Origin of the sequence: Mucilaginibacter ginsenosidivorax (genome assembly GCF_007971525.1) — a bacterium.
Taxonomy (GTDB): domain Bacteria; phylum Bacteroidota; class Bacteroidia; order Sphingobacteriales; family Sphingobacteriaceae; genus Mucilaginibacter; species Mucilaginibacter ginsenosidivorax.
The window spans coordinates 6,390,311-6,620,996 of the sequence record NZ_CP042437.1 but is presented as its reverse complement, the minus strand read 5'-3'; the positions used below and the strand labels follow the sequence as shown (position 1 = coordinate 6,620,996).

General features: G+C 42.2%; 170 protein-coding genes, 3 tRNA genes and 2 pseudogenes (2 of these 175 cut by a window edge). 81 read left to right on the top strand and 94 right to left on the bottom strand.

Annotated features, from left to right (window positions below):
* The 3 genes in view from FSB76_RS27450 to FSB76_RS27440 are tightly spaced (at most 42 nt apart) and all read right to left on the bottom strand, a layout consistent with a single transcriptional unit that may run on beyond the window.
* Positions 1 to 1,087, bottom strand: the 5' portion of a protein-coding gene (locus FSB76_RS27450; RefSeq protein ID WP_158643000.1) for a SusD/RagB family nutrient-binding outer membrane lipoprotein. Its footprint begins 500 nt before the window's first position; 1,087 of the gene's 1,587 nt are visible here — the first part of the coding sequence; the start codon lies at positions 1,085 to 1,087; its stop codon lies beyond the left edge, outside the window.
* A gap of 29 nt (positions 1,088 to 1,116) precedes the next feature.
* Positions 1,117 to 4,626, bottom strand: a complete 3,510-nt coding sequence (locus FSB76_RS27445; protein ID WP_147059171.1) for a SusC/RagA family TonB-linked outer membrane protein — start codon at positions 4,624 to 4,626, stop codon at positions 1,117 to 1,119.
* Between the two features lie 42 nt (positions 4,627 to 4,668).
* Complete coding sequence (locus FSB76_RS27440) at positions 4,669 to 5,724, bottom strand: FecR family protein (protein WP_147059169.1); 1,056 nt, start codon at positions 5,722 to 5,724, stop codon at positions 4,669 to 4,671.
* 215 nt (positions 5,725 to 5,939) lie between these two features.
* On the opposite strand from FSB76_RS27440, the gene FSB76_RS27435 reads away from it, so the two are divergent.
* From FSB76_RS27435 to FSB76_RS27410, 6 genes are all read left to right on the top strand, one after another.
* A complete protein-coding gene (locus FSB76_RS27435) occupies positions 5,940 to 6,539 on the top strand; it encodes an RNA polymerase sigma factor (protein ID WP_158642999.1) in 600 nt (199 codons plus the stop codon).
* 286 nt (positions 6,540 to 6,825) lie between these two features.
* On the top strand, positions 6,826 to 8,235 hold the full coding sequence (locus tag FSB76_RS27430) for a sensor histidine kinase (RefSeq protein WP_158642998.1): 1,410 nt from the start codon (positions 6,826 to 6,828) through the stop codon (positions 8,233 to 8,235).
* Positions 8,222 to 8,629 (top strand): response regulator, encoded by a 408-nt coding sequence (locus tag FSB76_RS27425; protein WP_147059162.1) that lies wholly within the window; start codon positions 8,222 to 8,224, stop codon positions 8,627 to 8,629. The genes FSB76_RS27430 and FSB76_RS27425 overlap by 14 nt, the downstream gene beginning before the upstream one ends.
* Positions 8,630 to 9,726: 1,097 nt before the next feature.
* On the top strand, positions 9,727 to 12,885 hold the full coding sequence (locus FSB76_RS27420) for a SusC/RagA family TonB-linked outer membrane protein (RefSeq protein WP_147059160.1): 3,159 nt from the start codon (positions 9,727 to 9,729) through the stop codon (positions 12,883 to 12,885).
* 21 nt (positions 12,886 to 12,906) lie between these two features.
* On the top strand, positions 12,907 to 14,466 hold the full coding sequence (locus FSB76_RS27415) for a RagB/SusD family nutrient uptake outer membrane protein (protein WP_147059158.1): 1,560 nt from the start codon (positions 12,907 to 12,909) through the stop codon (positions 14,464 to 14,466).
* 74 nt (positions 14,467 to 14,540) lie between these two features.
* A complete protein-coding gene (locus FSB76_RS27410; RefSeq protein WP_147059156.1) occupies positions 14,541 to 18,104 on the top strand; it encodes a VCBS repeat-containing protein in 3,564 nt (1,187 codons plus the stop codon).
* A gap of 151 nt (positions 18,105 to 18,255) precedes the next feature.
* On the opposite strand, the gene FSB76_RS27405 is transcribed toward FSB76_RS27410, so the two are convergent.
* The 9 genes from FSB76_RS27405 to xyl3A all read right to left on the bottom strand — a co-directional run bounded on the left by FSB76_RS27405 (position 18,256) and on the right by xyl3A (position 35,563).
* Positions 18,256 to 20,397, bottom strand: coding sequence for a CRTAC1 family protein (locus FSB76_RS27405; RefSeq protein ID WP_158642997.1), 2,142 nt, complete (start codon positions 20,395 to 20,397; stop codon positions 18,256 to 18,258).
* Between the two features lie 347 nt (positions 20,398 to 20,744).
* Positions 20,745 to 23,249: a glycoside hydrolase family 95 protein gene (locus FSB76_RS27400; RefSeq protein WP_147059152.1), complete on the bottom strand. Its 2,505-nt coding sequence runs from the start codon at positions 23,247 to 23,249 to the stop codon at positions 20,745 to 20,747.
* A 194-nt stretch (positions 23,250 to 23,443) separates the two neighbouring features.
* Positions 23,444 to 24,667: an endo-1,4-beta-xylanase gene (locus FSB76_RS27395; protein ID WP_147059150.1), complete on the bottom strand. Its 1,224-nt coding sequence runs from the start codon at positions 24,665 to 24,667 to the stop codon at positions 23,444 to 23,446.
* A gap of 78 nt (positions 24,668 to 24,745) precedes the next feature.
* On the bottom strand, positions 24,746 to 25,606 hold the full coding sequence (locus FSB76_RS27390; RefSeq protein ID WP_147059148.1) for a sialate O-acetylesterase: 861 nt from the start codon (positions 25,604 to 25,606) through the stop codon (positions 24,746 to 24,748).
* 8 nt (positions 25,607 to 25,614) lie between these two features.
* Positions 25,615 to 27,585, bottom strand: coding sequence for an alpha/beta hydrolase-fold protein (locus FSB76_RS27385; RefSeq protein ID WP_147059146.1), 1,971 nt, complete (start codon positions 27,583 to 27,585; stop codon positions 25,615 to 25,617).
* 30 nt (positions 27,586 to 27,615) lie between these two features.
* Positions 27,616 to 28,890 (bottom strand): glycosyl hydrolase family 8, encoded by a 1,275-nt coding sequence (locus FSB76_RS27380; protein ID WP_147059144.1) that lies wholly within the window; start codon positions 28,888 to 28,890, stop codon positions 27,616 to 27,618.
* A gap of 67 nt (positions 28,891 to 28,957) precedes the next feature.
* Positions 28,958 to 30,913 (bottom strand): family 43 glycosylhydrolase, encoded by a 1,956-nt coding sequence (locus tag FSB76_RS27375; RefSeq protein ID WP_147059142.1) that lies wholly within the window; start codon positions 30,911 to 30,913, stop codon positions 28,958 to 28,960.
* A 41-nt stretch (positions 30,914 to 30,954) separates the two neighbouring features.
* Entirely contained in the window at positions 30,955 to 32,889 is a 1,935-nt protein-coding gene (locus FSB76_RS27370) for a glycoside hydrolase family 97 protein (protein WP_147059140.1), read from the bottom strand.
* Positions 32,890 to 32,968: 79 nt separating this feature from the next.
* A complete protein-coding gene (xyl3A, locus tag FSB76_RS27365; protein WP_147059138.1) occupies positions 32,969 to 35,563 on the bottom strand; it encodes a xylan 1,4-beta-xylosidase in 2,595 nt (864 codons plus the stop codon).
* A gap of 782 nt (positions 35,564 to 36,345) precedes the next feature.
* Here xyl3A and FSB76_RS27360 point away from each other — a divergent pair.
* The gene (locus FSB76_RS27360) at positions 36,346 to 40,416 is read left to right on the top strand and encodes a hybrid sensor histidine kinase/response regulator transcription factor (RefSeq protein ID WP_158642996.1); all 4,071 of its coding nucleotides are present in this window, start codon (positions 36,346 to 36,348) and stop codon (positions 40,414 to 40,416) included.
* A gap of 205 nt (positions 40,417 to 40,621) precedes the next feature.
* On the opposite strand, the gene FSB76_RS27355 is transcribed toward FSB76_RS27360, so the two are convergent.
* The 6 genes from FSB76_RS27355 to FSB76_RS27330 all read right to left on the bottom strand — a co-directional run bounded on the left by FSB76_RS27355 (position 40,622) and on the right by FSB76_RS27330 (position 48,867).
* Positions 40,622 to 41,962, bottom strand: a complete 1,341-nt coding sequence (locus FSB76_RS27355) for a family 43 glycosylhydrolase (protein WP_147059134.1) — start codon at positions 41,960 to 41,962, stop codon at positions 40,622 to 40,624.
* A 65-nt stretch (positions 41,963 to 42,027) separates the two neighbouring features.
* Entirely contained in the window at positions 42,028 to 43,173 is a 1,146-nt protein-coding gene (locus tag FSB76_RS27350) for an alpha/beta hydrolase-fold protein (protein WP_147059131.1), read from the bottom strand.
* 496 nt (positions 43,174 to 43,669) lie between these two features.
* Complete coding sequence (locus FSB76_RS27345; protein WP_147059129.1) at positions 43,670 to 45,247, bottom strand: glycoside hydrolase family 43 protein; 1,578 nt, start codon at positions 45,245 to 45,247, stop codon at positions 43,670 to 43,672.
* Between the two features lie 99 nt (positions 45,248 to 45,346).
* Positions 45,347 to 46,444, bottom strand: a complete 1,098-nt coding sequence (locus FSB76_RS27340; RefSeq protein ID WP_225976330.1) for an alpha/beta hydrolase-fold protein — start codon at positions 46,442 to 46,444, stop codon at positions 45,347 to 45,349.
* Positions 46,445 to 46,638: 194 nt separating this feature from the next.
* Entirely contained in the window at positions 46,639 to 48,087 is a 1,449-nt protein-coding gene (locus FSB76_RS27335; protein ID WP_147059125.1) for a family 43 glycosylhydrolase, read from the bottom strand.
* A 51-nt stretch (positions 48,088 to 48,138) separates the two neighbouring features.
* A complete protein-coding gene (locus FSB76_RS27330) occupies positions 48,139 to 48,867 on the bottom strand; it encodes an acetylxylan esterase (RefSeq protein WP_147059123.1) in 729 nt (242 codons plus the stop codon).
* A gap of 652 nt (positions 48,868 to 49,519) precedes the next feature.
* Here FSB76_RS27330 and FSB76_RS27325 point away from each other — a divergent pair.
* The 9 genes from FSB76_RS27325 (at position 49,520) to FSB76_RS27285 (ending at position 60,062) form a co-directional block, all read left to right on the top strand.
* Positions 49,520 to 50,407, top strand: coding sequence for a helix-turn-helix domain-containing protein (locus FSB76_RS27325; RefSeq protein WP_147059121.1), 888 nt, complete (start codon positions 49,520 to 49,522; stop codon positions 50,405 to 50,407).
* Between the two features lie 453 nt (positions 50,408 to 50,860).
* A complete protein-coding gene (locus FSB76_RS27320) occupies positions 50,861 to 52,501 on the top strand; it encodes an alpha-L-fucosidase (protein WP_147059119.1) in 1,641 nt (546 codons plus the stop codon).
* A gap of 8 nt (positions 52,502 to 52,509) precedes the next feature.
* Positions 52,510 to 54,462 carry a glycoside hydrolase family 97 protein gene (locus FSB76_RS32570; protein ID WP_225976329.1) on the top strand — a complete coding sequence of 651 codons (1,953 nt, stop codon included), beginning with the start codon at positions 52,510 to 52,512 and terminating at the stop codon, positions 54,460 to 54,462.
* Between the two features lie 28 nt (positions 54,463 to 54,490).
* Entirely contained in the window at positions 54,491 to 55,759 is a 1,269-nt protein-coding gene (gene fucP / locus FSB76_RS27310) for an L-fucose:H+ symporter permease (RefSeq protein WP_147059116.1), read from the top strand.
* A gap of 18 nt (positions 55,760 to 55,777) precedes the next feature.
* On the top strand, positions 55,778 to 56,794 hold the full coding sequence (locus FSB76_RS27305; protein WP_147059114.1) for an aldo/keto reductase: 1,017 nt from the start codon (positions 55,778 to 55,780) through the stop codon (positions 56,792 to 56,794).
* Between the two features lie 14 nt (positions 56,795 to 56,808).
* On the top strand, positions 56,809 to 57,144 hold the full coding sequence (locus FSB76_RS27300; RefSeq protein ID WP_147059113.1) for an L-rhamnose mutarotase: 336 nt from the start codon (positions 56,809 to 56,811) through the stop codon (positions 57,142 to 57,144).
* A gap of 10 nt (positions 57,145 to 57,154) precedes the next feature.
* A complete protein-coding gene (locus tag FSB76_RS27295) occupies positions 57,155 to 58,168 on the top strand; it encodes a zinc-binding alcohol dehydrogenase family protein (protein ID WP_147059111.1) in 1,014 nt (337 codons plus the stop codon).
* A gap of 331 nt (positions 58,169 to 58,499) precedes the next feature.
* Complete coding sequence (locus FSB76_RS27290; protein ID WP_147059109.1) at positions 58,500 to 58,733, top strand: hypothetical protein; 234 nt, start codon at positions 58,500 to 58,502, stop codon at positions 58,731 to 58,733.
* 183 nt (positions 58,734 to 58,916) lie between these two features.
* Entirely contained in the window at positions 58,917 to 60,062 is a 1,146-nt protein-coding gene (locus tag FSB76_RS27285) for an acyltransferase family protein (RefSeq protein ID WP_147059107.1), read from the top strand.
* A gap of 84 nt (positions 60,063 to 60,146) precedes the next feature.
* Here the strand turns inward: FSB76_RS27285 and FSB76_RS27280 are convergent, their stop codons facing one another.
* A complete protein-coding gene (locus FSB76_RS27280; protein ID WP_147059104.1) occupies positions 60,147 to 61,613 on the bottom strand; it encodes an oligosaccharide flippase family protein in 1,467 nt (488 codons plus the stop codon).
* A gap of 57 nt (positions 61,614 to 61,670) precedes the next feature.
* Complete coding sequence (locus FSB76_RS27275; RefSeq protein WP_147059102.1) at positions 61,671 to 62,669, bottom strand: glycosyltransferase family 4 protein; 999 nt, start codon at positions 62,667 to 62,669, stop codon at positions 61,671 to 61,673.
* A 167-nt stretch (positions 62,670 to 62,836) separates the two neighbouring features.
* On the opposite strand from FSB76_RS27275, the gene FSB76_RS27270 reads away from it, so the two are divergent.
* From FSB76_RS27270 to FSB76_RS27260, 3 genes are all read left to right on the top strand, one after another.
* Positions 62,837 to 64,390 carry a glycosyl hydrolase family 28-related protein gene (locus FSB76_RS27270; RefSeq protein WP_147059099.1) on the top strand — a complete coding sequence of 518 codons (1,554 nt, stop codon included), beginning with the start codon at positions 62,837 to 62,839 and terminating at the stop codon, positions 64,388 to 64,390.
* Between the two features lie 236 nt (positions 64,391 to 64,626).
* Positions 64,627 to 66,183, top strand: coding sequence for a glycosyl hydrolase family 28-related protein (locus tag FSB76_RS27265; RefSeq protein WP_147059097.1), 1,557 nt, complete (start codon positions 64,627 to 64,629; stop codon positions 66,181 to 66,183).
* A 216-nt stretch (positions 66,184 to 66,399) separates the two neighbouring features.
* Positions 66,400 to 67,758: an O-antigen ligase family protein gene (locus FSB76_RS27260; RefSeq protein ID WP_147059095.1), complete on the top strand. Its 1,359-nt coding sequence runs from the start codon at positions 66,400 to 66,402 to the stop codon at positions 67,756 to 67,758.
* Positions 67,759 to 68,184: 426 nt separating this feature from the next.
* Here FSB76_RS27260 and FSB76_RS27255 read toward each other — a convergent pair whose 3' ends face one another.
* Complete coding sequence (locus FSB76_RS27255) at positions 68,185 to 69,021, bottom strand: WecB/TagA/CpsF family glycosyltransferase (RefSeq protein WP_147059093.1); 837 nt, start codon at positions 69,019 to 69,021, stop codon at positions 68,185 to 68,187.
* 478 nt (positions 69,022 to 69,499) lie between these two features.
* Here FSB76_RS27255 and FSB76_RS27250 point away from each other — a divergent pair, with 478 nt between their 5' ends.
* The 7 genes from FSB76_RS27250 to FSB76_RS27220 all read left to right on the top strand — a co-directional run bounded on the left by FSB76_RS27250 (position 69,500) and on the right by FSB76_RS27220 (position 79,692).
* Positions 69,500 to 72,889, top strand: a complete 3,390-nt coding sequence (locus FSB76_RS27250) for a non-ribosomal peptide synthetase (RefSeq protein WP_147059091.1) — start codon at positions 69,500 to 69,502, stop codon at positions 72,887 to 72,889.
* A 216-nt stretch (positions 72,890 to 73,105) separates the two neighbouring features.
* Complete coding sequence (locus FSB76_RS27245; protein ID WP_147059089.1) at positions 73,106 to 73,510, top strand: hypothetical protein; 405 nt, start codon at positions 73,106 to 73,108, stop codon at positions 73,508 to 73,510.
* A 92-nt stretch (positions 73,511 to 73,602) separates the two neighbouring features.
* The gene (locus FSB76_RS27240; protein ID WP_147059087.1) at positions 73,603 to 74,871 is read left to right on the top strand and encodes a glycosyl hydrolase family 28-related protein; all 1,269 of its coding nucleotides are present in this window, start codon (positions 73,603 to 73,605) and stop codon (positions 74,869 to 74,871) included.
* Positions 74,872 to 74,918: 47 nt separating this feature from the next.
* Entirely contained in the window at positions 74,919 to 75,698 is a 780-nt protein-coding gene (locus FSB76_RS27235) for a polysaccharide biosynthesis/export family protein (RefSeq protein WP_147059085.1), read from the top strand.
* Between the two features lie 6 nt (positions 75,699 to 75,704).
* Positions 75,705 to 78,032, top strand: coding sequence for a GumC family protein (locus tag FSB76_RS27230; protein WP_147059083.1), 2,328 nt, complete (start codon positions 75,705 to 75,707; stop codon positions 78,030 to 78,032).
* 70 nt (positions 78,033 to 78,102) lie between these two features.
* The gene (locus FSB76_RS27225; protein ID WP_147059081.1) at positions 78,103 to 79,245 is read left to right on the top strand and encodes a glycosyltransferase; all 1,143 of its coding nucleotides are present in this window, start codon (positions 78,103 to 78,105) and stop codon (positions 79,243 to 79,245) included.
* A 9-nt stretch (positions 79,246 to 79,254) separates the two neighbouring features.
* Entirely contained in the window at positions 79,255 to 79,692 is a 438-nt protein-coding gene (locus FSB76_RS27220) for a GNAT family N-acetyltransferase (protein ID WP_147059079.1), read from the top strand.
* A 505-nt stretch (positions 79,693 to 80,197) separates the two neighbouring features.
* Here the strand turns inward: FSB76_RS27220 and FSB76_RS27215 are convergent.
* Positions 80,198 to 80,271, bottom strand: a tRNA-His gene (locus FSB76_RS27215).
* Between the two features lie 99 nt (positions 80,272 to 80,370).
* On the opposite strand from FSB76_RS27215, the gene FSB76_RS27210 reads away from it, so the two are divergent.
* Both FSB76_RS27210 and rnhA read left to right on the top strand, forming a co-directional pair.
* The gene (locus tag FSB76_RS27210) at positions 80,371 to 82,479 is read left to right on the top strand and encodes a heavy metal translocating P-type ATPase (RefSeq protein WP_147059078.1); all 2,109 of its coding nucleotides are present in this window, start codon (positions 80,371 to 80,373) and stop codon (positions 82,477 to 82,479) included.
* Between the two features lie 121 nt (positions 82,480 to 82,600).
* Positions 82,601 to 83,059, top strand: a complete 459-nt coding sequence (rnhA, locus tag FSB76_RS27205; protein WP_147059076.1) for a ribonuclease HI — start codon at positions 82,601 to 82,603, stop codon at positions 83,057 to 83,059.
* 183 nt (positions 83,060 to 83,242) lie between these two features.
* Here rnhA and FSB76_RS27200 read toward each other — a convergent pair whose 3' ends face one another.
* From FSB76_RS27200 to FSB76_RS27190, 3 genes are all read right to left on the bottom strand, one after another.
* Complete coding sequence (locus FSB76_RS27200) at positions 83,243 to 83,737, bottom strand: metallophosphoesterase family protein (RefSeq protein ID WP_147059074.1); 495 nt, start codon at positions 83,735 to 83,737, stop codon at positions 83,243 to 83,245.
* Between the two features lie 488 nt (positions 83,738 to 84,225).
* Positions 84,226 to 84,930 (bottom strand): tRNA1(Val) (adenine(37)-N6)-methyltransferase, encoded by a 705-nt coding sequence (locus FSB76_RS27195; RefSeq protein ID WP_147059072.1) that lies wholly within the window; start codon positions 84,928 to 84,930, stop codon positions 84,226 to 84,228.
* 24 nt (positions 84,931 to 84,954) lie between these two features.
* The gene (locus tag FSB76_RS27190) at positions 84,955 to 87,210 is read right to left on the bottom strand and encodes a TlpA family protein disulfide reductase (protein ID WP_147059070.1); all 2,256 of its coding nucleotides are present in this window, start codon (positions 87,208 to 87,210) and stop codon (positions 84,955 to 84,957) included.
* A 170-nt stretch (positions 87,211 to 87,380) separates the two neighbouring features.
* On the opposite strand from FSB76_RS27190, the gene FSB76_RS27185 reads away from it, so the two are divergent.
* Positions 87,381 to 87,623 carry a hypothetical protein gene (locus FSB76_RS27185; protein ID WP_147059068.1) on the top strand — a complete coding sequence of 81 codons (243 nt, stop codon included), beginning with the start codon at positions 87,381 to 87,383 and terminating at the stop codon, positions 87,621 to 87,623.
* A 108-nt stretch (positions 87,624 to 87,731) separates the two neighbouring features.
* On the opposite strand, the gene FSB76_RS27180 is transcribed toward FSB76_RS27185, so the two are convergent.
* The 7 genes from FSB76_RS27180 to purL form a co-directional block, all read right to left on the bottom strand.
* Entirely contained in the window at positions 87,732 to 88,637 is a 906-nt protein-coding gene (locus FSB76_RS27180) for a ribose-phosphate diphosphokinase (RefSeq protein WP_147059066.1), read from the bottom strand.
* Positions 88,638 to 88,644: 7 nt separating this feature from the next.
* Positions 88,645 to 90,063: a nicotinate phosphoribosyltransferase gene (locus tag FSB76_RS27175; RefSeq protein WP_147059064.1), complete on the bottom strand. Its 1,419-nt coding sequence runs from the start codon at positions 90,061 to 90,063 to the stop codon at positions 88,645 to 88,647.
* An 11-nt stretch (positions 90,064 to 90,074) separates the two neighbouring features.
* Positions 90,075 to 90,905 (bottom strand): DUF2971 domain-containing protein, encoded by an 831-nt coding sequence (locus FSB76_RS27170; RefSeq protein WP_147059062.1) that lies wholly within the window; start codon positions 90,903 to 90,905, stop codon positions 90,075 to 90,077.
* A gap of 3 nt (positions 90,906 to 90,908) precedes the next feature.
* A complete protein-coding gene (locus FSB76_RS27165) occupies positions 90,909 to 91,805 on the bottom strand; it encodes an NUDIX domain-containing protein (RefSeq protein WP_147059060.1) in 897 nt (298 codons plus the stop codon).
* Between the two features lie 227 nt (positions 91,806 to 92,032).
* Entirely contained in the window at positions 92,033 to 92,719 is a 687-nt protein-coding gene (locus FSB76_RS27160; RefSeq protein ID WP_147059058.1) for an NUDIX hydrolase, read from the bottom strand.
* Positions 92,720 to 92,972: 253 nt separating this feature from the next.
* A complete protein-coding gene (gene gloA2 / locus FSB76_RS27155) occupies positions 92,973 to 93,362 on the bottom strand; it encodes an SMU1112c/YaeR family gloxylase I-like metalloprotein (protein WP_147059056.1) in 390 nt (129 codons plus the stop codon).
* The gene (purL, locus tag FSB76_RS27150) at positions 93,362 to 95,584 is read right to left on the bottom strand and encodes a phosphoribosylformylglycinamidine synthase subunit PurL (RefSeq protein ID WP_147059054.1); all 2,223 of its coding nucleotides are present in this window, start codon (positions 95,582 to 95,584) and stop codon (positions 93,362 to 93,364) included. Before purL ends, gloA2 begins: the two co-directional genes overlap by 1 nt.
* Positions 95,585 to 95,973: 389 nt before the next feature.
* On the opposite strand from purL, the gene FSB76_RS27145 reads away from it, so the two are divergent.
* The 3 genes from FSB76_RS27145 to FSB76_RS27135 all read left to right on the top strand — a co-directional run bounded on the left by FSB76_RS27145 (position 95,974) and on the right by FSB76_RS27135 (position 98,244).
* Positions 95,974 to 96,879: a helix-turn-helix domain-containing protein gene (locus tag FSB76_RS27145; protein ID WP_147059052.1), complete on the top strand. Its 906-nt coding sequence runs from the start codon at positions 95,974 to 95,976 to the stop codon at positions 96,877 to 96,879.
* A gap of 130 nt (positions 96,880 to 97,009) precedes the next feature.
* Complete coding sequence (locus tag FSB76_RS27140; RefSeq protein ID WP_147059050.1) at positions 97,010 to 97,624, top strand: YdeI/OmpD-associated family protein; 615 nt, start codon at positions 97,010 to 97,012, stop codon at positions 97,622 to 97,624.
* 221 nt (positions 97,625 to 97,845) lie between these two features.
* A complete protein-coding gene (locus tag FSB76_RS27135; protein WP_147059048.1) occupies positions 97,846 to 98,244 on the top strand; it encodes a GNAT family N-acetyltransferase in 399 nt (132 codons plus the stop codon).
* Positions 98,245 to 98,399: 155 nt separating this feature from the next.
* Here FSB76_RS27135 and FSB76_RS27130 read toward each other — a convergent pair whose 3' ends face one another.
* A complete protein-coding gene (locus FSB76_RS27130) occupies positions 98,400 to 99,269 on the bottom strand; it encodes an alpha/beta hydrolase (RefSeq protein ID WP_147059046.1) in 870 nt (289 codons plus the stop codon).
* Between the two features lie 274 nt (positions 99,270 to 99,543).
* Between FSB76_RS27130 and FSB76_RS27125 the strand changes: the two genes are divergently transcribed.
* Positions 99,544 to 100,209 (top strand): peptidylprolyl isomerase, encoded by a 666-nt coding sequence (locus tag FSB76_RS27125; protein ID WP_225976328.1) that lies wholly within the window; start codon positions 99,544 to 99,546, stop codon positions 100,207 to 100,209.
* 150 nt (positions 100,210 to 100,359) lie between these two features.
* Here FSB76_RS27125 and FSB76_RS32760 read toward each other — a convergent pair whose 3' ends face one another.
* From FSB76_RS32760 to FSB76_RS27110, 3 genes are all read right to left on the bottom strand, one after another.
* Entirely contained in the window at positions 100,360 to 100,485 is a 126-nt protein-coding gene (locus FSB76_RS32760) for a hypothetical protein (protein ID WP_262713489.1), read from the bottom strand.
* Positions 100,486 to 100,639: 154 nt separating this feature from the next.
* Positions 100,640 to 100,963 carry a carboxypeptidase-like regulatory domain-containing protein gene (locus FSB76_RS27115; RefSeq protein WP_147059040.1) on the bottom strand — a complete coding sequence of 108 codons (324 nt, stop codon included), beginning with the start codon at positions 100,961 to 100,963 and terminating at the stop codon, positions 100,640 to 100,642.
* Positions 100,964 to 101,032: 69 nt separating this feature from the next.
* Entirely contained in the window at positions 101,033 to 102,394 is a 1,362-nt protein-coding gene (locus tag FSB76_RS27110) for a pyridoxal-phosphate dependent enzyme (protein ID WP_147059038.1), read from the bottom strand.
* 225 nt (positions 102,395 to 102,619) lie between these two features.
* On the opposite strand from FSB76_RS27110, the gene FSB76_RS27105 reads away from it, so the two are divergent.
* Positions 102,620 to 108,451 carry an alpha-2-macroglobulin family protein gene (locus FSB76_RS27105; protein ID WP_147059036.1) on the top strand — a complete coding sequence of 1,944 codons (5,832 nt, stop codon included), beginning with the start codon at positions 102,620 to 102,622 and terminating at the stop codon, positions 108,449 to 108,451.
* Positions 108,452 to 108,568: 117 nt separating this feature from the next.
* Here the strand turns inward: FSB76_RS27105 and FSB76_RS27100 are convergent, their stop codons facing one another.
* The 11 genes from FSB76_RS27100 to FSB76_RS27050 all read right to left on the bottom strand — a co-directional run bounded on the left by FSB76_RS27100 (position 108,569) and on the right by FSB76_RS27050 (position 121,585).
* Entirely contained in the window at positions 108,569 to 109,423 is an 855-nt protein-coding gene (locus tag FSB76_RS27100) for an AMP nucleosidase (RefSeq protein WP_147059034.1), read from the bottom strand.
* Positions 109,424 to 109,669: 246 nt separating this feature from the next.
* Positions 109,670 to 110,908, bottom strand: coding sequence for an ATP-dependent Clp protease ATP-binding subunit ClpX (gene clpX, locus FSB76_RS27095; protein WP_147059032.1), 1,239 nt, complete (start codon positions 110,906 to 110,908; stop codon positions 109,670 to 109,672).
* 136 nt (positions 110,909 to 111,044) lie between these two features.
* Positions 111,045 to 111,773 carry an ATP-dependent Clp protease proteolytic subunit gene (locus FSB76_RS27090; protein ID WP_090649479.1) on the bottom strand — a complete coding sequence of 243 codons (729 nt, stop codon included), beginning with the start codon at positions 111,771 to 111,773 and terminating at the stop codon, positions 111,045 to 111,047.
* Between the two features lie 335 nt (positions 111,774 to 112,108).
* A complete protein-coding gene (tig, locus tag FSB76_RS27085; RefSeq protein WP_147059030.1) occupies positions 112,109 to 113,464 on the bottom strand; it encodes a trigger factor in 1,356 nt (451 codons plus the stop codon).
* Between the two features lie 265 nt (positions 113,465 to 113,729).
* Positions 113,730 to 114,707 carry a c-type cytochrome gene (locus tag FSB76_RS27080; RefSeq protein ID WP_147059028.1) on the bottom strand — a complete coding sequence of 326 codons (978 nt, stop codon included), beginning with the start codon at positions 114,705 to 114,707 and terminating at the stop codon, positions 113,730 to 113,732.
* 38 nt (positions 114,708 to 114,745) lie between these two features.
* Positions 114,746 to 115,465 carry a head GIN domain-containing protein gene (locus FSB76_RS27075; RefSeq protein WP_147059026.1) on the bottom strand — a complete coding sequence of 240 codons (720 nt, stop codon included), beginning with the start codon at positions 115,463 to 115,465 and terminating at the stop codon, positions 114,746 to 114,748.
* Positions 115,466 to 115,597: 132 nt separating this feature from the next.
* On the bottom strand, positions 115,598 to 116,203 hold the full coding sequence (locus FSB76_RS27070) for a GIN domain-containing protein (protein ID WP_147059024.1): 606 nt from the start codon (positions 116,201 to 116,203) through the stop codon (positions 115,598 to 115,600).
* A gap of 279 nt (positions 116,204 to 116,482) precedes the next feature.
* A complete protein-coding gene (locus FSB76_RS27065; protein WP_147059022.1) occupies positions 116,483 to 118,408 on the bottom strand; it encodes a gliding motility-associated C-terminal domain-containing protein in 1,926 nt (641 codons plus the stop codon).
* Between the two features lie 196 nt (positions 118,409 to 118,604).
* Positions 118,605 to 119,684, bottom strand: a complete 1,080-nt coding sequence (locus FSB76_RS27060; RefSeq protein ID WP_225976327.1) for an aldose epimerase family protein — start codon at positions 119,682 to 119,684, stop codon at positions 118,605 to 118,607.
* Positions 119,685 to 119,822: 138 nt separating this feature from the next.
* Complete coding sequence (locus FSB76_RS27055; RefSeq protein WP_147059018.1) at positions 119,823 to 120,878, bottom strand: UDP-glucose--hexose-1-phosphate uridylyltransferase; 1,056 nt, start codon at positions 120,876 to 120,878, stop codon at positions 119,823 to 119,825.
* A 224-nt stretch (positions 120,879 to 121,102) separates the two neighbouring features.
* Positions 121,103 to 121,585 carry a hypothetical protein gene (locus FSB76_RS27050; protein ID WP_147059016.1) on the bottom strand — a complete coding sequence of 161 codons (483 nt, stop codon included), beginning with the start codon at positions 121,583 to 121,585 and terminating at the stop codon, positions 121,103 to 121,105.
* Between the two features lie 227 nt (positions 121,586 to 121,812).
* On the opposite strand from FSB76_RS27050, the gene FSB76_RS27045 reads away from it, so the two are divergent.
* A complete protein-coding gene (locus FSB76_RS27045; RefSeq protein WP_147059014.1) occupies positions 121,813 to 122,532 on the top strand; it encodes an RluA family pseudouridine synthase in 720 nt (239 codons plus the stop codon).
* Positions 122,533 to 122,561: 29 nt separating this feature from the next.
* Here the strand turns inward: FSB76_RS27045 and FSB76_RS27040 are convergent, their stop codons facing one another.
* On the bottom strand, positions 122,562 to 122,747 hold the full coding sequence (locus FSB76_RS27040; RefSeq protein WP_147059013.1) for a hypothetical protein: 186 nt from the start codon (positions 122,745 to 122,747) through the stop codon (positions 122,562 to 122,564).
* A 326-nt stretch (positions 122,748 to 123,073) separates the two neighbouring features.
* On the opposite strand from FSB76_RS27040, the gene FSB76_RS27035 reads away from it, so the two are divergent.
* Positions 123,074 to 124,540: a hypothetical protein gene (locus tag FSB76_RS27035; RefSeq protein ID WP_147059011.1), complete on the top strand. Its 1,467-nt coding sequence runs from the start codon at positions 123,074 to 123,076 to the stop codon at positions 124,538 to 124,540.
* Positions 124,541 to 124,846: 306 nt separating this feature from the next.
* On the top strand, positions 124,847 to 125,857 hold the full coding sequence (locus FSB76_RS27030) for a glutamine synthetase beta-grasp domain-containing protein (protein WP_090649735.1): 1,011 nt from the start codon (positions 124,847 to 124,849) through the stop codon (positions 125,855 to 125,857).
* A 63-nt stretch (positions 125,858 to 125,920) separates the two neighbouring features.
* Here the strand turns inward: FSB76_RS27030 and FSB76_RS27025 are convergent, their stop codons facing one another.
* Positions 125,921 to 126,337 (bottom strand): gamma-glutamylcyclotransferase family protein, encoded by a 417-nt coding sequence (locus tag FSB76_RS27025; RefSeq protein WP_158642995.1) that lies wholly within the window; start codon positions 126,335 to 126,337, stop codon positions 125,921 to 125,923.
* Between the two features lie 129 nt (positions 126,338 to 126,466).
* Here FSB76_RS27025 and FSB76_RS27020 point away from each other — a divergent pair, with 129 nt between their 5' ends.
* The 3 genes from FSB76_RS27020 to FSB76_RS27010 all read left to right on the top strand — a co-directional run bounded on the left by FSB76_RS27020 (position 126,467) and on the right by FSB76_RS27010 (position 129,985).
* Positions 126,467 to 127,825 carry a glutamine synthetase family protein gene (locus FSB76_RS27020; protein WP_147059007.1) on the top strand — a complete coding sequence of 453 codons (1,359 nt, stop codon included), beginning with the start codon at positions 126,467 to 126,469 and terminating at the stop codon, positions 127,823 to 127,825.
* 200 nt (positions 127,826 to 128,025) lie between these two features.
* Entirely contained in the window at positions 128,026 to 129,063 is a 1,038-nt protein-coding gene (locus FSB76_RS27015) for a hypothetical protein (RefSeq protein WP_147059005.1), read from the top strand.
* 52 nt (positions 129,064 to 129,115) lie between these two features.
* The gene (locus FSB76_RS27010) at positions 129,116 to 129,985 is read left to right on the top strand and encodes an HAD-IIA family hydrolase (protein WP_147059003.1); all 870 of its coding nucleotides are present in this window, start codon (positions 129,116 to 129,118) and stop codon (positions 129,983 to 129,985) included.
* Between the two features lie 199 nt (positions 129,986 to 130,184).
* Here FSB76_RS27010 and FSB76_RS27005 read toward each other — a convergent pair whose 3' ends face one another.
* Complete coding sequence (locus tag FSB76_RS27005; RefSeq protein WP_147059001.1) at positions 130,185 to 130,610, bottom strand: MerC domain-containing protein; 426 nt, start codon at positions 130,608 to 130,610, stop codon at positions 130,185 to 130,187.
* A gap of 137 nt (positions 130,611 to 130,747) precedes the next feature.
* On the opposite strand from FSB76_RS27005, the gene FSB76_RS27000 reads away from it, so the two are divergent.
* Entirely contained in the window at positions 130,748 to 131,383 is a 636-nt protein-coding gene (locus tag FSB76_RS27000) for a sphingomyelin synthase family protein (protein WP_225976326.1), read from the top strand.
* A gap of 390 nt (positions 131,384 to 131,773) precedes the next feature.
* On the opposite strand, the gene FSB76_RS26995 is transcribed toward FSB76_RS27000, so the two are convergent.
* On the bottom strand, positions 131,774 to 133,273 hold the full coding sequence (locus FSB76_RS26995) for a gluconokinase (RefSeq protein WP_225976325.1): 1,500 nt from the start codon (positions 133,271 to 133,273) through the stop codon (positions 131,774 to 131,776).
* Between the two features lie 454 nt (positions 133,274 to 133,727).
* On the opposite strand from FSB76_RS26995, the gene FSB76_RS26990 reads away from it, so the two are divergent.
* Both FSB76_RS26990 and FSB76_RS26985 read left to right on the top strand, forming a co-directional pair.
* Entirely contained in the window at positions 133,728 to 134,522 is a 795-nt protein-coding gene (locus FSB76_RS26990) for a HipA family kinase (RefSeq protein WP_147058999.1), read from the top strand.
* A complete protein-coding gene (locus tag FSB76_RS26985; protein ID WP_147058997.1) occupies positions 134,503 to 134,883 on the top strand; it encodes a DUF3037 domain-containing protein in 381 nt (126 codons plus the stop codon). The genes FSB76_RS26990 and FSB76_RS26985 overlap by 20 nt, the downstream gene beginning before the upstream one ends.
* A gap of 882 nt (positions 134,884 to 135,765) precedes the next feature.
* Here the strand turns inward: FSB76_RS26985 and FSB76_RS26980 are convergent.
* Together FSB76_RS26980 and FSB76_RS26975 are read right to left on the bottom strand one after the other, a co-directional pair.
* A complete protein-coding gene (locus FSB76_RS26980; protein ID WP_147058995.1) occupies positions 135,766 to 138,498 on the bottom strand; it encodes a glycoside hydrolase family 78 protein in 2,733 nt (910 codons plus the stop codon).
* Positions 138,499 to 138,592: 94 nt separating this feature from the next.
* The gene (locus tag FSB76_RS26975) at positions 138,593 to 139,360 is read right to left on the bottom strand and encodes a polysaccharide deacetylase family protein (protein ID WP_147058993.1); all 768 of its coding nucleotides are present in this window, start codon (positions 139,358 to 139,360) and stop codon (positions 138,593 to 138,595) included.
* Positions 139,361 to 139,517: 157 nt separating this feature from the next.
* Between FSB76_RS26975 and FSB76_RS26970 the strand changes: the two genes are divergently transcribed.
* A complete protein-coding gene (locus tag FSB76_RS26970) occupies positions 139,518 to 140,048 on the top strand; it encodes a DinB family protein (RefSeq protein WP_147058991.1) in 531 nt (176 codons plus the stop codon).
* Positions 140,049 to 140,675: 627 nt separating this feature from the next.
* Here FSB76_RS26970 and FSB76_RS26965 read toward each other — a convergent pair.
* The 7 genes from FSB76_RS26965 to FSB76_RS26935 all read right to left on the bottom strand — a co-directional run bounded on the left by FSB76_RS26965 (position 140,676) and on the right by FSB76_RS26935 (position 147,867).
* A complete protein-coding gene (locus FSB76_RS26965) occupies positions 140,676 to 141,506 on the bottom strand; it encodes an amidohydrolase family protein (protein ID WP_147058989.1) in 831 nt (276 codons plus the stop codon).
* Positions 141,499 to 142,344 (bottom strand): fumarylacetoacetate hydrolase family protein, encoded by an 846-nt coding sequence (locus FSB76_RS26960; protein ID WP_147058987.1) that lies wholly within the window; start codon positions 142,342 to 142,344, stop codon positions 141,499 to 141,501. Before FSB76_RS26960 ends, FSB76_RS26965 begins: the two co-directional genes overlap by 8 nt.
* 24 nt (positions 142,345 to 142,368) lie before the next feature.
* Complete coding sequence (locus tag FSB76_RS26955; protein ID WP_147058985.1) at positions 142,369 to 143,133, bottom strand: SDR family NAD(P)-dependent oxidoreductase; 765 nt, start codon at positions 143,131 to 143,133, stop codon at positions 142,369 to 142,371.
* 116 nt (positions 143,134 to 143,249) lie between these two features.
* Positions 143,250 to 144,908, bottom strand: a complete 1,659-nt coding sequence (locus FSB76_RS26950; protein WP_147058983.1) for a UxaA family hydrolase — start codon at positions 144,906 to 144,908, stop codon at positions 143,250 to 143,252.
* Positions 144,909 to 144,995: 87 nt separating this feature from the next.
* Positions 144,996 to 146,345, bottom strand: coding sequence for an alpha-L-fucosidase (locus FSB76_RS26945; protein ID WP_225976324.1), 1,350 nt, complete (start codon positions 146,343 to 146,345; stop codon positions 144,996 to 144,998).
* Between the two features lie 28 nt (positions 146,346 to 146,373).
* Positions 146,374 to 146,706 carry an L-rhamnose mutarotase gene (locus tag FSB76_RS26940; protein ID WP_147058981.1) on the bottom strand — a complete coding sequence of 111 codons (333 nt, stop codon included), beginning with the start codon at positions 146,704 to 146,706 and terminating at the stop codon, positions 146,374 to 146,376.
* 288 nt (positions 146,707 to 146,994) lie between these two features.
* Positions 146,995 to 147,867, bottom strand: coding sequence for an AraC family transcriptional regulator (locus FSB76_RS26935; protein WP_147058979.1), 873 nt, complete (start codon positions 147,865 to 147,867; stop codon positions 146,995 to 146,997).
* A gap of 160 nt (positions 147,868 to 148,027) precedes the next feature.
* Here FSB76_RS26935 and FSB76_RS26930 point away from each other — a divergent pair, with 160 nt between their 5' ends.
* Both FSB76_RS26930 and FSB76_RS26925 read left to right on the top strand, forming a co-directional pair.
* Positions 148,028 to 149,254, top strand: coding sequence for a hypothetical protein (locus FSB76_RS26930; protein ID WP_147058977.1), 1,227 nt, complete (start codon positions 148,028 to 148,030; stop codon positions 149,252 to 149,254).
* A gap of 19 nt (positions 149,255 to 149,273) precedes the next feature.
* Positions 149,274 to 150,527 carry a hypothetical protein gene (locus tag FSB76_RS26925; RefSeq protein WP_147058974.1) on the top strand — a complete coding sequence of 418 codons (1,254 nt, stop codon included), beginning with the start codon at positions 149,274 to 149,276 and terminating at the stop codon, positions 150,525 to 150,527.
* 158 nt (positions 150,528 to 150,685) lie between these two features.
* Here the strand turns inward: FSB76_RS26925 and FSB76_RS26920 are convergent, their stop codons facing one another.
* Positions 150,686 to 153,544 (bottom strand): outer membrane beta-barrel protein, encoded by a 2,859-nt coding sequence (locus FSB76_RS26920; protein ID WP_147058972.1) that lies wholly within the window; start codon positions 153,542 to 153,544, stop codon positions 150,686 to 150,688.
* Between the two features lie 345 nt (positions 153,545 to 153,889).
* On the opposite strand from FSB76_RS26920, the gene FSB76_RS26915 reads away from it, so the two are divergent.
* From FSB76_RS26915 to FSB76_RS26895, 5 genes are all read left to right on the top strand, one after another.
* On the top strand, positions 153,890 to 154,960 hold the full coding sequence (locus FSB76_RS26915) for a sensor histidine kinase (RefSeq protein ID WP_147058970.1): 1,071 nt from the start codon (positions 153,890 to 153,892) through the stop codon (positions 154,958 to 154,960).
* Positions 154,957 to 155,712 carry a LytR/AlgR family response regulator transcription factor gene (locus FSB76_RS26910; RefSeq protein ID WP_147058968.1) on the top strand — a complete coding sequence of 252 codons (756 nt, stop codon included), beginning with the start codon at positions 154,957 to 154,959 and terminating at the stop codon, positions 155,710 to 155,712. The genes FSB76_RS26915 and FSB76_RS26910 overlap by 4 nt, the downstream gene beginning before the upstream one ends.
* Positions 155,713 to 155,865: 153 nt before the next feature.
* Positions 155,866 to 157,266, top strand: coding sequence for a sensor histidine kinase (locus FSB76_RS26905; protein WP_147058966.1), 1,401 nt, complete (start codon positions 155,866 to 155,868; stop codon positions 157,264 to 157,266).
* Between the two features lie 196 nt (positions 157,267 to 157,462).
* The gene (locus FSB76_RS26900; RefSeq protein ID WP_147058964.1) at positions 157,463 to 159,124 is read left to right on the top strand and encodes a response regulator; all 1,662 of its coding nucleotides are present in this window, start codon (positions 157,463 to 157,465) and stop codon (positions 159,122 to 159,124) included.
* Between the two features lie 9 nt (positions 159,125 to 159,133).
* Positions 159,134 to 159,409, top strand: a complete 276-nt coding sequence (locus FSB76_RS26895; RefSeq protein WP_147058962.1) for a UBP-type zinc finger domain-containing protein — start codon at positions 159,134 to 159,136, stop codon at positions 159,407 to 159,409.
* A 362-nt stretch (positions 159,410 to 159,771) separates the two neighbouring features.
* Here the strand turns inward: FSB76_RS26895 and FSB76_RS33010 are convergent.
* The 11 genes and pseudogenes from FSB76_RS33010 to FSB76_RS26840 form a co-directional block, all read right to left on the bottom strand.
* A pseudogene (locus FSB76_RS33010) lies at positions 159,772 to 159,879 on the bottom strand (transposase); the annotation flags it as partial.
* A 152-nt stretch (positions 159,880 to 160,031) separates the two neighbouring features.
* Positions 160,032 to 160,730 (bottom strand): annotated as a pseudogene (locus tag FSB76_RS26885) (IS4 family transposase); the annotation flags it as partial.
* 198 nt (positions 160,731 to 160,928) lie between these two features.
* Positions 160,929 to 161,360: a DoxX family protein gene (locus FSB76_RS26880; protein WP_147058958.1), complete on the bottom strand. Its 432-nt coding sequence runs from the start codon at positions 161,358 to 161,360 to the stop codon at positions 160,929 to 160,931.
* Positions 161,361 to 161,789: 429 nt separating this feature from the next.
* Positions 161,790 to 162,461, bottom strand: coding sequence for a DUF4291 domain-containing protein (locus FSB76_RS26875; RefSeq protein WP_225976323.1), 672 nt, complete (start codon positions 162,459 to 162,461; stop codon positions 161,790 to 161,792).
* Between the two features lie 30 nt (positions 162,462 to 162,491).
* Positions 162,492 to 163,475: a sugar phosphate isomerase/epimerase family protein gene (locus FSB76_RS26870; protein ID WP_147058956.1), complete on the bottom strand. Its 984-nt coding sequence runs from the start codon at positions 163,473 to 163,475 to the stop codon at positions 162,492 to 162,494.
* Positions 163,476 to 163,856: 381 nt separating this feature from the next.
* Complete coding sequence (locus FSB76_RS26865) at positions 163,857 to 164,345, bottom strand: hypothetical protein (protein ID WP_147058954.1); 489 nt, start codon at positions 164,343 to 164,345, stop codon at positions 163,857 to 163,859.
* A 41-nt stretch (positions 164,346 to 164,386) separates the two neighbouring features.
* Positions 164,387 to 166,579, bottom strand: a complete 2,193-nt coding sequence (locus tag FSB76_RS26860; protein WP_147058952.1) for a penicillin acylase family protein — start codon at positions 166,577 to 166,579, stop codon at positions 164,387 to 164,389.
* A gap of 703 nt (positions 166,580 to 167,282) precedes the next feature.
* Positions 167,283 to 168,365 carry a DUF3810 domain-containing protein gene (locus FSB76_RS26855; RefSeq protein WP_147058950.1) on the bottom strand — a complete coding sequence of 361 codons (1,083 nt, stop codon included), beginning with the start codon at positions 168,363 to 168,365 and terminating at the stop codon, positions 167,283 to 167,285.
* Positions 168,366 to 168,943: 578 nt separating this feature from the next.
* The gene (locus tag FSB76_RS26850) at positions 168,944 to 169,459 is read right to left on the bottom strand and encodes a DUF2911 domain-containing protein (protein ID WP_147058948.1); all 516 of its coding nucleotides are present in this window, start codon (positions 169,457 to 169,459) and stop codon (positions 168,944 to 168,946) included.
* 249 nt (positions 169,460 to 169,708) lie between these two features.
* Positions 169,709 to 172,087 carry a carboxypeptidase regulatory-like domain-containing protein gene (locus tag FSB76_RS26845; protein WP_147058946.1) on the bottom strand — a complete coding sequence of 793 codons (2,379 nt, stop codon included), beginning with the start codon at positions 172,085 to 172,087 and terminating at the stop codon, positions 169,709 to 169,711.
* 210 nt (positions 172,088 to 172,297) lie between these two features.
* Positions 172,298 to 172,501: a hypothetical protein gene (locus FSB76_RS26840; protein WP_147058944.1), complete on the bottom strand. Its 204-nt coding sequence runs from the start codon at positions 172,499 to 172,501 to the stop codon at positions 172,298 to 172,300.
* Between the two features lie 289 nt (positions 172,502 to 172,790).
* Between FSB76_RS26840 and FSB76_RS26835 the strand changes: the two genes are divergently transcribed.
* On the top strand, positions 172,791 to 173,420 hold the full coding sequence (locus FSB76_RS26835; RefSeq protein ID WP_147058941.1) for a DUF47 domain-containing protein: 630 nt from the start codon (positions 172,791 to 172,793) through the stop codon (positions 173,418 to 173,420).
* 138 nt (positions 173,421 to 173,558) lie between these two features.
* Here the strand turns inward: FSB76_RS26835 and FSB76_RS26830 are convergent, their stop codons facing one another.
* Together FSB76_RS26830 and FSB76_RS26825 are read right to left on the bottom strand one after the other, a co-directional pair.
* The gene (locus tag FSB76_RS26830) at positions 173,559 to 176,030 is read right to left on the bottom strand and encodes a TonB-dependent receptor domain-containing protein (RefSeq protein ID WP_158642994.1); all 2,472 of its coding nucleotides are present in this window, start codon (positions 176,028 to 176,030) and stop codon (positions 173,559 to 173,561) included.
* Between the two features lie 259 nt (positions 176,031 to 176,289).
* Positions 176,290 to 176,703, bottom strand: coding sequence for an EamA family transporter (locus tag FSB76_RS26825; RefSeq protein WP_147058936.1), 414 nt, complete (start codon positions 176,701 to 176,703; stop codon positions 176,290 to 176,292).
* Positions 176,704 to 176,971: 268 nt separating this feature from the next.
* On the opposite strand from FSB76_RS26825, the gene FSB76_RS26820 reads away from it, so the two are divergent.
* The 11 genes from FSB76_RS26820 (at position 176,972) to FSB76_RS26770 (ending at position 191,281) form a co-directional block, all read left to right on the top strand.
* The gene (locus FSB76_RS26820) at positions 176,972 to 177,649 is read left to right on the top strand and encodes a response regulator transcription factor (RefSeq protein ID WP_147058934.1); all 678 of its coding nucleotides are present in this window, start codon (positions 176,972 to 176,974) and stop codon (positions 177,647 to 177,649) included.
* Positions 177,646 to 178,893 (top strand): sensor histidine kinase, encoded by a 1,248-nt coding sequence (locus FSB76_RS26815; RefSeq protein ID WP_147058932.1) that lies wholly within the window; start codon positions 177,646 to 177,648, stop codon positions 178,891 to 178,893. Before FSB76_RS26820 ends, FSB76_RS26815 begins: the two co-directional genes overlap by 4 nt.
* Before the next feature lie 330 nt (positions 178,894 to 179,223).
* On the top strand, positions 179,224 to 180,459 hold the full coding sequence (locus FSB76_RS26810) for a TolC family protein (protein ID WP_147058930.1): 1,236 nt from the start codon (positions 179,224 to 179,226) through the stop codon (positions 180,457 to 180,459).
* A 1-nt stretch (position 180,460) separates the two neighbouring features.
* On the top strand, positions 180,461 to 181,414 hold the full coding sequence (locus FSB76_RS26805) for an efflux RND transporter periplasmic adaptor subunit (protein WP_147058928.1): 954 nt from the start codon (positions 180,461 to 180,463) through the stop codon (positions 181,412 to 181,414).
* On the top strand, positions 181,414 to 184,515 hold the full coding sequence (locus FSB76_RS26800) for an efflux RND transporter permease subunit (RefSeq protein WP_147058926.1): 3,102 nt from the start codon (positions 181,414 to 181,416) through the stop codon (positions 184,513 to 184,515). The genes FSB76_RS26805 and FSB76_RS26800 overlap by 1 nt, the downstream gene beginning before the upstream one ends.
* A gap of 55 nt (positions 184,516 to 184,570) precedes the next feature.
* Positions 184,571 to 185,572: a YncE family protein gene (locus FSB76_RS26795; protein ID WP_147058924.1), complete on the top strand. Its 1,002-nt coding sequence runs from the start codon at positions 184,571 to 184,573 to the stop codon at positions 185,570 to 185,572.
* A gap of 120 nt (positions 185,573 to 185,692) precedes the next feature.
* Positions 185,693 to 186,703, top strand: a complete 1,011-nt coding sequence (locus tag FSB76_RS26790) for a fatty acid desaturase (protein ID WP_147058922.1) — start codon at positions 185,693 to 185,695, stop codon at positions 186,701 to 186,703.
* 196 nt (positions 186,704 to 186,899) lie between these two features.
* A complete protein-coding gene (locus tag FSB76_RS26785) occupies positions 186,900 to 187,733 on the top strand; it encodes a sterol desaturase family protein (protein WP_147058920.1) in 834 nt (277 codons plus the stop codon).
* 154 nt (positions 187,734 to 187,887) lie between these two features.
* Positions 187,888 to 188,793, top strand: coding sequence for a hypothetical protein (locus tag FSB76_RS26780; protein WP_147058918.1), 906 nt, complete (start codon positions 187,888 to 187,890; stop codon positions 188,791 to 188,793).
* A gap of 373 nt (positions 188,794 to 189,166) precedes the next feature.
* Positions 189,167 to 189,757 (top strand): TetR/AcrR family transcriptional regulator, encoded by a 591-nt coding sequence (locus FSB76_RS26775; protein ID WP_147058916.1) that lies wholly within the window; start codon positions 189,167 to 189,169, stop codon positions 189,755 to 189,757.
* Positions 189,758 to 190,003: 246 nt separating this feature from the next.
* Positions 190,004 to 191,281 (top strand): MFS transporter, encoded by a 1,278-nt coding sequence (locus tag FSB76_RS26770; protein ID WP_147058914.1) that lies wholly within the window; start codon positions 190,004 to 190,006, stop codon positions 191,279 to 191,281.
* 102 nt (positions 191,282 to 191,383) lie between these two features.
* On the opposite strand, the gene FSB76_RS26765 is transcribed toward FSB76_RS26770, so the two are convergent.
* Together FSB76_RS26765 and FSB76_RS26760 are read right to left on the bottom strand one after the other, a co-directional pair.
* Positions 191,384 to 193,612 carry a putative Ig domain-containing protein gene (locus FSB76_RS26765; protein WP_147058912.1) on the bottom strand — a complete coding sequence of 743 codons (2,229 nt, stop codon included), beginning with the start codon at positions 193,610 to 193,612 and terminating at the stop codon, positions 191,384 to 191,386.
* Between the two features lie 289 nt (positions 193,613 to 193,901).
* On the bottom strand, positions 193,902 to 195,914 hold the full coding sequence (locus tag FSB76_RS26760) for a glycoside hydrolase family 127 protein (RefSeq protein WP_147058910.1): 2,013 nt from the start codon (positions 195,912 to 195,914) through the stop codon (positions 193,902 to 193,904).
* 280 nt (positions 195,915 to 196,194) lie between these two features.
* On the opposite strand from FSB76_RS26760, the gene FSB76_RS26755 reads away from it, so the two are divergent.
* From FSB76_RS26755 to FSB76_RS26735, 5 genes are all read left to right on the top strand, one after another.
* Entirely contained in the window at positions 196,195 to 196,632 is a 438-nt protein-coding gene (locus FSB76_RS26755) for a hypothetical protein (protein WP_147058908.1), read from the top strand.
* A gap of 836 nt (positions 196,633 to 197,468) precedes the next feature.
* Positions 197,469 to 197,822, top strand: coding sequence for a glycoside hydrolase (locus FSB76_RS26750; protein ID WP_147058907.1), 354 nt, complete (start codon positions 197,469 to 197,471; stop codon positions 197,820 to 197,822).
* 549 nt (positions 197,823 to 198,371) lie between these two features.
* Complete coding sequence (locus FSB76_RS26745) at positions 198,372 to 200,495, top strand: ATP-binding response regulator (RefSeq protein WP_147058905.1); 2,124 nt, start codon at positions 198,372 to 198,374, stop codon at positions 200,493 to 200,495.
* A 94-nt stretch (positions 200,496 to 200,589) separates the two neighbouring features.
* A complete protein-coding gene (locus tag FSB76_RS26740; RefSeq protein WP_147058903.1) occupies positions 200,590 to 201,318 on the top strand; it encodes a hypothetical protein in 729 nt (242 codons plus the stop codon).
* A gap of 114 nt (positions 201,319 to 201,432) precedes the next feature.
* Entirely contained in the window at positions 201,433 to 202,053 is a 621-nt protein-coding gene (locus FSB76_RS26735) for an L-threonylcarbamoyladenylate synthase (RefSeq protein ID WP_147058901.1), read from the top strand.
* A 46-nt stretch (positions 202,054 to 202,099) separates the two neighbouring features.
* On the opposite strand, the gene trpA is transcribed toward FSB76_RS26735, so the two are convergent.
* The 4 genes from trpA to trpD form a co-directional block, all read right to left on the bottom strand.
* Positions 202,100 to 202,900: a tryptophan synthase subunit alpha gene (trpA, locus tag FSB76_RS26730; protein ID WP_147058899.1), complete on the bottom strand. Its 801-nt coding sequence runs from the start codon at positions 202,898 to 202,900 to the stop codon at positions 202,100 to 202,102.
* Between the two features lie 108 nt (positions 202,901 to 203,008).
* Complete coding sequence (gene trpB, locus FSB76_RS26725; RefSeq protein ID WP_147058897.1) at positions 203,009 to 204,190, bottom strand: tryptophan synthase subunit beta; 1,182 nt, start codon at positions 204,188 to 204,190, stop codon at positions 203,009 to 203,011.
* Positions 204,174 to 204,818: a phosphoribosylanthranilate isomerase gene (locus tag FSB76_RS26720; protein WP_147058895.1), complete on the bottom strand. Its 645-nt coding sequence runs from the start codon at positions 204,816 to 204,818 to the stop codon at positions 204,174 to 204,176. Before FSB76_RS26720 ends, trpB begins: the two co-directional genes overlap by 17 nt.
* 2 nt (positions 204,819 to 204,820) lie before the next feature.
* Positions 204,821 to 205,810, bottom strand: coding sequence for an anthranilate phosphoribosyltransferase (gene trpD / locus FSB76_RS26715; protein ID WP_147058893.1), 990 nt, complete (start codon positions 205,808 to 205,810; stop codon positions 204,821 to 204,823).
* Positions 205,811 to 206,278: 468 nt separating this feature from the next.
* Between trpD and FSB76_RS26710 the strand changes: the two genes are divergently transcribed.
* A complete protein-coding gene (locus tag FSB76_RS26710; RefSeq protein WP_147058891.1) occupies positions 206,279 to 207,223 on the top strand; it encodes an ion channel in 945 nt (314 codons plus the stop codon).
* 114 nt (positions 207,224 to 207,337) lie between these two features.
* Here the strand turns inward: FSB76_RS26710 and FSB76_RS26705 are convergent, their stop codons facing one another.
* Genes FSB76_RS26705 through recR form a run of 3 tightly spaced genes read right to left on the bottom strand, consistent with a single transcriptional unit; the run spans position 207,338 to position 209,594 of the window.
* Complete coding sequence (locus tag FSB76_RS26705) at positions 207,338 to 208,153, bottom strand: SDR family oxidoreductase (RefSeq protein ID WP_147058889.1); 816 nt, start codon at positions 208,151 to 208,153, stop codon at positions 207,338 to 207,340.
* Entirely contained in the window at positions 208,140 to 208,973 is an 834-nt protein-coding gene (locus FSB76_RS26700) for a glycosyltransferase family 2 protein (protein WP_147058887.1), read from the bottom strand. Before FSB76_RS26700 ends, FSB76_RS26705 begins: the two co-directional genes overlap by 14 nt.
* Positions 208,974 to 208,976: 3 nt before the next feature.
* Positions 208,977 to 209,594: a recombination mediator RecR gene (gene recR / locus FSB76_RS26695; protein ID WP_147058885.1), complete on the bottom strand. Its 618-nt coding sequence runs from the start codon at positions 209,592 to 209,594 to the stop codon at positions 208,977 to 208,979.
* A gap of 302 nt (positions 209,595 to 209,896) precedes the next feature.
* On the opposite strand from recR, the gene FSB76_RS26690 reads away from it, so the two are divergent.
* Entirely contained in the window at positions 209,897 to 211,399 is a 1,503-nt protein-coding gene (locus FSB76_RS26690; protein WP_147058883.1) for a sodium:solute symporter, read from the top strand.
* A gap of 99 nt (positions 211,400 to 211,498) precedes the next feature.
* Positions 211,499 to 212,206, top strand: a complete 708-nt coding sequence (locus FSB76_RS26685; protein ID WP_147058881.1) for an LOG family protein — start codon at positions 211,499 to 211,501, stop codon at positions 212,204 to 212,206.
* Between the two features lie 268 nt (positions 212,207 to 212,474).
* On the opposite strand, the gene FSB76_RS26680 is transcribed toward FSB76_RS26685, so the two are convergent.
* A complete protein-coding gene (locus FSB76_RS26680; protein ID WP_147058879.1) occupies positions 212,475 to 214,427 on the bottom strand; it encodes a redoxin domain-containing protein in 1,953 nt (650 codons plus the stop codon).
* A 114-nt stretch (positions 214,428 to 214,541) separates the two neighbouring features.
* Complete coding sequence (locus FSB76_RS26675; protein ID WP_147058877.1) at positions 214,542 to 215,726, bottom strand: DUF1624 domain-containing protein; 1,185 nt, start codon at positions 215,724 to 215,726, stop codon at positions 214,542 to 214,544.
* Positions 215,727 to 215,919: 193 nt separating this feature from the next.
* Here FSB76_RS26675 and FSB76_RS26670 point away from each other — a divergent pair, with 193 nt between their 5' ends.
* From FSB76_RS26670 to FSB76_RS26660, 3 genes are all read left to right on the top strand, one after another.
* A complete protein-coding gene (locus FSB76_RS26670) occupies positions 215,920 to 217,140 on the top strand; it encodes a TCR/Tet family MFS transporter (RefSeq protein ID WP_147058875.1) in 1,221 nt (406 codons plus the stop codon).
* A 69-nt stretch (positions 217,141 to 217,209) separates the two neighbouring features.
* Positions 217,210 to 217,728 carry a 3'-5' exonuclease family protein gene (locus FSB76_RS26665; RefSeq protein WP_147058873.1) on the top strand — a complete coding sequence of 173 codons (519 nt, stop codon included), beginning with the start codon at positions 217,210 to 217,212 and terminating at the stop codon, positions 217,726 to 217,728.
* An 81-nt stretch (positions 217,729 to 217,809) separates the two neighbouring features.
* The gene (locus FSB76_RS26660; RefSeq protein ID WP_147058871.1) at positions 217,810 to 219,057 is read left to right on the top strand and encodes a TCR/Tet family MFS transporter; all 1,248 of its coding nucleotides are present in this window, start codon (positions 217,810 to 217,812) and stop codon (positions 219,055 to 219,057) included.
* A gap of 318 nt (positions 219,058 to 219,375) precedes the next feature.
* Here FSB76_RS26660 and FSB76_RS26655 read toward each other — a convergent pair whose 3' ends face one another.
* Positions 219,376 to 219,969 (bottom strand): DUF502 domain-containing protein, encoded by a 594-nt coding sequence (locus tag FSB76_RS26655; protein ID WP_147058869.1) that lies wholly within the window; start codon positions 219,967 to 219,969, stop codon positions 219,376 to 219,378.
* A 15-nt stretch (positions 219,970 to 219,984) separates the two neighbouring features.
* Entirely contained in the window at positions 219,985 to 222,450 is a 2,466-nt protein-coding gene (locus FSB76_RS26650) for a bifunctional UDP-N-acetylmuramoyl-tripeptide:D-alanyl-D-alanine ligase/alanine racemase (protein ID WP_147058867.1), read from the bottom strand.
* 61 nt (positions 222,451 to 222,511) lie between these two features.
* On the opposite strand from FSB76_RS26650, the gene FSB76_RS26645 reads away from it, so the two are divergent.
* The 7 genes from FSB76_RS26645 to FSB76_RS26615 all read left to right on the top strand — a co-directional run bounded on the left by FSB76_RS26645 (position 222,512) and on the right by FSB76_RS26615 (position 225,200).
* Positions 222,512 to 222,994, top strand: a complete 483-nt coding sequence (locus FSB76_RS26645) for a regulatory protein RecX (protein ID WP_147058865.1) — start codon at positions 222,512 to 222,514, stop codon at positions 222,992 to 222,994.
* Positions 222,995 to 223,106: 112 nt separating this feature from the next.
* A tRNA-Gly gene (locus FSB76_RS26640) sits at positions 223,107 to 223,179 on the top strand.
* 51 nt (positions 223,180 to 223,230) lie between these two features.
* Positions 223,231 to 223,315, top strand: a tRNA-Leu gene (locus FSB76_RS26635).
* A gap of 160 nt (positions 223,316 to 223,475) precedes the next feature.
* Positions 223,476 to 223,739 (top strand): helix-turn-helix domain-containing protein, encoded by a 264-nt coding sequence (locus FSB76_RS26630; protein WP_147058863.1) that lies wholly within the window; start codon positions 223,476 to 223,478, stop codon positions 223,737 to 223,739.
* A 3-nt stretch (positions 223,740 to 223,742) separates the two neighbouring features.
* The gene (locus FSB76_RS26625; RefSeq protein WP_147058861.1) at positions 223,743 to 223,958 is read left to right on the top strand and encodes a hypothetical protein; all 216 of its coding nucleotides are present in this window, start codon (positions 223,743 to 223,745) and stop codon (positions 223,956 to 223,958) included.
* Positions 223,959 to 223,962: 4 nt separating this feature from the next.
* Complete coding sequence (locus FSB76_RS26620) at positions 223,963 to 224,175, top strand: hypothetical protein (protein WP_147058859.1); 213 nt, start codon at positions 223,963 to 223,965, stop codon at positions 224,173 to 224,175.
* 2 nt (positions 224,176 to 224,177) lie between these two features.
* Complete coding sequence (locus tag FSB76_RS26615) at positions 224,178 to 225,200, top strand: HNH endonuclease (RefSeq protein WP_147058857.1); 1,023 nt, start codon at positions 224,178 to 224,180, stop codon at positions 225,198 to 225,200.
* 123 nt (positions 225,201 to 225,323) lie between these two features.
* On the opposite strand, the gene FSB76_RS26610 is transcribed toward FSB76_RS26615, so the two are convergent.
* The 7 genes from FSB76_RS26610 to FSB76_RS26580 form a co-directional block, all read right to left on the bottom strand.
* Positions 225,324 to 226,229, bottom strand: a complete 906-nt coding sequence (locus FSB76_RS26610) for a toprim domain-containing protein (RefSeq protein ID WP_147058855.1) — start codon at positions 226,227 to 226,229, stop codon at positions 225,324 to 225,326.
* 55 nt (positions 226,230 to 226,284) lie between these two features.
* Entirely contained in the window at positions 226,285 to 226,491 is a 207-nt protein-coding gene (locus FSB76_RS26605) for a helix-turn-helix domain-containing protein (RefSeq protein ID WP_147058853.1), read from the bottom strand.
* Positions 226,492 to 226,625: 134 nt separating this feature from the next.
* Complete coding sequence (locus tag FSB76_RS26600) at positions 226,626 to 227,819, bottom strand: tyrosine-type recombinase/integrase (RefSeq protein WP_158642993.1); 1,194 nt, start codon at positions 227,817 to 227,819, stop codon at positions 226,626 to 226,628.
* Positions 227,820 to 228,246: 427 nt separating this feature from the next.
* Positions 228,247 to 228,705 (bottom strand): hypothetical protein, encoded by a 459-nt coding sequence (locus FSB76_RS26595; protein ID WP_147058849.1) that lies wholly within the window; start codon positions 228,703 to 228,705, stop codon positions 228,247 to 228,249.
* Between the two features lie 53 nt (positions 228,706 to 228,758).
* On the bottom strand, positions 228,759 to 229,865 hold the full coding sequence (locus tag FSB76_RS26590; protein WP_147058847.1) for a hypothetical protein: 1,107 nt from the start codon (positions 229,863 to 229,865) through the stop codon (positions 228,759 to 228,761).
* A gap of 3 nt (positions 229,866 to 229,868) precedes the next feature.
* Positions 229,869 to 230,108, bottom strand: coding sequence for a hypothetical protein (locus FSB76_RS26585; protein WP_147058846.1), 240 nt, complete (start codon positions 230,106 to 230,108; stop codon positions 229,869 to 229,871).
* A 44-nt stretch (positions 230,109 to 230,152) separates the two neighbouring features.
* Positions 230,153 to 230,686, bottom strand: the final stretch of a protein-coding gene (locus FSB76_RS26580; RefSeq protein WP_225976322.1) for a type IV secretory system conjugative DNA transfer family protein. 1,296 nt of this gene lie beyond the right edge of the window; 534 of the gene's 1,830 nt are visible here — the last part of the coding sequence; its start codon lies off the right edge, out of view; the stop codon is at positions 230,153 to 230,155.

Sequence of the window (230,686 nt, the reverse complement as noted above, 5' to 3'; positions counted from 1 at the left end):
GTTGTACCTTTTGCCCTCCGTTTGGAACAGACAATGTACCGCGCCCGGGATAATCAATGTTGATAGGCCCTAAAAAGTCGTCATAATTGTATTTACCAGGGCCAACGCCTATCAGCCCAACTTGTGCTTTTACCTGTGCTGTAACATCAAGCCTGTCGGTTAGTTTATCGGGGTTAACCCAGTATGCGCGTGCAATATAGTTCAGGCGCGGATCATTGGTGGCCTTCATTTCATCAAGCAACGTTGTACAAACCCTTGGGCGGCCGTCATCCTGGTATTGGTTAATGCCTACTGATACACCGTTACCCCTTATCTCTGAATAGCCATTGGTAATATTTATATAATCCAGTTTACAGATATCGTCATTGCTGGTCATTAGCCCGGCGTTGAAAGCATCTGTAGCCTCGGCTTTAGCTGTTGCATTATCAATTTTCACCAGCCGCATAGCTAACCGCAAGCGTAACGAATTGGCGAATTTTTTCCACTTGGTTAAGTCGCCATGATATAACAGCTCGGTGCCAACGTCGTCAGTACTACCCGAACTGAGCTGGGCAACAGCTGCTTTCAGTTCCTTAAAGAAGTCGGCATAAATATCTTTCTGGGTGTCAAATTTGGGCCGTACGGTACCATCTATGTAAGCTTTGCCGGCCTGTGTGTAAGGGATATCACCATACAAATCGGTGAGCCTTGCAAAAACGTAAACCTTCATAATGCGGCAAATAGCATTCAGGTTAGGTTTGGATGTGCTGCGTTGTACGGCATCAACAATATTTAAAACATCATTGGGATAGCCCAGTTCCCAAAGTTCAGACATGTACTGCCTGTCTTCAATATAGGCGCTGCCATAGCGGTTATAATAAGCGCCGCCTATTTGCTGCGCCATGGGCATAGTAAGAATGATACTTGTACGCTCGTTGATAGTTACATCGCCGCCAAATCTCAACTCTACATAATTGAGTTGATTAATAGGATCAAGGTTGGCAGATTTCGTTGGGTCGGTATTTACATCTCCAAATTTTTTGCACGAGAATAGCAATAACGGCATCAGGAGTGCAGCCAACGTATATTTGTTTAAAGTTCTTTTCATGTTGTTCGTTCTTAAATTATACATACCTGTTAAAACCTGAAGTTTACGTTAAATCCCCAGCTTCTTCTTGAAGGTAATGAACCATACTCCAGGCCCTGGCCGTTACCGTTGTTGTAGTTTGAATCGGGATCAACGTTCGGAACATTTTTATGAATAATAAACGGGTTGCGGCTTACTACTGCAACCGTAAGGTCTTTAATGCCCAGTTTTGAAATTGTGGACGAAGGGAACCTGTAGCTTAGCGTTATTTCGCGCATTTTTATGTAGCTGGCATCGTAAATAAACGGCGTAGCAACACCATTGCCATCGCTATAAAATTGCGACCAGTAGTTTGAAGGATCAACCGCTGTAGTATTCTTCGTATAAATGGGATTTCCTTTAGCATCGGTACCGGTTTGCAAAACACCTTGGGGTATGTAGCCCTGTACTTTACCTGCTGCGCGCCATTGCTCAATGGTCATACCGGCGGTTTGGCGTTGCTCTTCAGATTTTATCCATTCGGCCCGGCCCGGTAATGTAGAAACGTGGCTGCCCCGTATAATCGCAAACATATTGGTCATCGAAAACAGATCGGCACCATGTTTAATATCGATAACCGCGCTTAAGCCAAAGTTTTTGTAACGAAAAGTATTGGCTAAGCCGCCCGTCCAGCTCCAGGTGCCTTTGCCAAGCACACTCCGCTCTTCGGCTTGTTTTGGCGCCAGCGTTTGCGGATCGAGCACTATGTTACCCTGCGGATCGCGCTGATAATCAAAGCCCAAAATAGAGCCATATGGCGAACCCGGTTTTGCTACTACTGATACGCCCAGCCAGCGCGCATCAGACAGTGACAGGTATGGAATACCATCGGCAAGGGATAATACGGTATTGGTATTCTTGGCAAAGTTGACATTAATCTCCCAGCCAAAATCTTTGCTGGCTACCGGCGAACCATTCAATGCTACCTCGACACCCTTATTGCCTATGACACCAGCGTTAACCAGTTGCTGTGCAAACCCCGATGATAACGGCGCCGGCACCAGGTTAATCTGATCGCGCGATTTGGAAGTGTAATAAGAAACATCAAGATTTAACCGCTCACCAAAAAACTTTAGCTGTGTACCAATCTCAAAAGATTTGGTACGCGTAGGTTTCAGGTTTTTGTTGGGCAATACAGTGCTGGCTATGCCCCCTACCGAGGTGCCGTTAAAGGTTTGCGGATACAGGTTATAATTTAAGTTTAACAGGTACGGATCTGTATCGTTACCAACCTCGGCACCCGATATTCTTAATTTACCAAAAGAAAGTATTGAAGGGTTTATCTTAAAAAAATCGCTGAAGATAAAGCTTGCCGCAACCGAAGGATAAACGTAGCTGTTGTTATCTTGTGGCAAGGTTGACGATGCATCTTTACGAACGCTGGCATCAACATACAGGTATGATTTATAACCAATGCTTAACAAAGCGTAAGCCCCGTTGTTGCGTTTGCGGTAATGGTTTTCAACAACCGATTTATCTGAAAAGCTGTTGGGGCTTACCACATCGGGTACGTTAAGATTGATAAAAGTTGAGGTTGTACCGGGATTATCTATCCTTGAAAAACTGCCACCCAGCCTTAAGGCCAGGTTAAGCGACGGGCTTACCTGTTTTTGAGCTGTTAACAACGCATCGCCTTCGGTTGTGCCCATTTTTTGAGCAAACTGATCCAGCTCGCCGGCCAATGCGCCGGGTGTGGTACGCGGGCTGAATTTATTGTAGGTAAGATATGTAAAATCGGTAGAGATGCGACCCTGCAGGTTTAGCCAGCTGGTAATGATATAATTACCCTGTAAAGCACCAATAAACCTGTTTTTACGGGTTTCGTTCCGCATTTCGTTAATCACCCAGTAGGGGTCTAAACGATATTGGCCGCCGCCCCAGTCAACATAATTGCCTTCGCTGTCTTTATAGCCATTTTTAAAGTAGGCCTGGTCAACGTTATTGGCCAACCCAACAAAGGCGTTGCCTATGTTACCCGGATCATCGGCCAGCGCAGGGCGGTTAACTACATCCTCATTAAGATACATCACCTTTGCCGATAGCGTAACCTTGCTGCCGAATTTGGAACTGCCGGTGAAATTAAAAGTATTACGACGTAAATTACTACCTGGCACAATATCCCGGCTGCGCATATCGGTTATTGACAATCGGAAGGATGAAATATCGTTTGAATTAGAAAAAGCTACGTTGTTGGTGGTTGTTGCTCCGGTACGAAAAAAGTTATCGATATTGTTTTTCACCAGCGCGTACGGGCGGTATTTGCCATCAAACCCAATCACCTGTAAATTAGGATCGAGCCGGGGGCCGAAGTTGTTAAACAGGGTATTTTTTGCCTGCGATGGATCAACCACCATTTGCTCGGCGGTACCCTGGCCATAAATATACTGGTAATCGTTGTAATGGGTAAGCTGGTTTTCTATCGATGAGGTACTGTTAACCTCAATACCCAGTTCTTTTTTTGAATTACCTTTTTTTGTAGTAATCAATATTACACCGTTACCTGCGCGGCTGCCATACAGCGCCGAAGCCGAAGGGCCTTTTAGTACCGAGATCTTGTCGATATCATCGGGATTAATGGCCGATATGGCATCACCAAAATCAAAACCCCCTGAGTATTTGCCACCGCCTACCTGGCCGTAGTTTGAGTTATCTATCGGCACGCCGTCAACCACGTAAAGCGGTTGGTTGTTACCCGTTATGCTGGTATTACCCCTGATGATAACCCTTGACGAGCCTGCCGGGCCGCCGGCCGTACTGTTGATGATCAGTCCAGGTACCTTACCAGCAAGCGAGTTGATCACATTGGGCTCGCGGGCGTGTTTAAGATCGTTGCCATCCACTTCGGCGGTAGCATAGCCTAATGAGCGCTCTTCCCTTTTAATACCAAGCGCTGTTACCACTACGGTATTCAGCTCGGTAGCTTTTGTTTTAAGGGTGATTTTTACTGTTTTAATTTTGTCGGTAGCGATGATTGAATTAATTTCATAACCCATCATGGCAAAAGTTATAACATCACCATTGGCTACAGTTATTACAAAGCTGCCAGTTTCATTAGTTACAGCCGACCGATTTTTGGTGGTATTTACAACGGTAACGCCCGGCAACGGCTGGTTTTGATCGTCGGTTACCTTACCGGTAAGGCTGAAGTCTTCAACAACCTGCGAGCTTACTTTTGCAGGCTGCTTTTCAGATTGGATCATTACCGTTTCGCCAACAATTTTATACTGGGCATGCAGTTCCTTCGTCACAAGGTCAATTACCTGTTGCAAACTTTGTTTGCTTACTGTAAGGCTGATCTTTTTTTGCAAATCAAGATCTTTAGGATTGTATGAAAAATGCACATTGGCAGCTTTCTCAATCTGGTTAAATACAGTTGGTATTGGTGTATTTTTCCAATTGAAAGAATAGGCCTGTGTGGATGACTGCGCATACCCGGAGAACGATACAATCAATAATATTGAAGGTATCATCCTCTGCAGCATCCAGGAGAGCAATCGTGAACGGAGTAGTGGTTTTTGCATATAGTTTGGGTTTTTAAATATTTAAAATCAATAGGTTTAAAATCAGAATATCAGTTTTATGACGTTGCCGTCCTGCTTGTAGGTAAAATGATTGGTAAAGCCAATGGCATCCAGTACTTCGGCAATGCTTTTTCCGCTAAACTCGCCGGTAAATGATATACTGTCACCCGCTTTATCAACCGGGGCAATTACTATCCCGTACATGGCCTTCATTTTCATGGCTATCTCTACCAGGTTGGCACTTTTAAACACCAGTTTTCGGTTTATCCAGTTTTGAAGGTCATTGGCATTAAAGTTGGTTTGGGTAAATACCTTGTCGCCTTTAAAAAGCGTGGCTTTCTGGCCTGGTATAAGGGTTACATCGGCCACTTCCAAATCGGGCTGTGTACACTCAACCTTAACTTTACCGGTTGATAACATTACACTTGCCACACCAGCTCCAGAATAGCTTTCAACCTTAAATGAGGTACCAAGGGCGGTTGTGGCCGTTTTACCGGTAATTACCACAAAGGGCTTGTGTTTATTTTTTGTAACAGAAAAGAAAGCTTCGCCACTTAATAACAGGTGGCGGTTATGGGCATTATAATCAGTGGCAATTTTTAAAGATGTCGCCCCGTTAAGCAGCGCTGTGCTTCCATCGGGCAGACGAATAAATTTACGTTCGCCGGCTCCGGTTTGCCCTATCAGGGTATAGTTATGGTCATTTGCTGCACTGTAAAGAGCCGCCCCTGTAGCATTGGTATTAAGCTGATACACACCAAACGCACCTGCCATAATTAATAAGGCAGCGGCAACGGCCATCCATCGCATAAAATAATTACGTAAGCCAATAATCCTGCCTTCCGGCTGTTCTGCTTCAACTGTTTCTTCCAATGCGCTTTTAAGGCGCTCAAGCCCTGCGGCTTTTTCTGCAGCGCCAACTTTAATACTCAATAACAGGCATAGCTCGCGGGCATCATCCATTTTTTTGCCGATATCCGGGTTTTGGGCCAATATATTTTCCCATTTGGCAATCGCTTCTGCATTTTCGGCATAGCAGTATGCCACAAAGCTATCGTCGGTTAAAAAGTCTTCTGTTTGGTATGAAGAATAGTCCATCTGTAATATAATTTGAAACGTTTATATACAAGTGCAATAGATTATTCTTTTTTACCAATGCTTTTCAAAATAAATTTTATGTTTCAGTTTTCAGGACAGCGCTATTGCATTATTCAATAAGTATTATGTAGTTTTATAAAAATTTTAAAAAGTTAATCATTTGTAAATCATGCGTTAATTTTCAATATTAGATGGAAGTATCAAAAACAGTACTGATGAGTCCTAAACACAAGGACATTTACAAGAACTGGCAATTGCTTGCAGAAGGTGAAAAGCAAGGACTTTACGAATGCTTTAATATTTTTTATGATGATTTATACCGCTTCGGGCTTTCGCTTTACAAAAATCCCGAGCTTGTAAAGGAGGGTATCCACAATTTATTTTTAGAACTTTGGAAAATCAGGCATAAACTGGCCGAAGTACAGAACATCCAGCAATATACGCTGACTATTTATAAGCGGATATTATATAAAACTTATCAGCAATTATCAGCCGAAACCCAAACCGGCCACCTGATAGATGAGCTATCTATAGAAGATATGCCGGCCGAACCCTCCTATGAGTCGATACTGATAGCCAGCCAGCATGATGAACATATGAAAAAAAGGCTACAAAAGGCGCTGAACGAGCTATCGCCCAGGCAGAAAGAAATTATTCGCCTTCGGTATTTTGACGCTGTTTCTTTTAAAGATATTGCCGACCAAACAGGCCTGAGCGAGCGTACCGTTTACAACACGCTGCACAATGCCATCAAAGTTCTGCGCGATGTGATTTGCTGGGTAATTATTTTTAAGGGAAGCAGGGCGATTCATTAATTGATAAAAAACGACTGAGCTATTGTTTTGTAATTTGCCTGTTGTAATTCAACAATCACCTGGTTTTTAAATAGATCAAACATTGCTACACCTTATCAGCATTAAAAACTTGTTTACCTTAGTATCTCTCAGGTTCTTTTTTAGATAGCATATTTTAAGGGGCTTTACAGAGTTGGCCAACAATATAGTTTCGTACTACGCTTTGTATGCTTATCTTGTGAGGGAATAGTGACAGGAACGTATTCGGATGCAGACAAAATCACAACTTTATCAAGATGCAGCCTCCTTGGCCGGGCTTGGAATCTGGGAGCGAAATTTCCTGGAGGGGACATTTTACTGGAATAAGATCATCTTCCAGATTATGGAGGTTGACGATGATTATAAGGGTTCGATTGAGGATGTCATACTTTTTTACCGGGAACCGGCGAAGGTGAGGGCCTTAATAGATAAAGCGATTGTTTCGGGGCTACCGGAAAAGGGCGAATTGGAAGTGCTCACCGCGAGAAAAACGCAAAAATGGGTGGAAGTACGCGTACAGGCAGAATTGGCCGATGGCCTGTGCACACGTCTTTATGGCACGCTGACGGACATAACAGACAGACGACTGCAGGCTATGGTCCTGGAAGAAAGAGAACAACGCTTCTCCAAAGCGTTTGATCATGCGCCCATCGGGATGGCATTGGTTTCGCTCACAGGGGGCTGGATAAAAGTAAACACCAGCCTGTGCCAGCTTTTTGGTTATACAGAACCTGAATTCCTTGGTCGCACTTTTCAGGATTTCACTTATCCGGCAGACCTGGAAAGCGACCTCGAGCACCTCAATTTGCTTGTTGCAGGTGATATCGGCTCCTATACAATGGAAAAAAGGTATTACCATGCAGATGGCCATATCATATGGGCTCTACTGAGTGTTTCGCTGGTAAGAAGCGAGACCGGTTCCCCCCTTTACTTCGTTTCTCAAATTAAAGATGTTACCGACCAAAAGAACAGTATGGAGATTATTAGCCGGCAAAACGACCGGCTCCTGAATTTCGCGCATATCGTATCACATAACCTCCGTTCGCATTCAGGCAATATCAGGATGCTGACGAGCATGATCCTGGAAGAAACAGACCCGGCAGAAAAGGAAACTCTGGTGCAAATGCTTGACGGAAATGCCGTCAGCCTGCTGGAAACCCTCGCGCATTTGAACGAGGTGGTGAAGGTTCAGGAGAGTAGTGCAGACACGAGGGTAAGAATAGATCTGGCAAATGAAGTAGAAAGAGGGCTAAATATCCTTTCAGCCTCTATCCGCGCCAGTAATGCAAGCATAGTTAAAGATCTGGATGATGGAATAGCGGTTGTGTTTAATCCGGCCTACCTGGAGAGTGTACTGATTAACCTGATAGGCAACAGCCTTAAATACCAGCATCCGGAGCGCCGGCCCGAAATTACGATAAGCGCTAACATGAATGGTGGAGTGCCATTGCTTATCATTGCGGATAATGGTTTAGGGATCGATCTAACCCTGCATGGCCACAAGCTATTTGGCATGTATAAAACCTTTCACCGCCATCCTGATGCCCGGGGCATGGGGCTTTTCCTGGTAAAAAACCAGGTGGAGGCTATGGGCGGAAGGATTTGGGCCGAGAGCCAGCCCGGTGTTGGCACTTCTTTTTTTATTCAGTTTGCTCCCCTTATGCATGAAAAAAATTGACATTGCCTGTTTGATCGATGACGACGAAATATTTACCTTTTTGATTTCCAAACAAATGCGCCTGGTAAATTTCCGTGAGCACCTCCTCGTTTTTAATGCTGGCGATCAGGCGTTGGATTATTTGAAATCGGCGATAAAAACCGGGGAGAAGCTTCCTTCAGTTATATTATTAGACATCAACATGCCGGTGCTTGACGGATGGCAGTTCCTTGACGAGTTTATTAAATTCGATTTACCGGAAAAAATAACTATTCATATCATCAGTTCCTCTATCGATCAGGCAGACCGGCTGAAAGCCGCAAGTTACCAGGAGGTGTCCAATTTTTACATTAAACCAATCACGAATGACAACCTGGTTGAGATGCTGAACAGTGCGGAGCGGGATCGACTTTAGTGCGAAACGCCATATTGAAAACATATTTGAACGAAAAAATGAAACTGCCCGCCGATCAAATATGGCTCAAAAGCAAAATTCTTCGCGTAAAAAAGTCAGACAAAAATCACCGAAGATCTTGTCCCATTAATACAGTAACAATTCTTTGCCCCCCCCCACAGCATCTCAGGTTAGTTGTGGCTATTACATATGAACGTAAGGCACACAACCGTTGATAGCTGCATTCAATGTAAAAAGTCGGGTTACACTTGCATTATTTGCCGTAAAAAACGATGATGCAGCGTTTTGGTACACCAGAGTTCTCCACTATTTATTTGCGGCGCTGCTATAATTCTCATCCAAAAGTGGACGGCCTCCTTTCTTACAAGCAATCTCGTTGCCCCCGCTTAGATAACCTTTCGTATATAACTGAAACCGCTATGACGATGAATTACAACGAAATTGTATACTAACCAATTTAAACAAAAAGCACTTTCCATCATACAACGGAATCAAAACTTGTGCTGTGTATGGTAGAATTAGGTATAAGTTGACAAATGTTGTGTTTTTATGTTAAAAAATTGGGTACCTAAATTTGCTTCAAACGTAACTTTACTGTTGCAAAGCTGCTATATTCTTATCAATAGCTGCTGAACTATAAACCAATAAAGCCGACCGGCAAGTTCTGTAAATTTTGATTTAAGTTATTAATGCTTGATCGCCTGTATACTATTATTTAATCGTATTCAGGGAAATTACAAACAGGCCCGGCTCTACAATCGATTGCAAACCTTTTCTGAAGTGTACTTATGAGAGATTAAACCAAAAAAACTTGTTTTGCCGGCCACCGCTTGTGACCCGCAGTAAACTACATCGGTATCGATATCACGGATTCTATAATTAATAAATCCGATGATACAGGCTACCGGTTAAGCAACCAATTAAGTAAACAGTCTTTTATTAAACCAAAGGTAGTGTTAGCTAAACCATATGATTTATTACTATGAATAACAATAATTCATACATCAGCTAACTATATGTAATACCATAATGTGTTTGATAAAAGCGCTAAATCTTACCAATTTCTAAACCAATGTTTTCAATTAACAAACCAAAATATGAAAAAAAAATATTTACTAAGTACTTTCATGAAAATGACGGTCGTAATAGTATTTATAAGCATTACTATTATAAGTTCCGCGTTTGCGGGTAATGGCCCGGCCAGTCTGCCATATACGGATGTGATAAAAGCCAACGTGAGCAAGGTTATAACCGGTAAAGTAACCGATGAAACCGGATTAGCATTACCAGGCGTAACCGTTACCTTAAAAGGCACCACTACTGCAGTCGGATCAGATGTCAATGGCGCATTCCGTATTGAAGTACCTAATGACCAGGCGGTGCTTGTTTTTAGCTTTGTAGGTTATGTCTCGAGGGAAGTTACCGTTTCCGACAAATCGGTAATTAACGTATCATTAAGGAGTGATTCTAAATCATTAAGTGAAGTTGTTGTTGTTGGCTACGGAACACAAAAGCGCGCCAGTGTAACCGGCGCTGTTTCGTCGGTAAGCGGCAAAACAATATCAGCGTTACCTGTTGGGGGTGTCGACCAGGCCTTACAGGGCCGGGTAGCCGGTTTAACGGTTACCAATAATGGCTCGCCAGGTACTGCTCCAATTGTACAAATACGCGGCGTGAGTTCTGTCGGTTATGGCTCCGATCCCTTGTATATTATCGATGGCTTTCCGGGTTCTATCGGAGCTCTTGATCCAAGAGATATTCAATCAGTTGATGTACTTAAGGACGCGAGCGCTGCGGCGATTTACGGTTCAAGAGGAACTAATGGTGTTATCATCATTACAACCAGGAAGGGTGCCAGCGGTAAGGTTCAGTTAAACTTTGATTCGTACGCGGGATTTCAGGAAGTTGTTAAACGATATGACCTCCTTAACACCAACCAATATGTACAATACGAAAGAGCTTTAGACGGAGCTGCCAATATTGGAGTACCGCCGCGTTTGCAACCGGCAAACTTTAATCTGCCTATTTATGCGGGTTCTTCGCAAACATTCGCCCAAACCAACACAGACTGGCAAAGCGCTTATTTCCAAAAAGGAGTTTTGCAACAGCATAATGTCTCGTTAACCGGAGGCAATGATAACTCGCATTTTTTTACATCTGCCGGTTATTTTAATCAGGATGGTATTACCGTAGGTACAAGTTTCAGCCGAAAAAGCTACCGTATGAATTCTGATCATAATGTGAATAAATTTATTACCATCGGCGAAACATTCAATGTTTCGGTAACACGTCAACGTTTTGGGATCCCCCCGGGCAACAGAACGCCTATTACCAATGTGGTAAGGATGCAGCCATATATACCTATTTACAATCCAAACAATCCTGGCGGCTTTTTTGGCCCTCAAAATAGTTTTGACGGCGCCGACCCGGTTAACCCGATTGAACAGGCATTAATTAACGAGAACCGTAATTTTGGTTTCGGAATACGTGGCAACGCTTATTTAACCGTAAAGTTTACTCCATGGTTAAAATTCAATTCTACTTACGGGATTGATTACGGAACAAACAGGCAGGAACAATACACTCCTATATATAACGACGGGGGTACTTCAAGCAGCCCACTTGCGTCAATAACCGAAAATACCGGCACCAGCACTACTACGCTGTATACACAGCAATTAACTTTCGACAAGACCTTCGCCAAACACCACGTTTCGGCTGTGGCAGTTTACGAAGTGCAAACCAACCGTAGTGACAGCCAAAACTCTTTTGGTAACCAAAATAACAACGTTATACGCACACTTAACAACGCCACCAACATCACCACCAATTATACTTATGGCACCAACGTGCTGCATTCGTTAGTAGGCCGGGTGGGTTATGATTTTGAAGGGAAATATTTAATTTCAGGTTCAATACGCCGCGATGGATTATCAGTTTGGGCCCCCGGTCACAAATATGAAAACTTCCCTGCAGCTTCAGTAGGCTGGAAGGTTGACCAGGAAGATTTCATGAAGAATTCTAAAACAATCAGCGAATTAAAACTACGGGCCGGTTACGGCGTTACCGGGATAAATGGAACCGTGTTGGGTAATTATCCTTACGTGTCAAATGTTTCTGCGGGTGGCACAACGTATCCTTTTGGCAATTTGGCAACGGGTGCCAACTCTGGTAACGGATCTTATTATAGTGCATTAAGTAATTATTTTCTTCACTGGGAAATAACCAAATCAACAAACATTGGTCTTGACCTCGGCTTACTTCAAAACACGTTTACGTTATCGGCGGAAGTTTATAAGAGAAGAACCAATAACCTGATCTTAACCGTACCGGTACCGCCAAGCGATGGCGTTGGTGCACCGGTTGCAAATGTCGGCTCGATGCAAAACACAGGTATTGAATTTACCGCAGGTTACCATAAATCAAGCGGAGACTTTAAATTTGATATAACCGGTGTGTTTGGTTTAGACAAAAATAAAGTTACCTCATTGACAGGAACCGCAAACGGATCGATAACAGCAGGCGGTGATGCGGATTTTGGTGGCGGCGGGCCGATTACTAACACCGTAGTTGGTCAATCTATCCAGTATTTTTATGGTTATGTTGTAGAAGGCATATTCCAAAATGCAGCTGATGTAAGCGGTCATGCAACTCAAACCAATGCAGCGCCAGGCGATATTAAATTTAAGGATATCAATAACGACGGTAAAATAGATGCCAATGACCGGGTTAACCTGGGCAGTTACCTCCCTAAATTTACTTACTCGTTAAATTATTCGGCGAATTATAAAAATTTCGACCTTGCTTTGTTTTTCCAGGGTGTTTACGGCAATAAAATATTTAATGCCGAAAAAATCATTCTTGAAGGTATGCCAAGGTTATTTAACTCCGGAGTTAACGTGCTTAAAGCCTGGACACCTAACAATACCAATACTACTATCCCGAGGGCTATTTCCGGCGACCCCAACGGCAACGTACGGCCGTCGTCGCGCTGGGTAGAAAACGGCTCATACCTTCGTTTAAAAAATCTTCAACTTGGCTACAATTTCCCTACAGCCTGGCTTAAATCGGCTACTGACGGTCACGTAAGCAAAGTGAGGTTTTATTTATCATCCACAAACCTGTTCACGATTACAAAATACACCGGGCTTGATCCTGAGGTTGGCTCCAAAAACGGAACACTTACAAATGGTATAGACTACGGCCAATATCCTTCGCCAAGAGCGTTCCAGGCAGGCTTACAGGCAACATTTTAACAATCATTAAATTGATATATTATGAAACATAGAAAAATTTATTTATTGTCAACCATTATCTTACTAACGATAACGGTGATTGTATTGTCCTGTAAAAAAACAGCGCTAAATACATCCGACCCCAATAATCTTACTACAGGTAATTACTATAAAACTGCAGCGCAACTAAAGGCGGGCGTTAACGCCATCTATGCTGTTATGCATCAAAACAACCTCGTATCGCGCGAGTGGTATTATCTGCATGACACCAGGAGCGATGAAGTGTTCCCTGGCGGCGGCCAACTGGAAATTCCGCGCAGACAACTGTATGAAAATACCGATGACCCTACCAACTCGGTTATGAACTCGGTTTGGAATGGCTGGTACACAGTAATATTCCGCGCCAACGTGGTAACCGACAATGCGCCCAATGTTACTGACAATGTTGCAGATAAGAATGAATCAGTTGGCGAGGCAAAGTTTCTTCGCGCCTGGGCTTACTTTGACCTGGTTAGCATGTGGGGAGGTGTTCCACTGGTAACTACAGTGCCAAAAAGTCCAAACGATTATAAGCCACGTGCATCTGTTAGTGAGGTTTACGCGCAAATTGTTCAGGATTTAAAAGATGCCGCGGCAGTATTGCCCGGAAAATCGGCTACCGATAAGGGGCGGGCCACCGCTTCCGCTGCCAATGCCATGCTGGGCAGGGTGTTGATGCAACAAGGCGATTATGCCGGAGCCAAAGCGGCGTTTCTTAAAATTCCAACTTCAGGAGCAGATGGATATTCTTTAACCGCACGTTACCTGGATAATTTTGAGTTGGCGACCGAGTTTAATTCAGAGTCGATTTTCGAAGTTGTATTTGTAGACAAAGGCGATAATAATTACAACTGGGGCGGCGAAAGCGCGACTGAACCGCAATCTACAGTCAGAAACCAGGAATACTGCCCTGTTGCCTGGAGAAACCTCATTCCTTCAAACAAATATTTGAATGAGTTTGAAAACACAGCTACAGGCGCTGCTAAAACAGACCCACGTTTTTCATACAGCGTTTACCAAAGCGGCGATACTTATAACAATGGCCAAAGCATATTAACTGATGGAGATCAAAACGGTAATTCTTCAGTAGTTAACGGCGTCACCAAAAAAATCAGCTGGCGTAAATTTATGATTATCTACCAGGAAAGTTCTGCTACGGCTGGCTTTCACCCTGCCGGAAACAATCAGCGTATTATACGTTATTCAGAAATTCTGCTTAATCTTGCCGAATGCAATATTGAGCTAGGTGATATCCCCGGAGCTGTAACCTATCTTAATATGGTGCGCGCAAGACAGGACGTTGCTATGCCTCCTTATCCAACGGCTCAATTTCCGGTTACTACAAAAAGCGACGTGCTTAAAGCCCTAATGCACGAAAAAATGGTAGAGCTGGGCGATGAAGAAGTACGCAACATCGACATTTTAAGATGGCGTAAAAAGGGATATTTCACTACCGAGCCTATTGCTAATTTCCATGCCAACAGAGACGAATTATTACCTATACCTCAAGCCGAACTGGATAATAACCCATTAGTTAACGGTCATCAAAACCCAGGCTATTAATTTATTTTGCAGTTAATTTAAAAGCGGGCGGCCTAAAAGCCGCCTGCTTTTTTCTTATATTTAAATTACATTTTATGAAGAGGCTCCTGATAGGTTTTACCATTGCTGTATCACTTTGGTCTTGTAAAAAGCAAACGCTATTTGTACAAGTGCCATCTTCCGGCTCGGGTATCATGTTTAATAACCTGATCACCGAAAACGACTCCATTAACCCAATTGATAACGCCACTGTATATAATGGCGGAGGAGTGGGTATAGGCGATTTTAATAACGATGGATTACAGGATATTTACTTTGTAGGCAATATGGTGCCCAATAAGCTATATATTAACAAGGGAAACTTCAGGTTTGAAGACGCTACTGCAATAGCAGGGGTGGATGGCAAAGGACGTTGGGGAAAGGGGGCTTCTGTTATCGATATTAATAACGATGGCTTACCCGACATATACGTTTGTAATTCGTTTGCTAATGACCCCAAAAAAAGGCAAAACCTGTTATATATAAATAAGGGGCTTAATAAAGATGGTATTCCGGTATTTAAAGATGAGGCAAAGGAATACGGACTTGATATTCAGCTATTTTCTACAATGGCCAGTTTTTTTGACTATGATAATGACGGCGACCTTGACATGTATTTGACTGTTAATGAGCCGAACCCAGCCGAATTCCCCAACCAATTCAGACCTATTAATATCGCCGGCACGGGCAGAAGCATGGGGCGATTGTACCGGAACGATTGGGACCCGAAACTTAAGCATCCTGTGTTTACAGATGTGTCATTAGCGGCCGGCATCAAGATTGAAGGTTACGGGCATGCTGCAACTATAGCTGATATTAACCTTGATGGCTGGAAAGATATATACGTTACCAACGACTTCCTGTCTAATAATATCCTGTACATTAATAACCACGATGGCACCTTTACCGATAAGTCGAAGTCGTATTTTAAACATACCTCGTTCAACGCTATGGGACAGGACATTGAAGACATCAACAATGATGGGCTGGCCGATATATTTGAACTCGACATGAGCCCTGCCGATAATTACCGAAAAAAAATGATGTCGGGACCGAGCAGCTATAACACCATTCAAAATTTCGACCATTATGGTTATCAATATCAATACGTTCGAAACACATTACAGCTGAACCAGGGTCCATCTATAGGAGAAAATAACCAGCTTGGCCCCCCGGCATTTAGCGAGGTTGGCTTTTTAAGCGGCGTAGCCCAAACAGACTGGAGCTGGACCCCAATGGTAACCGATTTTGATAATGATGGTTACCGGGATGTTATTGTTACCAACGGCTATCCGCGCGATGTTACGGATCATGACTTTATCGCTTACAGATCCAATGCATTTTTAATAACCCCTAAGAGCGAAGTTCTTAAACAAATACCATCAGTTAAAATTCATAATTACGCCTTCCGTAACCAGGATGGTTTGCAATTTAAGGATGTGAGCCTGGATTGGGGCCTGGGTATCCCCTCCTTTTCTAATGGTGCAGCATATGCCGACCTTAATAATGATGGCGCAATGGACCTGGTAATCAATAATATTAATGACGAAGCGTTAATTTATAAAAATACCGCCGGCGAGGATGCAGAAAAACCGCAGCATTACCTCAACATAACGTTCAAAGGTCCAAATCAAAATCTTGAAGGAATCGGAACCTTCGTTGATATATATTACCAGCACGGCTTACACCAGGTTTATGAAAACAACCCTTACCGCGGCTATCTTACCAGCATCCAACCGATAGCACATTTTGGGTTAGGCAAATGCAAAACCATAGATTCGGTAGTAGTTAGGTGGCCGAACAAATACAGACAAACTTTTTTAAATGTAGCTGCCGATCAAACTTTGGCTGCAAACATTAATAACGCCGGCCAAACCTATACATGGGCAAATCCGGGACAATTAAAAGCACCGATATTTACCAATATAACGGGCAAGAGTGCGATTAACTACGTACATCGTGACACAGATTATGCCGACTTTAATATTCAAAAGCTTTTGCCGCATAAACTTTCAGAATACAATCCGGCGCTGTCAGTCGGCGATATTAATAGTGATGGCTTAGATGATATAGTTGTCGGTGGAAATTTGAAAGAACCGGCACAGATTTTCTTTCAACAAAAAAATGGCACATTCATACAACGGGACCTTTTAGAAGGGAAGAAATATGAGCAGCCTTATCTTGATGGTGGAATTCTGATTTTCGATTCGAATGGCGATAAGTTTCCTGATGTACTAATTACCGGCAGTGGTTATAAGGCAGCGGCAAACGATCCGGCTTACCAGGATCGCTTATATATGAATGACGGCAAAGGGCATTTTACGCTTGCAAAGGATGCGTTGCCGGTTTGTTTTAAAAGTAAATTGTGTGTAAGGGCTTTTGATTATAACAACGACGGCAAATTAGACCTGTTTATTTCGGGGCGGGTTGAACCATGGAGATACCCCGAACCTGTGAATAGCTATATTTTAAGAAATGACACAAAGGACGGAAGGATAAAATTCACAGATGTAACTAATGAAGTTGCCCCAGGCCTAAAAAAGATAGGGTTGATATGCGACGCCATTTTTAGCGACTTTGACAACGATGGTAAAACAGACTTGATATTGGCCGGAGAATGGATGCCGCTAACCTTTCTGAAAAACATAGGCGGTAAATTTGTTAACGTTACAGCCAAAAGTGGCGTTAGCAATAAAACCGGATGGTGGAACTCAATAATTGCAGGTGATTTCAGGCATACAGGCAGAATGGATTACATAGTGGGAAATGTAGGCTTAAATACCCTTTACCAGGTCAGCGACGAGTTCCCGGCCTTTATTACAGCAGGCGACTTTGACAAGAGAAACCGGTTTGATGCATTTCCATCGTTGTACCTGCCGGGTAAAGACGACGTTAAAAGGGAATACCCTGCAAATGTAAGGGAAGATGCTGTTAAGCAAATGATAACCCTGCGTGCCAAATTCACCAATTATCATTCATATGCTGAGGCTACGATGCAAGATGTGCTCAGCGCCGATCAAATGAAAAATGCCTTACGGCTTAAAGCCACCGAGTTGAAGTCCTGCTATTTCAGGAACGATGGCGGGGGTAAATTCACCGTAATTCCGCTGCCAATTGAGGCACAGGTTTCTGTTTTGAATGGAATGGTGGCCGATGACTTTGACGCAGACGGCAACCTGGATTTATTGATCAATGGAAATGATTTTGGCACCGATGTTTCTATTGGCAGGTATGATGCCTTAAACGGCTTACTGCTGAGGGGTGATGGCAAAGGTGGTTTTGCGCCCCTGTCAATTGCGCACAGCGGAATATATTTACCTGGAGATGGAAAAGCTCTTGTAAAATTAAAGGGGGCAAACAATAATTATCTGATGGCTGCAAGCGAACATTTAGGGCCGCTCCGGATTTTTCAATTAAATGCTAAAGTATCTATGTTAAAAATAGATGATACAGATCAAAGCGCTATTATAACATATAAAAATGGCAGCCATACTAAACAGGAATTTTACTATGGCAGTTCGTTTCTTTCGCAATCGTCCAGGTTTATCCTTATCAATAATAAGGTAGCGCAGGTATCCATAAAAAATAACTCAGGAACAAGCAGGCTTTTTAAGTTCTAATATCGTTATGTTAATTACTAACTGACCATTTTATCAAAAGCAATTCAACCAGGGCAACCCTGCTCATCGTACACAATATGCTGTATGAAGATCAGGGTTGTCCTTTTTATTTTCAGGCAGGCGTATGTCATCCGCTAAAACACTTCTGTATTTACATATCAGCCATTTGCATCTGCATCGCGGGTTCGCCGGTATTAAATTTAAGTGCCTTTAAATTAAGTGGGGTTAACTTGCCATCCTCTGTTATTTCCAGGAACTGATTGGGCTTTACATCGTAAAAATGCTGCAAAATACCGCTCCCCGCCCACCTGATCTCGATGTCGTCAATCATTTTGGCCTGCCCTACCCCTATCTCCTGCCTTAGCGGAGATGAACCGAAGCTACCGCCGGAATTTACATCCTTGAAAACACTTCGCTGTATGCCATTTTCTGTAAAGGTTACCTTTATCCTTGAGCCAATAGCCGACTTATTTGACCGTGTTCCCACCAATTTTAAACCTATCCAACTATTATTATTTTGACCGGGATTAAGATATAATGCGCTTTTGTAGGCATCGCCTATATAAGCGCCACCCATTTCGATGAAAATATCCTGCAGGCCGTTATTCCTAAAATCGGCAAATGATACGCCATGTCCTTTTTGCAAATTGCCGGTACGCGATGAACTGGTTACATCGGCAAATTTTTTGCCTGCTATATTCCTAAAAAGCTTGTTTGGTATCAGTGATCCAAAATCGGGGTTGCCGGTACCAAAATAAATATCGGGATAGCCGTCATTATCAATATCACCAAAATTGCCCCCCATGCTAAATACTGCCTTATTCAGCCCAACATCATGGGTTACATTGGTAAAAGTACCATCGCGGTTATTTTTAAAAAGAAAAATATTGCCATTATCTGCTACAGGCGTGCCCAAGGCCTCTAATGCAGCGTAATAACCCAGGGTTGTGCTAAAATTGTAACTGCCTAACAAAATATCGGGCCAGCCATCATTATTGTAATCAAAAAACCAGGTAGTAAATGTATTTTGTTTAATATTGATGCCTGCCTTTTCGGTCACATCATCAAAATCTACGTTGTTCCCTCCTTTACATTTATTTTTCAGCAAATATTTTCTTCCACTCATGGTAGATAAAAAAATGTCGGGCCAGCCATCGTTATTGTAATCGGCCGATGTTACCCCTTTCACAAAATCGTTTATCTGGCAATGGGCCTTTTGAGCCATTTCTTTAAAAGTGCCATCGTGATTATTCATATAAAGTGCCGATGGATGGTTATTGTTAGGGTCGGTTCCGCCATGGCTTTCCATCCCGATAAAAACATCAAGCCAGCCATCGTTATTAAAATCGGCCCATACGGCAGTTTGTGTAGGATGCATAAACTGCAGGCCGGCTGCAATAGTAACATCGGTAAACTTACCGTTGCCATTGTTTTTAAGCAATGACCCCGGCTGATTGCCAAAGCCGTCCCGAAGCCAGCCTCCGCGCATGATAAAAATATCCGGGCGGCCATCATTGTTGTAATCTGTTTGTTGGATATTAAGGCCGCCAACTTCATCCTGTAAGCCACTTTGAGCGGTACGGTCGCTAAAAGTACCATCGCCATTGTTGTGAAAATAATGCATGTGATCTTGCAGATCCATTCCTGATGTTATAATGTCTATGTAACCGTCACCGTCAAAATCATCGGCTATGGAGCCACCCGCCCTGCTATTCAGATTAATGCCCACATTTGCGGCTACATCAGTAAATGGCTTCACCTTGTGCGGCCCGTCGTCAGCATTTAAATTAGGGATCAAATACTGGGCAGGCACCTGGTCTGGATAACGACCTAATGTCATATAAGCGATATTTAACAGCCACCGGGACTGGGCATCCTGAGAATTACTTTTCAAAATACTCTGTAATGTTTCAATTGCTTGCTGTGATCCTGTTTGCGCCTGATGGATTCCGGCTCCTTTAATAGGAAATATGCACGATGCCCCGTTATGGCCGAGCATACAATTTGCACGTTCGCCCAAACGCATAAAAGCAACCGCCTGATCGGGCAATGTATTTATGGGATTCATGTAACGTGGCAGCTTGGCAATTTTCGAATATATATCAACAGCTTGTTGCTCATGCCCCTCCTGTAACTCAAACAATGCTTTTTTCGATAAAAGCTGCACATCATAGTTTGGCGAATCGGCCTTTAACGCCGAATCGCAGGCGGCAAGGCGGGCGTCGGAACTAAAAACATTTTGAGGATTATAGTTTCGCTTTTTGAGCTGCTGCAGCAAATCTGCCATTTTCATCGGGGAATGTGGTTTACATGATAATATTAAACCACAAGTACATGCAGCAAAAAACATGGTTATTCGGGCAAATCGTGATAGCATGATAATTGGTTAAAAAACGATCCGGATTTCTGTTCCGTAATCAATTAAAGGCTACCAGATATAATAGCAACCTTTAACCGAAAAGCGGACCAAGAGTTAACATAATATTTTTGGCCACCTTCTGGTTAAGAGGTGGTTAGTAAAGATAAAAAACGACGATGGCTCCAAACACAACGTTTGTTTATATTCATATAACATCTGTATAAATTTCAATAACCTGTTTTTCAATAGTGAAATTATTTTGTCCCCTATAAATCGTCAGATTACCGAGAATCGTTGTTGATAATGGTATATGTTTTACCGGGACGCGTAGCTAAGTCGTACATCCAGGTTTTAGGTAGGTCGGGGTGAAGATTTTTGTCACTATTTTTTATGATCGGCGTTTGCAAATCCATTGTTTGGTAAAAACGGTTTTTATTTATCCCGCTTACTGCTGTCAGCAACTTACCATTCATTTGTTGATTGACACGCAGACGGCAGTTTCCGCCAAGTGATGAATGTATCACCAGTTTAATAATTTTATGGTTAGCCCATTTTATATCTACTTTAAAACCGCCTCTGGCCATTAACCCCGATATGCTGCCATCCTTCCATTCATCAGGCACTGCAGGTAATAGGTAAATCGCACCATCATGGCTTTGCAAAAGCATTTCTGCTATCCCCGAAGTACAGCCAAAATTACCATCAATCTGGAAAGGCGGATGAGCATCAAATAAATTGGGATAAGTGCCACCAGAGCCTCCGCCTATGGGTTTTATTTGATCTTTAATGAGCTTGTAGGCGTGGTTGCCATCCAGTAAACGTGCCCAAAGATTAATCTTCCACGCCATAGACCATCCGGTTGATACATCACCGCGATAAATAAGGGAATTTTTTACAGCGGCAAAAAGTTGCGGCTGTGCAAAAGGAGATATTTGGTTTCCCGGAAACAAGCCGTAGAGATGAGAAACATGGCGATGATGATCATCTGTACGATCAAGATCTTCCAGCCACTCCTGTAACTGCCCGTACCTGCCAATTTGCATTGGAGGTAATTGGCGACGGTAGGCGGCCAGGCTATCTGCAAATACTTTGTCAATATTTAGTTCGGCTGCAGCTCTTATGGCATCGGTAAACAAGCCATAAACTAACTGATTATCCATGGTGGCGCCAGCCGTAACAGAAACCTGGTTTTTCCCGTCGATATATTCGTGTTCGGGCGAAACCGACGGCGACACTACCAGCCAGCCATGTTCAGGATCTTTTTGAAGTGCATCAATGTAATATTCGGCCGCTCCTTTAATTATCGGGTAATATTCCTTTAAAAATTCTTTATCGCCCGAGTACAGGTAATGCTCCCACAGATGTTGGCAAAGCCATGCATTTGACGTTGGCCACAAACCCCAGAAAGCACCATCTACAACACCGGTTATGCGCCAGATATCAGTATTATGATGTAACATCCATCCGCGTGCTCCGTACATTATCCTGGCAGTAGGCTTACCTGTAACAGACAAATCTTTGATCATATTAAAAAGTGGGGTGCTTAGTTCTGGTAACCGGGTTACCTCGCCTGGCCAATAATTCATTTCGGTATTGATGTTAATCGTATACTTACTGTCCCAAGGGCCTTTAACTTCGCCGTTCCAGATACCCTGTAAATTGGCTGGCTGCGATCCCGGCTGAGATGAACAAATTAACAGATAGCGACCATATTGAAAATACAACTCGGCTAATTGCGTATCATTATTGGTAGAGAAATTTTGAATACGAACATTTGTTGGCCGTTTTGCTGCGCTATCTGCACCAAGATCAAGCTTAACCCTGTCAAAATACGAGCGATAATACTTGATATTTTTAGTTAACAATTCATCGAAACTGTGCTCATAGGCCTTGCTTAAAGTGTTTTTTGCCCGAAGCATTGAATTTGCCGAAACATCGTGATAGTTAACAAAATTGGTGGCCATAGAAAGATATATCACAGCCGTATCTGCATTTGCAATAGTAATGCCCGAAGTATCTGCAACGTTTGTGCCTCCGGAATTTTTGACCCTGGTGAGCACATTAAATTCTATTTGCCCTTTTTGTCCTTCGTGCTCACTGCCCTGCCCAGCTAAAACCAGTGCGTTCTCGTTATTTATGGTGACTGAAGATTTAAGCGGGCTTTTAAGCTTTAGCTTACAGTTAATCATGCCCGGCTTATTTGCCGTAAGTTTCACCATAAGCACATTTGAGCCGAACGAGGTAAAAAATTCCCGTTTATAGTTAACACCGTTTAAAGTATACCTTACTGTAGCCGTGGCATTCGCTATATCGAGGTCGCGATAATAGTTACTAACAGCATCTGATCCAGGAAAGCTGATGTATAAATTACCTGCAAGTTGATACGGCATGCCGCTATTACCTTTTGGTCCAAGTTTACTATTAGCTAATTCCTGCGCTTCTGCATACTTTTTTTCAGCGAGCAGCCGCCTCACCTGATCAATGTATGGCCTCGCACTTGAATCAATAGTATTATTGGGACCTCCGCCCCATATGGTTGATTCATTGAGCTGAATACGTTCGTTTTGTACATTGCCAAACACCATACCCCCTATAAAACCGTTTCCAAGAGGCAGGGCTTCGTTCCAGTTTTTAGCAGGTTGATTATACCACAATCTATATCGCCCGGAATTATCGGGCATATTATTTTTTTTACCGGCATAATTTTTTTGTTGAGCCTGTACGGATGAAAGCATCAATAATGCCCCAGCAAATAAGCACACTTTTTTATTAACTAATCTTGTCATATATTTTGGTTTGCGATGTGCAATCCCCATTTGGACAGCATTCATATATTTCTGTTGTATTGCCTGTTTCAGCAAATCTTCGTTTTACGCCCCATGCTGCGTAGCTAAAGCTTATAGCATTTGGCAGTAAACTTTTTGATCATCTTCGCAAGTGCGGGCAGCCCGCTTTATCGTATCATTCAATAACTCCCCTGTTAAAAATTAACTACAGACCAGTAGGCTTTTTTGCGTTGACGGTTTTCGTCAAACAACAGGGGATAGGCTTTTTTAGTTATGCGTGGCGTGTTGCCGCCGGCGGCGGCTCCGCCCATTAATCCACCGGCTCTCCCGTCCAGCCAGCTACTTCTGTCAGACACATTCCAGAATGTAACATTTGTTATAAACTTCTTATACTGTCGGAATATGTCGAAGGCCATTTTGTATTGCGCTATTTGTTTGGCTTCCAATTCTGGCGTATAACCCGGGTCGGGGGTTGGTGGCGACGTGGCATCCGGAGGCGCTGCTCCGGGTGCAGGTTTTGGTTGTGGCATACGAATAGTAATATCCAGTTCGGTAAATTGCACTTTTAAGCCTAACGAAGTTACCTCATCCAAAGCTTTGCGTAATTCGTCGGCCGATGGTTCATATAACTTCCAATGAGCCTGCATACCCACTCCATCAATAGGTACGTGGTCCTCAATCAACTTTTTTAACAATTTATATATCTTTTCTCTTTTTACCGGATGTTCGCTATTATAATCATTATAATATAACTTGGCCTGCGGGTCAGCTTCATGCGCATACCTAAAGGCAGCCTCTATAAAATCGGTACCGTTGCATATGTTGTACCAGTTGCTTTTGCGGTATATTTGCGTTGTATCATCGCTGTCATCAACTGCCTCGTTAACCACATCCCAGGCGTAAATTTTACCCTTATACCTTCCGGCAACAGCAAAAATATGATCCTTTAAACGCCGCAACAGCAACTCTTTGGTAACCGGCTTTCCGTCAGCCCCTTTAAACATCCACGCGGCTTCCTGGTTATGCCAGCATAAGTTGTGTCCGCGTATTTTAATATGATGGCTCACTGCAAAATCAACAATTTTGTCGGCATTTTTCCAATTATAGATATCTTCCGACGGATGTATCGGGCCCATCTTCATATCGTTCTCAGGCGTTATGCTGTTAAATTCTTTGACAATTAATGCAGAATCAGGACCATGCAAAGAAGCCATGCTAACCGCTACACCAATTGGAAAATACTTTTTATAATAATCTTTTAAACCCTTATTTGGATCATCGGCGGTAGTGTGTGCCTGGAATGATGAAGCCACCTGGTGTTTTGGTGTACATTGAACGTACGACAAAATAATGATAAAGGCAATCGTCGGGAGCAGGAAACTCCGTTCAGTTTTTTTATTAACAGTATATAAATTCATTGGGCATTAGTTGTTTTAATTGGTGGTGGTTAACTGTTTATACTTTGCTAAACATTATTTATCGTAAACAGACAAAAGCTAATGAATGTCAGCATCCGGAAACTTATAACCTAATAATGAAAGCATAGTCTCGCCATATCGTTTGCCTAATACCCTGTACCCTTCGGCAGTAAAATGCAGGTGATCTGGGGAACAGGGACAACCGGCAGAGGAAATTATATGTGAATTAGTAACAACCTCAGATAAAGTTGCAATAATTTTATTCATAGCAGCGCAAATACCACCCTGATCGGCATTTACCACTTCGCCTGCAAGTAAGGGCACTTTTTTGGACTTCAGGTTTAAATCCCTTATCAAATTATCATAAACTCCTTTTACTTTTTTTGTCCACAGCGTATCATTCATGTTCGATTCTCCCTGGTGTAACAAAATACCTTTAATTACACCAGACTTCTGAGCTAACCTGGCCAATTCAATCAACCTTGCGTATGGATTTCCGCCATATTCAGCAGCAATACCTTTCATCCAGCCGGGCGCGGTTGCAAGGTATGATTGATAACTATCCTTTTCAAAAATTTCAATTTTGGCGCCGGCGACAGAAACATTTATAATACCGATCCGTATCTTTTTGGGAAGGTTAGCCACCAACGTCCGGCCGAAATAATCTGCCGGGGTTAAGCCGGTTTTGCACCGGGCCAATGGTGGTACTGCCGTATACCAGTTATCTTTTAGCCGGCCTCTGTCGCCGCAATCAACAGCCTGCAACACCTGAAACCTGCTATCAACGGCTACAGTATCCCCGGCCTCAACTCTTGCATTCCCTTCCATATTTGATTGGCCGAAGCAAATAAATATGTAAAAATTCTTGTCTTGCGAAAAACTTTTAAGGCTCAGCAAGGTAAGGCATGTTGCTGCTATGAATGTAAGTTTTATTTTCATGTATAATTTCAATTCTTAAATATCAGGCCTGCAAACTGGTTTAAAGAGCGTCTCCAGGATTGCCACTCATGTGCCGTACCCGGCGATTGGTAATACAAATGTTTAATGCCTGCTTTTTCAAGTGCTTCGTGAAAGCCTTTTACTGTGGTTTGCATTCTTTCCGGCTCGGTAGTTCCAATGCTTAAATAAAGCACTCTAACCTTTTGGTTAAAAGCATTTGCATCGGCAAATACACCATTATACATTTTGGTTATATCGGTACCTGGCTGCATAAAGGCCGCGCCGCTAAAACCTCCTACATAAGCAAACTTGTCGAGATTGGTCATAGTAGTTTGTAAGGTTTGAAACCCTCCCATTGAAAGCCCTGCCATAGCACGGTGATCGCGGTCGGCAAGCGTCCTGAATTTTGTATCAACCATCGGAATAATTTCTTTCACAAGCACATCCGGAAAAACGTTTCCTGCCATCATTCCACGGGCGTTTGTAGTTACCGGTTGCGTTGGATCTGTGGCATATCCCCTATCCATAACAACTATCATGGGCGTTGCCTGTTTCCCGGCAATAAGGTTATCCAATATAAAATTCATTTTACCCTGCGTAGGCCAGCCGGTTTCGTCTTCGCCCGAGCCATGTTGTAAGTAAAGTACCGGGTACCTTTTGTCGGCTTGCGTATCATAACCGGGAGGTGTATATACATTTGCCCGCCTCCAGGCCTTTGTTATGTTTGAGTAGTAGTTTACGGAACGCACCTCGCCATGAGGCACATCTTTGGTAGTATAAAAATCACCCTCCGGATCAGGAATATCAATCCCGCTGGCCATTCTTCCCATGCCATAAAAAGTCTGACTTGACGGATCAACAACGGCAACATCGTCAATTATCAGTGAATAGTAGTGAAACCCTAATACAATTGGATCGGTCGTAACTGTCCAATACCCCCCGGTATCTTTAGTCATTGGATACTTTTTCAATAAGTCAATTTGAACACTTTGTGCCTTCGGGGCCTTTACGCGAAAAAAAACGGTATTATCCGGAAATATCTGCGGATACTGCACGCCCGGAATATTAGTGGGCGCCGGTATACCTGATTCGGTATAAGTATATTGGGGAAACGTTGAGGCATCTACCGGCTTAAAAAGCATTTGTGAAAACATATATAAGCCATTTTTCCAAACCTTAAAGTTGTGCACACCGGGCTCGATATAATAGACATGCGGCACGTTTTTCTCTGCCAGGTAATCATGGGTACGTTTGCTAAATGCAATTAGCCCATCGCTTGATCCGCATGATATCCAAAGCAACTTCAGCTTTCTTTTTGCCTCGTCGGGGTTAGGAACCAATTCTTCTGGCTTTTTTGTATTCGGGGCTGAGGAAAAGCCACCCACCCATGAAAATACATCGAGGTTTCCTAAGCCAAAATTTAATGATTGCCCACCTCCCATAGAAAGTCCGGCCACTGCCCGGTGGTCCTTATCTGTATATACACGGTATTTACTATCAATAAAAGGTATCAGATCGTTCAATAAATCTTTTTCAAAAACGGCAAAAGCTTGTACCTTATCAGGTGCCATTATATTTCCCGTTGCGCGGTCATCCTTTATAGCCCTGCCGTTGGGCAACACTACTATCATGGGTACAATTTTGCCTTCGGCATATAGGTTGTCCAATATAACCTGGGGGCTACCACCATTATACCATTCTTTTTCATCGCCACCTATGCCATGCAAAAGATACAACACGGGATATTTTTTACTTTTAGAGTATCCTGGCGGGGTGTAAATAAGCGCACGGCGGGTATTGCCCACGGTTTTTGATTGATAAGTAATGGTATCAATTTTGCCATGCGGAATGTCGGCACGAAACAAGTCAAAACCCACCCGCGCCTGGTGAATTATATCTTGCGAATAAACCGGTATGTTAAGCAACAGAATGGCACATGCCAACAAAAACAGTTGCTTAATATGTTGTAATCTCTTCATTGTTAATATTGTTATAGGTAAATAAATTTATCAATTGGTTTGCGGTTGTATAAGCTGGTATTTGCCGCTGAGGTGCATCAGGCTGAATAAATACAACAAGCCATCATAATAGGGATCGAAATATCCATCTGCATAAGGTTCAAGTTTGGCCTTCCAGAGAGGCCGCACAAAATCGTATTTTGTGTTATCGGCTATCATGAGCGAGGCTGCAGCCGAGGTAGCTACCAATCCCAAAGAATGCCGTAACTTTTTGACTCCTCCTGCCGGAAGAATAAAAGCAGGTGTAGATCCATCTGTATTAAACTGATCCTCAAAATCATTAATCCCCTTCGATGTTAAAAAGTTTTGAAAACGCCTGGCATAATCTTGCTGCCACTTTTTGTCTTTCCCGAACCACACGTAATCCATGGCGATATTCATTGGTACGCGCCAGGAGTCGAAACGAAAAGCCGGCTGCATTCGCCCCCAGCTGAGTGCCTTGCCATTAAAATGGGTATTATCGGGGTTGAGTGCAGTAACGGGGTCACAGGCCCTGTGTAAAAACACCCTTGCGGTATCTGCGCAATCGCGGTAAAATTGTTCATGGCCGTCTTTTGCATAAAGCGCCCATACTTCGTAAAATGCAGGTAAATGGTAAGATGGATCTGTCCATTCATATCCGCCACCTTCTGGCACAAAAGAAATTTGTTTCGCGGCAATATTTATAAAAGGATGAACATTCGCGGCACCCTCTTTTTTCCACATGGCATCCAATATTCTCCTGGCCTCTCCATAATAATTAATGCCTGTATTATTTCCCCACCTGTTAGAGGCAAAAAGCAAGTCGGTTACGTAGTACAATTCTCCGTCGGATGCGGAACCTTCTGAGTTACGTTTCATCGTTTGAGGATTAATGCTCCAGGCAAAATACCCATCGCTTGGACCGTCCTGGTGCTGAAGATATTTTTTTGACCATCGCCATATACGGTCGAAGACATCTTTTTTATTAAGCTGCACAGCGATCATCATCCCATACGAAAGGCCCTCCGTTCTGGCATCGTGGTTTTTCACATCAGACACGTATGCCATGGAATCGCCTACCTCAAAATAAACCTTGTTGGGGCCTTCAAACACATCATGATAAGCCTTGGCTACTTTACTGCTGATATCATCCTTACTATATCCCGCTTCATGAAAAAGATCAGGATAAATGCCAGAAGCTACGGCCCCTTTACCTGGCATTTTTTTTGAAGCTTTGCGATTTTGGCTATTTGCCAATGCAGGCAGCAAAGCAATCATAACATACAATAACACTATTTTTTTCATACTCACGTGTGGTAATTAAATAAAGATTTTGTCTTACTATTTTTATATGGTTAATAAAAAAGTTATCCTATTTGCCAGGAAACCTTATGCTTTTAATAAAGATGCTTTGCGGAACGCCTGCAGGGTACCGAACAAAAACGTCATGTTGCCCGGCAACATTTTTAAGTTGTTTGCTGAATGTTTTATAATTACCGCCGGCTGTAGCGCTTAGCGGTATTGTGGCTATCAATTTACCATTCTTAAGATCATCAAGCCATATTTGAAGCGTACCCTTCCCTTTGGACGAAGCAACTACCTCGACGGAAGATGCTGGCTGCCTTCCCATTTCCACACCGGATATCATGAACCATCCGCCATATAAAGATGTATTGGTTACCGATGTCCCATTGTTAACTGTTGCTATTCCATAGTAATTGCGATAGCTTGCTGCGGGCAATGAGGAGGATCCGTCTTTACAAATAAAACAATCAAAATCCGCTGGTTTTCCTTCGGCAAATAACCCAACACTTGTACCTACCCATGAATTAAAGTTTGGCTGGGCTTTATCAAGTTTAACTGCGTTAATTGGCCTGCCAAGGGAAACCCAGGCTTTTCCGTCGCCGCTATAATATCCGGTTAGTTCGTGGCCGTTTCTTTCCAGTTTCAGCCAAACCACGTTTCCGAAGGTGTTAGGCGCGCTCCTATTCGCGGTATCCATGGTGAAAACAATTTTACTACCGTTGTTGTAACCGCTGTATAGCCTCACCACTACGGCCTGGTTACCGTTAGTAAGATAAATGCCAGCCTTGGTAGCGTCATTAGTTGCACGCAGGTCAACCTTTGTAACAACGGAATAGTAGTGGTCTGTTTCTTTTTGAACAAGATGGGTACGGGCAGAATCGGGCATAAGCCTTATCCATCCCCTACGGGCTGTAAGTGAATAAGTGGCTGAGGCTTTTTTGGTGAGGAAATGCCAGTTAAGACTCAATTCGCCGCCGTCAAAATAATCTGTCTTTACACTTGTCCATGAAATGCCCGACCATGGCAGGTTCGGTTTCAGGATAGGTGTAGTGGCCGGCGCCATACCCCATGGCCTGTCGCCCTCCCAGGTTACGGGGTAAAGAGAGGTTTGGCGCCCGGTGCCAGACCAGTCGTCACCATCGTACTTCTCATAGCTTTGCCCGATAGTCCACCAGGTTCCATCGGCTAATTGAATGGGAGCTGAAATGTGGTTAGGACGACGGAAACCCACCTTATCATCGGTAACCGGTTTAAAAAAATCACCCAGCCTTTCCCATTTTGTCGAATCGCCGGTCAACGTTTTTCCTCTTAAAACATATTGTCCGCCCGTAACATCACCGGCAGGAAAGTAATAATAAAAGCCATTACGTTTACACATTACCGGGCCTTCTGCCCAGCTATACTGTAGCCTGGCGTTTACCCAGTCGAGATTTATCACATGGTCTGTCAATTGCCCATCCTTACCCAAGGCTTGCAAACGATTAACTTTTTGACCGTTTTTTATTACCATGTAAGGTTTTCCGTCATCATCCACAAAAATGGAATTGTCGTAACCAAGGTTACCTGTTTCGGGGTTAGACTTTACTTGTACAGGAGCAGACCATGGCCCTTTAGGCGAACTTGCCTTGCAAAACCACTGCCCTCCTGCCGAAAAATAGATCCAGTAAGAGCCGTAAAAATAGGTTATAGCACCCTGCCAGATACCAGCGGAAGGCCGGTCGGTAACCCAGGCCGCTTTTGATGATGGCAGCACCCTGCTTATTACCTCCCAATGAATAAGATCTTTTGAGTGATAAATGGGCAGGTAAGGGTTAAAATGAAAGGAAGACCCGCAGTGATAAAAATCATCTCCCACTTTAAGTAAGGTGGGGTCCGGGTGGTCGCCTGGTAACACAGGGTTCACATAGGTGTTAACTGCCTGGTAAAACAAGGAGGAATCCGGCATTTTTCCCTGGCCATTTGCAGACAAAACGCCGAGCGTGAATATGATTATAAGGCCCGTAAGCCGGGTGAATTGATTCATAATATTTAGATGATAGCTTTTCAGTAATTTCACTTATTCGTTTAAAATTCTTCTATATATCCGGCAAAACCGCCGCGGGGAAGCCAGCTTACCTGTATTTTATCTGTGCTTTCCACAGCCATATATTGTTCATGGAAAGCCATATCGTTATCCCCGTCATTTATTAAGGTAAGCCTATATTTTTTACCTGTTGGTAAAAAGCTAAAATCAATGGCCGTCTGGCCGCCCCGGTTTTGTCCGTTTATCCCGCCAATAAACCATTGCTTACCTTTCTGTCTTGCAATTATTGTTGATTTGCCTGGATATCCCGAAATAAAGCGTGTGTCATCCCAAGATGCGGGCACCCGGGAAAGAAACATTTTTTCAGTTGGCGGCAAGTTCTCAAAACCCGACGGGCGATCGGCAAAATGCTGTATTCCTGATTCGAACAACACCGAAAGCGCCAGCTCGTGTGCAAATGTGGTAGTGTGGGCATGTTGCGAATTAGTAAATGCAACCGGGGTGTAATCCATTGGCCCTATAATATTGCGGGTAAATGGTAATGTTGCATTGTGCCTGGCGCCTTCGGCTGTCATTACTGGTCCGTTATTATATTGCTCGGCACCGGCTACCCCCTCTATCGTCATTAAATTTGGATAAGTGCGAGACCAGCCACGCGGTACGGTGGCTCCGTGGAAGTAGATCATCAATTTATACTTAGCAGCGTCCTCCATCAAATCGATGTAATAGTTGATGATGTTTTGCTTGTCGCTTTCAAAAAAGTCTACCTTGATGCCGTATATGCCAATTTTGCTTAGCCACTCAAATTCTTTAGCGCGGCTTTCCTTCGTAATTAACCGGTCTTTTGGTGTTGCCGGTACGGTGTTATGGTTGCCGCCCGAATTGTACCATATTAAAGGTTTCACGCCCTTTGCCAGGGCATACTGAACGGCCTTTTCAACGTCACCACCGTTTGACATCTGATCCCATTCCCAATCAAATAAAGTATATTTCCAACCCATACGGGCCGCAAGGTCTGTGTATTGACATAAACGTTGGTAGTCTTTAGTACCGTGGTTATAAGCCCAATATACCCATGAGCTGATACCCGGTTGCACCCAGTTAAAATTCCCGGCAATCTGGGGCTCGCTTACATCCTCAACCAAAGTCGACTGCACAACATCTTTAAGCTGACCAATGATTACCACGCGCCATGGCGACTGCCATGGCAATGAAAAAACAGGATTGACATCGCCGGTACTATTGCCATCTCCCGCAGAAGGGAAAGTCAATTTATATTCGGAGGCGTTTGCAGCTGTATTAGTAAGTTTAGTTGCGCAATAGTTACGGTCAAGGTTTGCTTCTGTAATCAGTGCCCAGCATTCCGTTGCGCCTGGCGGGTTAAATAGTGCGGGGTACCCCCATTCGCCGGCTTTAAAAGCATTGTCCTGCTCGGGATAAAACCCTTCGTAGCTTCGCACAAAGCTCTGCATCCAGCGTTTCGAGCTGTCGGCTATATGGTAGGTAGTTAATTCATTTAGCATTTTGTATTGCCCGGCTTTTTTTTCGGGAAAGGTGTAACGAAATGCAATACCATTATTATAAACCCGGAGAATAACGTCCATTTCCTTTTTATCAACAGTTATAAACTGTACGGTTACCTCATTGCCGTCATTGGTACAAACTGATTTTTTTCCGTGCAGGGCAACATATTGCTCATGAACCGGCTGAGTTTTTCCGACACCCCTCAGCTTTAAGTTATGCGCAAAATCTGCATCTTGTCTTAGCAGCCCAAGACCAATAGCCGGAAAAACGGTAGTGTTGTCTTTATATTGAACCTTGAAGGACCAAAGAGCATTTGGATCGCCCGGAGAACTTAGCTGAACCGAAATATTATGATCAGGAGAAGAAAGAACCTGTTGTTGGGCTAAAAGACGTTGGCTTAGTGTAAATAAACAGACGCAGGTAAAAAAAGACAATGATAAAATTTGTTTCATGTGAAGTTATATTCTGATTAGGCTGCTGCTGCTTTGCACATCTATGACAAGCAGACAGCGCCCTTAATTATGCATCCGTTTATATGATTTTGATCTTAATGGTTTTCAGGTCTTTGTTATCCGAACTTTCACCGTACAGTAATTCATACTCGCCGGGAGTTACCTTAACAACTGCATCTGTGGGGTCGAAAAACTCAAAGGTTTTTGCCGGAAGGTCTAACTTAACAACTTGTTTCGCCCCGGATGATAGTGGTATTCTTTTAAAAGCCCGCAACGTTTTCACCGGTGAATCAGGATCATTCAATTTCCGAACATATACCTGCAGTACTTCTGTGCCATCACGTTTTCCTGTATTTGCAACCGGAACCGTTAATTGTATGCCTTCGGTGTTCACTATCCTTGTTTTACTTGCTGTAGCGGTGCCTACATTAAAAGTAGTGTAGGTTAAGCCAAACCCAAATGGAAACAAGGGCTCTGATGTCATATAACGATAGGTGCGCCCCTTCATTGAATACTCATTAAAATCGGGAAGTTGCTGCATATTTTTATAAAAGGTAACCGGTAAATGGCCTGCCGGATTATAGTCGCCGAAAAGCACATCAGCAACAGCTTGTCCGCCAGCCTCGCCGCTATACCATGCCTGCAAAATAGCATCGCAGTTTTCCGTTTCAGGAACCATGGCAATTGCTGAACCCGAGCAATTTACAAACACGACTTTTTTACCCGCTTTTTTCAACGCGCTTATGCAATTGCGTTGCACGGCGGGCAATTCAATATCAGTACGGTCGCCGCCTTTAAACCCAGGTAATGAGATAGGCATTTCCTCTCCCTCTAAACGCGGTGATATGCCACCCACAAAAACAACTACATCTGCATCTTTTACCTTGTCAACTAATTTATCAAAGGTTGCCGGAACTTCCTTGCCGAATGTAAAACCCAAACTGGCCGCCCAGTTATTTAATTGTTTGTACCGCACTTCTATTTTGTACTCGGTATCGGCGTTAACATGTAATTGGTAACGTCTGGGTATCGACCTCCAGCTACCAGTCCGCAAAACCGATTTTCCATCAATAAAGAGCTCGGCAGAACCTGTGCCTTCCAGTTTGAACACAATGTCGTCGCTAACTGTCGGTTTATATATCGTTTCATACCTGGCCGAAAAATCTTCGATATTAACCCCTTGTGCAAACTGGTGGGCGCCTAATGTTGTAAATGCAATTGGGCTGGTTATTTGATCGGTAATTACCACAGGGGCCTCAAAGTTCCGGTTATTCCAATACGTAGCACGTATACCTTGCTTTCCGTCAATTGTGCATTGATTGAAGGCGTTTAAGGTAATTTTATCTTCAGTCAAATCACAGGCCTGATCGTAAATAACCTGCCCGGCATTTAATTTACCCTTAATACCGTCTAAAATATTTATGGTATTAAGAGGCGTTCCATTATAGTTACCCCAAAGCATTTGTGTGTTATCGGCATTGGGGCCTACCACCGCAATTTTTTGCAGGGTTTTGCTTAGCGGCAAAATGTCATTCTTGTTTTGCAAAAGGGTCATAGTTTCGCGGCCCATTTGTAGGGCAAGCTTGTGGTGTGCCTGGGAGTTAACAACCGAAATTGGAATTTTAGTCCAGGGTACAAGTTCGTCTTTGTCCATCTCCCCAAGCTCAAAGCGCTGGGTCATTAAGCGAATGACACTTGTGTTTATATCTTTCTCTTTAATTAAGCCGTGCGCTACGGCATCCGGTATTTTATCAAATGCATACCCTACACATTCCACATCGGTACCCGAAAGAACCGCTTTCGCCGAAGCATGGCTTGCATCTGATGACGAATGATGACCGTTGTAAAAATCAGTTATGGCGCCACAGTCAGAAACTACAAGGTATTTAAAGCCCCAGTCGTTACGTAAAATTTGACCTAACAAACGACTATTGCCGCAGCAGGGTTCATCATCCAAACGCTGGTATGCACACATAACTTCCCTTACATCTGATTGTTGCACTAACGCTTTAAAAGCGGGAAGATAGGTTTCCCAAAGATCGCGCGGTTCAACATCGGTAATATTAGCCTGATGACGGGTCGACTCTGGTCCGGAGTGCACGGCAAAATGCTTGGCACAAGCCAGCAATTTACGATACTTGGCATTTGCGGGGCCTTGCAAGCCACGCACAACCTGGATACCCATGCAAGAGGTAAGATACGGGTCTTCGCCGTATGTTTCTTGTCCGCGGCCCCAGCGTGGGTCGCGAAAAATATTCACATTAGGTGTCCAGACAGACAGATCATGAAAACGCTGGCTTTCTCCTTGCTTTTTATATTCATTATTTTTTGCCCGGGCTTCATCAGATACAGCATCAAATACATGAAAAACAAGCTGATCATCAAACGAAGCAGCCATACCTACAGGTTCAGGAAAAACCGAAACCGGCCCCTGGTTAGCGTAGCCATGCAAGGCCTCGCTCCACCAATTAAATTTTTTGATACCCAATCTCGGAATAGGTTCCGAAACGTCCTTCATCAGGGTCACCTTTTCTTTGAGTGTTAATCTTGATACCAGGTCCTTTGCTCTCGCCGCCGACGGTAAATTAGCGTTTTGGTAGGGCAGTATTTGCGCAGAGACATATAATGCGCACACCATAAGTACAGAAGTAAGTAAATGTTTTTTCAGGTTCATATTGTTTATTACAATTGGTATTTTAATCTATAGCGTAACTTTAAAAGGCGACTTAACCGCAACAAATTATCTATAGCGCTATAGCGGTGATGCTATTATTGTTAATTCACAAATTAGTGGTTTACCTGGCAAACGGGTATTACTTTATCCGCGATCGTCAATAATTTAGTGTTATGAATTAAAAAAACGGAACGTTGGCAAAACCAACAATTGTCCAATCAACTCCGTCCAAAAGTATTTTGAAAACAGAACTTGATGTGCCACAAATGTTGAATAAATCAACACTTTCGTTGAAATAAGTGGCCTTTTGCCACATTGGTACTTTAATCAGGTACGTAATAGCAAAATTTTAACATTTAATTTCTTAACACCCGTATTTGCACCCAAAGACACTTTGCTACTGAAAGATTATCAGAATAGTCAGCCGCCTGTATCTGCGATAAATTAAGCGTCGGGAATCGGCTATTTTTTGCAACACAATTTGAAATATGCATGTTAAATATTGCGCAGGCGATTCAGGTTAAGAGTGGTTATTTTTTATTTATGCAATCGATTGTTTTTTATTAATTTATAGTTTATATTTACGTTGTGTGATTTTCACCAAACACTTGTTTGATGTTGCACCTTTATAAACCACCTATTTAAAAAATGAAATTATTTGTACATCATGCTCATTTAAAGCGCGATGCTGTACAAATTTTTTAAACAGCAATGGAATGTTAAACTCCTTATTACCATTTAAGCGAACTGCGATTACACGATTATTCTTAATTGTATTCACAGTGTCAATCCATATCACTTTTCAATCCCATGGACAGTCTTTACGATTTACAGTACTTACATCTCACGATGGCTTGCTGTCAAATACGATTAATGCAATCATTAAGGATCGCTATGGTTTTTTGTGGTTTGCAACAGCGGATGGGCTTGACAGATTTGATGGCTTGGAGCATAAGTCGTATCGTTTTGATCCGGCAGACAAATCGGGCTTTCGCTCCAGGGAAGTTACAAGTATGTACGAGGATGAGGCGGGGCAGTTTTGGGTAGGCACCATGGGCGGCGGGCTATATTACCTTGACCGTTCTCAAGATCAGTTCCGAAACTATGACGAGAATACTGCCCACGGACATCTTGCAAACAGCTACATCAAATCTATCTACGGTGATACACATGGCCGCCTTTGGATTGGTATATTAGGAGGACTGTGCGTACTTGACCCTAAAACAAAAAAGGAGGTATTTTATAAAACCGATGAGCAAAAACCCGGACAGTTACATTCGGGTGTTATATTATCCATTTTCCGGGATAGCCAGCGCCGGATGTGGATAGGGACAGGTAAAGGACTCTATCTTTATAATGAACCATCAAACAGCTTCATTGCCTTTATGCACAAAAAAAACGACCACTCGGGTATACCGGGTGATGCGATAAATACCATAGCCGAATTTCAGCATAAATTATGGATAGGGACCGACGATGGATTAAGTACATTATCAGCAGATTTAAAAACCTTTACAAATTTCAAATACAGCCCTAATGACGATAGTACCCTTAGCGGCAACCTTATATATAGCATGGCTGCTGATGGCAATAAAATTTGGGTAGGTACCGAAGGCGGTTTGGATATTTTAGATCCGGTAACCGGAAGGGTAAAACGCTACAACCATGATGATAGGGATAAATTCAGTGTAAGCAGTAAATCCATCCGTTGCATTTATAAGGACCCCGATGGAATTTACTGGCTTGGCACTTACCAGGGTGGTGTGGATAAGTATGACAAAAACCTAACTTTATTTAATTCCAAGCAAAATAATGCCTATGATCCTGCCGGGTTAAGCGCGCCATTTGTTTCGTCATTTGCCGAGAATAAGGACGGGGACCTATTTGTTGGCACAGATGGCGGGGGCTTAAATCTTTTTCATGTCAAGAGTGGCTTGTTTAGCCATATTGCTATAAAATCAAAAACAAGCAGCAACTCGGCTGGGCTTCCTATATTAACCATGATGCTTGACCGCAATCAGCAACTTTGGATAGGCACGTTTCAGGATGGTTTGTTTATTTATAATACAAAAACAGGGACGTACCAACAGTTAAATGCAGGAAATGATAATATACACATAAACCACAACGAAATTTTTTGTTTAAAGGAAGACAGTAAGGGCCGGGTATGGATAGGGACCAACGGCGGCGGCGTTAATGTATTTGACCCTGGTACAAAAACCTTTTTTAAATACACGTCAACTCCCGCCACTTCCGGCGAACGTAATTTGCCTGTAAATGGTTATATCAGAGCTATTGAAGAGGACCGCGACGGCAACATTTGGATTGGCACCTATGGCAGTGGAATAGCAGTGTTAAATCCAGCAACTCAAAAGTTCCGGGTGTACAATAATAAGATTACCGGCATGGCTATTGATCGTACATTTTCGCTGTTGCAGGACCATAAGGGCAACATGTGGATTGGCACTGCCGGCGATGGGCTGTTTTGCTTTAATCTCGACCATAAAAAATTTGTTAATTACTCCGCCCCAAACGAATTGCCAGATGGCGTAGTACATAAACTACTGGAGGACTATAGCGGCAACATATGGTTAAGTACTGATAAAGGAATATGCAGGCTTAACGCGGCATCTAAAAAGTTCACTCATTACTCCACCTATAATGGCTTACAAAATGACGCATTTATCGACGGGTCGGGACTGCGTACAACTAAGGGCCTGCTTTTCTTTGGCGGGGCCAAGGGCTTTAATTATATTGATCCGCAGCAGGACGTAAAACTTAACGACAATACTCCGCCGGTATTTTTAACCACCCTTAAAATTAATAATAACGTTGTATTATCCGGCAGCCACTCGCCGCTTAAACAAGACATTTCGGTTGCAAGCCAAATTGACCTGGATTATAAGCAAAACTTTTCAATCAGTTATTCTGCCATTAATTACACGCTTCCCCAGCAGAACAGGTATGCCTACATACTTAAATCGTTCAATAAAAGCTGGAACTATGTAGGTTCGGCTACAACAGCGTATTACACCAATTTAGATCCTGGTGAATACCTGTTTGTTGTGCGGGCCTGTAATAACGATGGGATATGGAATAACACGGGTGCCCAAATACGTATTATAATTCATCCGCCAATATGGATGACCTGGTATGCTTATTTATTATATGCACTGATGGCTTTGGGCTCGTTACTGCTCATCCGCCATAGGGGGATAAAGAAATTAAAAGGAAAACTGGCGCTGGAACAGGAAAGAAGAGAAGCAGAACGATTACATGAACTTGATGCACTTAAAATTAAATTTCTTACTAACCTGAGCCACGAGTTTCGCACACCAATTTCGCTTATCATGGCACCGGCAGATAAGTTATTGGCAGAACATAAGGATGAACAAACCATAGGTCAACTGGCCGTGATACGGCGCAACGCGCGACGCCTGTTGAATTTGGTTAACCAGCTTTTAGATTTCCGCAAGTTAGAAGAACAAGAATTAAAACTTAACCTGACCGAAGGTGAAATATTTTCATTTGTAAGCGATGTTGTAGATTCTTTTCATGATCTGTCAGAATCGCGAAGCATCACTTTTAATTTCAAGTCTCCCCCGCAAAAGTTGTTCGTTCGATTTGATCACGATAAGGTAGAGCGCATTTTATTTAACCTGCTCTCCAACGCATTTAAATTTACACCACCCGGTGGGGCCGTTTCTGTTGATGTTATTCAGCACCCTACGCCGCACATTGATAAAACTACTTTGGAATTTAAAATAAGTGACACAGGAATCGGTATCGACCCTGAAAGAAAACACTTGATATTTAAACGGTTTTACCAGGCAGCAGAAATCAACACCACGAACGTAAATCCGGGAAGCGGAATCGGTTTGTCAATTACTAAAGAGTTTGTTGAAATGCACGGTGGCACCATTACTGTTGAAAGTGAATTAGGAAGAGGTTCAGACTTTAGCGTGATGATCCCTCTTGAAGTTTTTGCCGACCGGTCGATGCCGGTTCAACTTCCTGGTAAAACAGATATTAGGGAAAAGGAGCCCCGTACAAAAAGGAATATTGCCCAGGCAATTACAGACATGCCATTACTGCTTATTGTAGAAGACAACGATGAGTTTCGCTTTTACATTAAAGACCATTTAATGGCGCAATATAAAATTGTTGAAGCTTCAAATGGTATAGAGGGTTGGGATAAGGCGCTATCATGCCATCCTGATTTGATCATTAGCGATATTACCATGCCATTTATGAATGGTATTACGCTGAGCAGGAAGATAAAAGCCGATAAGCGTACCAGCCACATTCCGTTTATAATGCTTACTGCCTGCACGCGCGAAGACGAGCAATTGAGAGGGCTTGAATCGGGGGCAAATGATTACCTGACCAAACCCTTTAATTTTGAGATTTTAAATATCAAAATTAAAAATCTGTTGCAGCTCAATACCATGCTGAAAAACACCTATAAAAAGCAATTGACGGTCATTCACCCCGATATAGAGGTTGAATCGGGCAGGGAGAAGTTTTTAAACAAGGTGATCAATTACATAGATAACAACTTAAACAATCCGAAATTTTCTGTTGTGGACCTTAGCGAACATTTGGCAATGAGCCGGGGAGCACTTTACACCAAGATATTTGAACTCACCGGCCTTCCGCCCGTTGAATTTATCCGCTCTTACAAGCTTGACCGTGCCGCTATATTGCTTCTAAAAAGCGATCTTACAGTTACTCAAATAGCCTACGAGGCAGGTTTTGCGACACCGCATTATTTCTCCCGGTCATTTAAGGAAAAGTTTAACATGTTGCCATCCGATTACAGGAAGGCAGAAAATAACAGCGTGTTGGTGTAGAACAGAATCCTGTTTATTATTGAAATCATCAGCCTATGCCCGTAAAATCCACGCGGCTCCTTTTTGAACGAAATTGCATAAAAGCGAGAACAGCTTGCAGATTTTCGGACATAGGTTGATTTCTAACAACACAGCGTGTAAACATATTTATCTCAATATGTTTACACGCTGGTAGGTTTATCACGAAACTTTCGGTAAGTAGTATTCAATTGAAGCTTATCCAGTCAACTTCTACACGGCCGCTGCCTTCTGTTTGCACAATAATATTTTTCATGCCTGTAGGCATCGATATTAAAGCTTTTTTAACAACGCTCCAATTGTTACCTTTTGGTATGGCAACTCTTGCTATAACCTTGCGCAGATTATCTTCTGTGCTAATTAATAACGTTCCGCCGGTTGCCGACCAGGCGTTTACGCTAACGTACCCTGCTGTTTGTTTGCCAAAAAGCACACTGTTATATTTTATCCATGAATTAGTTTTATTGAAAATCGTTTTCCACCCTTTGAATTTGTTTAGCGTATCTATAAACTCCACCCCTACTCCATCCTCGCTTTTGGCGCTATACCTATCTATCTGTATTTTTTTTGATGACGCGGTTACGCCAATGCCACGTAATGTAGGGATGACCTTTCGGATAGTGCCGTCCTCATTAAAAAATAAGCTATCGGCCCGTACAGCCCGGTTTTTATCAAAGGCTGGCGATAAGTCGTCATTGTGATAAAACAGGTACCATTGATTTTTAAATTCGATAACAGATTGATGGTTTGTCCAGCAACCCGAAGCTGATTCGTCCATAAGTACCCCGGCATATTTAAAGGGCCCCAGGGGATTGTCAGACATGGCATATTCAAGCCGTTCTGTTTTATCGGCCACATGCGGATAGGTCATGTAATAAATACCTTTTCGTTCAAATAAATAAGGCCCTTCCTTTAATCCCTTATCAGGGAAGCCTTCAAGTTTTACCGGCTCTGATGCCAGTTCAAGCATATTAGCTTTAAGTTTAGCGCCGTAAAGGTTTCCCTGCGCCCAGTAAATATACCCCTGCCCGTCCTTGTCAATTTGCACATTGGGGTCGATACCATGAATTCCGGCTATGGGCAACGGTTGCGGAACAAATGGACCGTAGGGTTTATCGGCTACTGCAACACCTACCGAAAACCCTTTAGGACCACCGGATTTGGCTGGGGCCGGGAAATAAAAATAATATTTTCCTGCCCGCTCAATACAATCAGGAGCCCACATACTATATGCCGCCGAGTCGGCCCAGGGCACTTTATTTTGGCTTACAATTACGCCGTGATCCACCCAATCGGTTAGGTTAGATGACGAGAACACATGATAATCCTGCATACAAAACCAGCCAGCCCGGCCATGCCCCGGCGTAGCGGGAATGTCATGTGAAGGGTAAAGGTATATCATGTTATTAAAAACACGTACCGAAGGATCGGCAGTAAACTGGTTTTGTATAAGGGGGTTTTGTGCCATTAAACAATTGAACCATAAGATAGATACCATTAGCGCCGCGCATTTTTTAAAATCCTTCATTATTTATAGTTTGTTATCTTTTTTGTTAATCGATTTCATTTATCGCCCATTAAACATTAGCATTATTATTTAAATAAAAGCGGGGCAAAGTTGTAAAGGTTATTCCTCCATACCGGCCATGTATGGCCTCCGGGATATTCGTAATAAATATGATGTATGTTCAGTTCATCCAGTTTGGCCAGCATTATTTGACCATTTTTATAGGCTATATCCTCTTTGCCACCTTCTGATATCCAAAATAACTTCAGGTTACTGTTGATCTTTGAAGTGTTTTGCTTCATATATTCATATTGTGTGTTGGCAATATTATTTTGCATAGGCGAAATCCAACCGGAACTGAACACGCCCAGGTATGAAAAGGAATTGGTATTATATATGCCCGTATAGAGCGTATTAAGCCCCCCCATTGATAAGCCTGCCAGTGCACGGTATTCGCCGGAGTTTTTAATCCGGTAGTTTTTTTCGATAAAGGGAATAATGCATTGCTTCATTTCTGTCTCAAATGTCTTCAACCCATCTTCGCCAAATGCGGCTGCGCCCAAATTGGCATCGGGCATTACAACCAACATTGGCCTGGCCCTCCGCTCTGCAATAAGATTATCCATAATCATATTCGTTTTTCCCTGGGTAGCCCAGCCGCGTTCATCTTCGCCGCCACCATGCAAAATGTAAAGAACCGGGTATTTTTCGCTTATGTTGGCGTCATAACCGGGCGGGGTATAGATATAAACCTGTCGCCAGGATTTGGTAACTGTTGAATAATATCTTTTTATCCTGATATCACCGTGCGGCACATCTTTTTCTGCATAATAGTCCCCTTTGGCAAAAGGAATTTCTATACCGCTGGCCATTCGGCCCATGCCATAGAAACTTTCGCTTGCAGGATCGGCTGTCGCTATGCCATCTATCAAAAGCGAATAATAATGAAATCCTTCGCCTATTGAATCGGTAGTAATACTCCAAAAGCCATCATCCCCCTTCACGAGATCGTATTTTTTCCCCAACTCTATCTGTACCTTTTGGGCATCAGGGGCCTTTAACCGAAACATTACATGATGGTTGGGCAAAATAAGCGGGTACTGTGCACCTCTGATATTTGTAGTAGCAGGTACACCTCCAGAAAAGCCTATACCCGGCGCTTTGTTGTCCTGGGAGTTGGCTTTTAGGCATGAAAGTAACAAAAGGAAAAAAAGGGTTATCAGGTTTTTCATCGTTTTTATTCTTATCTTATTAAGAGGATATCAGTGTTATGTTATTCATAAATTAATTGCGAAACATACTATTCAGGTGGCTGGTGATTAAGCAAACATGGTTAACAAAGGTTAACATAATTTTAGTTTATTTATACACAAACAACTCATAATCAATATATTATATAAAAAACATGGTTAACATGTGTTAACCATGTTTTTTATGCATTTTTTTGAGTTTTCACGATACAATACTTAAGGTTGCTGCTGCAATACTATTTTAAATTCATACTTGACATAACATCTGTATCCTGACTGTATCCTGACTTTAAGTTTGTTTCATTAATAGAACAGTGCTGCAATGTAGAGTGATTGCCAATTTCGGCATAACACTGATTAATGTAATTGTAACACTGTTGTTTATACCGAGACTTACAATGATGGTTTGCTTTATTTAACGTGTATTCCTGCTTTAAGTGAAAGCAAAAGAAATTATCCGATACCGGTAATCACCAGGTTATTGCAGAGCCGCGATTTTATCGCTTAACCGAAAATAATCAAAGTCGGCATAGCCGCCCGTAACTTTTGTGGCGTAGTTAAAAAGGCCAAACCGGTAACCCATAAAATGAGGAATAGTATACGCCATTTGAAGCGTGTTGCCAATTGACACCCAATTATTTCCGTCGATGCTATAATAAAAATAGGCTTTGTCGGCCTTATCCTTAAAATCACACGCGGCCTTTAAATACACCCTGTTTTGGGCTAACGGAATACTTGCCAACTCTGCCGGCGAACCACCCTGCGCATTTACCATAACGATAAACTTATTCCCGTTTTTAACCTTTACACCCACCCATCCAAATTTTTGCTGTAACAACGCAAGCCCGGCGCAATCACCATCTTTAAGGCCGGATACATCAATAGCTGTAATGGCCGAGCATTCAGGGCCAAATGTGCGCTGTGTAAGCGTATTTCTCGCCGTAATTAAAGTAGTATCAAGCCTCCCTGTAGTTAACCTGAGGTATCCCTTACGCTGACTTAGCGACCATAATTGATTATCTGGGTTATGGTTCCATTGCCAAACCAGGGGTAAATTGCGTTCGCCGCGCCTGCGGTTAAACTCATCAGATGAGATGATTCCCGGCATTAACGGTTTGTTTGCCGGTAACGCTACAGTATCGGGCGCCTGATGATTTATGCCCAATACAGGCCAGCCATCTTCCCATTTTACCGGCACCAGGTAAGGCACCCGGCCTACTGAACCAAAATCGCGGAAAAGGTAGGCAAACCACCGGTCGTTTGGTGTATTTACCAAACCACCCTGGGCTACGCCTTTGTCCTGTAATGCCAGGCGGCCTTCATATGGGCCGGTAATTTTATCTGCCCGGTGAATAAGAACACTTCGCATTCCGCCACGTGGCCACGAAATATTGAACAGGTAATATTTCCCGTTGATTTTGAACATCTGCGAGCCTTCTGCCGGCAATCCTAAATTCGGTCCGGCAGCCAGGCTGGCGTTCTCTATTAACACCTGTGGCTTTGTGTCGGGTTTTAAGCCCGACAGGTCATCCTTCAATTGCGCCAACATGATGCGCCCGCTTCCATAAATCATATAAGCTTTGCCATCATCGTCAAAAAACAAGGAGTGGTCATGCAGGCTTGGTTTAAAGGATATAGCCTTCCACGGGCCTTTTTCAATATTATGCGTTGTATAAATATAAGTTTTGCCGGTATTGCCCGCAAAAGTAGATACATAGTAAACGCCATTGTGATAACGCAGACTGCTTGCCCACGAACCTCGCCCATAGCTACTCTTGCCATTGTTTAGATTTAGGTCATCAGTATCATCCAAAATATCATATGCATAGCTAACAAGTTTCCAGTTAACCAAATCTGTAGATTTCATGATCGGCACTCCGGGGCTCATATGCATAGTAGTACTGCTCATGTAATAAGTATTACCTACCCTGATTATTGAAATATCAGGTACGTCCGCGGAGATAATCGGATTATGAGCCGTTTGTGCCAAAGCCGCGGAGGTAGCCAATAAAAAAAAAGCGAATCCCAGAAAATAGTTATTGAAAATTTTGCTCATGGTTGGTTTATGGTGTAATATGCATAAATAGCAAAAAAACACGCTTAATTGCTTTATTCACAATTAAGCGCACTTAATATATTAACACAACAAGGCAGCTCAGTCTTTAAACAGCAGCGGCGCAAGTTCTTTCAGGCTGCGGCGCCAGGTTAGAAACTCATGGGCAGTATTCTCTGAAATAAAAGATACAGCATTGTAGCCTGCTTCTTTTAATGCAGCCGCAGCATTATTTACGCCAGCAGGATTTTCCTTGCTGCCGCAACTTATAAAAATAAGTTTAGCCTTAGGTTTATCTTTTAATTCAGCAGGTGTATAAATCCCACCGCTTAAAAGACCGTAATAGGCAAATTCATCGGGCTTGGCAAGTGTTATTAAATGCGTTTCCATGCCGCCCATTGATAACCCTGCCATGGCGCGGTGTGCCCTATCGGCAACTGTACGGAAATTGGCATCCACATAAGGTACCAATTCATCTGTTAACACTGCTTCAAAAGCATCTATCTTAAAATCCCTTAAGCCACCAGGTTTCATTTTAATATCGTTGGTCATGCCATAGGTCATCACTATAATAAAAGGTTTTATTTTGCCTTCGGCAATCAGGTTATCCATGATCAGGTTGGCATGGCCCTGGTTGCTCCATGCAGTCTCATCTTCGCCCCAGCCATGCTGCAAATACAACACCGGGTATTTCTTCGATCTTTCCTTGTCGTATCCCGGAGGCGTATAAACGAAGGCCCTTCGCTGCGTATTTGTACTTTTTGAAGGAAAAAGTATTTGCTGCACATTACCGTGAGGTACATCCTTTAAGGCATAAAAGTCCTGGTCATGAGCAGGTATTTCTATACCGCTTTCCCAACGGGTAGAACCGTAATAATTTAATGTGCCCGGGTCATTAAAAATGCCTCCGTCAACTATTAAGTGGTAGTAATGGAAACCCTCATCCATTGACCCTTCCGTTGTGCCCGAAAAATATCCGTCGGTACCTTTCACCAGTTTAGTCCCGCCTCTTCCGCCCAGGCCTAAGGTAACCCGTATACTGTCGGACTTTGTTGCTTTTATACGAAAACGTGCATAACCTTGCGAATTAACCTGGGGATATTCCTGGCCAGGCTGGTTAAGGCTTGAAGACCGGAAATCTTCTTTGATCTCGCCTGTGCCGGTTTGAGCTTTACAAATGCTACCGGCCAATGTGGCCATTAACATTATAACTAAACATTTTGAATTCATATCGTTGATCATTTACATTTCAAGTTCGTTGTATTTCCAGATCGCCTTTCAACAAAATAGTATTTAGCCAACAGTACTAAGTCTAAAGTTGAATTTTTCTTTTTTGGCTTAGAACTTAAGACTTTGGACTAAAGACTACCCGTCATTTTATCATTGACATGACATCAGTGAGTCCTGAAATTCCACTTGGAATTATCACTATTCATATCAAATTTGACGAGTGTGGGCGTGCTGTCGCCAGATGAAACTAAAGCCAGCTTTTCCCCCGAGTTCGGAATCACCTTTGGCATAATCCTATATGTTCCATCCGTCAGCTGGTCAATTCGCCATAATTGCTCCGGCGCTCCGGTAAACGCCGGCACGGTCACAAGCTCAGCTTCGGCTGTTGCTGCCAAAGCACGGTCTGTTCCGGCAATTACTATTTTATAATATGGTCCGCCCAGGTATCCCCCAGCGCCAGCGACTGGCGAAATTGCCCATTTTTGATGTGGGCGAAACATATAATCACTTATCCGCACACCAATGTTGCCGGCTGGCCAGCCTTTAACTACATCTGCCAACTCCTGGGATGGTACCGGTTTCACAGGTTCATCATTATTGCGGTTAAATCGCATGCCTCCGGGCATTCTCGTAAAATCAACCCCTAATTCAAGGGCATATCCCCTGCGCTCAGATTCAATCTCGTAAGTTCCTTCTTTAAAGTTATCACCTCCCACCGGCCATCCGTTTTTCCATAGTAACGGACGGATACCTAATACGCTACGGCCACTTTGATCCAGATCTGCCTCATAGTGGCAAGACATTTTTTCAACGCCATCGCCAACTATAATACGTCCAAAATGTCCTGGCCCAATCAGCCTGTCGCCGGCTGCCACTACCATTTTGCCACCGCCTTTCAACATATCCCTTCCCATATTATCAAGATATGGCCCTGTTACTTTCCTGGAGCGGCCAACAACAATATTATAAGTTGAGTTTGGGCCATCGCAGCATGTGCCGTGTGTTCCAAGCAAATAGTACCACCCATCCCGGTATAACAGGTCTGTGGCCTCGCAATCAATAGCTATATTTAATGCTTTATTACCTTCAACACGCTTACCCGTTTTAGGGTCAAGCTCCACAAGGCGTATGTATCCAAAATAGGTGCCGTAGGATAACCATAACCGTCCATCGGTTGGGTCAAGCAGAAGCCCCGGATCTATAGCGTCACAATCTTCAATACCATCAGACGAGGCAACTTTAACAGGTTCCGAGTATTTAAAATCCGGTGATTTTGGATCAAGCGACTTATTCCACATGGTTAATATTGTTCCGTTATGACCGCCCGCCAGGCCGCCGCCGGTGGCGCCATAAACAATAAGGTAGCGGTCACCAATTTTTAATACATCAGGAGCGGCCCCCCCGCCAGGCCTTACCCCGCCGCCATTCCATGTCCAGCCATCTTCGGATATTAATCCGCCTCCAAATGTTCCGAATGTGTAGTACTTTCCATCACACTCTGCAATGGTGGAAGGGTCGTGTATAAATGGTTTACCAACTTGTGCATTGGCCTGTGGGGTTAATAATAATGAGAACAGGGCTATAGTACTTAATACCTTTACTAGTGATTTCATAATAACTCAATTGCTTTACAAATTCGGTGTTAAATGCGATGATCAGTTAATTTATTGCAGCGTGATAGATACATCTTTTATCGGCGCACCTTTTTCGTCCAGCAGCCGCACACAAAAATCACTGAGTCCGGGACCATTGATTACTGCTCCGCGTATGATATTTTTCCCTTTGTTTAGTGTCAGCCGGAGCGAAACGCAATCATCCATTACCATGCGCCTGTCCCCATCAAGTATTACCGCCTCTGTTCCATTTAGCCACCACATTGATCCTCCGTTTGACCCAACCGCCAATCTTACATTCTTTATCTCCCGCGGGCTGTTTACTATAGTTACGGCCCAAAACAGTACGGCATAGGTCTGTTTCCTTAACCCATAGGCAAGCCGGAATAATTTAATGTTGAAATTGGGGCTTTCCAATGCATGCCATAATAATTCCTGTTCGCCGACTTTAACTTTTTCTCCATTCCGGGGAATAACCGTAAACTGGTTTGGGAAATAATCGGTTTCAAATTGCGTTTTCATGTAGTTAACGGTGAAAACAAGATTACTGCGTATTGATTTGTTAATGGGCTCTAATAGTAACCAGCGCTGAATAAATCCTTCGGCGTTCGGGGCTTTTTTTGATGCGGTAGCCGGGGTAAAGAATGGCGCGATACTTCGTACGGTATCATTTTCGGTTATACTATCTATCTTACCAGGGGGGCGCTGTGCCTGTAACCTTAATCCGGCAAAAATTACAAAAACCGCAACCAACAATAATGTACTGTGTTTAATATTCATGACATATGCTTTAGCTTAAATCAATTTTGGTAATTAATAAATTGTCGAAATACAAATAAGCTTTCGGACTGTCGATGAATTACATGCAAATTGTTTGCATGTAACATGTACCGCCTGGTACCCTCACGTATCATAGATGATACTTAGAGTTAGCATTAAAATGTTTCTACAATTTTTAAAAATGGCTTATAAATTATTGGCTCAAAACTATACCTTCAGAAAAGGACATCATCACACTATTCGGCAATAAAAGTCAACTTTTGTCAATAATGTTGCATAGAATGCTGGTTTAGGAAGGATTTTGCCATCATTTGTTTGAGCATCTACCTGAAATCATTGCATGTATAACAAAAGAAATCATGCCTACCGGAAAAATTCTTTGCAAAACATTTAAACCTGTAGCCATCAAAGCTTCGCGCAATACAAAAAGACAAGGAATAACATGATAATAACGCTTAAGGATATTTATATCCTATTAAGCTTAAAATATTAGGGGGGTATAAAATAAACCATTTATTCGCGGCCGATACAGTAAACCATCGTCTGAAAATTTAATTAAAATAAACATTTTTGTAAAAAACCGACTTTATTATACTTAAAGTATTCATAAACACCCTTGTATATTAAAGCAATTTGCATATTTGTTGTTCAGATGATCAAAAGAAATTTAAAACACACTTTCTCGCTCCTCAACATCGATTATGTGAGGCTTAACTGTAAATGGAATTACAGGAATGTGATTAGTCCTTATTACCGTATTTATTATATAGATGACGGCGAAGGTGAAATATCAGATGCAAGCAGTTCATTGAAGCTTGAATCAGGTTATCTGTACATTATTCCAAGTTTCACTTTATGTAATTTAGCGTGCAGTGATTACCTGGGTCAGTTTTTTGTCCAGTTTTTTGAGGATTCGATAGATGGAAGTTCACTTTTTGCCAACAACCGGGCCGTACTGAAAACAAAAGCTACCGAAATGGATATTGCCCTTTTTAACCGGTTGCTAAAAATTAACCCGGGAAGAGGAATTAACCGGTCTGACAACCCCAGGGTTTATGAAAAAGACATTTATTACAAGGAATACCAGGAGCTTAACAATCAACAAAACACTTCAACATACCTGGAAACCCAAGGTATCCTGATGATGCTGACCGCAAAATTCCTGGACCCCCAATTGTTCAAATATCCAGAACATAAACCTATCCCGCTAAAAATTGCAGAAACCCTGAATTATATCCTTGTTAATTTACACATGGACTTATCGGTTAACCTGCTCGCATCCCGGGCAAATCAAAATGTTGATTATTTTTCAAGGCAATTTAAACAGCACACCGGAACCAGGCCGTTAAATTATATCAATGAAAAACGCGTTGAACGCGCTCAATACCTGATGGCAACAAGCCGGATGTCTTATTCCGAAATCTGTACCCGAACAGGATTTGATAACCTTTCTTATTTTTCTAAAACCTTCAAAAAAATCACCGGTATGTCGCCCAGTGAATATAAAAAACAAATGTACCAGGTTGGTTTCAATCATTGATCAGTAACATATCGTTATTGCAGGGGAAACATTACCTGCACTAAAGTCTGAAATAACCATTACCTATTTGTCTATAAGTACCAGCCCATAAACTATCAACATGCAATTGCATGTATAATCCGGCAGCATCATTCCAATTGTAACAAACACTAAATAAATAAGTTACAACAAAAATTAAAATTTGATTTTTGTTGTAACAACGTCGATTATTTCCGCAAATTTACTTTTCCCCTCATACAAAAAAGTCGGTTTTGTATAAAAAAAAGTCCTATTAGGTCAATTATTTAGTCATTATTTCAAAGAAATTTGGGTGATTACCAATTATTGATAAAATAACGTGATTTGTTGACTAACCAGTTGTAGATAACCACTTGCAGAAACCTATTTAAAGTCCCGGATATTCATCCGTAAGGCTGAACGGTGTACTGTTTTTTCCGACCACCAAACATAATTATGAAAAGAAGAACATTAATAAAAGGCATAGCCACAGGATTCTCATCCTTGTATCTGTCAAGGGTTTTTGGCAGCAGTTTGTTGCAATCAAATTCAAATGCCGGCATTGCCTCCGGCCCTTTTAAACCCAATTGGGATTCATTAGCTCAATACCAGGTTCCGGAATGGTTTCGCGACGCCAAGTTTGGCATGTGGGCGCATTGGGGCCCACAATGCCAGCCCGAACGCGGCGACTGGTACGCCCGCGGGATGTACCAGGAAGGCAGCGATCAATACAAATATCATATTCAAAAGTACGGTCATCCTTCAAAATTTGGATTTAAGGACGTAATTAATGAGTGGAAAGCCGAGAACTGGGATCCCAGCGAATTGGTGGGGTTATATAAACGTGCCGGCGCCAAATATTTTATGGCATTGGCCAATCACCATGATAATTTTGACCTTTACGACAGCAAATACCAAAGCTGGAACTCTACCAAACTTGGCCCTAAAAAAGACCTGATTGGCGGTTGGGCCAAAGCTGCCAAAGAACATAACCTCCCTTTTGGCGTAACAGTACACGCATCGCACCCATGGACCTGGTACGAAGTTGCACAACGCGCTGATAAAAGCGGCCCATACGCAGGTATTCCTTACGATGGCAAGCTTACCAAAGCGGATGGCGCTGGTAAATGGTGGAATGGTTATGATCCGCAGGAATTATATGCACAAAACCACCCGCTAAGCAAGTATAGCTGGGATAACGATCCGGGCAAATTCTGGGATTGGGGTAATGGGACAAGCGTACCTGATAAAGCCTACTGCGATAAGTTTTTAAACCGTACCATTGAACTTATAGATAAATATGGCCCCGAACTGATTTATTTTGATGATACGGCCTTACCGCTTTGGCCGGTAAGCGATGTGGGTTTAAAAATTGCCGCGCACATGTACAACACCAGTATTAAAAAACATGGTAAACTGCAGGCAGCGCTATTTGGTAAAGTATTAGACAAACAACAGCGTAACTGCATGATTTGGGATATAGAGCGCGGGCAAAGCAACGTGATAGAACCGTTGCCATGGCAAACAGATACCTGTATAGGCGGATGGCACTATGACCGCCGCATATTTGATTACAAAGGGTACAAAAGCGCCAAAACAGTAGTACATACCCTGGTTGATATCGTAAGCAAAAACGGCAACCTGCTGCTGAACATTCCTGTACGTGGCGATGGTACCATTGACAATGAAGAGCGCTCTATAGTTGAAAACATAGGAGCATGGATGCAGGTTAACGGCGAGGCGATTTACGGCACCCGTCCCTGGAAAGTATTTGGCGAAGGCCCCGCAATTGAATCGGCAGCACCAATCAATGCACAAGGCTTTAACGAGGGTAAGGGAAAACCCTTTGTGGCCGAAGATATCAGATTTACTGTAAAGGATAAAAGCCTTTATGCCACCATGTTGGGTTGGCCTGCGGGCAACGAAGCCTTGATTAAAAAGTTAGCAGGTAACCAGGCGGGTAAGGTAAGTAAAGTAAGCTTACTTGGAAACGGTAATTTGACTTTTGAGCAAACTGAAGCCGGTCTCAAGGTAAAATTGCCTGAGCAAGCTCCCGGTAAAGATGCGTTCGTTTTAAAAATTGAGGGCGCTGTTTAATCCATATTATGAATCTTAAATTTTATTTTGTTTTGGGAGCTGTTATTTCACTGGCAGCCCCTTCTTTTTCGCAAACCTTTAAGCTGGTATCGCCGGATAAAAAAACTGTTGTAGAGATAAACAACAACACCGGGTTGCAATACACTGTTACCAGTAACGGCTTAACAATAGTGCATCCTTCATCGCTTGGTTTCGAGTTTAAAGATGAACCGGCTATGGGCACCGATATGAGCATAATAAGCCATGTGGAGCATTCCATTAGCCAAACATGGATGCCAGTAGTAAAAACAAAGCACCAGCGTATAACTGACCATTATAATGAATTGGTACTGTCGCTGGCTGAAAAATCGGGGCAGATGCGCCGGATGAATGTATTTTTCAGGGTTTATGATGATGGCGTTGCATTCCGTTACCAGTTATTCGGGGCTGATAAAATTGGCGACCGGCAGATAGTGAGGGAACTTACCGGCTTTAATTTACCTGCGGGAGCAAAGGCCTGGGTGGCCGATTATGGAAGCTATACTTCCTCGCAGGAAACCGAGTTTTGGCCGCGAACCCTTAACCACATTACTGCAAAAACAATTGCCGGCTTACCCCTCCTGGTTGAATTAGATAAGCAGCACTATGCGGCTATCACCGAAGCCAATATCGACAACTATCCCGGTTTTTATATAGGATCGCTTAAAACAGATACCGGCGCAACCGATAAGGTGAATTTGGTTACCAAATTATCGCCTTTGCCCGGCGAAAGTGAGAACGGGGTTAAGGCCCGGTTCACCAATAATTTGCTCACGCCCTGGCGTGTAGTGATGCTGGCCGGCTCGCCGGGAAAATTAATTGAATCGGAACTGATCCAGAACCTTAACCCTCCCTGTGCAATAAAAGATGCCAGCTGGATTAAGCCTGGTATGAGCGCCTGGGATAACTGGTGGAGCGGCGATGTAAAAATGGATATGCCTACCATTAAAAAATACATCGATCTGGCCTCGGCCCAGCATTGGCCTTATATGCTTATCGACTGGCAATGGTATGGCGCATTTAACAAGCCCGAGGCTGATATTACCAAACCGGCACCGCAGTTGAATATGGCGGAGATTTTAGCCTATGCTAAAGCCAAAAAGGTTAAATGCTGGCTTTGGTTATACAGCTCGGATGTTAACCGGAATGATAATTTTGAAAAAGCCTTTCCAATTTACCAGCAATGGGGTATTGCCGGGGTTAAAATTGATTTTATGGATCGTGACGACCAGCAAATGGTAAACTGGTACCGCCGTATTATTGAAACCGCCGCAAAATATCATTTAATGGTTGATTTTCATGGCGCCTTTAAACCGGATGGCATTATACGCACCTATCCTAACATGATAACACGGGAAGGGGTTTTGGGCGAAGAATATTCCAAATTTTCAACCAGGATAACTGCCGGGCATAACACCACCTTACCATTTACCCGCATGCTGGCCGGACAGATGGATTACACCCCCGGCGGATTTTTAAACGTGAAAAAGGGTGAGTTCAAGGAAGGCAGCCCTACCCAGGTAATGAACAGCCGCTGTGCCGAACTGGCAAAGTTTGTGATTTACGAAAGTCCGTTTATGGTTTACTGCGATGCGCCTGAACATATTTTAGGCAAGCCGGGAGCCGATTTTTTAAACGATATGCCTACCGTTTGGGATGATACCCGGGTGCTGGGCGGGTATCCGGGCGAATACATCATAATTGCCAAAAGAAGTGGGAAAGACTGGTATGTTGGCGCAATGACTAACGACGCTGAACGCACCTTGCAATTGAAACTGGATTTTTTATCACCAGGTAAATATACATTGTCGTCATGGGCTGATGTATTATCCTCTCCTCAAAGTTTAACCAGGTCAAAAACAGCTGTTTCGGCAAGCTCCGCTATTAATATCCATTTGGATACTTCCGGCGGATGGGTAGCGAAGATTACTGTCAACGAGTAAGAAGTAAAAGAAAATATTATATCAGATAATGTCAAAGAATAAAACCCTTTTCCCGTTTATATTGATTACCAGTTTGTTTTTTTTATGGGGTTTTGCTCATAACCTTGATCCCATATTAATTCCACACCTGAAAAAATCATTTACCCTGACGACAGTTCAGGCCACCCTGGTGGATTCGGCTGTGTTTATAGCCTATTTTTTGATGGCTTTGCCGGCGGGGTTTATTATGAAAAAATATGGATATAAAACAGGCATAATAACCGGCTTGCTAATTTTTGCATTTGGTTCCTATTTGTTTATACCCGCGGCCAATACACAGCAGTACACGTTTTTCCTGGTAGCCTTGTTTATCATTGCCTGCGGACTAACTATTTTAGAAACAGCCGCCAATCCCTATGCATCTTCATTGGGCGATCCCGCAACCTCTACCCAAAGGCTTAACTTTGCGCAGTCGTTTAACGGGCTGGCCACAACGCTGGCACCGATAATTGGGGGGCGTATAATACTTACCAAAGGTTATACACCGGCGCAATTAAGCGTAATGACAGAGCATAGTCGTAAGCTGGCGCTTGCCGCAGAAGCTTCTTCCGTAAAACTACCCTACTTTATACTGGGTAGTGTACTGGTTATCATTGCCATTCTTTTTGCATTTACACACCTGCCCAAAATTCAGCAGCATGAAGGGCATACAGCCAGTAAAAACATTTTTCACGCCTTGAAACACCGCCATTTAGCATTGGGTGTGGCCGCGCAATTTTTTTACGTGGGCGCACAGGTTTGTGTATTCAGTTTATTTATTCTGTATGCGCCGAAAGCAGCCGGACTTACAGAAGTAAAGGCTACCTACTATCTGGGTTTATGCGGTTTTGCATTTTTGGTAGGCAGATTTATTGGTACGGTTTTAATGCGATATTTCAACTCAGCGCGGATGCTGGCAGTTTATGCGGGCATCAATGTGTTACTTTGCGTTGTCGCCATTTTAGCCCATGGTATGGTAACGGTTTACACGGTTGTCGGTATCTGCTTTTTTATGTCAATCATGTTCCCAACCATTTTTGCGCTGGGCATAAAAGATTTAAAGGCCGATACCGAATTTGGCAGCAGTCTCATCATTATGTCAATTGTAGGCGGTGCTGTTTTGCCAAGGGCGTTTGGTTATATCAGCGATACAACAGGCAATATTCAATACGGCTATGTGGTACCATTGCTTTGTTTTATAGTGGTGGCATTTTTTGGATTAAAAGGCCATCGTGTAAAAGTAAAGCCGGAAAGTTTACCGGTTTCAGCTATCCTATAACAATAATCTATTTTCAACATGCAAGAGATCAATCTGCCTAAAGTAATTTTTGGAACCAGCGGGTTAGGGAATTTATATGTAGTGCTATCTGATGAGGCTAAACGTGCAATAGTAGCCGAAAGCATCAAACATTCCCCTAAGCCAGCGGTATTTGACTCTGCGGGTAAATACGGAGCCGGGCTCGCGCTCGAATCGCTGGGAAACGCTTTGGCGCAATTGAATGTAAAACCCACAGATGTACTTATCAGCAATAAATTAGGCTGGCTACGTACTGCTTTAAAAACGCCCGAGCCTACTTTTGAACCGGGCGTTTGGCGTGACCTGAAATATGATGCGGTGCAAAAAATAAGCTACGAAGGCATCCTTGAGTGTTATGAACAAGGAAATGAACTGCTTGGTGATTACCGTGCCCAACTGGTTTCGGTACATGACCCGGATGAATACCTGGCAGCGGCAAAGAATGAGGCTGATCAAACACGGCGTTACCAGGATATACTGGCAGCTTACCGGGCTTTGCATCAACTAAAAGAACAAGGCAAAGTAAAAGCAATAGGCATAGGATCAAAGGATTGGAGAATCATAAAAAAGATAAGCCATGATGTAAAGCTGGATTGGGCAATGATAGCCAACAGTATGACGATTCACAGCCATCCAAAGGAATTAGTGCAGTTTATGGAGGAACTTGACAAGCAAAAAATTGAAATTATAAACTCCGCGGTCTTTAACGGAGGTTTTTTAACCGGGTCGGCGTACTATAACTATCAGTTGAAAGATCCGGTAAAAGACCATGGCTTGTATCGCTGGCGGACGCAGTTTTATCAGTTATGCAAAGATTTTAACATTAAGCCGGTAGATGCATGTGTTGCTTTTGGATTAAAAGCGCCCGGTGTTAAAAGCATTGCCCTTAATACCACAAATGCAGACAGGGTAGCACTGAATGTTGCCGTTGCTTCCTTAAAAATTCCGGCCGGGTTCTGGAATGAAATGAAGGAGCAGGGATTGATTGACAAAGCCTTCGCTTCCACTTATTTATAACTACGAGATAAACTATGAAAAGATATTGTTTAGCCCTTGACCTCAAGGATGACCCGCAACTGATAGCCGAATATGAATATTGGCACAGGACAGAAAATGCCTGGCCGGAAATACGAACCAGTATACTTGATGCCGAGATTACAGATATGCAAATCTATCGTACCGGAAACCGGTTGTTTATGATTATGGAAACCAGCGATCATTATGAGGCTGAAAAAAAAGAAGCGATGGATGCGCTTAACTCCAAAGTACAGGAATGGGAACAACTCATGTGGAAATTTCAGCAGCCCTTACCCTGGGCCAAAGAAGGAGAGAAATGGGTAATAATGGAACAGATTTTTCAGCTTTAAGATAAATAATATGCAAGTAATAGTTTGTGAGGAACCAGGGCGTTTAGCTTTTAAAGAACAGGAAAAACCAGAAATTAAAGAAGGCTATGCGCAGATCAGGATCAGGAGAATAGGAATTTGCGGAACTGATCTGCATGCCTTTGAGGGAACCCAACCATACTTTAGTTACCCACGCGTCCTCGGCCATGAACTGTCGGGAGAATTAGTTGACACCGGCGGCGCGCAGGGTTTTCAAAAAGGCGACGTTGTAACATTCATCCCCTACTTTAATTGCGGCGTATGTATTGCCTGCAGATCGGGAAAGCCTAATTGCTGTGCTAAAATTAATGTTTGCGGAGTTCATGTAGACGGGGGAATGACCGAATACCTGAATGTACCAACGTATTCGCTGGTACATGGTGAGGGTTTAAGTTATGACGAACTGGCATTGGTAGAGCCATTGGCCATAGGAGCCCATGGAGTAAGGCGGGCAGATGTTAAGCCTGGCGAATATGTATTGGTGATGGGAGCCGGCCCGATAGGCCTGGGAATAATGGAGTTTGCCCGCATTGCAGGCGCAAAGGTCATCGCCATGGATATAAACGCCAGGAGGCTTGAATTTTGCAGGGACAGGTTAAAGGTAGAATATGTTATCAATGTAGCTACTGAAGATGTACTGGAACAACTGGCCGCAATAACAAATGGAGATATGCCTACCGTAGTGATAGATGCCACCGGTAGTTTAAAGGCAATTAACAACGGATTTCAATACATGGCGCACGGAGCCCGATATGTACTGGTTGGTTTGCAAAAAGGAGATATTAGTATAAGCCACCCGGAATTTCACAAGCGTGAAGCCACTTTGATGAGCAGCCGCAACGCTACACGGGAAGATTTTGAGCATGTTATTGCATCCATGAAAAAGGGCTTGGTACAACCCGCAAATTATATTACGCATCGGGTACAGTTTGCTCAGGTGAAAGATAACTTTGAAAGTTGGCTTGATCCGGCAAATGGCGTAATTAAAGCGATGATAGAGGTTTAAGCATTGTAGCGGACAAAATGATTAAAAGCAAAATCCATCACATCAAACCGGTCGAGTCACCATAATATATAAAAATGGCGCCATTATTTTGAGGTTATTAGATATTGCCGACAATCAGGAAGTTTCACTTAAAAAACGATTATTAAAAAATCCCAATAACTGAGGGCGTTCCCCCCCCTCCCCTTTTTTATTATGGTAACTTAGCTTTGTGCCGGCATTGCCCACAAGTGACATTGATTATTTTGTGAAAAACTTAATCGAAAATTTGCAGACACTTTAAAACTTTTAGGGTGTGCTGATGTTTTTTAACTTTAGATTAAAGTCAACAGTTATGAACGCAAGGGGAGCATTAGCCATGGCAACACTATATTTAATCATTTACGCCACATTGGTTGCAATTGGTTATGCAGATATAGCTGTAATATTATTTTTCGCGTCACCTTTAATACTGTTAGGCACAGCACTCATTGTGTTGACGGACAATCGTCAGAAATATCCGGAATTGGATAAAAATCAAGAATGGGGTTATCGCGACAGCTTAAGGGATGACCTGGGTGTATGTTGACCGCATAACCATTAATTTATTACCTATTCTTTTCTCATGAACAATTCCAAAACTTTCATATACCCCTGGCTTTGGAAAATAAAAACCAATTAATTTAACTAACATTTCAAAATAACTCTTCCCGGAAGCGCTGCCAATGGCTGAAGATTATCATGATTGCCTTAAAAACAAAAATAATTATTCATGGATCCATTTAATGCCCAATTTATACGCAATGAAAAACGATGGCCCTGGATAGATTATGACAAAGGAATCAGCATTATACTGGTTGCTTACGGCCACTGCTATGAAACGCTGAAAGATCACGGGCTGGCATTAGAGCAATATCCTTTTTTTAATTATATAGGCGTTTTTTTGTACGGCTTCCGCATGCCCTTGTTCTTTATTATATCCGGGCTGCTCATTGTAAAAAGCTTAAACAAAAAAGGGTTGCCGGCTTACATTAGCAACAGGAGCAATAATATACTGCACCCCTTGTTTGTTTGGGGTATAATACAGGTTACGCTGCAAATTATCATGAACCGCTTTACCCACAACGGATACACTGCAATTGATTATTTAAACCTGATTATCAATCCAAGGCGAACGGGAATTTTCTGGTACCTGAATGCATTGTATTGCATTGGTGTAATTTATGCTTTTTTACACGTTAAGCTAAAGGTTACCGGTTTGGTGCAGCTTTGTTTAGGTGCGGTGTTGTACGTGCTGTTCCCGCTGATGTATCATATTAAAGCTGGCCTGTTTACAGACATTTTTGAGTATTATATCTTTTTTGCGCTTGGCGATTTACTGTCGGGATTAATGTTGAATGATAAAAAAATGCAGGCTTACACTTCATGGAAATTTTTTGTACCCTTGGTTGTTGCTTTTTTGGCAATTCAATATTACAGCACCCCCTTTAATTTACAGGCATCTGATTTTGGAATCAGGTATGTGGAAGTTAACAAACCATACCTGTTTTTTGCCCAGGCAATAATTGGCTGTGCACTGTCAATCAATTGCTCTTTCTTTTTACAAAAACTACAGGCATTTAAATTCCTGCGTATTGTGGGTTATCATTCGCTATATATTTATTGTATACAAATAATTGTAATGACGGTAACACGTACCCTATGTATGGGTATTTTACATATTACCTATGTGCCCGCACTGATATTCATTATCTGGACTGCCGGAATTGTATTACCTATTTTCTTTTATAATTTATGCCTCCGATACGGTTTTTGGTGGCTGTTTAGCTATAGAAAACCCGAAAGGGAAATAGCATATGTTAAAACTGCCGACATCTTCGGCTTTGCAAAACGTAAAAAGATAGCAGAAACAATCTGATAAAAAGTTACTTTATTACCGCGTTTTATGTAATAGCGCCTTAAATACTATTAAATACCGGCAAATTAAGTTAATACCGCTTGCTTAAGCAATGGCGTTGGGCCTTAAAACCAACGCTTGTAGTTTTTTACCCATAAAAGTTATTATCAGTGTAATTACCCAGGCAAACACAAAAAGCAGGTAGGGATTTACTACTTTGCTCAATAGCATATAGCATCCAATAAAAACAGCAGTCATGATATAAAACGCAAAGACTGATTTTAAAGACACCATTTTTCGTCCCAGCAGCAAAATATCCTGCGAAATGTGAAATACCAGGAACGAGGCAAATATGGAGTAGTTTACTATGCTTAATGATTTGATATACAACACACCAAAAAGGCACATAGACAAGTTTACCACCAATGCTATAATATTAAACAGCATATCTTGCTTTTCCATTTTCATGGCAATTAAAACGTTGGCCTGCAGCAAAGCTGTTGGAAAAACAAGGATCGTTAGAAACATCTGTTTGGTGTATTCGGCATTGCTTAAATAAGTATTGCCAAAAGCAATGGGAATCAGTTTATCTGAGAAGGAATATATAAACGTAAACGCCAGCCAGCCAAATAATAAATAGTACACATGCATTTTTTTATAAAAAACAAAAAAATCGACTTTATCGGGTTTCGAATAATGTTTTACAAGCAAAGGAAAAACCGAGGTTGATATAACTACAGGTAGTATTTGTGCTATTGAAAATATTTTAAACGATATTTCGTAATTGGCAACATCAAACGCAGTTAAAACTTTTGATATGATAATATTCGACATTCGCCAGTTGATGATAGATACCCCGCCGATGATGACAAAAGCCCAGTTCATGATAACCAGGGCCTTCATATCATGGTACGTAACCTTACAGCGCCAAAGTGTTTTAACCGTAACCAGGTTTGATGAACCAATTGTAAGGAAAAGGTTGAGAGTTAAAAACCGGATACCTATTAAAATAACAGATAATGTGATGATAGAAAACGGGTAAATAAATAAAAGGCACCCGGCAACAAACTTTAGTACCGATTCGATAGTAAGGATGATAAAAGTTTTCTTTTGTTCAAAATTGGCAATATTTAAGGATTTAATACCATTAATAAGGTTATCAAAAATAACATTAACACCCATCAATATAATTAGTACCCGGGTAAACTTATCGCCATAAATCAAAAAAGCAAGGCCCACATTGATGATATAAAAGCCGATGCCAAAATATATCTGCATTTTGATAAACTTGCTTATCAGCGTTTCTTTATCATCAGTATGCATAAATTCCCTGATAAACCATTGGCTTAAGCCCATGGTTGAAAAGGCCGTAACTAACTGATAAATGGCGTTGGCCACAATATATTTTGCAAAAATGCCTGTTGGATATTTTCGCGCAAGGATTACAAAAAACAGGCTAAGGAACAACGTTTGCGACATCTGGGATATAATACCCCAGCTGCTGTTTTTAAAGAGAGAACTTTGAAATAACCCTGAAATTTTATTGGTAATTGTATTATAAGTAATCTTCATTTTATCCCCGTAACTGTTTTTTAGTGTGTAAAATATGTTTGGTCATGAAGGTTACAGTTATAAAGAATCAATGAGCTTTATATAATTGTCAATCATTACGTTGTAGGTAAACATGGCTTCATAATGCTTGCGGCTGTTCTGGCTCATCAGTTGGTAATTTTCAACCGATAAATCTACTATACTGTTAATTTTATCGGCCAGTTCATTCCAATCGTCTGTTAGTTCGATACCGTTAAAATTGGGGACCCCAATTTCTAAATTTCCGCCTACATCATTAACCAACAGCGGCTTGCCATGCATAATTCCTTCAATAAGCGATATAGGCAACCCCTCCTGTGTGGAAAAAAGCATTAAAAAATCTACCTGTTTTACCAGCTCATCCACGTGCTCAACAAAACCTAAGGCTTTAAAGTTTGTTGCATCGCTACATTTTTCAACTAACTGGTCGTAATCTGGTCCTTTACCGGCAAAAACAATTTGAATATCAGGGTGAAGTTTCCCTTTTAACTGATTGACAATTAATAATTGACGCTTAACATCAATAACCCTGGCCGAATATAGGATTCTGATGGTTTGTTGTTTTTTAAATGTAACAACCGGATTAGCGTCTCCCTGGTCCTTTACTCCATTATATATTAAGGTTATTTTCCTGTTTTTAAGGTTAAAGTAGTTAAGCAGGTTGTGGGTTACTTTTTTTGAAATAGACACAATATCACAAGGGAAAAATGAAAAGTGTTTGTGCGTATTGTATACATTATGTGCTATGTAAACTATCCTTGTATTTAAAAAAAACATCCGTTTAATAACCATGATCAAAGCCATAATATTGCGGGCATGCACCAGCAGTATTTTATTATTGAGGTAAAACGGGTTGGCAAATTTTACATATTCGGCTTGCCTGATGCCGTATTTTGGATGTAGTTTTTCGAATTCAATAAATCCCAGTATTTTGCAATTATACTTATGTTTAATGCCGTTGTGTAAATCCAACAGTACTTTTTGCGCTCCGCCATATTCGTTAAGATCGGAGGTAGTTGATAATATTTCAAGAGCCATATTTAATTTAATAGTTAAAAAATGGCGTCGTTTTAGATAATCCCATGCAATGTTTTATTTTTTTTCACGTTGTTACAAACTAAAGATTAAAATGTTTTCTATTTTTATTATTTTTGTTCTGGTTATTTAATGTTTTTACCTTTTTAGATAATTTAATACCCCTAATTATGAAGAAACTTTTAGTTTTAGTTGCATCTTTATGTTTAGTCGCGTGCAAAAAGGAAAATACCCCTTTAAATTCGTCTCAATCTGCTTCATTTAGCAATTCCCTAACAATTAATTCATCCATTTCCGCCGCATCTTCGGTATCTGTAAACGTTAAAGATCACGGAGCCAAAGGCGATGGTGCCACGGATGATACAGAAGCAATTAAAAGCGCTCTTTTGTTTGCAAAAGCCAATGGAATTTCAAATATTTATTTCCCCAACGGCACCTATATGGTAGGCCAAACGGGTAACGGCGGTGGAATAATACAGCTGGTTGACGGCGTTGGCATGACTGGTGATGGGCCTTCAACCTGTCACATTAAATTAACCGGCGGCCGAAAAAATCCAAACCCTTTATTTTATCAATACTATGTCGGCACGCCGTCTATCAGTAACGTGGTGATACAAGGTATAGATTTTAACGGCAACCTGGCCAGCCAAACTTTTGATGCCAGTTACCAGTTTTGTACAGCCTTAAGTATTAATAACGGCAAAAATATTGAAGTAAAAAACTGCAAATTCCAAAGCTTTCGCGGGGATGGCCTGCTTTTTGGCGATGTTTTTGAGCCAAGCCTTAACGCAAGGATAGTTACTGGTGTAAAAGTGCATGACTGTGAATTTTATAACATATACCGCGAAGCAACTATGTTTTGCTGCGTAAACGGTGCATCATTTTACAATAACAATGTTCATGGCGATGGCTATCTGGTTGGCGGGGTAGACATTGAGCGGCATAGTATTAATGAAGCAGTATTAAACGTAACTGTTTACGACAATACCTTTAACTTTGGCGATGGCTACGGCCCCGTTGAGCGTGGTGGCCCCAAGGTAAGATACCGCAGGGCCGTAACAATGGGATTCTTTTACGATGGTTATAAAAACGGTATAGTGGACTCATTAAGTGGTCATCATAAAATTTACAACAACAAAATTTACCAGGGGCAAATTGATTGCTGGAACATTGTCAATGTAAGTTTATCCGGTAATACCTTCAACAATACTTACGAAAATATTGCGGGCGTTAGCTATTTAACAGCCCCCGCCATCAACGTGTCTGATAATGCAGAAGCAACAGGTTTAATTAATGTAAACGCCGATAATAATGTAATCCACTCGGAGATTGGTAGCGGAATTACTTTTAAAAACTACACTAAGGTTACCGCAAATGGCAATACTATAACGGATACGCCCCTGGACGGCATAAGTATTTTGGGCACCAGCGGCACCTTTTATGGCAACAAAATAACAGATGTAGGTACGTTAACCGCTCCGGCTTCGGGTATCCTGATCAACGGCAATGCATCAGGTTTATACATTGCATCAAACACTGCGGGCAATACTACAGCCGGCACCAATCGTACAACCGACTATGTAATAAAAATAGGAAGTGCGAATAATGGCGCCGTAGCTCCTAAAATTGTTAACAATAAAGGGAAGAATACTTTAAAAGGCATAGTTTCTGAATATTACTATCAGTTAAACTACGTTCAGGCTTCAAACAATACTGCGTTATAAGCCACAACAATTAAGTTTAAAAAGGAGAGTTTGTCTGAAACTCTCCTTTTTTTGCCGTAATCACCAAGATGGGCAACATTTTACCCAATTGCCCGTAAACAGGCCACTGTCAACAACCATTCCTATTTCCTCAATAAAAATAAAAAAAATTGCGTAACAGATAATTTTATTAATTGTTTGTAACTATTTTGTCACAAAAGTCGTTAAACCGGGTGTATTATTTAAAAATACCCCTAATGAAAAAAACTATTTTAATTCTGGCACTATTTTTTTTCGCTGCATGTAAAAAGGACAATATCATTTTAGCCCCACAACCGGAAACTCCTTCTACAATCCAAACAGTTACTACATCATTAGCTACCGCAGCAACCCCGGCAGGCGCCTGCAATGTTAAAGACCAAGGGGCAAAAGGCGATGGTATTACCGACGATACTAAAGCAATCAGGAATGCTTTGTTATATGCCAGGGCACATGGGATGGCTAATATTTATTTGCCGGATGGCAGTTATATGATTGGCGAAACAGGAAACGGCGGCGGAATTATTAAACTGGTTGATGGTGTTGGTATGATAGGTAACGGGCCGGCAACCTGTCACATCAAATTAACGGGCAGCCGTTACAACCCTAACTCTATTTTTTACCAGGACTACGCCGGCACACCATCGATAGCAAATATTACCATACAGGGTATAGATTTTAACGGCAACCTGGCGCTTCAAAAATTTGACGCTGCTTATCAATTTTGCCATGCGCTAAGCATTAATAATGGAAAAAACATTGAAGTAAAGAACTGTAAATTTCAAAGCTTCAGGGGCGACGGACTTCTTTTTGGAGATTGTTTCGAAACAAAACTGAACCTCCATTTGGTGTCAAATGTAAGCGTGCACGATTCGGAATTTTTCAATATCTACCGCGAAGGCACCATGTTTTGTGCCGTAAACGGTGCATTCTTTTACAATAACAATGTACACGGCGACGGCTACCTGGTTGGTGGCGTTGATATTGAAAGGCACAGCGTAAATGAAACTGTACTAAACGTATCTGTTTATAACAACATCTTTAACTTTGCCGATGGGTATGGACCGGTTGAACGCGGAGGGTTAAAGGTGCGTTATCGCCGCGCGGTTACTATGGGTTTCTTTTATTCCGGCTATACAAACGGTGTTGCCGATTCATTAAGCGGCCATCATAAAATTTACAATAACAAAATTTACCAGGGACAAATTGATTGCTGGGGAATGCTTAACATAAGTATATCAGGCAATTGCTTTACCAACACATATGAAAACATTACCGGCACGCAATTTTTAACAGCCCCTGCTATAAACATTGCCGATCCATCAAACACAAAAGGGCTTATTAAGGTTTCTGTTGATAACAACGTTATTAAATCGGCAATGGGCAATGGTATAATGTTTAATAATTATACGCAAACACAGGCCAATACCAATGTAATTAGCGGCACTCCTGCCGATGCCATAGCTATTTTGAATACCAGCGGATATTTTTACGGCAATAACATTACCGATGCAGGCTCGGTACTTAAACCGGCAGCGGGTATCCTGGTTAGCGGAAATTCATCGGGCCTGGAAATTACCACCAACCAGACTGCTAACACAACGGCGGGCAAATTACGTACAATGGATTATGTAGTAAAAATTGTAAGCGCTAACAACGGCAAGGTTGCCCCCAAAATAACAAACAACAAGGGGCATAATATGCTTACCGGTATCGTATCTGTATACTGGCTCCAGGCAACACTTGCGCAATTGCTTAATAACATTGCCAGTTAACCGCTAATAGCAACGCTAAAAAAAGGGGACACAAGCCAAACTTGTATCCCTTTTTTTATAGATGGTACTTTATTGCCGGTAAAGAATTTGAAAAACAAAAAACCTTTTTGCCAAATAAAGATTATAGTGGAGACGATTGGTTGAATTAACGACGTATTTGTAAATGCTGATAGATAAATATTGCTATCACAACAAAACCATAGCAGCTATTTATTTATGCTTTTAAAAATCCTGATTTTTTTTGCCATCATAGCAGTCTACCTGGCTTGGTATATAACATTACTCCTCCAAAAAAAAGACACATCGCACCTGTTTTTTAGCTTTATAGTTACCTGCATACCCTTCCAAATGTCGTTTCCACTATATACCCCTCCGTATGTATCTACAGATGGTATAGGATCGTTCACCGGGAAAATATTTTTGATGTTGCCATTAATCGCTTCAGCTGTTTTGCTGGTAATTCAAAAAAACAAAAATGTATTTTATCTATACAAAAACGAACGTTGGGTGCTATGGATAGCGCTGCTTATAGCTATTTCGTTTGTTAACCCGTTTAATGTGGCCAGGTGGGGCACTATTGCTTTTGCTATTGTCATGTTTTCGTACATATTTTATTTCAGGTTAATTTATAACAGCCTAAACCCGGTACAAATTATGAACGGGATTTTTGCAAGTTTTTTGTTTTTATGTATCCTTAATTTTTGCCTGGCAATTTTATATCCGCTACTGGGTGTCAGTTTTGTAACTACCATTTTTCAGGCGGGGGGCGATATGTGGGCCACCAGGAACGGTACCCGTGCAGGCGCTATAGGTATTTTTGTAACCCCTGCTAACCTTGGCCTGTTCTCGGTTATTGCCTCGGGATTTTTCTTTTCGGCATATTTAAACGGATTTAAAAAGAAGCTGAGTTTAGTGGCACTTGTTATGGTTAGCATAACTATCATACTCACCTACTCCCGTACCTCCTACATAACCTTGGTTGTTATCCTGTTTACACTATATTATATCTTTAAGAATGCCGATAAACCTTTGCTATCGTTAAAAAGCTTTTTTTTAGGTATACTGCCTGTTGCATTATCGCTTTATTGGCTGGTATTTCTTTCGCCTTTTAGCGCAACGTTTCTTAAAACAGATGCCGACGATATGTACCAGGCCCGGCTTGATCACTGGACCATGGGATTGGATATTTTTCACCGGTCGCCAATTATTGGTGTTGGCATTAACAGCCACCTTGAATTTGTGAACCGGTCGCCCGAAATGAGCAAGGTAATCCATAACGAATTTCTGACATCAAACCCCATTCACAATACACATCTTATTATTCTTTGCGAAACAGGTATCATTGGGTTTGCGCTATGGCTAATTTTCATTATTACAACCTTTGCAAAGGCAAAAGCCAATATGGCTAAAAATGTAAATACCATATTCTCGCTGACGGAAATTGCCTTACTGATGACTTATATTATTTATGGTTTTACAGATTGGGCCCCTGTATCACATTCTACATTTCCAATTTTCCTTCTTTTTACATTTTTCTTCGGTAAATACAGCTTAGCGGAATCGCGGCCATTATAAAATATCTTGGTTTAGTATAATTCCCTTTGGTCATATTCCATTTTGACACTGCAATTCTAAAGGAAAATATAAACTCAATTTAACGTAAACCTTATTGGCTGTTGCACCGTATAAAATGGTATCTGATGCCACATAAAATATGAATAATAAAAAGTTTGGGATATTACTTCGCGTGATCAACTTCCTTAGCATTATCACGTTGGAGAAATATTGGAAGAACGGAATCAAATTCGTTTTCAAAAAAAAAAAGAATAGTCACATAAGTACAGAACAAATCGTGGCAGAGGAAGCTGTTATTCCTGAACTGGAAATAGTACCATCAATAACAACACCTTAAGGTTCTAAATAAATCTTTAAATAAATAAAGGCCTTGTTGCCAAGACCTTTATTTTTGCAGCAATTAGCACCTACGATGCAAACCACTTCTTAAGAATTGGCGCATATCCTGTCATCCAATTGAATTTCGCTATTTCTGCTAACAACTTTAATTTTTTTTCGCGCTGCGTAAAATCTAAAATGTTTATTTACTGTAGTATCACCTTCTTTTTTTTCGGGGCGATTAAATATTTTGCACAAAATCAGATAGCAAAATTGAGGGTATGTTTTTACCGACCGTCCGAAAAATCCCTGCTCTTTATACATCCGGTAAAAGAAACGGAGGTTTAATTTATTGATAAATTGCGGATAAAAATTAATCTCGCGTTTTGTTTGGTGCAAAAATCCGCCGCAGGTATAAATAGCACCTGTATAACCTGCAACTCTTAATTCCAAAGCCATGCTTTCTTGCAGAATAGTGCCCATGCCTATAAATACTATATCAGGGTTTATAGCTAACACAGATGCAATGGTCTCCTTGCGTTTTATATCTGAAGCGAAGTAACCATCATGAAAACCTGAAATTTCCAGGTCCGGAAAATTGCTTTTGAATACACTTACTGTATCTTTAATACTATCTGCGTCTGTTCCAAGAAAAAACACCCCCAAATTATTTTTTATTGCCATATCGAATACATACGGCACTACCGAGGTCATGTCGCACGAAAAACGTTTTATTTTAAAAGTAGCAGCTTTTAATAAATTCAGTACAAATACCAGTAAAATTCCATCTGGCGCTATCCAGTCAAAACCCTCAAATAACGCTGCATTTTTAAAAGCCAACGTATAGGAATGAGGATTTAAAAAAGTTATCAGCTTCTTTTTTCTTGGATCAAAGTCTTCTATTGTCTGGGGTATTTTAGATGTAAAAATATTATAGATATCCATGGTGTCAGGGGAGTTGTTGGGTGTCAATTCGTTTGTAAATTATACTGAATGTCTTTAACATCTAAATCCCCTTACTCAAACGCGAAGCCAAGTTTAGGCCTGATAAATCGTTATACATTGTCTTTTTTTACCTATAGTTAACAAAGCTCCTGAATTCTAATGTTTTAGGGCATTAAAGATTGCCATACGAAATATTTGTACAACGTATTGGAGTATTAAAATTTTCTTATTACATAAATTTACTTTTGTTAATTATTTATTCTTGTTGTAAAAAGAAATTTTACCATCACTTTTTCTTAAAATGAATACAGTTTGTTATAAATAAAGTACATTTTACTATAAATGCTTATCAAATTGAATAAACCGTGCATCTCAAAAAACTTTTTACGGTTTTTACTATTTACCATTTGAAAGAGCTGATAAATGACCCGATCAGTTTTTGATAACTGGCCCAGCAAAACAACTATCTATCTATAATATGTCCCTAACATCTACTGCTCAAACTGAACCACTAAAATTAAATTTAATCGAAAATGCCAGCTCCGGCATAAAATCAGAGAGCACTATAATTCCGGATATTGAGGGCCATATCGCCGCAGGTTATCGTATAATTGATTTACCTGCGGGTAATAGTATCAACAAGAACCTTCAACAGTTTAGTAAAAGTCACGGTTTAAGTCGTGTTTCGGTTTTTATCGCAGCGTTTAACATAGTACTTCAACGGTATGCGGGGCAGGCAGCCTTGTTATTGGGGCAGGCCTTGGTTAAAAAAAACAATGAAATTGATGAAATTGAATTAGGGCACATTTGGAGCGAGTTCGACAGCGATATGACTTTTATTGACCTGGCAACGCAAACAGATAATAGTATTTTAAATGAGGCTGCTTTAAAAAAAGTGGACCGAAGCCAAATACAGCGTATAACGAAATCTTTTAATACAGGTCTTTTTCAGATATTTTTTATCACGGATACAAACGCTGATAATGGCCCCGGCCACTTAACAAATAATCAAAATATTATCACACAATTGTTGGACAACATTGACGACCTATATTTTGGCTTACATTTTAAAGAGAACAGTGATAAGTTCGACGTATCTGTTTTTTTTAACACAAAGAGGTTTAACATTGGCTTTTTTGAATTATTTAATGACAGATTGCTTAACCTGTTAAATGAAACCATTAAAAATCCTGGTTTGAAACTGGGTGCTTACAATATACTTGGCCGGGGCGAATTACATTCATTATTAAACGATTTTAATAATACAGTGGTCCCCTATTCAAACGAAAAAACTTTGTTTAAAGCTTTCGAAGATCAAGTTGTAAAACAACCAAAAAATATAGCGATAGTCAGGGGCGAAAATAAAATTACTTACGATGATTTGAACAGGCAAGCCAATAAACTTGCCCATTTACTTATTAATGCAGGCATAACCCCGGGCGATAATATTGGCTTGCTGGTTGGGCGCGATTTTGACATGATTACCGGTATGCTGGGCATACTTAAGGCAGGGGGGGCATATGTGCCTATTGACCCCGATTATCCATTAGATAGACAGGAGTATATTTTTAACAAGTCGTCAATCAAAGTTGTTGTCGCCGATCAGAACTATCCTTTAAAGTCGTTAATTAAGGCAGAGGATTTTATACTAATTAACAATGCGCAATCTGAGAATTTTGATGATGCTAATCCCGGCCTGTTAATTGACAGTAAACAACTTGCCTACACTATTTATACCTCCGGCTCAACAGGTAAACCCAAAGGGGTGATGATTGAGCACCATTCGGCAGTAAACCTGGTGTCATGGGTGAACAAAAAATTCAACATCGATGCAAACGATAGCCTGCTATTTATTACATCAATGTGTTTTGACTTATCGGTGTATGATATTTTTGGCATGCTGACTGCCGGCGGAACATTAGTGATAGCCCAAAAGGACGAAATCCAGGATGTGCAAACGCTTTCAGAGATGTTGCAGAGGCATTCTATTACGTTTTGGGATTCGGTGCCAACCACAATGGATTACCTGATACGTACGCTTGAAAAAGAAACACCTTTTTATAAGTACGCCGGGTTAAAAACCGTTTTTATGAGCGGCGATTGGATACCCGTAAATCTTCCTGATAAGATTAAGACATTCTTTCCCAAAGCTACAGTGGTAAGTTTGGGCGGCGCTACAGAAGCTACTGTATGGTCTAACTTTTACGTTGTTGATAGTGTTAACCCATTGTGGAATAGCATTCCGTATGGCAAGCCAATAGATAATAATTTTTTTTACATCCTGAATGATCATTTACAGCCGGTGCCTGTAGGCACCGTAGGCGATTTATTTATTGGCGGCGTGGGAGTAGCCCGCGGTTATGCCAACGACCTTGAAAAAACACAATACTCTTTCATTGCAGATCCTTTTCATCCTGATAACGGCGGTATGATGTACCGGACCGGCGATTTAGGCCGCATGATGCCTGATTACAACATGGAGTTTATTGGCAGAAAAGACAACCAGGTAAAAATACAGGGCTTCAGGGTTGAGCTGGGCGAAATTGAAAGTACGCTTAATAACAGCGGGTTGCTAAGCAATGCGGTAGTGCTGGCCAAAACCGATAGGCACGGAACAAGGCAGTTGGTTGCCTACGTAGTCGATAATCGCAACAATGAAGTTGAGGACGAGGTGTTAAAGGCTTATTTAAAAAAAACACTCCCAGATTATATGGTGCCGGCTATTTGGGTGAAACTCGACAGATTACCTTTAACTCCCAATGGCAAAATTGATAGAAATGCGCTTGCTGTTGATGATGGTTTTACACCTGTTAATACAGATATTATCGGGCCCGAAACAGAAACCGAAAGGATGTTGCTTAACATCTGGAAAGATTATTTCAAAAAAGACAACATTGGCGTTATGAGCAGCTTTTTTGAAATTGGGGGGCATTCCTTGATGGCCGTTCAAATTTTATCGAAACTTAAAAAAACAACAGGTAAAAACTTTCAGATATCTATCCTTTACAAATATCCGACAGTAAGGTCATTGGCTCAATTTATTGACCGCGAAACCAGCGACTACAATTTTAAATCATTAGTTGCTATTAAACCATCCGGATCAAAAGCTCCCTTGTACATTATTCATGGCGATGGATTGAATGTACTTAATTTTAGTCATCTTGCCAAACACGTGCATAGGGAACAACCTGTTTACGGATTACAGGCGCTGGGGCTTAATGGAGTAGATGAGCCGATAGATAGCCTGCCGGTAATTGCTTACCATTATATGCAGGAAATTATGCAACATAACCCTCAAGGCCCTTACCTGCTTGCAGGCTATTCATCGGGCGGATATGTAGCGATGGAAATAAGAAAACAGTTAATTGCTTTGGGCAGGGAAGTTAAAATGCTCATCATTTTTGATACAGATTCCGAAAAAACAGAGTATAAAGACTGGTACTCCTTGTTGCCTAAAAAAGCTAAAAGGCATTTTCCGCGTATGGTACAGGCTTTAAAGTTTTCTATAAACCAAATGTTTAGGAGCAAAGCCCTGCATGCCCCCCTACCCACCGAACAAAAAAAGGATACTAAAGAGTTTTATAAACTGGTTCAGAAAATAAAAAGCAAACATATCACAGCTTTCAGGAATTATCAACTGGAGCCATTTGATGGTAAACTGTATTTATACCGCGCCAAGATTAGTGTGCACTATGTTGAGTACGGAAAATACCTGGGCTGGGAAAAGTACGCCAAAAAAGGTGTCGAACTTTTTGAAATCCCCGGCGATCATTTTTCTATGCTTCAGCCGCCCCATGTAGCAATGCTTGGTGATGTGTTGCAAAATAATATCGACGACGTGACAGCAGGTACTGCAACAGCAAAGTGACCGATAAATTAGCCTTACTAAAAACCATTTGTAGCAATAAACATGCATTTTGTTTATTGTTACACTGTTTTTATTCTCTGTAGTTGTGTCGCTTGCCTCATTTACCCATGGCATAAATATTGCACATGCAGTTTTAATAACAATAACGGATAAAATCCACCCATGACTATTTTATTAGTTATTGTTATTAATTCAAACTTACCAACATTTATATTTATGAAAAAAATTTCACTTATTATCCTTGCTTTAACAATAACACTAGGAGCGTGCAAAAAGGGTGGGCTATCAGAAAATGCGCCCGCCAATAACGACCCTAACTATGATGCGCATAACAGCATATTCAGGGTAAAGGCAAGCTCAACAGCCGAGTTTAAATTAACAATAATTGAATACGGAAATGATGGAGTTACTCCTTATAATACCGAAAATGCCGATCAAACTACCGCGTTTGATTATGGTTTTACCCCGGTAGTAGGTCATAAAATAGCTGTGACCATTCAAAGTGCAAATGGGTTAATCACTTCCAGCGTAATGTACAAGGGCATTTATCTTGACCCTGTTACCATCAAAACATCGGGTGGTGGCTCAACCGGAAGTTTTAGTTATACTGTTCCAAACTAATATATAGCCCCTGATTGCCCGCTATTGTTAAATGCCCCACTATAGATGATATGGATAGGGCAGAATAAATAAAGCCAGGCACCTATTATTTCATGATCAATAACACTTTATTTAAGCTCATTTTATTATTCCCGTTTTTTATTTTGAAAGTGGCAAACTGTTACTCTACAGAAAAAAAGCCGCTTGTTAAACATGTTATAATATCTGATATTTTAAATGTAAAAGATGCCGGTGCGGCGGGTGATGGGATTCATGATGATACCAAAGCAATTTGCGATGCCATGCGGCAGGCCAGATCAAGTGGAATATCTTCAGTTTATTTTCCTGCCGGAACATACTTAATAAAACAGCATGGCGATAAACCGGGAATCATCAAATTATTAAACGGCATAAGTTTAATTGGCTCAGGGATTGCAAATTGCCATATCATTTTATCAGGAGGCCGCACCAATCCCAATTCTATATTTTACCAGGCCTGGTGGGAAGAGCCATCGATAGATAATATTGTTATAGATGGTATTGATTTTGATGGCAACCTTGATAAACAAAAATATGACGCCGAATACCAGTTTTGCCATGCGTTAAGCATAAACAACGGGAAAAACATCGAGGTAAAAAACTGCAAATTTCAAAGTTTCAGGGGCGATGGTTTACTTTTTGGGGATACATTTGAACAAACGCTTAACGCCCGTATAGTTACAAACGTGGCAGTTCATAATTGTATTTTTTTTAATATCTATCGCGAAGGTGCCATGTTTTGTTGCGTAAACGGAGCTTCGTTTTATAATAACCTGGTGCATGGTAACGGATACCTTGTGGGCGGTGTTGATATAGAAAGGCACAGCGCCAATGAAAGTGTGGTTAATGTATCGGTATACAACAACCTGTTTAATTTCAGAGATGGCGTTGGCCCTGTTGAAAGGGGGAAGGTAATAAAATACCGGCGTGCCGTAACCATAGGCTATTTTTATGATGGATATAAGAATGGCACAGTAGATTCGCTGAGCGGTAATCATAAGGTTTATGGTAACAAAATTTACCAGGGCCAAATTGATTGCTTCGGCCATGTAAATGTTAAGATTACCGGGAATATAATAATTAACACTTTTGAAAACCTTAAGGGGGTACTTCATGTTAGTACACCGGCCATTAACGTTTCTGATGCCCGTACAACCGTCGGCCTGGCAAACGTTAAGGTTGATAGTAATTATATAAAATCAACCATACCAGGCAACGGTATTGTTTTTTACAGATACCAGGGTATTTCGTTCAGGCACAACATTTTACGGGGGAAGAACTTAGGTGGTGTGATGCTTATCAAATCCAAAGGGGATGTTGATTTAAACGTCATTAAAAACTAACAATCAAGCATTATTACGTATTAAAACAATTGAAAAAGAAAATATCAATGAACATTTCTAAAGTTAAAAGATTCTTTATAGCCCTCTCGCTTATCACATATGCCCTGTCATCATGCCAATCCTATAAAAATGTTCCTTATTATAAGGATCTGGATAAAAAAGGAATTGTGACAGAAAAGATCACCAATAACTCCGATTATCTTATTCATACCGGCGATATTCTGGGTATTAACATAACAAGCCGAAACCCCGAATCGGCGGCTGTTTTTAATTATAACCTGGCCCGTGTAAATGGCAATGCTTATAACACATCGCCCGATAATCCGGTTATAGGTTATATGGTTGATGGTAATGGAAATATTCACCTGCCTTTGGCCGGCGAAATAAAAGCTTCAGGCTTAACCACAACGCAGCTAACCGAAAGCCTGGGTAAAGCCTTGCTTACTTATTTAAAAGATCCGGTTGTAAACATCAGGATAGTGAATTTTAAAGTGTATGTATATGGCGATGTGGCCCGCCCCAATGCCTACAATGTTATTGACGAACACCCTACCGTAATTCAGGCGCTTACCCTGGCCGGGGATTTAAATATAACCGGTATGCGTAAAAAAGTTTTATTAATACGAAACGAAGACGGAGAACGTAAATACATACAGCTCGATCTTACGTCAAAAAACATCTACAATTCGCCCTATTTCTACCTCAAAAACAACGACGAAATATATGTTACCCCGGGACGCTCGAAGCTTGTTGCCAACGGACTGCCTGTTTTGGGAGTAATCATTTCAGCTTTATCTGTTGTGGCTATAGTGTTAACGCGTAATTAAATTTTTATGAGCAACAACCCCGCACAGTTTTTAACTTTTGCCACAGAAAAGGAAAAAAACTCATCAGTTAGTTTAAAGTCGCTTTTTGCTAAATACATTTTTAACTGGCCTGTTATTTTAGCAACTACTATATTGATGCTTATTATAGCGTTTGCATATATGCAAATTGCCGATCCGGTTTACCAGGTAAAGGCCACCTTGCTGGTAAATATTCCGAAAGATGCAGATAAGCCCGACGCCAATCAATCTGTTTTAGATAAGATCGACCTTCCTAAAACCGCTGATGTTGTAGAAAATGAACTTGCTAAGTTGAAATCGGCTAAACTGATTAACCAGGTTATTAATGACCTTCAGCTAAATGTAAGTTACCAGCAAAAAAACGGCTTGTTATACAAAGATCTTTACGCTTCGATGCCCTTTAAACTGATTTTTATTAAGCCCAATGCAGATGCCGACGATAAAATCAAAACGCTGATACAGGTCAAAGACGATAGAACCTTCCTGATGAAAACGGATGGGGACTACAAGCAATATTCGTTTAATGACGTTATGCACACAGGAATTGGCACCTGGAAACTTGTGCCGGCGGCTAACATTGCTTCGTTTAAAGATAAAACTATTAAGGTATCGTTACTTGATGCTGATAAGCTAACGGACTATTATCAAAAAAACATTGATGCGAGCCTTGAAGATAAACTGGCTACCGCGGTCGACCTTACCTTCAGCACCACCGACAGGCAAAAAGGCAAGGATATTATTAACCACCTGATACAGGTTTACAACCAGGACGAAATAGCCGACAAAAACAAGGAAACGCAAAATACAATTAGTTTTATCGATCAGCGCCTGGCTTCACTAACCGGCGAGCTAAATGGCGTTGAAAAAAATATTGCTAATTTTAAAAGCTCCAACAGGCTCACCGATATTACCTCGGATGCAAAATTTGAACTGGAGAAACTACAAACTAACGATAGCCGCCTTAGCGAAATTAACGTTCAGTTAAGCGTTATTGAAGGTATCGAGCGGTTTGTAAATTCGCCTCATACGGCAGATAAAGCTCCGGCTGTAATAGGTATAAATGATCCTTCGCTGATAAGCTCAGTTGAAAAGCTTTCACAGCTACAGCTACAGCACGACCAGTTACTGGCTACCACGCCAGAGACTAATCCCGATTTTGAAGAGATCAATTCGCAAATTAAAACAACCAAAGCTGCAATTAAAGAAAACGTAAAAAATATTAAGGCTTCATTGCTTAATGCCCAAAGTAAACTCCAGTCGCAAAGCTCAAGTTCCGAATCTTCAATATCAAACCTCCCTACCCAGGAACGCCAGTTTATCAGCATTAAACGGCAGCAATCTATCAAAGAAAATCTGTATGTATACCTGCTGCAAAAACGCGAAGAAGTTTCTTTAAGCTACGCAACTACGTTATCAAATTATAAAGTGCTTGATACCGCTCATGCTTTACCATCAAAATGGCCAAATAAAAAATTAATATACCTTGTTGCCTTAATTTTGGGCATTGTGCTGCCGGCAATAGCTATTTACATAATACATTTATTCAGGGGCGTAGTATTGGATCCTAAGGATGTTGAAAACGTAATTGAGGTGCCTGTTTTATCAGAGGTAGCTTTAGACAGAAAAACACCAGGTATAACGCCAAAAAGTGGTTTGGTAACAGAGCAATTCCGGAGCCTGAGAACCAAATTGTATGGGCTTTATAATCCCGATAACCACTCGCATGTAACCCTGATCACATCAAGCGTTTCAAACGAAGGCAAAAGCTTTATCACTGGTAACCTGGGGCTGTCGTTGGCCAATACCGGCAAAAAAACGATAATATTAGAGTTGGACTTAAGACGATCGGCAATTAAAGACCTTTTTAAGTTATCGAAAAAACATGAGGGGATTTCTGATTATCTTAACGGGAAAACTACGTTAAAAAAAATCATTCAACCATCGGGCATTAACCCGGCACTTGATATCATCAGTAGCGGCTCATTTATTTCAAACCCAACCGAATTGCTGGAAAACGGCAGATTGGGCGAATTGATTGCAGAGTTAAAAAATATTTACAGCGATATTATTATCGATAGCCCTCCGGTACACCTGGTTGCTGATGCCCATATTATAGCGCGCATAAGTGACGTTACGCTGTATGTTGTCAGACAAGGAATTACCCGGAAAAGCGAACTGAAGTTTATCCGGGCGTTGGTTAAAGAAAATAAGCTGCCTAACATCCAAATTGTTTTTAACGGTGTGGATGTGAAAAAATTTGGCTACGGTTATGAGTATGATAACTCTTATTATAAGGCAATTCCCGCAGCGGGATAATGTAACCCGAATATTAGCAAAACAGGAGATGTGCTTAAATAACCACTATCTCGTGTACTATCGGTTTTAAATGAAAAAATTATTCGTCTGTTCAGAATTTTACGCCGGGTTGTTACCATTTGCCGCCACCATTGTAAATACAATGCGCGATGAAGACACCTATGGTATATTTGTATGCACATCTAAATGCGATTACCGGAGAGCGCTTAAACCTAACGGTGATAATTACACCTTTTTAGATTTTCCTGAAAATAGGTTTAGCGGCCTGCTCCACAACATATTTCCGAGGCAGTTGTTGAAAACTATTGATAAGGTTTGCCTGGAAAATAAAATTGAAGTAATTCATCTATTAACAGAGGATTCGTCGCTGGCGCTTCATCTAAAGCGATTAAAAAAGCGGGCTAAAGTTTATTACACCGTTCACGACCTTTTTTTTCACGAGAAGGTTTACAAAAATGTGATAAGCTGGCTTTTACGTACTTTGCTGGTAAAAATGAGGGTAACCTATCTCATAAAAAAAACAGACAACCTGGTAACCTGTAGTAAATACCAGTACAACTGGATGCTGGCGAATTTTTTAAAAAAGCATGTTTACTATCACGGTTTCCCTACGCTGGTTACAGAAATAATTAAAACAGGCAATGTAACCCCTCCGGAATTAAAGGGCATTAATAATTACATTTTGTTTTTTGGGCAGGTTGAGCAATATAAAGGGGTTGATATTTTATATAATGCTTTTATAAACGATAATAAAGTTGCCTCAAACCGGCATTTGGTAATAGCAGGTAAAGGACATATTTATTTTGAACGGAATTTGCAAAAGGAATCAAATGTAATATTCATTAACCGTTATATAGATGACGAAGAAATAAAGAGTTTGTTTACCAACGCTTTTTGTGTAGCTTTTCCATACATATCCGGCACGCAATCGGGTATTTTATCTATTCCGTATTACTTCAGGGTGCCATCGCTTGTTTCTGATATTCCATTTTTTAAGGAATTGATAATAGATAATGTAACAAGCCTTAGTTTCAATAACGGTGAGCCATACTCAATTATGGAAAGAATAAACAATCTCGACGCCTCTACAATAGAACCTTTAAAAGCCAACGCTTTTGCCTTTTACCAGCAAATTTATGACCCGGCAGCATTAAAGCATCAGCTCACGACTGCCTATGTGGGCAGCCCTAAATTCCAGGAGGAATTAATTTAACTTGTTTTTATGGAAATAATATCGATAACAGAAAATCATGTTGATGATTGCGCAAAAGTTTTTGTAGATGCTTATAATTCTCCACCATGGAACTGTAATTGGACTGCTGAAAAAGCGCACGCATACCTTTCAGAGCTTGTAAATAACATTAAATTTATAGGATTTATAATATATGATAATGCTGCTGCCGTTGCTGCAATTTTAGGACATAAAAAAACATGGTGGACCAATGACCAATTAATGGTCGACGAGCTTTTTGTGAGCAAAAATGCTCAAAAAAATGGATACGGTAGAAAACTAATGTCCTATTGCGAGGAATATGCTAAGGAAAATCAAATTGAACTACTGGCATTAATGACAAACAGATACCTCCCTGCATTTAACTTTTATGAAAGTCTCGACCTGCTGGCAGCAGACCAGTACGTATTTATGTTTAAACAACTGTAAGTATTTGTTTCTGCAGTTTCAGATGCTACAACTTTATTCTTCAGGAATAGGTTCTGTTAGACCTAAACCATAATTTGATATCACAAACTAAAGAGGAGCCGCGCGATATCCCATGCTTGGTAAGTTCTAAATTTTTTAAATTTTAAATCACTACTGCTCCAATACTGCTGAATAATTAATGCTAACAGTATAAATAAATATCGTAGTTAACGAAAATTCAGGCATTTTTTGTAGCAACCTTGTTTAAATACTATTAAATTTGAATAAGATGTTTCGTAATGCCAAGTAGCAAATCAGCTTTGGGCTACCAAAGAATTAGGCCCGCACGAATATTCCAGGTACTACGGGCATATACAATATATCTTTTTCCATGATACCCGCAAACATGGATTATTTTGATCTCGAAAAAAGAAGCTGACTACTACTTTATTGAATTGATAATCACCTGCTAATTAATCAATACCATAAAAAAAGGTTATCTTTTCAGATAACCTTTAAAACTCGGGGTAAATGATGGGGCTCGAACCCACGACCCTCGGTACCACAAACCGATGCTCTAACCAACTGAGCTACATCTACCGTTTGGAGAGTGCAAAAATAGAAATCTTCGGCCTATTTGCAAACTCTTTTTTAAAATTACATTAACCTTACCTCATTTATTTAGAATGATTATTATTAATGGCTAAATTTGTAGCTATGGCCGAGCAATTAATTGAACTGAACGTGACTGGAATGCACTGTAATAATTGCGCCATGTCAATCCATAAACTCCTCGAAAAAAAAGGGTTACATAATATACTGGTTGATTTTGCGGGCGAAGAAGTAAAATTCTCAACCGACGACGAGTCCAAACTACCCGAAGTAATAAAAGGGATAGAAAATTTAGGATTTAAAGTAATTGACGATATAAACCTGCATTCGCCGGCATTTTATGAGCTGGTGGAGAACAAATTTATCTTCTGCGCCGCTTTTACAGCGCCACTTTTACTGCATATGCTGCTGCCATGGCATTTTTTGCATCAACCCATTGTGCAGCTACTTTTATGTATTCCGGTTTTTATAGTGGGCTGCCTGCATTTTGGTAAAAGCGCCTGGAGCTCGGTAAAAGGCGGCGTACCAAATATGGATGTACTGATATTTATTGGTTCTACATCGGCATTTATATACAGCCTTGTTGGTACTATACAGGGTTTGGGAGCGCAATACCAATTTTATGAAACCTGTGCTACCATTATAACCTTGGTACTGCTGGGTAACGTGTTTGAGAAACGGTCGGTTACGCAAACTACATCGGCTGTAAAGGATCTGATTAAAATTCAGCAGGTAAATGCCAACAGGATAGTTAACGGCGTTATAGAAGTAATCAGCGCCAAAGATGTTCGCCCGGGGGATACGCTCGTGGTAAACCAGGGTGATAAGGTACCCGTTGACGGCGAGATCCTTTCAGGGAATGTCTCTGTTGACGAAGCTATGCTTACCGGCGAAAGCATTCCCGTTGAAAAAGATAAATACGATAAAGTAATTGGCGGCACTATAGTAATAAATGGCAACTTCCATATGCTGGCCACCAAAGTTGGCTCAAATACCATCCTGTCGCAAATTATCGATTTGATGAAAAAGGCCCAGGCAGCCAAACCACCGGTACAAAAGCTGGGCGATAAAGTGGCATCTATATTTGTGCCTGCGGTGATATTGATAGCGTTGCTCACATTTGTGCTCACCTATTTTGCTGCCGGCCTGGGCATACAAAAATCATTAATGAATGCCATTGCCGTACTGGTAATATCGTGCCCTTGCGCTATGGGGCTGGCCACACCTACTGCAGTTATGGTGGGGTTAGGCCGCGCCGCTAAAAATGGCATCCTGATTAAAGGCGGGGATACTATCGAAGCTGTTGCAAATACCAAATACGTAGTTTTTGATAAAACGGGCACCCTGACCACCGGAAAATTCACCATAAACGAGATTAAGGCAGAAGTTGGCGCCGACGTGGAACTAATTCGGGGGATAATTACCGCTATTGAAGAACGGTCAAACCACCCTATAGCCAGATCATTGGTACAGGAGATAAAAAGCATGTCTCAACAAAAAGTGATCTTAAAGTCTGTGCAGGAAGAAAAGGGCTTGGGGATGCGTGCTGAAGATGTAAATGGCAACCACTACTTTTTGGGTACTGCAAAACAAAACACGCAAGATCACTTTAACCTTTCGCTGTTTAAAAATCAAAGCCTGCTGGCCCAGATTGCTATAGACGATGAAATTAAGCCCGAAACTGCTTTATTAATATCGAAACTTAAAAAGATGAACATTATCCCTGTACTTTTAAGTGGCGACAAACAAAACCGCTGCCTTAAAGTTGCAAGCCAGATAGGAATTACCGAAGTTCACTCCGAAAAGCTGCCAGATGAGAAACTTAAAGTAATTGATATTTACAAACAAAAAGGCAAAACCATTATGATTGGCGATGGCATTAACGATGCCCCTGCCCTTACCAAGGCCGACGTAGGTGTATCCATGAACGATGCAAGCCAGGTGGCTATCCAATCGGCCAGTGTAGTGTTGTTAAATACTGATTTGCATTCGGTTATTAAGTTTTTACAGATCAGCAAGCATACGCTACTTACTATTAAACAAAACCTATTTTGGGCATTTGCCTACAATATTATAGCTATCCCGGTAGCTGCCTTCGGCTTTTTAAACCCGATGGTGGGTGCCTTTGCCATGGCTTTTTCCGATGTGGTGGTAATTGGTAATTCGTTGAGGTTGAAGGTAAAGAAGGTAAGCTGACCCCCCCAGCCCCCTGAAGGGGAGTTTTTTGATTAGCATATCCATCATACATTCTGTCATTGTTCCCCCTTTAGGGGGTTAGGGGGCTTATGGCTTTGTAGGCAATTACTATATTTGCAAAATGATCGAGATATTTACAGACGGTGCATCAAGCGGTAACCCCGGGCCAGGCGGATATGGCGTGATATTGCGTTCGGGGCAGCATTATAAGGAGCTATCCGAAGGTTTTCGAAAAACCACTAATAACCGCATGGAACTGATGGCTGTTATTAAGGGCCTCGAAGCGTTAAAGACGCCTAACCAGCAGGTTATGATCTTTTCCGACTCTAAATACGTGATCGATTCTATCGAAAAGCGCTGGGTTAACGGTTGGGTTGCCAAAGGTTTTGCCGGCAAAAAAAACAAGGACCTTTGGATGCGCTATTTAAATGTAAGCAAACTCCATCAAATCAAATTTACCTGGGTACGTGGCCACAATGGCCATCCCGAGAATGAGCGTTGCGACCAGTTGGCCGTAGCCGCCGGCAAGCGCGCGCCATTGCTTATCGACTCTGTTTTTGAGGTGGAAAACGCGAAGTAATCATTAGTCGTTAGTCGTTAGTCGTTAGTCGTTAGTCGTTAGTCGTTAGTCGTTAGTCGTTAGTCGTTAGTCGTTAGTCGTTAGTCGTTAGTCGTTAGTCGTTAGTCGTTAGGGGGAATGACGGATCGGGATGATTGTTTGTTTTAAGATAAAAAAGCCATGATCCATTAACTATGAATAATCTTAGCGCCCTGCCAGTTCTATCACCTGCAAATCCTGGATCTTATCGCCATCGATATTAAAGCGCATGAGGGTACGTACTTTGTGCCAGCCTTGCTTGCCGGCCGCACCAGGATTAAGATGCAGCAATTGCAGTTTTTTATCGGGCATCACTTTTAAAATGTGCGAATGGCCGGTAATGAACAATTTGGGTGGGTTGCTATAAATTTCAGTCTTGATTTGCTGGCTATACCGCCCCGGATATCCGCCGATGTGGGTCATCCATACATCTACCCCCTCGCAGTTAAAGCGTAGATTTTCGGGGTAAACAATACGTATATCTTTCCCATCAATATTACCATACACACCTTTTAACGGTTTAAAGCCTGCCAGTTGATCGGCCAGGTCGATGGTACCAAAATCGCCGGCATGCCAAATCTCATCGCAGTTCTCAAAATGTTTAAAAACAGCTTCATCAAGGTAACTGTGGGTATCGGATATCAGGCCAATGCGCGTCATGGGGTAAAGATAGATGCAAGAGTCAAGAATCAAGAGTTAAGATTAAAAAAAGTAATAGCTCACGAGGGCTTTCAGCCCGTGTAAATCATGATTTCTGCTTTCGGCTGAATTTCGTAAGCTGGAAGCTTACACAATCGTTAACCGCGAGTACGCTGCGCTAAACCCGCGGTAGAAGCTATCGGATATCAGACCAATTTTAACGATTGTAAGAACATAATAATATAAGAAAACACAGTAGAAATAATATAAGCCGAAAATAAGGTGCCGCACATCACGCTATTTTCCATGTACTTTTCCTTTATATTTAAAATTAATGCAATAACGATGAAGATTATATAAAACATTATTGACGAAATGTTGCCTATTAATATAGATCTTGTCACAAACGCATCTCTGGAGTAAAAATAATAATTATTGAATATTGAGGATAGGGCTACAACAATCGGTATAAACAGTAACAATATTCCCAGGGTTGATATAGTTTTCATCTAAAAGGCTAAAAAATAAGGTTTAAGTACCTGTCTATATTCTTCAGAATAAACATTTACTTCTTTATAAATTGTTAAGGTAGTTATTTCTGCCGCGATTTCCTGAAATCCAAGCACCACAATTTCACGGTGAGGCTCATCTTTTTCAAAAGACCTGATTTTTACGGCCTTTTGTAAGTGTAATCCGTTTTGTGCGGCCAGGGCCTTTACCATATCTGCCGTATCCGGAGGCAATACCAGCCAGCAACCCCCATTTGCGGTTAGGTGGACGGAAACAGATTGGATCAACTCCTTAAAAAATCCTTCCCCCGCATGTTTAGCCTGGTTCTTTTTTGCGCCCGGCGATAACAGTGAATTGATGTAAAATGGTGGATTGGAAACAATCAGGTCATATTTGCTGCCGGGATGACCCTCAAAAAATTCTTTAAACCCTGAAGGATAAACCCTGAGCCTATCCGCGAATTGCGAGTTTTTAAAATTCCTTTCGGCAGTCTCCGCCGCACTTTCATCAATCTCCACTGCGTCAATTTGCGCGTTGGCAAAACGTTGGGCCAGCATCAGGGCGATAACGCCTGTTCCGGTACCGATATCTGATATCGATTGGGGATTATCCGCCGTCGCCAGTGCACCAAGCAGAACACCATCGGTATTTATCTTCATGGCGCAGCCGCTTTGGTCAACGCTGAATTGTTTGAAATGGAACATTGATGCGAAAGTAAGGCAAAATTGTTAATTGCCCGTAGTATCAAGCAACCGGTTTTTTATTGTATTATAATCAAAAGGCTGGTATTTAAGATTGTTAACCACACCATTTTTCACCAATACATAATGTGGAATACCGTTGATTTGGAACTGGCTTGTTAATTGATTCCATTCATCAGCGCTCACCCGGTAATGCTCTCCTTTTATATTTGGTATCATACCGTTGTACGTGCCAACCGGCGATGTTTGATTGGTGATGTAAACAAAAACGATGTTCTTATCGTCCTTTAATTCGTCTTTTAAGGGAGCAATTTCTTTAATTGCCTGCAAACACGGGCCACACCAGGTTGCCCAAAAATCAACATAGATGGTTTTGCCCTTGTATTTGCTGATGATGGACGAAAAAATGCTATCGGCGGGCAATTGAGGTATTTCGCGCTTTGCATAACCTGTTTGCTTTTTGTTAGCCTCAATTTTGTTAGCAATATTGGTATTGTAGCCCTTCAGTAATGAAAAAACATACGGGTTTGTAAAGTGCGTGCGCATAGCTGCAAGCTGTACCGGCGAAAGCGGTACAAAACTGGCTTCTATTTTACTTGTGGTATCCTGAGCGTCCATCAGTTGAAGATCAAAACTCATCTCGGCATCTATCATTCCCTTTAACACATTTGTACGAATCATTTTTTGCTCATCGCCTTTTAGCTGGATGATGCGGTCTTGTTTTGCATCTGCCAGCATTACATCCAGGAATGCAGCATCGGCCTCAGGAATTTTACTTTTTTTCGATCGCGCTACATAGTCGAAAATATATTGGCGTTGAGCTGCTGATACTTCTTCATTATTCTTTAAGTTGTCGCAAAAAAAAGTATAATCGACCGAAACTATCGCCAATGGATCGTTAAAAGCAACATCCTTAAAAAAGGAATAATAAGTTTTTTCAAGTTTTACCGGTGGCAATTGGCTGCGCCTGTTTTGCGGATCGATGTTATTTGCTTGCCTGTAAGCTTCCCATTTCTCGGCGTTATATTTAAATAAAAACTGGGTTAAGGTATAGTTAATGCTCAGCCGCGCCAGGTTATATGCCTGTGTCGTCATTCCATTTTGTAAGCGGTAATTATTTAAAATATCCAGCCGCTCCTGGCGCAGGTTAATATAATAAGCTTTGTATTGTGCGGGAGTAAAGTCAAGCACATCCTTTCTAACTTTAATCCAGTCAATACCCAACAAAATAAACTGTGTATGGTATAAATCGTTATTAAGCGCAGCATTATCGCCCATAAAATTAGCGGTCACCGCACTGCCCGTTAAATCAAACTTTTGGAATACCTTTTTACCGGCTTCAAAGCATATAGCGGCGTAAGAAAAAGGAAAATGCACATAACATTGCTTTGTATAATTAACCGGGAAACTTGCTTTAAAACTTCCATCGTCCGCTATTTTTATAAGATAATTTTCCTGTCCTCCTGTAACCGCGTTATTGACAAATACCTGCCCGGTGTTAAATCCCATCCGCGGCGAATAGCCTTTTATATAACCTACGTATTCGGCCATGCCGGTTTTGTAAACGTTTGCCAGGGTAAAAGCGTTTTTGTTATCGGCTACTTTGGTTTTGCCGGCTGCCGCGTTATTAAATAATGCAACAGTCGATTTTTTTTCAATAATATACAGCCGGCTATTATCACCTGTTTCTAACGTTAAAGTAAGCCTCTGATTGCCATCTTTTAAGCCAATCAATATATTTTTACGCTGCCGTTTTAAAAATGTATAGTTCCATAACCTGCTATTGTAAGCAAGCTTGCTGTTGTAAACACCCAACTCCCATTGTTTGCTGCCGTCTGTTTTAAACCAATCGCCTGCCAGGGCTTCGGGAACTGATATTTCCGGTAGTTCAATATCCCAAATATTGAAACACTGCTGCTGGCAATCCGGTTCGGCAATGTCTATTTTTTTTGTATGGATACTTACAGGCGGAAAATTGCAGGTAAATACAATTTTGCCCCCTTTTATAAGGGTGCTTTTACCTAACTGAATGCTATCGACTGCTCTGATCTTTAATTTTTGATCGCCATTAACAAGGTAAAGGCCCGATGGCATCCTAAACCAGGTGTCCGATTGATAATCTGTTTTAAAACTAATCAGCGTTGCCGTATCGCTGATAGTTACCCTGCTGATGCTTAGCCCCCTGGCGTTGTTGGCAAAAAAGGCTGGGTTGTTAATTATACGCTGAGCCGAAGCATTAAAAATAAAAAGAATGAAACAGGCGAATAAGGTTAGTTTTTTCATTGTGGTAACAGGTAGATGAAATATAGGCGAATGTTTGACTGATAATATAGGCTACAGTTTAATGATACCCTATATTATATTTTCAATACTTTTTGTTGCCTTTTAAATTTCAATTAAAATGAATCAGAACCAAAACAGCCCGGCGTTGTTATAAAATAAAAATTACGACTATGAAAAATCCATTTGTAAAAAAACAAGACCATACATTTTTGATAGCTTCAATAGCCGTTGGCGCACTGGCCGCAGGTGCTGTAGCTTATTTGTTCCTGACCGATGACGGCGCCGATAACCGCAAAAAACTGGAGCGCACCATCAAAAAAAGCTTTAAAAAGGCTGCCGCGGATGTAGTGGAACAAAAAACAATACTTTCAAAAAAAACAGCTAAAGTTGTTGCAGATCATCTGGCGAACTAATATTTACCCTGTCACCATGTAATTGCCGGGAACGAAGCAATCGTGCATTTTCACCTTGCATACCTGAGATTGCTTCGTATCTGGTATTATAGGCTTGACTTATAAATCCTATATCACCGAACAAATCAGCTCCGCCAAACTATTTACCTCCACAAAATCATCATTAACGGCTTGCATATTCATGTGCGAATCTGAGCTGATCAATTTTTTGATCAGTCCACTGCTTTTTAGCCGCTCGATGCCATTGTTGATGAACAGCCCATGGGTGGTTATTACATAAATATCGCCCGCGCCTGCATTTTTGTAGGTTTGGGCGGCGTTGATGATGCTACCGCCAGAGCGGATCATGTCGTCATAAATAATTACCGTTTTGCCGGCTACGTCGGCATTTATAGCGCTTACTTCGGTGTGGTCGCCTTTCAGGCGGCGTTTCAGGATAAAGGCTGCGTTTACGCCCATGTCGTTGGCCAGCGACTCAACCCATTTTGCCCTGCCTGCATCGGTGCTGGCCATTACAAAATTATCGCCGCCGTATTTCAGGGCGGCTTTTATCACCAGATCTTTACAATACACATGCACCGGGTACAGGTCGTGCTCAAAATAGTATTGTATACCTTCGGAATGCAGATCGAACAAAACTACCTTATTGCCGCGGTTTGATTTGGGGATGGCCGAGATGAGTCTCGCGCGAGTTTTGGCGGTTACAATTTCGCCGCTTAGAACAGCTCGTTCCATTGTCGAGTAGCCGAAGTACGGTATAACCAGGGTTAATGAATTGGCGCCGTAGCTTACCAAGGAGGATGCCAGGTCGTATAGTTCCAGTGTCGCTTCGTCGGTTACTGTGCCACCAATCAGGATGATGTCGCGGTTTTCAATTTGCGACAGAATGCGCTGGTAGCGCTCGCCGTCGGTAAATGTGCTCACCTCTATCTGTCCTTTCTCAAACGTTCCACAGGCCATTACTTTTTGGGCCAGGTATTCATAATCTTTTATCGCGAACAGTAACTTTTTCATGCTGATATCAATTGGCATTTACATTTGCCTTTACCTGCTCAAAACTAATAGTATTTATCAATTCCCCGTTCTCAAAAACAGTTTGCAGCAGGTTTTCTGCTCCGGGTTCGTCATCCTGGTTAACAGTTTTGAACTTTCCATCAATTTTAACCAGCTTTAACCGGCCGCCCTTGCTCTTTTTAAAGCTTGGGGTGATGTTTCCATCAGCGTCCATTTCAGTCGGGCTTTTCTCAACCTTTACCTCCTGCCCGTTTACAATGGCGCTGCTGCATTTCAGGGCAAACTTTTGGGTATCGCGGTCAACCTTTTGCAGTAAGGCACCGCCCATGCCCAATACCAGGTTTTCGGCGCTGATGCCGCTATCTTTTAAGGCCTTGTAAATATTGCCTATCTCGGTGTAGTTTACGCCATCGCCCTGTATCACCCTCACTTGCGGCGGCAGTACTTTGAAACCTTTGGCATTGGTGGTAAAGCCGAATTTATCAAACAGGATATTGAATATCGCTAACAAGGTCATAACCGGGTCGCCACTATCGGGGCGAATCACGAGGGTGCCGTCGCGATTCAATATTTCTTCGCGCAACTCGGTACCCCAATATTCGCTACAGGCCTTAAAAATATTGTAGCTGTCAGATACGCAAGCAATAATACCGGTGGGGAAAGTTCTGAGTACATGCCTGAAAACTTCCAGCTCTCCTTCCCTACCCAGCAAAGTACAAATACTATGTTCCGTAGCCGGGATGCTCATGCCATACACCTTTTGGGCGCTGTAATAATTAATGGCCATTGCAGAACCTGCCAGGTTATCGCTGCCGCTAAAATTGAGCAAATGCGCCGCTCCGCCAATTTTTGCACTCTCCACACTGCTTACGCCGCGAAAACCGAAATCATTCAGCACAAAGTCTATACCGGCCTCTGCGCCGGGTGTGGCTGTTTCCTTGTAGTATTGGGTAACTACCTTTTTTATCTGGTTGCTCAAGGTGGCAACAGTGCATGGGTACCAAACCTGCATCAGCAGGGTTTCTAAAAAATTGGTAAGCCAATAACATTCCGGGGCGGTATTTTCAATGGTCATCAGGGCGTTGCCGGTTGGTACCGCTGTACCTTCGGCTACGGCTTTTATCCTTACCGGTAGTTTGCCGTTGTATTTATCCAGTATGTATTGAAATTTGCTTTTATCAAACACATCGGTGCGACCAAATACCTGTTGTAAAAAGCCATCAGCTTCGTCCAGATCCTGTTGGATAAATGCCGGACCCTGCAGGTATTCTTTTAAAAAATATTGCAGACCGAAAAAGATGGTTTCATCAAACATCCCTCCCCTGCTTTCCAGGTAGCTGTAAATTTGGGTGGTACCAGGGTAGTATAATTTATGGTGAGCGTACTTGTAGGCATCGGCCAGCAGTACTAAATTTTCGCGTTCCATTGTGTTAGTTGTTAAAAATCCCTAATAATTATTTCGTTATTAATTAAGTGTGCTTTTTTAATTTTTATCTGTCTTATCTCTGGCGGTATTGAATCAATCAATTTCTTTGCATCATCTCCCGACATTGAAGACCCAATAATTATTTCTTTAAATGCATAAGGATTTATGACAACACATCGATCAGCTTTAGTTAGCGGTGTGTTTTTAAACTTGAAAACTCTATATTCTTTCTCAAAACTCCAATGATCAAGCTTACAAAAGACTTGCAATAAAATTTGTTCAGTAGTTGTATGTTTCGGTGTTGGATGAATTTGAGGTAATTCATCATGATATAAAACAATTCCAGCACCTGATCCCGTTTTATAAAGCATTGTTTTTGCATCAAATCCTATACAAAATCCGGTGTGAGAATTCGAGTATTTTTCCCACATTCTAATTTCAGCCGGATATTCTGTCAGGCTTAAAACACCTGTGCGATCATTAAATTGATTAAAGGTTTCGCTCTGTTGACGATCTACATAGTCTTTGTCAGTAACCATTGTGTGATTGGCCCAATCAATAGCGAAATCCTGGTGCTGCTCAATCGTAAAGCTGGGATTTAATTTCCAAGAGTCTTGATAATATTTATTAAGAATTTCTTCATGTGTAAGCAAATCCCATCGCGTTGGATTTTTACAATCAAACTCATCTTCAAAATTTGCAGGTGACGAAAAATAAACTTCTCGATGTGTAACGATCCTTTTATGAGAATTATGTGACCAATCTCGGTATTTGTAAACCAAGGGCGGCATAGTAAAGTCTTTATATGGAACTATTTCTGATTCTGTTATTTGTACAGTCATAATTTAATTTTTAATGTACTTGTCGATAATGAGCTTTAACATTTTGACATGCTCATCGTTTATTAAGTCATTGCTTATCATCTGGGTAAGCTCTTCTATTTTAAACCAAGCCACATCAACAATATCGTCGTTAGCCACCGGTTCGCCGGCTAAGTGGTCGCAGCTGAATAACAAGGTAATAATTTTATCGGCTTCGTTGCGGTAACGCCAGTCGTTTACACGGTGGCTGGTTTCGTAGGTCATATTGCCTACCTCTACGTTTCCGCATTCTTCACTTAGCTCGCGTTTGGCGGCGGCTTCGTAGCTTTCATCTTCCGGATCGGCAAAGCCGCCGATAAAGCGCCATTTGGGGCTATTGGCTTTTTTGCCTAACAGTAGTTCGGTTTTATCGTTCCTGAACATGGCTACATCAACCGTTGGGTATACTTTGGTGTATTGGTTGTAGTAAGCATACAAGATACCGGCACGAAAATCATTGGAATCAAAAACCTTGTCGGCATATTGTTTGCGCAATTCGGTGGCATTATAATCGCCATGGGCGGGCAGCTCAACCGTTTCAAAATGACCTTTGTAATAGGGAATAAAACTATCCCGGCTGCCAAACAACGTAAAGTTACCGTTTGGGAACACGTTTTTAAGTAAGCCATCCAGGTTATCAGACCATACCTTGTCGCTCGGGTGATCGCTCACCGGCAATACAATCACATCGGGGTATTCGCGTTTGATCATTTTTTCGCGGGTGTGGTAATCATAAGGATTTTTACGGCTGCCCATTATCGGGCTAACACCCAACAGGATAATCAGCCTGGCATGATCCTTACTTACGGTATCTATGAGGTTTTTATGCCCTTCGTGTAGGTAGGGGGTTTGGAAGCGGGCAATAATTACGGCTATTTTCATCTTATTTGCGTTAATTATACGCAAATATAAATATGCGTTTTAAATACGCAAATTATTTTTTATTTTTTTTCCGTAGAGACGCATAATTGCGTCTCCCGCGTTTAGGTAAACGCCCTGAAATGACCTGTTTGATTAAGTATCAAGATTTCCATTTATGACCAGCACAGGAGATTTGCATGGTTGATTTGCCTGCGGGAGACGCATGTGATGCGTCTCTACAAAAAAAATCAGATCTCGAAATTAATGCCTTCTTTTTGAAGCTGGAAGTATTTTTGCTGATTAAAACAGAATAGGTTACCTGGCCTTCCTGCGCCTGCAAGCGCCTGCTTTTCGTCAGTTTCTTCAAGGAAACCAAATTTGACAACCTTCTTTTTGAAATTCCTGCGATCTATACTCCTATCCAAAACGGCCATGTATAGTTTCTCCAGTTCAGAGAAGGGAAAGCGCTCTTCCAGCAGCTCAAACCCAATGGGCTGGTAAAGGATTTTATTTTTAAGGCGATCATGTGCTGCTGCGATGATGTCCTCGTGGTCAAAAGCCAATTGGGGGATTCTTTTGATATTGAACCATTCTACTTCGGCAGCATCGGTGGCGGCTTCAATCTGGAATGCATCCGGCTTTACAAGGCCATAATAGGTAATAGAAATTACCCTGTTACGTGGATCGCGGCCGGGCTGGCCAAAGCTATATAGTTGTTCCAGATAGTTGATGCTTACCCCGGTTTCTTCCTTCAGTTCGCGCTGTACGGCATCCTCCAATGACTCGTCATTACCAACCAATCCGCCAGGTAATGCCCAGGTATCTTTGAATGGGTCGATATTGCGTTTGATGAGTAGCACCGATAATCCTTCTTTTGAAGTATATCCAAATACAACAGCATCTACAGCTACTTTAATATCCTGGGTGGTGGGCATATGCAAAGGTATTAATATGCGGAAAATTTACGCATATTATTAAGTAGGGGAATTTGATATGTGGGCGTTGCCTGCGGCCGGGCCATTCGCTCATACGTCACAAGGCGTTACGCTCATGGCCTGTGCTGTATGAGCCTGGCCGCAGGCAATGCCCTGGGAAAAGAATCAAGAAACTAGAGTCAGGAATCAAGACAGTTGTATTGCGATTCCTGGTCCAAAAACCAAAAAAAACCTTGATACTTGATACTAACTACTACACCTCATACAACTCCAGCGGCAAGCCATCGGGATCTGTAAAGAAGGTGAAGCGTTTACCGGTGAACTCATCCACACGGACGGGCTCTGCTTCTACCCCGCATTCTTTGAGGTGAAATACGGCTTCGTCGAGGTTATCCACCTCGAAGGCTAAGTGGCGCAGGCCGGCAGCTTCGGGTCGAGATGGCCTCGGTGTGGGGTCTGGAAATGAAAAAAGCTCGATCTGGTAGCGGTTGCCCACTTCCAAATCAAGCTTGTATGATTGGCGTGCCTCGCGGTAAACCTCGCGCACTATTTTTAAACCAAGTATTTCACTATAAAAATGCTTCGACTTTTCATAGTCGCTGCAAATAATGGCGATGTGGTGTACCTGGTTCAGTTTTAACATTATTCGCCTAAAATAGAATGTAATACGTTACTGTGTACCATTTTCACGTCGGTAACATGGCCAAACAATTCGCCATCTACATTCAGGAAGCCGTTGTTAACGGTACCCAACAGGCTAAACTCAGTTTCGCTGGTGGCCATAAACTCTACAAAGCGTTCCTGCTCTTCGGGTGCTACGGTCACTACTATACGGCCTTGGGCCTCGCCAAAAAGGAAGGCATCTTTACGGATAGCCGCGTCTGTTTCGATATCAAAGCCCAGGCCGTTTGGCATGGCGGCTTCTAACAAACAGGTATATAAACCACCGTCGGCCACATCATGGCAGCTTTCCAGCACGCGATGTTTAATCAATTCTTTAATGGTTTGCTGCGTAGTGTATTCCTTTTCGATATCGAAATACGGCGCAGGGCAGGCGGTAATTTTATGCCATGAGGCCAGGTATTGCGATGACGCGATATCGTTAACCGATTCGCCTATCAAATAAATCAAGTCGCCGGGTTGTTTAAAATCGGCGGTCATGATGTTTTCGGTATCTTCCATAACACCCAGCATACCAATTGTTGGCGTTGGGAATACAGAGCCACCATCTGCCGACTGGTTATAGAAGCTTACGTTACCACCGGTAACCGGGGTTTCAAACTTGCGGCAGGCATCGCCCATGCCTTTAATGGCACTTACAAATTGCCAGTAAACTTCGGGGTTGTAAGGGTTACCAAAGTTTAAGCAGTTGGTTATCGCCACAGGCTCGCCGCCAGCACAAGTAATGTTACGGGCAGCTTCGGCAACGGCTATGGCTGTACCTGTGTAAGGATCGGCATATACGTAGCGCGAGTTACAGTCGGTAGTTAAAACAATGGCTTTGTTGGTATCCTTAACGGCTACAACGGCTGCATCGCAGGCCAGGTTGGCGGTCATGGTTTGTACGCCTACCATGCTATCGTACTGGTCGGTTACCCAACGTTTTGATGCTAAGTTAGGGTGGGCAGAAAGATGCTCGGCAACCTCAACCAGGTTGGCAGGTTCCGGCACGTCATCAATATTAAATTTCTTATTTTCGGCAAAGTACGCAGGCTCGCGGTATTCGCGCTGGTAAACCGGCGCGCCGCCGCCTAATACCAGGTCATCGGCAGGTACATCGGCTACCTTTTCGCCATGCATGTAATATTCCAGGCGTTGGGTATCTGTAACCTCGCCGATAATAGCGCAGTTAAGGTCCCATTTATCAAATACAGCTTCTACTTCTTTTTCGCGGCCTTTGTGTACCACAATCAGCATACGCTCCTGAGATTCGGACAGCAGGATCTCGTAAGGCTTCATGTTTGGCTGGCGGGTTGGCACCAAATCCAGGTCGATACGCATCCCGTGTTCGCCTTTGGCGCTCATTTCCGAATTGGAGCAAATGATACCGGCAGCTCCCATATCCTGCATACCTACTACGGCACCGGTTTTTATAACTTCTAAAGTGGCCTCCAACAACAGTTTCTCCTGGAACGGATCGCCTACCTGTACGGCTGGTAAATCGTTCACAGAATCTTTGCTGATATCTTTAGACGCGAAAGCCGCACCATGGATCCCATCCTTACCGGTGGCCGACCCCACAATGTAAACAGGGTTGCCTACGCCGTATGATGTTGCCGAAACGGTTTCGCCCGCTTTAACAATACCTGCCGACATGGCATTTACCAATGGATTTACATTATAACAGTCGTCAAAAAATAATTCGCCACCAACGGTTGGGATGCCAAAGGCGTTGCCGTAATGGCTGATACCTTTTACCACGCCCTTAACCAGCCACTGGGTTTTCTCCAGTTTAAGATCGCCAAAGCGCAGGGAGTTTAACTGGGCAATGGGCCTGGCGCCCATGGTAAAAATATCGCGGTTGATACCGCCCACACCTGTTGCCGCGCCCTGGTATGGTTCAAGGGCCGATGGGTGGTTATGTGATTCAATTTTAAAGGCGCAGCCAATGCCATCGCCCAAATCAACAAGGCCTGCATTTTCTTCACCTGCTTTGGCCAGCATGCGGTCGCTGTCTTTTGGTAAAGTTTTTAGCCAGGTAATGGAGTTTTTGTATGAGCAGTGTTCGCTCCACATTACCGCGAAAATAGATAGCTCGGTAAAGTTGGGCACGCGCCCTAATATCTCTTTAATACGTTCAAATTCTTCGGGTAGTAAGCCTAAATCTTTGGCGGTTTCAACGGTGGTTAATTCCTGGTGCTCCAATGTAATATTGTTTTATTTGAAAGGATGCGCAAAATTAGGAAAAAAGGTGGAAAGGCGAAAGGTAAAAGGCGAAAGGTTTTGAGGCCCCCAAAGCGGCTTGTGAAGAGCCCGACGCGGGGTGCCCGGCCTGCGTTGTTGACACGGGATTATAGTTTTTAAAGATATACAATTAGCAATTACACGGCCTTAAGCAAAACCTGAACATAGCAACAGAGTTCGTCGGATAAATCGGGACTGGTCACGTTTAACCAGAATACCCCATTTACTACACTTGCTCTTTTGGCCAATCATGATGCCCGTAACAAAACTGAAAGCAAATATTGTTCTGTGGGCAGTTCGTGATAACATTTTCCATTTGCTATTTTAGGCTGTTCTTTTACGTTCGACGCATGGAAAAAACAACCCTTCCCTATTATACCGAGATTAATGACTTCCTGGCATCGATACCCTGGCCGGCCAGGACAACTTGCCCGGATTTTTACTGCCTGCGGCTAAAACCGCTCGACCAGGAAGGGGTGTCGGTTTACAGACCGCCGTTCAGGCGTTCGTTTTACTTTTTCGCGTTGTTGTTTAACTCCGGAAAAATTGAGGTTAATTACGGCGATGAAACGGTTCAGGATCCGGAAACGTACCTTGTGTTCCATTCACCCAACCTTGTTTACAGCTTTGCGCACAATAATGCACTTGAAGGTTACGTAATTTACTTTAAGGCTGAAGCATTTTCCTTTTTTAAACCGGAGTTTCACCTGCAGTTTCCACTGTTTAATATGCTGCATACAAATCTTTTTAAGTTTGATTATGCTACGTTTAGCCAATTAGTGCCGCATTTTGAAGCAGTTTTCACGGCATATGAAAGATCAGATAAGAGCCAGTATATTGAAGCACGGATAAAATTGCTTGGTTTGCTTTACCACCTGGAAGACTTTGCCGTGAAAAGCGGTAAAGATGCCAGGTTGGCTACCACGCAACAACTGTTGCTGAGTAAGTTTGTCCGGCTGATCGATAACCATTATATCAATAAACGCACTGTAAAAGAATATGCTGATATGCTATCTGTTACTCCAAATTATCTTTCCCAATCAATTAAAAAAGAGTCGGGCAGGAACGCGTTAACTTTTATTGCAGAACGTTTGGCTAAGGAAGCGAAATCACTCATTTTATACACCAGCGCCGAGATAGCCGAAATTGGCTATCAGCTCAACTTTTCAGACCCGACCAATTTTGGCAAGTTCTTTAAAAAACAGGCAGGACTATCCCCATCAGCATATAGGAAACACCACAAGCAATCAAATTGACCTGTATATCCAACTTTTTCACCTATTCAGTTTGTGATGAGCTATGTTTCTTTGTTGCAAGCAATTAATTCTTATACCAACTACAGTGTCAACCTGCGGGTTGATTGAAAAACAAATTTTAATTAACGTTATGAGTCAAAATTCAGCAATAGACGTTTACATCGCCCACGCAGAAGATTTTGCGAAGCCCATTCTTGAACATTGGCGTAGGCTTATCCGGCAAAATTGCCCGGATGTGGAAGAAGCTATAAAATGGAGTATCCCTCATTTTGATTACAAGGGCGACCATATGTGCGTAATGGCGGCATACAAATCGCATTGCTCTTTTACCTTCCTGAAGGGCGAACTAATGACCGACCCGCGTTTAAAGGAAGGCAAAGACGTTAAACCGATTAAACGATTCATGGGCAAGATTACCCGATTGAGCGATTTGCCTGCCGATGATGATTTTATAGCCATGATTAAAGAGGCTGCGCTGTTAAATGCAAAGGGTATAAAAATAAAGCGTGAAAAACCAACAGAGGAAAAACCCAAAGTATTAGATACGCCAGATTACCTTCAGACCGCATTAAGCGGTAACGCCAAAGCAAAAGAAATTTTTGATAGCAAGTCCAATTCTTTTCGTAAAGAATATATTATCTGGATAACAGATGCAAAGACCGATGAAACCCGACAAAAAAGAATACATGAAGCTTTAGAGTGGATAGCCGATGGAAAGGGCAGATTTTGGAAGCACCAAAAATAGATTCTGCGACACTTTTTTTGGGAGGGGCCAATTCTAAAATCCTGACTCCTGAATGTTAACTACCCTATATTAGGCGTTCCCTTTAGCCCTGTCTTTTGATAGCTACGATTGCCTGGATGTTTGGTATCATCAAATTGGCCTACCCTCTGTTTCGCCGCCGGACTATCCGCATCGGCCTGTTTTACCCTATCTTGGTATCGCAAATCTCAAATTACAAACCCATGGAAATTACTTACAAGTTTGACGTAACCCCCACCAGCGAACAGGTCATCGAACTGTATAAGAACTGCGGCCTCCCCCGCCCTGTCGACGATCCGGACAGGATAAAGCGTATTTACCAGGGATCAAACCTTATTGTTACTGCCTGGCATAACCATGAACTTGCGGGCGTTGCCCGCTGCATTACCGATGGCGCCTGGAGCTGCTACCTTGCCGACCTGGCGGTTACCACCACGCTCAAAAAATCGGGCATTGGTAAAAAACTGATTGAATTAACCCAACAACACCTGGGCGACGAAGTGATGATACTCCTGCTATCTGTTCCCGATGCTATGGAATACTACCCTAAGGTTGGTTTCAAAACTGTAGATAACGCATTTATGATGGCGAGGAAAAAGTAACACATTTCATCCGGATGATGACAATAACCATTGCCGCACATAAGGCATAATCGTGATCTGCTACCATTGCCCATTGCTGGTTTCAATTTATTTGGTGACCCAAAACACCCGCTACTTGATTCTACCTCAAAAAAAATGTTGATACCTGATACTAACTACTTGATACTACTTAATACTTTTTGGAAGAAAAGGAACTGGTAGGATACGGCGTTGCTCCAGTAGGGCCATTCGTGTTTGCCGGGGCGTTCGGTGTATTCATGAGGCGTTCCGTTGGCTAATAACAGCTGGTGCAGTTCGCGGTTGGGCTTAATCATGATATCGTCAAACCCGCAATCAAAAATCAGCTTCACATCGTTGGCTTTCATTTTATCGGCCAGCCCCACGGCAGAATATTCGCGGTACGGGTTGGCGGTATCTTTTGGCAGGCCAAGCAAATGTTCAAAGTTTTTATTGCGCAATTGGGCAAATTCGGCAGGCACGGTCCAGGTGGCGGTATTAACGTTCATTACGCCGCTCATGCTGCCGGCGGCGCAATATAATTCGGGGTGGCGTGCCGATAAATACATGGCGCCGTGGCCACCCATGGATAGGCCGGCTATCACCCTCCCCTTCCTGTTTTTTATAGTGCGGTAAGTACCGTCTATTTTTGCTATTAGTTCTTTGGTGATAAAGGTTTCGTACTGGCTGCCTTTATCAAGGGGGCTGTCAAAATAGTAGCTCATCAGCCCGGCATCGGGCGTAACAATAATAAAATTATACTGGTCGGCAAGTTTGTGCAGCAGCAGCTTATCGTCGGTTTTTGATAGCCAATCGCGATAATTGCCCTGGCCGCCATGCAGCAGGTAAATCACCGGGTAGTTTTGTTGTGTGGTTTTGTATGATTGCGGTAGCACCACAGCCGCTTTAACCGTTTTTTGCATTACCTGGCTTTTAACATCCAGGGTATCTACAACCGCGGCAAAACTGTTAAAGCAGCAAAACATTGCGCAAATAAACATGATGGAAAACAACACATATTTTTTCATAGATGAACCTGTTAAAGGTTGATTTTTTTGATAATTTGAAACAGGCCTCGCCCGCCTGTTCCTGGTCATATTGGTTTACCGGCCCTTTTTGCCCGATGCGTAAATATAACCAAATACCATTTACATTTAACACCATACCGCCGCTTTGGCGCAATTGAAAGGCTGGGTTATTTAATAAGTATAAAGCGTTAAAATAAATTGCCGGCTAAGCACAGTTTTATATAAATTAGTAAGCAGGAAACCATACTTAATGATTTCTATAAACTTTACCAACTTGAAAAAGTCATTACTCCTGTTTGCCGCTTTATTATGCCTTTGCCTGGGTGCATTTGCCCAATCAAAAAACACTTATGTAAAAATAGAAACGCCGCAGGGATGGTGTGTTGTAAAATTGTACAACCAAACGCCGGTGCACCGCGATAATTTTATTAAACTGGTTAAAAGCCATTATTTTGATGCCACCACCCTTAACCGGATACTGAAGGGTTTTGTGATACAGGGCGGCGACCCGGATTCGTTATATGATAAAGGACGCACCTTAAAGCCCGAAATGAAATGGATAACGCCCGAATTCGTGGCCGGTTTATACCATCGCCGGGGAGTGGTAGCCATGGGCCGGGATGCCAACAAAACCGAATCATCATACACCACCCAGTTTTACATTGTAGACGGCCGTACCTGGACCAACGACGAACTGGATGCCATCGAAAAAAAGTACAACACCCACTTTACCGAAGCACAGCGCAACACATACCGCTCCGTTGGCGGAACGCCTTTTCTTGATGGGCACTATACCGTTTTTGGCGAAATAGTAAAAGGCATTGAACTGATAGACCAGGTAACCGCAGTAACCGTTGACAAAAACGGCAACCCCGCCACACCCGTTTGGATGAAACTGACTGTGCTTAAGCCGCAAGAGGTTGCAAAAACTTTAAAATAGGGTTAGCGAAGTTACCAAGCGGCAATTTTTTATTACTATTATTATATTACTATTCATCAGTTTCGTCGTCATCATCCGAAGAGAACCACTTTGCGTTCATTTGTATCAAAAAGCCCCTGTCGGTTACAGGAAACCCCGACGCTGAACCTATCACTGCATCCATTGCGCATAAAGGGCACCATGCTGTCTCTCCTGCTGAATTTTCTTGATCAGTCCATTCCAGTATTCCATCGGGATAAAAAATCCCCAGGCAATAAAAACATCCGCAAATGTCACTCTGCTCTATTTGGGTTTTATGAAAAATAGAAGCCCGGTGTGCTTGCTGTAAATATTCAGGATCATAGATAACCATCGATTATATGTTAGTCATGTTCAAATATGTGTGTGAAGAGAAATTATTGAACACGATTATAGTCCTTTTCAACCCTTGTTACTTTTCCAATTCAATTTTTATTTCGCCGCCGGCTGGCACAGTGGCTGTTGCTATTTTATATCCTTGTTTGAAAGCCGATATATCCATAGCCGGGCACCCGAACACGCCGCCAGATATAGCCGACAATTTAAACTCTCCTGTAGAATCTGTTTTCATTTCCCTTTCGCTGCCGTGTTCTTTCCTTACCAGAACATCAGCGATGGGTTTATCTGTTACTTTATCAACAACCACACCCTTAACCTGCTGAACACAATCGCACGAAGACAAAAACACGATCCCAAAAAACAAAATTGAAACTTTATGCCAAATATCATATTTCATACCCAAATATAAACCAAAAAAAGGCGCCATGCCCAAGCACAACACCTTTAACCTTTCGCCTCCAATAGGCTAAGCCGATATCGCATTTATAATATCGTACTGCGTAATTATCTCAATTTTGCCGTCTTCGCTTTCAACCAATACGGCAATGTTATCTTTATTGATCATACCCGAGATACGGTCGATAGATGTATTCAGATCAACAAACGGAAACGGCGCGGTGGTAATATTTTTAACCGGCTGCGATTTGATGGATGGGTTCTCTAACAGCGAATTCAGGATATCGCTTTCCGTTATCTTGCCTATTACCATACCTTTTTGGGTAACCGGGATTTGCGAGATATTGAGCGACTTGATGGTGTTGATAGCTTCCAGTACCGATTTTTCGCAGTCGATGGTGATAATTTCCTGCACGTCTTTTTTACCGATGATATCGCGGGCGGTAAGTTTGCCGTCTTTCAGGAAGCCACGGTCGCGCAGCCAGTCATCGTTATACATTTTGCCCAGGTAGCGGGTGCCATGGTCGGGAAAAATGATCACCACTACATCGCCTTCTTTAAACATATCCTTCATCTGAATCACCCCGGCCACGGCCGATCCGGTGGAGTTACCGGCAAAGATGCCTTCCTTGCGGGCAACCTCGCGGGTCATCAGGGCGGCGTCTTTATCTGTTACTTTTTCAAAATGGTCTATCAGGCTAAAATCAACGTTTTGCGGTAAAAAGTCTTCGCCAATACCCTCGGTGATGTAAGGATAAATTTCGTTTTTGTCAAAATCGCCGGTCTCCTTGTATTTTTTAAATACCGAGCCGTAGGTATCAATGCCCAGCACCTTGATGTTGGGGTTCATTTCTTTAAGGTAACGCGCTGTACCAGATATGGTACCTCCGGTACCTACACCAGCCACCAGGTGCGTAACCTTACCCTCGGTTTGCTCCCAAATTTCGGGGCCGGTTTGCTCGTAGTGCGCCTGCGAGTTGCTCAGGTTATCGTACTGGTTGGGTTTCCATGAGTTGGGCACCTCGCGCTCCAGGCGCGACGATACCGAGTAATATGACCGCGGATCTTCGGGCTCTACATTGGTAGGGCAAACAATAACCTCGGCACCAAAGGCACGCAGGGCATCAAACTTTTCTTTTGATTGTTTATCGGTACTGGTAAAAATGCACTTGTAGCCTTTTATCACCGCCGCAATAGCCAGGCCCATACCGGTATTGCCCGATGTACCTTCAATAATGGTACCGCCGGGTTTAAGCTTCCCGCTTTTTTCGGCATCCTCAATCATTTTAAGGGCCATGCGGTCCTTGATGGAATTACCAGGATTGGTTGTTTCAATTTTGGCCAAAACCGTCGCAGGGATGTCCTTTGTTACTTTATTCAACCTAACCAGCGGCGTATTGCCAATGGTATCTAATATATTATTATGCCACATAAATTCAATATCTACTAACCCGGTGTACTAAGCGGGATTACGCCTCAAAAATAGTTTTTATAAACTGAACTTTCTTTATGGAAAAGTAAATAGATGTGCATCATGTGGGAGTAGTGAGTTTTGAGTGATAAGTTATGAGCATTGAGTTAAAAAAGTTAGCTTATTCCCTTCCAACTTAGGCCCCAAGACTTCCGACTTAGAACTTAAGACTTTAATTTCACCACTATGTTATCACGCTATAAAAAAACATTACTGCTTATCGTCATTTCGGGCTTCGTTTGGGGCCATTTATTTGCACAAAAACTGCTTACACCCAGCAGGCAAAGCAGTTATTATACTTACATCTATAAAATTACACCGGCCGATGTGCTGCTGTTTTATAAATATTCGGATAAACACCCGGATGAGAGGATATTACAGCATCCGGTCGATTCGTTTAAAACTGATGATAGCTGGAAAAACAACCTTCCGCCGGGTAACTATTTAAAGGTTTATGCCGAAAAAAATAAGTTGAAGTACAAACTGATTGAAAATCGGTCGGCTTATTTAAAAGTGATGCGTAATAATTACGACCTAAGCTTTACCCTTACCGATAACAATGGGAATGCTATTAAAAACGCGGTTGTTACTTCAGGAGGCAGTACCATCAGCGCGGATCAGCTAACCGGGCTTTATCATACCAAACCGCGTGCAATAACATTGATAAAAGTTGACTACGCCGGGGTAAGCAATTACTTTGAGCTTAAACAGGGCCAAAGCTATAGCCTTCCGTTTTTAAGCCGCCGTTGGTTTTCGTCCAAATGGTACAGGCTTAAAATGAGGTTTAAAAAAGACGAGGATAACAATGAAGATAAATACCGGCAGCGCCTATATGAAAATGAAAAATACACCGGCTTTATTGCCTTTAATAAGCCATTATACAAGCCGCTGGATACCGTAAAATTAAAGGCATTTATTATCGACAGGAAATCAAAAAATGCAATTAATGATAAACGCCTGCTGGTACGCATACAAAAAGACTATGACGACAATGGCAAAATATTAGGCTACGTTGACGCCTACCGAAAGGGTGGCTTTGAATACAGTTTTGCCTTAACAGACAGCCTGGACCTGGACCTTGACAGAGAATACTTTATAACACTGGAAGACCCCGCAAGTGCCAAATACGATCCCGATAAAAATAACGATAAGGATGAAGACAAGATTTTGGCAATGCGTAAAGTTTTTATGGCGGGCAAATTTAGCTACGAGGAGTATGAACTTAAATCGACTACTTTTAGCGTACGTACTGATAAAAACGAGCATGAGCCAAGCAACCCGGTTTCTATTTACATGAAGGCAACTGATGAAAACGACCTTTCGATACCCGATGGGCGTGTGGCGATAAAACTGATAACCGGAAGCGTACCGCGGTTTAAAGCAGAAAAAATATTTGTGCCCGATACGTTATGGACACAACAAATAAAGCTTGACGCTGTTGGCGAAACCAAAGTAACCCTACCCGATTCTATATTTCCGAAGGCCGATATTAATTATCATATGCAGGCGGAACTGCTAAGCTCGGATAATGAACGTCACGCTCAAACCGAATATTTTAATTTTAAATGCAACAATTACAAATTGAAGTACGAGCACGCAGGTGATTCATTGAAGATCACGTCGCTGTTTTTAGGTAAAGTGGCCAGTTTGCCCGCTTGCATAAACGCAATAAGCTTTACCGGCGATACAGTTTCCCGGCTAAACGTTACTTTGCCTGCCACCGTTATTGTTAACCCAAATATCCGGTCGTACTTTGTTAAAGCCGATAGTGCGGCGCTTGATATAAAGGTATGGCAATTACCTGCCGATCTTAATTTTTCCGGTCTCCAAACCGCCGATTCGTTATTGATTAAGGTGAACAACCCGCACCATATCCATTTTTGGTACTGGTTGCTTAATAACAATAACAAGCAGGTTGATGCCGGCGAAGGCAACAATCTTGATTACAAAAAGAGACATACCGATAAAGACCCGGTTGTTTTTGTGATAAGCTACGTTTGGGGCGGAGAGAACCGATATACGGGGCTGGCCATTCCCTTTAAGGATAAATTACTGGATATTAAAGTAAAACAGCCCGTAACCGTTTATCCGGGACAGCAGGTTAAAACCGAAATTGAAGTTAAAGACGTAGCCGGCAAACCTGTAGCAGGTGTTGATATCACTGCATGGGCGCTTACCCGAAAGTTTCCGAATTACAATGCGCCGTTTGTGCCATACCTGGGCAAGGCATATAAAAACATGGTAACAAAGCCATTTGCCAATTTAAGCAATATTGAAAAAGAGGGCTGGTTACCGCTTAACTGGCAGCGCTGGAGCAGGGAAATAGGCCTGGACAGCATTGCATATTTTCAGTTTACGCATCCTGTCACTACCTATAAAATACAGGAACCGGCACCCGATAGCCTAACGCAAATAGCGCCTTTTATAGTAAAAAACGGCGATGTTGTACCGGTGCACATCCTTTATATTGATGGCATACCCGTTTATTTTAGCCAGGCGCAGCAACTGCAGCGCTATAGTTTTGCGGTAACGCCGGGCTACCATAACCTGCGCTTCCGTACGTTTGATAATATCATCAGGCTTAATAATGTGGTTGTTGATAAGGGCAAAAAAATGATATTGAGCATAAACGCCGATACCCTTATCAATAAAACCGCTGTGTTTGAAAAAGCCACAGATACGCTATCCAGGTACGAGGCCGATGTGCTAAACAAACACATGATAAGGGTAGTAAATAATTGGGGCGCAAAAATGGCCAGCCTTGAACAGGATTCCCAGGTACTGCTGCTAAACCCTGGCGTAAATAGCAGCGAGGGTAGCGAAATACTGGCAGGTCCCTTGGCAAACAATATAGCGAATTTTAAAATAAACGGAGAAGCCGCCCGGTCATTTGTTGCCGAGCCTGGTTACTCCTACCTTTTTGAGCCCGGCCTTTTAAAACAAAAAAGTATCAACAGCCCATATCCTTTCGACCGGCAAACATTCAGGGGGGCAACTGTAGAAGATTACACACAGTACGCGCTGACCAAATCCGAAACCGAAAGGATATGGTTGCGCTACCTCGACCTGCGCAGCCAAACCATGCATCTTTTCCAGAATAACGCCCCTGTTGGCGATAAGCTGGGCGCATTGTCTATTAACATTACGAAAAAAAACGGGACAATACCATTCATAAAAAATGTAATTATTTACAAAGATGGCGATCCGGATTTCATGAATATTTACGAAGGTAACATAACTGATTTTGGAAAATTGGCGGCAGGCAGTTACAGGATATTTTTCCTGCTCGAAAAAAATACTTACTTTATTAAAAACAACGTCGAAGTAAAACCATATGGCCGCAATTTTTACCAGGTAGCTATTATTCCGCAAAAACAGGATTCGGTAAGTATCAGGATCAATGATGTTATCAATAACAGGCCCGGCCCCTACAGCTATCAGGATTATAGCACCAACAGTGATGCCTTAAAGCTGAAGGAAGCCTTTAACAGTAAATACATTGACGAAAACAACTTTAAAAATATGATGTACGGCCGCGTGGTGGCCCAGGATGATGGACTGCCGCTTATGGGCTGTACCGTAAAAGTAAAAGGGATGCCGTCTGGCGTATTAACCGATATTAATGGCATGTTTGTTATTAAGGTGCCCAACACCGGCACACTATTGTTTAATTACATCGGATACCAACCTTTGGAAATGACTATACACCCGGCAACAGTTGTACAAGCCGTGCTACAGTCAACTAATTCGCAACTTAATGAGGTTGTAGTAGTTGGCTATGGCGTACAACGCAGGAAAAGTGTAACGAGTTCTGTTTCTGTTGTTTCTGCTTTGTCAATGAAGGAAATCAGTATAAGGGGTATCGCATCTTTGGATAATGGAAAACCGTTGATTGTGGTTGACGGTGTTGTTGTAGAAAGCATGGATGGCATAGATGCAAATATGATAGGTAGTATAAATACATTAAAAGATGCTGCTGCCAGGGCTGTATACGGCCAGCGCGCAGCAAACGGGGTTATTATAATTACCACCAAAAAGAAAACCGGTGATGCAACCGGCGATGGTACCCAACAAAGCACAGAACAAACGCTGCGTAAAAACTTCTCTGATTACGCGTACTGGCAGCCCAAATTAACAACCGATGCACAAGGCCAAGCGAGTTTTACAGCTACATTCCCCGATGATATTACCAACTGGCGCACATTTGTTGTTGGGATAAATAACCAGCAGCAATCCGGCTATGCCGACGGGCAGATCAAATCATTCAAACCCATCAGTGCCAATTTCATTGCCCCGCAATTTGCAGTAGCCGGCGATGAGATGAAACTGATAGGCAAAGTAATGAACTACAATACCGATGCCGTTAACCTTACCCGCACATTCACTTATAACGGCAAACAGGTAAAACAGGACGCGATAACAGTTAACAACTCTAAAATAGATACCCTGGGCATAACTGCTTCGGCTACCGACAGCCTCAATTTTGAATATACCATAAAACGCGATAATGGTTATTTTGATGGCGAACGCCGTAAGGTGCCTGTTATAAAACAGGGTATTGAAGAAACCAAAGGGATATTTAACGCTTTAAATGGCGATACTACGGTTAACCTAAAATTCGACCCGGCAATGGGGCCGGTTACTTTCCGGGCCGAGGCCTCGGTACTGCCAACCCTGGCCGAAGAAACCCGCAAGCTACGCGAATACAAATACCTGTGCAACGAACAACTGGCCTCAAAATTAAAAGGCTTGTTAGCAGAAAAACGGATCAAAAAATTCCTGGGCGAGGATTTTAAATACGAGAAAAACATTAAAGATGTAATTAAAAAGCTGCAGGAAAACCGCCGGTCCAACGGCACCTGGGGCTGGTGGAAAGATACCGACGAAGAACTTTGGATAAGCCTGCATGCGGTAGGAGCTTTGCTGGATGCCCAAAAAGAAGGTTATATAATTCAGCTGGATAAACAAAAACTAACCGACTACTTGATTTATCAATTAGAAAGCTATCGCGGGGCTGATAAGCTCACCTGCCTGGAGCTGCTCCACAAACTGGAAGCAAAAGCAGACTATCAAAAATATGTGGATGTTGTTGAAAAGGAAAACAAAGCTTTCAAACTAAAAACCGGCATCCCGCTATCTGCTTATGATAAATTAAGACTGATGCTCGTGAAGCAGGAAACTGGCTTACCTGTTAAGCTGGATAGTTTGTATGCCCGCCAGCACCGCACTCTATTTGGCAATATTTACTGGGGCGATGACAGCTACCGTTTCTTCGATAATTCCATCCAGCTAAGTATATTGGCCTACCATATCATTAAAGCCGAGGGCAAACACCCCGAATTACTGCGCAGGATACAAGGCTACTTTTTAGAACAGCGCAGCCACGGCGAATGGCGCAACACCTATGAATCTGCCTTGATACTGGAAACCATTCTTCCAGATCTTTTGGTTACCGATAAGCAGGTTAAACCATCGGCCATCACTATAAAAGGATTAACCACGCAAACAATTGCGGCATTTCCTTACTCGGCCAAATTCAATCCACAGGATATGAGCGTTAGCAAAATCGGCAGCTTACCTGTATACATCACCGGCTCGCAAAAATTCTGGAACAGCAGCCCCCAAAAGGTAAACAAGGAGTTTACTGTAGATACCTGGTTTGAGCGCCAGGAAAAGAAACTCGTCAGCCTGAAAGGCGGCGAAGTTATACAACTAAAGGCTGAAGTAACCGCCAAAGGCGATGCTGATTTTGTAATGATTGAAATCCCCATCCCGGCAGGTTGCTCTTACGAAAGTAAAGAGCAACCCTGGAGTAACAATGAAGTTCACAGGGAATACTTTAAGGAAAAGGTAAGCATATTTTGCCGCAAGCTTAAACAAGGCAAATATACTTTCACCGTAAACCTCATCCCCCGTTATGATGGTAAATACACGCTAAATCCGGCCAAGGCCGAGATGATGTATTTCCCGGTGTTTTACGGGCGTGAAGGGATGAAACAGGTAGTTGTGGGTAAATAAGCACACCCGGCTTCCACCCGTCATTGCGAGGCACGAAGCAATCTCCTACAAGCTAATCAACTTGTCTTATCGGGGATTGCTTCGTACCTCGCAATGACGATCTTTTAATGGATCAGGTTAAAATTTCAAATGCTTAACCGTTAGCCCATTGTTGATCAACTGCTTCAACGACTCGATACCAATTTTCAGATGCGTTTCTACGTATTGTTCGCTTACCACAGAGTCGCTCTCCGCTGTTTTAACTCCTTCGGGTATCATCGGCTGATCTGATACCAGCAGCAGTGCTCCAGTAGGAATCTTGTTGGCAAAACCTGTGGTGAAAATGGTGGCGGTTTCCATATCTACTGCCATGGCGCGTAAATCTTTCAGGTATTTTTTAAACACTTTATCGTGCTCCCAAACGCGGCGGTTGGTGGTGTAGCAGGTGCCTGTCCAGTAATCGCGGCTAAAATCACGGATGGTGGTTGATATGGCTTTTTGCAGGGCAAATGACGGCAATGCAGGCACTTCGGCAGGCATATAGTCGTTAGATGTACCCTCGCCCCTGATTGCTGCAATGGGCAGTATAAGCTCGCCTACAGCGATCCTCTTTTTTAAACCTCCGCACTTTCCTAAAAATATCACCGCTTTAGGGTGTATGGCGGTAAGCAAATCCATTACAGTTGCCGCAACAGAGCTACCCATACCAAAGTTAATAATGGTAATGCCATTGGCGGTAACACTTTGCATGGGTTTCTCGAGGCCCATTATCGGCGCGTCATCATTCCACTGGCTAAATAGTTGAATATATTTTGAGAAATTGGTAAGGATAATGTAATCGCCAAAAGCCTCCAGCGGGCGGCCTGTATAGCGTGGCAGCCAGTTGGCCACAATTGCCTCTTTTGTCTTCAGCCCCGATTTTACGGGCGACTGCACTTCTTTAACTACCGGTGCATCGGTAGGGTTCTTTTTTGCATTTAATTCTTCGTTCATATTAAATAATTTTTTGTTTTAACCAGCAATGGCAGCCTGGTGGGGCTGCCTTATTAGTTTGCAGTTATCTGTTTGCAGTGCGCAGTTGCCTGTTTGCAGTTTACAGTTAAATTTATTTATCAGGCAGCTACTTGCAAACTGCCAACTGAAAACTGCGAACTGAAACCGCCAGATACAACAAACCCCGGCGTTTCACCAGGGTCTGCGTTATTTTAGTAAAGATAGCTTCGGAGATTTACCTGCAGGTTAAGCTACTTTTAATTTTTTCAGATCCGATTTTTCAAATTTCTCATGAGCGTAATCCAGCGTGATGTGCAGGCGTTTCACATCTTTTTTCGACGGAAACTCAAACATCGCATCTATCATAATCGCTTCACAAATTGAGCGTAAGCCCCTTGCCCCCAACTTAAATTCCATTGCCTTATCAACAATAAATTCCAGCACTTCATCTTCAAAGTCCAGCTTCACCCCTTCGTATTCAAACAGTTTTTTGTATTGTTTTAGTAACGAGTTTTTAGGTTCAGTTAGTATGTTGCGCAGGGCAGCTCTGTCAAGCGGGTTCAGGTAAGTTAATATAGGCAAACGGCCAATTAACTCGGGTATCAGGCCAAATGATTTCAAATCCTGCGGGGTGATGTATTTGTACAGATTTTTCATATCTATCTCGCCATCGTCGCGCTTTAATTTATAACCAACTGTTTGGGTACGCAGGCGGTTAGCTATTTTCCGGTCTATGCCGTCAAACGCGCCACCACATATAAACAGGATGTTGCTGGTATTCACCGTAATCATTTTTTGATCTGGGTGTTTACGGCCGCCTTGTGGCGGTACGTTTACCATAGTACCTTCCAATATCTTTAACAAAGCCTGTTGCACACCTTCTCCGGATACATCGCGGGTTATAGAAGCATTGTCGCTTTTACGGGCAATTTTATCAACCTCGTCAATGTATACAATACCTTTTTCGGCAAGGGTTACATCATAATCGGCAGCCTGTAATAAACGGGTCAGGATACTTTCCACATCTTCACCTACGTAACCTGCTTCAGTCAGTACAGTAGCATCGCAAATACAAAACGGTACGTTTAATATTTTTGCCATGGTTTTGGCAAGCAGTGTTTTACCTGTACCTGTTTCGCCAACCATAATGATGTTTGATTTTTCAATCTCAACCTCATCCTTATCAATACGCTGGTTAAGGCGCTTGTAATGATTATATACGGCTACTGATAATATCTTTTTGGCATCATCCTGACCAATTACATATTGATCGAGGTGAGTTTTGATTTCGTACGGTTTAAGCAAGGCAGGCGCCAGCGGCGATGACTTTACTTTACGTACCTTTAACTCCTCAGCTAATATTTCATTAGCCTGGTTAACGCACTTATCACAGATATGAGCGTCGAGCCCCGCAATCAACATCAGGGAATCCTGTTTACCGGCACCGCAAAATGAGCACCTGATTTCCTTACTGTTTTTATTCATCTGATTCGTTTACTTAATCAAAATTAGTTATTTAGAGCGAGAAAACAAAGTTTTAAGTCTTAAGTCAGTAGCCTTAAGTCTAAATTTCAGTTACCAATAACTTCTGACTTTAGACTTAAGACTGCGGACTTATTACTTATTTCCCTTTATTTCCTCTTAAAATTTCATCTACCATTCCAAATTCTTTGGCTTCTTCGGCAATCATCCAGTAATCACGGTCTGATGCATCCCATACTTTTTCGAATGACGCACCGCTATGATCGGCAATTATCTGGTACAATTCTTTTTTCAGTTTAGTGATCTCATGGTAGGTGATCTCAATATCTGATTGCTGACCTTGCGCACCGCCCGATGGCTGGTGAATCATTACCCTTGCGTGTGGTAACGCTGCCCTTTTACCTTCGGTACCAGCTACTAATAATACAGCGCCCATTGAAGCGGCCATACCTGTACAAATAGTTGCTACATCATTTGAAATGAACTGCATGGTATCATAAATCCCTAAACCGGCATAAACCGAACCACCAGGTGAATTGATATAAATCTGGATATCGCGTTTAGCATCGGCCGATTGCAGGAATAGCAATTGAGCCTGAATAATGTTTGCAATATTTTCATAAATCGCATCGCCAAGGAAAATGATGCGGTCCATCATCAAACGCGAGAACACGTCCATTTGGGCAACGTTAAGCTGGCGTTCTTCAATAATGTAAGGCGTCATGCCGGTTGGTACCGTGGTAGCAATGCCCTGCGGCATGCGGCGGCTATCAAAATTTCCAAGATATTTATCTACAAAGAGGCTGTTAATACGGTGGTGTTTAACAGCGTATTTTCTGAATTCATTTTTATCGATATTATTACTCATGGTGTTTGTGTATGTTTTATTTTTAGGATGCAGGCATTTTACCTGCGGATAAATATAGTTTTTAGTTGAATACAATTTTAGGAAGATAGTTTGTATAAAGTAAAAATTATTTGGGCGGTGAAGGGAGTCGAGAAGTCGGAAAGTCCGGAAGTCCGAAAGTTGTTGAATACTTCTTCACTTAAACCCTTATTACTTCCCCGTCTTCCGGACTTTACTAACTTCCGGACTTTCTAACTTCCAACCTTCCTTATACACCAAAAGCAACCTTGTGAGTTGCTTTTGGTGATAATATATTTTCTTAAAGTCTCCCCTTCCGGGGGAGATTTAGAGGGGGCTTATTTTTCGGAAACCAATTTATTAAAATCAGTAAACAGGATGTCTTGTTTATCTAAAGTGATCACACTTTTAATATAATCAAACACCTTTAGTGCTTTTACTTCTTCGAATATTTTGTTAGCATTCTCTTTATTTTGCAGGTATTGTACGGTGTATTGCGCCAACTGATCTTCAGGGATAGCCTGTGGGCTGTACATTCTGAATTGCTGATCTAACCTAACTTTTGCAAGCGCGAAAACCTCATCGTATTTAATTTCGATTTTGTTATCGGTAATTATTTTGTTTTCAATCAAAGTCCATTTAAGGTTTTGAGCAAAATCGTTATAACCGCCTTCCAGCTCTTCGGTAGTCAGTTTTTCGTTGGTAGCTTTTAGCCAGCGCTTCAGGAAATCGTCAGGTAAATTAAAGTCAACTTTAGCAATGCTTGCTTTGTAGATATCGTCCTGCAATTTGCGTTCGCTATCCTGCACCATCATTGTTTCAAGTTCTTCGGTAATCTTAGCCGTAAATTCCGCTTCGGTTGTTACTACACCTTCACCAAATAATTTGTCAAAGAACTCCTGATTTAAATCGCCTTCTTCTAACCGGTTAACGTTTTTAACAGTTAGCTGGAAGTTTGATTTTAAATCGGCCGCTTCGTCTTCTTCTATCTTTAATAAACCGGCTACCTTGGCTGCGTCGTTATCATAAGCTTTTTGAATATCAAACGTCAATACATCGCCCTTTTTTAAACCTATTAATGAAGCTTTAATGGCTTCGTCTTTAATTTGGTCTAAACGTACAGATGCTGTATTGCTTATTCCACCCTCAAAAACACTACCATCCGGAGAAAGCTGGACTAATTCGCTGTAAAGAACGTCATCGTCTGCCGATACGTCAGGATTTGTCATTTTGCCATAGCTACGGCGAATATTTTTGATACGTGAAGCTAATGTTTCGTCATCAACTTTAATTACGTATTGGGTAACGTTATCTTTTGATGAAAAATCAATGTTAAATTCAGGAGCTAAACCAAGTTCATAATTAAACTCAAAATTATCGGCAAAATCCCAGTTATATTCTTTTTCGTTATCAGTTTTTGGCAAAGGCTGGCCTAATACACGCAGGTCCTGCTCTTCAATATATTTGGTTAAAGTATCCTGTAACAAGTTATTGATCTCATCAACCAAAATACTTTTACCGTACATTTTTTTTATATGTGATGCTGGCACCATGCCCGGGCGAAAACCTGGTAATTTTGCTTTTTTCGCGTTTTCTTTTATCGCTTTATCAACACGTGGCTGATAATCGGCAGGATCGATATTGATCTTAACAACTGCATTCAGGGCATCTACTTTTTCCTGTGTAATATTCATCTTTTTACCGGGTATTTTAATTGATCCATTGAAATGTAGGCCGAAAATAACTTGCGGACTATACAAATTTCGAGGCGCAAAAGTATGAATTTATTTTTAATTAAAACTCCTGCATACATAAAGCTTTTGTTCGTCACCGACGATTTTTCATTTGCGCTATTTTATTTATCCCAACTACCATATAAGTATAGAACCGCACAAAAACACGCACATGACCGGGAGTTTCAGCCTGAATCCGTTGCGCAACTTTACTTCTCATATCCTCTTACTTCGCCACAAATTTCACAAACTGGTTTTTAACCGGTTTAATGGTTTTAACAAAGGCATAAATAGCTTCCAGGTCGCTTGTTTTTAAGCCGGCGTATTTGTACCATGGCATAATGCTTTGGTATTCATGTGGTTTAACACCAGCCGGCCCTTTGGTGGTATCGGCATAAACCTTAAAGCGATTTACAAATTGCTCTTTTGTCCAGCTGCCCAAGCCGGTTTCTTTATCGGATGTGATATTTGACGATTTTACGGCACCATAACCCGGTATCACAAATTCGCGCCCCCCGGCATATTCAAGGCCTGGTATTATTTTGCCTTTATCCACCTGGCTGTGGCATTCCATACAGGCCGCCGAAGTAACCAGGTATTCGCCATACTTCAACGTATCCTTTTCATCAGGGCGTGTGCCTAAACCTGCCTTTTGCGGCATGGTATGTACCAAAATATTCAACGGAAAATCGAGTTTACTTTTGGGGTAATCTGCTTTTATTGGCTTAAGCGAGCGGATATAAGCTATGATACTGTAAAGATCTTCACGATCCATTTTGGAGTAATACGGCCAGGGCATCAGCGGGAAGATGGCCGAACCATCTTTTCTTACCCCTGCGGTAATAGCGCGAAACAACTCGCCATCTGTCCATCCGCCCAAATTATATGGCGTAATATTGGGCACATCTACATTGCCGGGGAAACCTACAGCGGCGGTAAACTTTTCGCCGCCTTTACCCGCGGTACCCTCCAGCATGGGGCCGGCAAATTTCGTCCAGTCTCTGGTGGAGTGGCAATCCATGCACAGGGTTACATGGTTGGCCAGGTATTTGCCACGCTCAATACGTTGGGGCGTGGCTTCTACTTTAATGTCTTCGGGTTTGCCCACATCAGGTAAAGCAAGCGTAATATATGATACGCCTGCTACAACAATTAAGATAACAACTATTACAACGTAGGCTGTGTATTTTAAAAACTTTTTCATGATAAGATAGTGGTAGGTATTTCAACTTAACATTGGCATCAATCAACTTTTTTTATGCTTGATGCGCCGGATTTATCGTTGTTTACCGTTGCAGGCGAACCTTTATATTCAATTTCGGCTGCGCCGCTGGAGTGCACATTCAACGTTTTTAACACATTGATTTTGCAGTTGCTCACACCTGAAGTATTAATTTCATAATCGCCGACAACAAAATCAAATCCGTTTATCTTGGTAGCTCCGCTCGATTCTACGTTATGCGATGCTGCCTGCCCCTTCAGGTTTAATTCGCTCATGCCGCTTCCCTCGGTTTTTACGTTGGCCGCGTTCAGGTCCAGGTTAACCTTTGTAGCGCCCGATAAGTCGAATTTAAAATCGCCTGCATTTATTTTCCCGTCTGATGATACTTCAACCGCGCCGGATGCGCCTATTTCTTTCAGGTTATGCACACCAACGGTGATCTCGATATGATCGTCACAAAAAGACTTTCTCGACTTGATGTGCAACTCGCCATTTTCGACAGAGGTTGATACATATTTAAGCAGGTTATCATCGCCGGTGATACTGATTTTTAGCGAACTATCCTGTTTTAAAATTACTTTAAACGCGCCCGCAATATCTACTTTGGTAAACTCCTCGGCCTGGCGGTTTTCGGTTGTCATGTTACCAGAACCACGCACGCAATGAAAGCGGCATGATGAAAATACACCTACAGATACAATAGCAATTAAAGCGGCAATATTCAGGTTAAATTTTTTCATAGTGTTTTGATTTTTTTGACGTTGGTTTCGATTGAGATGTTACATCAAAATTAAAAAAAGCTACCATATTTTAAATGATAGCTTTTCAGAATATATGATGGACTTTTGCAAAAGTTACTGATGCTTATATAATTACAAACCTGCTAACTCGTTTTCGTTTTTGGCAGATGTGATACCGTTTAATTTATCGGTATAAGTGCCGGCGATAAAATTGTTATTATTAACGCTTGATTGCAGGTTGTGGTTAAGGGTATAAACCTCTGTTGTGCCTGCAAGTTCAATTTTAGCATTGTTATTAACATTTACGTTGGTGTTGTAGGTATCCAAATCCAATTTAGCGGTAGCGTTGTTGCTCAGGTTAACATCCAGGTCGATGGCAGATAACTTTCCAAATGATTTTACTTCGGCGTTATCATAAGCACTGATGGCCCGCAGGTCATTTGCAGTAACCCAAACCACTAATTTTTCTTTTGTATATGATGCTATTCTCAATACACCTTTTGAGCTTTGTACCAATGCACCAGATGCATAGTATTTGTTGTAAACCTTAACCTGATCGGCAGTACCGGCAGAAACATAAAGCTCAACATTACCGCGAACTTCAATTTTATTGATGTTGCTTACATCTGTCAATACGGTAGCAACATTTTGAGTATTTTTGGTAGATGCAAAAGTTGTGTTTGATAAACCAGCTACTAAAACTAATGAAGCGGCGATGGTTAATAATGTAGTTTTCATAATATTAATATTTTGATTGTCAAGTAATTGTATTGTGTCATTTTTAAATACACCAATAAGACGCCCCCGTTTTTAAAACGTTACAGCGGTTTTGGCTCATTTAGATGTACACCCGGTTTTTATCGGCGAACGCAGTGAAATCATCGGTGAACGGAGGAAATATTTTTAGAAAGTATCAGGGATAGTATCAAGTCGTGTTGCTATCATTCAAATCAAGGATGGACTGACCAATCTTCGCAGCAGTCTTGATACTTGCTACTAACTACCTGATACTAAACCTCAATACACCAACACCACATACCCCGATCGTACAGCGCTGCCATCTTTCAAGTCAATAATGTAATAATAGGTACCGGCAGGGAGGCGCTTGTTTTTATAGGTGCCATCCCATGGGCGGGCGTAGCCGGTGGATGTGAAAAGCCTTTGGCCATAGCGGTTAAATATGTTTACCGTACAGGCAGCAAACTGATCCAGGTGCTGAATATTCCATACATCGTTTACACCGTCATGATTGGGGCTGATAGCGTTGGGGATCAGCACATCAAGCGGCAGCACTTTTATAATAACACTATCGATAGCCGTGCAGGTGCTTTGGTTTTGCACCAGCAAGGTGTATTTGGTGGTTTGGGTTGGAGTGGCTATCGGGTTAAGTATGCCGGGATTATCAAGCCCGGTGGCCGGGCTCCATTGCGTGTTCAATATATCGCCGCTTACGGTGGCTTTTAACTGGGTGGCATCGCCCTGGTGAATGGTTACATTGGGGCCTGCATCAACTACGGGTTGTGGTAAAAGCGTTGCTGTAATTGCATTGCTTGTTGCTGTGGGTATAGTAAGGCACAGGTTGTGTGGGGTTACGCGGCAGGTAACTATATCGCCGGTTGTAAGGCTATTGGTAGTAAATGTGAAGCTGTTTGTACCTGCATCGGCACCATTTACCTGCCATTGAAGTGTAGGCCCATTGCCCCCATTAAACACGCTTGCTGTAAAGGTTACCGGGTTGCCCGGGCAAACGTTGCCGGTTAACTGGCTTATACTTATGGAGGGTACCACCGGCGTAATAAAGCTTACGTGGATGCTGCCGCCGCTGCAACTGGCCACCCCATTGGTGGCCATTACGGTGTAAGTTGTTGGCTGCGATGGCGCAACGGTAATAGACGGCGAAGTTTCGCCGGTAGACCATTTTAGCGCTACAGGCGTTTTCTCGACGGTGGCGCCAATGATGAACAGGCGCTGACCATTGCCGCCATGATCATTTACTACAATACTATCTATCCGTGTTGGTGAGGGCATTTGGATGCGCACATTATCAAGCCGGTTTTGGCCGTTAGGCGATAGCCAGGCGTTGGTTGTGGTTACGTTATTGATTTGGTTGGTAAACTGGGCGGCGTTAAAATCGCGGATATCCTGATCGCCTATAAGGTCTTTTTTGTATACTTCGGCACCATTGGCCCAAAAGCTTACGCTTACATATGACGCAGGGCCGGGCACGCCAAAATAAGTATTGGCCAGCAGGTTAATGGCTACGGCACCATCCTCATTAACAGGAATAAAAAGTTTACGCGGATCGGGGCCGGTAGCGTTGCTTGCATTCCAGCCGGTAAAGTTATCGCTCCAGGGGTACAGGATGTACGGAACGCCGTTGAAAGTAACATTGCCGGTGGGGCAATTGACAAACTGATGCCCGAAAGTATTGGTTGAGATGTTGAAATTGAATTGGTTCGAAAAATCGACCGGTTTAAATTTGGCATACGCCGCCCCGGAAACGTCGGCCTGGAGCAGCATGGTACTGCCCGGGCAAATGGCCGTATCATGCTGCACAATAGTGGGCGGCGACAGGATGGTCATGGTAAGCGCGTTGCTATTGGTAGTACTAACCGTGCCGTTAGGGCCGGGCGTAGTTACACGACATTGCACCACATCGCCGTTAACAAGCGTACTGCTGGTAAATTTATTTTGGTTGGCACCCACGTTAACCCCATTTACCTGCCATTGGTAGGCTGGTGCCGCGCCCAGATTAGCGGCAACTGCCGTAAAGGCTATAGGTTGCCCAACGCAGCCACTTGTTGGCTGCGAGCCGATGGTGACCAGTTGCGCACTGGCTTTTTGAGCAAACACCAATTGGAATATACAAAATAAAACCAGCCAAAGGCGATGCTTTGCCCGTAACCATTTTTTTAATAATACGGTTGATAATAAAGGTTTCATTGTTGGCTGGCCGAAAGATACGGATAGATTTGAGATGTGAGATATGAGATATGAGATTTGAGACAAAGGTATGTTAGGAGCTCTTGTACGTCAAAAAACACATGCCGATCGGATTGCAGGGGCTGTATTGCCTGGCGAAAAAAAAAGATCCAGCCAAATGACCGGATCTTTTCAAAATATTTAAAAAGTTGCAAACTTATTTCACTACCGTAAATTTATACAGCGACTGGGTTTTATACGTTTGCCCGGGCTTAAGCTCAGTTGACGGAAACTGCGGCTGATTTGGCGAATCGGGGTAATGTTGCGTTTCCATAGCAAATGAGGTACGGAATTCATCTTTAATACCGCGTTTCATAGCGTTTTTAGCTTGCATAAAGTTGCCGCTGTAAAACTGCATGGCTGGTTCTTCGGTGTAAACTTCCATTTTAATCCCGCTTTTATCACCAATTACAGTAGCAATCGGGGTGCTTAAATCATGTTTGTTAAGCACAAAATTATGGTCATAACCTTTACCATTTTTTAGTTGCACATTATCGTCATTAATGCGTTTGCCGATGGTTTCAGGTTTGGTAAAATCAAACGGCGTGCCTTTCACGGGCTCAATTTTACCTGTAGGGATTAAACCGGCATCAACAGGGGTATAATTATCAGCGTCAATTTGTACTAAATGATTAAGTATGGTGCCGCTGCCTTCGCCGTTAAGGTTAAAAAATGCATGGTTGGTTAAATTTACTACAGTTGTTTTATCGGTATGGGCTTCGTACACGCATTTAAATTCGTTATTGTCGGTAAGGCTGTAAACCACCTTCACGGTAAGATTGCCGGGAAAACCTTCTTCCATGTCTTTTGACAGGTAGGTAAGTTCCAGCGTTGTCGAATCAATTTGTTTGGCGTCCCAAACTACGCTTTGGTAACCGTTTTTACCGCCATGCAGCGTGTTTGGCGGATTATTGATAGACGATTGGTAATCTTTGCCATCAATTTTAAAATGACCTTTAGCAATACGGTTACCAAAACGGCCGATGGTAGCGCCATAATAAGGCTCGGTTGATTTCTCGAAACCTTCTACACTTTCATAGCCTAAAACCACATCGGTAAGCTTACCATCCTTATTGGGCACCAGCAGGCTTACTATACGACCGCCGTAATTGGTAAAAGTAGCGGTAACGCCGTTTTTGTTTTTAAGGGTGTAAAGGTGAGTTTGTTTACCATTGATGGTTGATTCAAATGCAGCAGCGAATGATTTGGTGCTATCCGTTTTGGTGCTATCTGTCATACTGTTTTTCTGTTGGGTTGTTGGTTGATTACAAGCCGCCAAAGATAGGCAGGCCGGTATCATAATTGATGATAGATTTTTAAATAAATGATTCATAAATAGGTTTATATTAGTTGGTTTAAAAATAGCTTTTTTTACCTACCCTTTCACTTTATAGTGAATTTCGCTCAATCCGCGCAGTTTTTCGGCCGCATATTCGGCAGTTATATCGCGTTGAGGATTAGCCAGCATCTCGTACCCAACCATAAACTTTTTAACCGTTGCCGAACGCAGCAGCGGCGGATAAAAGTGCATGTGCCAGTGCCAGTAAGGATGCTCGCCCATGTTAACCGGCGATTGGTGCATCCCCGCGGAATAAGGGAACGAGGTTTCGAACATATTATCATATCTCACCGTAAGCCTTTTAATAGCATCGGCAAGAGCATCTTTTTCATCATCAGTAAAATACAGAATGCTTGTAACGTGCCTTTTGCTAATAATCATGGTTTCATAAGGCCAAACCGCCCAAAACGGCACAAGTACCGCAAAATGATCATTTTCGAAAATTACACGCTCAGCACGCTTCAGCTCAAGCGCCAGGTAATCGCCAAGCAGGCTGCGGCCTTTTTGCTCAAAGTGTTTTTTTTGCTGCTGCGTTTCTTTGGCAACCTCAACAGGGATACTATTTTGCGCCCATATCTGGCCATGAGGATGCGGGTTGCTGCACCCCATTATATCGCCTTTATTTTCAAATATCTGTATGTGTTTTATCCACGGATATGTTGCAAGGTTTTCAAACTCAGATTGCCATACATCTACCACTTTACGAATTTCGGCGGTCTCCATTTGCGGCAACGTAAGGTCATGACGTGGCGAAAAGCTGATAACGCGGCAAATGCCTTTCTGGCTGTTGGCCACCAGTAGCTCATCATCGTTAAGGCCGCCATCGGGTGTATTTAATAGCAGGGATGAGTAATCATTGGTAAATACAAAGCTGCCTTTATAGTCGGGATTTTCGCTGCCATCGGCCCGTTTGTTAGTTGGGCAAAGGTAACATTGGGGGTCGTAAGCAGGGCGGTCGTTTGCTTGGGTGGCTTCCACTTTACCTTGCCATGGCCGTTTGGTACGGTGTGGCGATACCAGGATCCAATCGCCGGTTAAAATATTTAAACGACTGTGCGGATGCTCTTTAAGATCGAAATTATTAGTCTCCATTGTGTTATTTGTACAGGTTTTATTGGCTTATGGCAATTGGTAATTGCTTTTGATTTTTCAAAAGTAGAAAAATAAATGTAAACCATACATTTAAAATAAAAAAGATTAATTGCTTACTGCCCGGCTAACGGAAGGATAGGCTTTTAAACCCTCTGTTAAAACGTGTTACACAAAAAAAGCGATGACCTATAAGGCGCATCGCTTTCAAACTAATATTAAAACGATTATTTAGCTGCTACAGCTTTTTTCTTTACGGTTGCAACAGCCTTTGCTGTTTTAGTTGCGGCTGCTTTCTTAGCGCTGGCAACGGAATCTTTAGCTTTGGCCGAGATGTCTTTTGCTTTTGCTTCGGCCTTGGATTTTATATCGGCAGCTTCTTTTTTGGCAACAGCGGTTTCGGTTTTTGCTTTGGCGGTAATATTTTTTGCTTTCTCACTTGCCTGTTCTTTTACTTTGGCTACCGCAGTTTTCGCCTTGTCGGCAGCTTCAGTGGCTTTTTTTGCCACTACAGTTTTTGCAGCCACGGTTTTCCGGGTGGTGGTTGCTTTTTTTGTGGCTACCTTTTCTTTAATATCTTCCAGCTTATCCGCTGCGGCTTCTTTTACATCTTCGGCTGTATCTTTGGTACCTTCCCACAAATGTTCAATTGTTTCTTTAACCTTCTCAAAAAATCCCTTTTCTTCAGGTTCGGTTTTGTTAGTGCTCATGTTGTTTTACAGTTAGATTGTTGATTAACAATAAACAAATACTATTCCATCGTTAATCTATCTAAGTAAGTGGCCTTATTTTAAGTTTATTGTACTTTTTTAAGGCCATATTACAATATCATTTGACTATTGTTAAACACCTCTTTCAGGTAGTTGTTATTTAAAAAATTGACGACAGGCGTGTTATCATTATTATAAACCGTATTTTTGTCGGCTATATATAAAATATGAAGTTTCCGAAATTCGCCGACCTGATACTATTTGAGAATGATGATGTGATTGTGGTTAACAAACCTCCTTTTTTGAGTTCGCTAGATGAGCGCGAAGGTGGCGAGGTAAATTTATTAAGATTGGCCAAAGGATATTGGGAGGATGCACAAATTTGTCATCGCCTGGACAAAGAAACTTCGGGTGCGCTCATTATTGCCAAAAACCCGGAAGCTTACCGGATGGTATCTATGCAGTTTGAAAAACGGCAGGTAAAAAAGGTGTACCACGCCATTATTGATGGTACCCATACTTTTGACAATTTACTTATTGACCTGCCGATATTAAATGTAGGCAAAGGAAACGTAACCATTAGCAGACAGGAAGGCAAACGAGCCGAAACCTGGTTTCAATCGTTAAGATACTTTAAGCATTATACTTTGGTGGAGTGCCGCCCCGTTACCGGTCGTATGCACCAGATAAGGATTCACCTGGCTACCCAACGGGCCTCAATAGCCGGCGATGAAATGTACAAAGGTGAGCCGGTATTTTTATCTAAAATAAAAAGGAAATATCATTTAGGAAAAGACCAGGAGGAATTACCAATCATGAAACGCTTCGCATTGCACGCTTACGAGGTTACCTTCAAAATAAACCTTGAGACAGAAGTCACTATACATGCCCCCTATCCCAAGGATTTTGAAACGCTGTTAAAATTGTTAGAAAAATTTGATAGTTAATTTTTCTATTTTAACAGCAAACGGGGTAATTATTTCTTTTGAGTAGTAGTATCTTTAGCAGCAACAAATCGTTGAGTTGTTGTGTCTCTTTTACTGCTAATTGCCAATTCCTTTTTTGTTGTGCTTTTAGAAGGCACAGGAGCCGCATTTTCTTTTTTACAGGAGAAATAGCCTGTGGCAACAATTACCAAACATAAAAACGTAATTTTTTTCATAATTTTAAAACAATTGGACAATAATAGTCAAAATAAATGTGTTAATCAAATAATTCTACAAAACCGCATTGTATATGGTCTATCCTAATTCACTAATTTGCAATATTTCATCATAGTTAACCTAATAATCACCTCCCTCCTGATTTTGAGCGAAATACGCGACAATACTTATCATAATATATTTCCTCATAAACAAATCATTATACGTTACCCCACACACAAAGGTTTAAACATTACGATGAATTCATGACAATAACACTTTTGAATGAATTACAAGTTTAATTTTATTTTTAGCAAGCGTATTTTTATCCTAAATTACCTGCACTTTGAAAACACTCCGCTTTACTATATTAATTTTATTGACGTGCTCACTAAAAGCGAGTTCTGCGCAAACCAGCGTAAAAAAGGATAGCCTGGTTGATTACGTTTTGCTGAAAGATCAGCAGAAACGTGAAGACAAAGTAATCAGATATATCAAGGGATTCTTTCAAAATGCGCCATTAAGCCAACTTGTTGACAAAAAAAAGGCCATCACCGATACCTTTGTAAAATATAATTTGGAACAGCGGGAGTCCATTTTATATTTCATGGAAAGTATATATCAAAGAAGGCTTGAGAAACTCCAGGAATCACAAAATGCCTTGGTAAGGGCTATCGACGAGGCTCACAAAAGCAGCGATCATTTGCTTCTTTTTGATTACTTCACCCATCTTGCGTTTGTACAAACCGACGAAGGAAACGCGATTGGAGCAGTATCCAGTTATGGATTAGCCAAAAACGAGGTAAAAAATTTAAACGATCCTTATTTAGAGGCAGTGTTAAATGTTAATATATCTGATATATATTATAAAAGTGGCTTATATAGCCAATCGCTGTCCTACCTTAACCAGGCCCAACGGTTAATTGACGATAATAAGATCAACCGTTTAAACATTTTAAGTTTGATCACTTATAATAAAGCCGAAAATTATTTCAGAACTCAAAACTACGATTCGTTAAAGGTGTGCCACGAGAAACTCTTCGGCCCCAAAAACCGGACATACAAATTACACACTTACCAAAAACGCACCGGCTATTATCTCACTTTGTTAAAACGCGACTACAAGGGCGCTATAAAACAAATTAACGACCTATTAAGAGACAGCCTTTATGTGAAAGGCGACCTGGAGGGGCAAATGCTTGCCGACGCCTATTTTAGCAACGGCCAAACAGATTCGGCCCGGTATATGATTGAGAAACAACTTAACCTGCCATCTCAAAAAAATCACCCCGAAATAAGATATCACCTGTACGAAGTACTTGGAAAAATTGCGGAACGCAACAATGACGAAAAACTCGCTGCCGAAAATTTCAAACTGGCGCTGGGCGAGTTAAAACAAAACATCGATAATCTTTTGCAGGTGGGTGATAAATCATCGCAATTAAAAATAAATGAAGTACAAAGCCTTTATTATGTAAACCTGCTTAGGTATGAACGTGAGCGTTTATGGATGATATTTGCCATTGCGCTTGCTGTTTTAGCAGTTATTGTTGTTGCTATTTTTTACCGCAGCAGCAGGCAAAAACGCCATTATGAACAGCTATTGTTTGCAGCCAAAAAGCAAGAACTGGCCACAATCAATTCGCACGAAGTACGCAAGCACCTATCGAATATATTGGGCCTGCTTGACCTGGTTAAGGACATAGAAACCAAAGAAGAACTGCTTAAAATACGCAAACATTTACTTTACTCGGCCGAGGAATTGGACAAAAACGTTAAAAACGTTTCAGAAAAGCTTAGCGAAATGGATTGATCTTCCGAATGGATCAACACAATTAAAGTTTTTTAATTATTTCTGTTTACAAATGTGCCCTATTTTGCATTTTTTTTAAAATACCTTATGGTTATGAGTTAAAAAATGCAAAATTATCAAAAACGCTACCGATTAGGTTAATTATTATGCATTTACAGTTAAAATAAGGTATTTGTTGAAAAAAATTATAAAATTTTCACAAAATCATGGTGATTTTTGTAAAAATAATTTAAATTCGCCTTGTTAATTGGCGAGATTAATACAAAAACTATAAATAGAACCCCAACTTTACAAATTAATTAAAAAATGGCAACTAAACTCGAGTACATTTGGCTTGATGGGTACAAACCAACACAAAGCCTGCGTAGCAAAACAAAAATCGTTAAAGATTTCAGCGGTAAAGTAGAAGATCTGGATAACTGGAGCTTTGACGGCTCATCAACTGAACAAGCACCAGGTGGTTCATCAGATTGTATCTTAAAACCAGTTTTTGTATGCCCGGATCCACAAAGAAAAAGCGCTTACCTTGTTATGTGCGAAGTTTTAGATTCAACAGGTAAACCTCATGAGTCAAACGGCCGTGCACTTATACAGGATGATGATAATGATTTCTGGTTTGGTTTTGAGCAGGAATATTTTTTATGGGATCCTAAAACCAACAAACCACTTGGTTTCCCGGCTGGTGGCTACCCAGGCCCGCAAGGCCCATATTATTGCTCTGTAGGTGCAAACAACGCTTACGGTCGCGAAATTGTTGAAGAGCACTTAGATGTATGTTTAGAAGCAGGCTTAAATGTTGAAGGTATCAATGCCGAAGTAGCAGCAGGTCAGTGGGAATTCCAGATCTTCGCTAAAGGCGCTAAAGAAGCTGGTGACCAAATCTGGGTTGCCCGTTATTTATTAGAAAGAATTGGCGAAAGCTATGGCGTATCTATCAACTGGCATTGCAAACCGCTTGGTCAATTAGACTGGAACGGTTCTGGTATGCACGCTAACTTCTCAAACACAACTTTACGTACTGCAAACAGCAAAGCTACTTTCGAAGCTATCTGCGAGTCATTCCGTCCGGCTGTTTCTGAGTGTATTGCTGTATACGGTGCCGATAACGATCAACGCTTAACCGGTAAACACGAAACTGCTTCAATCACCGACTTTAGCTATGGTGTATCAGATCGCGGTGCTTCTATCCGTATCCCACTTTATGCAGTTGAGCACAACTGGAGTGGTTACTTAGAAGATCGTCGCCCTAACTCGGCTGCAGATCCTTACAAAGTAGCTGCTGTAATTATCAAAACTGTAAAAACAGCGAAAGTTTAATTCCCCGCATATTATATTAAAGTCCCCTGGTTTGAAAAGATCAGGGGACTTTTTTTTGCGTGTTTATTGTTTTTTGGGGCCGATGTAGCGAATATAATCTCCGCCAGGCACTTCTGGTAAATTATCGGTTGGCCAGTTATAAATATACACCCAACAAACAACCGGACCTTGTTCAGTATCAATTTCAATCAATTGGCGGGTATATTCATGTGGTTTTGCCTCCTGGGCACCAATACCCTCGTACTCATCAATTACCGGTAGTATTTTTTCGGCATCATCCATCAGGTAAATGCTGCCATAAACATACCTGCCCGTTATGGCATCAATGGTAGCACCCGGATAATGGCCAACATCGTAAAGTATGCCGCCAAATTTGCCCCCTCCTATTAATGTGCAATGCTGCTGCAGGTATTGCGCGTATGTATTACCCTGCTCAAGCAACGTACCATAAACAAAAAGGTATTGGTTAATTGTAATCATTATATAAACTACCGTAAACAAAGGTAACAGCAAAAACGTATGAATACTTGTAAACACCAGGGGCATTTTTTTATGTTTACATCGTAATGGCTATCTTGCTTAATTTGAAACCAGCCTTATACTTACACCATGAATACCGAACAGATAAAAACTTACATAGAAGAAAATAACATCCAGAAAATAAAATTTGCCTTTGCCGATATTGATGGCGTTTTGCGCGGGAAGGTAATTCACCCCAAAAAATTCATTGAAGGCTTGCAAAGCGGTTATGGTTTTTGCGATGTAGTTTTTGGATGGGATAGTAATGACGTTTGTTATGATAATGTGAAAATTACAGGCTGGCATACCGGTTACCCCGATAAGCTTTGCCGTATTGATTTGAATACGTTGCGTAACGTACCCTGGCAGGATAACATCCCCTTCTTTTTGGCCGATTACAGCAACCCAAACGGCACAGCCCTGCCCGCATGTCCCCGCAGCCTGTTAAAAAAAGTAGTTAAAGAATGCCAGGACATGGGCTATCACGCCGAGTTTGCCCAGGAATTTGAATGGTTCAATTTCAGGGAAACACCGCAATCTATTAATGATAAAGGCTTTACCAATATCAATACCCTTACACCAGGGATGTTTGGGTACTCCATACTCCGTACATCGCAAAACAGCGATTTTTATTACGACCTGTTTAACTTGCTTACTCAATTTAACATACCCATAGAAGGCTTACATACCGAAACCGGTCCCGGCGTTTACGAAGCCGCCATAGCTCATGACGAAGTTTTGGCTGCCGCCGATAAAGCGGTATTATTTAAAACCGCCGTTAAAGAGATTGCTTACAAACACGGCATCATGGCTTCATTTATGGCCAAATGGAACGAAGACCTGCCTGGTTGCAGCGGCCATATCCACCAAAGCTTATGGAACAAAGATAAAAGTGATAACTTGTTTTACAACGGCGACGATGTTAACAAGATGAGCGATTTGCATAAGCATTACCTTGCAGGTCAGCTATATTGCATGCCGCACCTGTTACCAATGTATGCCCCCACTATTAACAGCTATAAACGCCTTGTTGAAGGGGCCTGGGCGCCAACTACCATAACCTGGGGGCTTGACAACCGGACCACCGCCCTGCGTGTTATTAATACCACACCGGGCTACACCCGGTTAGAGACCCGTATACCAGGTTCAGATACTAACCCATATTTGGCCATTGCAGCGGCATTGGCTTCGGGCTTATACGGTATTAAACACAAATTGCCCTTAACTATAGCACCCACAGTTGGTAACGGTTACGAAGATAAACGCAACGGCATACTGGCCAAAAACTTGTTTGACGCTGCAACGGATATGCAAAACTCGCCACTGGCCAAAGAGCTTTTTGGCGAAGGCTTTGTTGAGCATTTTACCCAAACCCGCCTGTGGGAGCATCGTCAATACGCCAAACATGTTACCGATTGGGAGCTAAAAAGGTATTTTGAGGTGATATAGGTGGTTGTCTGAACCGAAATTAAACGAATTTATAGAATTAACAGAATGCCGGGGTACTTTTCAGAATTCTGCTAATTCTTCAATTCCACAAATTCCGGGTTCAGACAAAGAACCCATTTATCCCATCACCGACAAAACATTACACAAATCATATTCTTATTCCATTTAATTATCTAATCTTTGTAGCCTAAATTATGTAAATGGACTTTTCTTTAATTGTTAAAAAAGCATGGGAAGGGTATGACGCGTCCAAAACGATTAAACTTATCGAGGACATTAGCGCCATGGTATCTACCAACCATGTGTACCGTATTACTTTTGATGACGACGATATCATTATAGCCAAACTATCCTATTTTGGTAAGTTTGAGCATTTTAAAGAGGATCACCGTATCATCCAAACCTTAGCCAATAACCTGCTTTACCCTTTTGAAAATTTGCTTGCCCGATCGTTACTTAAAAATAACAGGGTATATATCTATCATTATAAACATGCCAAAACAGATGCATGGGTTGTGTTTTATAACCCAACCCGCATATTAAACCGCCTGCCCCGGCGCCTGGAAGACAGCCATATTAAAAAGCTTGGCCAGCAAGTGGGTAAGTTTCATAAAGCTTGTTCAAGGGTTAAAAATGTACTGCCAAAATCGTCAAAAACGTTGCGTACTGATATTTCGTCGTTGATGCATCAGCTGGAAACCAACGAAAAACAGTTCGGCACCGCCATGCAGGCCGATTTTTTGAAGTACCATTGCGAAACCTTCATGAAAAACCGGTCGAAATACAATATGAGCTCTTTCGAGATCATCCCGGTATTTATCGACTGGAATATCGGTAACTTCTCGGTAACACCAAGTCTTGAATTATATTCCCGCTGGGATTATGACTGGTTCAGGATGAGTTATCGCGTGCTTGATTTTTACTTTTTTAGCCGGGTGGTATCGGATATTGGCGACCGTACGGTATTCAGTTATGTGATTAACACCATGATGGAAGACAGGTTTATCTTATTCCTGAAAGAATACCATAAAGTTAACCCGCTTACTGCCGACGAAATAAGATTTATGAAAGAAGCATACCGTTTTTTTATCCTGAACTATGTAATTAAGGATGGTAAACACTTTTTTAGCGAGCAATATGCCCAAAAACTGCAAACTGAAGCATTTAATGTTTATTTACCATCGGTAGACAGGGATTTTGATGCCGAAAAAATCATAGAGGCGCTCAAATTAAAATAGGCTTTCAGTTAATATTTGAGCATATTGCAGCTTATTAAAGCAAATAGCAGGTATGAACAGGATAGACAACTTTAAATCTATAATAGACAGGTACAAAGTTGTTTTTTTTGACGCTTTTGGGGTACTAAAAAACTATAAAGGGCTGCTGCCGGGCATCGAAAACACGTTTGCCTACCTTGATCAGCAAAAGAAGGATTACTACATTGTTACCAACGATGCATCGCGCAGCCCTGCACAACTGGCAGAATCATATAACAACAAAGGCCTGCTTGCCATAACTCCGGATAAGATCATCTCGTCGGGCATGCTTACTAAAGAGTATCTTGACCTGAAAGTGAATGATGGTATTGTGGCATACCTGGGCACGCCGGATTCGGCGCATTATATAGATAGCTCCGGGCTGCACACCCTGCCCGTAAGCCAGATAAATGCCTCGAATATTGATAAAGTAAATGCCCTGGTATTTTTAGATGATGAAGGTTTTGATTGGTTTGAAGATTTAAACAAAGCCGTAAATATACTTCGCAAACGCACCATCCCCGCAATTGTTGCCAACACCGACCATGCTTATCCGCTTAGCAAACACGATGTATCGATAGCCATTGGCGGGATTGCCCACATGATTGAAAAAATTGTGGGCAAGGAGTTTATTCGTTTTGGCAAACCCGATTCACAGATGTTTATGTTTGCTTACGATTTGCTGCGCGACCAGGGGCCAATCAGCAAAAAAGACATTGTAATGGTTGGCGATACCCTGCAAACCGACATTTTGGGTGGCAATAAGTTTGGCCTCGATACCGTACTGGTATTATCAGGCAACACCCAGGCAGTTGATGCCGAAAACCGTATAAATGCAACCGGTATTGTTCCTACTTACGTTTGCGATTCTGCAGTTATTGAGCATGGAGAGTTAGCATTTTAGGTTTTACTATCCTGTGCAAAGCGCACGAAGCAAAAAAATGCGGGCTTTCAATCAGCAACCGCCCGTTTGGAGATACCCGGATGCTATTAAGTTATAACTTAAGGAATTAAGACCAATTTAATATCGAACACCCAATGCCCAATTTCGAATGATGAAGGAAAAACTTGGGTGTTGGATATTCGAAATTCAGTGTTCGATATTATTTCTCACTTTCTGTTTCTCTTAACTTAATAGCGTTGGAGATACCCGGATGCGGCCCTGCACATCTGTAATTAATAAAATGAGCTACCGCTATCAATAGCCCGCCGGTCGGTACAATGATACCTTCCATTCGTCCGCTCAAAAAAACATGCCCCAGTATAATAATTGCAAAGCCTGTTACCAATAAAATTACCGGCAGTGGTCGCCTGTGGATGCGCAGGTAAGATAAACCTATCGAGTATAAGCCAATCATCAGCGCAAAAACAATCATCCCCCACTCTACCAGTGGCAACGCCAAAAAGCCCAGGCCAATAAGCGGCAGGCTTGTAAATATAAGCGGCACCGCCGCGCAATGAATCGCGCATAAGGTAGATGCTGTTATACCAATCCTATCTATCCGTGCCGTAGTTTTATAATGAGCCATGCCACAAATATAAAACTAATGCAACAACATTGCATTTAAATTTACATTATATTTGGCAATAATTTTAACATTTATGTAACATATTATTAATAACCGCGTCAATAATTACCTTTGCAAATCATTTCCCTGATAAAATTTTGACCCAGATTACGCTATATAGAATAAAACTTAACTGGCAAACCGCGTTTAACACAAGCTTAAAACGGGTAAGGCTTATTATTGGCACCATGCTTATTGTGGCGATAATTAATACAATGCCTTCGTTTTTTAAGGCTATTGAACAAAGGCATGGCGTAGTGCTGCAGGACTGGGTACTGGCAAATTTGCCGGCACTTGATGTATCGATACCAATTTTTGCAATAATATGGGGTATGGGTATCCTCATGATAGTCAGGACGCTTTACAAACCGGATTTGGGCATCACTTACCTTTGGACTATCATTTTTGTATGTATAGCCCGTTTTATAACATTAACCCTGGTAAAACTCGACCCGCCGGCAGGGCTTGTACCGTTGATTGATCCGCTTACCGGCTACTTTTACGGGCATGCTTCAATCACTAAAGACCTTTTCTTTTCGGGCCACACATCAACCCTGTTTTTAATTTACTTAAATCTCGAACGTAAAAACGATAAACGCATTGCACTCGCCGCCACTATCATTTTAATGTTCCTGCTGCTCATTCAGCATATTCACTATACCATGGATGTATTGGCCGCCCCGGTTATTGTTTATTGCTGTCATCGTTTTACCAAAGCATTAGGTTTTAAATAACCGGAGAATCATCACAGCTTTATTTTTTCGGATCTATGACGGCTGGTGTGGGTAGTAAAAATTTGATAGACACTAATTCACACAAATTAAAGCGAATTTCACAAATCTAATGCTGTGCAAAACAGAATAGAAATTATCTTTATTTGTTGGTAAACAGTACAAATTTACCTGCTTCTTTTTATACTTCAAAACCGCTATTTATTCATACACAAACAGGCTAAAAAAGGGTAATTAATTTGAACTTTTTGGCAACAAATGCGCTATTTATTGATACAAAAAGCATATTTATTCACACAAAATAAAATGAAGTTTTTTTAGCAAAGTTCAAAAAAGCAGGCTAACTTTCAGAAAACCGCCAATGCAACTTTAATGCATTATCTTTTATTTATTTCAGATACCGCGGTCATTAACCAGGTGCATAGTATCCTTCAAATCGTGGTAAAGTTTTTTGAAAATCACGAAGGACCTGTTATACAATTCATGATTTTGCTGGTTAGGAATTATAGTGGTTTCATTGTTCACATGGATTAGCTCGTCATAACTTTGGGGATGCATTACCTGCATGGCAAGATAAACAGCGCCTACAGCAGATGCGTCTTCGGGCTGCAGCACTACCAGTTTTTTACCGGTAATATCGGCCAGTACCTGTGTCCAGGTGCCCGAACTTACAAAACCACCACTTATATTAACCTGTATAATAGCAACCGAGGCATCCTCCACGGTTTTAAGCACATCATACAAAGCAAAACAAACCCCTTCAAGCGCAGCCCTTAAAAAATGGGCCTGGTTATGGGCCGGTTTAATATTTAAGTAAGCACCGCTGGTTTTGGTATCCCAAAGCGGTGCCCGCTCACCGTATAAATAGGGTAAAAACAAAAGGCCGTCGCTGCCGGCCGGTACTGTTTCAATAGTGTTAAATAAAGCATCATAATCGGCACCGGTTAGGTTCTCTTTTTGTAAAAAATTTTTCAGCAGCCAGTTTATGGCAATCCCGCCGTTATTTACAGCTCCGCCGCATACATAAGTATTTTGGTTAAGCAGGTAGTTAAATGTCATGCCCTGAAAATTATAAACCGGTACCGGACTGGTAATGCGTACCGCCCCACTTGTACCAATAGTGAGGGCCGCTACACCTGGCCCCGTAGTATGGCTGCCCAGGTTTGCGCAGCAGCCATCGCTTGCACCTATAATAAATTTGGTATCATTTGGTACGCCCAGCAAGTTTGCAGTTACGGCGTCAAGGTTATCCCTGTAATAGGTGGTATTTACCGGCTCCGATAATCTATCGGCAGTTATACCGGCCAGCTGGCAGACCTCATTGCTCCATTGTAATTTTAAAATATCAAAAAGCCCTGTTGCCGAGGCGATAGAATAATCAACCTGGAAAGCATTAAACAGTTTAAACCAGATAAACTCTTTTATCGATATAAAAAGATCTGCCTGTACAAACAGGCCGGGCTTATTTGCTTTCAGCCAAATAAGCTTGCATAAGGGCGACATGGCATGAATTGGTGTACCTGTTATGCGGTATATCTCCTCCCCCGTTGGTGAATTCCTTAAATCCTGGGCTATATTTTCGGCACGCGCATCAGCCCAGGTAATCATGGGTGCTAATGGCGTACCTGTTTTATCAACAGGGATAATACTATGCATGGCGCTGCTAAAACTAAGCGCCTGCGGTGCGCGACCTATTTCAACAACTATTTGCTGCACGCATTTTACAAAAGCATCCCAGATAATCAACGGGTTCTGTTCGCTATAACCGGGTTCGGGAATATCAATACCGTAATGCTGCTGGGTTACACCCAAAGCCTTGCCGGTTAAACCAACAGCTACTGCCTTTGTGCTGCCGGTACCAATATCAATACCTAATATATATTCCTGCATCATGTATCAGCCAAAATAGGATTTATCTTTGGGATGGCGGAAATAAAAGATAGCATTGCTTAAATATCATAAATTTGTCCTAATTTTTCAATTTATGGCATACAATTCTTCTATTGTGAATAACTGGACCGGAATTTTAAAGACATTCGGCTTCTTCATCATACTCGGATTGGTGTTTATAATTACGAAGGTTATTCAAAGCAATCATTATAATGATGTAATGAGAAATTCGATTGTTGTTGATGGAAAAATAACAGATTTACACCGCACCAAGGGTGGCGAAATATTGAAAGTTGAATTACCATTTAATGGAAAAAAAATATCGTCTACTTGCGAATCTTCAATAAATGACAGTTTAGAGGTTGGCGATAGCATAAGACTTCGCGTTTCGATATATAATCCTACCGATTATACTGAGTACGTCAGTCGGACAAAAAGCAGATAGCGCAAAAAATTAATGAATTATAATCCACCCCAACTCCGCACCATTAAGGTGATCCGCTACGTTACGCCATTACGTGAGGGCGGATCGCTGCCGGCTATTGCCGAAGGCGACGACGAGTTTTTATATGTACTTAAATTCCGCGGGGCCGGCCAGGGTGTAAAGGCGCTGATAGCCGAGCTTATTGGCGGCGAGATAGCCCGCCTGCTGGGCCTTAAAGTGCCCGAACTGGTGTTTGCCAATCTTGATGAAGCCTTCGGCCGTTCTGAGGCCGACGAAGAGATACAGGACCTGCTCAAATTCAGCGTCGGTCTTAATCTTGCTTTGCACTACTTATCGGGCGCTATCACGTACGACCCGGTTGTTAACACTTTGGATGCTAAACTGGCATCCAAAATAGTTTGGCTTGATTGCCTGCTAACAAATGTCGACCGTACCCCGCGCAACACCAACATGCTGATGTGGCACAAGGAACTTTGGCTTATTGACCATGGCGCAGCCCTCTATTTTCACCACTCGTGGCATAACTGGCAGGAATCGGCAAAACGGCCCTTTGTGCAGGTAAAAGACCATGTGCTGCTTCCGCAAGCATCTGAATTGGATGAGGTGGATGCCGAATTTAAATCTATTTTAACACCCGAACGCATTTACAACATTGTCAATTTAATCCCTGATGACTGGCTTACCGATGAATCAGGAAACGGAACACCAGCCGAGCGCAGGGAGGTTTACGCTCAATTTTTATTAACCCGTATTGCATCATCAGCAATATTTGTAACCGAAGCTAAAAATGCCCGATCAGCTATTTGAGTACGCCGTAGTACGCGTTGTACCCAGGGTAGAGCGCGAGGAATTTGTAAATATTGGCGTGATACTTTATTGCCCCAAACAGAAGTTTTTAAAAGCAATAGTATCAATAGATGAAGCCCGGATAGCGGCTTTTGCACCCGGTCTGGATATAGATTGCCTTAAAGATAACGTTAAATCGTTTGAAAAAATAGCCCATGGCGCTCCCGATGCCGGCCCAATTGCCAAGCTGGATATAGCTTCGCGTTTTAGATGGCTTACTGCCACACGTAGCACCGTGGTGCAATCATCAAAGGTGCATCCGGGTTTGTGCAAAGATGCAGAATTGACTTTAAGGCGGTTATTTATTCAGTTGGTTGGTTAAAATTGCCTAAATACAGTCAAAAATCAGTGGCGAATACCTACTGAAACAAATATGTAAAAAAGGATGGGCTCCACTAATTTTAATTGGTAAAACCCGGCAGGCTTTTTAGTGTTTTAAATATCGAATTAAGCAAAAACAAAATAAAACAAACTGATTATCAGTTAGTTAATTAAATTTTACATATCTTTTGGTGTACCATTGATGCACCTTTGAATACCTTTTGAGCACCTTGCCAACACCTTTAAAACACCTCCCGATACCCACCGGTGCACCCGTATATTCTTTACGCGCTTTTTGCGTGTGTATTGAATAAACCGGCTCTATACTCGTTGTATGGGTTGTTCGATTTCAATTAGCTTATACATAACTCTTGCTAAGGGCCATAGGCCCGGCACATATTATAGCCACGGGTTTCAACCGGTGGATGATTGGCCAAAGCACAACAAAAGTGCCATCGGCACGGCACATATTGGGGTGTAAATCCAGGTATTTTCAATTTGTTCAAACGATATATACCCGTTAATAATATGGGTCGAACCTACGGCTCTCAATCGTTTTCTTCGTTTTTTTCCACGGGTTAAAACCCGTGGCTACAAGATTGGCCGAGGCTACGCCTCTAAGTCGTGTTGAACAAGATACGATGTGTCAACAAAATATGTCTTTAGAAACTGATTGACAACCACGTCGATGTTACCCATGCAAAGCGTCATAAAACCAAGAAAACGACCGACCGGGACGTTTACCCGGCAACAAAAATCATTATATTAACAAACCATTTTCAATAAAAACTTTAGAAACCACGAGCTATCTGTTATGGATATAGCCACGGCTATCCGACAAAATCGGGCAGTAAAGTTTTACCTTTTACCTGCGGATCGCTCATTATTTAGCGGTAACCTTATCTTTTACCACAACCCATGGATAGCTAAACGTGTAATCGCCTGATCCCAGCTGTATTGTTGTGCCGTTTGCATCGTTACTGGCACCTGCCAGCGGCTTACCATCCTGTTTTACGTCTTCGGCATGTGCCTGTGGCAGTGTTAGCCCGGCTGTGGTATTGGCGGGGATTTTAACATGGATGCGCATGGTACCGTCTTTAACTTCCCACTCAGAAAGTAGCTGACCATACATGGTTTCAAACGTTGCTTTGGCAAAGGTAAATTTGGAACTGGGTTCGGGTTTCAGCAGAATATATTTGTAGCCTGGTTTACCAATTTGCAGGCCGGTAACATGCTGGTACATCCAATCGCCAACGGCGCCGTATGAGTAGTGATTAAAAGAGTTCATGCCTTTATCCTGGAAAGTACTGTCGGTTTTAATACCGTCCCAACGTTCCCAAATGGTTGTTGCACCCATTTTTACAGGATATAGCCACGATGGATAAGTTTTTTGCAATAACAGGTCATAAGCCACATTGGTATAGCCATTTTGCGATAATACCTGACACAGGTAAGGTGTACCTAAAAAACCGGTTGAAAGATGATTGTTCCGGCTGCGTACATCCTCAACCAGGTAAGCTGCGGCCCTGCTTTTTAAACTATCGGGCACCAGGTTAAACTTCAACGCAAGTACGTAACCGGTTTGCGAATCGGCAAAAATACGCCCTGTGGGGGTCATATAATTATGGATGAATGCCTTTTTCACACCTTCAAACACATCATTGTATTTTTTCTCGTCGGCAGTGTTGCCTATAGCACCCGCGGCCTGGCTAAGCAGTTTTGCCGAATACGCATAAAAAGCCGTAGCAATCATATCGGGGTTGGTATAACCATTTGGCTCCGAAAAATCATAGATGCCCGGGCGGTAAAACAACCAATCGCCAAAAACACTGCCCCCGCGCCAAATGTAGCTATCCCCTGCTTTGTTGATGATCTTATCAACGTAAGCCTTCATGCTGGGATATTGGGTTTGCAAAATGCGTTTATCGGCATAAACCTGGTACATCGTCCACGGAACAATAACAGCCACATCGCCCCAGCCCGCCGATGTGGCGCGGTTGGTTTGTAAAACATCGGGCACCACAAAAGGTACTCCACCATCCGGAAACTGGTCGGCTGCTACATCCTTCATCCATTTGGCAAAAAAAGGACCTACGTTCATATTAAATGCCGCCGTGCGCGAAAAAACCTGTGCGTCGCCTGTCCAGCCCAATCGTTCATCGCGCTGCGGGCAATCTGTAGGGATATCTAAAAAATTACCTTTTTGCCCCCATTGAATATTGTGTTGTAGCTTGTTAATCATGGTATCTGAACATGTAAACTGCCCGGTAACAGCCATATCCGAGTGTATTACAACAGCTGTAAAATTCTCAGGCTTAATCTCGCCCGGAAAACCCTCTACAGCAATATACCTGAAACCCATAAAAGTAAAGTGCGGCTCAAATGTTTCCACGCCATCGCCCTTCAGGGTATAATTAATGGTTGCGGTGGCATTCCGCAGGTTGGCTGTGTAAAACTCACCAAATTTATCCAGCACTTCGGCATGCCTTATGGTAACGGTTTTTCCGGCCGGCCCACTCACCTTCATTCTTATCCAGCCCGTCATATCCTGGCCAAAATCAATAATTTGGGTTCCTTTCGGGCTTTTAAAAATCGCTATGGGCTTCAGTTCGGCAATTTGGTGTACCGGCACACTTTGTACCCCAACCAATGTGTTTTTTGTGATGTTGTTGGCTACATCAACCGGCAACCAGGCTGCATCGTTAAACCCTTTCTTATTCCAGCCTGTCATCTCTTTACGGGCATCATAATTTTCACCATCGTAAATGCCGTTAAGTGTTACCGGCCCGTTTTGGGTACCTTTCCATGAGCCATCTGAGTTTATGTTTTCTGTAGTGCCGTCGGCATAGGTAATTTGTAACTGGCATAACAGGGCAAGGTTTTTACCCCAGAAACCCCAGTTGTTCATATAAGCCAGCGTGCCTTTAAACCAGCCGTCGCCAATCATGGCGCCAATCACGTTATCGCCGGGCTGCAGCATAGTGGTAACATCATAAACCTGGTATTGCAGGCGTTTTTTATACTCCGTCCAGCCGGGTGTAAGCACCTGGTTACCTATTTTGCCGCCGTTGAGGTATAGCTCATACACACCGTGGGCGGTAGCATAAACCCGGGCCGATACCACTTTTTTAGTTGCCGAAAATTGCTTGCGTAACATTACCGCAGGCATTTTGCGCGAGCTGTCCTGTTTGGGTTGCACCCAACTGGCCGTCCAGTCGGTGGTGTTAAACAAACCTGTTTCAAAGTAAGCAGGTTTGCTCCAGGCAGATGTATTGCCGTGGTTATCCAATAGTTTTACCCGCCAATAGTAGCGTGTTGCCGATTTTAGCGCAACGCCACTATAAGTAACAAACACGGATGAATCGGACGCAACCTTGCCCGTATTCCAAACGGTTTTGGAGGACGAAAAGGAAGCATCAGTAGCAACAACAATAGTATACGCCTGCTGTAAAGTATTTCGTTGCGTGGTATTAATTTTCCAGCTCAGGCGGGGATGGCTCATATCAATGCCAACCGGATTGGTTAAATACTCGGCCGTCAGGCTTTCGGCGACTGGTTTTTGCGCCAGGCAAACTGCCGGCAAAACAGCGAATAAAAAAAGTAAAATATGTTTCATGGTTTACTATTGGATACCAATGTTATTGATTGCCGGCTACAGCGGCAACCCTATCTGTCTTTTGCCTATAAACCATATCAGCTAAACAAGCCTGTTAATTTATCTGCTTAACAGCATCAAGCGCGTCCTGAAAGGTAAGCACTTCTATTTCGTCCTGGTGTTGCTTTAGGTACAGCAATAATTGTTTGTGCGCTGCAGCTGGTGTAGTAATATAATCGCCACCTATGCCATGAAACATCAACACGCCCAGCCCGCCGCTTTGCTGCGTCTTTTTTACAAAAGCAATCAATTCATCGCCGGTAACACCGGCGTGTACACCCCAGGCCGGTACCTGCATGGGGTCAATCTTTTTAAAATCGGTTATAACAGCATCGGCACCGCCGCCAATTCGCGCATACTTGATAATGCCGGCTGCGCCCAGCGAATCGGCGTATTTTACGCCACCAACAGCTATCTCGGTGCAAGGATAAGCGTAAGTACGCGGGCCGGTTTTTCCATCGACGGCATACAGCAGGTTATTCATTTCAGCAATTTCGCGCTTGATCATGAATACCGAATAATTGGCAGAGTTATTTGCGGGATTGGCTTTTACCGTAGTAATTAAGCATGGGTGGTAAAGTGTATGATTAGCTAATTCGTGTCCCTTTAAAGCAACCTGCCGCCAGCGCGGGATGGTTACCTGGCCTATATACCCCGTCAGGAAAAAGGTGCCCTTAAATCCCAACGAATCCAGTTGTGGCAGCGCTATATCCAGTTGCGATGGCAAGGCATCATCATAGGTAAGCACGATGATAGCTTTTTTGCGCGGCTGGGCAAAAGTGACAAGATTAATAAGTAATAAGAGTAAGGTTAGTTTTTTCATAAACGCAGGCTTAAAACCCGTACTAATATAGACTAACGCCGGATTTTTTTGGCGATGACAAACGAATAAAATAAATTAAACTTTATTAAATGCTGTTGACATAGGGCTGTCACAAGCGGGTTGTTACTTTGAATTATAAATCAAAAACAAAAACGCTATGAATATTATCCCAATGTTTTTAAAGGAGTTGGAGCAGGAAGCCCAAACCACCCGCAAAATGCTCGAGATTGTGCCAACCGACAAATTTAAATGGCAGCCGCACCCAAAAAGCATGACCATTGAAGACCTTACCGTGCACATTGTTGATTTGCCAAACTGGCTTGCGCTGGCCGTGTACACCGATGGATTAAATTTTGCCACCGAACCTTATAATCCCCCAACAGCCGAAAACACCCAGGGCTTATTGGATTTGCTGGAACAATCAGTTGCCAAAGGCAAAGAAGCCCTGCAACACATCAGCGAAGAAGAGCTGCTAAAACCCTGGACGCTAAGCAATGGCGACGTGATATTACAGAACTATAACAAAGCCGAAGTAATCAGGGTAGCCTTTTGCCAGCTTGTACATCATCGCGCCCAGTTAGGTGTTTACCTGCGCCTGCTAAACATCCCGATACCCGGCAGCTACGGCCCCAGCGCCGACGAACTGAGCGGAGAATATCAACGCGAAGCAGCGAGTATCGAGTTATAAGTGGTGAGTGGTGAGTAGCAAGACAGCTACAAAAATTGGTTAGCCCGAAAGCAAAAATCTTGATACTTACTACTTGATACTTACTACTAACTAAAAAGACGATTGTCCTTTATTTAGAACAATCGTCTTTTACATGTCTTGCTGTGTAGATACTAATTTCTATACTTTGATAATTTCCCTTCGTTTATTTCTTCAAGGAAACCATTCTCGTTAATTGCGTACCGGGCATAGGTTGTATCGGTATCAATTTTATATTTTGTAACAGAATTTGATTTTTTGCGTGTTTTAGAGCGCAAAATGAACATAACAACTGTGAAACAGATTACGGCAAGCAGTGCAGCGATTTGGAAAAATATAAAAGGCATAACGTTGAAAATAAATTGTTTAATACGCACATCTAAAACTGTGATAAAACTTAACGGTTTATAGTTTTAGCTGTAATCGTTGTCAATACATAGCTAAATATGTGCCAATATATTATTAACGTTTATGGCTGGAGAATGTTACGATTTGAGAGCAAAAAAGTGGGAGTATCGAACCCGCAGATAAAACTTACGAAGTTTTGGAAACTTCGTAAGTTTATTAACAAAAAAGGAGGAAAATCAGCCCGATAATTTGAGCTGATTTTTATAAGTTGTAAAACGAAATAGCGTTGCCTCCCCAAAATTGTTCCTGTTCGGTAACCGATAATTTTGAGGTATAGCTTTGTGTTACACGCATAGTACCCTCATAGCCGTCTGCCAGCAGGCAAACCGGCCAATCGGAACCGAACATGACGCGGCCCGCGCCAAATGCATTGAATATTATATCGAGATATGGGGTAAAATCATCAACCTTCCAGTTAGCCCAATCTGCTTCGGTTAGCATTCCCGAAATTTTACAGGATACATTTTCATGTTTGGCCAACACTTCGATATCCTTTTGCCAGTCATTGAGTTTTTTATCCTTGATATGTGGTTTTGCCAGATGATCGACCACAAACCTCTGGTTAGGGAAATTGCCAACCAGTTGGTTAGCAAAAGGCAGGTGCTGTGGAAATATCAGGATATCATAGGTATATCCATGCTTCCCGAGCGTGGCTATGCCTTTTTGAAATGCAGGCTGCAGCATATATTCGTCATCAGGCTCCGATTGCAAAACATGCCGGAAACCTTTGAGCTTATCGTAGCTTTTATATTGCAGCAATTGATCTTCAAGGTCATCAGCTTGCAGGTTTACCCAGCCCACTACGCCCTTAACAAAAGGGTTTGCAGCAGCATGATCCAGCAAAAACATAGTCTCGTCATTGGTTTGGCTTGCCTGTACAGATACACAACCATCTATGCCGTGCTGTTGTAAAACAGGCAACAGATCAACCGGCGAAAAATCACGTTTTATAGCCAGCATCTGATCATCAATCCAACTATCCCTTACGGGGTCGAAGATCCAGAAATGCTGGTGCGAATCTATCTTAAGCATATGCTACCACATTTTGTTTTTGTTCGCCAAGGCCATCAATACCCAATTCAATAACATCGCCAGGTTTAAGGTAAACAGGCGGTTTCATACCCAGGCCAACACCCGCCGGGGTACCTGTAGATATAATATCGCCGGGCAACAGGGTCATGAACTGACTGGTGTATGATATAACCTGCGCCAGGTTAAATATAAAGTTTGATGTGGTACCGTATTGCATAATTTCGCCATTCACTTTTAACCAAAGATGCAGGTTGTGCGGATCTTCAATCTCATCAGCAGTTGCCAAAAATGGACCAAGCGGTGCAAAGGTATCACAGCCCTTACCTTTATCCCAGGTGCCGTTACGCTCCAACTGAAACTCGCGTTCGGATACATCGTTGTGCAAAACATAACCGGCAACATAATCCATTGCGTCGGCTTCATCAACATAAGAAGCCTTCTTGCCGATAACTACGGCAAGCTCAACCTCCCAATCAGTTTTTACCGAATTTTTGGGAACCACAACATTATCATTAGGACCAACTATAGCCGAAGTAGCTTTCATAAAAATTACCGGCTCGGGGGGCAGCGGTGCATTGGTTTCATGCGCATGGTCGGCATAATTCAAACCGATGCAGATGATTTTTGACGGGCGTGCGAAGGGGCTGCCCAAACGTACATCAGCGGCAACCTCGGGCAGTTCGGCCTCTTTTACAAAGGCGGCTAAACGTGTAAGTCCATCCGTTTCAAAAAACTGTTCAGTATAATCCTCGCCAAAAGCCGAAGTATCGTATTTTTTATTGTTAAGGATAATACCTGTTTTTTCTTTGCCGGGTTCGCCAAATCTAATAAGCTTCATTGTATCTTGTTGTTAAGGTTTTGTTTAATTATTAAGGGTGATAAAGCCACCATCGATAGGATAATCGGTACCGGTGATAAACCCGGCCTCGTCTGAACATAAATAGAGCGCCAATGCCGCCACCTCTTCCGATTTGCCCATCCGGCCAATTGGCTGACTTTTAGAGAGCTTTTCAAAAATCTCGGCTTCCTGCCCCGCATAGTTTTTGGCGATAAAGCCATCCACAAAAGGGGTATGGATGCGTGCCGGCGAAATGCAGTTACAGCGGATGTTATCGTGCAGAAAATCGCGCGCTACCGATAGTGTCATGGCATGTATAGCACCTTTACTCATGGAGTAAGCAAACCTATCGGTAATACCAACGCTGGCCGCTATAGAGGCTGTATTGAGGATAACCCCGCCCCCATTTGCCTTTAGCATAGGGATAACGGCGTACAGGCAATTGTAAGCACCCTTTACATTTACGTTAAATACTTTTTCAAAATCGGCTGTGCTGGTAGTATCGGCGCGGCCAATGTGGGCAATGCCTGCATTATTTATTAAAATATCAATAACGCCAATGCTTGTAAAAGTATCAACCACTTGTTGCTGATTACTTACATCGCAGGCATAGCCTTTGGCTTTGCCGCCGGCCGCTTCTATTTCGGCAACGGTATCGGCCGCCGCCTTATCATTTAATTCGATGATGTGCACAGTAGCGCTCTGCTGCGCAAAAAGTATCGACATTGCCCTGCCTATCCCGCTGCCACCGCCGGTAATTACTGCTGATTTATTGGTTAGTTTGAACATATTGCCAATGGCCCCCTCTAAATCTCCCCCGGTAGGGGAGACTTTTTGTTTGATTAAATTAACAATTATTTATATTCTTTTAAAGCCCTCCCTACCGGGGAGGGTTTGGGAGGGGCTTATAACGACACTCCCCTTTTCCATGGTATAAAATCGTCTTGACCAAGTTTTACCGATTTTGGTTCAACTTCGCCATTGGCTACATGTATCACATAGTTCAGAATGCGCTCGCCGGCTTGCTGAATGGTTTCGTCGCCCTCGATGATGGTACCGCAGTTAATATCGATAATATCGGGCATGCGCTCAAACATTACCGTATTGGTTGATAATTTAATTACCGGGGTAATGGGGTTACCAGTAGGCGTGCCCAAACCTGTTGTAAACAATACAATATTTGCGCCCGATCCTACTTCGGCCGTAGTACTTTCCACATCGCTGCCGGGAGTACATAACAGGTTTAATCCTGGTTTGGTTACTTTTTCGGGATAATCCAGCACTGCGGTAACCGGCGATGTGCCGCCTTTTTTGGCTGCGCCTGCCGATTTAATAGCATCGGTAATTAAACCGTCGCGAATATTGCCTGGCGATGGATTGGCGTAAAAGCCCGAGCCATCGGCCTCTGCACGAGCGTTGTACGTGGTCATTAACTGCATAAAGCGGTTGGCAGTTTCCTCATCGGCACAGCGGTCGCTCAATTCCTGTTCTACCCCGCAAAGCTCGGGAAATTCGGCCAGGATTACCGAGCCCCCCATGGTAACCAGCAAATCTGATACATAACCCAAAGCAGGGTTTGCCGAAATGCCCGAGAAACCATCAGAACCACCACACTCCATACCGATGCACAGCTTTGATAGCGGCGCCGGCTGGCGTTGGGTTTGGTTGGCCTGTACCAAGCCGGCAAAAGTTTGTTTAAGGGCTTGTTTTAGCAATTCGCTTTCGGTGCCTACTTTTTGCTGCTCCAATACTACCATTGGTTTATTAAAAGCCGGATCGCGTTTGGCAATCTCGGCCTGCAAAATGCTTACCTGTGCATGCTGGCAGCCCAGGCTCAACACCGTGGCACCGGCAACGTTTGGATGGGTAATGTAACCTGCAATCAATCCGCACAAAGCGTCCGAATCATCTTTGGTACCACCGCAACCCATGCTATGATTAAGGAACTTGATGCCATCAATATTTTTAAACAAACGTTTTGAATTGGGTTTATCGGCGCTTAGCTGGATATCGGCATTTAAAATCTCTTCAACAGATTTACCTGCCTGGTAAAGCTCCATGAGCTGCTCCACATCACCCTCGTAGCTTTTGGCTTTTTTATAACCAAGCTTATCAACCAAAGCCTCTTTTAAAACCTGGATGTTGCGATTTTCGCAAAACACCAGGGGCACCACAATCCAGTAATTAGCAGTACCTACAGATCCATCGGCACGGTGATAACCGTTAAATGTTTTGCCTGCAAAATTTGAGGTATCCGGCTGGTGCCAGCTCAGCTTACGCTCGCCTAAGTGAAAGCCCTCTGATGCGTGGTGCACATTGGCCGTAGTAAGCAAGCCACCTTTTGGTATAGTTACGGTAGCCTTGCCTACCAATACACCATACATATATATTTCGGCGCCCTGTGCCAATTCATTAATCGCAAATTTGTGTTTAGCGGCCACACGGTCAACCAGCGGGAAGCTTTCGCCCTCAAAATTAATTACGGTACCCAGCTCCAGGTTTTGCAGTGCAACCAGCACATTATCATGCGGGTGGATTCTTAAAAATGTTTCTTTTTGCGACATATTTTTTGTTCATGGATCATGGATCATAGTTCATAGTTCCCGGCAGCTTTTTTTCACCATGAACCATGAACTATCAACCATGAACTTTTAGTTAAGCGACAACTCAATAACCGGTATCTCGTACGGCGGTTTGGCCGGCATGGTAACCTCCAGATCATCAGACCCCGATGGTTTGTATAACAACTCCGAGTGATCGTTTAAAAACTGCGCGTATTTAATCTTTCCGGCATAGCCAGGCAGTATCAGCTTACCCTTCGGATAATCAAACAATTGCACATATAGTTTTTTAGTAGCCTTATTGTATGTAAGTTTTGATCCCTCGGGTATCTTATAAGTATCGGGAGCATAAGTACAGTTGTAAATTGATTTATCATTAGCATGCATCCAGTGTGCCAAACTATCCAGCGCGTTTGTGGCACGGTAATCAAATTCGCCGCGGGCAGTTGGGCCTACGTTAAGGATAAGGTTACCACCATTACTTACCGAAGTTATCAGCAAATCCAATAACTGGCGGTGGGTTTTCCATGTATTTTCATCGCGATAGTATCCCCATGAACCCGAAAATGTTTGGCAGGTTTCCCATGTCTTACCACGGTATTTGGCCAGTTCGGCGGTGCTTACTTGTTCCGGTGTTTCAAAATCGGCGCCATCTTTATATTCTTCCAGGTTAAGGCGGTTATCTACAATAATACCGGGTTGCAATTTCCTGATCAGTTTTAACAGCTCAACAGATCCCCACTCGTCTTTACCTTTACCATGCCCATCACCGCGCGGGAAAGAAAAATCGAGCCAGAGGATATCAATTTTGCCATAGTTGGTTAACAACTCTGTTATCTGGTTGCGCATATATTGGCGGTATTTGGCCATATCGCGGTTTTTGTTCAGCTTGGCATAGCTGGCATCACTTTTATCTTTTGGCGATTGCGGGTGAATTTCATCAATAGTATAATCCGGGTGGTGCCAATCTAACAATGAATAGTAGAAACCCACTTTTAGTCCCTGCCCGCGGAAAGCGTTTACATACTCGCGTACCAAATCGCGTTTAGCTTTGGTGTTAGGCGCTTTATAATCGGTATATTTTGAATCGAACAGGCAAAACCCTTCATGGTGTTTAGTGGTGAGCACCGCGTATTTCATACCGGCTGCTTTGGCCTGTTTAGCCCATTTCTGCGGATCAAAATAATCGGGGTTAAACTGGTCGAAATATTTCTGGTAACCGGCGTTGTCAATCTGCTCGTTATGCTTTACCCACTCGTGCCTTGCCGCACCCGAGTATAATCCCCAGTGAATAAACATGCCAAAGCGGCTGTCTTTCCACCATTCCATACGTTTTTCTTTTTGGGCATCGGTTTCGGTGCCAATTGTTTTTTGTTGTGCCGATACCGATAAAACGGCTACCAGCATCACCAGCATAGATAGTTGTAGTTTTTTGAACATGAGGTTTATAATTTAGTTGACAGGTTATTTATAACTGAAATATTTTATCCATTAAAACCCATTTCTCTCCTTTTTGGGCGCCTTTAACAGCGTGCTGATATTTCCACATCAGCTTTTCCCACTCCTGCACTTTTGGATTTGCAGCATCCGCAGCCGACTTTTTTTCGAAACTGAAAGTATCGTCGGTTTCCATGATCATAAACAGGCGCACATCAAAACGGTAAATTTCCATGTTGGTGATACCGTAATCGGTAATACTTTTGTGAATCTCGGGCCAGATAGCCTGGTGGTATTTTTCGTATTCGGCAATCAGCCTGGCGTCGTCAACCAAATCAAGCGTTAAACAATATCGGTGGGCCATAAATAGATTTACAAAGTAGTATATCGGTATACAAAGAAATAAAGTTTACAGGTAAATAGTTGGCATAAAATGGTTAAAACATTCAGCTTTTTTGGCATATAGCCCCCTCTAAATCTCCCCCGGTAGGGGAGACTTTAACTTACCCCTTTTTTAGTTGTGCTTAACAGCAAGAATTTATTTATCAGGCTTAATGGGGTATGCGTTGATTTTTAAGCGATTAAGAAAGATTAAAAAAGCGAAGGTCAAAAAGTCTCCCCTACCGGGGGAGATTTAGAGGGGGCCGGCAGCTCACGAATTTTTAATAAACTCTTTCTGGTACATTAGCGGGCTTTTGCCGGTTACCAGCTTAAAATGTTTATGAAACGTTGAAAAGTTATTAAACCCGCTATCGTAACACAACTGTTTAATGTTCAGCTTATCTTCTATCAGTAATTTACACGCGTGGCCAACTTTTATTTCGATAATAAACTGCGAGAAGGTTTTGCGGGTTTTTGATTTAAAATACCGGCAAAAGGAGTTGGAGCTCACGCCCGCTATCTCGGCAATCTCGTCCAGGTAAATCTTTTTCCTGAAATTTTGCATCGAGTATTCATAAATACCATTCAACCGGTCGTTTTCCGAATCATTATGATCGTATTTAAAACCAATTGAAGCCATGTAACTTGAAGGCGCGCTGGTGGCAATAGCATTTAACGCCTTCAACAGCATAATAATCCGCTCGGCACCGTCTGTACTTAACATCGCGGCCATCTGTACGGCCACTTTTTCTTTTGTGCCACCGGTAACCTGCAACCCGCGTTTTGATTTCTCGAGCAGCACTTTTATTAATTTATTTTCGGGCAGTTGTAAAAACTGATCGCCCCAAAAGTTTTCACAAAAGTGAACTACAAAAACCTCTACCCCGTTGTTTTCACCGGGATTAAAATACAAATCGTCAAAACGCCAGTAATGCGGCAGGTTTGGGCCAACCAATACCATATCGCCCGATTTAAATTGCTTTATACTATCGCCGATAAACTGTGTACCGCTTCCTTTTTTCAGGTAAATGAGTTCCAGTTCGGGGTGGCAATGCCAGCGGTTGTTAATATCGGGCAATACATCGTGCCGCACACTAAATGAGTGTGCAGGGCCCGAAGAAACTTTTAGTAACTGCGGTTTCATTCAGCTTATTTTACAATTGATGCGATAAATATAGCCAATAATTGTAAAAATAACTGATTGTCGCATTTTTTTTACGCCACTAAAAAAACGACACGTCACATTTTCTTTTAAGTGATATATTTTTATATCTTGCTGGCAGATTAAATCCAATTATACCCTAATGAAACCTTATTACAAACTACTGCTTCCGGCATTATTGTTGCCTTTATTTTCTGCAGCGCAAAGCAATTACAAACCAGGTTATGTTGTTACCCTTAAAGGCGATACTTTACGTGGCTTCATCAACATTAAAGAATGGGCTGTTAACCCTCGAAAAATCAGCTTCAAAACATCAACAAATGATAAAAATCCCCGCGAACTTGGGGTGAGCGATATCACATCCTTTGCAGCTACAAATTCAGAGGCATATCAAAGGTATATTGGCTTGCTAAACGTCGATCCCACCCAAATCTCCAGCCTTTCAAACGGCCGAAACACGGATACCAAAACCGATTCTATCTTTTTAAAAACCATCCAAAAAGGAGCCAATATTACTTTATTTGAATATGCCGACGATTTAAAGAACCATTACTTTGTTAGCGGAAGTGGCGATGCTCAGCCAACGGAACTGGTTTACAGGGTTTATAAGAACGACGGGAAAACCATAAACGAAGATGCGTACAAACAACAACTATTCCTGTTATCGGAAAAGTACGGCGAATCCAAAAACCTAAAAACCACCATCGAAAAGGCCGACTACAATGCGAATGACCTAACGGAAATAGCGCAATTAATTAATAAAACTAATTCAAAACAGGACGCGACGGTATCCGGTGCCAGTAAAGGCACCCAATTTTTCGCATCGGCAGGTGTAAACTTTGGCAACATTACATCAGGTATCGGCGCATTTAAAGAATTTGACAGTAAATCAGCCTCATCAGTATTCCCACGCATTGCATTGGGAATAAATGTATTGGCTAATCCCAGTACCGGAAAACTGATATTCAGGGCGCAGCTTGCTTATACCGGTAATAAGTTTAAAGGCAGTCAAACCGGCGGCTCTACTTATTCGCTCACTCAAAATAACATATCGCTGATACCACAAATACTGTATAATTTTTACAATATAGATGCCTTTAAATTATATGCCGCAGCCGGTGCCGCATTCAATTTATCAACTTACAGTGGGAACAAGTATACCTATACCGGTGCAGGCAAAACAACTGTTACCGATGGCTACCTGTTACAATCAAATTGGATATCGTACCCCTTCAATATCGGTGTAGTGATCGATAAAAAATTCGATATCACAGCGGGCTATATACCGAATGCCATCTTTACAAAGGATAACACAAATTACTTGCAGGTAAGCGCTGTTCAAATAGCCTTAAACTACTATTTTAAATAAAAAACAAACCTATATCGCAATGAAACCTCTATTTTTATTGGCAGCGGCATTAACGTTGCTACCTGCTTTAACGTTTGCGCAAAGCAATTTTAAGCCCGGTTATGTTGTTACCCTTAAAGGCGATACTTTACGTGGCGAAATAAACCAGAAAGAATGGTTTGGCAACCCCAAAAGCGTAGAATTTAAAAGCGCGGCGGGTGTTAAAACTTATACAGTAGATGATATAGGCTATTTTGAATTGCTTAATTCATCAATTTATCAAAGGTATTCCGGGGAGATCAGCATGGATGAAACCAACACTTCAAAATTACAAACAGGAGTTGATTCGACCCAAAAGCAGGATGTGGTATTTTTAAGGGTAGAGCAAAATGGCCCTAACGTAACCTTGTATTCATACATTGATGCCAAAAAGACGAGGTTTTTTATTGGCGATAACAAAACCGGCCAGATTAAGGAACTTGTTTACCGGATTTATTATTTGCCAGATCATGGCGTACAAACGCGCATCGAAAATATTTTTATACCACAATTGTATGACCTGGCCATTAAATACAACCCAACATCTGAGAAATTAAAAACCGAGATTGAGAACTCTGCCTATAATCTTCCGGATTTGAAAAGCATTTCGCAAAAACTCAACAATATGTTTGTTGATAAGAAAACTTATGGTGGTAAATCAGCATGGAAGTTCTTTGCAGGCTTGGGAATTAATGCTACACTGTTTACAACCAGTAATTCGGGCACCAGTCAGGGCTACAAATTTTACAATGCTAAAAATACTACATCTGTGTACCCGGCTGTGGCGGCGGGCGTAAATTTATATCCCAACCCAAGCGTTGGTAAACTTATTGTAAGGGGCGAGGTAATGGTTACCGGAGCGGCGTATAAGAATTCGGTAGATCTTTATTTTAACCAGCCGGACATACCAAAATCCGATTTCAACGTAAAGGAATTTTTGGTAATTATTAACCCCCAGGTTATATACAATATTTATAATACCGCCAATTTTAAATTCTTTATCGACGCGGGTATGTCCTACGCGTTTGTAAAAACCACGGGTAACTCCATCTATAATAGCCATCTTCAAACTACTATCCCTAATTACCTGTCCCTTTCATCGGGGTTAATAAGCTTCCCTGTTAAGCTGGGCATAACTGTAGCTAAAAAGGTTGATATATACATTTCATACTCCACCCCTGCCGCCATCACCAATAGCAGGGACTATAGCATAGACGCAACCAGCATAAAAGCAGGCATCAATTACGAGTTTTAACAATAAAAAGCGCCCCGGTATCTCACCCCCGGGACGCTCCGTTATTGCTTAAACCAATAACATCAACTAAATCCAGATCAACCTCGCGTATGATCATTGCTTGCCATCTTTCTCAGGGATGGCCAGATTTTAAATATCTTTTCAGGCTTTATCCCTCATTAAAACGGGCCACCGCCAGGGCCGCCACCCGGAGGGGGGCCACCAGGGCCAGGTCCGCCGGGACCACCGGGGCCCATTGTTGGTTTTTTACCTGCAAATTTCTGAAGCTTAAGGGTAAAGCTTAACAAATAATACCTGCCCAGCCTGTTGCTGCTGGTTTGGGTTACATAGCTACCGCTTTGTGTACTGGTGTAGCCCGTGTTTTGGTTAAACACATCCATTGCCGATAAGCGGATGGTACCCGCGTTTCCTTTTAAAAACCTACGCTCAACATAGGTGTTTAATATATTGGGGTTGGTTGCACCTTTGTAACCATAGTAAAACATCTTGGAGTAATCGTAGCTAACGGTCCAATCCTTCCATAAATAATTTTTACCGTTGATGCCCAGGTTAAGCGAACTGAAATTATTGTTGATATTAGCCGTCGTGATCGAATTATTCGATTTATTAACAGCATAAGTTGTGCTGGCCTCGGCATCTACAACATCAGTAATACTCAGTCTGAATTTTACGCCTTGCGATAGCACCAGGTTTTTAGCTATATTTTTCTCCGTTGTCATGGCATAACTTGTCGAATCGACATTAGTTATGTAAGAGATGTTATTATTGTATGCAACGTTGCCTATAAAGAATAAATTATATTTTCTTTTATCCCATGGTTTAGCAAATACATAAAAACCTTGTGCCGAGTAAAACCCATCGGCATTTAAATACTGTGTTAAAATACTCCCGGCCAATTTGCTGTTTGGCGTGTACGTTTTAGGATAATTGACGGTATTGGCTACAATCTTATTATCGGTGGTGGTGAATGATAAATTACTAAAAAATACGTTACCAGTCTCGAAATTAAACTTGTTGTACCGGATTGACAGGTTGTTATTAAACTCGGGCTTTAAATCGGGGTTACCTTGTACGGGGTACGATGCATTGCTAAAATCGGTAACAGGCTGCAGCTCGGTATAAGTTGGCTGATTGCTGGCACCGTTATAATTTAAGCTCAACGACTGATTGCGAGAAAAGTTGTAAATGAACCTTGCATTAGGGGCCAAGTTAAATGTATGGCTATCTGTTGGTGAAGCACCGTTGGTTAATGATTGCCCGCGCAGTATGGTTGGCTGTGCTACCAAACCCAATGTGTAATTATACTTTTTATCGATAAAACGATAGTTTAAGCCAAAACGATTGGTAATAAACGTGGAGTTATAATTATTGCTCAGCAAGCCATAATAATCTTTGGTTACGCCATCAATATTTAGCGTGTCTGTTAGTTTATCGGCTGTGGTATAGGCGTAATGATAGGCGTAGGTTAGTTCAAGATAGCCTTTTTTGCTTACCGGCTCCAAAAACGATACACTTGTGCCCACACTATCGGTGCGGCTGTTGGTATTAATAAATTGGTTTAGCGGCGCGTTTGCGGCCCCGTCTAAATAGGTATAAACCGGGTTTTGGTATTTATTGATCTTGTATGATCCAGCCCCGACGTTAACGCTGAAGTTGCGGCCCTTACGCGCAAAGCGGTGGTTAAATAAAACGTTGGCACCATAATTTGGTTCGGTTTGGTTACTGTAGGTATCAAAATTATAATTAGTTATGGTTTGCGAGTTATTAACCAGCAAACTGCTGCCTACCTGTGTGGTAGTTACCCGTGCATATGCAAATGATGGTGTAATTTTGATATAGTTAACCGTATCGGGCTTAATTTCGATATTGAAGTTGAAACGATGGTTCAGCTTCTCGTCGTTTTGAGTATTGTTATTGGTATTGGTACTTGGGTTTAATGTAGATAAGTTGTTTTGAATGGTTTTGTTAAGCGTATATACCGAATTATCGGCAAAGCTATAGCTGCCATAAGCCGTAACTTTTTTGCCCCAGCTATCGCGGTAGTTAAGCCCAAACGATCTGGCTGTGGTTATACCATTGGTATTGCTGCTGTTGCCTCCTGGAGGGCCGCCAGGACCACCGCCCCTTGGGCCGCCGCCGTTAAATGTAAACAAGTTGGTATTGGTATTATTCAGATTACCCAAAAACGCCAGTTGCTGATCGCCGTTGAATTTGAAAAAATTCGCCGATGCTACATACCTGTTACTTTCCTGGCTGTTTGCTATACCGGGTATGGCATCCCTGCCCCCGCCCAGGCTGGCCTGGCCAAAGTAGCCGTAGTTTTTGCTTTGTTTTATGGTAATGTTCAGAATTTTCTCGGGCTCACCGCTTTTTACACCGGTAAGATTGGCCTGGTCGCCATAATCATCAATAATCTGGATGTTTTGTACAATATCGGCAGGCAGGTTTTTGGTGGCCGATTTTACATCACCGCCAAAAAAATCCTTCCCGTTTACCCTTACTTTTGTTACGCTTTTACCCTGCGCGGTAATATTACCATCTTTATCAACATCAACGCCCGGTAGTTTTTTGATAACATCCTCTACAGGCGCATTATCACGTACAGGATATGCTGCGGCGTTAAACTCAATCGTATCTTCCTTAAGTTTTACCGGGTTAACATCCGATATGGTTACGGTGTTAAGCATATAGGTGTCGTTTTTAAGAATGATGGGCTTTAAAAACACGGGGGTATTGGCATTATCCAACACAAAACGCCGGCGCAGTCCCTGGTAACCTATCGAGTTTAAAACCAGGCTAAACTGGTTCACTTTTACATCATCAAAAGTAAAAGCTCCTTTACTATCGGTAATTACTTTGGTGCTATCGGTGCCGGTTAACAGTTTAACGGTTGTGCCCGGTAGGGTTACCCCTGTTGAGTCTGTTACGGTGCCCTTAACCCGCCTGCCCGTTTGAGCAAAGGTTGTAAGGCTAAACAGCAAAGCTGCAATTATCAGGTATGTAAATTTAAGTTTCATTGTGTTGTGGCTTATTTGCAACACAAAGCAATAACATCGGCATCAGCCCAAAAAACGCAATAGACAGGGGCATAGTAAATGTAGACGAAGGCATGTTTTTTACCTATAGAAGCGTGTATTTAGCAGCCTTAATATCCAATTACAGTATTCAACGGTTAATTTTAGCCATTTGTCGGCAAGTTGTGCCTGTTAGGCGATTATGGTTGCCTGATAACCAAATGGTTTAGTAATATTGAACGATTATTAAACCGTAATCGAAAATCTCAGGTCAAGATTTTCTGTCGAAAAAATAAAAAACATTAATAGTCCTGATTCTCGTATCTTGACTCCTGATTCAAATCAAAAATGAGCCTTAAATCAAAAAGCAGTACCATTACTATCCTTATTCATGTGTTAACATGGGTAGTGCTGGGCTTCGCGTTATTTTTATATCAACCCCTTACGTGGGATATTGTATTGCCCTACCAGTTCTGGATAAAACAGGCATTGTTTATCATTATGCTGGTAACTGCATTTTATATCAACGCTATTGTGTTTGTGCCGGTATATCTGTTAAAAAACCGGACAGGCATGTATTTCATATTTATAATTACCCTGGTAGCGGTCATTTACTTATTAAATATTTTCATCGACCGTTCATTGAACATGCACCTGTTAATGGATAATGCTATCCATAAACACGGGCCGCCAAGACACGGCGAACGGAACAAGATCTTCGACTATGCGGTAATATTTATTATGGCATTGGTATTAGGCATAAGCACCAGCATCACCGCCATCCAAAAGTGGCAGGCCGATATCAGGCTGCGCGAAACTTTAGAACAGGACAAGATCAGCTCGGAGTTATCCTTCCTGAAAGCACAGATCAACCCGCATTTCTTTTTCAATACGCTGAATAACATTTACGCGCTTACACATATCAATGCCGAAACATCGCGCAAAGCAATTCACCAGCTATCGCGGATGATGCGGTACGTGTTGTATGATACCCAACATGGTACCGCACTGCTAAGCCAGGAAATAGCCTTTATAAAAGACTACATCAGCCTGATGGAACTGCGGCTTACCGATAAAGTGAAGGTTACATTCAATTCGCCCGCCACGGTTAACGATATGACCGTTGCCCCCATGATATTTTTACCTTTTGTGGAGAATGCTTTTAAACATGGCATAAGCGCAACGCTGCCCAGCGACATCCTGATTAGTGTTGAACAAAACGCAGATTTACTGGAATTACGGGTAGAAAACTCGATTTATAAAGACGCCAACCCCAACCTGGAAGAAAACAAAGGGATTGGCCTTACCAACACCCTGCGGCGTTTAGATTTGTTGTATGCCCAAAAATACACATTAGATATAAACGAAGACACTGATGCCAATACTTATAAAGTTCACTTAACACTCAACCTGTCATGATATTAAACTGTATTGCCGTTGATGATGAACCCCTGGCCCTTGGCCTGGTTTGCGCATTTATTGAGCAAACACCATTTTTAAAACTTACAGGCCGCTACAGCAGCGCGGTTGAAGCGCTGGTTGGTTTACAGGACCAAAAGGTTGACCTTATTTTTTTGGATATACAGATGCCTAACCTTAACGGCATCGAACTGGCCCGTGTGCTGGATAGCCGGGGCGCCAACAAGCCACGCATTATTTTTACCACGGCCTACAACCAGTTTGCCCTTGAAGGTTATAAAGTTGACGCATTGGATTACCTGCTGAAGCCTTTTAATTACGAAGAGTTTTTGCACGCCGCCAACAAAGCATTAAGCTATGCCGAACTGTTACAACGCTCAACCAACCCTGCACCCGCCGCAACTGCGGCTCCCGAAGAACATCGAATTGAAGACGACTACCTGTTTTTAAAAATAGAGTATCAACTGGTACGCATAGCGCTTAAGGATATTCTGTATATAGAAGGCCTGAAAGATTATGTTAAAATATACCTGCAAGGCACCGAGAAAGCCCTGTTATCGCTCACCAGTTTAAAGTCGCTGGAAGAAAAACTGCCGTCAAAACGTTTTATGCGGGTGCACCGCTCGTTCATTGTATCTTTAGATAAAATAAACTCCATTACCCGCAACGCCCTGCAAATTGGCAAAATAAACATCACCGTTGGCGATCAGTATAAAGATGCTTTCGGGGTATTTTTGAGTAAGTGGGTGTAGGGCCTTTGTCTGAATCAGAATTTCCAGAATTTATTTCAACATATAGGATTCTGTTAATTTTCAAATTCTGTAAATCCTGATCCAGATAACATCGTTTTGCAATTTTTTCTCTCCCATTCCCGCGCATTAAATAATAATCCCTAATTTTATTTTATGCAAGAGGTAACCGTATCCTGGCTTAAATCGCTCGAAGCTTTAGAGCACGTCCCGGATGATCAGCTGCAATGGCTGATAGATCATAGCGAATACAATACATTTGAAGATGGCACCATGCTCAATGAGCCCGGTAAGCCAATGACCGGCCCACATATTATTGTTGAAGGTAGCATGCGTTTTTATATGCTGCAAAGCCGTGGCCGCCGCGATTTTGTTGCCGTTGGGCCGGGAAATATAACAGGATACCTTCCGTTTTCACGCGGACTGGTTTCTAAGGGCTTTGCCGAAGCTATTGGCGAATTGCGGGTACTAAGCTTCCCCACCGAACGGATCACCGAAATGATAAAAAATCATTTTGAGCTTACCCAGGCACTGGTACACATCATGACCAACCGCGTTCGCGATTTTACAGCCTTGCAGCAGCAAAACGAAAAAATGATGGCGCTGGGCAAACTATCGGCAGGCCTGGCTCACGAATTGAATAACCCGGCATCGGCCATTGTACGCGATTCTACGTCCCTAAGCAAGCATCTGCAACTGGTTCCCGAAGCCATAAAAGGTATGTTTGCCATAAAAATGGACTCGGACCAGGTTGATGGCGTAACCAATGAAATGTTTAAAGTGCTTACCGCCAAAGATGAAGGCCGCCTGAGCCTGAAGCAACGTACACACCGGGAAGACGAAATTGGCGAATGGCTGGATGAAAACGAAATAGAAAACAGCTACGAAATTGCCGAAAGCTTTGTTGATTTTAACTTTAAGGTTGAAAACCTCGACGCGTTGAAAAGCTATATCCCGAAGCAGTTTTTATCAACCATTTTCAACTGGATGAGCAATAAGCTGGTAGCCGAGAAAATGATCCAGGATATACAGGAATCATCCAAACGGATAGCCGAACTGGTAAGTTCTGTTAAAACTTTTACACACATGGACCGCGGGCAGGATAAGCAGTATGCCGATATCCATATTGGTATTACCAACACGCTTACCATGCTGGGGTATAAAATTCGTAAAGGAAATATTACCGTTGTTGAAGATTTTGACCGAACTTTGCCCGAAGTAAAAGCACTGATTGGCGAACTTAACCAGGTTTGGACCAACCTTATTGATAATGCCCTTGATGCCATGCAACCGGCGGGCAAAGGCATCCTAACCATTAAAACCCGGCGCGACCGCGAGTTTGTGGAAGTTTTTATTATCGACGATGGCCCCGGTATTCCGGAAGATATCCAAAGTCAGATCTTCGATCCGTTTTTTACAACCAAAGAGATGGGCAAAGGCACCGGGATGGGACTGGAAGTAGTACAACGGATTGTAAAACAACACCGTGGATCGATCAAAGTAAAATCGACACCCGGTTGTACCGTATTTAGTGTTTGCTTCCTGATTGACGGGTAGTAAAACATTTTTTTATTTGAAGTATTAAACATCAAGTTAAGATATAGTAATCAAGACAAGCAAAAACATAAGAGTTAATATTCTGTCGGCCGTTTCTTTATTGAAAAAAGTTTAGATTAGGTTATCATTGTTTTCTCTCTTGATTCTTGAATCTAATATCTTGACGCTCATTTATCATTTACCTGTAGCAAACCCTATGAATCGACCTATTATATTTTCAATTGATGATGATCAGCAGGTACTACGGTCTATTAGCCGCGACCTGCGATCTCAGTACAGTAAAGAGTACAAAATACTAAGTACAACATCGGCCCAGGAAGCATTGGAAACGCTTACCGAACTCAAAAATGGATCGGATGTGGTAGCCTTGTTTCTTTGCGACCAGCGCATGCCCGAAATGGAAGGCGTTAAATTTTTAGAAAAAGCAAAAAAAGTATTTCCTGACGCCAAACGGGTGTTACTTACTGCATACAGCGATACCGAGGCCGCTATTAAAGCCATTAACGACGTCCAGCTGGATTATTACCTCATGAAACCATGGGACCCGCCGGAGGAAAAACTTTACCCGGTAATAAATGATTTGCTGGCAGACTGGCATAACAGTTACATTCCTGAGTTTGTGGGCATTAAACTGGTTGGATACCAGTTTTCGCCGCAATCGCACGTGATAAAAGATTACCTTGCCGGTAACCTTATCCCCTATCGCTGGCTTGATATCGAAAAAAATGTAGATGCAGGAACGCTGCTGGCTTTAAACAACCTATCTACCGATTGCCTGCCGATGGTATTTTTTGAGGACGGCAGCTATCTGCAAAAACCATCGATACAAGGCATAGCCGCCAAGCTTGAAAAAAACACCCAAACATTAACCGATGTTTATGATGTGGTGATTATAGGCGCTGGCCCCGCCGGCCTTGCAGCCGCAGTTTATGGCGCATCCGAAGGTTTAAAAACCTTGCTGATTGAGCGTAAAGCTCCGGGCGGGCAGGCAGGCACCAGCTCAAGGATTGAAAACTACCTGGGTTTTCCGGCCGGCTTAAGCGGCGCCGACCTTACCCGCCGCGCCATTACACAAGCCATGCGTTTGGGAGCCGAGTTTTTATCGCCGCAATCGGTTAGTGATATCAAACAAAAAGACGGCTACAAAACCATTATTTTAGATGACGGGCCCGAAATTATAAGCCGTACCGTAGTGATAACTACCGGCGTTGATTACCGTAAACTGGAAGTTAAAGGCGTTGAAAACTTTACAGGCGCAGGCATTTACTATGGCGCTGCCACTACTGAGGCTTCGGCCTGTACAGGTAAAGATGTGTACGTAATTGGCGGCGGCAACTCTGCCGGGCAGGCGGCCATGCACCTTTCAAAATATGCCACCAAAGTGCATATCGTGATCAGGCGCGAAGATTTGGTGGCAACCATGTCGGCCTATTTGATTACACAAATCAGCGAAACGCCCAACATTGAAGTGCTGGGCAATACAGAAATTGTAGAAGCACACGGTGGTAACTGCCTGGAAAAATTAACCTTAAAAAACTGCATAACGCAAGAAACTTTTACTAATAAGGCTGCTGCCTTGTACATTTTTATAGGCGCCAAACCGTATACCGACTGGATTAAGCTTGACATTATAAAAAACAATAAGGATTTTATAGAAACCGGCCGCGAGCTGCGCAGCTACGAAAGCTTTAACAAAGTGTGGAAACTTAAGCGCGATCCATTTTTACTGGAAACCAGCTGCTCGGGCATTTTTGCTGCCGGCGATGTACGCGCCGGGGCCATGAACCGGGTAGCATCTGCCGTGGGCGAAGGCTCAATGGCCATTAGTTTTGTTCACAAATATTTAGCTGAAGTTTAACAACACCATATGCAAAACGACGACGAAATATGCCAGCACCTGGCGGCAATTACCGATATTAAACAACCCAAGGATTACCTGTGCGAAGAGTGCATTAAAACACATTCATCATGGATGCACCTGCGCACCTGCCAAACCTGCGGCGTAACACTATGCTGCGATAGTTCGCCCAATACCCACATGACCAAACATTTTGAAGCCACCGGCCACCCGGTAGTAATATCGGCCGAGCCTGGCGAAAGATGGCTATGGTGCTATGTGGATGACGCAGTGAAGGGGTATTAGATGTGCAGATTTCAAATCACTGTTGTCCGGGGAAATTTATAAACACAGAAAAAACCGGCTCCCAATTAAATCAAGGCAGTTTTAGGTGGTAATTCAAAAATCAAGGCCCTTTAGAAAAGCGTAGCCGCAGTTGGTTCAGGCGGCTTGTAGTTCAACAAGGCTTTCTCTGGGTCAAAAAGGAAAGCCATCAGGTTGATATAGGTCATCAGGTGATGCTTGACCATAGCTGCTAAGTTAGCGTAAGACCATTTCCGTTTGCCGGCTTTGTTGACTTGGGAAAGGACGATCTGGACAAGGAGGTCGCATATCAGCATAGACCAGACCTGTATTTGGATAGCATTGACATTATCCCCCAAAAAGTACCTCAACGGGTATCGCTGCTTGATGCGTTTGAACAGTAATTCTATCTGCCACCGTTTTTTATACAAAGCAGCGATCTGTTCGGGCGCAAGAGTGGGCTCGTTGGTAATGAACGCGAGCTCTTTCTGGGTGGCAGGGTCCTTAAAAACGACCCTGCGGGCCCGGATAAGGGATACTTTGCGCCTGTTGCTATGCCGTCCAACAGCAGGGACTGGTCAGCTATTACCCCCTGTTCGGATGAATAGGTAGAAACAGGGGATTCGGACAACAACTGGTAGTTTGCATCATTCTTCTGCCGGGTAACCCAGGCAATGCCCTGTGCGCCCCACGCCTCGAATTGTTTATAATTGGTATAAGCCCGGTCAAAGACGACTATAGAGCCTGGCGGTACCTGTACTTCCTGCAGGAATACAAGGTCGTGGTGCCTGGCTTCCGTAAGTAAGGTAAAACAGGGCAAATTATGTTCCGCATCGATCATTACGTGGGCTTTTATCCCGCCTTTCCTTTTGCCATTGCTTTTCGACATACCTGCACCGCCCATAATATTCGAGAAAAGGGAGATCGTGGTCGAATCGATAATGAAAAGCTTCTTAAGCGAAGGGCGGCTGTCCGGTAAACTTCCGTAGAAATATCTGTACAGTTGATGATAGGCCGCCGCGAAGAAATCAGCCGGGCGCCTGCTATTGGCATCCGACAGCGTGCTCCTGCGTGGGGTATTGGTCAACCCCAGATGGAGAAGCCTGCTTCGGTTCGCCTGTAACCCCGTAACCAATTCACGCAGGGAAAGGCATTGGAAAAAGCCTTGGTAGAGCATCGTGACCAAGTGGTCGTAACTCATGAATGACTTACAATACCTATCGGCAGAATACTTTTGGCTTTGCTTTGAAACAATATGGCGGGGGATCAAACTAAGCAATTGTGCGAATACCGGCTGTCCGCTAAAAAAATTATCTTTGGGCATAAAGAATAGTTTGGTGTGGTAACTAAAGCTACTCTTTTAAAAGGAGGTTATGCCTCCTTTTTTATTTCCCCGGACAACAGTGATTTCAAATTTGCAAATTTCAGATGATTTTGATTTGCACGTTTGAAAATTTGCCTATCTGCATATCAAGCTCTTCATCTGCACATCTAAAATCTGCATATCTGCACATCAACAAGCTTATCCTTCCAGGTACCTATCCAACGAAATTGGGCCGGAACCTAAAATGGTGAACATTACCAGGAGGATTAATGCGGTTACAGACGGCCATTCCAATGTATTTATGGGTTCCTTGAAAATGCCTGTTAAAAACACTGCACCCAATACAATAGGGATCTGAAAAATGGATGCAAGCCGGGTAAATATCCCAAGTGTTATCAGGATGCCGCCAATCATATGGGCGAAAGTTACGTAATAAACCAAAACCATTAATACGCCGGGCGAAAGATCAACAACATCCTGGCTTTCGATCAGATCGCGCAGATAGGCAGTGTTTTCCATAAAGGCTACTCCTTTTAGCAATAAAAATACGCCGAGCGCAATACGTACAAGATCAAGGAATTTAGGGTGATGTGTATCGCCCCAATGTTCAATTTTATGAACTACGTTCATGACAGCCTCCTTATTTTTAAAGGTATAATTGGTTTTGGTAACCAGCTGGCTTGCAGGGAGAATAATGCGCCTTGGTTACGCTATATAAATATAGTAACAAACTTGTTATAATTACAAATTGTTTTTATTCGGAATTCCAGGCAAACGTACCAAAATTGGGTTAACATAACTTAACACATTTCAGGCGAAAAACGATATAAAGTATTAATAATCAACATTTTATATTTTATCCATGGTTAACACTAAAAATGATGTTTTACGCAATGTAAACGCATCGAATTTTTGTGCCTGCTGTTGGTTAACAGGTACTGAAGCGACCTGGATTTTTTAACCAGGATCAGGCATAAACACAGGCCATCGTTTGATGCTCATATCTTTTTGGCATTATAAGCTTACTCCGTTGTTTACATTTACAATTTCCAACAAAATCTATCCCTCTATGCCTACCCTGTCATTCAAAGCAGCATCGGTAGTTTTAAATGCAGTTTCAAATGGCACTAATAGTTCATCCAGGCGGCCGGCATCTAACAATTGTTTCTGCAGCTTTACGAAATTGGTTACATCTTCAATTTTCCTGATCTGCCGTTTGCCAAATGCTTCCAGCATTTTTCCTTTTAAACCTAACTGAATGGCGCGGCGTTGCAGTTTATTGCCATAAGGGTCATGATCAGGATCCCATTGCAGGCGCACTTCCTTTTGATCCAGGCCGGCTCTCCATTGTGCGTGGCTTTCATAATATTTAGGATTAAATGAAGATATGGCTGCTTCACCCAGGATTTTCTCTAAATCTGTCTTTTGAATCCACAGGGCAAGTACCCTTTCCTGGTTTTCCTTTTCGGCCCAACCGCAGCGGTACATCATCCATAAAAAGTTGGGCTTTATCCACGACATACGGCTATAGCTATAATGGTTACCGCCAAGGAATTGATTTTCTACCGCAAAATCGGCTATATTATGATTGTAGGCCTGGTAAACAATAATAAGGTCTTCGGTTTGGTGGCCTAACAAATGCTGGCCGGTTTTGGGCAATCTTTGGATACTATCCTGGTATAATTCGGTGATGATATGTAGTGGATTGTTTTTTATTAAATTCGTATTCATTAATGTATTATATATTGATATTTTGATCTTTTACAGATCATATTCCTTTAGCCATCCTCTTAAGGTGGCCAGGTCTTTTTTCACAGCAGTTGTAAATGCGTCCCTGCTTATTGTTAATTGTTTGGCGCCATCCTGCGCGCCGCCGAGCTCATATTCGCAGTGCAAGCTCATGGGGCTGTTTATTTTCTGTTCCTTTAATATACGAAAATATTTTGGAAAATCCACCATTCCTTCGCCCAAAGGCACACTTTTAACCTGCCATTTGCCATCTTTTTTGTCCCAGTAAAAATCTTTTACGTTGGTGGTTTTAATCCGCGGCATAAGCGTTTGGATAGATGTTGGCCATGTGTCGGCTCCTTCGGTTGTGGCGTGCCTTACATCGTACTGGCAGCCTATAAAATCGGGATTGGTGCCATCCATCCCCAGCCAAAGGTCCCAAACCGAGGCGCCAAATAATTCGCCCGAATGGTTTTGATAAGCACCATGCATATTATATTGCCTGTTAATGGCCTCAAGCGCCTTAAACTGCTTGTTTATCGCCTTCAGGTTATCGGGAATGCTGATGTTTTTATCATAATCCAGCCAGGCCATCCTGTAGTACTTAATTCCTAATGCCGATGCGGCCTTCAAAATATCATGGGTGTATTTTTCATCGGGCGATTTGATGTTGGTTACAATGGTATGTACTTTTAAACCCGCGCGTTCAACCGCCGCAACTGCTTTTGGCAGATCAGTAGCCACATGCTCCGGCAATACGTGCCCGTCGGGCCTTACCGTCAGGTCTACCCCATCAAAGCCCATGTCTGCCGCCAATGAGGCCATATCAGCGTAATTGAGCCAATGCAAATGCTTGGAGAAAATGCTTACTTTAATTTTTGCGGGGGAAAATTGACCTGTATCGCTAATATTTGAGTCTTTGGGTAAGGTTAATCCTTTGGCGTTTAAACCTAATGCCATACCGGCAGTTGCCATTGTAGCTGCAGCAATAAACTTTTTGCGGCTGATATTTTCCATAAGCTTTATAAATTGGTATTGCAATATACCAAAAGCCGGATGGAATTTCAGAAGAGTTGCGGGAGTATCAAGCCGGGAGTTTTAAGTAAAAAAGGTTTATATTTTACCATTTTTCTTTGGTACCCACCATAACGTGTTGGGATTTACACAAATATTTCGGTTGAACGCTGGCTAAGACTCACCCCGGCTACGCTGCGCTGGCCGACCCTCTCTCCGGCTTACGCCGCAAAGAGGGTGAACCCCATTTTTTATTTCTTTACAGCCCCTCTATGCGACGCAGTCGGAGAGAGGGGCAGACGGGCGGAGCCTCGTCGGGGTGAGTCGACTCGCCGATATTCGATATACAAAACTTTGCTACTCAAGATAACTAAAATGCTCCTATCAATCAAAGCCAACATATTCTTTTTGCTTAACCTCTACATAGCCCGAAGTATTATCACGGCTGATATACATTACGATGTGAAAAAAGTCGTTATCAAACTGGTAAATGTTATTTATTGTATCGGCCCCCTGGAATTTCATGGGCAGGCCCTGGCTTTTCGCCTGTGAAATTAGATGGAAAATTTGTTCGGTGCGTGCTGTTTTATAGGTTACGGTACGCAATATTGCTCCGCTGCTTAACTTCAAGGCTACCCCAATATCTACTGATTCTTGTTTTTTTTCCGCATCCGTTTTACTCAAATGCTCAATAGTATTACCATCAAGTTCCTGGGTATAGGCCTTTTTAAAGCCTTTCGCCAAAACCAGGTATTTGTGCGCATCGGCGTTTGTTAGGTTGGTTAAATTGGTAAGGTCATTAACTGTTATGCTTTGGCCAAACAGGTTGGCGCCGCAAAAACATAATAAAGCCACAAACAGGAACTTTTTCATTTTTGTTATTGTATCCAAATATACTTTTTTCTGCAACTAAATTAACTGCCCGGATGATAGCTTTTACTTACATGTTTCAGCACATCTTCGCGGTAAAATAAAACATCCTTAAACTTACCTTCAATAATACCCTGCGCCTGGTCGGTAAAGTTTTTTGATGTGGCATCAAATGACTGCCCGCCGGTCATGATACTTTTAGCCTTTATCCTGGGGCCAAATTCAACCGCGGCAACAAAACTATTGCCCGAGTAGCCATACCTTTTCAAAGTATTTACCGTACGGCTCTGGAACGACGGCAATTGCCCAAACCCAGAGCCCGTTAAGCCCACCGGGATACTCGGCAGCTTATCATCAAAGGTTATGCCATCGGCTGGTCGCTGGTAGCGGTTCATATCGCCCCATTGCACCTGCCAGGTACCAAAACGGCTTTGCAGGTTTTTCATAACGGCGCTTAAAAGCTCAAGTTGCTGGTTGCCCGGGGTTTTATCAGCAAGAGTTTTAATACGCCGGGTAATGAAAGTGCTTTCCTGGTCGGTTTTAGGCGGAGGGAGTAATTTAAGCATAGCCGTACCCCATTCAATAGCCAATGAGCTTGCTACCGAATTGGCGGCCGTACGCCTGTCCCACTGCTTCAATATTTTCATAACATCTGATATTGAATACTTTACTGAGTCAGGAGCTTCATCATATGCTTTAAATAGCGCAGGCAGTAAATCGTCAAAAGCAGCCAGGTAGTGGTCATACCCTTTTGCTATCAGGCCATCCAGTGTAAGGCCCTCAGCGTTCTTTAATATGTTAATAGCAGTAATGGCGCGGTAATTTTCGCCATCGGGTGCCATATAAGCCGGGTACTTACTTTTATCCGGACTGCTTGCACCCGCATCAGTATAAGGCGTAGAATTGCAATTTTGAATCCAGCCGGTAGCAGGGTTTGTGGTGGTTACAATTTCGCTTAAACGGTGTACACCTTGCCATTCGGTAGCCGTTGTGCTGCCGTCAACGGGTAAACTCCAGTCATATTTGGGGTCGCGTTTGGGGATATAATTGCCATACCAAAAAATGGTATTGCCCTTGTCATCGGCATAAACAGTAGCGTTGGTGGCGTTAGATACCAGGTCCATGGCTTTTTTGTATTCGGCCAGGTTATTGGCCTTAGTTATCTGCCATGATTCTACCAGGGCATTATATGAGCGATTGTTGGCCTTTAGCGCCAGCCATTTGCCATCGCGACTCCCCACTACGGGGCCATGATGGGTATAGTAGCCGGTTATTGTTTTTTGTTCAAGCTTATCGCCTTTTTTTATATTGATAACCAATTTACGTTCGGTAACGGGTTTAAGGGTGCCGTTGTATTCGTAAAACCACCTACCGTCTTTTTTTGCCATTTTTTCGGCATACAAGTCGGCTACATCGGCATAGCTACTGGTGTGCATCCACCCGCAGTGTTTGTTAAAACCCTGGTATATAAAAAATTGTCCCCAGGTTACGGCACCGTAGGCGTGCAAACCTTCTTCGCTCACCAGCTCAACCTCGCTGCGGAAATAAAAAGGCACATGTGGGTTGATATATAATAAAGCATGACCGGAAGCCGACCGCGATGGAGAAATAGCAAACCCATTCGACCCCGTTTCACGTTCATTCACAAATTCATAAGCTCTGGCCCGGCTATTTGGAACATAACCCAGTTTATCGCCGCCATTTATATAAAACTCTTTTGTTTCATCCAGCTTAATGCCCCCTGTTTCGGTGGCGGCTACGCTTCCGTCGGTAAACATCAGCGCATACCAGGGCTCAAAATGCTTAAATACTTTGGGTTTTACTTCGGGATGTTTGTATAGGTAATAATTTATACCATCGGCAAAAGCATCCAATAGTTTCCTGAAAGCAGGGGCGCTTGTTTTATAATCGTTTATAGCATCTGCACTATCGGCAATTAATTGTAACTGGATATCCGTAGCCAGGCTATTTTCGCCATCCACTTCGGTTTGTTTACCAAACTGGTAAAGGTAATTACGTTCAATTCCTTTAAAATTATCTTCGCACTGCGCGTACATCAAGCCAAAAACTACGCTGGCATCGGTTTCTCCGTAAATATGTGGCACGCCGTAATTATCGCGGATGATAGTTACCCTTTTAGCTAAATCTCCCGCACGTTTAATTTCTTGTGGGTTAATTTTTTGAGCAGATACAAACAGCGAAGAAAATAATAAAATAAAAATTAAATTCAATTTCATGGTAACAAATATTTTACCTAAACATCTAAGTAAATAAAGTAACGTTAAATAGACACTTATTAATAATATGCGGTAAATTTGAACGTTTAAACGTAATATTTATATCGTATCTTCGTTTGCTTTAAATTATTCGTAATTTATTACAGTGAGATTAAAATAAAGCTGCTTTAAAAGCTGCTGACACAATATAATAAAAAAATTGTTTATCGGTTATTACATCGGTAAATATAAGAGCTTGGATTTATCATCTTACATGAGATCTGAGGTTTAGTTGATACAATATCACGTGAGAAATGATATTGCAGTGCGTTCCGGGGTGAGATACGGAACGCATTTTTTATTTAGTTCACTGGTTCATTAGTTCATTGGTGGATGGCGGTTTACTTAGTTCATTGGTTCACTGGTTTATTAGTTCATTGGTGGATGGCGGATAAAACCAATAGTTAGCTTTCAAAGCAGCCTCCTTCAAAATCCCATGACATATTCCAACGCTTATCTGTTCACTTGTGAAAGCAGTTTATCTTGATAATTACAAGCTATAATACCACCCGCAAAGACCAATGAACTAATGAACAAGTGAACTAATAAACTAACCTGCCATAATACCACCCGCAAAGACCGATGAACTAATGAACAAGTGAACCAATAAACTAAACTGCCATAATACCACCTGCAAAGACCAATGAACTAATGAACCAGTGAACTAATGAACATTATACTTGGCCATTACCAGTAACACCATGCGGTTGTAAGTTGCCAAACCGCGGGGTTGGTTGTTTGCTTTCAGGAAATTATCGTAAAAAATACTGCTTATCCAGCTAAGCTGGTTTTCATAGGCCATCCAGTATGCACGTTCGGTTACAAAATCCTGGTGCACCTGTTTTGATACCATTGCTTTTAATTCCTTATGGGCCAGGGTATCGCGCCGGCGCAGGGTATGCATAAACTCGTCAACCGCCAGGTGATAGCCCGAGTAACGCAGCAAGCGGTCTTTTGATTTTATAGCGATGATAAAGCCGGCAAAATCAGCCTCATCCTCGGCCCCATACCCTATCTGGTGCGACATTTCATGACAAGCCACAAATGGCCTGTTAAATACCGGCATGGCATAGTTAATCTGCGCTTCGGAGGTAAATGGATTATAATAGCCAGACGTACCTATATAATTCAGCAGGAAAGTGATCATAGATGGCTTTATTGCAGGCTGAAAAGCACGGAAATTGGCTGAGTCGACCGAGAGCGCTTTTACCGCGTTTACAGCTGTTTGATAAATTGTGCTGTTGCTTTGGGCCAGGTCGGCAGCGGTTACCCTGGCGCGGCAGGCATTAGCGCTATCTATCAGTAATTTGGTTACGGCTTTTAAATCGGCAGTAGTAAATGTAGTATCCCTTAAATTAAGGCGTACAGCGGCTGATGGCCTGAAATAATTCATCCCCCAAAACAAATAAAAAGCTACAACCGCTACCTGGATGCTTATTATCCAACCCAGCAATTGCAATCCAATTTTTTTAAACTGCTTTTTAACCAGCAGCTTCACCATTCTGATGATAGCTAAAACTATTGCCAAAATAATTGCGGTATAAAGCAAATCGCCTACGCTAAAGGGAAATAAGTTAAAAACCGGATGAAAAACCCAGCAAATGAGCTTATAAAACCCCTGAGAATAATAACGCTCCACCAATGCAGGATAACCGGCCAGCAGCATCAACAAAAAAATGGCCAAAGCTAAAAGCAATATGGCTGTTATTCTTTTAAGGAATGGATTTTTGTTGAAATAGCTACGCATTGTACACTATAGATGTTAACCAAGCCAATATAGCAAAGCTTTACCTTTAAGAGGCTGTCTAAATTTAATTATGGCTGTTTTTATATTTCTTAGGAAGCTCATATCCACAAATAATTGCAAGTATCCAGCAGCTAAAACCTTAAAAAAATCGCTATGAAGTGAGCGATAATAGTTAAACAAGTGTTCTAAACAACCGTCATTGCAAGTATCTATCAGGTGAAACCTGAAAAAAAATATTATGACGCTCGACGGATATAGGTAAACGAATGCAATAAACTACCGTCATTGCGAGGTACGAAGCAATCCCGAACTATGTGGGGCTTAGCACGTAGGGGATTGCTTCGTACCTCGCAATGACGGATACTTAACACTGACTGTCAGCAACTTACAAGCATGTTGTTTTGAGGCACGAAGCAATCCCGAACTATGTGGGACTTAGCATATCGGGGATCGCTTCGTACCTCGCGATGACGGCAGTTTTTTAATTTCAAATAGCTTTTAAGCAGTTTTTCCTAATTGTGGAATACCAAAAGAGCCCCTTAAAGGGGCTCTTTTGGTATTCGGGCTAAATTAAATACTTATTTAATGGCCACCGGTACAACAAAGGTATCCCATTTCAGGTTGAAACCTTTTGGTGTAATGGTATAGGTAAGGCTTTCGGCTTTGGGCGCGGTTTTGCCTTTAACTGTTACCCGCAGCTGGTCGTTTTCTGGCTTATAAGTGTAAGCTCCCCATTGTTTAGGGTTTTTATCAAAAATGATAGTCCATGTACCGCTTGCAGATGGAATTACAAAAAAGGCATACCTGCCGGCCGGAAGAGCTTTACCTTGAACCTTTATTGCTTTGCTGGTTGTAAAACTGGTTGCCGAATCGGCACCGGCACGCCATACTTTATCAAACGGCACCAATTCGCCTAATATTTTACGGCCTTTTACATACGGACTTCCGTATTTGATTTTAATTAATGAGCCTGCAACTGTAGCGCTTGTACTATCGTGCGGACTGGCTGGTTTTTCCTGTGCAAAGGCCAGGCTGCTTAAAAATAAGGCAAATGCAAAAACAAATGCTGCTTTAAATTGAAAAGGTTTGTTCATAATATTTCTCATGATTTATTTGGCATAAATATAGGGCGAAATTTTGTGGGGCAGCAATTGATAAATTAAATAAAAGTGTTCGGCATTTATAAAAACATGCTATCAAATAAAAACTATTGATAATCTGCATTGTTATACATTCAGAATAATCACATTGCAGTTAGGAATTGACCTTAAGGTTTACATAGCCAGAAGGTTAAACAATTGTTGTGGTTTTTTTGACCCTTGCCGCAAGGCAAGGGTTTTTATTTATTCAACTTTATAAGTATAAACGCTGCGGCCCACATTGCCGTTATCATCTATACCTTCAATAATTACGCGATAATTGCCTTTGCCATCGGCATTGTAAAAATCAAATGATGCGCTCCCATCTTTATCAGTAACAACGTCGGGGTTCCAATAAATGGTGACACGATCATCTGCTTTATTGGCCTGCTTAACCGACCCACCATAAGCAGGCGAGTAAAACGTACGGGCTTTGTAAAAACCTTTGGGCGCATAAGTAATAAGCCCGGGCGATAGTTTTTTATTTACAGCCTGGCCCTTATTCTTTTTTGTTGTGATTACTAAAACGCCATTTGATCCCTGGAAGCCGTAAATGGCGGCATCAACATTTTTTAACATTTTAACACTCTCCACATCCGATACATTTAAATCGGTAATGGATCCGCCCTGCACGCCATCTATAATTACCAGCATGGGGCCTGCTTCTGAAATCCCTACCCTTTCGCGCAAATAAGGCACGCCGTTGGTTAATGAAACTCCCGGCAGGCGCCCCTCCAGGCTACGTCCCAATCCGGATTGATCGGCAAAATCGGTAATGGTATTGGTATGCGACTCTAAGTATTTGTCTTTTACAATTACCTCCTTTAATAGTTTACCGCTTGCATCGGCCATGTAAACAGATGCCGGGGCGGTTTTGCCATCACTTTTTTCCATATTGTTGCCACCCGCCAATTTGTTATTATCAAGCGTCAGCGTCAATTCCTTAGGTTGATCCATAATTATCTGTATGTTATTTTTTCCATCAGCGGTTTTCGCCTGGATTACAAAGGGGGTGTTATCTGAGTAAGCCAGGTTTGGGAAGTTGAACCTGCCATTGGCATCGGTAACCTGCGTTAACATACTGCCTCCATTTTTTGCAAGCAATGTTACATTGCCATTGGCAACCGGCGTGCCGCTATTAGCCTTAACCGTGCCTGATATATCCAGTCCTCTTTCAACAGGATACGCCAACGCCGTAGTCTCATCGTTGCCAAGCAATTGTTTCCACTCAAACCGCCGATAACCCTGGGTAAGCATCAGCACATCCAAATCGGCGCGGGTATCATTAGTAACACGGTTAAAATAATAATTGGGCTGCTCAACAAAACCTTTCAAATCAGATGTGAGCAGCAGGTGGGTTAAAATAGTAGTTTCGGCACTTTCATCCACAGGTATTTTCGTAGCATCAATTACCGATGCAGAAAAATAACCAACAACCGGTTTATCGTCCTTTTTGGCATTAAGCGTAAGATGTACCTTTTCCCGGGTTGTATATGATGATTTATTTACCGCCGTTTGCAAATTCATGAGGTCATCGTTCTGAATAAATGAAAGCCGCTCGTTCATCGGCTCGCCGGTTTGCGAAAACAGTGTTACCCGTACGATGCCCGTCTGAAAGTCTTTTTTACCCAGGTTAAGATCAAGTACCTGTCCATCTAGAGTTGTTTTTACCGACCGCACAGCCCCGCCACCCGAATAAATAGCGATGCCAATTTCTTTGTTTTTATTGGCCAGGTAATAGGCCCGGTTGGCATTAATTTCAATTAATAGCTTATCGGGGTTGGTATTATTTACAAGCAGTGCCATTCCCTTTTCGTCGGCCTTTGGCAAATCAACCGTGGCGTTGGTTCCATCGGCATAGGTAAGTTTGGCTTTATAGGTTCTGCCTTCAACGGGGGTTATGTTAATAATACCCATCCCCAGGTGTCGGGTTTCAAATTTGGTTATTTCGGCATTCAGGTTATCTACAACCACGCCCTTAACACTGGCCCCCATGCCATTATGATCAATAGCCTTAAAAGCCAGTTTAGCCGGAATATCATTTACAAAGGTGCCGCCCTCCGGAAAAAATTGAATATCGTATTTATTGGCAATTTTAGTTTGCTGAGCTGATAGTACGCGCGTTGGCAATACCGGGCTGGTAATTATAATAGGCTGGTCAAAAACATTAGGGTCGGCGCTATTAAGCATCCATTTGGTATAAGCCTTAATATGATAAATACCTTTTGGCAGGCTGTTTGGCAAAGGAAAATCGCCCCAGGCCAGGCCGTTGTTAACCTGTAGGGTGATATATTTTACCAACGAATCGTTGGGGTTCACCAGGTCGGCGTGCAATACACCACTCAACTTTGATAGCTGGTGTTGCTCGCCAAGTGTAAGGTAGGCCTTAAAAAAGGCGGTATCGCCGGCACTGTATGTTGTTCTGTCAAAGTGCAGATAAACTTTTTCGATGGCTTTTGTGGTTGATAAGGTTTGCAGGCGTGATACTATTCCGTCTAACGAAAGCGGCGCTTTGGCATCCTGCGAAAACGCGGGTGCACAAAAACATAAGGCGCAAAAAAGTGCAGGTACTATCTTTTTCATGCGGGAAGTGTTTAAAAAGAGGTGATTTAAATTGGTGATTAAATATACCTCAATTAACCGCACAAAACAAATAAAATAAGAGTCAAGAGCCAAGAATCAAGACAAGCGCAAAATGCTCAAACCTAAATATTTTGTTCGTGGGCCAATGTTTTATTGAAATCGGATAATCTACGTGCCAATTCTTTTCTTGATTCTTGCTTCTTGACTCTACTACTGTATTTCGGCATTTTCCTTTATCTCTTCCCAATATACAGTTTCCAGGTAAATGCCATTTTGTATGGCCACACGGGCTTTAATGTCCTGCAGTTGATTTTTGATCTCTGTGGCGTTGAGGTCGCTGCTTAGGGAGTGGTAATAAATTGCATAACCAGTTTTACTGTTTATGAATTTATAATGTTTATCAGCGGGTTTCATAACGGTTTACTTAATATTAATGTAATATATATTATGGTGTTATTGTTTTAAAAAACAGTAAATGTTACATAGCTTTTTTTGCCGGTGAAATTTATTTAACGGCCAGGTACAGTGCCAATAATTTGATAACATTTAATTAACATTGGATTAACAATTCCGTGACCTATTGCTGCAAATTAATGGTTACATTTAGCCACGAAAATAAAAACAGCCAGCATATACTAAACAGTTAGTATACACACTGTTAAATTGATTTTTACTTAAAAAGTATCATAAAAAATTTCAATAGATGTCGATATTCCCCAACTCAAACCAGGTTTTTTATGATTTATTTAACCGGGCGGTTGACAATGCCACTCAAATGGCAACCCTGCTTAATACCGCGGTGAACTCCACTGATACCTACGAGCAAAAATTTCAGTTTACACACATTGATAAGCTAAAAACAAAAAGTTACGAAATTACACACCAGGTGTTTACCGAATCGGGACGTACGCTTATATCTCCCTTTCAGCGTAAAGATATGTGCGAACTTGCGGCAGCCATTGATGACGTGGCAGATAGCATAGCTATGGCATCGCGTAGGATAAACCTGTATGATGTACCTAAAATAACCCCTCCTATTATCAATCTTGCTAATCTTATCCTGCAAACTACACAAGCGCTTGAAAGTGCCGTTAAGGCCATGAATAACCTGGGTAATTCGGCACATATTTTCGAAATTTGTAACAGCATCAAACAACTGGAATACCAGGCCGATACTGTTTACAATGAAGCATTTGCCGATTTACTGGCCAACGAAACCGATGCCATACAACTTATAAAATACACAGATGTTTTTATGGCGATGGAAACGGCAACTGATAGCTGCGAAGATGCCACTCTGATTATTGAAAGCATTTTGATAAAGAACGGATAGGCCTCACCCCGGCCCTCTCCAAAGGAGAGGGAGATAAAAAAGATTTGCAAAAAGAGCGATGAGTTTATAATTCATCGCTCTTTTATTTGATATGCAAATCAAAAGTCCTCTCCTTTGGAGAGGATTTAGGTGAGGCTTTTACTTCCCTTTATCAGCAGGCATATCATCTTGCTTGCCGCCATTATCATCTTTCTCTCTGTCTTTTTTAAATTCAAGCTTGCCAAATTTATAGCTCAGGCTTATGCCGAAAGATTGTATGGGTACATACCGGATATTGGTTTGATTAAAGCCGGTACCATATGTGGTGGAACTTTGGCTTACATATTTGGCAAACGGATTTGATGCAGTAAGGCCAATACTTGCCTTTTTGTTCATGAACATTTTACGCATGGCAATGTTGTAAAACACAAATTTAGGCTGCGTTCCCTGGATGCTTCTTTGTGATGAATTATAGTTACCAAAAAACTCGGCGCTTAAATCATGACCAAAGTTGTACTGGGCATTTAAATTTAAGCGATAAGTAAAACCACTAACACTTGGGCTGCCCGGGTTGTTGCTGGTACGGTTCGAAAAAATCATGTTGGTGCGCAGGTTAAATGCTTTAGTGATAGGTACCGACGCGTAAATGTTAACACCCTCACGCTCCTCAGAACCGAGATTATACCGCTTTGTTAACGATACATTGGTATAGGTGCTGCCATCAATTGTTAAAGTATCATAAAAAGTGGTAAAGCGCTGCAAGTCATCAGTGTTTTTACGGTAAAACGCGGCTATATTAATGTTGGCACCACCATCAAACGATTTATTGTAACCCAATTCAAAATTATCGCCACGTTCCGGTTTCAGGTTAGGATCGCCGGTGCTTATGTTGTGCGTGTCGCTGATGTTAAGAAAAGGGTTCAGGTCGCCATAATCCGGGCGCTCAATCCTGCGGGTATAACTTAATTTAACCGATTGCGATTCGCTTATTTTATGCGAGAACACCAATGATGGTACTAATATGTTGTAATTGGGGATATTGGTATTTTTAAAGTCGGCAGTGGTTACTGTATATTCATCTCTTAACCCAGCCTTGATATCTAAAAAGTTATTGAATACCGAAGTAGTTAACGATAAATAGTAAGCATAAATTTTTCGGTCATAAGTAAAACCATAGGTTTGGTTATAGTTGGGCACGTTGGCACCGTTTAACAAGGTATCGGTAACTACATTGTTGTTAATGTGGTTAAAATCAAGCTTACCACCCGTTTCAATTGTAAAATTTTTGCTTACAGGATGCGTGTAATCAACCGAGATGTTGGTTTCCTTATCCTTACCCGGATTATTATTGGTAATACCGGTAGGTATAGTTCCGGCCTGTAAGTTCTGTAACAGTTGCGACGAACTAAAACTATTATTGCCAAAGCTCGATGAATATAATATATCAAGCTCCTGCCCTTCTTTCTCAAACGTTTTTTTGTAGGCCAGGCTCACATCTGTTGATGTACCGCTAAACTTACTGCTTGATGTGCGCAGGGTTTTGATATCAGAAAGTTCTATTCCGTTCGGGTCCACTTTATTTTCGTCCTGGTTGGTTAAGCCGCTGCCATGGTTACCAAAGTGGTTAAAGCCCACCGACGCGGTAAGATCATCGTGTTTGCTAATGTTCCAGGTAAAGTTTAACCCCGATTGGTAACCGTTACGTTTAAAATTATTACTGCCCTGCTGAAAAAGAGTGGTAGTGTTTCCAAGTCCGTCTGTGGATGTACGGTTGCTTGTATTGGGTGCGTTGCTGTTTATCTGCGCATTACCGCTAAAAAACGCGTTAACTCCAAAATTACCTTTACGCATGTTCAGGTTAAATGATCCGTTTTCGCGGCGCGTTCCGGCCGATAAGTTAACGCTGCCGTTTACACCCTCAACCCGGCTATCTTTTAAAATAATATTAATGATACCACCTGTACCTGCGGCATCGTACTTAGCACCGGGACTGGTAACCACCTCAATACTTTTGATCTGGCTGGCGGGGATGCTGGCCAGGGCATCGGCAAGGCTGGCGCCAAATATGCTGGATGGTTTGCCATTTATTAAAAACCGGATATTGGCATTACCCTGTAACTCCACATTACCATCAATATCAACGGTAATTTGCGGTACCTTTTTAAGGATATCTATAGCAACACCACCCTGCGCACTCAGGTCGTTTTGAGGGTTGTATACCATTTTATCAATTTTGTTTTGAACCGTAGGGGTAGTAGCTGTAACCGTTACATCTTTTAACTGGTGGGTGTTTGGCGACAGCAACACCTCGCCCAGGTTGGTAGTACCGCCGGCTTTAACTATTACATGGTCAACTGTAGTACGCTGGTAACCCAAAAAGTCGGCGGTAATGCGGTATTCGCCCGGCGGAATCTGATCTACAGTAAAATTACCTTTCGGGTCCGTGCTAATGCCATTAAACGGAGCTGCCACACCTTGTTTATAAACAGATATGGTAGCATAGTCAACGGGTTGTTTTGTAGCGGCATCGGTAACCTTGCCGCTTATTTTGCCTTTGGGGGCAGGCGCCTGTGCCCAGGCGTTTATGGTAACCAGTACAAATAAAAGTAGTAGTATATATCGGGTCTTCATTATCTTAAAATCGCTCATTTGGGTGCGAATTTGAAGACAAACATTGGATAAATTCTGATTTGTTGTGTTATTGTTACATTAAGGTTAATTCTTTCAAATTTGTTACAATGAATATGAATCAAGAGGTTAGAATTAAGCGTTAAGACGAAAAGAACTGGCGACATTCGCTAAGTTTTCCGCTTCTGTCTTAAGCGCGGGTTGACATTGGTTAACTTGCTGCTTCAACCTTGATTCTTGACTCTTAACTTTTGATTCTCTTTTAAAATATCAGCACCAAAGTTCCCGCTATAATCAATAAGGCCCCTATCCCGTTCTTCAACGTCAGCGGCTCGCCTAAAAATACTACAGCCAATACAATGGCCAGCGCAACGCTTAACTTATCAACCGGGGCTACCTGCGATACTTTGCCCAACTGTAAGGCCCTGAAATAGCAAATCCACGACAGGCCGGTAGCACAGCCGGACAGAATCAGAAATGTCCAGTTGGTTTTGGTTAAACCACTTATACCCTGGTTACTACCCTTAAACAACACAATGGCCCAGGCAAGTATCAGAATAACCACGGTACGGATGGCGGTTGCCAGGTCGGTATCTACTCCTTTAATGCCTATTTTGGCAAATATTGCAGTTAACGCGGCAAACAATGCCGATAATAGAGCGTAAATCCACCACATAGTTTTTTGGGTTTTAAGTTATACGTTGTACGTTTTTAAATTATCAACAATTAAGTTGTAGATTGAAAGTTATACGTTGTACGTTTTTGTAAATTATCAACAATTAATAGGCTAATTTGCTTCACAAACCTGTAGTAAATTTGTTCAAATCCAAAATGTATACAAATTGGGCTACTAACTTTACATAATTGCATTATATATTATAATGAATGCGCAACGTACAACTTAAAACGTACAACGTATAACATAAAGCACAACGTACAACCTAATGAAGCTACTAATCATTGAAGACGAAGAAGGCCTGCGCGAGAGTATTGAAGAGTACTTTACCGAGGCGGGGAATATTTGCGAAACCGCCGCTACCTACTCCGCAGCCATTTCCAAAATAGAAATGTATAGTTACGACTGCATTTTGCTTGATATTACCCTGCCCGGCGGCAATGGTATCAATATACTTAAACGGTTAAAAGACAATAATCATCAGGATGGCGTGCTCATTATATCGGCAAAAAACTCCCTTGACGACCGCTTGCAGGGCCTGGATCTGGGCGCCGATGATTACCTGGTAAAGCCCTTTCACCTGTCGGAGCTTAAGGCAAGGGTATCGGCCATTATCAGGCGTAAAATGTATAACGGCAGCAACCTGCTTACTTTTAACGAAATCAGCATCGATTTGCAAGCCAAAACGGTGAGCGTGCATGACAAGTCGCTTAAATTTACCCGTAAAGAGTTTGCGCTGCTTATTTATTTTATTGCCAACAAAGGCAAAGTAGTATCAAAAAATGCCATAGCCGAGCATCTTTGGGGCGACGGCATCGATTTAGCCGACAATTTCGATTTCATCTACTCGCACATTAAAAATATCCGCAAAAAGCTGGTAGAAGCCGGCGCCAACGATTATATCCAGGCGGCTTACGGCATGGGCTATAAATTTGCCGGGCAATGAAACTTATCACCTTATATAACCGGGTAAATATTGTTACCACTATAGCAGTAATGCTTATAACGGGCATTATATACTACCAGGCCATCAGTTGGATATTAATTGACCAGGCCGATAAATCTTTAAAGGTTGAGGAGGATGAAGTTTTTGATTACGTAAAACTCAACAAACAACTCCCCCAGGTTTTTGAATCTAAAGATCAGCAGATAAGCTTTACCTCGGCAGCCCCCAATTCCGTTACGCGCGAATTTATTGACACCCTATATAAAAAAGATAAGGACGAAGTTGAATCCGGTCGCGGGCTTATCAGCTCAATTACGGTTAACGGCAAATACTATAAAATCCTGATCGTTGAATCGAAGGTAGAAACTGAAGACCTGATCCAGATTATCTTCACCATAACTTTTGGATTGATTTTGTTTTTATTACTGGTATTGCTTGTTGCCAACAGGCTTATTCTAAATCGCCTTTGGCAGCCGTTCCATGCCATTTTAAAGGAGATGAAACTATTTAACATCACTGATAATAAAGAAATTACCCAAACCGAAACCCGCATTGATGAGTTTGCCGATTTAAACCAGGCAGCCACGGCCATGACCATCAGGGCAAAGCATGATTATAAAGAGCTTAAAACATTTACCGAAAATGCATCGCACGAATTACTTACGCCCATTGCCGTCATCAACTCCAAATTAGATACCTTAATACAATCCGAAAACTTTAACGACAGGCAAAGCAAACTACTTAATGACCTGTATAGCGCAGTAGCCCGGTTAAGCCGGCTTAATCAATCGTTATTACTGTTGGTAAAAATAGAAAACCGCTTGCTTACAGATCAGCAAACCATCAACCTTAAACAGTTAATTGATGAAATGCTGCTACAGATGGAAGATATTTTTGCGGATAAACAAATTACGGTAACCGCCCGGCTGGAGGACAAAGAAATTTCGGGAAGCAGGTACCTTATTGAAATTTTATTAAATAACCTGATCATTAATGCCGTGCGGCACAATCATGCAGGCGGCGAAATTGTGATTGACCTGACCACAGCAGCATTAACTATTAAAAATACGGGCGCCGACGAACCCCTGGACGTGGACAAAATATTTACCCGTTTTCATAAGTCAGCCCAGTCTGATGGCAGCGGACTTGGGCTTACCATCAGCAAACAAATTTGCCAGAGTCTTAATTTTTCGCTCACCTACCGGTATTCAAAACCATACCACACCTTTTGTATGTTTTTTTGATATAAAAAGTTTTTATAAGTTTTTGGCTTTTGCCGCTAAGGGCCATCGGCCCGAAACATATTATAGCCACGGGTTTTAACCCGTGGACTATTTAAACAGTTGTGAAAGTGCTGCAGGCACTACCCATATCTATATCAAATACCCGCCTTGTTACCCGGCTTATCATTTCAGACAGCCTTTTATAACTAAACAAATAAACTGTTAAATTTCTTATTCATAAATTACCATGGAAAATACGCTGCGCAAACGTAAACAGACTGTTACCATCCTAAATTATTACAGATTTATGCAATACTTTAGCTATGTTTAAATGAACTTATACATTAGTTAATGAAGTGGTTTTTCGGCCTTCTATTATTTACAGTTACCTGTACCGCCGCCAGGGCACAAACATACACGCTCGATCATTATTTAGAGCTTGCTAAAAACAACAGTCCCTTACTTAAGGATTTACGCAACCAGCTTGCTGCTACGCAAATTGATAGCTTAAGGCTGCGGGCCGGGCTTAAACCACAGGTAAATGCCAACAGCAATGGATATTTTGCGCCGGTTATTGGTGGTTACGGGTACGCCGGGGCTATTACCAACGTGCAAACTTTTAGCGCACTGCTGGGAGTAAACAAACAAATTGTTGGCAAACGGAACCTAAACGCCCAACTGGCCGGAATAAACCTGCAGCGCGACTCGGTTAATAACACAACCATACTGTCGGTTCAGGATTTAAACAGAACCATTACTACCCAATATATAACCGCCTACGGCAGCCTGCAGCAGGTAAAATTTAATACCGATGTGGTAAAGCTGCTTACCGAAGAAGAGGGCTTTTTAAAAAAACTTACCCGCAATAACGTTTACAAACAAAGTGAATACCTTGCCTTTTTAGTTACTTTAAAACAGCAGCAACTGCAATTATCGCAGGCGCAAATACAATATAAAAATGATTATGCAACACTTAGCTACCTGGCCGGTGTGGCCGATACCAGTGCTGCAGAAATAGCCGAGCCGGTGATTCAAAAAACGGCAACCGCTGCCGAATCTGAAAGTATATTTTTCAGGCAATTTAAATCGGATAGTTTGCGGTTGCTTAACCAACGAGATTTGATTGACATTAGCTACAGGCCCAAAGCCAACATTTTTGCCGATGGCGGCTTTAATACCGATTTTGGCGCGCAGCCTTATAAAAACTTTGGTACCAGCATTGGTTTCAGCATTACCATGCCTATTTATGATGGCGGGCAACGTAAACTCATGTACAAAAAGTTAAAGCTGCAACAAGAGACCCATGCTACCAATAAGGCTTTTTTCAAAACGCAATATCAGCAACAAATAGCGCAGCTTAACCAACAGATAAATGAGAATGATAACCTTATTAACCAAATTAAAGAGCAGATAAAATACGCCGAAAGCCTCATTAAAGTTGATACACAATTGATGCAAACCGGCGACGTAAAAATTGCCGATTTGATACTGGCCGTTAATAGCTACTATACTATAACCAACCTGCTTACACAAACCACTATAACCAGGCTTCAGCTGGTAAACCAACTAAACTACTGGAATAAATAACATGAAAATATATCCTACAGCCTATTCCCGTTCAAAAAACATCCTGATTATTGCAGCAGTGGCATTAATTTATTGTTCATGCAAAGGAAGCGCCCCCGCAGCCGATACCGGCGAAGCAGCCGGTCCCGTAACCGAAACCCCGGTAAAGGTTACCACAATTGACCAAAGTTCGCTTACCAATTATATTGAGTTAAACGCAACCTCGTCTTTCCTTCAAAAAAACTTTGTAAAGGCAAACGCTATTGGTTATATACAAAAGGTAAATGCGCAAATTGGGCATTATGTAAATAAAGGCGAGGTATTGTTTACTATAAAAACCAAAGAAGCACAAAGCATAGGCAACAGCATTAATATATTAGATACCACTTTCAAATTCTCGGGTGTTAATAAAATCAAAGCATCTGAACATGGTTACATTACCCAGTTAAATCACCAATTGGGCGATTATGTGCAGGACGGCGAACAACTGGCAGTAATAAGCGACAGGAGCAGTTTTGTATTTATTATGCAATTGCCGTATGAATTACGCGGATCTGTGTCAAACAACCAGGATGTATTGCTTACCCTGCCCGACGGCACCAAATTAAATGGCAACGTTGCCTCGTTTATGCCCGCGGTTGATACGTTATCACAAACCCAGGGTGTGGTTATCAAGGTAAATACATCAACCCAGATTCCCGAAAACCTGGTAGCACGGGCGCGCATAGTAAAAACAGCTAAAACAAATACCATATCGCTGCCCAATTCGGCCATTTTATCAAACGAAACTCAAACAGAGTTTTGGGTAATGAAATTGATTAATGCAAACACCGCTGTGAAAACTCCGGTGAAAAAAGGCATTGAAAGCGGCGACAGGGTCGAGATCATATCGCCTAAATTTTCGGGCCAGGATAAAATTATCATCAGCGGCAACTACGGTTTGGCCGATACCGCTAAAGTTAAAATTGTACAGTAATGGCAAAAGTTGCAGATACTAAAATTGATAAGGTCGAAAATTTTTTCATTTTTTACCGTAAGCCTTTACTGCTTGTATTATCGTTAATATTAATGGGGGGTATTTTTGCCTATACCAAACTGCAAACATCCCTTTTTCCCGAGATTACCTTTCCTAAAATAAAAGTAATTGCCGATGCCGGTTTACAGCCCGTTAATCAGATGATGATAACGGTTACCAAACCGCTGGAAAACGCGATAAAGCAGGTACCCGATTTACAAATTGTGCGCAGCACCACCAGCCGCGGCAGTGCCGAAATATCGGCTTACATGGATTGGAGCGCAGACATTGACCTGAGCAAGCAACAAATAGAATCGCAGATAGCTAAGATTCAAAACTCATTGCCGGCCGGGGTAAATATCTCTGTCGAAAAAATGAACCCTTCTATTTTACCTGTGAGCGGGTACACGCTGGAGAGCCATGAAAGGTCGCCGATTGAGTTAAAACAATTGGCAACATTCACAGTAAAACCGTTTTTATCACAAATTAACGGCGTATCCGAAATCAGGGTAATAGGCGGCAAAACCAAAGAATACTGGCTGGTGCTTAACCGCGAGCGAATGACAGCTTTGTCGTTAACGCCGGATATGATCAGCAACTCATTGGCGCAAACCAACTTCATCAAATCAGAAGGCTACCTGTCTGATTATAAAATGCTGTATCTTACCGTAACCGATGCAACCGTAACCGGTAAAGATCAGCTGGAAAACATGATTATCAGCAATAACGGCAAAAGGGTTATCCAGGTAAAAGATATAGCATCGGTACAAATAAGCGAGGGCATTGAATATACCAAAATAAATGCCAACGGGCACGATGGCGTGTTGATAGCCGTAATAAAACAACCCGGAGCCAACCTGATAACTTTATCAACAGATATGGCGGCCAAAGTTGTGGCGCTGCAAAAAATACTGCCAAAAGACGTAACCATAAAACCCTACTACGTACAGGCCGATTTTGTGAACGATTCGGTTAAAAGCGTTACCGATAGTGTTTGGATAGGCCTGTTACTGGCTATCATTGTAGCTATCATTTTCCTGCGTTCATTAAAGGCAAGCGCCACCATCCTCATAACCATCCCCGTTACGCTGGGGCTTACGCTTATTGTGTTGTATGTACTTGGCTATACCTTTAACATCATGACGCTTGGCGCCATAGCTGCAGCCATAGGTTTAATTATTGACGATGCCATTGTGGTAGTTGAACAAATTCATCGCACGCATGAAGAGCACCCCGACGAACCTACCAGCAGGCTGCTCAAAAAGGCTATCGATTACCTGTTTCCGGCTATGTTGGGTTCATCAATAAGCACTATCGTGATTTTTATCCCTTTTCTGTTGATGACAGGAGTTGCAGGCGCATATTTTAAAGTAATGACCAATACCATGATCATTACCCTCATCTGCTCGTTTTTTGTTACCTGGATAGGGCTGCCTGTTATCTACCTGTTTTTAACCCGCAACCATCACGGCCATGCAGGCAACGCTAAAGAAGAAACACACGAAGTAAAAAGACAGGGCTGGGTATCGTTTTTTATTCTGAAACCATTTATAGGTATCGCCATCATCATCGGGTTTATTGTGGCTATAGTATTAATTCCATCCCAACTGCAAACCGGTTTTTTACCTGATATGGACGAAGGCAGCATTGTACTTGACTATAGCTCGCCCCCGGGTACATCGCTGGAAGAAACCGACCGTATGCTACGGGAAATTGAAAAAATTATTACCAAACACCCGGATGTGGCCGCGTATTCGCGCCGCACGGGAACGCAAATGGGCTTTTTTATTACAGAACCCAACACCGGCGATTACCTGATACAACTAAAAAAGACACACGAAAAAACCACCGAAGAGGTAACCAGCGACATAAGGGCCGAAATTGAAAAAACGCAGCCCGCACTGCGGGTTGATTTTGGCCAGGTAATTACAGATATGCTGGGCGATTTAATGAGTTCGACCCAGCCCATTGAAATTAAAGTTTTTGGCGACGATCAGCATGTTTTACAAAGCTTATCTAAACAAATAGCAGCCGAGGTTAGCGCGGTTAAAGGCACCGCCGATGTTTTTGACGGTATTGTAATTGCCGGCCCGTCGGTAAGTATCATCCCCGATTATAAAAAACTGGCCCAATATAATATCACTCCGGCATCCCTGCAATTCCAGGCGCAAACCGCCCTTGATGGTAATGTAGTTGGTAACATTTATGAGGCCCTGCAGCTATCACCCATCCGGATGGTGTACCCGGGCAACAGGTCATTAAACATCAACGCCATCAAAAACCTGAACGTATTTTTGGCTAACGGCAAATTAACCCCTATCAGCCAGCTGGCTACCGTTAAAATAAGTGCAGGCGATGCCGAAATTAACCGCCAGGACCTGCAATCAATGGGGGTTATTACAGCTAGGTTGGAGAACAGCGATTTAGGATCGGTAATTCCGGCTATTCAAAAAAACATCAGTTCAAAAATAAGCCTGCCTAAAGGCTACCATGTTGAATACGGCGGCGCATATGCCGAGCAGCAGCAATCATTTAAAGAATTATTAATTATCCTGGTAACTTCAAGCTTATTGGTTTTTGGGGTAATATTATTTTTATTTAAAGAGTTCAGGATAGCCATTTTAATTTTAATAATGGCTGTGTTAGGAATTTCGGGAAGCTTCCTGGCGTTGTTTATTACCAATACGCCGTTAAATGTGGGCAGCTATACCGGCCTTATTATGATAGTTGGTATTATTGGCGAAAACGCCATATTCACTTTTTTACAATTTAAGGAAAGCGCCCGTACAAAAACGGTAGATGAAGCAATAATATACTCCATTTCAACGCGCTTAAGACCCAAACTGATGACTGCGCTGGGTGCCATAATCGCCTTAACTCCTTTAGCCCTTGGCATTGGTGCGGGCGCACAGCTGCATCAGCCCTTAGCTATTGCTGTTATAGGTGGATTTTTAGCGGCACTGCCGTTGCTGCTCATTGTTTTACCAAGTATGATGCGCATTATTTACCGCAAAGGCTACAATTTCCCTGCCGGAGAAATACAGGAAACACATACCGCTTAACCAATATTTCTACAGATTCAACTTCTAATTTCATAGCAAAAAACAGATCTATAAAATGAAAAAGCAAATTTTGATTTTTGCCATGGCGGCAATCGGCTTAGCACCTTTTACAACAAAAGCCCAAACCTATGTGGCCGATAAAACCATAACTTTACAAGGCGATGGCGGCTATGATTACCTGACTATTGATAAAGTAAACAACCGCTTATACGTATCGCACGGCACCCAGGTAAACGTTATTGACCTGGCTACCGAAAAAGAGGTGGGCTCTGTAGATAATATGAAAGGCGTACATGGCATTGCTATTGTAAATAAACTAAACCGCGGCTTTATAACCGACGGAAAGGCTAATGCTGTGGTTGCATTTGATATTAAAACCTTAAAAACAATTACTACCATACCCCTTACAGGTGCTAATGGCCCCGACGCGATAATGTATGATCCTTATTCAGACCGCATTTTCAGTTTTAACGGCGAAAGCAATAACTCGTCGGTTATCGATCCTAAAACTTTAAAACAGGTGGGTACAGTAGCATTGGGCGGAGGACCGGAATTTGCAGTACCAGATGGCAAAGGCAAAATATATAACAACCTGGAAGATAAAAATAGCCTGAACGTTATTGACAGCAAAATGCTTAAGGTTGTTAAAAACTATCCGCTTGCACCATGTGGCGGCCCTACCGGCCTGGCATTAGATGCAGCAAACCAGCGCATATTTACTGTTTGCCGCGAAAATAAAGGCATGAGCGTTGTTGATATCAACACAGGCAAAGTAACTGCCACCATACCTATTGGCGCGGGTGTTGATGCCGTGGCTTATGATGCCGAAACAAAGCTTATATTTTGCTCCAATGGCGATGGTACAACCACCATTATCAAACAAAAATCGGCGGATGAATACAGTGTTATCCAAACCCTGAAAACGGCCTTGCGTGCTAAAACTTTAGCGCTGGATACCAAAACCCACAAAATTTACTTAAGCGTGGCCGAGTTTGAGCCGGGCACACGCAAAGCACTACCGGGCACATTTAAAGTACTGGTTTACAAGCTACAGTAAGCTTATTTTGTATATAAAAAAATCATGAAATGTTTGTGAATTTTAGATATCTAACTTTTATTTTGACTGCAAAATGATATTTTTAAAACGTTATTCCTATATTTAACGTTTACATATTATATGATTAAAAGAACTGATTTTGTTTATTCTTCCGAGTCTGAACCACATCGTATCCGTACAAAAAAAATTTTAAAGCAGTTTCCGCAGTTGCGCAAGCTGATAGGTAAAAACCCCAATACCATATTTGCTATTGTTGGTTTGGTAGCGTTCCAGGTAGTTTTGGCCTGGTTTCTGCGCGATCAATCATGGTGGTGGGTATTTGGCGCGGCTTACCTGTTAGGCGCCTTTGCCGATCATGCATTGTTTGTAATGATTCATGAATGTACTCACCAGCTGCTGTTTAAAAATCGTAACGCTAACCGCTGGGCATCAATGTTTGCCAATTTGCCGCAAATATTGCCAAGCGCAATCTCGTTCGAAAAATACCATATCAAACACCACTCTTTTCAGGGTGTGCATGAACTGGATGCCGATTTGCCTAACAAATGGGAAGCAAAACTCATCAGTAATTCTTTTTTTGGTAAAGCGCTTTGGTTGCTGTTTTTCCCGGTATTCCAGCTTTTCCGTTTATCACGGTTAAGAGAGATACACCCTATTGATGGATGGATAATTACCAACTTTTTATTGCAGGTTATTTTTACCACCGCTATAGCTTATTTTATGGGCTGGCATTCGGTGGCATTTTTACTGCTTAGCTTCTCATTCTCTGTTGGCCTGCACCCGCTTGGCGCCCGCTGGATACAAGAGCACTACCTAACACATAGTGTTGAGCAGGAAACTTACAGCTACTATGGTAATTTTAACGCAGTGGCTTTCAATGTAGGCTTCCATAATGAACACCACGATTTCCCTTCTATCCCCTGGAATAAATTACCAGAGATTAAGAAAACCGCCCCTGAATTTTATGATACGCTGTACTATCATACCTCATGGACAAAACTATTTTTCCGGTTCCTTTTTGATCGCGAAATTTCGCTTTTCAACCGCATCTTACGTAAAGACCGTGGCCGGGTTGCACTCACCGATGTATCCAAGCCCGACGTGGAAATGGAAATGGTAAAAGAACACTAAACAAGAAAGGGCATTCATCAGATGCCCTTTCTTGTTTTAGCACATTTTGCTGTACGTTAATAGCTTACCAGCCAAAAACAATCAGAATTATGCTCATTTTTTTTGACAGAAAAATGAATATTTAATGAAGAATTAACATAAGATTAAGGTAATTGTAACAAAGTTACTATCTTTAAGTCTCTATTTTAATTTGACTATGCATAAACTGAGCCTGTTTTTTTCTCAGCACGAAGACCTTACGCAAGTACTTTTATACGCCGGTGTAATTACGGGCCTGTGGTTTGCCGAAATGCTGGCCTCTCTTGACGGAATAAAGATCAAATGGAAACACACATCGGTTAACACCTTGTTCATATTTACTGCCCTGCCTATTCAACTGGTATTAACCACCTTTGTAGTTTTAATATCCGGCTGGGCCACCGCCCATCATTGGGGGCTTATCAATTTTATCCCGTTTCACACCAATCCATGGGTATATTACATCGTGATGTTTATGATGATGGATTTTTGCGAATATGTATACCATGTAACCATGCACAAGATAGAGCCGCTATGGAAATTTCACCTGGTGCATCATAGCGATCTTAAGGTAGATGTATCTACCACCATCAGAGAGCATCCTTGCGAAACCTGTATCCGTACCTGCTTTTTAATGCTTTGGGTATTTATTTGCGGCCCGGCTATCGGCGTTTTAATATTACGGCAAACCTTCCAGTCGTTTTCAAATATTGTTGCACATACCGAGTTCCAGCTACCTTCAAAGCTCAACAAAATTGTTGGCCTGGTATTTATTACCCCCAACCTGCACCATGTTCATCACCATTATCAACTGCCTTATACCGACTGTAACTATGGCGATGTACTAAGTATTTGGGACAGACTGTTTGGGACCTATGCCAACGTGGATAGGAAAGATATCGTTTTTGGCATTGATACCCATATGGACGAAAACCTAAACGGAAAATTCTTAAATGTAATAAAACTTCCGTTTCAAAAGTTTGACCATCCCCAAAGGCGGAAACAGGCATAAGTCTGGAAATGCTGCTGATTTAACCTTAAACCTCATGTTAAAGTAGCAGGAGTTTTTTTGGCCGTATTTTTGCACACATTATTAACAATTGCATTTATTTAATGCGAACTTCATACTAATATGATTTATTTGCGTTATTATTTGCAACAATAAGATGAGCCGAAGAAAGAAATTACAGATCCTGATACCTTTTGTAATGCTGCTGTTTTTGGGCGCATATGCCAAACATCGTTTATTGGATAAAAAACCAATAAGCGGTACACTGAGCAGCAAATTAATGGACGAAACATCGGGCATAGCGGCATCATCCATCAATCCCGATGTATATTATGTGCACAATGACAGCGGCGATACCAGCCGTTTTTTTTCGATAAGTCCTGAGGGCAAATTAAAGGCTACTATTTATTTTACGGGCGACAAAAAAGTATGGTTGGGCGTAACCGACTGTGAGGACATAGCGGTTGGCCCCGGCCCCCGGAAAGGTAAAAGCTACGTATATCTGGGTGATATTGGAGATAACAAGGCAGAAAGGAAATGTGTTACCGTTTATCGCTTTTTAGAAAACACTTTATGGGCCCGCGATACAACAACGTATGCGGTGCCGGCAGCTATTAATTTAAAGTATCCTGACGGCGCGAAAGATGCCGAAACCCTCATGGTTGACCCGGTTGAAAAGCTTTTATACATTGTAACCAAGCGCAGCGACACCGTAGGGGTTTATACAGCGCCATTAGATTATAAAGCAAACGACACGCTTACCTTAACAAAACGCACCAAACTATTTTTCCCCGGCTTTAAACCCTTTAAATGGATAACAGCGGGCGATATTTCTAAAGACGGCCAGCAGATACTTTTAAAAAGTTACGAAAAGGTTTACTATTGGCAACGCCAGCCCAATGAGCATATATGGGATGCCATGGCCCGGAAAACAAGAGAGTTGCCTTACACCGTTGAAAAACAAGGTGAAGCCATAGGATTTACACCCGACGGCAAAGGATATTATACTACCAGCGAAGGCGTATTCTCGCCCATTTATTATTACGATAGCCCGAAAAAGTAATTTTGCCCTTGTTTGTCGGCGAGTCGACTCACCCCGACGAGGCTACGCCCGTCTACCCCTCTCTCCGACTTGCGTCGCATAGAGGGGCGAAAAGAATAAAAAACGAGTTTTAACCCTCTTTGCGGCGCAAGCCGGAGAGAGGGTGGCCCAGCGCAGCGTCGGCCGGGTGAGTCGTGACCAGCGTTCAATCGAATGTTCGTGTAAGGTCCTCCAACATGTCAGCGGAATTGTAAAATTCCGCAAAAACTTCGAAGAGAACCCCGTCCCCCTTTCACATAAATTTTTCAACACACTCCACCGCAAACTGCCATTATAATCTCATAAATAAATATATTTTATAAATGAATGAATATTTATTTATCTTTGTTGCATCATGAGATTGAGAGATTCAGAAAAGGTACAATTAGTTAAACAGAAAGCTATCGAATTAATAATAAAAGATGGGCTGGAAGGGTTTAGCATGAATAAACTGGCCAGGGCTTGTCAAATTTCGGTAGCCACGCTTTATATATACTATAAAGACCGTGACGACCTGATCATTAACATAGCCGTGGAAGAATTACGGTTAATGGAAGAGACAATTGTAAAAGACTTTGATCCCTTAATGTCTTTTGAACAGGGCCTGCGCAGGCAATGGGAAAACCGCTACCGCTACGCCGTAGAAAAGCCAGGTATCAATTTGTTTTTTGATCAGCTACGCAGTTCCAGCTACCAGGAACAATTTCTGTCGGGTTACATGGCCGACTTTAAGGCAATGATGGGCAGCTTTATGCAAAACATCATTGAGCGTGCCGAGATAGACGCAATGCCCTTTGAAATATACTGGTCGATAGCGTTTGCTCCTTTTTATAACCTGATCCGTTTTGACAAGGAAGGTAAAAGCATGAGCGGCATGCCCTTTAAACTAACGGACGAAATACTTTGGAAAACCTTCGACCTGGTGATAAAAGCCCTTAAAAAATAAGCGTATGGACACTACAGAAGATTTTAAACACATACTGTTATTTAAAACTAACATTAACAGCGATACCGAAAAGCAGTTTTACATACCTTGTTTGACAGTAACCCCGATATAAAATGCTGGAACATTGATTTGGACGACAGCGACCGCGTGCTGCGGATAGTATCAGCAACGCTATCGCACACGCAAATAATTGAAATAATAACCCATCGCGGCTATCAATGCTGCGAATTAACCTGACCAAAAAAGATGGACAATCAACAACCCTTAGCCTTTACAGGCTACCAAAAATTGGTAATATTTTTACTGGCTATCACCCAGTTTACCGTGATACTCGATTTTATGGTGATGTCGCCGCTTGGCGATATGCTCATGAAATCGCTTAACCTAAAACCTTCGGCTTTTGGTATTGCCGTATCGGCCTATGCCTTTAGTGCAGGTATTTCGGGTTTACTAACCGCCGGCTTCGCCGATAAGTTCGACCGTAAAAAGCTATTACTGTTTTTCTATATCGGCTTTATTGCTGGCACCATTTTTTGTGGCATGGCCCAGTCATACGTGGTGCTGGTTGCCGCGCGTATTATTACCGGGCTGTTTGGAGGCGTAATCGGCTCCATATCAATGGCTATCGTTACCGACTTGTTTGCATTACAGCAACGTGGCCGCGTTATGGGTTTTATACAAATGGGGTTTGGCGGCAGCCAGGTTTTAGGCGTACCTATAGGCCTGTATTTAGCCAATGCCTGGAGTTGGGAAGCTCCGTTTTGGATGGTAGCCGCATTAAGTATTTGTATTGCCACGTTAATAGCTATTAAACTGCAACCTATAGTGAAACACCTTTCTGTGCAAACAGATAGATCGGCATATAAACACCTGCTGCACACTGTTGGCAAAGCCAATTACCGGGTAGGCTTTGCCGCAACTGCGCTGTTATCAATTGGTGGTTTTATGATGATGCCCTTCGGCAGCGCCTTTGCTGTTAACAACCTTGGGCTAACCAACCAGCAGCTGCCCTTATTGTTTATGGTATCGGGCGTAAGTTCACTAATCATAATGCCACTTATAGGCAAACTAAGCGATAAGATAGATAAGTTTAGAATATTTGCAAGTGCATCTGTATGGATGATGCTGATGTGCGTGGTATATACCAACCTGGGCGTAACACCATTAATATTGGTGATGATACTAAATATTTTAATGATGATGGGCATCATGAGCCGGATGATACCATCATCGGCACTCACCAGCGCCGTTCCCGAAATGGCCGACCGTGGAGCGTTCATGAGCATTAACGCATCGCTGCAACAAATAGCAGGTGGTGTTGCCGCCGCGGTTGCCGGTATGATAGTTACGCAGCAAAGCAAAGGCAGCCCCTTGCAGCATTACAATACGGTAGGCTATGTGATAGTTGGCATCTCGGTTTTAGGCATCTTTTTAATGTGGCGCGTAAATAATCTCATCAAACAAAAAGTGGATACCAATAAGATAGTGCTAAAAGAGGACGGGGTAATTCACGAGGCCATGTAGGAAGAATCAAGAGATTAGAGTCAAGAATCAAGACAAAGCTTAAAAAAAGACTTACACGGTTTAACCTATGTAAGTCTTTTTTATATAATGACATTTCTGCGTTTATTTTTCTACACGTACCAGCAGTACACCATGCGGCGCTACTTTAGCGGTTAGGGCATTGCCGGTAACCACAATATACTTTTGCTGCCAGGCATCCCTGAATTTGGTGTAGCCAGCTATTGCCGGGTCGGTTTTATCAAGGCTGATGGTTTGGTATTTATCGGATGTGTTGAACAGGCCGATAGCCTTACCGCCATCTTTCAATTCTTTTACCCAAACCTGATAATCATCTTTTTTGATATACTGGTTTGCGCCTTTACCCAAAGCATCCTGGTCAATGGCCAGCACTTCATCGTTGGTAAGCAGGCTTAACGTAAAGGCATCCAGGTGCCCCATATCGCAACCAATTAACAAAGGTGATGCAAGCAGGCTCCACAAGCTAATGTGCGTGTACTGCTCATCAAACGTAAGCCTGGTGTTATGCAGGCTTGGGCCCCATCCTACTTTGCCAACAACCAGCATATCCGGATCGTTAAAATGGCCGGGCTGGGCATGTGGCGCCGCCGGCCCCTGGTTAAAACCGATGGTGGACATACTTTGCCAGGTATCCTGGATATCGCCCGTTGTGCGCCAGCTATTGCCATTTACATCGGCACCCCACTCCCATACATTGCCCCAGCCATATTGGCACAGGCTGTACATGATATCGCGGTTTGTTTTACCTAATGAGGCCTGCATTACCTGGTAAGGCTTCTTCAATCCGTCCAGATCTGGTTTGGGTGCAATATCCGAATAAGAGCACCAATCGTATTTTAAATAGTCGATACCCCAATCGGCGTATGTTTGGGCATCCTGGTCTTCATGCTGCCAGCTGCCTAAAAAGCCACCGCAGGTACGCGGGCCCGGCGACGAGTAAATACCTATGCGCAGGCCTAAACCATGCACAAAATCGGCGAGGCCTTTCATATCGGGAAATTTGCTGTTGGTTACAATTTTGCCATCGGCAGCACGGTTTTCTGCCTCCCATCCATCATCGATATTGATGTAAGCCCATCCATGTGCACTCAATTTATCAATCATAGCTTTGGCAGATATGCGTACCTTTTCGTCGTTAACACTCAGGCCCCAGGCGTTCCAGCTGTTCCAGCCTAAAGCAGGGGTTAAACCAATATTATCGCCAATGCTAATGGTAAATTGTTTTGTTTTTGCGCCCAGGCTGTTGCTAACTGTAAAAGTTACCGGGTAATTTCCCTTTTGAGCTACCGAACCGCTGATTACCCCGGTTGCGGCATCAACCTTTAAACATTCGGGAAGCCCAGCAACCTTGTACAGTAATGGCCTTTTACCAGTGGCCGGTATCAGGTAAAGGAACGGGTGGCCCGGCCGCGCCCCAAATACATCGGCACCATTAATTTTCACCTTTGCCGTTGGGTAAGGCGTTAAAATGTAAGGCGTAGTTTCTGTTTGTACTATCGATTTGCCCGATTTGGTGTCGGTAAAAGTATAACTGATGGTATATGATCTTTTTGCCAGGCGCGCTATCGAAAACGAGTAGGTAAACGGCTTGCCGCTGGTAAAATTGGCCGGGTTTGTTTTTTCGTAAAGCACGGTGCCGTTTTCCGGGTCGGTTACTTTAAATGCAAGGGTGCCGCTGTACTGGTAAGCATTTGTGGTGTGTAGTTTAACACTTTTGCTCAGGCTGTTGTTGTCGCCGTATACAAAATCAGCTTCGGTATTTACAGCTACATGATCCATTACATCGGCCATGGTGATGTTAAATGTGCTGCCGTAGCCGCTGGTTACCAAGCCACCATCGCCACCGGTATCAAATATGCGCACTGCAAGCACATTTTCTTTATCCCATAAAATAGCAGGGTTGTTTGCTGCTATGGTGTAGGAACGGCCGCCGTAATGGCCATCTTTTATGGTACCACCGTAACCGCCGTATTTGGCTACAAGTTTACCGTTAAGGTAAACCTCGTCATTATCATCAACCGTGCCCAAATTTAAACGCAGGCTGTCTTTCAGATAGGATTTATCTTTTAATGACGAGGGTATTACAACTTTAGTACGGTACCAGCCAAAGCCATCGTAGTTTGGGTGGCCCTGGCGTTCCCAGTTGTCGTTAAGGTTGGCGGCCTGCCAATGCTGGTCGTTATAAGTTGGCGACGCCCACTGGGCCGAATCGCCGACTGTAAATTTCCAGCCTTTGCTAATGGAAACCTCCTGCGCCCGGGCTGTCAGGAAGCCCGTGGCGAGAAATAATAGGATAAAAATCTTTCTTATCATAATTAATGTTTTAATGATACCATTATAAAGTCGCCATAAATTAAAGGCGACTTGCAATTGGTTCAGAATGGTTTACTGGTTTGTTTATACTTTTTAAAGGTATAAACATTTCAAGAAAATAGAAATGTATGTGTAACATTTATTAAGCAGCCCCTCCTAAATCCTCCCCGGTAGGGAGGACTTTAAAAAATCAATCTTTCAGATATAGCGTCGGTTTAAACACCAGTATATTAGGTAGCAACCCAAAAGTCTCCCCTGCCGGGGGAGATTTAGAGGGGGCTTGGCTGGCCTACTTACTCAACAAATCCACATACTTCACCTGTTCCGGGAACCAAACTGTCATTTCGCCTTTACCACGGTTTGCCCATGAGTAGTAAGGGATAGCTGTTAGCGTGCTGGTAACGGTACTCACATTCTGATTAGCTTCATCAACATTAACACTTTTTACATCGGCCTTTAATGTAATTACGCCATTTAGCAAATCGGCATTATAGCTTGGGGTAAAAACAACATCTTTAGGAATAATAAAACTGCTTGGTTTGCCTGCATTATCCTTCCATTCGGCGCAATACATGATAGGGCCGCGCTGGATGGCGATTTTCCCGTTGTCGTCGGCCAGTTTTTCGTTGGCTATTACACGCTGTACATCCATGGGCAGGGTGAGTTCTACCCTATCGTTCTTTTTCCATTTTTTGCTTATCACCGCGTAGCCATGATCCATTTGGTAATCAACGGCTTTACCGTTTACTTTTATTTCTATTTTTTGTGCCGATGGCTTCTCGTAGCTGTACAAATCAGACGGGATAGCTTTATCCTGTGCCCAGCCCGGGATACGTATTTTGAGGTTCATATCCATAGCCGATGCCGGATCGATGTTGAATACCAAACCGCCATCCCATGGGTAATTATTTTGCTGGGTAATTTTAAGCTCCTTTTCGGCAACCTTCAAGTTTGCCGATCCGCTGATGAACAGGTTTACATACACATCCTTACCATTTTGGGCGTACATATAACCGGGGATAGAAGGAATTAACCGCACGATATTGGTTGGGCAGCACGAGCAGGTAAACCAGCCCGAGCGCTCACGCTCAATATCCGGATGCGTAAAGCTATCGCGGATTTGCATAGCATTGGTGTAAAAGAAAGATTTACCATCGAGCCCAACACCCGAAATTAAGCCATTATACAGGGTTTTCTCCAACAGGTCGATGTATTTAGAATCGCCGTGCAATAAAAACATCCTTTGGTTCCAGAAAACATTGCCAATAGCTGCGCAGGTTTCGTTATAGGCGGTGGTGTTTGGCAGTTCATAATTGCCGCCAAAGCGTTCGCCATCACCAACGGCGCCTATGCTGCCCTGTACGTATAGCTTTTGGCTCACCATGTTATCCCAAATCTTATCAATAGCGGCGATGTACTCTTTATCGCCGGTGAGGGCTGCAACATCTGTCATGCCCGAATACAGGTACATTGCCCGTACGGCATGGCCTTCGGCTTCGTCCTGGTTGGTAACAGGGGTATCATCCTGCCAGTAAACACCGTTTTCGAATGGATTTTTGCTTTTTTTGTTGTATTCCTTGTGGCCACGGGCGTCAATAAAAAATTTGGCCAGGTCAAGATATTCCTTTTTGCCGCTGATGCGGTACAGGCGTACCAAGCCCATCTCTACAATTTCATGGCCGGGTGCAACCGTGCGTTTGCCGGGACCAAAAGTGCGTACCAGTAAATCGGCGTTTTTAAGGGCGATATTTAAAAAATTGCGCTTGCCTGTAGCCATAAAATGCGCGGCGGCAGCTTCGTACATATGGCCGGCATTGTAAAGCTCATGGCTCATATTTTGCTCGTTTACCCAGCGCTCTGGGCCGGCCCATGCTTGCGGATGTATCGGGTCGATAGTGCGGGCGGTGTACAGGTAGCCATCGGGTTCCTGCGCCTTGCCTACTATGGTAATTATTGAATCAAGATAATGATCCAGCTGTTTATCGGGATGAACCGCTAACGAATAGGAAGCACCTTCTATGGTTTTATAAATATCGGTGTCATCAAACGGGTAAGTAGTGCAAAACTTGCCCGAACGGGCTGCCGCCATCTGGAAGTTTTTTACCCTGCCGGTACTTTCGCAACGGGTAAACGATGCCGGAATAGTGGCCGTGCGGTTGGTTTCAATCCGCGAATTCCAGAAATGATCGGCCAGTTTTACACTTGTAAACGGAACCGGCTGGATAGGATAATCCTGCTGTTTTTGTGCAAAAGCCGAAAAGCTGCAGCATACAGCTAATAATAAACAGATGTTTTTACGCATAACGGGTTAATATAATTGGCGATAACAATATAAAGATACTACATTCCAAATGTACATTAATTGTTGTTTTCACACTAATTAATTTTAACTGTTAATAGCAGGAAATTATCCGCTACCACATTAACAATATAAGCTCATCCTAAAATCACCTCGAAGGAAAAATCAAGCAAATAATAAATTTATATTATTTATAATCAGATATTTATATTTTATATAGTACTTTGTATTGCATAATACTATATAAAACACCTATCTTTATTTAAAACTTAATCATCAGTATATGAAAACAGCATTCAATTTAAAAAAGGCGGTTATTATTATTTTTTTGCTGATAGCCGGTACCATCAAAGGTTTTGCGCAGTGCGACCAAACCGTAACCTTAACATCATCAAAAACAAGTAAGGTTGATGCCCAGGGCAACACTGACAGCAGGGATGAAAACACGGTTATTACGATTACTAAAACAGAAGTAACCATTGTTCCCGGTGGCGACGATCACAAGATGTCGGGAACAATCAGTTCAAAGACTTGCGATTGGAAAACGCCTTTTAAAGAAGGAAAAACAGTTATTAAAGCTAAACTCAGTGATGAAGATCATGCCCATGAAAGAACGGCTACCATAACTATTACCGGTGTGGCAGGCAAAATTACACTGATGTTTGAAGCCGAGGAAAAACCGGGCATGAAGATCTTTGTTGTAGCAGATAAATTTGAGTAGGCTTTATTGATTTTGCGTGAGGCGGATGGGCATCTGCCTTACGCTTATTGCTTAGGAGCTTTACGGCTGGCTATGAGAAATTGCAAATTCGGCGTTTTATATGTGCCGAACCTACGGTTCTCATTTAACTCCCGTTTTATTTTACACCGGGTTGAAACCCGGCGCTACAATATTGGCCGAGGCTACGCCTCTTTTTAGCGATTTAACGTATTTCTTAGTTCCTGAGCAATTACCCCGTTAAGGATCATATATTATTGCCACAATACAGGCCGGCGCTATGCCTCTATTTTCTTGCCTTAGAGTGTATCCTAATCATACAATTGCAGCAAATGGCCATATATTATTGCCACAATATAAGCCGGGGCTACGCCTCTGTTTTCTTGACTTAGGGTATATCCCATAGCCATACAATTGCAGCTAAGGGCCATAGGCCTGAACCATATTATAGCCCCGGGTTTCAACCCGGGGTAATTTGAACAACCGCAAAAGTGCTGTAGGCACGGCCCATGTCTCTACACAAAATCTGTCAATAATTTTATTGTCGAAATACCTTGTCAATAAAACTATTGACAAAACGCCTTTATGATAAACTCCCGGAGAGAGATGATATTCTAATTTTAGGATCTGTTATACCGAACTATTCAAGACAGGGCGTTGATCTCATTTATAATCCTTTCGCACAAAATCGCTGAGAAAAAATAAGCTAATCACTTTGCGGTTTTTGCGCGAAAAACTCCTCAATTAATGCCCCTCCCCTTCTGCCATTAAACTTAACCTATTGTTTATGATAAATTTTAATAGCAACAGTACTTTTAGCTACAGAAAAACAACACGTTATGAAAAGAAAATTCTTAACAACTGTATTGCTGTGCTGCTGCTTTTTGGCCTGTTTGGCTACCATTGCCGATTTTAGCGGAAGCTGGGCAGGAATTTTAACCATGGAGAATGGCGACCAATATCCTTTAACCTACAACTTTAAAATTGACGGGGATAAATTAACCGGCACTGTGCAAACCCCAAAAGGCGAACTACCCGTCGACGATGGCAAAATTAACGGAGATAAATTCACGTTTACAGTTACCCTTGGCGATATCGAGATACCACACAGTGGCAAATTTTATGGCGATTCTATCGGAGTGGACATCGCGGCTAATGGGGTTAAAGCGCATACTACGCTGAAAAGGAAGTAGCGTTGAGTTAGATTTCAGGCATCGTAGGGAATTATAAAATCCATCGAAACCCTGGTGGGAATAACGTTATAAAAAGCGTTGTCATCCTGAGTAACCACCAGGTAAGCTGGAAAAAACAGTGATGACGTTTGTGAAATAACATTTATAAAACCCGTCATTGCGAGGTACGAAGCAATCCCGAACTATGTGGGACTTAGCATGTCGGGGATTGCTTCGTACCTCGCAATGACGGTAATTTGATATTGATATTCAGCAACTTGCAAGCACGTCATTATAAGATACGAAGGATCTATTTGCGAAATTTCCTATCGTTCTTGCGCGGCTGATAGATCCTTCGTACCTCAGGATGACAGGAAAATTGGATATGTTATAGGTAGATACGAAGGATCTATTCGCGAAATTTTTCCAATCGGATGACAAAAGATCGTTCCCAAAACACGTCATTATAAGCTTCCTGGCCATTCATAACATCATCAGTTAAATGCGCTTAATTTTTGATAATTTTGCCGGCCTGACTATACTTTGTGTAGTTGTGCCAAACGCAATTTTATGCAAACAACTTATACCAAAACTTTAGCCCGAAAAATTCTTTTTGCGTTTCTTGCTTTCGCCATCATTTTTTCGGTAACAGCGCTTATTGTCCGCACGTCAATTACCAAAAAGTTAGAGAATATTTCAAAACTGGCCAACAACATGGGCCAGGGGAACAACCATCCCGAGCATATACTGTTGTTACTGCACCAGGCCGAAGACGATTTCCAGGCCTCCTTACTCAATGCCAACACTAAAAATAGCAACAACTATAAAACAAAGCTAACCTTGGCATTTAACGAGCTGAATACTTTGCTTAAAGCAAATGCCGATACAAGCAGCCTTAACGTTATCCAAAGCCATAAAATAAAGTCGTGGTATCAAAAAAAGTTAGCCCTATCAAATCAGCTCTTCGGGCTTAAGCACAATTTCGATTCACTGCTTACTGTTTACGCCGCTTTTAACATCGAAGCCGGCAAATATGCTCAGGAACTTTCCGGCAACGCCAATAAATCAATTAAAATCCAAACAGATACCGTCAGAAAAATGACGCCGGCAGCCAAAAGAAGCCTTTTCAGACGAATTAAAGACGCCATTAACAATAAAGACGATAAGGAAATATCGGCAATCGAGATAAATCATCACAACAATTTAAAACAGGTTAATGCAGCCACACAAAAGCTTTTAGCCAGGGATCAAAAGGCTTACGCCAATAGCCTGAAGCAATTACAGCAGCAAAACCTGAAGCTGATAACGATGCAGCGCGAGCTGATTGTGCTGAATTCACACATCAGTAATGAACTGGAACGCATTGTGAATGATATGAAGGAAATTAATTACAACGCGACTAACGAATTCAGGGATATGTCGTTTAAAAACTACCAGGAAACTATGGGGCTGTTAAATAATTTCTCGCTTATTGCTTTATTCCTGGTGCTTGTGTTTGCTACGCTACTCATTTTATTCATCATTCAGCTTAACAGGGCCGAGTTGCTGTTACACAAAGAGATTGAACAATCGGTTACCATCGCTCAGCAAAAAATGGACCTGCTTTTGCATATGAGCCACGAGGTACGTAACCCGCTTACCGCCATCAGGGGCTTCTTGTACATTTTTGGTAAAACCAACCTTACCCAAAAACAAGCCGATATGCTCGAATCTATCAAGCATTCTTCAGATATGCTACTGCGCACCCTGAACGATACGCTGGATGCAGCAAAAATGGAAAATAGCGAGTTTAAAATTGGCATGGAACCTTTTAATCCCGACGATGCATTAAAAACAGTTGTAGAAAGCATGGAGTTTGGCGCAACTAAAAAGGGGTTAACATTAGATTACCATTTTAAAGGCGACAAAGGCGCTATTTTACAGGGCGATAGCCTTAGGCTTAAACAGATTGTGGTTAACCTGCTAAGCAACGCTATTAAATTTACCAAAGAAGGCGGAATAAGGGTAATGGCCGAATTGGTGAGCCCGGAAAATAAGCTGATGGTTGATGTCAGGGACACCGGGGACGGGATTAGTCCGGATCAGCAGGCAAATTTGTTTTCAAAATACTATCAAACCAGTTCATCAAACGGAAAAGCAGGCACCGGCCTGGGTCTCTTTATTTGCAAACAGCTAATAAAGTTGCAGGACGGGCATATTACCGTAAATAGCAAGCCTGGAGCAGGAACTACCTTTAGTTTTACTATTCCGTATGAAAAAAGCAATAACACTGCTGTTGTTAAACCCGACACGCTTGACCCGGCTTTACTGCTGAATGGCATTACCATTTTGGCGGTTGACGACAATGAACTGGATTTGATGTCGCTGAAAATGATGCTGGCCAGATGGAATGTTAATTTTTTACAGGCAGGCAACGCAAAACAAGCATTAGAGATAATTGGCAAAAACGATGTAAACGTTGTGCTTGCAGCTGTGCCCGCGTTGGATACAGATATAGCCGAATTGTTGACCGCCATACAAAAACCGAATCCATCCAGTAAGCTACCTGTAATTGCTATAAGCGAGGTAATGACTGACGCGGAAAAATATTTGAAGATGGGTTTTGCTGATATTATTGAAAAATCTGTTGTAGATACACAATTAGTGGATACGGTAGTTAAGGCATTAAAACCGAAGCCGATAAATTTTAATTAAAGGTATCTCGTGCGATTTAAAATTGCTGCGGGATTATTGGTGTTTTAAATTCGGCTACCAGTATAAATGGCTATTTTAGTGATAGCAAAGTAACATGAAAAACTTATCCTTTCTGCTTCTATTGGTATTGAATATCGCATGCAACCAACACGAAAAAAGATCAAAAAAGATTACCGCGAACCCAACTGGTATTCAAAACAACACGATTTTACCGGGAGATCAGGATAGTGTGGTCATTGATAGTGAGCATCATTATAAAAAGACCAAAGCTGAACTCAGAAAAATATTAAAAGATAACCCGGAATTAGATACCAGCGAGATTTTCATGTCGCCGGACATTTATTATTTCCGACAGCGCAACATGAATGAGTATGGTAGCGAAAAAGGCCAGGACATTTATTATGCAACTTATGCCTACTTTTTAAAATTAAAGCATCCCGGTGAAAAACACAAGGTACAAAGGCAAAACCTGGTAAGGATATACCGGGATATCAATTTTATTTTCGATCGGTTGGCGGGTGGCGGCACCTACTTTGGCCATCAGTATACACGCATTTTAGGGGAGGCCGAATATGATATATACAGGGCCAAAGACAATAGCTATTTCATCAAAACATATAATATATCCAAGCAAAAAAGCTTATATCTAAAATCTTTAAAGCAGGTAATTTCAGACGAGATAGGCAGTGATTTGGAAATATCTGACAAAGAAAAGCTATCGCTAAAAAAGGAATTATTCAAAAACGTACAAGAAATAGATAGTTTAATAACCAATTATTTTTACTTAGAAAGCACGCGAACGTTTCAATATTCAAATTATTGATGCAAGCACTCAATGTTCAATTCCGAACAGCAGCAGATCATTCATATTAAAAATGACCTCGCTTTTATTACATACATTTTTTAAACTACTTCAGCGTATATTTGTCTATTAAATATGCTCATTAAAATATATCCCGAAAATCCGAACCCTAAGGCGATAGAACAGGTTGTTGAAGTACTGCGCAAAGGCGGATTGATCATTTATCCTACAGATACCATTTACGGGCTTGGTTGCGATATTACCAACCATAAAGCTATCGAATCTATCTGCAAAATCAGGAACATTAAACCCGAAAAGGCTAATTTTTCGTTTATCTGCTACGATTTAAGCCATATATCTGATTACATCAAACCGATAGATAACGCTACCTTCCGTGTACTTAAAAAGGCATTGCCCGGCCCGTTTACCTTTATATTTAACGCCAGCCATAAAGTGCCCAAGCTGTTAAGCAGCAACAAAAAAACGGTTGGTATCCGCGTTCCGGACAATGATATTGCCCGCGAAATTGTACGCGTATTGGGCAACCCCATCCTGTCCACCTCTATCCGCGACGATGACGATATCATCGAATACTCTACCGACCCGGAACTGATCCACGAAAAATATGAGGACCTTGTTGATATCGTAATTGATGGCGGCTACGGTGATAACGTAGCATCAACCGTAGTTGACTGTACCAACGGCGAGTTTGAGGTAATTCGTGAGGGTAAGGGAGATTTGGAATTGTATTTGTAAGCCCCCTCTAAATCTCCCCCGGTAGGGGAGACTTTATTCAATATTTTTAAGCCCTCCCTTCCGGGGAGGGTTTGGGTGGGGCTTTTATCCCCTCAATAAACCCCGGTATCTTCTCCATATACCCCTCCTCACCCAGCAGCTTCACAAACTTGCTGCCTACAATAGCGCCGTTTGCGTAAGCACATGCTTGTTTAAAGGTATTATTATCCGAGATACCAAAACCTATGATAGTTGGATTTTTAAGCTCCATCGCTTTAATGCGCTTATAATAATCTTCAATACTGTTGGTTAGCTGTAAGCTGCCGCCAGTGATAGAAGATGATGACAGCAGGTAAATAAAACTGTTGCTTAACTCATCAATTTTACGGATGCGGCCTTCGGATGTTTGTGGGGTAACCAGGAAGATATTACTCAGATTGTTATCTGTAAAATAACTGGCGTATTTGGCTTCATACTCGTACATAGGCAAATCGGGTACTATTACACCGTCGACACCTAATTCAACTGCCTTTTTGCAAAAACGTTCGATGCCGTATTGTACAATAGGGTTAAAATAGCCCATCAATAATATTGGGATGGTAACGCGCTTACGTAGTTCGGTCAGTTCTTCAAACAGCACGTTAAGCGTCATGCCATTTTCCAAAGCCTGTTCAGAACTGTGTTGAATTGTCGGCCCATCAGCCACAGGATCCGAGTATGGAAAACCAATTTCCAGGAAATCGGCCCCGGCTTTTTCCAGAGCTTCGGCAATATCAACGGTAGTATTTAGCGCAGGATAACCCGCGGTAAAGTATATAGATAACAAATTATCCTTTTTGGTAGCGAAAAGCTTATTTAGGCGGTTCATTGTGTTGTGTTTGTCTGAATCAGAATGTACAGAATTTTACAATTAGCAGAATAACAGTGCAGAATTTCAAGATCATTCGGTAAATTCTTTAATTCTGTAAATTCTGATTCAGAAATTAAAATATTTAATATAAGTATCCAAATCCTTATCGCCCCTGCCCGAAATACAGATAACAACGTTATCATCGGCTTTGAATGTCATCTTTTCCAGCTGTGCCAGTGCATGGGCTGTTTCAATGGCCGGGATAATGCCTTCCATTTGCGAGCATAACAGGCCTGCCCGTAACGCCTCATCATCGGTAATACTGGTGTATTGTGCGCGGTTTATTTTGTACAGGTGCGCATGCTGCGGACCGATACCAGGGTAATCCAGCCCGGCCGATATAGAATATGGTTCAACCACCTGCCCATCCTCGGTTTGCATGAGTATGGTACGGCTGCCATGCAATACACCCTCCTGTCCCAAAAAGGTGGTAGCTGCCGAGTGGCCGCTGTTAACACCTTTACCTGCCGCTTCAACCGCAACAAGCTTTACTTCTTCGTCGCCCAAAAAATGGTAAAACATGCCCATGGCATTACTACCGCCGCCAACACAAGCCATTACATATTGAGGCAGCTCGTTACCGGTTTGCTCTAAAAGCTGTTTTTTGGTCTCAGTAGAAATCACCGACTGAAAGCGGGCAACCATATCCGGAAAAGGGTACGGCCCAACTACCGATCCGATGATGTAATGAGTATCAACAGGGTTGCCTATCCAATCGCGCAGGGCCTCATTGGTGGCATCTTTCAGTGTTTTACTGCCCGATGTAGCCGGCCTTACCGTAGCACCCAGCATCTTCATACGCGATACATTGGGTGCCTGGCGTTCCATGTCCACCGCGCCCATGTAAACCACGCATTCAATACCCATCAAGGCGCAAACTGTAGCTGTGGCAACACCATGCTGCCCGGCGCCTGTTTCGGCAATAATACGTTTTTTGCCTAAACGCTTAGCCAGCAGGATTTGCCCGATAGCATTATTAATCTTATGCGAGCCGGTATGGTTCAGGTCCTCACGTTTAAAAAATATGTTAGCCCCATACTTTTCCGAATATCTTTTAGCATGATACAGCGGCGAAGGCCTGCCCACGTAGTTTTTCAGCAAGTCGTCAAATTCGGTTTTAAAACCTGGATCATTAATAATGTTGAGATATTGAAGCCTTAACTCCTCAACATTTGGATAAAGCATTTCGGGGATATAGGCGCCGCCAAAATCGCCATAATAACCTTGCTCGTTAACTCCGTATTTCATTTATAATAGGTTGTTTGTTGATGATATCAAATGCTTGTTTTAGTTTATCGGTATCTTTAACACCGGGCGCCGTTTCAAAACGGCTATTTAAATCAACCCCGTAAAATTGCGGATGGTTAATCTTTTTAATTTCTTCTAAATTATCCAGGCTGATGCCGCCCGACAAAAAGAAGGGGACATCCAGTTTATAATTTTCCAGCATCCCCCAGTCAAAGGTTTTACCCGAACCACCATAGGCTGCAGTTTTTGTATCGAACAGGAAATAGTCTACTTTGTTCACATAATTATCCAGCCGGCTAAAATCGAAATTCTCGTCCAATCCAAATGCTTTAAACACGGTAACCCTGTCCCGAAAACTGTGGCTAAATTCCGGCGATTCGTCGCCATGTAACTGAATTACATCAAAATTGTAGGCTTGTATTAAGGAGTTTATTATTTGTGTGTTTTCGTTCACAAAAACTGCTGTTTTTTTGATGTTTATTGGTAGTTTTTTGAAACTTTCTGCAGATAATTGACCGATATATCGTGGCGAAGGCCCGTAGCAAATAAAGCCCAGGTAGTCCGGTTTTAAAGCAGCAACCGCTTCAATATTTTCGGGATCTTTTAAACCGCAAACTTTTATTTTCATGTTTAGTTTTGCAATAGCAGGTTAAAGCTGTTTAGCGCCTTTTTGCTGAGCAGGGCTTCCTCCGCCTCGTAAAAGCAATCGGCAAAGGTTTTTTCGGGGGTGATAGTCCTGATAGCCAAAGCTGCGTTTGATAGCACTACGTTGTTTTGCGCGTTGGTACCATCGCCACTTAGCACGCTACTAAATATTGAAGCAGAGGCACTTACAGTATCACCACCGGCAATTTCTGATGGGTCAAGCTTTTCGAAGCCCAGGGCCTCAACACTATTAATCTTTTCGCCCTCGGCCGAGAAGGTTTTGAAATCGCAGGTAAGGGAAACTTCGTCATAACCCTCCAAAGCGTTCACTATGGTATATTTAGTAGTTGATTTTTGGTAAAGATAAGCATACACCCTTGCCAGCTCCAGGTTAAAAACACCAACCAGTTGATTTTCAGGCTTCGCAGGATTAACCAGCGGACCAAGCATGTTAAAAAATGTTTTCACCCCCAACTCCCTGCGGATGGGCGCCACCGTTTTCATGGCGGGGTGGAACAGTGGTGCATGTAAAAAGCAGATGTTGGCTTTGTCAATTCCGCGTTTCAGTTTATCAGCATCGTTGGTAAACTGGTACCCCAAATACTCCATCACGTTTGACGAGCCACAACCCGATGACACACCGTAGTTACCGTGTTTGGCCACCTTATAACCCGCTCCCGCTACCACAAAGGATGCGAGGGTAGAAATATTGAAGGTATCCTTGCCATCGCCGCCGGTACCGCACAAATCTATCAGTTCGCCGGTTTGCAAATCAATGGGCAGGCAGAGTTCCAGCATGGCATCGCGAAAGCCTTCCAGCTCATCAACGGTAATACTGCGCATGCAATAGGCCGTCATAAACGCGGCCATTTGCGAGTTGTTGTACTTACCTTGAGCAATGTTTATCAAAATGCCTTTTGACTGCTCCCGGCTAAAGGTTTTGTGTTCGAATAGATGATTAAGTATCTGTTTCATGCCCCCTGGCCCCCTAAAGGGGGTACTTTTTAATTGTTAATTACCTACCCCCTCGACTTCTTCCCTCCCCATTCAGGGGGGCCAGGGGGCATAAAAAAAGGGTTACCGTATGGCAACCCTTCCTTTGAATATATTTTCTAAACAAACACGGAATTGCCTTACGATATCTCGTTAAGCCACCACCAGTTGTTTAATGCGTTCATTTTCATTTATGCCACAAAGATGGAAATAGTTTTTATAAAAACAAACAGATAAATTTGAATTATTGAATTATTGAATTATTGAATTATTGAATTATTGAATTATTGAATTATTGAATTATTGAATTATTGAATTATTGAATAAAAAAATAAATGAATCTTTGTAATGAACTATCAGCAACCGATATATTGTTTTACGGAATTATGAAAACAGCACCTATGCAGCCCAAATCAATAATTCAATAACTCAGTAATTCAATAATTAAGCATGGCTATACATAAAGAAAAAATAAACCCAGAGGATGACCTTGGCTTCGGCACACAGCCAGTGGTAAAAAGCCAGCCGGTTATTAATAAAGATGGATCTATTAACGTAAGGCGTACTGGCTTGCCGCGTTTTTCTACAGCCAATAATTACCACTCGCTTATTACCATGAGCTGGCGCAAGTTTTGGGTAATTGTTTTTAGCTGTTATTTTATAGCCAATATCATATTTGCCTGCATCTACATTTCATTGGGTACTGATGTGCTTGATGGCCGGAGTGGCAACACTGTATTCGACCGTTTTATGGATGCCTTCTTTTTTTCGGCCCAAACTATTTCGACCGTTGGTTATGGGCACATCAGTCCGAAGGGAATGGCTGCAAACAGTGTGGCGGCTTTAGAATCGATGATGGGCTTATTAGCCTTTGCCTTAGCTACAGGTTTATTATACGGGCGCTTCTCCAGGCCGTCGGCCAAGATATTGTACAGTGATAAGGTATTAGTTGCTCCTTATCGGGATAAGGGTTGGGGCTTAATGTTCAGACTGGCCAATTTAAGGCGCAACATATTGATAGACCTCGAGATTGAGGTTGTATTTGGCTATAACGAAGAAGTGAACGGCAAGGTGATCCGCAAGTTTTTTCAACTGGAACTGGAACGAAAGTTTGTGAGCATTTTGACTGTAAACTGGACGGTGGTGCACCCACTTGATGAAAACAGCCCGTTAAAAGACATGACCCAGGAGGAACTGGAAGCCAAACAGGCCAGTTTATCCGTCATCCTAAAAACCTTTGACGATACCTTTTCACAAACCGTACACTCCCGCACCTCCTATATCTATTCGGACGTGGTTTGGGGCGCCAAATTTGTGCCTGTATTTCATCGTGACGAAGATGGACAAGCTATTTTGGATATGAGTAAAATAAGCACTTATGAAATTGTTCATTAGTTCACTGGTTCATTAGTTCATTGGTGCCTGTCAGCTGGCTATTTAAAAAAGTTTTTTAAACAAACTTATCAAACATAAAAGACCAATGAACCAGTGCACTAATGAACCAATGAACTATCTTAAAAGCGGATTCTTCTCCTTTGCAAACACATTGTAAACCATCTTATCTAAAAAGGCTGGCAGCAGTTTACTAAGCAATACGGTAAGTTTGCCCTGCAGGGTCAACACCAGTGTGCGCGAGCGGTTTTCAATACCATCTACAATTACCTTGGCTACCTGGTCGGCAGTCATCATTTTATCTTCTTCCAGGGTGCTTTCGCGCTGCTCTACCCCTTCTTTATTAAGCGCAGTATTGCGGATGTTTGATGCAGTAAAGCCCGGACAAGCGGTTAACACGTGTACACCGGTTTTCAGATTTTCAACCCGCAAAGCATCCAAAAAACCATTCATGGCAAACTTTGAGGCAGAATATCCCGCGCGGCCGGGCAGGCCTTTATAGCCCGCTATAGATGATACACCTACTATGCTGCCTTTGGTTTTGGTAATTTCGGGCAGCGCGTATTTGGTACAATATACCGTACCCCAAAAGTTAACATCCATTAATGATTTGAGTACCTTCAAATCAACATCTTTAAACAACGCCCGCATAGATATGCCTGCATTGTTTATCAACACATCAATTTTACCAAAGGTGATGAGCGTTTGTTTAATTAATTGAGCGCAATCGTCTTCGATAGTTACATCGCATTGTACAGCCAGGGCTTTGGTTTGGTAACGCCTTTCAATATCCTGGGTTATTACGCAAAGGGTTACATATTGGCGGGCTGCCAAAACCACAGTTGCACCGCGTTTGGCACATTCAATAGCTAACGATTTTCCGATGCCGGATGATGCCCCGGTTATTACTATAACTTTATCATTTAACTTCATAAGTTGAAGGGAATAGCTGCGGCAAACCCTCCACTTTAATTTCGGGTACCTTAAATAAATATTTGGCGGCGAAGATAATCATCGCACCATAAAATTCCTTAAGATAATCCCAGCTAAATTTCACATTATTACGGCTGTTGAAGTTAATAATATACGTTTTGGGAAAGTAATAATTTTTAAACCCGGCAAGCCTGATGCGGTAACTCAGATCGATATCATATCCATAGGTATGAAAACGTTCATCAAACAGCCCGGCTTTATCAATAGCCTCTTTACGCATCAGCATAAAAGCGCCGTTCAGCACATCGGTTTCCGAAGTTTGAAACTCCTCCACCCAATCTTTACGTTGTACATCGGTAAGGCGCGATTTGGAAAAATATTTGGCAAGGCCTGTCAGTTTAAAAAACACTGCCCAAGACTCGGTAAACCCATGTTTTGATTCGGCAAGGAAACGACCGTCAGGCGTTATCATTCGTACACCCATCCCTCCGGCATCCAAATGTGTATCCATAAATTCCAGCGCCTTTTCAAAAGTCTTTTTGCCTGTAATTGTATCCGCACTGACTACTAAAACATACTCTCCGGTAGTTTCTTTAATTCCCTGGTTATAAGCTTTTGCCAGTCCCTGGTTACTGGTGTTGGCAATCACTTTAACATCAGGAAACTCACCGCTTAGCATCTCTACAGATTTGTCTGCCGAGGCGTTATCCACCACAAAAACCTCGTAATTAATGCCCACAGCGGCCCTTATTACCGAATTAAGCGCTATCCTGAGCATATCACAGGTATTGTAATTTACAACGATGACAGATAGTTTCATACCTTACTTTGACAATGAATTTTCATACGGAACACGTGTAGCGATAGACCGCCCGAGGGTGATCTCATCTACGTACTCCAATTCACCTCCAAAGGCTATGCCACGGGCTATGGTTGATATGGTAATGTTGAAAGATTTTATGCGCTTGTTTAAATAAAACAAAGTGGTATCGCCTTCCATGGTAGCGCTAAGGGCAAAAATGATCTCTTTGGCTTCGTTTTCCTTCAGGCGTTCAACCAGGGTATCAACCTGCAAATCCGATGGCCCTACCCCATCCATTGGCGATATTAAGCCACCCAATACATGATATACGCCATTGTACTGGTTGGTATTTTCAATAGCCATTACATCGCGGGTATCCTCAACCACGCAAATAAGGCTGCGGTCGCGTTTATGCGATGAGCAAATCTCGCATACGGCATGGTCTGATATGTTGTGGCAAACCGAGCAAAACATAATCTCGTTACGCAGCTTGCTCACAGTGTTGCTAAATCGTTCAACATCCTGTTTATCCTGGTTTAGCAAATGCAGCACCAGCCTCAGAGCGGTTTTTTGACCCACCCCCGGCAATTTGGCAAATTCGGCTACAGCATTTTCCAGTAATTTGGACGAAAAATTCATTTTGCGAAGTTAAGGAATAAGTCGGGAAGTTGGGAGAGTTCGGAAAGTCGGGAAGTCCGAAAGATTAAAGTTTGTATTTTGAGAATTTCTTCTGTGTTATGCAATTTACTTTCCGACTTCAGGGCCTTTTCCCACTTTCGGTCTTGCGGACTTTCCGTCTTCCGGACTTTCGGACTAAAGTTTGTAAATAGTTAATTTGTTCTGTACTTTGCAACTCAATTCGGACTTTACGGATCTTTCCGGGCTTTCGGAGCTACTTCCGGACTTTCGGACTTCCCAACTTCCAGACTAATAAAACATCTATGTCGCCAGGAGTACTATTATCATTTATTATCGGTTATTTTTTGGTGTTGCTGGTTATATCCTGGCTTACATCCCGCAAAGCTTCAGATAATGATACTTTTTTTGTTGCCAACCGCAACTCTAAATGGTACCTGGTGGCCTTCGGGATGATCGGCACCGCTCTTAGCGGGGTTACCTTTATTTCGGTGCCGGGCAAAGTTGGCGCCCCCTCCGGCGATCAGTTTTCTTACTTTCAATTTGTGCTGGGCAACGCCGCCGGCTTTCTCATCATCGCTACCGTATTGCTGCCGCTTTATTACCGGTTAAAACTTACCTCAATATACAGTTATATCGAGGGCGCTTTAGGCACATGGAGCTATAAAACCGCTGCCGGAATATTCCTCATCAGCAGGGTTATCGGTTCATCCTTCCGGTTGTACCTGGTGGTTATTGTTTTACAGAAATTTATTTTTGATAGTTACCATATTCCTTTTGCCGTTACAGTGCTCATTTGTTTAGTGCTTATCTGGTCTTACACGTTTAAAGGAGGATTAAAAACCATTATTATTACCGATAGCCTGCAAACTTTTTTCCTTGTGTTATCGGTATTTCTATCTATATACTTCATTTGCAGTAGCCTGCACCTGAATATTATTGAGGCTGCCGATGCCATTAAAAACAGTAGTTATGCCAAAATATTTTTCTTTAATGATTTCCTGAGCAGCAAATTCCATTTTACCAAAGCGTTTTTAGGTGGCATATTTATAACCATTGGCATGGTGGGCCTTGACCAGGACCTGATGCAAAAAAACCTGAGCCTTAAAAACATTAAGGAAGCCCAGAAAAACATGTTCAGTTTTACCGGGGTATTTGTCGTAATCAATATATTCTTTTTAAGCGTAGGCGCCCTGTTGTGGATGTATGCCGGCAAATATGGCATCCATGTGGATAAAACCGACTACCTGTACCCTACCATCGCCCTGCAACATTTGGGCATTGTACCGGCCATGGTTTTCATGCTGGGCCTTACAGCGGCAACCTTTGCTACCACCGATTCGGCGCTTACAGCGCTTACAACCTCTTTTTGTGTAGATTTTTTAGGCTTTAACAAAAGCACCGATCTTAATAGCAAAAAAAAGGTAGGCACACGCCATACGGTACATATTGCTTTTTCGGGGCTGATGTTTTTAACCATTGTGATATTTAACGCTATTAACAACGATGCGGTGGTAAGCGCCATATTTACTGTTGCATCGTACACGTACGGGCCATTGCTGGGGCTTTATTCCTTTGGTTTGTTTGTAAGTAACAGGCAGGTAAGGGACAAGCTGGTTCCGTTTATTTGTGTTGCATCGCCCGCTATATGCTACTTTTTAAATGCCGAATCAAAATCACTTTTGGGTGGATATGTTTTTAGCAATGAACTCATCATTGTTAACGGATTAATTACCTTTGTCGGCTTGTTGCTGAGCTCAAGTCCGAAAGACAGGAATTCGGGAACTCCGAAAGTCGTAGCTGGGTAAAAGAGAATCAACAACAAAACATAATTAACAAATTTGATGTACTAACAATACTTCCGGATTTCCCGACTTTCGGACTTCCGGGCTACTAAAACAAAGGATATGACCGGAGATGATAAAATAAGACAAGCATTTGAAAACAAAAACTGGCAGGAAATAAAGGTTACGGATTCCTGGCAGATATTTAAAATAATGGCCGAATTTGTTGACGGCTTTGAAAAACTGGCCAAAATTGGCCCATGCGTATCCATATTCGGATCGGCACGTACCCATAACGATAACAAGTATTACCAATTGGCCGAAGGGGCTGCCCGCCTGCTTACCGAGCATGGCTATGGTGTAATATCGGGCGGCGGACCAGGTATCATGGAGGCAGCCAACAAAGGCGCGTACGAAGCGGGGGGCAAATCGGTAGGTTTAAATATCGAACTGCCGTTTGAGCAGTTCCACAATAAATATATTGATAGGGATAAGATCATGGAGTTTGATTACTTTTTTATCCGCAAGGTGATGTTTATGAAATACTCGCAAGGCTTCATTATTTTGCCCGGCGGTTTTGGAACAATGGATGAGTCCTTCGAGGCCATGACGTTGATCCAAACCGGTAAAATTGCGCGGTTCCCTATTATTTTTGTGGGTGTTGATTACTGGAAAGGCTTGTTTAGCTGGATAGAAGAAAAAATGCTGGCCGATCAGCACAACATCAACCCAGATGACCTGATGCTTTACCGCGTAGTTGATACCGCCGAAGAGGCAGTTGATCATATTACCCGTTTCTACAACAAATATGTGTTGAAGCCGAATTTTTAAGGATATATTAATCATTAGACTAAATGTCATTTCGAACGAGCAGGTGCAGGGAAAAAGCGGGGTGCGAGGAGAAATCCTATACACACTGCATTCCAATGGACTTGTCGTGATGCAGTGTGTATAGGATTTCTCCTCACCCCAACGCTTAAATCCACCTCTGATTCGTTCGAAATGACAACCGGGTAAAATACAAAATGCCACCCTAAACAAGGTGGCATTTTGTATTTAGTCACTTAAAGATTGCTTATTCCTCGTAAGTCTAAGAATCCTACTTCATACTTTCCTTAGTCACTACACTTGCAGCAGCTGCAGGCTCTTTAGCCATATCAATCATGGCGGTAACTTCATCAACCAATCCATCAGTCGAGCCGTCAAATCCAACAACTTTAAAGCGGATATTACCATTTTTGTCGATAATAAACTTGGTAGGGATACCATCAACCCCAAATTGCGATACCACCTTTGATTGGCGGCCATCGGCCCCTTTTTCGTCCATCAGCACATAAAAACTGTACTTTTTATCAGCAATAAATTTCTTTACACCGTCGGCATAGTTATCGCCGTTTTCCCATGTATCAACAAATAAAAATTTCACATCTGCATCGTCCTTAAAATTATTTACAGCAGTTTGCATACCAGGGAACGATGCTTTACAAGGGCCGCACCAGGTTGCCCAAAAATCAACAATAACCACTTTGCCTTTCAGGCTGGCCAGTGATACGGTGTTGCCTTCAAAATCTTTTAAAGCAAAGGGTAATGCGGGCTGGTTAATCATTTGTTTGGCCAGTTCGACACGTTTTTTATTCCGGGCAAAATTGATAAGGGAAGCAAGGTATTCATCGTAACCTGCCTGGCTGCCTTTCAACTTCATATAATCGGTTTTTAACTCATTTTTTAAAACATCTGATCCCTTGCCGGCTTTTAAAGCGCCTTCAATTACTTGTTGCGATTCGGCATATTTACCAAGGGCATTCAGTATCAACACGTAATGCTCATTTATTTCGGGATCATTATAGGTGTTGGTTGCATACACTGCTTTTTGATATTTGTAGGCTTCATCGTACTTCTTCTCCTTGTATAAAATAAAGGCGTAGGTATCTGCATAATTATCATATGATTCCTGGCTACGTTTAGCCACAGCTTTTGGCGATGCATAAGCCCCGGCTACGGGGTTCTTCACCCCTTCGGCCATGATATCTAATGATCGTTTGGATAATTTTTCTGCTTCGCCCAGTTTATCACCGGCCTTGCCCCACTCGTAAGCAGTATTATTATACTCTTGTGCCAAAACAGTTTTGTTTTTCACAAGTGCGGCATACTTGTTAAAGGATTCCATATCTCCTTTTTTAAGATAACCGGAGGCCAACTGAGTTCTTACAAAATCAAGCGCCGGAATTTTATCTTCTGGCCTGGGCGGATATTTGGCGATATAGGCATTGTAAGCCGAATCCTTTTTGCCCAGATCGGCTATTTTGTAAACCTCTACGGCAGCGTCATTTTTTGCTGTTGTACCTTCGGGGAATCGTTTTTTGATCACTGCCACCATCGAATCGGCCGATGCCGACTGCTTTGTCCAGTTGAGCATGTTTGTCGCCAGCACCAGGTCTTTCTCGTCATCGCTTTTCTCCAGCGTTTTTATTTTGGCGTTTACCAAAACAACAGTTTGCGGATCTTTTTTCTTAGCCAGTATAGAATAATATTGGATATTAAAAAGACGCTCGCCTTTAGGATACACCTCATCTTCTTTTTTAAACAATTCAAGGGCCTTATCATTATCGGCTTTTATACCGCCAAATCGCGCGCCAACGCCGCTGCTTAAAACAAACGCTTCGGCTTCATAAGCACCTTGCACGGGCTTTCCGTTTTGATAAACAGAAAACAGGTATCCTTTATCGGCATTGTTGTCAACAGCCTCGCCACTGTACAGCTTTACAAAAAAGGCCTTTGCAGATGCAGGCACGGTAAAATCGCCGGTTAGCAAAGCGCCGCTGGTTTTTAGGGTTACATCGGCAACAGGGTTATCCTTGCCATCAATAAAATAAACTTCGGCTGCGATATCCTTCTTCCCGTCAACCGGCGTCCCGGCAGGGTTATAGGTTAATTTTATTTTCTCGGCGACTGCGGGAAACCGGGCCGATAAAGTAAGGTGACTGTTTTGCGCATAAATGTTTTGCAGCGCCAGTATGGCAGGCAAAACCAGCAGCAGTTTGCGATATTTCATAGGTAATTATTTTACCCCTAAAATAATACTATTATTTACCAAAAAAGAAGCGGTTAACATTTATTAACTACAAGTAACATTCATTATAGTATCAAATTACACTTATAATGTTGACTATAAATAACTCAGCCACCATTTTTCTTTATGCGCCTGTTTGTATGTATCATACCGTTTGCACAACGGATACAGGCCTACAACAATAACTATCCAAACCAGGTACGCAACCGGCAACGAAAACCCGTAGCCTTTAAGCGATGTGGTAAACCATATTGGCTGATCAAGTATCCAGATTTTCCAGTTTTGTCCTGGCGTAAGGGCGGATGCAACAAGGGCTATAAGGTGAATAATGTAGATATGGATAAGATAGTAAAACATAGGTACCCTTCCGTACACAGATACTACCCTAACCACGGTATTCTGTAGCTTTTCTGTAAAGGCCAGGAATAGCAAAGCTGAACCCACTGTTAATAAAATATACAACAACGAAGGTGGATATTTATTGACTTTGATAAACGAAAGGAAGGTAAAAAACGCATCCTTCTGTACAGTCCATTTAACAGGATCGCCGTATACGTTAAGATACCTGATCACTACAAATAATACCAGGGAAGCGGCACCCATTATAAATAAAGTTTTCCTGCGTTTTTCCACGCTGTATTCCGGGGTAAACAATTGCCCCAGGCAATAGCCTAATGGCATAATTGCAACCAGCGGAATTATAGGATAACCTACTAAAAGTATTTCATGTCCCCAGAAAAACGGACGCTGATCATGAAGAAAAGCCCAGCCAAAACCGGCTATATTATTACCGGCCACATGCACGCCATCCAATAAATTATGGCCGAATATAACTGCAAGGCTAAGAACAAGAATAGCGGTTTTAGGCAAATGGATTAGTGCCGCAAGTACAATCATACTTATCCCCAGGGCCCATATGGTTATAAACAGCAACATCGGGAAGGCGATATTAAAGTTCCAGCCGAAATTGACTACCACCAGCTCCAGGAACACCAACCAAAGGCCACGTTTTACCAGGAAAACAGATAGCTCATTCTTTGTTTTCTTGCGGCTCATTAAAAATGCCGAGGTGCCTGCCAGCAGCATGAAAATGGGCGCGCAAAAATGGGTTATCCAACGGGTAAAAAACAACACACCGGATGTTTTATCTAAATCAAGCGGATCAAATAAAAACGAGCCTTTATACAGGTAATCGCGCACGTGGTCAAGCGCCATAATGATCATGATGGTGCCACGAAGAAAATCAATCGATGTTATCCTGTTTTTAAGTGTTGTTGCCATTTCAATTGTTAAGTGTTCAGGCCGATCTGTTGGGTTATCGGGCTTTAGGTTGCTTTTGATGGATATTACGCTGCAAATTGCCTATTTTTTTTAAATTTTCGGAGTAAAAAACAATGAGGCAACGATTTTAGACATTCAAATGATTTTTAAAGTTAATATCCGCCGATAACATTTTATCATTATTTTGCGGTTTATGGATAAACCTGCCAAACTTAAGCCACAGGCCGCATTGGGCTTTATTTTTGTTACCATGCTGATAGATGTTATCGGCTTTGGTATCATTATACCCGTAATGCCTAAACTGATAGAGAAATTAATACATGGCACCGTTAGCCAGGCATCGTTATATTCGGGGCTTATGCTGCTGGCCTATTCGGTAATGCAATTCCTGTTTTCGCCGGTGATTGGCAACCTGAGCGATAAATATGGCCGCCGGCCGGTGTTATTATCATCCCTGTTAGGATTCGGCGTCGATTATCTATTCCTCGCATTTGCACCATCAGTAGGCTGGCTGTTTGTTGGCCGCACTATAGCTGGTATAACGGGCGCAAGTTTTACAACCGCTTCTGCTTATATCGCTGATATCAGCACTCCCGAAAAACGCGCACAAAACTTCGGGATGATAGGGGTTGCTTTCGGCATCGGCTTTATTATTGGCCCGGTGCTGGGCGGTATTTTAGGAAAATGGAATGTTCATTATCCATTTTTTGCGGCCGCTGGCTTGGCCTTATTAAATGCAGCTTATGGCTTCTTTATCTTGCCAGAGTCGCTGTCGTTAGACCACCGCCGACCCTTTGACTGGAAACGCGCCAATCCATTGGGGTCATTATTACAGCTCAAAAAATATCCATCAGTAATTGGCCTCGCCGCTTCGTTGTTCCTGGTGTATTTTGCTGCACAATCTGTACAAAGCGTATGGACGTTTTATACCATCCTGAAATTTAATTGGAGCGAAGATATAGTAGGCTATTCATTAGGGTTTATTGGCTTGATGATAGCCATGGTTCAGGGTGGCTTAATACGGGTAACATTACCCAAGCTGGGTTTGGAACGCAGTATATGGATGGGCCTTTTGCTGTACAGCACCGGGTTGATACTATTTGCAATTGCCACCCATACCTGGATGATGTTTGCTTTTATGATTCCTTATGCCCTGGGCGGTATTGCGGGTCCCGCTTTACAGGGCTTGATGAGTAACCAGGTACCCGCCAATGAGCAGGGCGAACTACAAGGCGGCCTAACCAGCCTCATGAGTTTAAGCTCGATATTTGGCCCATGGATAATGACCACCTTGTTTTACTATTTTACCAATTTCAAAAACCACCTGTATTTACCCGGAGCTCCGTTTATTTTGGGGGCCATACTGATGCTTTTGGCTGCATTGCTGGCTATCAGGAGTTTTAAAAAGAAGTAAAAACAAGCTGGCGATATCATTTTACGGCCTTAATTTTCCGTCTCACTATTGTATTATTAATAAACAACAATGGCTTATATTATGGTAGATATAGAAAGTGATGGCCCAATTCCGGGCGGCTTTTCTATGATCTCTTTCGGCGCTGTGCTTGTACAGTATGGCCTCGACAAAACTTTTTACGGACAACTAAAATCGATATCTGAAAATTATATTCCCGAAGCCCTGGCTGTTTCGGGCCATACGCGCGAAGAGGTTTTATCATTCGACGACCCGGCTACGGTTATGGCCAATTTTGCAACCTGGATAAAAACTGTTTGTAAAGATCAGCCCATTTTCATTAGCGACAATAACGGGTTCGATTGGATGTTCATCTGCTGGTATTTCCATCACTTTACAGGTAAAAACCCGTTTGGATTCAGTTCGCAAAACCTGGGCAGCCTGTATAAAGGCATGGTTAAAGATATGTTCAAAAACTTTAAACACCTGCGCAAAACAGCACATACCCATCACCCGGTTGACGATGCAAAAGGAAACGCCGAGGCCTTGCTCACCTTAAAACGCGAACACGAATTAAAGATCAAATTATAGATAAAATAAAAGGATAGGTTATATATTCGCCAAAATTAATATCTTCAAAACTTTTACAGCGAATAAACCTTTATCAAATTAATGACTAAAAAACCTCAAAAGAAGCAGTCGGCAGCGCTGGGCTTTATATTTGTTACGCTGTTTATTGATGTGCTTGGTTTAGCGGTTACTATCCCGGTAATGCCCAAACTGCTCGAAAACCTGGGGCATGTTGATGTAAGCACCGCCGCGCAGTACAGTGGTTACTTAACTTTCACCTACGCTTCCATGCAATTCCTTTTCTCGTCGGTTGTAGGTAACCTTAGCGATAGGTACGGCCGCCGGCCCATCCTGCTTAGTTCATTACTTGGTTTTGGGATAGATTATATTTTTATGGCCTTTGCCCCTACCATAGCCTGGCTTTTTGTTGGCCGCGTTATAGCTGGCATCACCGGCGCCAGCACCAGTACAGCAACAGCCTACATTGCCGATGTAAGCACCGGCAAAAACCGCGCGGCAAATTTTGGACTGGTAGGCGCTGCATCGGGTGTGGGTTTTATTGTAGGCCTGGCTATGGGTAGCTTCCTGGGCGAGATTAGTGTGAGGCTGCCATTTATGGCTGCAGCTGCCTTTGCCCTGGTTAATGCGGCATACGGCTACTTTGTACTCCCAGAATCATTAGCGCCTGAAAACCGCCGTAAATTTGACTGGAAAAAATCGAACCCAATAAGCTCATTACGCAGCCTTAACCGCTATCCTGCCCTTGGTGGCCTGGTTGGTGCATTCGCGCTGGTTTATGTGGCCCAAAAGGCTGTAGAATATGTTCTGGCCTTCTTTTTAATTGAAAAGTTTCAGTGGAGCCAAATCAGTATTGGTTACCTGGGGGTGTTTATTGGTGTTGTGCTGGTTGCTATACAGGGCGGCCTTATCAGGTATACCATCCCTAAGTTCGGCCAGGAAAAAAATATTGTGGCAGGCCTGTTGTTTTACGCCCTTGGCCTGGTGCTTATTGCCTTTGCCAGCCACGGCTGGATGGTTTATGTTTATATGGTGCCTTACTGCCTGGGCGGAATTTCGGGACCAGCCTTACAAGGGTTAATTACCGGTACAGTATCGGCAAAAGAACAGGGCGAACTGCAAGGCTCTTTAACCAGCTTAACCAGTGTGGCCGTTATTATAGGCCCGCTGCTGATGAGTTCGGTTTTCCACTTGTTTACACATAAAGATACCACTGCTTATTTCCCGGGTGCACCTTATATATTGGGTGCGGTACTAATGCTCACCAGTACTTTCCTGGCCGTAAAAAGTTTTAAAAAGGTACCCGTTCCCAAAAAAGCAAAAGCAGTTTAATGTGATATACCCTGAGCAGTTAGTTGAAAGTTTTAGCAGGGCAAACCAATGTAAATTGGGTTAACATAACTTAACACATTTTAAGCAATATCATTTATAAATACCTAACAATCAATAATTTGCCGTTTTTACATGGTTAACATAAAACTGATGTGTTACTCGATTTAAGCGTATACGGTTATTGGTGCCTGCTGTTGGTATTGCGAAATATTTAGATGCGTTTGCCCTGTAAGTTCAAAGTCGGAATTTGTCATCCTTTGACTTAGAACATAGCGCTTTCGGCTAAATCCTATTTGTCATTTCAGGATCGATGCAACGTTAATGATCTAAACCGCTTACGCCGCCCGATATTACAAATTTCATCATATCGGCAGCGCTTTTATCAATGGGCTTTACTTTACCGGCATCTATGATAATAACCTGCCCGGCAAACGAGTATGAGTAAGGAAAATACACGGCAACTTCGCCGGGCAGTCCTAAAACAGCGAGATCTTTTTGAACAAGAAACCCAATTTTTTTCAGCCCAAACTCATTTACCTCTACCAAAACCGGTTCGTTAAACTTTTTTTCCTCGCCAACAAAAGCCTCGGTAAGGTCTTTTATAGATGAATACAAGAACGCGAAGATGGGTAAACGGTTAAACCAGCGCTTAAACCAGCGTTTTATCGGGTCGGTTATTACATTGGTAACTAAAATACCCGCTATCATGATCACCACAATCACGTTTAATATCCCAAGGCCTGGGATATAAAGATGCTTGCCAGTTTTATCAACCAGCAGGTCACTTAAATTCAGCGCTTTATCAATTGTTGATACGCCCCAGTACATCAAAAAAATTGCCGCGCCTATAGGTACTACTACCAACAGCCCTTTTGCAAAATACCTGATTAAAACCCGCGCAAAATTGTTCATAAGCCCCTAAAATTTCTACTCGTAAAAATACACCCTTTTTACCCGCTGTGAAACATTAGTTAATATTTCATAGGGAATGGTGCCTATCTGGGCGGCCAACTCCTCAATCCGCTGGTGCTGTTCGTCAAATATAACTACCTCGTCGCCCTCGTTTACGTCAAGGCCGCTTACATCCAGCATACACATATCCATGGTGATGTTACCCACCGTTGGTACCAGGGTTCCTTTTACCAGCATTTTGCCTACACCATTGCCAAATGCCCGCAAATAACCATCGGCATAACCAATACGTACGGTGGCAATTTTGCCGTCTTTGGCCAGTTTACCGCTACGGCTATAACTGATGGTTTCTCCTGCTTTTATTTTTTTTACCTGTGCCACACTTGTTTTTAAGCTGGCAATGGGCTGCAGCGCCCTGTTTGATGCAGGTACTGCCGAATCAATGCCGTATAAGCCAATACCCAGCCGCACCATATCATATTGCGCCGATGGCCACCGGATGATCCCCGCCGTATTGCACAGGTGTTTAATAACGGTATAACCCAATGAGCGTTCAATCTCCGTAAATGCTTTTTCAAAACGCTTTATCTGTGTTTTGGTAAACTCATCATGTTTACTGGCCTCACTTGCTGCCAGGTGCGAAAAAACAGATTGAACACGAACGAATCGGTTTGCCTCCAGCATATCGCACAGGGTATCAATTTCGTGATTTTCGAAGCCCAGCCTGTGCATCCCTGTGTCTATTTTGATGTTTACACGATAGCTTGATATGTTGCGCCCCTTCGCATAATTCACAAAATCATCCAGCAAACCAAAACTATAAATTACCGGCTCCAGTTTGTACTCTGTCAGCTTATCAAATGCCGATGCTTCTGGGTTCAGCACCATGATAGGCAGGTTAATACCTGCCTGCCTTAACGCGGCCCCCTCATCAATATAGGCAACCGCCAGGTAATCTACCTTATTGTATTGCAGCATATTGGCTACCTCAAAAGTGCCGCTTCCATAACTGAAGGCCTTCACCATGGCCATCACCTTTACGCCGGGTTTCAGTTTAGATTTATAAAAATCAAGATTACTCAATAAGGTATTCAGGTTGATCTCTAAAATTGTTTCGTGGGCCTTTTGGGCCAGCGCGCGGCTTATACGTTCAAATTCAAAACTACGCGAGCCTTTGATCAGGATGGTTTCATCTTTAAAGTCAAGCTGCTTCAGGTGCTGCAGCATGGCGGCAGTATCATTAAAAAAATGATGTTCCGCTACGTTGAAGTATTCCCGGTGGCTTAACAGGGCATCGCCAACGCCTATGAATTTATCTACCTTTTTACCGGTTACCAAATCGGCTACCTGCTGATAAAGCACATCCTGGGGAAGCCCCGACTGGTAGATATCCGACAGAATCAATGTTTTTTTCTGATGTTGATTTTGCTGGCCTAAAAAGTTGAGCGCTATCTCCAATGATTGCAGATCGGAGTTGTAAGAGTCGTCAATCACCGAACAATTGTTTATGCCATTTTTTAATTCAAGGCGCATGCTCACCGGCACCAGGCGTTCAATACGTTTATCAGCCTCAACAGCGCTATATCCAAGGGCCAGCATAGTTGCCCAGCAAACAATAGCATTTTCTATCGATGCTTCGTCGGTAAAGGGCACCAGGCATTCAATTTCCTGTTTTTGGTAATAAGCACGCAGGTAATAATTTTTGGCGATCACCGTGCCGCTAAAAACATACAAGTGGGCCTGGCTAAATTTGCGGCTCCAGGTAAACGTTTCTTTGGCCGGCACATCTGCTCTAAAATCTATCAGCAAATCGTAATTGCAAATCAGTTTTTGGCTGTTTTTAAATAATTTAAACTTCTCCAACACCTTCTCTCTCTTGCTGGCAAAACCTTCGTCATGCGCGGTACCTATGTGGGTAAGCACGCCTACCTGGGGCTTAATAATAGCCTCCAGCTTTTCCATTTCATTAATGGTTGATATACCGGCTTCAAAAATGCCCATATCATTACGGCTGTTTATTTGCCAAACCGAAAGCGGTACCCCTATTTGCGAGTTATAACTTTTAGGGTTACGAACAATATTTTTATCGGCTGCAAGCAGCTGGTATAGCCATTCCTTTACAATGGTTTTACCATTACTACCTGTTATGCCAATTACCTGCAGGTTAAACCGGTCACGGTGATAGGCCGCTAAAGCCTGCAACGCCGCAAGAGGATCGGCCACTATTAAAAAATTGGCTTCGGGTAAGTTAAATTCGGGGCCATACTCTACCACAAAATTACGTACGCCTGCTGCATAAGCGCCGGCAACAAACTCGTGCCCGTTACGCCTGCCGCTCAGGGCAAAAAACAAACCTTCGGCAGCATTATTTAAGCGGCGGCTATCGGTAAACAGCGCGCAGATGATGTATTCTTTTACAATGTTGCCACCCGCATTAATGATCTGTTTAACTTCGGTTATCTGGTACTGGTTGTTAAGCATGGTACGAATTTGGGCATATTAATTTAACTATAGCATATTTTTTGACGAATTTTGACAGCCAATGGATGGCCCTAAAAAAATTAAAATAACCGACCCTAAAATAGCCCTGGCCAAGGCCGAAAGTTATTGCGCCTACCAGGAACGATCGCAACAAGAGGTGCGCGACAAGCTTTATGATTGGGGCTTATGGCCCGATGCCATTGAGCAGGTAATAAGCGAACTGATACAAGGCAACTTTTTAAACGAAGAGCGCTTTGCCAAAGCCTACGCCAAAGGCAAGTTTAGCCAGAAAGCATGGGGCCGCATAAAAATAAAACAAGGCCTTAAACAGAAACGCGTGCCCGATGTACTGATAAAAAAAGCGCTGTTAACCATTGATGCCGATGATTATTTTACAGCCTTAACCAGGCTATTGGAAAAAAAAGCAGGCACCATAAGCGAAAAAAATGACCTGAAGCGCCGTTATAAGCTACAACAGTACGCTATGGGGCGCGGGTACGAGGCAGACCTGATTACAGATGTTTTGAAAGTCAACCACTTATAAACTATTTTAAAAAAAGTGAAATTTTCCCTTGCAGAACATCCAATTCTGTCTATATTTGCACTCCCGCAAACGAGATAGGCACACAGCTTACTTAAAGCAGGAGAATACCAATGCGAAAGTAGCTCAGTTGGTAGAGCACGACCTTGCCAAGGTCGGGGTCGCGAGTTCGAATCTCGTCTTTCGCTCAAAGCCCTTCCATCAAAAAGAAGGGTTTTATTTTTGAAGGTTAATCACCTGCTCAGATGGTGGAACTGGTAGACACGCAGGACTTAAAATCCTGTTCCCGTAAACGGAGTGCGGGTTCGATTCCCGCTCTGAGTACCTTGAAAATCAAGCGATTAGGTGAAAGACACTAATCGCTTTTTTGTTGCCCAAAATTTCTGGTCTAACATTGGTCGAACATTTGCAGGATGTTAGACCAATCAATTTTGTTCCCTCAATTATTCTCATAACTTTGTTGATAACTTAACCAAATCACGAGATGGATGTTATCTGCATAAGTGAGGATGCCTACTTTGATTTACTCAAGAGATCATATGAGTACATTAAAAGCCTGCATAATATCAAAGAAGAAAAATGGATATTGCCTGATAAGGCCATGGAAATACTTGGCGTAAAAACGACCAAACTTCAAGAGTTACGCGATACTGGCGAGATAGAAATCTCCCAACCATCCAAAAAAGTGATCCTTTATAACATTGATAGCATTCGCGAATATTTAAATAAACACGCCCGTAAAAGTTAGATCATGGCAACAGACGAACAAATCGCAGAGGCTTTTAATGCTGGTTATACCATGCAGAAGATTGATCCCGCTATGGTTGAAAAACTTCTTTCAACCAAAAATGATAGCGAGATTATGAATGCTATGGCACAGGGAGCCAAACAACTGGAACGGGAAAAGATTATCCATCAGCAGCAGGAAATTAAAGAGCGGAGCCAAATAAAAACTCACAAACGATAATAAAATGACAAATATTCATAAAACAATGTGTGAAGAATGTAATAAACTTGTTGGTGCAAGTCGTCATACCCAGCCGCATGGTGACCTTAAACTAACAAAGGAAAAACCTTTTAAATCTATGTTTGGTGACGTTAATGAATATTATTACACATGTAATGAATGTGGTACAGAATGGCTTCGTGAAAAAGGTTCTTATGGACAAGGCTGGCAGCGATAACAATGGCAATAAGTATTAGAACACATAAAATGCTATGGGGGCGTTCCGGTAATCGTTGCGCAATACCTGGTTGTAAAAGGGTGCTTTATGAAGATGAAACGCTAACAGACGATGCGGCATTGGTTGGTGAAGAAGCACATATCGTTGCCCGTAGTCAGGATGGGCCAAGAGGCGATTCTACGTTAACTGCCGATGAAAGAGACAAATACGACAATTTGGTTCTTCTATGTAGCATTCATCATAAAGTTGTCGATGATCAACCGTTTGAATATACAGTCGATAAACTTCATAAAATAAAAAGCGACCATCTTGAATGGGTAGAAAAAAATCTTAGTCCCGATGATGATAGGCAAAAAGATGATGAAGTATATGCAATGTATATCGATAAATGGATAGAACTTGCCGGAATCAATGAGTGGAAAGGTTGGACCTCGAACGTGTTTGGTGGTGGTGAACCACAAGTATTTGTAAGCAGATACAAAAAACTTAGGGATTTAAACGAATATCTGTTAGCCAGACACTGGCCAAAACGATATCCAAATTTGGAATTAGCATTTCAAAACTTCAGATTGATTTTGAATGAATTTCTAAATGTGTTTATAAAATACTCTCAAAAAATTGGCGAAGATGAAAACGCGCTTTATACAACTGAAAAAATTTATAAACAGCTACGCAAATGGGATGAGAAAGAATATGATAGATTATATAGAATATTCGAATATCAAGTAGATTTAGTACAAGATTTAGCCATTGAATTAACGAAGGCTGCAAATTATATTTGTACACAAATTAGAAAAAACGTTCTCCCCTCTTTCAGATTAGCCGAAGGTGTTTTGTTGATCGAAACGGGACCCGATATCAATTTTAGTTGGACTACAGTTAGACTTGAATATCCATCAAACGATTTTGATGAAATTCGTTACAAAGGTTTGAGGCATTTGATGGAAGACAGAAGTAATTGGAATTACCATTTTGGGAATGGAATAAGCGAAAGCTATTTTCCGATTAATTATAATGAGGATTAATTAGGTAATGAAATTATGGCTTGATTATCCACATCCGGTTTGGGAATATTTTGTAATTAGATAGCCGTCATCCAAATTAGTAATAAAAAACCGCCATTCGAGGGCGGTTTTTTACTTAGCGGGTCACGATAAATTGAGATTATGCATGTGCCAAGCATTCACATCTTTGAAATTTTCATAGATGCTATTCATTGGCTTGTGTATAAGATCATCTTCCGTTTTAAAAAAAGCCGCTAATACTTCTGTAGCCTTTTGCCCAGATAGATCATTATCAAGCCATGTAGCAGCTTTTTTATAACCGTACCCCTTGATATATGGCGTGGCAAATTTCAGACAGGACAGCGAGTTTAAAATAATGACATCATGTTCATGTTGTTTTTTTATCGTCAGGTAAGTGAGATAATCAAACATCCCCTCAAACAAATGTATATCGTCAGGTTTAGGTTTAGTGCCACGGATAAATGTTATATGCTTCTTGCCAGCACAGCCCTTGAAATAAGGATTGCGTATTTCATATCCGTTTTCCTCATTTTTAAGGCCAAGTGCATAAAATTTCTTATCCGTTTTTTTGTTTGTCAGGGAGAGTTGTTTCAGATGACTTTTTGCAAGTTTAAAATCAATCCCGCGCCTCTCGATATAATTGATAAGCCCTCTATGCTTTATTGGTTCAACTGAATTACGGATAAGCGATTTATCCGTTTCCGTATTCCCTGCAACATCATGTGGCACAAAGGCAATATAAGCCGTATTGCCCACCATGTTATTAATCCAACGCAGCGCATCGGGAATAGAATCATTAACTTCACATAGGTTGAGGTAGGCACGGACAAAATCAATTGTATCGCCGCCTATGCCCTCTCCGAAATCATGCCAACGGTTAGTTTTATAGAGTACCTGAAAACTCGCTGTTTTCTCTTGCCTTAACGGCGAACGATACCAGGCCTCTTTTTCTGAATATTTGACAGGATGACAATTGATTTTTTCCAGAATTGAAGACATAGGAATGCATTTAGCTTGTTCAATATTCATGAGCAATCTCCGTAAAAATTTTATTGGAATGGCAAAATTATTGGTGGAGGCTGGGTTAACTTGGTTGAATAACAACAAGTGACTGGTCAAGAAATCTGTCCAGTTCAGAACGGCGATACCGAACGGATCGACCGATTTTAATCGGATTAAGGTTGTAACGCTTGGTGCAGGCCCATACAGCCAGGGTATTGGGTGCCATATCAAGATAACGGGCGGCTTCTTTTCGGGTTAGTAATGGGTCAGGATTTAGCTTTTCAATCATTCATTGTCCTTGGTTGGTGGTAAAAAAAGGGGGCGCACTATAGAGGAATTTAGTCCTATTGTCAAGGCAGTTTTTATTATGTCAGAGATAGCGACCTTGCTGGGCCGCTATCCTGATTTATCAACGATGCATTGTTATGCTGATTGCAAAGCCAACATCATGTCAGTTGCTTTATTAACGGATGCGCGTACCGCATCCATATTTAGCCTGGCATAAATCTGCGTTGAATGTGTCGATCTATGCCCAAGGCTCTTGCCAATAATTTGCAAGCTGGTTCCTGACAAAGCCTGATAGCTACCAAATGTGCGGCGCAGATCATGAATACGAACATCCATTAAAGTCGATGTGGCATATTCTTTTTGTTCCTGTAGATAAGCAGTGGCTTGCGCCTTTATTGCTCTCCATTTTAATTCAAGATTTAATATATGCTTTTCAGGCTTTGTTTTATGCGGAAAAACCCATATCGAGGATGAAGCTTGCAAGCGGTTGCGCAACAGTGTCAAAGCTGTTTCAGTAAGAGGCACGATTACAGGGTCGCCATTTTTAGTATCAGGAATGCGCCATTCAGCCATTTCCCAATTAAGCTGATCCCAACGCATCATTACTGTATTGGTTCTACGCGCACCAGTCAGCAACAGGATCAAAAAATAATCCCGTAAGGTATCATCATTCTGATCTTTAATTGCTTGGATAAGATGAGGCATCTCTCCGGGCTGGATGAAGCGGTCACGGGACTTTTCTTTATGCTTCTTAATGCCTGCTGCTGGATTTGTACCTTGCCAACCCCACTCTATCGCTTTATTAAACACAGCTTTCACACGTCTTAGTATGGTATTAGCCATGTGTTTGCCGTTTTCCGCAGAAATCGTTTCCCATAGACGCTGAATATCATTTTTATCAATCGCAGAGATCTTTTTGTGAAATAACTTCGTACAAAGTCGGCTTATATCTTGCTGATCTGAAAGCCACGTTTTTTTGTAAAGCTTGCTATAGCGGGTCATATACTCTTCAAAAAGCTCTTTAAACGTTTGCTCGTTTCGGCGGCGCTGTCGCTCCGCTTGGGGATTTTCCCCCATTGCAATTTGTCCGAGTAATATCTTTGCTTTTTTTCTGGCATTTTCCACCGACAAATCCGGGTATTTACCAAGAAGAATTTTGGCGCTTCGCCCCTCTATTTTTTTAACTAAGTAAAAGGATGTAGCCCCGCTGGTTTGAATAACGAAGGCTAAGCCTCTTACTTGGCTATCATAATGGTATGTTCTCTTGCCATTGGTCGGGCGTGGGATTAAGTCCAAAACAGTTTTGGTGAAATTTATTGCAGTTGTCATTGTTGTACCTTTCTCTGGTTGAGCGGTTACACCATGGTTCATCGTTGACGAGTAAAACCGGGCTATTAGTGACAATAGCGATAAATTCTCCTGATCGTTTTAAATTCTTGATTTATTAAGCACAATTAACGAGGATCAAACTTCGTAAACATGTGTCAATTACTCAATCAGCCTTCTCTCAAAGAAAATATAATGAATATCCGGTTGATTTTATAATTGTTAAATCAATCACTTAATGGAGTAAGAAATCCTTTGTTTTTGTTCGTTCAACTGTGGTTCATCATGGATATAAACAGCGGCTAAAGACATTTTAGCTAATCTCAATATAACCAAAACATGATTTTTTGGAAGAGCAGTTTATGTAAGTTATCGAACATGGAACGGCATGTTATTATAGATTATGCAATAATAGAGCAGTTTGGTTATTCTATTTCAACAGTAAGGTAATCCAAAGATCGCTGCTTAAATCATGATAATAGAGATCGTAATAATTTTTGCTAACACTGGTGTCTGTGATGTTATGATTTAAATTAAGCACAGTAAGCATAAGTAACGCTTTTGCTTTTTGATAATCGCCTTGGCTATTGATAACTATTTCGTTTAACTGCGATGGCGTTAATTGTACAATTTTCTTTGAATATTTTGCAACATAATCATCAACGCTATCACTGTTATCTGACAAATTGAAATAAGTACTAAAAACTTTCAAATCTATTTTGATTGGCTCTAGTTGACCACTAAAACAGTTTGTTGAATGAATGCATACAAGAAAAAGCACCACTGTTGCTACAGCGGGAAATCGATGACAAATACGCATGTATTTTCCAAGATTGATAAACATTGTTGCCCCTGTTTTTATACTGCCATTTTGTAAAACATCAATCAAATATAAACCAATCTAAGATTTTGAAAAGAGATTCTGGACGACTAACTTTATAGTTATCTCCAAAGTTTGATTTGGTCATTAAGAAGTTTTAACGCGTAAGGAATGTACTCAAATTCACTTATGCTATAACGCCAAAGGTCGTCTTGTTCATAAAAATTTTTAATCCCGGGATTTAGAGTTTCGTAAAGAAAATCCTTGATTTCCAGAAGTTCAATTTTTGATGCAGGCAATATTTCTAGTACATTACCTCCATAATTTTCGAGCCTAACAAAATAGCTCTCCAAGTCTCGACGAGCAACATTATCCAACTTTGGATCAACCAAAATTATATATGTAAGTTCAGCAATTAACCTTTCTGCTACCAAGCGGGCGCTTGGAATGAATTTCAGATATCCAAAAATATACATATGGCCGACGTCTGCTGCATAAATTGAGAGTAGAAGCATTAAACAACGACAGAGATTGAATTTATTTCGCAAAGTGCTAATGTTTTTAATCACACTACTTTTTCTGTTAAAAAGAAATTCGACCGTTTCTCTGCAATTGTCTAATTTTATTTTCCTTACATCGTATTTGTTCAACTGTATTAATATATTCCTATTCTCAGAAGCAACAATACATCTTTTAAAAGTTTCATGAGGAATACTACAGAGGACATCTGTAAGACATTCTATAATACTTATCTTGTCCAAATTAATTTCGGGATATCGGCGGCTCAATAAATCTTTAAATTCATCAGAGTTGTAGCTATTCACAAGATAAACAATAAATGCTCCTGATGACGATTTCGTTTTTTTTCCACTTAAAATATGCGCTACTGTATCTAAGTTGTCGATGAGTTGAGCTTTGTTATTACTTATAACAAAATGTACAATACTGCTCTTCTCATAAATCTTCGCTAATTTTTCTAATTCAAAAATATCTACAACGTTGCTAAAAAAGACCTTATCAAAAATTTTATAATGAAATCCAAGCTCTGGCGCTAATTCATAGTAACGCTGCCTCTTGAGGTTAGACCAATACAACACTTTTGCATCGTCGCTAAAAGTCGTATCGTCATTTATTAAAAAGATTTCTAAGTTAATCGTGTGGTAGAAATGCCGGATGATGGAAACAAGACCTGTTGCATCGCAACCCAAATGCAATACGGTGTCTTTCATTATCTAAGGTTTGTGTTCATCCTTTTGAAAAGTGTCTATTTGAAACTTACAACTATCACAGTTGATTATATGCTCTTCTACCTTCGATACGTCAGCTATAGTTAACGCCTCTTTATTTAATACATAGTCGTGCAATAATTGAATGGAAAGATGATTTACCTTTGCATCAATCGCAGATATTTTATGGGCCTCTAAAGGGCTCATTTCTGACATTCCTGTTTCAATAGTTATTGTCTTTATCATGCTTGATGTACTGTAAGATGTAAAGTTAAAAAATTATTCCTCGATTAGATATAAGGGTTTCTATCTGCTTTACCTTTCAAATCAACCAACAAATAATAGGGCAATTTGTCAACATAAGTCGGCGGCAGATCGCTAATAAACATGAATATCTTTTTACCGGATTCCCGCCTCAATTCATCAGGAGTAACTAAACGCCGGGCGTTAGCTTTTGGGTCAGCATCTTTGGAAACGATCAAATTCGACGTTTCCCCAATAGCTTTACTAATATATTCCGCCGAAAAATTATCATTTATTGTAAAATACTGCCGCACAGTACAGTTCGCAATAAACGTTTCCCAGTTATTTTTATAAAGATTATGTAGCTGTATCAAGGATTGCAAGATCGGCCACACGGTAACGTTATATCCGGCATAAGTACTTAACGCCGTTTCGATTTCAGGCAAATAGCCCAGGGCGGCAAATTCATCTAATAGAAAAGTAACCCGTTTATCCGGTTTCCTGATGACTGCCCGCATCATACTGGTAACAACCAGACGCAACCATCTATAATGACTTTTAAGCTTATCAGCCGGAATAAT

What these genes read in the sequence shown, in the direction of transcription:
- FSB76_RS27005 (WP_147059001.1), bottom strand. Translation starts at nt 130,610, where the DNA reads ATGGCTCATTATAAAACTACGGCACGGATAGATAGGATTGGTATAACA.
- FSB76_RS26770 (WP_147058914.1), top strand. Translation starts at nt 190,004, where the DNA reads ATGGACAATCAACAACCCTTAGCCTTTACAGGCTACCAAAAATTGGTA.
- FSB76_RS26755 (WP_147058908.1), top strand. Translation starts at nt 196,195, where the DNA reads ATGAAAACAGCATTCAATTTAAAAAAGGCGGTTATTATTATTTTTTTG.
- FSB76_RS27065 (WP_147059022.1), bottom strand. Translation starts at nt 118,408, where the DNA reads ATGAAACCTTTATTATCAACCGTATTATTAAAAAAATGGTTACGGGCA.
- FSB76_RS27130 (WP_147059046.1), bottom strand. Translation starts at nt 99,269, where the DNA reads ATGAAAAAATATGTGTTGTTTTCCATCATGTTTATTTGCGCAATGTTT.
- FSB76_RS27295 (WP_147059111.1), top strand. Translation starts at nt 57,155, where the DNA reads ATGCAAGTAATAGTTTGTGAGGAACCAGGGCGTTTAGCTTTTAAAGAA.
- FSB76_RS26985 (WP_147058997.1), top strand. Translation starts at nt 134,503, where the DNA reads ATGCCCGATCAGCTATTTGAGTACGCCGTAGTACGCGTTGTACCCAGG.
- FSB76_RS27240 (WP_147059087.1), top strand. Translation starts at nt 73,603, where the DNA reads ATGATCAATAACACTTTATTTAAGCTCATTTTATTATTCCCGTTTTTT.
- FSB76_RS26835 (WP_147058941.1), top strand. Translation starts at nt 172,791, where the DNA reads ATGTCGATATTCCCCAACTCAAACCAGGTTTTTTATGATTTATTTAAC.
- FSB76_RS27025 (WP_158642995.1), bottom strand. Translation starts at nt 126,337, where the DNA reads ATGATTACAATTAACCAATACCTTTTTGTTTATGGTACGTTGCTTGAG.
- FSB76_RS26865 (WP_147058954.1), bottom strand. Translation starts at nt 164,345, where the DNA reads ATGAAAAAGTTCCTGTTTGTGGCTTTATTATGTTTTTGCGGCGCCAAC.
- FSB76_RS26670 (WP_147058875.1), top strand. Translation starts at nt 215,920, where the DNA reads ATGGATAAACCTGCCAAACTTAAGCCACAGGCCGCATTGGGCTTTATT.
- FSB76_RS27280 (WP_147059104.1), bottom strand. Translation starts at nt 61,613, where the DNA reads ATGAAGATTACTTATAATACAATTACCAATAAAATTTCAGGGTTATTT.
- FSB76_RS26720 (WP_147058895.1), bottom strand. Translation starts at nt 204,818, where the DNA reads ATGAAAATAAAAGTTTGCGGTTTAAAAGATCCCGAAAATATTGAAGCG.
- FSB76_RS27175 (WP_147059064.1), bottom strand. Translation starts at nt 90,063, where the DNA reads ATGGAACGCGAAAATTTAGTACTGCTGGCCGATGCCTACAAGTACGCT.
- FSB76_RS26840 (WP_147058944.1), bottom strand. Translation starts at nt 172,501, where the DNA reads ATGAAACCCGCTGATAAACATTATAAATTCATAAACAGTAAAACTGGT.
- FSB76_RS27425 (WP_147059162.1), top strand. Translation starts at nt 8,222, where the DNA reads ATGAAAAAAATTGACATTGCCTGTTTGATCGATGACGACGAAATATTT.
- FSB76_RS27380 (WP_147059144.1), bottom strand. Translation starts at nt 28,890, where the DNA reads ATGAAAAAAATAGTGTTATTGTATGTTATGATTGCTTTGCTGCCTGCA.
- FSB76_RS27180 (WP_147059066.1), bottom strand. Translation starts at nt 88,637, where the DNA reads ATGAAAAAGTTACTGTTCGCGATAAAAGATTATGAATACCTGGCCCAA.
- FSB76_RS27220 (WP_147059079.1), top strand. Translation starts at nt 79,255, where the DNA reads ATGGAAATAATATCGATAACAGAAAATCATGTTGATGATTGCGCAAAA.
- FSB76_RS26970 (WP_147058991.1), top strand. Translation starts at nt 139,518, where the DNA reads ATGAATATTATCCCAATGTTTTTAAAGGAGTTGGAGCAGGAAGCCCAA.
- FSB76_RS27445 (WP_147059171.1), bottom strand. Translation starts at nt 4,626, where the DNA reads ATGCAAAAACCACTACTCCGTTCACGATTGCTCTCCTGGATGCTGCAG.
- FSB76_RS26790 (WP_147058922.1), top strand. Translation starts at nt 185,693, where the DNA reads ATGATTAAAAGAACTGATTTTGTTTATTCTTCCGAGTCTGAACCACAT.
- FSB76_RS26825 (WP_147058936.1), bottom strand. Translation starts at nt 176,703, where the DNA reads ATGTGGTGGATTTACGCTCTATTATCGGCATTGTTTGCCGCGTTAACT.
- FSB76_RS27210 (WP_147059078.1), top strand. Translation starts at nt 80,371, where the DNA reads ATGGCTAAATTTGTAGCTATGGCCGAGCAATTAATTGAACTGAACGTG.
- trpB (WP_147058897.1), bottom strand. Translation starts at nt 204,190, where the DNA reads ATGAAATACGGAGTTAACGAGCAAGGTTATTATGGCGATTTTGGCGGC.
- FSB76_RS27040 (WP_147059013.1), bottom strand. Translation starts at nt 122,747, where the DNA reads ATGAAAAAAATTACGTTTTTATGTTTGGTAATTGTTGCCACAGGCTAT.
- FSB76_RS27070 (WP_147059024.1), bottom strand. Translation starts at nt 116,203, where the DNA reads ATGAAAACTACATTATTAACCATCGCCGCTTCATTAGTTTTAGTAGCT.
- FSB76_RS26815 (WP_147058932.1), top strand. Translation starts at nt 177,646, where the DNA reads ATGAAACTTATCACCTTATATAACCGGGTAAATATTGTTACCACTATA.
- FSB76_RS27030 (WP_090649735.1), top strand. Translation starts at nt 124,847, where the DNA reads ATGGCAACTAAACTCGAGTACATTTGGCTTGATGGGTACAAACCAACA.
- FSB76_RS26710 (WP_147058891.1), top strand. Translation starts at nt 206,279, where the DNA reads ATGGCTATACATAAAGAAAAAATAAACCCAGAGGATGACCTTGGCTTC.
- FSB76_RS26920 (WP_147058972.1), bottom strand. Translation starts at nt 153,544, where the DNA reads ATGAAACTTAAATTTACATACCTGATAATTGCAGCTTTGCTGTTTAGC.
- FSB76_RS26905 (WP_147058966.1), top strand. Translation starts at nt 155,866, where the DNA reads ATGCAAGAGGTAACCGTATCCTGGCTTAAATCGCTCGAAGCTTTAGAG.
- FSB76_RS26955 (WP_147058985.1), bottom strand. Translation starts at nt 143,133, where the DNA reads ATGTTCAAACTAACCAATAAATCAGCAGTAATTACCGGCGGTGGCAGC.
- FSB76_RS27305 (WP_147059114.1), top strand. Translation starts at nt 55,778, where the DNA reads ATGCAAGAGATCAATCTGCCTAAAGTAATTTTTGGAACCAGCGGGTTA.
- FSB76_RS26965 (WP_147058989.1), bottom strand. Translation starts at nt 141,506, where the DNA reads ATGCTTAAGATAGATTCGCACCAGCATTTCTGGATCTTCGACCCCGTA.
- FSB76_RS26990 (WP_147058999.1), top strand. Translation starts at nt 133,728, where the DNA reads ATGAATTATAATCCACCCCAACTCCGCACCATTAAGGTGATCCGCTAC.
- FSB76_RS27420 (WP_147059160.1), top strand. Translation starts at nt 9,727, where the DNA reads ATGAAAAAAAAATATTTACTAAGTACTTTCATGAAAATGACGGTCGTA.
- FSB76_RS26950 (WP_147058983.1), bottom strand. Translation starts at nt 144,908, where the DNA reads ATGTCGCAAAAAGAAACATTTTTAAGAATCCACCCGCATGATAATGTG.
- FSB76_RS27200 (WP_147059074.1), bottom strand. Translation starts at nt 83,737, where the DNA reads ATGACGCGCATTGGCCTGATATCCGATACCCACAGTTACCTTGATGAA.
- FSB76_RS27340 (WP_225976330.1), bottom strand. Translation starts at nt 46,444, where the DNA reads ATGGCCACATTGGCCGGTAGCATTTGTAAAGCTCAAACCGGCACAGGC.
- FSB76_RS26940 (WP_147058981.1), bottom strand. Translation starts at nt 146,706, where the DNA reads ATGGCCCACCGATATTGTTTAACGCTTGATTTGGTTGACGACGCCAGG.
- FSB76_RS27260 (WP_147059095.1), top strand. Translation starts at nt 66,400, where the DNA reads ATGCTTTTAAAAATCCTGATTTTTTTTGCCATCATAGCAGTCTACCTG.
- FSB76_RS27300 (WP_147059113.1), top strand. Translation starts at nt 56,809, where the DNA reads ATGAAAAGATATTGTTTAGCCCTTGACCTCAAGGATGACCCGCAACTG.
- FSB76_RS27235 (WP_147059085.1), top strand. Translation starts at nt 74,919, where the DNA reads ATGAACATTTCTAAAGTTAAAAGATTCTTTATAGCCCTCTCGCTTATC.
- FSB76_RS27285 (WP_147059107.1), top strand. Translation starts at nt 58,917, where the DNA reads ATGGATCCATTTAATGCCCAATTTATACGCAATGAAAAACGATGGCCC.
- FSB76_RS26995 (WP_225976325.1), bottom strand. Translation starts at nt 133,273, where the DNA reads ATGATGCAGGAATATATATTAGGTATTGATATTGGTACCGGCAGCACA.
- FSB76_RS27400 (WP_147059152.1), bottom strand. Translation starts at nt 23,249, where the DNA reads ATGACAAGATTAGTTAATAAAAAAGTGTGCTTATTTGCTGGGGCATTA.
- FSB76_RS26740 (WP_147058903.1), top strand. Translation starts at nt 200,590, where the DNA reads ATGAAAAACTTATCCTTTCTGCTTCTATTGGTATTGAATATCGCATGC.
- FSB76_RS26645 (WP_147058865.1), top strand. Translation starts at nt 222,512, where the DNA reads ATGGATGGCCCTAAAAAAATTAAAATAACCGACCCTAAAATAGCCCTG.
- FSB76_RS26665 (WP_147058873.1), top strand. Translation starts at nt 217,210, where the DNA reads ATGGCTTATATTATGGTAGATATAGAAAGTGATGGCCCAATTCCGGGC.
- FSB76_RS26845 (WP_147058946.1), bottom strand. Translation starts at nt 172,087, where the DNA reads ATGAAAAAGATAGTACCTGCACTTTTTTGCGCCTTATGTTTTTGTGCA.
- gloA2 (WP_147059056.1), bottom strand. Translation starts at nt 93,362, where the DNA reads ATGTTAAAACTGAACCAGGTACACCACATCGCCATTATTTGCAGCGAC.
- FSB76_RS26925 (WP_147058974.1), top strand. Translation starts at nt 149,274, where the DNA reads ATGAAACCTCTATTTTTATTGGCAGCGGCATTAACGTTGCTACCTGCT.
- FSB76_RS26630 (WP_147058863.1), top strand. Translation starts at nt 223,476, where the DNA reads ATGGATGTTATCTGCATAAGTGAGGATGCCTACTTTGATTTACTCAAG.
- FSB76_RS26650 (WP_147058867.1), bottom strand. Translation starts at nt 222,450, where the DNA reads ATGCTTAACAACCAGTACCAGATAACCGAAGTTAAACAGATCATTAAT.
- recR (WP_147058885.1), bottom strand. Translation starts at nt 209,594, where the DNA reads ATGAATTTTTCGTCCAAATTACTGGAAAATGCTGTAGCCGAATTTGCC.
- FSB76_RS27050 (WP_147059016.1), bottom strand. Translation starts at nt 121,585, where the DNA reads ATGAGCACTAACAAAACCGAACCTGAAGAAAAGGGATTTTTTGAGAAG.
- FSB76_RS26855 (WP_147058950.1), bottom strand. Translation starts at nt 168,365, where the DNA reads ATGCGTAGCTATTTCAACAAAAATCCATTCCTTAAAAGAATAACAGCC.
- FSB76_RS26735 (WP_147058901.1), top strand. Translation starts at nt 201,433, where the DNA reads ATGCTCATTAAAATATATCCCGAAAATCCGAACCCTAAGGCGATAGAA.
- FSB76_RS27160 (WP_147059058.1), bottom strand. Translation starts at nt 92,719, where the DNA reads ATGCCCACCACCCAGGATATTAAAGTAGCTGTAGATGCTGTTGTATTT.
- FSB76_RS27350 (WP_147059131.1), bottom strand. Translation starts at nt 43,173, where the DNA reads ATGAAAAACCTGATAACCCTTTTTTTCCTTTTGTTACTTTCATGCCTA.
- FSB76_RS26945 (WP_225976324.1), bottom strand. Translation starts at nt 146,345, where the DNA reads ATGTTCAAAAAACTACAACTATCTATGCTGGTGATGCTGGTAGCCGTT.
- FSB76_RS26805 (WP_147058928.1), top strand. Translation starts at nt 180,461, where the DNA reads ATGAAAATATATCCTACAGCCTATTCCCGTTCAAAAAACATCCTGATT.
- FSB76_RS26760 (WP_147058910.1), bottom strand. Translation starts at nt 195,914, where the DNA reads ATGCGTAAAAACATCTGTTTATTATTAGCTGTATGCTGCAGCTTTTCG.
- tig (WP_147059030.1), bottom strand. Translation starts at nt 113,464, where the DNA reads ATGAATATTACACAGGAAAAAGTAGATGCCCTGAATGCAGTTGTTAAG.
- FSB76_RS32570 (WP_225976329.1), top strand. Translation starts at nt 52,510, where the DNA reads ATGAATCTTAAATTTTATTTTGTTTTGGGAGCTGTTATTTCACTGGCA.
- FSB76_RS27275 (WP_147059102.1), bottom strand. Translation starts at nt 62,669, where the DNA reads ATGGCTCTTGAAATATTATCAACTACCTCCGATCTTAACGAATATGGC.
- FSB76_RS27110 (WP_147059038.1), bottom strand. Translation starts at nt 102,394, where the DNA reads ATGTGGCATAATAATATATTAGATACCATTGGCAATACGCCGCTGGTT.
- FSB76_RS27415 (WP_147059158.1), top strand. Translation starts at nt 12,907, where the DNA reads ATGAAACATAGAAAAATTTATTTATTGTCAACCATTATCTTACTAACG.
- FSB76_RS27090 (WP_090649479.1), bottom strand. Translation starts at nt 111,773, where the DNA reads ATGAGTAATAATATCGATAAAAATGAATTCAGAAAATACGCTGTTAAA.
- FSB76_RS26690 (WP_147058883.1), top strand. Translation starts at nt 209,897, where the DNA reads ATGTCGCCAGGAGTACTATTATCATTTATTATCGGTTATTTTTTGGTG.
- FSB76_RS26600 (WP_158642993.1), bottom strand. Translation starts at nt 227,819, where the DNA reads ATGACAACTGCAATAAATTTCACCAAAACTGTTTTGGACTTAATCCCA.
- FSB76_RS26610 (WP_147058855.1), bottom strand. Translation starts at nt 226,229, where the DNA reads ATGAATATTGAACAAGCTAAATGCATTCCTATGTCTTCAATTCTGGAA.
- FSB76_RS27225 (WP_147059081.1), top strand. Translation starts at nt 78,103, where the DNA reads ATGAAAAAATTATTCGTCTGTTCAGAATTTTACGCCGGGTTGTTACCA.
- FSB76_RS26765 (WP_147058912.1), bottom strand. Translation starts at nt 193,612, where the DNA reads ATGATAAGAAAGATTTTTATCCTATTATTTCTCGCCACGGGCTTCCTG.
- FSB76_RS27375 (WP_147059142.1), bottom strand. Translation starts at nt 30,913, where the DNA reads ATGAATCAATTCACCCGGCTTACGGGCCTTATAATCATATTCACGCTC.
- FSB76_RS27045 (WP_147059014.1), top strand. Translation starts at nt 121,813, where the DNA reads ATGAAGTTTCCGAAATTCGCCGACCTGATACTATTTGAGAATGATGAT.
- FSB76_RS27245 (WP_147059089.1), top strand. Translation starts at nt 73,106, where the DNA reads ATGAAAAAAATTTCACTTATTATCCTTGCTTTAACAATAACACTAGGA.
- rnhA (WP_147059076.1), top strand. Translation starts at nt 82,601, where the DNA reads ATGATCGAGATATTTACAGACGGTGCATCAAGCGGTAACCCCGGGCCA.
- FSB76_RS27230 (WP_147059083.1), top strand. Translation starts at nt 75,705, where the DNA reads ATGAGCAACAACCCCGCACAGTTTTTAACTTTTGCCACAGAAAAGGAA.
- FSB76_RS26680 (WP_147058879.1), bottom strand. Translation starts at nt 214,427, where the DNA reads ATGAAATATCGCAAACTGCTGCTGGTTTTGCCTGCCATACTGGCGCTG.
- FSB76_RS26750 (WP_147058907.1), top strand. Translation starts at nt 197,469, where the DNA reads ATGAAAAGAAAATTCTTAACAACTGTATTGCTGTGCTGCTGCTTTTTG.
- FSB76_RS27060 (WP_225976327.1), bottom strand. Translation starts at nt 119,684, where the DNA reads ATGACAGATAGCACCAAAACGGATAGCACCAAATCATTCGCTGCTGCA.
- FSB76_RS27195 (WP_147059072.1), bottom strand. Translation starts at nt 84,930, where the DNA reads ATGTTCCATTTCAAACAATTCAGCGTTGACCAAAGCGGCTGCGCCATG.
- FSB76_RS26675 (WP_147058877.1), bottom strand. Translation starts at nt 215,726, where the DNA reads ATGGCAACAACACTTAAAAACAGGATAACATCGATTGATTTTCTTCGT.
- FSB76_RS27015 (WP_147059005.1), top strand. Translation starts at nt 128,026, where the DNA reads ATGGACTTTTCTTTAATTGTTAAAAAAGCATGGGAAGGGTATGACGCG.
- FSB76_RS26820 (WP_147058934.1), top strand. Translation starts at nt 176,972, where the DNA reads ATGAAGCTACTAATCATTGAAGACGAAGAAGGCCTGCGCGAGAGTATT.
- FSB76_RS26930 (WP_147058977.1), top strand. Translation starts at nt 148,028, where the DNA reads ATGAAACCTTATTACAAACTACTGCTTCCGGCATTATTGTTGCCTTTA.
- trpD (WP_147058893.1), bottom strand. Translation starts at nt 205,810, where the DNA reads ATGAAACAGATACTTAATCATCTATTCGAACACAAAACCTTTAGCCGG.
- FSB76_RS26975 (WP_147058993.1), bottom strand. Translation starts at nt 139,360, where the DNA reads ATGAAAAAACTAACCTTACTCTTATTACTTATTAATCTTGTCACTTTT.
- FSB76_RS26935 (WP_147058979.1), bottom strand. Translation starts at nt 147,867, where the DNA reads ATGAAACCGCAGTTACTAAAAGTTTCTTCGGGCCCTGCACACTCATTT.
- FSB76_RS26775 (WP_147058916.1), top strand. Translation starts at nt 189,167, where the DNA reads ATGAGATTGAGAGATTCAGAAAAGGTACAATTAGTTAAACAGAAAGCT.
- xyl3A (WP_147059138.1), bottom strand. Translation starts at nt 35,563, where the DNA reads ATGAACCTGAAAAAACATTTACTTACTTCTGTACTTATGGTGTGCGCA.
- FSB76_RS26910 (WP_147058968.1), top strand. Translation starts at nt 154,957, where the DNA reads ATGATATTAAACTGTATTGCCGTTGATGATGAACCCCTGGCCCTTGGC.
- FSB76_RS26605 (WP_147058853.1), bottom strand. Translation starts at nt 226,491, where the DNA reads ATGATTGAAAAGCTAAATCCTGACCCATTACTAACCCGAAAAGAAGCC.
- FSB76_RS26915 (WP_147058970.1), top strand. Translation starts at nt 153,890, where the DNA reads ATGAGCCTTAAATCAAAAAGCAGTACCATTACTATCCTTATTCATGTG.
- FSB76_RS27345 (WP_147059129.1), bottom strand. Translation starts at nt 45,247, where the DNA reads ATGAGCAAAATTTTCAATAACTATTTTCTGGGATTCGCTTTTTTTTTA.
- FSB76_RS26655 (WP_147058869.1), bottom strand. Translation starts at nt 219,969, where the DNA reads ATGAACAATTTTGCGCGGGTTTTAATCAGGTATTTTGCAAAAGGGCTG.
- FSB76_RS26620 (WP_147058859.1), top strand. Translation starts at nt 223,963, where the DNA reads ATGACAAATATTCATAAAACAATGTGTGAAGAATGTAATAAACTTGTT.
- FSB76_RS26685 (WP_147058881.1), top strand. Translation starts at nt 211,499, where the DNA reads ATGACCGGAGATGATAAAATAAGACAAGCATTTGAAAACAAAAACTGG.
- fucP (WP_147059116.1), top strand. Translation starts at nt 54,491, where the DNA reads ATGTCAAAGAATAAAACCCTTTTCCCGTTTATATTGATTACCAGTTTG.
- FSB76_RS26700 (WP_147058887.1), bottom strand. Translation starts at nt 208,973, where the DNA reads ATGAAACTATCTGTCATCGTTGTAAATTACAATACCTGTGATATGCTC.
- FSB76_RS27075 (WP_147059026.1), bottom strand. Translation starts at nt 115,465, where the DNA reads ATGAAAAAATTTAACCTGAATATTGCCGCTTTAATTGCTATTGTATCT.
- FSB76_RS26800 (WP_147058926.1), top strand. Translation starts at nt 181,414, where the DNA reads ATGGCAAAAGTTGCAGATACTAAAATTGATAAGGTCGAAAATTTTTTC.
- FSB76_RS27020 (WP_147059007.1), top strand. Translation starts at nt 126,467, where the DNA reads ATGAATACCGAACAGATAAAAACTTACATAGAAGAAAATAACATCCAG.
- FSB76_RS26850 (WP_147058948.1), bottom strand. Translation starts at nt 169,459, where the DNA reads ATGAACAAACCTTTTCAATTTAAAGCAGCATTTGTTTTTGCATTTGCC.
- FSB76_RS26780 (WP_147058918.1), top strand. Translation starts at nt 187,888, where the DNA reads ATGAGCCGAAGAAAGAAATTACAGATCCTGATACCTTTTGTAATGCTG.
- FSB76_RS26830 (WP_158642994.1), bottom strand. Translation starts at nt 176,030, where the DNA reads ATGAAGACCCGATATATACTACTACTTTTATTTGTACTGGTTACCATA.
- FSB76_RS27190 (WP_147059070.1), bottom strand. Translation starts at nt 87,210, where the DNA reads ATGAAAAAACTAACCTTATTCGCCTGTTTCATTCTTTTTATTTTTAAT.
- FSB76_RS26785 (WP_147058920.1), top strand. Translation starts at nt 186,900, where the DNA reads ATGCATAAACTGAGCCTGTTTTTTTCTCAGCACGAAGACCTTACGCAA.
- FSB76_RS27100 (WP_147059034.1), bottom strand. Translation starts at nt 109,423, where the DNA reads ATGAACGAAGAATTAAATGCAAAAAAGAACCCTACCGATGCACCGGTA.
- FSB76_RS27135 (WP_147059048.1), top strand. Translation starts at nt 97,846, where the DNA reads ATGGAAATTACTTACAAGTTTGACGTAACCCCCACCAGCGAACAGGTC.
- FSB76_RS27265 (WP_147059097.1), top strand. Translation starts at nt 64,627, where the DNA reads ATGAAAAAAACTATTTTAATTCTGGCACTATTTTTTTTCGCTGCATGT.
- FSB76_RS27390 (WP_147059148.1), bottom strand. Translation starts at nt 25,606, where the DNA reads ATGAAAATAAAACTTACATTCATAGCAGCAACATGCCTTACCTTGCTG.
- FSB76_RS26590 (WP_147058847.1), bottom strand. Translation starts at nt 229,865, where the DNA reads ATGAAAGACACCGTATTGCATTTGGGTTGCGATGCAACAGGTCTTGTT.
- FSB76_RS26705 (WP_147058889.1), bottom strand. Translation starts at nt 208,153, where the DNA reads ATGAAGTTAAATGATAAAGTTATAGTAATAACCGGGGCATCATCCGGC.
- trpA (WP_147058899.1), bottom strand. Translation starts at nt 202,900, where the DNA reads ATGAACCGCCTAAATAAGCTTTTCGCTACCAAAAAGGATAATTTGTTA.
- FSB76_RS26875 (WP_225976323.1), bottom strand. Translation starts at nt 162,461, where the DNA reads ATGAATACGAATTTAATAAAAAACAATCCACTACATATCATCACCGAA.
- FSB76_RS27140 (WP_147059050.1), top strand. Translation starts at nt 97,010, where the DNA reads ATGAGTCAAAATTCAGCAATAGACGTTTACATCGCCCACGCAGAAGAT.
- FSB76_RS27440 (WP_147059169.1), bottom strand. Translation starts at nt 5,724, where the DNA reads ATGGACTATTCTTCATACCAAACAGAAGACTTTTTAACCGACGATAGC.
- FSB76_RS27255 (WP_147059093.1), bottom strand. Translation starts at nt 69,021, where the DNA reads ATGGATATCTATAATATTTTTACATCTAAAATACCCCAGACAATAGAA.
- FSB76_RS26880 (WP_147058958.1), bottom strand. Translation starts at nt 161,360, where the DNA reads ATGAACGTAGTTCATAAAATTGAACATTGGGGCGATACACATCACCCT.
- FSB76_RS27435 (WP_158642999.1), top strand. Translation starts at nt 5,940, where the DNA reads ATGAGTCCTAAACACAAGGACATTTACAAGAACTGGCAATTGCTTGCA.
- FSB76_RS27370 (WP_147059140.1), bottom strand. Translation starts at nt 32,889, where the DNA reads ATGAAACAAATTTTATCATTGTCTTTTTTTACCTGCGTCTGTTTATTT.
- FSB76_RS27115 (WP_147059040.1), bottom strand. Translation starts at nt 100,963, where the DNA reads ATGAAATATGATATTTGGCATAAAGTTTCAATTTTGTTTTTTGGGATC.
- FSB76_RS26895 (WP_147058962.1), top strand. Translation starts at nt 159,134, where the DNA reads ATGCAAAACGACGACGAAATATGCCAGCACCTGGCGGCAATTACCGAT.
- FSB76_RS26960 (WP_147058987.1), bottom strand. Translation starts at nt 142,344, where the DNA reads ATGAAGCTTATTAGATTTGGCGAACCCGGCAAAGAAAAAACAGGTATT.
- FSB76_RS27055 (WP_147059018.1), bottom strand. Translation starts at nt 120,878, where the DNA reads ATGGAGACTAATAATTTCGATCTTAAAGAGCATCCGCACAGTCGTTTA.
- FSB76_RS26900 (WP_147058964.1), top strand. Translation starts at nt 157,463, where the DNA reads ATGAATCGACCTATTATATTTTCAATTGATGATGATCAGCAGGTACTA.
- FSB76_RS26615 (WP_147058857.1), top strand. Translation starts at nt 224,178, where the DNA reads ATGGCAATAAGTATTAGAACACATAAAATGCTATGGGGGCGTTCCGGT.
- FSB76_RS27290 (WP_147059109.1), top strand. Translation starts at nt 58,500, where the DNA reads ATGAACGCAAGGGGAGCATTAGCCATGGCAACACTATATTTAATCATT.
- FSB76_RS26585 (WP_147058846.1), bottom strand. Translation starts at nt 230,108, where the DNA reads ATGATAAAGACAATAACTATTGAAACAGGAATGTCAGAAATGAGCCCT.
- FSB76_RS27145 (WP_147059052.1), top strand. Translation starts at nt 95,974, where the DNA reads ATGGAAAAAACAACCCTTCCCTATTATACCGAGATTAATGACTTCCTG.
- FSB76_RS26795 (WP_147058924.1), top strand. Translation starts at nt 184,571, where the DNA reads ATGAAAAAGCAAATTTTGATTTTTGCCATGGCGGCAATCGGCTTAGCA.
- FSB76_RS27105 (WP_147059036.1), top strand. Translation starts at nt 102,620, where the DNA reads ATGTTATCACGCTATAAAAAAACATTACTGCTTATCGTCATTTCGGGC.
- FSB76_RS26745 (WP_147058905.1), top strand. Translation starts at nt 198,372, where the DNA reads ATGCAAACAACTTATACCAAAACTTTAGCCCGAAAAATTCTTTTTGCG.
- FSB76_RS27080 (WP_147059028.1), bottom strand. Translation starts at nt 114,707, where the DNA reads ATGAAAAAGTTTTTAAAATACACAGCCTACGTTGTAATAGTTGTTATC.
- FSB76_RS27405 (WP_158642997.1), bottom strand. Translation starts at nt 20,397, where the DNA reads ATGAAAATGGCAGATTTGCTGCAGCAGCTCAAAAAGCGAAACTATAAT.
- FSB76_RS27170 (WP_147059062.1), bottom strand. Translation starts at nt 90,905, where the DNA reads ATGACTGTACAAATAACAGAATCAGAAATAGTTCCATATAAAGACTTT.
- FSB76_RS27010 (WP_147059003.1), top strand. Translation starts at nt 129,116, where the DNA reads ATGAACAGGATAGACAACTTTAAATCTATAATAGACAGGTACAAAGTT.
- FSB76_RS27385 (WP_147059146.1), bottom strand. Translation starts at nt 27,585, where the DNA reads ATGAAGAGATTACAACATATTAAGCAACTGTTTTTGTTGGCATGTGCC.
- clpX (WP_147059032.1), bottom strand. Translation starts at nt 110,908, where the DNA reads ATGAATAAAAACAGTAAGGAAATCAGGTGCTCATTTTGCGGTGCCGGT.
- FSB76_RS27250 (WP_147059091.1), top strand. Translation starts at nt 69,500, where the DNA reads ATGTCCCTAACATCTACTGCTCAAACTGAACCACTAAAATTAAATTTA.
- FSB76_RS27395 (WP_147059150.1), bottom strand. Translation starts at nt 24,667, where the DNA reads ATGAATTTATATACTGTTAATAAAAAAACTGAACGGAGTTTCCTGCTC.
- FSB76_RS27320 (WP_147059119.1), top strand. Translation starts at nt 50,861, where the DNA reads ATGAAAAGAAGAACATTAATAAAAGGCATAGCCACAGGATTCTCATCC.
- FSB76_RS27335 (WP_147059125.1), bottom strand. Translation starts at nt 48,087, where the DNA reads ATGAAATCACTAGTAAAGGTATTAAGTACTATAGCCCTGTTCTCATTA.
- FSB76_RS27330 (WP_147059123.1), bottom strand. Translation starts at nt 48,867, where the DNA reads ATGAATATTAAACACAGTACATTATTGTTGGTTGCGGTTTTTGTAATT.
- FSB76_RS27325 (WP_147059121.1), top strand. Translation starts at nt 49,520, where the DNA reads ATGATCAAAAGAAATTTAAAACACACTTTCTCGCTCCTCAACATCGAT.
- FSB76_RS26980 (WP_147058995.1), bottom strand. Translation starts at nt 138,498, where the DNA reads ATGAAACATATTTTACTTTTTTTATTCGCTGTTTTGCCGGCAGTTTGC.
- FSB76_RS27165 (WP_147059060.1), bottom strand. Translation starts at nt 91,805, where the DNA reads ATGAAAATAGCCGTAATTATTGCCCGCTTCCAAACCCCCTACCTACAC.
- FSB76_RS26660 (WP_147058871.1), top strand. Translation starts at nt 217,810, where the DNA reads ATGACTAAAAAACCTCAAAAGAAGCAGTCGGCAGCGCTGGGCTTTATA.
- FSB76_RS26810 (WP_147058930.1), top strand. Translation starts at nt 179,224, where the DNA reads ATGAAGTGGTTTTTCGGCCTTCTATTATTTACAGTTACCTGTACCGCC.
- FSB76_RS27355 (WP_147059134.1), bottom strand. Translation starts at nt 41,962, where the DNA reads ATGAAGGATTTTAAAAAATGCGCGGCGCTAATGGTATCTATCTTATGG.
- FSB76_RS27270 (WP_147059099.1), top strand. Translation starts at nt 62,837, where the DNA reads ATGAAGAAACTTTTAGTTTTAGTTGCATCTTTATGTTTAGTCGCGTGC.
- FSB76_RS27410 (WP_147059156.1), top strand. Translation starts at nt 14,541, where the DNA reads ATGAAGAGGCTCCTGATAGGTTTTACCATTGCTGTATCACTTTGGTCT.
- FSB76_RS27185 (WP_147059068.1), top strand. Translation starts at nt 87,381, where the DNA reads ATGAAAAATCCATTTGTAAAAAAACAAGACCATACATTTTTGATAGCT.
- FSB76_RS26625 (WP_147058861.1), top strand. Translation starts at nt 223,743, where the DNA reads ATGGCAACAGACGAACAAATCGCAGAGGCTTTTAATGCTGGTTATACC.
- FSB76_RS26860 (WP_147058952.1), bottom strand. Translation starts at nt 166,579, where the DNA reads ATGAAATTGAATTTAATTTTTATTTTATTATTTTCTTCGCTGTTTGTA.
- FSB76_RS26870 (WP_147058956.1), bottom strand. Translation starts at nt 163,475, where the DNA reads ATGGAAAATATCAGCCGCAAAAAGTTTATTGCTGCAGCTACAATGGCA.